Annotated in this window: 189 protein-coding genes, 1 tRNA gene and 1 other RNA gene (2 of these 191 only partly in view); 73 read left to right on the forward strand and 118 right to left on the reverse strand. The window is 39.4% G+C overall.

All coding sequences use genetic code 11. The features are described from left to right. A protein-coding gene (locus FRX97_RS04975; protein ID WP_170227028.1) for an outer membrane beta-barrel family protein crosses the window boundary here: on the forward strand, positions 1-1,704 show its 3' portion. Its footprint begins 759 nt before the window's first position; 1,704 of the gene's 2,463 nt are visible here — the last part of the coding sequence; the start codon falls outside the window, past its left edge; its stop codon occupies positions 1,702-1,704. 120 nt (positions 1,705-1,824) lie between these two features. Here FRX97_RS04975 and FRX97_RS04980 read toward each other — a convergent pair whose 3' ends face one another. The 4 genes from FRX97_RS04980 to FRX97_RS04995 all read right to left on the reverse strand — a co-directional run bounded on the left by FRX97_RS04980 (position 1,825) and on the right by FRX97_RS04995 (position 6,699). Continuing rightward, a complete protein-coding gene (locus FRX97_RS04980) occupies positions 1,825-3,837 on the reverse strand; it encodes an alpha-ketoacid dehydrogenase subunit alpha/beta (protein WP_147014037.1) in 2,013 nt (670 codons plus the stop codon). 79 nt (positions 3,838-3,916) lie between these two features. Then, a complete protein-coding gene (locus FRX97_RS04985) occupies positions 3,917-5,683 on the reverse strand; it encodes a DEAD/DEAH box helicase (protein ID WP_147014039.1) in 1,767 nt (588 codons plus the stop codon). A gap of 75 nt (positions 5,684-5,758) precedes the next feature. Then, positions 5,759-6,145: RNase P RNA component class A (gene rnpB / locus FRX97_RS04990), an RNA gene on the reverse strand. Between the two features lie 5 nt (positions 6,146-6,150). Further along, the gene (locus tag FRX97_RS04995; protein ID WP_147014041.1) at positions 6,151-6,699 is read right to left on the reverse strand and encodes a Smr/MutS family protein; all 549 of its coding nucleotides are present in this window, start codon (positions 6,697-6,699) and stop codon (positions 6,151-6,153) included. 15 nt (positions 6,700-6,714) lie between these two features. Here FRX97_RS04995 and FRX97_RS05000 point away from each other — a divergent pair, with 15 nt between their 5' ends. From FRX97_RS05000 to FRX97_RS05025, 6 genes are all read left to right on the forward strand, one after another. Beyond that, positions 6,715-7,281, forward strand: a complete 567-nt coding sequence (locus FRX97_RS05000; RefSeq protein ID WP_147014043.1) for an NUDIX domain-containing protein — start codon at positions 6,715-6,717, stop codon at positions 7,279-7,281. A 142-nt stretch (positions 7,282-7,423) separates the two neighbouring features. Beyond that, positions 7,424-8,521: a chorismate mutase gene (locus FRX97_RS05005; protein WP_223266566.1), complete on the forward strand. Its 1,098-nt coding sequence runs from the start codon at positions 7,424-7,426 to the stop codon at positions 8,519-8,521. A 27-nt stretch (positions 8,522-8,548) separates the two neighbouring features. Next, complete coding sequence (locus FRX97_RS05010) at positions 8,549-9,769, forward strand: 3-phosphoshikimate 1-carboxyvinyltransferase (RefSeq protein ID WP_147014047.1); 1,221 nt, start codon at positions 8,549-8,551, stop codon at positions 9,767-9,769. Further along, positions 9,769-10,860: a chorismate synthase gene (gene aroC / locus FRX97_RS05015; protein ID WP_147014049.1), complete on the forward strand. Its 1,092-nt coding sequence runs from the start codon at positions 9,769-9,771 to the stop codon at positions 10,858-10,860. Before FRX97_RS05010 ends, aroC begins: the two co-directional genes overlap by 1 nt. Positions 10,861-10,878: 18 nt before the next feature. After that, the gene (locus FRX97_RS05020; RefSeq protein ID WP_147014051.1) at positions 10,879-11,553 is read left to right on the forward strand and encodes an SDR family oxidoreductase; all 675 of its coding nucleotides are present in this window, start codon (positions 10,879-10,881) and stop codon (positions 11,551-11,553) included. A 64-nt stretch (positions 11,554-11,617) separates the two neighbouring features. Next, a complete protein-coding gene (locus tag FRX97_RS05025) occupies positions 11,618-12,070 on the forward strand; it encodes a ribonuclease H-like YkuK family protein (RefSeq protein ID WP_147014053.1) in 453 nt (150 codons plus the stop codon). A gap of 5 nt (positions 12,071-12,075) precedes the next feature. Here FRX97_RS05025 and FRX97_RS05030 read toward each other — a convergent pair whose 3' ends face one another. The 11 genes from FRX97_RS05030 to dapF form a co-directional block, all read right to left on the reverse strand. Then, positions 12,076-13,029 carry an AAA family ATPase gene (locus tag FRX97_RS05030; RefSeq protein WP_147014055.1) on the reverse strand — a complete coding sequence of 318 codons (954 nt, stop codon included), beginning with the start codon at positions 13,027-13,029 and terminating at the stop codon, positions 12,076-12,078. Positions 13,030-13,032: 3 nt separating this feature from the next. Beyond that, a complete protein-coding gene (locus FRX97_RS05035) occupies positions 13,033-14,406 on the reverse strand; it encodes a peptidylprolyl isomerase (protein ID WP_147014057.1) in 1,374 nt (457 codons plus the stop codon). Further along, positions 14,390-15,244 carry a hypothetical protein gene (locus tag FRX97_RS05040; RefSeq protein WP_147014059.1) on the reverse strand — a complete coding sequence of 285 codons (855 nt, stop codon included), beginning with the start codon at positions 15,242-15,244 and terminating at the stop codon, positions 14,390-14,392. The genes FRX97_RS05035 and FRX97_RS05040 overlap by 17 nt, the downstream gene beginning before the upstream one ends. Beyond that, complete coding sequence (locus FRX97_RS05045; RefSeq protein ID WP_147014061.1) at positions 15,244-17,175, reverse strand: peptidylprolyl isomerase; 1,932 nt, start codon at positions 17,173-17,175, stop codon at positions 15,244-15,246. The genes FRX97_RS05040 and FRX97_RS05045 overlap by 1 nt, the downstream gene beginning before the upstream one ends. Positions 17,176-17,198: 23 nt before the next feature. Next, a complete protein-coding gene (gene guaB, locus FRX97_RS05050; protein ID WP_147014063.1) occupies positions 17,199-18,674 on the reverse strand; it encodes an IMP dehydrogenase in 1,476 nt (491 codons plus the stop codon). Between the two features lie 169 nt (positions 18,675-18,843). Continuing rightward, entirely contained in the window at positions 18,844-21,594 is a 2,751-nt protein-coding gene (locus tag FRX97_RS05055; protein ID WP_147014065.1) for a T9SS type A sorting domain-containing protein, read from the reverse strand. A 267-nt stretch (positions 21,595-21,861) separates the two neighbouring features. Then, positions 21,862-22,758: a DUF2279 domain-containing protein gene (locus FRX97_RS05060; RefSeq protein ID WP_147014067.1), complete on the reverse strand. Its 897-nt coding sequence runs from the start codon at positions 22,756-22,758 to the stop codon at positions 21,862-21,864. After that, on the reverse strand, positions 22,730-24,139 hold the full coding sequence (locus FRX97_RS05065; RefSeq protein ID WP_147014069.1) for a phosphoglucomutase/phosphomannomutase family protein: 1,410 nt from the start codon (positions 24,137-24,139) through the stop codon (positions 22,730-22,732). Before FRX97_RS05065 ends, FRX97_RS05060 begins: the two co-directional genes overlap by 29 nt. Before the next feature lie 80 nt (positions 24,140-24,219). After that, positions 24,220-25,281: an endolytic transglycosylase MltG gene (gene mltG, locus FRX97_RS05070; RefSeq protein WP_147014071.1), complete on the reverse strand. Its 1,062-nt coding sequence runs from the start codon at positions 25,279-25,281 to the stop codon at positions 24,220-24,222. Further along, on the reverse strand, positions 25,245-25,739 hold the full coding sequence (locus tag FRX97_RS05075; protein ID WP_147014073.1) for a GNAT family N-acetyltransferase: 495 nt from the start codon (positions 25,737-25,739) through the stop codon (positions 25,245-25,247). Before FRX97_RS05075 ends, mltG begins: the two co-directional genes overlap by 37 nt. After that, positions 25,740-26,495, reverse strand: coding sequence for a diaminopimelate epimerase (gene dapF / locus FRX97_RS05080; RefSeq protein WP_147014075.1), 756 nt, complete (start codon positions 26,493-26,495; stop codon positions 25,740-25,742). Between the two features lie 94 nt (positions 26,496-26,589). Between dapF and FRX97_RS05085 the strand changes: the two genes are divergently transcribed. Beyond that, positions 26,590-28,038 carry a trypsin-like peptidase domain-containing protein gene (locus tag FRX97_RS05085; protein ID WP_147014077.1) on the forward strand — a complete coding sequence of 483 codons (1,449 nt, stop codon included), beginning with the start codon at positions 26,590-26,592 and terminating at the stop codon, positions 28,036-28,038. Between the two features lie 96 nt (positions 28,039-28,134). Here FRX97_RS05085 and FRX97_RS05090 read toward each other — a convergent pair whose 3' ends face one another. From FRX97_RS05090 to FRX97_RS05105, 4 genes are all read right to left on the reverse strand, one after another. Next, positions 28,135-29,592: a glyceraldehyde-3-phosphate dehydrogenase gene (locus tag FRX97_RS05090; RefSeq protein WP_147014079.1), complete on the reverse strand. Its 1,458-nt coding sequence runs from the start codon at positions 29,590-29,592 to the stop codon at positions 28,135-28,137. A 133-nt stretch (positions 29,593-29,725) separates the two neighbouring features. Next, complete coding sequence (locus FRX97_RS05095; RefSeq protein WP_147014081.1) at positions 29,726-30,346, reverse strand: hypothetical protein; 621 nt, start codon at positions 30,344-30,346, stop codon at positions 29,726-29,728. After that, positions 30,339-31,334, reverse strand: a complete 996-nt coding sequence (locus FRX97_RS05100; protein ID WP_147014083.1) for a hypothetical protein — start codon at positions 31,332-31,334, stop codon at positions 30,339-30,341. The genes FRX97_RS05095 and FRX97_RS05100 overlap by 8 nt, the downstream gene beginning before the upstream one ends. Before the next feature lie 6 nt (positions 31,335-31,340). Further along, positions 31,341-33,611 carry a hypothetical protein gene (locus tag FRX97_RS05105; RefSeq protein WP_147014085.1) on the reverse strand — a complete coding sequence of 757 codons (2,271 nt, stop codon included), beginning with the start codon at positions 33,609-33,611 and terminating at the stop codon, positions 31,341-31,343. 1,235 nt (positions 33,612-34,846) lie between these two features. On the opposite strand from FRX97_RS05105, the gene FRX97_RS05115 reads away from it, so the two are divergent. Next, positions 34,847-35,134, forward strand: a complete 288-nt coding sequence (locus FRX97_RS05115) for a GIY-YIG nuclease family protein (protein ID WP_147014089.1) — start codon at positions 34,847-34,849, stop codon at positions 35,132-35,134. Positions 35,135-35,146: 12 nt separating this feature from the next. On the opposite strand, the gene FRX97_RS05120 is transcribed toward FRX97_RS05115, so the two are convergent. The 3 genes from FRX97_RS05120 to FRX97_RS05130 form a co-directional block, all read right to left on the reverse strand. After that, entirely contained in the window at positions 35,147-35,374 is a 228-nt protein-coding gene (locus tag FRX97_RS05120; protein WP_170227029.1) for a hypothetical protein, read from the reverse strand. Between the two features lie 1,841 nt (positions 35,375-37,215). Continuing rightward, positions 37,216-37,467, reverse strand: coding sequence for a hypothetical protein (locus tag FRX97_RS05125; protein WP_147014093.1), 252 nt, complete (start codon positions 37,465-37,467; stop codon positions 37,216-37,218). A 336-nt stretch (positions 37,468-37,803) separates the two neighbouring features. Continuing rightward, positions 37,804-38,754 carry a DUF6089 family protein gene (locus FRX97_RS05130; RefSeq protein ID WP_147014095.1) on the reverse strand — a complete coding sequence of 317 codons (951 nt, stop codon included), beginning with the start codon at positions 38,752-38,754 and terminating at the stop codon, positions 37,804-37,806. A gap of 84 nt (positions 38,755-38,838) precedes the next feature. Here FRX97_RS05130 and FRX97_RS05135 point away from each other — a divergent pair, with 84 nt between their 5' ends. Further along, positions 38,839-39,783, forward strand: coding sequence for an NAD(P)H-dependent flavin oxidoreductase (locus tag FRX97_RS05135; RefSeq protein ID WP_147014097.1), 945 nt, complete (start codon positions 38,839-38,841; stop codon positions 39,781-39,783). A gap of 146 nt (positions 39,784-39,929) precedes the next feature. Here the strand turns inward: FRX97_RS05135 and FRX97_RS05140 are convergent, their stop codons facing one another. Both FRX97_RS05140 and FRX97_RS05145 read right to left on the reverse strand, forming a co-directional pair. Beyond that, positions 39,930-40,220: a hypothetical protein gene (locus tag FRX97_RS05140; RefSeq protein ID WP_147014099.1), complete on the reverse strand. Its 291-nt coding sequence runs from the start codon at positions 40,218-40,220 to the stop codon at positions 39,930-39,932. Positions 40,221-40,969: 749 nt separating this feature from the next. After that, positions 40,970-41,272, reverse strand: coding sequence for a GIY-YIG nuclease family protein (locus FRX97_RS05145; protein WP_147014101.1), 303 nt, complete (start codon positions 41,270-41,272; stop codon positions 40,970-40,972). Between the two features lie 739 nt (positions 41,273-42,011). Here FRX97_RS05145 and FRX97_RS05150 point away from each other — a divergent pair. Beyond that, positions 42,012-42,248, forward strand: coding sequence for a hypothetical protein (locus FRX97_RS05150; protein WP_147014103.1), 237 nt, complete (start codon positions 42,012-42,014; stop codon positions 42,246-42,248). 521 nt (positions 42,249-42,769) lie between these two features. On the opposite strand, the gene FRX97_RS05155 is transcribed toward FRX97_RS05150, so the two are convergent. The 27 genes from FRX97_RS05155 to cysD all read right to left on the reverse strand — a co-directional run bounded on the left by FRX97_RS05155 (position 42,770) and on the right by cysD (position 70,348). Further along, positions 42,770-43,501, reverse strand: a complete 732-nt coding sequence (locus FRX97_RS05155; RefSeq protein WP_147014105.1) for a glycosyltransferase family 2 protein — start codon at positions 43,499-43,501, stop codon at positions 42,770-42,772. Then, positions 43,498-45,228, reverse strand: a complete 1,731-nt coding sequence (locus FRX97_RS05160; protein ID WP_147014107.1) for a carbamoyltransferase family protein — start codon at positions 45,226-45,228, stop codon at positions 43,498-43,500. The genes FRX97_RS05155 and FRX97_RS05160 overlap by 4 nt, the downstream gene beginning before the upstream one ends. 3 nt (positions 45,229-45,231) lie before the next feature. Next, positions 45,232-46,410, reverse strand: coding sequence for a glycosyltransferase (locus FRX97_RS05165; protein WP_147014109.1), 1,179 nt, complete (start codon positions 46,408-46,410; stop codon positions 45,232-45,234). Continuing rightward, positions 46,400-48,220 (reverse strand): asparagine synthase (glutamine-hydrolyzing), encoded by a 1,821-nt coding sequence (gene asnB / locus FRX97_RS05170; protein WP_147014111.1) that lies wholly within the window; start codon positions 48,218-48,220, stop codon positions 46,400-46,402. The genes FRX97_RS05165 and asnB (FRX97_RS05170) overlap by 11 nt, the downstream gene beginning before the upstream one ends. A 6-nt stretch (positions 48,221-48,226) precedes the next feature. Continuing rightward, positions 48,227-49,303, reverse strand: a complete 1,077-nt coding sequence (locus FRX97_RS05175) for a glycosyltransferase family 4 protein (protein ID WP_147014113.1) — start codon at positions 49,301-49,303, stop codon at positions 48,227-48,229. Between the two features lie 41 nt (positions 49,304-49,344). Then, on the reverse strand, positions 49,345-50,667 hold the full coding sequence (locus FRX97_RS05180) for a hypothetical protein (protein WP_147014116.1): 1,323 nt from the start codon (positions 50,665-50,667) through the stop codon (positions 49,345-49,347). After that, the gene (locus FRX97_RS05185; RefSeq protein WP_147014117.1) at positions 50,664-51,665 is read right to left on the reverse strand and encodes a CgeB family protein; all 1,002 of its coding nucleotides are present in this window, start codon (positions 51,663-51,665) and stop codon (positions 50,664-50,666) included. Before FRX97_RS05185 ends, FRX97_RS05180 begins: the two co-directional genes overlap by 4 nt. Further along, a complete protein-coding gene (locus FRX97_RS05190; protein WP_170227030.1) occupies positions 51,662-52,789 on the reverse strand; it encodes a glycosyltransferase in 1,128 nt (375 codons plus the stop codon). The genes FRX97_RS05185 and FRX97_RS05190 overlap by 4 nt, the downstream gene beginning before the upstream one ends. After that, a complete protein-coding gene (locus tag FRX97_RS05195; RefSeq protein WP_147014122.1) occupies positions 52,771-53,820 on the reverse strand; it encodes a glycosyltransferase family 4 protein in 1,050 nt (349 codons plus the stop codon). The genes FRX97_RS05190 and FRX97_RS05195 overlap by 19 nt, the downstream gene beginning before the upstream one ends. Positions 53,821-53,822: 2 nt before the next feature. Further along, positions 53,823-54,947: a glycosyltransferase gene (locus FRX97_RS05200; protein WP_147014124.1), complete on the reverse strand. Its 1,125-nt coding sequence runs from the start codon at positions 54,945-54,947 to the stop codon at positions 53,823-53,825. Beyond that, positions 54,947-55,954: a glycosyltransferase family 2 protein gene (locus FRX97_RS05205; RefSeq protein WP_147014126.1), complete on the reverse strand. Its 1,008-nt coding sequence runs from the start codon at positions 55,952-55,954 to the stop codon at positions 54,947-54,949. Before FRX97_RS05205 ends, FRX97_RS05200 begins: the two co-directional genes overlap by 1 nt. Further along, positions 55,947-57,077 (reverse strand): glycosyltransferase family protein, encoded by a 1,131-nt coding sequence (locus FRX97_RS05210; protein WP_147014128.1) that lies wholly within the window; start codon positions 57,075-57,077, stop codon positions 55,947-55,949. The genes FRX97_RS05205 and FRX97_RS05210 overlap by 8 nt, the downstream gene beginning before the upstream one ends. Further along, a complete protein-coding gene (locus FRX97_RS05215; RefSeq protein WP_147014130.1) occupies positions 57,078-58,205 on the reverse strand; it encodes a glycosyltransferase in 1,128 nt (375 codons plus the stop codon). Beyond that, positions 58,172-59,281: a DegT/DnrJ/EryC1/StrS family aminotransferase gene (locus FRX97_RS05220; protein WP_147014132.1), complete on the reverse strand. Its 1,110-nt coding sequence runs from the start codon at positions 59,279-59,281 to the stop codon at positions 58,172-58,174. The genes FRX97_RS05215 and FRX97_RS05220 overlap by 34 nt, the downstream gene beginning before the upstream one ends. Beyond that, positions 59,278-60,030: a class I SAM-dependent DNA methyltransferase gene (locus FRX97_RS05225; RefSeq protein ID WP_147014134.1), complete on the reverse strand. Its 753-nt coding sequence runs from the start codon at positions 60,028-60,030 to the stop codon at positions 59,278-59,280. The genes FRX97_RS05220 and FRX97_RS05225 overlap by 4 nt, the downstream gene beginning before the upstream one ends. Continuing rightward, positions 60,017-60,457, reverse strand: a complete 441-nt coding sequence (locus tag FRX97_RS05230; protein ID WP_147014136.1) for a cupin domain-containing protein — start codon at positions 60,455-60,457, stop codon at positions 60,017-60,019. The genes FRX97_RS05225 and FRX97_RS05230 overlap by 14 nt, the downstream gene beginning before the upstream one ends. A gap of 30 nt (positions 60,458-60,487) precedes the next feature. Next, positions 60,488-61,435, reverse strand: coding sequence for an NAD-dependent epimerase/dehydratase family protein (locus FRX97_RS05235; RefSeq protein ID WP_147014138.1), 948 nt, complete (start codon positions 61,433-61,435; stop codon positions 60,488-60,490). Then, positions 61,432-62,412 (reverse strand): glycosyltransferase family 2 protein, encoded by a 981-nt coding sequence (locus FRX97_RS05240; protein WP_147014140.1) that lies wholly within the window; start codon positions 62,410-62,412, stop codon positions 61,432-61,434. Before FRX97_RS05240 ends, FRX97_RS05235 begins: the two co-directional genes overlap by 4 nt. Next, positions 62,400-62,996, reverse strand: coding sequence for a class I SAM-dependent methyltransferase (locus FRX97_RS05245; protein ID WP_147014141.1), 597 nt, complete (start codon positions 62,994-62,996; stop codon positions 62,400-62,402). The genes FRX97_RS05240 and FRX97_RS05245 overlap by 13 nt, the downstream gene beginning before the upstream one ends. Then, positions 62,986-63,516 carry an acyltransferase gene (locus tag FRX97_RS05250; protein WP_223266567.1) on the reverse strand — a complete coding sequence of 177 codons (531 nt, stop codon included), beginning with the start codon at positions 63,514-63,516 and terminating at the stop codon, positions 62,986-62,988. Before FRX97_RS05250 ends, FRX97_RS05245 begins: the two co-directional genes overlap by 11 nt. Continuing rightward, positions 63,500-64,822, reverse strand: coding sequence for an ABC transporter ATP-binding protein (locus tag FRX97_RS05255; RefSeq protein WP_223266568.1), 1,323 nt, complete (start codon positions 64,820-64,822; stop codon positions 63,500-63,502). The genes FRX97_RS05250 and FRX97_RS05255 overlap by 17 nt, the downstream gene beginning before the upstream one ends. 238 nt (positions 64,823-65,060) lie before the next feature. Then, positions 65,061-65,948: an ABC transporter permease gene (locus tag FRX97_RS05260; RefSeq protein ID WP_147014144.1), complete on the reverse strand. Its 888-nt coding sequence runs from the start codon at positions 65,946-65,948 to the stop codon at positions 65,061-65,063. A gap of 94 nt (positions 65,949-66,042) precedes the next feature. Next, positions 66,043-66,411: a four helix bundle protein gene (locus FRX97_RS05265; RefSeq protein WP_147014145.1), complete on the reverse strand. Its 369-nt coding sequence runs from the start codon at positions 66,409-66,411 to the stop codon at positions 66,043-66,045. Positions 66,412-66,774: 363 nt separating this feature from the next. Then, positions 66,775-66,945 carry a four helix bundle protein gene (locus tag FRX97_RS12480; protein ID WP_147014284.1) on the reverse strand — a complete coding sequence of 57 codons (171 nt, stop codon included), beginning with the start codon at positions 66,943-66,945 and terminating at the stop codon, positions 66,775-66,777. A gap of 476 nt (positions 66,946-67,421) precedes the next feature. Further along, positions 67,422-68,690, reverse strand: coding sequence for a sulfate adenylyltransferase subunit 1 (locus FRX97_RS05275; RefSeq protein ID WP_147014146.1), 1,269 nt, complete (start codon positions 68,688-68,690; stop codon positions 67,422-67,424). Positions 68,691-68,826: 136 nt separating this feature from the next. After that, the gene (locus tag FRX97_RS05280) at positions 68,827-69,207 is read right to left on the reverse strand and encodes a four helix bundle protein (protein WP_147014147.1); all 381 of its coding nucleotides are present in this window, start codon (positions 69,205-69,207) and stop codon (positions 68,827-68,829) included. A 241-nt stretch (positions 69,208-69,448) separates the two neighbouring features. Beyond that, positions 69,449-70,348: a sulfate adenylyltransferase subunit CysD gene (cysD, locus tag FRX97_RS05285; RefSeq protein WP_147014148.1), complete on the reverse strand. Its 900-nt coding sequence runs from the start codon at positions 70,346-70,348 to the stop codon at positions 69,449-69,451. A gap of 142 nt (positions 70,349-70,490) precedes the next feature. Between cysD and FRX97_RS05290 the strand changes: the two genes are divergently transcribed. Next, a complete protein-coding gene (locus FRX97_RS05290; protein ID WP_147014149.1) occupies positions 70,491-70,856 on the forward strand; it encodes a four helix bundle protein in 366 nt (121 codons plus the stop codon). Between the two features lie 132 nt (positions 70,857-70,988). Here the strand turns inward: FRX97_RS05290 and cysC are convergent, their stop codons facing one another. Next, positions 70,989-71,840, reverse strand: a complete 852-nt coding sequence (gene cysC, locus FRX97_RS05295; RefSeq protein ID WP_147014150.1) for an adenylyl-sulfate kinase — start codon at positions 71,838-71,840, stop codon at positions 70,989-70,991. Continuing rightward, entirely contained in the window at positions 71,837-72,364 is a 528-nt protein-coding gene (locus tag FRX97_RS05300) for an ArsR family transcriptional regulator (protein WP_147014151.1), read from the reverse strand. The genes cysC and FRX97_RS05300 overlap by 4 nt, the downstream gene beginning before the upstream one ends. A gap of 1,933 nt (positions 72,365-74,297) precedes the next feature. On the opposite strand from FRX97_RS05300, the gene FRX97_RS05305 reads away from it, so the two are divergent. From FRX97_RS05305 to FRX97_RS05330, 6 genes are all read left to right on the forward strand, one after another. Next, positions 74,298-74,798: a UpxY family transcription antiterminator gene (locus tag FRX97_RS05305; protein WP_147014152.1), complete on the forward strand. Its 501-nt coding sequence runs from the start codon at positions 74,298-74,300 to the stop codon at positions 74,796-74,798. Positions 74,799-74,859: 61 nt separating this feature from the next. Further along, positions 74,860-75,615, forward strand: a complete 756-nt coding sequence (cysQ, locus tag FRX97_RS05310) for a 3'(2'),5'-bisphosphate nucleotidase CysQ (protein ID WP_147014153.1) — start codon at positions 74,860-74,862, stop codon at positions 75,613-75,615. 131 nt (positions 75,616-75,746) lie between these two features. After that, complete coding sequence (locus FRX97_RS05315) at positions 75,747-76,403, forward strand: glycosyltransferase (protein ID WP_147014154.1); 657 nt, start codon at positions 75,747-75,749, stop codon at positions 76,401-76,403. After that, positions 76,394-77,101, forward strand: coding sequence for a GNAT family N-acetyltransferase (locus FRX97_RS05320; protein WP_147014155.1), 708 nt, complete (start codon positions 76,394-76,396; stop codon positions 77,099-77,101). Before FRX97_RS05315 ends, FRX97_RS05320 begins: the two co-directional genes overlap by 10 nt. Further along, positions 77,089-78,252: a dTDP-4-amino-4,6-dideoxygalactose transaminase gene (gene rffA / locus FRX97_RS05325; RefSeq protein ID WP_147014156.1), complete on the forward strand. Its 1,164-nt coding sequence runs from the start codon at positions 77,089-77,091 to the stop codon at positions 78,250-78,252. Before FRX97_RS05320 ends, rffA begins: the two co-directional genes overlap by 13 nt. A 110-nt stretch (positions 78,253-78,362) precedes the next feature. Further along, positions 78,363-79,793, forward strand: a complete 1,431-nt coding sequence (locus FRX97_RS05330; protein ID WP_147014157.1) for an ArnT family glycosyltransferase — start codon at positions 78,363-78,365, stop codon at positions 79,791-79,793. A 196-nt stretch (positions 79,794-79,989) separates the two neighbouring features. On the opposite strand, the gene FRX97_RS05335 is transcribed toward FRX97_RS05330, so the two are convergent. From FRX97_RS05335 to FRX97_RS05355, 4 genes are all read right to left on the reverse strand, one after another. Next, on the reverse strand, positions 79,990-80,445 hold the full coding sequence (locus FRX97_RS05335) for a hypothetical protein (RefSeq protein ID WP_147014158.1): 456 nt from the start codon (positions 80,443-80,445) through the stop codon (positions 79,990-79,992). Then, on the reverse strand, positions 80,423-80,938 hold the full coding sequence (locus FRX97_RS05340; RefSeq protein WP_147014159.1) for an archaeosortase/exosortase family protein: 516 nt from the start codon (positions 80,936-80,938) through the stop codon (positions 80,423-80,425). The genes FRX97_RS05335 and FRX97_RS05340 overlap by 23 nt, the downstream gene beginning before the upstream one ends. 260 nt (positions 80,939-81,198) lie before the next feature. Beyond that, complete coding sequence (locus FRX97_RS05350; RefSeq protein WP_147014161.1) at positions 81,199-84,762, reverse strand: autotransporter outer membrane beta-barrel domain-containing protein; 3,564 nt, start codon at positions 84,760-84,762, stop codon at positions 81,199-81,201. A 270-nt stretch (positions 84,763-85,032) separates the two neighbouring features. Beyond that, a complete protein-coding gene (locus FRX97_RS05355) occupies positions 85,033-88,659 on the reverse strand; it encodes a PKD domain-containing protein (RefSeq protein ID WP_147014162.1) in 3,627 nt (1,208 codons plus the stop codon). A 268-nt stretch (positions 88,660-88,927) separates the two neighbouring features. Between FRX97_RS05355 and FRX97_RS05360 the strand changes: the two genes are divergently transcribed. From FRX97_RS05360 to FRX97_RS05405, 10 genes are all read left to right on the forward strand, one after another. Then, positions 88,928-91,291: a GumC family protein gene (locus FRX97_RS05360; protein ID WP_170227033.1), complete on the forward strand. Its 2,364-nt coding sequence runs from the start codon at positions 88,928-88,930 to the stop codon at positions 91,289-91,291. Between the two features lie 12 nt (positions 91,292-91,303). Beyond that, positions 91,304-91,891, forward strand: a complete 588-nt coding sequence (locus tag FRX97_RS05365) for an OmpH family outer membrane protein (RefSeq protein ID WP_147014164.1) — start codon at positions 91,304-91,306, stop codon at positions 91,889-91,891. Between the two features lie 4 nt (positions 91,892-91,895). Next, on the forward strand, positions 91,896-92,432 hold the full coding sequence (locus FRX97_RS05370; RefSeq protein ID WP_147014165.1) for a DUF4924 family protein: 537 nt from the start codon (positions 91,896-91,898) through the stop codon (positions 92,430-92,432). Positions 92,433-92,462: 30 nt separating this feature from the next. Then, a complete protein-coding gene (gene mnmD / locus FRX97_RS05375) occupies positions 92,463-93,128 on the forward strand; it encodes a tRNA (5-methylaminomethyl-2-thiouridine)(34)-methyltransferase MnmD (RefSeq protein WP_170227034.1) in 666 nt (221 codons plus the stop codon). 111 nt (positions 93,129-93,239) lie between these two features. Continuing rightward, positions 93,240-94,511 carry a serine hydroxymethyltransferase gene (locus FRX97_RS05380; RefSeq protein WP_147014166.1) on the forward strand — a complete coding sequence of 424 codons (1,272 nt, stop codon included), beginning with the start codon at positions 93,240-93,242 and terminating at the stop codon, positions 94,509-94,511. An 11-nt stretch (positions 94,512-94,522) separates the two neighbouring features. Then, the gene (gene fahA, locus FRX97_RS05385) at positions 94,523-95,794 is read left to right on the forward strand and encodes a fumarylacetoacetase (protein WP_147014167.1); all 1,272 of its coding nucleotides are present in this window, start codon (positions 94,523-94,525) and stop codon (positions 95,792-95,794) included. Positions 95,795-95,852: 58 nt separating this feature from the next. Next, positions 95,853-96,269, forward strand: coding sequence for an NUDIX domain-containing protein (locus FRX97_RS05390; RefSeq protein WP_147014168.1), 417 nt, complete (start codon positions 95,853-95,855; stop codon positions 96,267-96,269). Positions 96,270-96,301: 32 nt separating this feature from the next. Continuing rightward, positions 96,302-98,509: a RelA/SpoT family protein gene (locus FRX97_RS05395; RefSeq protein ID WP_147014169.1), complete on the forward strand. Its 2,208-nt coding sequence runs from the start codon at positions 96,302-96,304 to the stop codon at positions 98,507-98,509. 67 nt (positions 98,510-98,576) lie between these two features. Next, complete coding sequence (locus tag FRX97_RS05400; RefSeq protein WP_147014170.1) at positions 98,577-99,866, forward strand: adenylosuccinate synthase; 1,290 nt, start codon at positions 98,577-98,579, stop codon at positions 99,864-99,866. A gap of 5 nt (positions 99,867-99,871) precedes the next feature. Next, positions 99,872-101,539, forward strand: coding sequence for an OstA-like protein (locus tag FRX97_RS05405; RefSeq protein WP_147014171.1), 1,668 nt, complete (start codon positions 99,872-99,874; stop codon positions 101,537-101,539). Between the two features lie 33 nt (positions 101,540-101,572). On the opposite strand, the gene FRX97_RS05410 is transcribed toward FRX97_RS05405, so the two are convergent. From FRX97_RS05410 to FRX97_RS05435, 6 genes are read right to left on the reverse strand one after another with little or no spacing between them, the layout of a single operon-like run. After that, complete coding sequence (locus FRX97_RS05410; protein ID WP_147014172.1) at positions 101,573-102,058, reverse strand: hypothetical protein; 486 nt, start codon at positions 102,056-102,058, stop codon at positions 101,573-101,575. Positions 102,059-102,060: 2 nt separating this feature from the next. Beyond that, a complete protein-coding gene (locus FRX97_RS05415) occupies positions 102,061-102,861 on the reverse strand; it encodes a (Fe-S)-binding protein (RefSeq protein ID WP_147014173.1) in 801 nt (266 codons plus the stop codon). A gap of 4 nt (positions 102,862-102,865) precedes the next feature. Continuing rightward, the gene (locus FRX97_RS05420) at positions 102,866-103,297 is read right to left on the reverse strand and encodes an LNS2 domain-containing protein (protein WP_147014174.1); all 432 of its coding nucleotides are present in this window, start codon (positions 103,295-103,297) and stop codon (positions 102,866-102,868) included. A gap of 5 nt (positions 103,298-103,302) precedes the next feature. Then, on the reverse strand, positions 103,303-104,661 hold the full coding sequence (locus FRX97_RS05425) for a (Fe-S)-binding protein (protein WP_147014175.1): 1,359 nt from the start codon (positions 104,659-104,661) through the stop codon (positions 103,303-103,305). A gap of 4 nt (positions 104,662-104,665) precedes the next feature. Then, complete coding sequence (locus FRX97_RS05430; protein WP_170227035.1) at positions 104,666-105,682, reverse strand: MlaD family protein; 1,017 nt, start codon at positions 105,680-105,682, stop codon at positions 104,666-104,668. Between the two features lie 9 nt (positions 105,683-105,691). Then, the gene (locus FRX97_RS05435) at positions 105,692-106,855 is read right to left on the reverse strand and encodes an N-acetylmuramoyl-L-alanine amidase family protein (protein WP_223266569.1); all 1,164 of its coding nucleotides are present in this window, start codon (positions 106,853-106,855) and stop codon (positions 105,692-105,694) included. A 55-nt stretch (positions 106,856-106,910) separates the two neighbouring features. Here FRX97_RS05435 and FRX97_RS05440 point away from each other — a divergent pair, with 55 nt between their 5' ends. Both FRX97_RS05440 and FRX97_RS05445 read left to right on the forward strand, forming a co-directional pair. After that, a complete protein-coding gene (locus FRX97_RS05440) occupies positions 106,911-109,511 on the forward strand; it encodes a putative LPS assembly protein LptD (RefSeq protein WP_147014177.1) in 2,601 nt (866 codons plus the stop codon). 1 nt (position 109,512) lies between these two features. Continuing rightward, complete coding sequence (locus FRX97_RS05445; RefSeq protein WP_147014178.1) at positions 109,513-109,890, forward strand: Rid family detoxifying hydrolase; 378 nt, start codon at positions 109,513-109,515, stop codon at positions 109,888-109,890. On the opposite strand, the gene FRX97_RS05450 is transcribed toward FRX97_RS05445, so the two are convergent. After that, the gene (locus FRX97_RS05450) at positions 109,891-110,382 is read right to left on the reverse strand and encodes a hypothetical protein (protein ID WP_147014179.1); all 492 of its coding nucleotides are present in this window, start codon (positions 110,380-110,382) and stop codon (positions 109,891-109,893) included. It lies immediately after the preceding gene. Between the two features lie 2 nt (positions 110,383-110,384). Continuing rightward, complete coding sequence (locus tag FRX97_RS05455) at positions 110,385-112,112, reverse strand: M61 family metallopeptidase (RefSeq protein ID WP_170227036.1); 1,728 nt, start codon at positions 112,110-112,112, stop codon at positions 110,385-110,387. Between the two features lie 92 nt (positions 112,113-112,204). Between FRX97_RS05455 and lpdA the strand changes: the two genes are divergently transcribed. From lpdA to FRX97_RS05485, 6 genes are all read left to right on the forward strand, one after another. Beyond that, the gene (lpdA, locus tag FRX97_RS05460) at positions 112,205-113,593 is read left to right on the forward strand and encodes a dihydrolipoyl dehydrogenase (RefSeq protein WP_147014181.1); all 1,389 of its coding nucleotides are present in this window, start codon (positions 112,205-112,207) and stop codon (positions 113,591-113,593) included. Positions 113,594-114,025: 432 nt separating this feature from the next. Next, positions 114,026-116,203 (forward strand): S9 family peptidase, encoded by a 2,178-nt coding sequence (locus FRX97_RS05465; RefSeq protein WP_147014182.1) that lies wholly within the window; start codon positions 114,026-114,028, stop codon positions 116,201-116,203. Positions 116,204-116,224: 21 nt separating this feature from the next. Continuing rightward, entirely contained in the window at positions 116,225-117,571 is a 1,347-nt protein-coding gene (locus FRX97_RS05470; protein ID WP_147014183.1) for a peptide MFS transporter, read from the forward strand. 14 nt (positions 117,572-117,585) lie between these two features. Then, positions 117,586-119,337, forward strand: coding sequence for a peptide MFS transporter (locus tag FRX97_RS05475; RefSeq protein WP_147014184.1), 1,752 nt, complete (start codon positions 117,586-117,588; stop codon positions 119,335-119,337). A gap of 84 nt (positions 119,338-119,421) precedes the next feature. After that, the gene (locus tag FRX97_RS05480; RefSeq protein WP_147014185.1) at positions 119,422-119,958 is read left to right on the forward strand and encodes a thioredoxin family protein; all 537 of its coding nucleotides are present in this window, start codon (positions 119,422-119,424) and stop codon (positions 119,956-119,958) included. A 116-nt stretch (positions 119,959-120,074) separates the two neighbouring features. Next, entirely contained in the window at positions 120,075-121,361 is a 1,287-nt protein-coding gene (locus FRX97_RS05485; RefSeq protein WP_147014186.1) for a citrate synthase, read from the forward strand. Positions 121,362-121,432: 71 nt separating this feature from the next. On the opposite strand, the gene FRX97_RS05490 is transcribed toward FRX97_RS05485, so the two are convergent. The 5 genes from FRX97_RS05490 to bshB1 form a co-directional block, all read right to left on the reverse strand. Then, positions 121,433-124,492: a PKD domain-containing protein gene (locus FRX97_RS05490; RefSeq protein WP_170227037.1), complete on the reverse strand. Its 3,060-nt coding sequence runs from the start codon at positions 124,490-124,492 to the stop codon at positions 121,433-121,435. A gap of 342 nt (positions 124,493-124,834) precedes the next feature. After that, positions 124,835-128,155, reverse strand: a complete 3,321-nt coding sequence (locus FRX97_RS05495) for a T9SS type A sorting domain-containing protein (protein ID WP_147014188.1) — start codon at positions 128,153-128,155, stop codon at positions 124,835-124,837. A 742-nt stretch (positions 128,156-128,897) separates the two neighbouring features. Next, positions 128,898-128,973 (reverse strand) — tRNA-His (locus FRX97_RS05500). Between the two features lie 49 nt (positions 128,974-129,022). Further along, complete coding sequence (locus tag FRX97_RS05505) at positions 129,023-130,339, reverse strand: lipopolysaccharide biosynthesis protein (protein WP_147014189.1); 1,317 nt, start codon at positions 130,337-130,339, stop codon at positions 129,023-129,025. 5 nt (positions 130,340-130,344) lie between these two features. After that, positions 130,345-131,067, reverse strand: coding sequence for a bacillithiol biosynthesis deacetylase BshB1 (bshB1, locus tag FRX97_RS05510; protein WP_147014190.1), 723 nt, complete (start codon positions 131,065-131,067; stop codon positions 130,345-130,347). A gap of 158 nt (positions 131,068-131,225) precedes the next feature. Here bshB1 and FRX97_RS05515 point away from each other — a divergent pair, with 158 nt between their 5' ends. From FRX97_RS05515 to FRX97_RS05525, 3 genes are read left to right on the forward strand one after another with little or no spacing between them, the layout of a single operon-like run. Then, positions 131,226-131,783 carry a 30S ribosomal protein S16 gene (locus tag FRX97_RS05515; RefSeq protein ID WP_147014191.1) on the forward strand — a complete coding sequence of 186 codons (558 nt, stop codon included), beginning with the start codon at positions 131,226-131,228 and terminating at the stop codon, positions 131,781-131,783. Between the two features lie 11 nt (positions 131,784-131,794). Beyond that, positions 131,795-132,322, forward strand: a complete 528-nt coding sequence (rimM, locus tag FRX97_RS05520) for a ribosome maturation factor RimM (RefSeq protein ID WP_147014192.1) — start codon at positions 131,795-131,797, stop codon at positions 132,320-132,322. A 2-nt stretch (positions 132,323-132,324) separates the two neighbouring features. Continuing rightward, positions 132,325-133,044, forward strand: a complete 720-nt coding sequence (locus FRX97_RS05525) for a tRNA1(Val) (adenine(37)-N6)-methyltransferase (protein ID WP_147014193.1) — start codon at positions 132,325-132,327, stop codon at positions 133,042-133,044. 5 nt (positions 133,045-133,049) lie between these two features. On the opposite strand, the gene FRX97_RS05530 is transcribed toward FRX97_RS05525, so the two are convergent. Then, positions 133,050-134,393: a saccharopine dehydrogenase family protein gene (locus tag FRX97_RS05530; protein WP_147014194.1), complete on the reverse strand. Its 1,344-nt coding sequence runs from the start codon at positions 134,391-134,393 to the stop codon at positions 133,050-133,052. 46 nt (positions 134,394-134,439) lie between these two features. On the opposite strand from FRX97_RS05530, the gene FRX97_RS05535 reads away from it, so the two are divergent. The 5 genes from FRX97_RS05535 to FRX97_RS05555 all read left to right on the forward strand — a co-directional run bounded on the left by FRX97_RS05535 (position 134,440) and on the right by FRX97_RS05555 (position 138,858). Next, positions 134,440-135,267 carry a DUF4476 domain-containing protein gene (locus tag FRX97_RS05535; RefSeq protein WP_147014195.1) on the forward strand — a complete coding sequence of 276 codons (828 nt, stop codon included), beginning with the start codon at positions 134,440-134,442 and terminating at the stop codon, positions 135,265-135,267. Next, the gene (locus FRX97_RS05540) at positions 135,257-135,643 is read left to right on the forward strand and encodes a DUF423 domain-containing protein (protein ID WP_147014196.1); all 387 of its coding nucleotides are present in this window, start codon (positions 135,257-135,259) and stop codon (positions 135,641-135,643) included. Before FRX97_RS05535 ends, FRX97_RS05540 begins: the two co-directional genes overlap by 11 nt. 91 nt (positions 135,644-135,734) lie before the next feature. Further along, positions 135,735-137,348, forward strand: coding sequence for a phosphoenolpyruvate carboxykinase (ATP) (gene pckA, locus FRX97_RS05545; protein WP_147014197.1), 1,614 nt, complete (start codon positions 135,735-135,737; stop codon positions 137,346-137,348). A gap of 98 nt (positions 137,349-137,446) precedes the next feature. After that, positions 137,447-138,145 (forward strand): RsmE family RNA methyltransferase, encoded by a 699-nt coding sequence (locus tag FRX97_RS05550; RefSeq protein ID WP_147014198.1) that lies wholly within the window; start codon positions 137,447-137,449, stop codon positions 138,143-138,145. A 41-nt stretch (positions 138,146-138,186) separates the two neighbouring features. Further along, complete coding sequence (locus FRX97_RS05555; RefSeq protein ID WP_147014199.1) at positions 138,187-138,858, forward strand: DUF4159 domain-containing protein; 672 nt, start codon at positions 138,187-138,189, stop codon at positions 138,856-138,858. On the opposite strand, the gene FRX97_RS05560 is transcribed toward FRX97_RS05555, so the two are convergent. The 22 genes from FRX97_RS05560 to FRX97_RS05665 form a co-directional block, all read right to left on the reverse strand. Then, entirely contained in the window at positions 138,855-139,757 is a 903-nt protein-coding gene (locus tag FRX97_RS05560) for a DUF5777 family beta-barrel protein (RefSeq protein WP_170227038.1), read from the reverse strand. The two genes, FRX97_RS05555 and FRX97_RS05560, sit on opposite strands and share 4 nt — an antisense overlap. After that, positions 139,738-140,142 carry a hypothetical protein gene (locus FRX97_RS05565; RefSeq protein WP_147014201.1) on the reverse strand — a complete coding sequence of 135 codons (405 nt, stop codon included), beginning with the start codon at positions 140,140-140,142 and terminating at the stop codon, positions 139,738-139,740. The genes FRX97_RS05560 and FRX97_RS05565 overlap by 20 nt, the downstream gene beginning before the upstream one ends. Further along, complete coding sequence (locus FRX97_RS05570; protein WP_147014202.1) at positions 140,123-140,665, reverse strand: YceI family protein; 543 nt, start codon at positions 140,663-140,665, stop codon at positions 140,123-140,125. The genes FRX97_RS05565 and FRX97_RS05570 overlap by 20 nt, the downstream gene beginning before the upstream one ends. A 1-nt stretch (position 140,666) precedes the next feature. Continuing rightward, entirely contained in the window at positions 140,667-141,083 is a 417-nt protein-coding gene (locus FRX97_RS05575) for an OB-fold protein (protein ID WP_147014203.1), read from the reverse strand. 29 nt (positions 141,084-141,112) lie between these two features. Next, positions 141,113-141,736, reverse strand: coding sequence for a bifunctional phosphoribosyl-AMP cyclohydrolase/phosphoribosyl-ATP diphosphatase HisIE (gene hisIE / locus FRX97_RS05580; RefSeq protein WP_147014204.1), 624 nt, complete (start codon positions 141,734-141,736; stop codon positions 141,113-141,115). Continuing rightward, complete coding sequence (gene hisF, locus FRX97_RS05585; RefSeq protein WP_147014205.1) at positions 141,737-142,492, reverse strand: imidazole glycerol phosphate synthase subunit HisF; 756 nt, start codon at positions 142,490-142,492, stop codon at positions 141,737-141,739. Continuing rightward, positions 142,493-143,209, reverse strand: a complete 717-nt coding sequence (gene hisA, locus FRX97_RS05590; RefSeq protein WP_147014206.1) for a 1-(5-phosphoribosyl)-5-[(5-phosphoribosylamino)methylideneamino]imidazole-4-carboxamide isomerase — start codon at positions 143,207-143,209, stop codon at positions 142,493-142,495. Continuing rightward, entirely contained in the window at positions 143,200-143,799 is a 600-nt protein-coding gene (hisH, locus tag FRX97_RS05595) for an imidazole glycerol phosphate synthase subunit HisH (RefSeq protein WP_147014207.1), read from the reverse strand. The genes hisA and hisH overlap by 10 nt, the downstream gene beginning before the upstream one ends. Then, positions 143,799-144,947 (reverse strand): bifunctional histidinol-phosphatase/imidazoleglycerol-phosphate dehydratase HisB, encoded by a 1,149-nt coding sequence (gene hisB / locus FRX97_RS05600; protein WP_147014208.1) that lies wholly within the window; start codon positions 144,945-144,947, stop codon positions 143,799-143,801. Before hisB ends, hisH begins: the two co-directional genes overlap by 1 nt. After that, positions 144,934-145,980 carry a histidinol-phosphate transaminase gene (gene hisC, locus FRX97_RS05605; protein ID WP_147014209.1) on the reverse strand — a complete coding sequence of 349 codons (1,047 nt, stop codon included), beginning with the start codon at positions 145,978-145,980 and terminating at the stop codon, positions 144,934-144,936. The genes hisB and hisC overlap by 14 nt, the downstream gene beginning before the upstream one ends. Continuing rightward, complete coding sequence (gene hisD, locus FRX97_RS05610; protein WP_147014210.1) at positions 145,977-147,254, reverse strand: histidinol dehydrogenase; 1,278 nt, start codon at positions 147,252-147,254, stop codon at positions 145,977-145,979. The genes hisC and hisD overlap by 4 nt, the downstream gene beginning before the upstream one ends. Then, complete coding sequence (hisG, locus tag FRX97_RS05615; protein WP_147014211.1) at positions 147,254-148,111, reverse strand: ATP phosphoribosyltransferase; 858 nt, start codon at positions 148,109-148,111, stop codon at positions 147,254-147,256. The genes hisD and hisG overlap by 1 nt, the downstream gene beginning before the upstream one ends. 202 nt (positions 148,112-148,313) lie before the next feature. After that, positions 148,314-148,805 (reverse strand): hypothetical protein, encoded by a 492-nt coding sequence (locus FRX97_RS05620; RefSeq protein WP_147014212.1) that lies wholly within the window; start codon positions 148,803-148,805, stop codon positions 148,314-148,316. 33 nt (positions 148,806-148,838) lie between these two features. After that, complete coding sequence (gene hutH, locus FRX97_RS05625) at positions 148,839-150,335, reverse strand: histidine ammonia-lyase (RefSeq protein ID WP_147014213.1); 1,497 nt, start codon at positions 150,333-150,335, stop codon at positions 148,839-148,841. Beyond that, a complete protein-coding gene (hisS, locus tag FRX97_RS05630; protein ID WP_147014214.1) occupies positions 150,325-151,701 on the reverse strand; it encodes a histidine--tRNA ligase in 1,377 nt (458 codons plus the stop codon). Before hisS ends, hutH begins: the two co-directional genes overlap by 11 nt. A gap of 241 nt (positions 151,702-151,942) precedes the next feature. Next, positions 151,943-153,628 (reverse strand): energy-dependent translational throttle protein EttA, encoded by a 1,686-nt coding sequence (ettA, locus tag FRX97_RS05635; protein ID WP_147014215.1) that lies wholly within the window; start codon positions 153,626-153,628, stop codon positions 151,943-151,945. Positions 153,629-153,688: 60 nt separating this feature from the next. After that, positions 153,689-154,225: an ORF6N domain-containing protein gene (locus tag FRX97_RS05640; RefSeq protein WP_147014216.1), complete on the reverse strand. Its 537-nt coding sequence runs from the start codon at positions 154,223-154,225 to the stop codon at positions 153,689-153,691. A 98-nt stretch (positions 154,226-154,323) separates the two neighbouring features. Next, positions 154,324-156,573: a T9SS type A sorting domain-containing protein gene (locus tag FRX97_RS05645; protein WP_147014217.1), complete on the reverse strand. Its 2,250-nt coding sequence runs from the start codon at positions 156,571-156,573 to the stop codon at positions 154,324-154,326. A 213-nt stretch (positions 156,574-156,786) separates the two neighbouring features. Then, the gene (locus FRX97_RS05650; protein WP_147014218.1) at positions 156,787-157,629 is read right to left on the reverse strand and encodes a dienelactone hydrolase family protein; all 843 of its coding nucleotides are present in this window, start codon (positions 157,627-157,629) and stop codon (positions 156,787-156,789) included. Positions 157,630-157,634: 5 nt separating this feature from the next. Beyond that, positions 157,635-158,417, reverse strand: coding sequence for a hypothetical protein (locus FRX97_RS05655; RefSeq protein ID WP_147014219.1), 783 nt, complete (start codon positions 158,415-158,417; stop codon positions 157,635-157,637). Then, positions 158,417-159,322: a 30S ribosomal protein S6--L-glutamate ligase gene (gene rimK, locus FRX97_RS05660; protein ID WP_147014220.1), complete on the reverse strand. Its 906-nt coding sequence runs from the start codon at positions 159,320-159,322 to the stop codon at positions 158,417-158,419. The genes FRX97_RS05655 and rimK overlap by 1 nt, the downstream gene beginning before the upstream one ends. After that, the gene (locus tag FRX97_RS05665; RefSeq protein ID WP_170227039.1) at positions 159,319-159,741 is read right to left on the reverse strand and encodes an ATP-dependent zinc protease family protein; all 423 of its coding nucleotides are present in this window, start codon (positions 159,739-159,741) and stop codon (positions 159,319-159,321) included. The genes rimK and FRX97_RS05665 overlap by 4 nt, the downstream gene beginning before the upstream one ends. Before the next feature lie 141 nt (positions 159,742-159,882). Here FRX97_RS05665 and FRX97_RS05670 point away from each other — a divergent pair, with 141 nt between their 5' ends. The 5 genes from FRX97_RS05670 (at position 159,883) to FRX97_RS05690 (ending at position 173,131) form a co-directional block, all read left to right on the forward strand. Beyond that, complete coding sequence (locus FRX97_RS05670) at positions 159,883-160,218, forward strand: PadR family transcriptional regulator (protein ID WP_147014222.1); 336 nt, start codon at positions 159,883-159,885, stop codon at positions 160,216-160,218. Then, a complete protein-coding gene (locus FRX97_RS05675; RefSeq protein WP_147014223.1) occupies positions 160,215-161,801 on the forward strand; it encodes a PspC domain-containing protein in 1,587 nt (528 codons plus the stop codon). Before FRX97_RS05670 ends, FRX97_RS05675 begins: the two co-directional genes overlap by 4 nt. Before the next feature lie 72 nt (positions 161,802-161,873). Beyond that, the gene (locus FRX97_RS05680) at positions 161,874-164,306 is read left to right on the forward strand and encodes an alpha-ketoacid dehydrogenase subunit alpha/beta (RefSeq protein ID WP_147014224.1); all 2,433 of its coding nucleotides are present in this window, start codon (positions 161,874-161,876) and stop codon (positions 164,304-164,306) included. A gap of 232 nt (positions 164,307-164,538) precedes the next feature. Then, positions 164,539-167,619, forward strand: a complete 3,081-nt coding sequence (locus FRX97_RS05685; protein ID WP_147014225.1) for a lamin tail domain-containing protein — start codon at positions 164,539-164,541, stop codon at positions 167,617-167,619. 238 nt (positions 167,620-167,857) lie between these two features. Continuing rightward, entirely contained in the window at positions 167,858-173,131 is a 5,274-nt protein-coding gene (locus tag FRX97_RS05690; RefSeq protein ID WP_147014226.1) for a T9SS type A sorting domain-containing protein, read from the forward strand. A gap of 55 nt (positions 173,132-173,186) precedes the next feature. Here FRX97_RS05690 and FRX97_RS05695 read toward each other — a convergent pair whose 3' ends face one another. Beyond that, the gene (locus FRX97_RS05695; RefSeq protein ID WP_147014227.1) at positions 173,187-173,672 is read right to left on the reverse strand and encodes a YkgJ family cysteine cluster protein; all 486 of its coding nucleotides are present in this window, start codon (positions 173,670-173,672) and stop codon (positions 173,187-173,189) included. 112 nt (positions 173,673-173,784) lie between these two features. Here FRX97_RS05695 and FRX97_RS05700 point away from each other — a divergent pair, with 112 nt between their 5' ends. From FRX97_RS05700 to FRX97_RS05715, 4 genes are read left to right on the forward strand one after another with little or no spacing between them, the layout of a single operon-like run. Beyond that, on the forward strand, positions 173,785-175,305 hold the full coding sequence (locus FRX97_RS05700) for a sensor histidine kinase (protein ID WP_147014228.1): 1,521 nt from the start codon (positions 173,785-173,787) through the stop codon (positions 175,303-175,305). A gap of 38 nt (positions 175,306-175,343) precedes the next feature. Further along, positions 175,344-178,451, forward strand: a complete 3,108-nt coding sequence (locus FRX97_RS05705) for a UvrD-helicase domain-containing protein (RefSeq protein ID WP_147014229.1) — start codon at positions 175,344-175,346, stop codon at positions 178,449-178,451. Next, entirely contained in the window at positions 178,441-178,887 is a 447-nt protein-coding gene (locus FRX97_RS05710) for a GNAT family N-acetyltransferase (RefSeq protein ID WP_147014230.1), read from the forward strand. The genes FRX97_RS05705 and FRX97_RS05710 overlap by 11 nt, the downstream gene beginning before the upstream one ends. Before the next feature lie 31 nt (positions 178,888-178,918). Beyond that, the gene (locus tag FRX97_RS05715; protein ID WP_147014231.1) at positions 178,919-179,968 is read left to right on the forward strand and encodes a ferredoxin--NADP reductase; all 1,050 of its coding nucleotides are present in this window, start codon (positions 178,919-178,921) and stop codon (positions 179,966-179,968) included. Here FRX97_RS05715 and FRX97_RS05720 read toward each other — a convergent pair. Then, a complete protein-coding gene (locus tag FRX97_RS05720; protein ID WP_147014232.1) occupies positions 179,949-180,212 on the reverse strand; it encodes a hypothetical protein in 264 nt (87 codons plus the stop codon). The two genes, FRX97_RS05715 and FRX97_RS05720, sit on opposite strands and share 20 nt — an antisense overlap. Positions 180,213-180,284: 72 nt before the next feature. Between FRX97_RS05720 and FRX97_RS05725 the strand changes: the two genes are divergently transcribed. Both FRX97_RS05725 and FRX97_RS05730 read left to right on the forward strand, forming a co-directional pair. After that, positions 180,285-180,887 carry a tetratricopeptide repeat protein gene (locus FRX97_RS05725; RefSeq protein ID WP_147014233.1) on the forward strand — a complete coding sequence of 201 codons (603 nt, stop codon included), beginning with the start codon at positions 180,285-180,287 and terminating at the stop codon, positions 180,885-180,887. After that, complete coding sequence (locus tag FRX97_RS05730) at positions 180,862-183,573, forward strand: PD-(D/E)XK nuclease family protein (protein ID WP_147014234.1); 2,712 nt, start codon at positions 180,862-180,864, stop codon at positions 183,571-183,573. Before FRX97_RS05725 ends, FRX97_RS05730 begins: the two co-directional genes overlap by 26 nt. Before the next feature lie 91 nt (positions 183,574-183,664). Here the strand turns inward: FRX97_RS05730 and FRX97_RS05735 are convergent, their stop codons facing one another. Continuing rightward, positions 183,665-184,366: a response regulator transcription factor gene (locus tag FRX97_RS05735; RefSeq protein WP_147014235.1), complete on the reverse strand. Its 702-nt coding sequence runs from the start codon at positions 184,364-184,366 to the stop codon at positions 183,665-183,667. 117 nt (positions 184,367-184,483) lie between these two features. On the opposite strand from FRX97_RS05735, the gene FRX97_RS05740 reads away from it, so the two are divergent. The 7 genes from FRX97_RS05740 (at position 184,484) to FRX97_RS05770 (ending at position 194,616) form a co-directional block, all read left to right on the forward strand. Then, positions 184,484-188,560 (forward strand): PKD domain-containing protein, encoded by a 4,077-nt coding sequence (locus FRX97_RS05740; RefSeq protein WP_147014236.1) that lies wholly within the window; start codon positions 184,484-184,486, stop codon positions 188,558-188,560. A gap of 81 nt (positions 188,561-188,641) precedes the next feature. Further along, the gene (locus tag FRX97_RS05745; RefSeq protein ID WP_147014237.1) at positions 188,642-189,055 is read left to right on the forward strand and encodes a PaaI family thioesterase; all 414 of its coding nucleotides are present in this window, start codon (positions 188,642-188,644) and stop codon (positions 189,053-189,055) included. A 2-nt stretch (positions 189,056-189,057) separates the two neighbouring features. Next, the gene (locus tag FRX97_RS05750) at positions 189,058-190,011 is read left to right on the forward strand and encodes a chorismate-binding protein (RefSeq protein ID WP_170227040.1); all 954 of its coding nucleotides are present in this window, start codon (positions 189,058-189,060) and stop codon (positions 190,009-190,011) included. Continuing rightward, complete coding sequence (gene menD / locus FRX97_RS05755; RefSeq protein WP_170227041.1) at positions 190,004-191,695, forward strand: 2-succinyl-5-enolpyruvyl-6-hydroxy-3-cyclohexene-1-carboxylic-acid synthase; 1,692 nt, start codon at positions 190,004-190,006, stop codon at positions 191,693-191,695. Before FRX97_RS05750 ends, menD begins: the two co-directional genes overlap by 8 nt. After that, positions 191,692-192,573, forward strand: coding sequence for a 1,4-dihydroxy-2-naphthoate octaprenyltransferase (gene menA / locus FRX97_RS05760; protein ID WP_147014240.1), 882 nt, complete (start codon positions 191,692-191,694; stop codon positions 192,571-192,573). Before menD ends, menA begins: the two co-directional genes overlap by 4 nt. Further along, entirely contained in the window at positions 192,566-193,603 is a 1,038-nt protein-coding gene (locus tag FRX97_RS05765) for an o-succinylbenzoate synthase (protein ID WP_147014241.1), read from the forward strand. The genes menA and FRX97_RS05765 overlap by 8 nt, the downstream gene beginning before the upstream one ends. Beyond that, positions 193,603-194,616, forward strand: a complete 1,014-nt coding sequence (locus tag FRX97_RS05770; RefSeq protein WP_147014242.1) for an AMP-binding protein — start codon at positions 193,603-193,605, stop codon at positions 194,614-194,616. Before FRX97_RS05765 ends, FRX97_RS05770 begins: the two co-directional genes overlap by 1 nt. Here the strand turns inward: FRX97_RS05770 and FRX97_RS05775 are convergent. Together FRX97_RS05775 and FRX97_RS05780 are read right to left on the reverse strand one after the other, a co-directional pair. After that, positions 194,611-195,660: an RluA family pseudouridine synthase gene (locus tag FRX97_RS05775; protein WP_147014243.1), complete on the reverse strand. Its 1,050-nt coding sequence runs from the start codon at positions 195,658-195,660 to the stop codon at positions 194,611-194,613. The genes FRX97_RS05770 and FRX97_RS05775 overlap by 6 nt on opposite strands. A gap of 1 nt (position 195,661) precedes the next feature. Continuing rightward, a complete protein-coding gene (locus FRX97_RS05780; RefSeq protein WP_147014244.1) occupies positions 195,662-196,543 on the reverse strand; it encodes a PASTA domain-containing protein in 882 nt (293 codons plus the stop codon). Between the two features lie 90 nt (positions 196,544-196,633). Between FRX97_RS05780 and FRX97_RS05785 the strand changes: the two genes are divergently transcribed. Then, positions 196,634-197,608: a D-alanine--D-alanine ligase family protein gene (locus FRX97_RS05785; RefSeq protein WP_147014245.1), complete on the forward strand. Its 975-nt coding sequence runs from the start codon at positions 196,634-196,636 to the stop codon at positions 197,606-197,608. Here FRX97_RS05785 and rdgB read toward each other — a convergent pair. Further along, positions 197,597-198,181: an RdgB/HAM1 family non-canonical purine NTP pyrophosphatase gene (gene rdgB, locus FRX97_RS05790; RefSeq protein WP_147014246.1), complete on the reverse strand. Its 585-nt coding sequence runs from the start codon at positions 198,179-198,181 to the stop codon at positions 197,597-197,599. The two genes, FRX97_RS05785 and rdgB, sit on opposite strands and share 12 nt — an antisense overlap. Next, positions 198,174-198,641: a 23S rRNA (pseudouridine(1915)-N(3))-methyltransferase RlmH gene (locus FRX97_RS05795; protein WP_147014247.1), complete on the reverse strand. Its 468-nt coding sequence runs from the start codon at positions 198,639-198,641 to the stop codon at positions 198,174-198,176. The genes rdgB and FRX97_RS05795 overlap by 8 nt, the downstream gene beginning before the upstream one ends. Before the next feature lie 110 nt (positions 198,642-198,751). Here FRX97_RS05795 and FRX97_RS05800 point away from each other — a divergent pair, with 110 nt between their 5' ends. From FRX97_RS05800 to FRX97_RS05815, 4 genes are read left to right on the forward strand one after another with little or no spacing between them, the layout of a single operon-like run. After that, the gene (locus tag FRX97_RS05800; RefSeq protein WP_147014248.1) at positions 198,752-199,141 is read left to right on the forward strand and encodes a DUF4783 domain-containing protein; all 390 of its coding nucleotides are present in this window, start codon (positions 198,752-198,754) and stop codon (positions 199,139-199,141) included. Between the two features lies 1 nt (position 199,142). Beyond that, positions 199,143-199,994 (forward strand): carboxylating nicotinate-nucleotide diphosphorylase, encoded by an 852-nt coding sequence (gene nadC, locus FRX97_RS05805; RefSeq protein ID WP_147014249.1) that lies wholly within the window; start codon positions 199,143-199,145, stop codon positions 199,992-199,994. Continuing rightward, entirely contained in the window at positions 199,991-200,929 is a 939-nt protein-coding gene (locus FRX97_RS05810; RefSeq protein WP_147014250.1) for a YihY/virulence factor BrkB family protein, read from the forward strand. The genes nadC and FRX97_RS05810 overlap by 4 nt, the downstream gene beginning before the upstream one ends. A 1-nt stretch (position 200,930) precedes the next feature. Next, positions 200,931-201,365 (forward strand): DUF2147 domain-containing protein, encoded by a 435-nt coding sequence (locus tag FRX97_RS05815; protein ID WP_147014251.1) that lies wholly within the window; start codon positions 200,931-200,933, stop codon positions 201,363-201,365. Here FRX97_RS05815 and FRX97_RS05820 read toward each other — a convergent pair. Genes FRX97_RS05820 through FRX97_RS05830 form a run of 3 tightly spaced genes read right to left on the reverse strand, consistent with a single transcriptional unit; the run spans position 201,355 to position 205,469 of the window. Then, on the reverse strand, positions 201,355-202,704 hold the full coding sequence (locus tag FRX97_RS05820) for a M20/M25/M40 family metallo-hydrolase (protein ID WP_147014252.1): 1,350 nt from the start codon (positions 202,702-202,704) through the stop codon (positions 201,355-201,357). The genes FRX97_RS05815 and FRX97_RS05820 overlap by 11 nt on opposite strands. After that, the gene (locus FRX97_RS05825; RefSeq protein WP_147014253.1) at positions 202,701-203,936 is read right to left on the reverse strand and encodes a DUF7033 domain-containing protein; all 1,236 of its coding nucleotides are present in this window, start codon (positions 203,934-203,936) and stop codon (positions 202,701-202,703) included. Before FRX97_RS05825 ends, FRX97_RS05820 begins: the two co-directional genes overlap by 4 nt. Positions 203,937-203,942: 6 nt before the next feature. Beyond that, complete coding sequence (locus tag FRX97_RS05830; protein WP_147014254.1) at positions 203,943-205,469, reverse strand: lipopolysaccharide biosynthesis protein; 1,527 nt, start codon at positions 205,467-205,469, stop codon at positions 203,943-203,945. 5 nt (positions 205,470-205,474) lie between these two features. Between FRX97_RS05830 and FRX97_RS05835 the strand changes: the two genes are divergently transcribed. From FRX97_RS05835 to FRX97_RS05845, 3 genes are all read left to right on the forward strand, one after another. Beyond that, entirely contained in the window at positions 205,475-206,446 is a 972-nt protein-coding gene (locus tag FRX97_RS05835) for a GNAT family N-acetyltransferase (RefSeq protein WP_147014255.1), read from the forward strand. Between the two features lie 77 nt (positions 206,447-206,523). Beyond that, positions 206,524-207,426 (forward strand): sulfotransferase family protein, encoded by a 903-nt coding sequence (locus FRX97_RS05840; protein WP_170227042.1) that lies wholly within the window; start codon positions 206,524-206,526, stop codon positions 207,424-207,426. Next, complete coding sequence (locus tag FRX97_RS05845; protein ID WP_147014257.1) at positions 207,404-208,972, forward strand: hypothetical protein; 1,569 nt, start codon at positions 207,404-207,406, stop codon at positions 208,970-208,972. The genes FRX97_RS05840 and FRX97_RS05845 overlap by 23 nt, the downstream gene beginning before the upstream one ends. Here FRX97_RS05845 and FRX97_RS05850 read toward each other — a convergent pair. From FRX97_RS05850 to FRX97_RS05875, 6 genes are all read right to left on the reverse strand, one after another. Continuing rightward, a complete protein-coding gene (locus tag FRX97_RS05850; RefSeq protein ID WP_147014258.1) occupies positions 208,955-210,148 on the reverse strand; it encodes a DegT/DnrJ/EryC1/StrS family aminotransferase in 1,194 nt (397 codons plus the stop codon). The two genes, FRX97_RS05845 and FRX97_RS05850, sit on opposite strands and share 18 nt — an antisense overlap. Beyond that, positions 210,141-211,622 (reverse strand): hypothetical protein, encoded by a 1,482-nt coding sequence (locus tag FRX97_RS05855; RefSeq protein WP_147014259.1) that lies wholly within the window; start codon positions 211,620-211,622, stop codon positions 210,141-210,143. Before FRX97_RS05855 ends, FRX97_RS05850 begins: the two co-directional genes overlap by 8 nt. Positions 211,623-211,686: 64 nt before the next feature. Then, positions 211,687-213,015, reverse strand: coding sequence for a polysaccharide deacetylase family protein (locus FRX97_RS05860; protein WP_147014260.1), 1,329 nt, complete (start codon positions 213,013-213,015; stop codon positions 211,687-211,689). Further along, complete coding sequence (gene asnB, locus FRX97_RS05865) at positions 213,005-214,894, reverse strand: asparagine synthase (glutamine-hydrolyzing) (protein ID WP_147014261.1); 1,890 nt, start codon at positions 214,892-214,894, stop codon at positions 213,005-213,007. The genes FRX97_RS05860 and asnB (FRX97_RS05865) overlap by 11 nt, the downstream gene beginning before the upstream one ends. Next, on the reverse strand, positions 214,895-215,761 hold the full coding sequence (locus FRX97_RS05870; RefSeq protein WP_147014262.1) for a glycosyltransferase family 2 protein: 867 nt from the start codon (positions 215,759-215,761) through the stop codon (positions 214,895-214,897). It lies immediately after the preceding gene. A gap of 10 nt (positions 215,762-215,771) precedes the next feature. Further along, positions 215,772-216,605: a class I SAM-dependent methyltransferase gene (locus FRX97_RS05875; RefSeq protein ID WP_147014263.1), complete on the reverse strand. Its 834-nt coding sequence runs from the start codon at positions 216,603-216,605 to the stop codon at positions 215,772-215,774. A gap of 167 nt (positions 216,606-216,772) precedes the next feature. On the opposite strand from FRX97_RS05875, the gene FRX97_RS05880 reads away from it, so the two are divergent. Then, the gene (locus FRX97_RS05880; protein WP_147014264.1) at positions 216,773-217,396 is read left to right on the forward strand and encodes a PIG-L deacetylase family protein; all 624 of its coding nucleotides are present in this window, start codon (positions 216,773-216,775) and stop codon (positions 217,394-217,396) included. On the opposite strand, the gene FRX97_RS05885 is transcribed toward FRX97_RS05880, so the two are convergent. The 5 genes from FRX97_RS05885 to carB are packed head-to-tail and all read right to left on the reverse strand — an operon-like array spanning position 217,377 to position 225,414. Then, positions 217,377-218,486, reverse strand: coding sequence for a hypothetical protein (locus FRX97_RS05885; RefSeq protein WP_147014265.1), 1,110 nt, complete (start codon positions 218,484-218,486; stop codon positions 217,377-217,379). The genes FRX97_RS05880 and FRX97_RS05885 overlap by 20 nt on opposite strands. Positions 218,487-218,488: 2 nt before the next feature. Further along, a complete protein-coding gene (locus tag FRX97_RS05890; RefSeq protein ID WP_147014266.1) occupies positions 218,489-219,790 on the reverse strand; it encodes a glycosyltransferase family 4 protein in 1,302 nt (433 codons plus the stop codon). Between the two features lie 8 nt (positions 219,791-219,798). Then, positions 219,799-222,390, reverse strand: coding sequence for a YfhO family protein (locus FRX97_RS05895; RefSeq protein WP_147014267.1), 2,592 nt, complete (start codon positions 222,388-222,390; stop codon positions 219,799-219,801). Continuing rightward, positions 222,383-222,598, reverse strand: coding sequence for a hypothetical protein (locus tag FRX97_RS05900; RefSeq protein WP_147014268.1), 216 nt, complete (start codon positions 222,596-222,598; stop codon positions 222,383-222,385). The genes FRX97_RS05895 and FRX97_RS05900 overlap by 8 nt, the downstream gene beginning before the upstream one ends. Further along, positions 222,598-225,414, reverse strand: a complete 2,817-nt coding sequence (carB, locus tag FRX97_RS05905) for a carbamoyl-phosphate synthase large subunit (RefSeq protein WP_147014269.1) — start codon at positions 225,412-225,414, stop codon at positions 222,598-222,600. The genes FRX97_RS05900 and carB overlap by 1 nt, the downstream gene beginning before the upstream one ends. A 70-nt stretch (positions 225,415-225,484) precedes the next feature. Here carB and FRX97_RS05910 point away from each other — a divergent pair, with 70 nt between their 5' ends. After that, positions 225,485-226,306, forward strand: a complete 822-nt coding sequence (locus FRX97_RS05910; protein WP_170227043.1) for an alpha/beta fold hydrolase — start codon at positions 225,485-225,487, stop codon at positions 226,304-226,306. A 60-nt stretch (positions 226,307-226,366) separates the two neighbouring features. On the opposite strand, the gene rpmH is transcribed toward FRX97_RS05910, so the two are convergent. Next, positions 226,367-226,531, reverse strand: coding sequence for a 50S ribosomal protein L34 (rpmH, locus tag FRX97_RS05915; RefSeq protein WP_147014271.1), 165 nt, complete (start codon positions 226,529-226,531; stop codon positions 226,367-226,369). A gap of 121 nt (positions 226,532-226,652) precedes the next feature. Between rpmH and FRX97_RS05920 the strand changes: the two genes are divergently transcribed. Then, positions 226,653-228,476: an ABC transporter ATP-binding protein gene (locus FRX97_RS05920; RefSeq protein ID WP_223266570.1), complete on the forward strand. Its 1,824-nt coding sequence runs from the start codon at positions 226,653-226,655 to the stop codon at positions 228,474-228,476. Here FRX97_RS05920 and rsmG read toward each other — a convergent pair. The 3 genes in view from rsmG to FRX97_RS05935 are tightly spaced (at most 3 nt apart) and all read right to left on the reverse strand, a layout consistent with a single transcriptional unit that may run on beyond the window. After that, positions 228,448-229,083 carry a 16S rRNA (guanine(527)-N(7))-methyltransferase RsmG gene (rsmG, locus tag FRX97_RS05925; protein WP_147014272.1) on the reverse strand — a complete coding sequence of 212 codons (636 nt, stop codon included), beginning with the start codon at positions 229,081-229,083 and terminating at the stop codon, positions 228,448-228,450. The genes FRX97_RS05920 and rsmG overlap by 29 nt on opposite strands. Positions 229,084-229,086: 3 nt before the next feature. After that, positions 229,087-229,680, reverse strand: coding sequence for an RNA polymerase sigma factor (locus FRX97_RS05930; RefSeq protein ID WP_170227044.1), 594 nt, complete (start codon positions 229,678-229,680; stop codon positions 229,087-229,089). Beyond that, positions 229,677-230,686, reverse strand: the 3' portion of a protein-coding gene (locus FRX97_RS05935) for a glycosyltransferase (RefSeq protein ID WP_147014274.1). 97 nt of this gene lie beyond the right edge of the window; 1,010 of the gene's 1,107 nt are visible here — the last part of the coding sequence; the start codon falls outside the window, past its right edge — the gene reads right to left on this strand; the stop codon is at positions 229,677-229,679. The genes FRX97_RS05930 and FRX97_RS05935 overlap by 4 nt, the downstream gene beginning before the upstream one ends.

Below are 230,686 nucleotides of genomic sequence, written 5' to 3' on the forward strand. Positions count from 1 at the left end.
TACACAAAAACGAACAACTCACTTGCACTTAATTATAGAAAAGGAAAATTCAATGTTTCCAGCTCTTTAAGTGCCAACCTTTCTAAGACCTGGTATGGAGGTAATAACGATAGGGACATCTTTTTGCCAGACACCAACTTTTACCAAACAACACGGGATAGCGGTTTCAATAAAAACAACAACTTAACAGGTAAAATAGGCCTCGACTATTTCTTAAATAATAAAACCACGCTTTACTTCTCTGGAACGGTAATGGACATAAGTGGAAACGGGGAACGCAAGATGAATTACCTCAACTACACTTCCGAAAGGAACTTGGTAAACGAATCAGGCAGAGACGCTTTTGCAGAATATACTATTGATGGCTATGCTCTTAATGGTGGAGTGCAACATAAATTTGAAAAAGAAGGGCATACCCTAGATTTAGATATTAACTACTCAGATAACGACCAGGCAACAAGCGAAAAATTCAGCCAACAATTCATCGATCCAAATGGAGAGTCTTTCGAGGCTCCCCTTTTTCAAAGACAAAGCAATACGGAGCTGAGAAGCGTATTCAACTCCAGGTTAGATTACGTTAACCCCCTTACCGATTCGGTAATATTTGAGGCGGGATTCCATACCACACTGAGAGATTTTGATAATGACATTTATCTGGATCAACAGGATAGCACCGGAACCTATCAGCCTATAGACTCCTTAAACAATAGATTCTTGTACGACGAAACGGTATATGCGTTATATACCACGCTAAGTAAAGAGTTTAAAAAATGGACTTTAAAGGGTGGGTTAAGATATGAGTACACCGGAATTAGAGGGAAATTGGTAAATACTGGTGAGGAAGCAAAGCCAACCTATAATTCTTTATTCCCCTCAGCATACATTTCTTATAAGCTAAGCCCTACAAACAATGTACAGGTAAGTTATACGAGAAGAATTAACCGCCCAAGCGAAAATCAGTTAAACCCATTTGCATCTTACGCAGACCCATACACAATTAGAACAGGTAACCCATTTTTACGTCCAGAATACATAGACGTTTATGAGCTGGGTTACAACAGCTACGGGAAAAAGGTGAACATAAACGCGTCGGTTTACATGCGAAAAGTAAATGACAGAATAGGTCGTTTCCTTCAGCTTAACGAGAATGGAACCAACGTGGTGTTATTCAGAAATTTTGATGATTCCTACGTATACGGAAGCGAGTTGATTCTTACCTACAACCCTTTCTCATGGTGGCGTACCACAACCAGTTTCAATTATTGGCACAGTAAATTCTCTAAGGAGGGAATTCTTGAAAACGTTGTTAACTTAAATAATAATGGATATTCCGTTTTCTTCAACTCCATGCACAACCTTAAAAAAGGGTGGATACTTCAGTGGAATGTAATGTATCGAGGTAAAATGAAAGTATTACAAGGTAACATTACCCCTATGTACGGTATGGACTTAAGCGCAAGAAAATCGATCCTAAACAATAAGGGTTCTATCTCCCTGAGAGTAAGCGACATTTTCAATATGCGCAGATTTGGTTTTGAAAGCATGCGCCTGGAAAATTACCAATACGAAACACTAAGAAGATGGGAATCTAGAACTGTATACCTAAGTTTCAACTACAATTTTGGTAAGCAGGATATGCCTCGTATCAATAGAAGACGAAACGACAATAGAGGTGGGGACGACTTACCTTCAACAGGATTTTAATATTTAATCAAAAAGCATTAATAAAGACCGTAAACCTTCTGTTAGCGGTCTTTTTGCTTTTCAGTATCCTAGTTTTGTATCTAATTGACCATCACACCGTTTTATTTAAACTGAGGAAGACTATAGTTGCAAAAGCTTTTCCACTGCCAATTTCAACCTCTCCTTTGGTAAAAACTGATTTTCTAAGTTCTTAGCAAAAGGAACTGGTGTATCTAAAGATCCCACTTTCATAACCGGTGCATCCAGATTAAAAAAGCAGTTCTCTTGAATTTTAGACACAATCTCTGAGGCCACTCCATAGGAAATGGTGTCCTCCTGAAGTACTATGGCCTTGTTACACTTATTTACAGAAGCATAAATACTGTCCCAGTCCATAGGAACCAATGTTCTCAGATCTAAGACTTCAATGGAAGCATCTACGGAATCGGCAACTTCCATAGCCCAATGCACACCGAGACCATAAGTAATTATAGTAAGTGCATCTCCCTCTATGGCAATAGATGCTTTCCCTTCATCTACTGTATAAAATCCACTTGGAACTTGGGACTTTACCGTACGGTATAGATACTTATGCTCGAAGAATAACACTGGATTGTTATCTGCAATCGCTCGCAAAAGCAATCCTTTAGCGTCGTATGCATTAGAAGGAAAATAAACTTTTAATCCTGGAATTTTGGTAAACCAAGCCTCTAGGGACTGCGAATGGAAGGGGCCCGCCCCTACTCCTGCTCCCGTTGGCATTCTTACCACCACTTTTGGCTCGGCTCCCCAGCGATAATGGATTTTAGCTAAATTATTGGCTATTTGTGTCATTCCACAGGATACGAAATCGGCAAATTGCATTTCCACCATAGATCGCCCTCCTGCAATACCAAAACCAAGTGAAGTACCCAAAATAGCACTTTCACACAGCGGAGTATTGCGCACCCTTTCTTTGCCAAACTTTTCAGCCAAGCCTTCGGTAGCCTTAAAAACCCCACCATAATCGGCAATATCTTGCCCCATAAGAACCAATTCGGGATAGGAATCGAGCGCAACATCGAGCGCATCTTTAATTGCGTCAATCATGCGCATTTCAATTTTCTCTCCCGGTGACTCCTCCTTTAATTCAATATTCGAAGTGTACACATCGCGCATTTCCACCTCAGGATCTGGAATAATTTCGTCGTAGGCCAAAGCTTCATCCAAAGCCGTTTTAACCTTTTTCGCGTAGCTTTCTTCCATAGCGGCTAATTCCTCTAATCCAGCTATCCCCTCTCTGAGTAACAGCTCTTTTAAAGCCTCAACACCGTCCCTTTTACTCCATGTTTCACCTAGCCCTTCGGGGTAATACGCCGTACCCGACGCTTCTTCGTGTCCCCGCATTCGAAAGGTTACACATTCCGCCAGTAAAGGCTTACCGGTAGTTCTAACATAATCAGCAATGTCAGATAACTTTTGTTTAAGCTCCGTTGGATTATTCCCATCCAATTGCACAGCTTCCATACCGTAACCAACCGCCTTATCTATAAATTGCTTGCACTTATATTGCTCGTAATAAGGAGTAGACAATCCCCAATAATTATTCTCTACCACAAATAAAACGGGAAGGTCCCAAACCGCTGCCACATTCATAGCCTCATGGAAATCACCTTCACTGGTAGCTCCATCGCCAGTAAAGGCCAAAACGGCCTTTTTATCCTCTCTTAATTTATGGTTCAAGGCTAAGCCATCCGCTACACCTAACTGAGGGCCCAAGTGAGAAATCATTCCCACGAGATTATGTTCGGGAGCTCCGAAATGAAAAGACCTATCTCTTCCTTTGGTATAACCCTCAGCCTTACCCATAAATTGGGCAAACAATCTATTCAAGGGTACCTTCCTCGTAGTAAATACCCCCAAATTTCTATGCATGGTACAGATATATTCATCTGGATGCATAGCAGCTGCAGCACAGACTGAAAGAGTTTCTTGACCGAAGCCTGAAAACCACTTCGATATTTTACCTCCACGCAAGGCTGACAACATTTTATTTTCAATTACCCGAGGAAGTAACAGCTGCTTATACAGATTAAGCAATTCCTTATCTGAAAATCCACTCTTCCCTACACTTAGTGGGCTAAAGGCATTTATGGGTCTATTGTCTACGAACATGCCGCCAATTTAAATAATACTTGACGGCATAAACAATTAGAAAATAAAAAAGCCCCACGCTGGAGCGTGGGGCTTTGTTTTATTTGTGTTGGGTTCTTTTATGATAAGATTCATAAGGCTTTCGGTTTCCACCGCCGCTTCCACCATCTCTCCTTCGAGACGACCCACGGTCCTTGGATTTATATCCTCCGCCATCTCTTCTACGTCCTCCACCAGAGCGAGATCCTCCCCCTCTTGGTTCCTGACTTGAAAATTCGGCGCGAACTTCTCTTCCATCTATTTCTGCGCCGCGAAGGCTATCTACAACTTCGGATGCGAATTTATTTTCAACCTCTACAAAGCTGAATTGGTTTTTTAAATCAATTCTTCCAACAGCCTGAGCTGTTACTGCTGATCTAGAACAAACTAATCTTAGGATTGCTCCTTTATCAATACCATCCATTGTTCCAACGTTTACAAAAATACGTTGGAAGTTTCCATTTGATCTACTTTCTCTTCCACCCGACATACGAGACCTACTAGCGTCTACATTAAGATCTGGAGCGTTCTTGTAGTAATCGAATAGATTATTAAAATGGTTGGATACAAAGAGTGCGATAATTTCTTCGCGATCAAAATCTGCCAACTCCTCCGAAATATTCTCCAGATAAGTTTCCATCTCTTGCTGGTTAACTTCTGTGTTAACCACACGGTTAATGTATGCTCCAAGTTGACGACCACAGATATCTTTGGGCTCAGGAAGTTTCTCGTGCGCCAAAGATTGCTTCATAATGCGCTCGATATCTCTTACCTTACCCATATCTCTTGGGTCTACAATGGCAATAGACATTCCTTTTTTACCTGCTCTACCTGTTCTACCACTTCTATGTGTGTAGTTTTCTACATCGTCTGGTAACATATAGTGAATTACGTGGGTAATTTCATCCACGTCTATTCCACGTGCCGCAACATCCGTTGCAACCAGTACTTTGGTAGTCTTAGAACGGAATTTAGACATTACAGAATCCCTTTCTGCCTGAGAAAGATCTCCGTGTAATGGCTCTGCATTATAACCGTCTCTAGCAAGCTTTTCAGCTACTTCTCTAGTGTGGTTACGTGTGTTACAGAATACAATACCATAGATATCTGGATTAAAATCCAAAATTCGCTTCAAAGCTGGATATCTATTTCTTCCGTGTACAGTGATATACTTGTGAGAAATGGTTGTTGCGCTACTGTTTTTAGATCCTACCGTTATTTCCAACGGATCGGTCATAAAATTCTTAGCAATAGCCGCTACCTCTTTTGGCATGGTAGCAGAAAACAACCAAGTTCTTTTAGAATGTGGAGTATGAGAAAGGATAAAATCAATATCCTCCTTGAATCCCATGTTCAACATTTCATCGGCTTCATCTAACACGGCTATTTCCACCTGGTTAAAATCTACCTTTCCACGATTAATCAAATCGATTAACCTTCCTGGTGTTGCAACAACAATTTGAGACCCCTTTCTCAAATCCCTAATTTGTTTTTCTATGGAAGATCCTCCATAAACTGGGGTAATTCTTGCACCTACAAATTGACTACTGTACTCTTTAAGATCGCCCGAAATTTGCAAACACAACTCTCGAGTTGGACAGAGTACTACTGCTTGCGTAACTGGTTTACTAAAGTTAATAAGGTGCACAATTGGCAAACCGAAAGCAGCTGTTTTCCCTGTACCCGTCTGGGCCAATCCAACGAGATCTCTGTTGCTTTCGATTAGACTTGGGATAGCTTTTTCCTGTATTGCTGTCGGGTTTTCAAACCCAAGAGGAACAATAGCTTTTAAAACTTCTTCCCTAAGTCCTAACGATTCAAATGACATAAAAAAATATTAAGCGGCAAATGTACGATTAAAAAATGGGTAAAATGGTAAAGGCGCCCGGAAGGGCGCCTTTATTTCGTTCCAATACCTATAAGCCGGGTTCTGTACCACGCCGCAAGCGTGATGCCCATCATTTATCTAGCTGTAGCGTCACCACTACAGTCCATCGATCCACCCTCCTTGTCAATAAATTGTAGCCGGACAAGCTAGCACCCGAAGATGCACAAGGTTTACTTGATCTTTCAGCCCGTGAGGTTTACCATGCGCCTTATGTCACCACTCGGCCGGTGGGCTCTTACCCCACCTTTTCACCCTTACCGCGCCGGAGCGTGGCGGTTTGTTTTCTGCTGCACTGTCTGTACCACGCCCTAGGCGTGGTCCTTCCTGTTAGGAAGCACGGTTGTCCTATGCTGCCCAGACTTTCCTCCACGCCTAAGGCATGGCGATGAGCCAGTATTGGAATATCGTTAACGGTTTAGACCAAATAACTCAACGCTAATTGCTCCACCACCATATTTGTCAAATGATGCATCACTATATTGGATGTCCTCCAATTGATGTAACAAATTTAGTATTTCTGTACGTAGTATCCCTTTTCCCTTACCATGAATTACTGTAATAAACTTTACCCGATTTTTTCTGGCCACATCTACTACTTTTTTAAGATGGTTTAATTGGAATCTTAACGCATGTGCTATTCTCTGTTGCTCTTCCTCGCTAGTAATTTCCTCCATGTGCAAGTCAAGCTCCCAATGTTGACAAGATACCACAGTAACTCCCGCAGGATATTTATCAGCCTTTAATTGCTTGCTTTCTGATTTTTGCTCCCCTACTCCATTTCTAATCAATCGCCCATCCTGAAACATTAAATCAGCCGGATTTACCGCTATTTCAAATCCAAATTCATCTTCAACAATAAAATCACCACGCTCATTAGACCGCCTATATTCTACAACACCAGGCTCATTTATAAAGCATAACTTTGTACCTGGTCTTATGTCAGACGGATTTTTCATTGTTTAAAATATTTTATGAGCTCCAAAAATAATAGTCAAACCCAAATAGGTCCTTGGAAAAAAGTTAATTCCGAAATTCGTTACGAAAACCCCTGGATTAAGGTTACCCACGAGGATGTTATTCAACCAGATGGTAACAAGGGCATATATGGTAAGATTCACTTTAAAAACATTGCCATAGGAATTATTCCCATCTCCGAGGATGGCTATACCTGGCTCGTAGGGCAACATCGGTACCCGCTGGATGAGTACAGCTGGGAAATACCCGAAGGAGGGGGACCTCACCATATAGACCCTATTTTATCTGCACAACGCGAACTTAAGGAAGAAACTGGATTAGTTGCTAAGGATTGGAAGCTGATTCAAAAACTTCACATTAGCAATTCGGTATCTGATGAATACGCCCTAATATATTTAGCAACGGGATTATCCCAAGAAGCTCCATGCCCAGAAGGAACAGAGGAAATTAAAATTAAAAAAATTAAACTGGAGGAGGCAGTTAACATGGCCCTGGATGGTAAAATAACCGATTCCATGTCGGTAGCTGGACTTTTGAAAGTAGGACTCACAATCTTAAAATAATATTCTGAAAACACTTAACTAAAAGATGTAATGAAGAATAAAACATAAGTCAAAATCGTTTTTACATAAATTATCTACTCAAATTCCAACAATAAACTTTAATTTCGAACCCGCTTAGCCGAAATAGGTTATTACTATAGTTATGAATATTACACCCCTTAATGCATGGATCAGTAGCGAAAAGAAACCTTTTCTAATCGCTGGCCCCTGTAGTGCAGAAAGCGAAGCACAGATGGAGACCATCGCTTCTCAACTTAGCGAAATAAAAGCTGTAGGCATTTTGAGGGCGGGTATTTGGAAACCAAGAACCAGACCCGGAGATTTCGAAGGAGTGGGAGAAAAAGGGCTCCCATGGTTGGTGAATGCCGCCAAAAAATATGGCTATAAATCCGCCGCAGAAGTGGCAAACGCCTCCCACGTTGAGAAAGCTTTAAGTGCAGGTGTAGATATTTTATGGGTGGGTGCAAGAACTACAGTTAACCCCTTTTCGGTTCAAGAAATTGCCGACGCCTTGAAAGGAAAGGATATTCCTGTACTGGTTAAAAATCCCGTAAACCCAGATATTGGTTTATGGATGGGCGCAATAGAACGCCTCAACCGTGCAGGTATTACAAAATTGGCGGCAGTTCATCGAGGATTTTCTCCAGTCGAAAAAACACCTTTCAGAAACGAGCCTATGTGGGAAATTGCAATCGATCTGAAAAGAAAGTTACCTGAGCTCCCCATTATTTGCGACCCAAGTCACATTGGTGGAGACCGAGCCTTAATAGAAAGTGTTTCTCAAAAAGCCTTGGATTTAGACATGCAAGGGTTAATGATAGAAACACATCCAGATCCAGATAAAGCGTGGACAGACGCCAAACAACAGGTTAGTCCTAAACAACTTAAATCCATACTCGATAATCTTGTAATTAGAGTTCCACAAAGCGACGATCCTACTTTTAAAACTGTTTTAGAAGAACTGAGACAGGAAATAGATCTAATGGATGAAAAATTACTTCGCGTTCTGGCAGAGCGAATGAAGCTGGTGGAGAAAATCGGCGACTACAAGAAGGATAATGATATTACCATTTTACAAGTAGCCCGTTGGAATGAAATTGTAGAAACAAGAACAGCGTACGCTAAAAACTTGCAACTTAATAAGGATTTTACTCAAAAATTGCTGGAAATAATCCACTCCGAAAGCATTCGAAAGCAAAATGCTATTATGAATGACTTTAATGAGCCTTCAAAGGCGTAAATTACCCTCTTGAATTCATCCACTACCATGCAAACAAAAAAAGTTATCCTTCCCGGATCGAAATCAGAAACCAATAGGGGGCTTATATTACAACATATCACCCAAGGTAAATTTAAGGTTGAGAACCCATCCAATGCAGCGGATTCCAGATTATTGATGGACCTATTAAAACGCATTGAAAACAATGGTAATCTAGAGGATACATTAGTTTTAGATTGTGGTCCAGCTGGAACAACCTTTCGTTTTTTAACTGCTCTTTGTGCCTTCACGCCCGGAAAATATCTAATAACGGGAAGCGCAAGAATGAAGGAAAGACCCATCTCCGATTTGGTGGAGGCCCTCACGCTTATGGGTGCTCAGATCACATACCAGGAAAAGGAAGGTTATCCTCCACTTGCGATAAATGGATTAACTCCACCTAAAAAGGCAAGCACAAGGGTCGCATTAAATACATCGAGTCAATTTTTAAGTGCCCTTCTCCTTCTAAGCCCGTTTTTCGAAAAAGGATTAGAAATCAAAACAATTGGTAAGGGCGGATCCAAGCCCTACATTAATATGACTCTCGGTTTCTTAGAGATGCTCGGGGCGCAAATTAAAGTTTCAGATACCCGATATTTAATGGAGCTAAAAGAGCATAGAGCATGCAGCTATAGGGTAAATCCAGACTGGAGTGCTGCATCCTATTGGTATTTAATTGCATTAGCTCTGGATTCCAGCATAATTCTTTCGGGATTAAAAAAAGAAAGCCTACAGGGCGATGCTATTTTAACCAGTTTGTTTAAATCCTTTGGTATCAATACGCACTTCACCAACGAAGGAGCGCGTTTGGTAAATGGAGAGGGAGATAACACAGCATTTAATTACAATTTTTCGGATTGTCCCGATTTAGCCCAAAGTTTCATGATTGCCTGTGTACTCACTAAAAGAGAAGGCAACTTTGCAGGGTTGGATAGCTTGAAAGTAAAAGAAACCGACAGGATATTAGCCATGCAGCAGGAATTGGCCAAAATTGGATGGCGCTTGGAAGAGAAACCCAATGGAGACTATCACCTTTATCAGGAATCCGTAATACCAAAATCGGAAGTGGTCATTTCTACCTACGAAGACCATCGCATGGCCATGGCATTTGCTCCTCTGGCCATTCTAAATAAAAACATAGCAATATCCAATCCCGAGGTGGTAGACAAATCCTACCCCAATTTTTGGAAGGATATAAATAGCTTTAATTTAAAACCAAAATTTGCGTAGTGGCTGGAAATCAATTTGGAAAACTATTTACAGTAACCACCTTTGGCGAATCTCATGGATATGGAATTGGCGCCATTATAGATGGCTGTCCAGCTGGATTAGAGATCAATGAGGAGGAAATACAGGTAGAACTTGACCGAAGAAAACCAGGACAATCGAAGTTGGTAACTCAAAGAAAAGAGGGGGATATTGTTAGCATTCAGTCTGGAATTTTCGAAGGAATAACAACGGGTACTCCAATCTCTCTATTCATTAAAAATGAAGATCAAAAATCCAGGGATTACGACCATATTAAGAACCAATACCGACCTTCCCACGCCGATTATACTTACGATGCCAAATACGGTTTCCGCGACTATCGTGGAGGTGGAAGATCGTCGGCAAGGGAGACTGCTGCACGGGTAGCAGCTGGTGCCATCGCAAAAAAAATTCTGAAGGCTAAAGGAATTGAAATCCTTGCATTTGTAAACTCCGTAAAAGACATCTCAATTCCCAATGGGTATTTACCTTCTTCAAGGGAAGAGATAGATGCTTCCCCAACACGTTGTCCACACAAAGAGACCGCGGAAAAGATTGAACAATTGATTCTAAAAACCCGGAAAGAAGGAAACAGCGTAGGTGGAATAATAAGCACCCACATAACAGGAGTTCCTGCGGGCTTGGGTGAGCCTGTGTTCGATCGTCTTCATGCCGACCTAGGAAAGGCAATGCTAAGTATTAATGCAGTACAGGGATTTGAATATGGATCTGGATTTGATGGTTGCCGAAAAACGGGACTTGAAAACAATGATGCTTTTACTGAAGTAAGCGGTACGGAAGCCCAGACTAAAACCAACAACAGCGGTGGAATTCAAGGGGGCATTAGCAACGGTCAACCCATTTACTTTAAGGTGGGGTTTAAACCTACTGCCACATTAATGATAGATCAGGAAAGTGTAGACCAGACAGGCGAGCAAGTGGTTGTTAAAGGAAAAGGAAGACACGACCCCTGCGTATTACCAAGAGCGGTTCCCATTGTGGAAGCCATGGCTGCTTTGGTACTTTGCGATCACTTTTTGAGATCGAGAACAAACAGAATGAACCAATTGTAAAACATTAAAATAATTAGAATGAAAGGCGCAATCGTAACAGGATCAAGTAAAGGAATTGGATATGCTACCGTGAAATTACTCCTAGAAAAAGGATTTAAAGTGGTAGGCTGGTCAAGATCAAAAACGGAGATTGAACACGAAAATTTCCATCATTTACGGGTAGATGTATCCACTTACATGGATGTAGAATCTGCAGTTAAGGAAAGCGACAAAATTCTAAACGGTGAAATAGAAATTCTTGTGAACAATGCTGGATTCGGTAAACAGGAATATTTAATGGAATCGGATCCCAAGAATTTCGATGCCATGTTTGCAACCAATGTAAATGGATTGTATTACTGCACACGCCTTATAGCCCCCTTAATGGCAAAAAACAAAAAGGGGCATATTTTTAATATTGCTTCCATTGCTGGAACTATGGGAATAGAAAGCCTAAGTGGATACTGTGCCTCTAAATGGGCTGTTAGAGGATTCTCCCATAGTATCTTTAAGGAATTAAGAAAGGATGGAATAAAAGTTTCCTGCATCAATCCTGGTTCTGTCAACACTCACTTTTTCGATGATTTTGAAAACATTGAAGCAGACGATTCCATGATGAGTCCTGTAGACATTGCAAAATCGATGTGGTTTGCATACGAAACCAGTGACAATTTTCATGTTGTGGAAATGGAAATGCGTCCACTTAAACGATAGAAATCAGTTAACCATTTAATTTATAGCACTTTGCGTATATTCAAAAGCTTCAATACGCGTGCTTATGATTTCGAATTTTTACAAGGAGGATGGAACTGTGGTTCTAGATCCACTTCGATATGTCAACAATTGGTTATTGAAGCATCCTAAGGGTGAAATCCACTTGGGATGCGACTCCAAAGTAAAAAGAGGTTATGTAAAATACTCGGTTGCTATTTGTATGCGAGAGATAGGCCGTGGAGTTCATGAAATTTTTGGTACTAGAAACACTCCGAAACCAAAGGACAGATATTCTAGATTATGGGAGGAAGTCAATTTAGCTGTTCAGGTAGCTCATAAGTTTGATACCATCCCCTCTCCCATTTTTATTCATGTAGATTTAAATAAGGACCCAAATTACTTTAGTAACAGTCTGTACGAAGCTAGTTTAGGTTTTATAAAATCTATGGGATACAATGCGTTAGCAAAGCCAGATGCCTGGGCCGCCAGTTCTGGAGCCCACTCGCATTGCCAATAAAAGGCTTAAAGTAATTCCTGGATAATACTATCCACCGTATACCCCGCCGCCTCGGCCTTGTAATTGGTAATTATTCTATGCCTCAATACAGGGGCAGCAACAGCTTTTACATCCTCAATATCCGGGGCGAATTTTCCATTTAACAATGCGTGAGCTTTTGCTCCTAAAATAAGATACTGCGAGGCTCTTGGTCCTGCACCCCACGACAGGTAACTTTTTGCTAATTCGCTACCCTCTTGGTTAAGCCTAGTTTTACCCACTAATTTAACCGCGTATTCAAATACAGTATCCGTGACCGGAATTTGGCGAACTAAATTTTGAGATGCGAGAATGTCTTCTTGGGTAAACACCGGATTAATGGTTGCACTTGCAGACCCTGTAGTTCTTTTAACTATCTCTAATTCCTCCGAGAAGCTTGGATAATCCACCCAAATATTAAACATAAAGCGGTCTAACTGGGCTTCTGGAAGTGGATATGTCCCCTCCTGCTCAATTGGATTCTGGGTTGCTAAAACAAAAAATGGATTAGGTAAGTCTAAGGTTTTTCCACCGTAAGTAACCTTTTTCTCCTGCATGGCTTCTAATAGGGCCGATTGCGTTTTTGGTGGAGTTCTGTTAATCTCATCCGCCAAAACCACATTAGAAAATATAGGTCCTTTTATAAATTGAAATTTCTTGTTTTCATCCAGAATTTCAGATCCAGTGATATCCGAAGGCATCAAGTCGGGAGTAAACTGAATACGGTTAAAACTCAATCCCAATGCTTGGGAAATGCTATTAACCAAAAGTGTTTTTGCCAATCCCGGAACCCCTACCAATAAACAATGTCCCTTGCTAAAAATAGAAATTAGCACCTGCTGAATTACCTCATCCTGCCCAACAATTACTTTTGAAAGTTCTTGTTTAAGCTGATGCGATTTTTCTAAAAATATCTTTACTTGTTCGGTAGGGTTAGACATAAATTAGTTTGCTTTAAACCAGTTATAATTGAATTTGCAGGATTTAAACTCGTCGTTTACCCGCACATAGGTAGTTTTTAACTTCCTATCGATGTAATTTTCTAAAGCCTGAGCTTTTAATTCCGCAGAAGCTGCCTCCTGCAATACCTGGTAATCATCGTGAAGGTTTGCACGGTGTGGTTCGGTTTGAGATACCAACTTCACAATTCTATATCCATCTTTACCACCTGGACTCACGAATTTTTTGGGCTTAGAAATATCTCCCGCTTTCATTTCATCAATTACGAAAAACATCTGATTATCGATCTGAGAAAGCTGGGACATATCAATTCTAGGGTTCCCCGTAGCTGGATTGATAACAATACCACCACTGTTTTTGGTGTTTTCGTCATCTGAAAATTCACTCGCTATGGCTCCAAATTCTTGCTCACCGCTCACCACTAGGTTATAAAGTGAATCTAACAATTGCTTTGCAGCTTCCTTGTCCTCACCTGTAACCTTTGGCTTAATAAGGATGTGTCTCGCTCGGTACTTTTCACCTCTACGCTCAAGCATTTGCATTAGGTGATAACCGTATTCACTTTCAAATACCTTGGAAAGTTCACCATCTTGTAAAGACAAGCCTACCGCATCGAATTCTGGTACAAAGGTTCCTTTTTCAACCATACCTAAATCTCCACCTTTCGCGGCTGATCCTGGATCATCGGAATAAAGAACCGCTTGTGTTGCAAAATCTTTCCCAGATAAAATCTCTTTTCTAATCCCTTCCAGTTTCTGGCGAGCAGCCTGTTTTTGCTCCCTTGAAATCTTAGGGTACACTACTATTTGTGCCAACTCAACCTGAGAGTTAACCAGTGGTAAGCTGTCTTTTGGAATGTTGTTGTAGAAATCCTCTACCTCCGCCGGAGTTATTTTTACTTCTTGAGAAACCTGAGCCTGTAATCCTTGAATTAAAAGCTGTTCTCGGATCATGGTTCTAAAATCCTCCTTTAGTTGGACAATCGATTTACCATAATATTCCTCAAGTGCCTTTTTGGAACCAATTTGCTGAATGAAATAACGCATACGCCTATCCATATCAGCCTCTACTTGTGCTTCAGTTACCTCAACCGAATCCACCTTAGCATTATGTAAAAACAACTTTTGAGTAAGTAATTGCTCAAAAACAATACAAGGATCTGCGCTTGAACCAAATTGCTCGGAGTACTGAATTTTTTGTTCCTTAAATTCCGATGCAACCACTATTTCACCACCAATAACGGCTAGAATTTCATCTAGTATTTGGTAGGATGCAGTGTCTTCTTTTTGGGCAGTTGCAGTAAATGATATAAGTACAAGAGCTAAAAAACTCCCTAACGTTCTAATAAATTTCGGCATTTCTCTTGTTTAATGCTTCTTTAAACAGGTCGTTTCTCATGGTATTAATCAAATCAAACTTCCTGTCATTAATAATCTTAGCTCTAATTTCGCCCTCAACAAGTGAAACAGGGGCGAATTCTCCTTGCTCCTTAATTTCTAGGACATATAAATAATGATTAACGCCGTTTTCGGTAATTATTTTTAGCGGATCGCCTTTTAAGAGCTTATTTGGATCAAGTTTAATTCCTACCGCTTGGTTGAGATTGCTTAGCGAAACCCAGTTTTCGTCTTCAAAATAGATGATGGCTCCATGTCCAAGGCCATAAGCCTTTAGCTCTTCTATTTTAACTGGATCAAGGCTTCTTAACGCTCTAATTACCCTATACGGCTCATGGCTAGTACTTTCTAATCCTATGTAATAAAATCGGAACGCCGGCTCCTGCAACATGAAATTAGACTGATTTTCACGGTAATAGGAAACCACTTCATCAGAGGAAATTGCTGTATCCAATTTGTTTTGGAGCACAGCACGCTCATACTCATATACAATCAGAGAATTTCTGTAAGAGTTGATACGCTCCTCTATTTCATCCATACTTTCAAGCAAGTTCTCTTCGGCTTGCATTACCAGAACTTGCTCCTTTACCCAGGATTCAATAAAGCGTTTTACCACTCTAGCACTATCATCTTTGGGTAAACCAGTAACTGCAGCTATAGGAAGGTCTTTTTCGTAAAGCACACGTTCATTTACCCTTGCAACAGGTTTTCCTTTATCATCCCCTCTTTTTAATAAGTCGCAACCTATTAATAAAATGCAGGCAAAAGTTAGTATGCTAAACCCTTTGATGCTTCCCATTATTTAACGGTATATAATACCTCCTTATTTACTTTAATGTCATACTTGCCACGCAGTTCTTCTAACCACTCCTTTTCTAGTTGATTTTGATATGCTGCAATAACGGCTCCTCTTGCTTCCTCAAGTTTCTTTGGTCCAGCTGGAATAAAAGATTTAAAGTGCACAAGGGTGTAACGGTCGTTGTGTTCTTTTATTGGAGACACCCCTTTTTCCCAAGCAAAAAGATCCAGTAAATCTGAATCACCTTTTTCCTCAATAAGTTCCTCGGTGGTTAAATCCAATTTATTCTCCTCGCTGTACGTAGAAAGAAGTTTTTCTTCAGACCACCCCTTGTTTAGCTTTTTGGCAACCTTTTTCAGCAAGGATTTATTTTCGGATTTATAGATGGTAACTTCGGCTCTTTGTTTCCACACAAAATCATCTCTATGCTGCTCAAAGTACTGCTTTAAGCCCGTTGTATCTTGAATAGCTTTATTCCAAACCTTCTGATTCATCAAATCAAAAAGTAAAATCCCATCTCTATACTCCTTCATCAGAGCGCTAAACTCTGGGTATTTTTCTTCTAAATGGGTGTTTTCGTAAAGAAGGATTTTGTTGTTTTCCAATCTACTGTACAAGACATTAACGAAATACTTTATGTCTTCTTTTGCCGCTTTTCGTTGCAATTTATCAATGTACATTGCGAAAACCTTAGCAGTAATACCCGTATCCGCCCAAGTTGCCAAATATTGATTTCCAGCTTTCTTAGGTATCTCCCAGGTTCCTTGGAAAACTCTATCATCTACCCATTTGTAAAATTTCGCGATTTCGTTTTCGTTTCGTTTGTAATTGTACTCACGCTTTAGCTTTTCAATAAAAGCTTTGCGAGTGGTTTTAGAGCGATCATCACGCTTAATTCTATTCTCTATACGAGAACGCATTTCCTCGTAGGGAGCTAAGGGAATCTTTCTCTCCAACTTTACAATGTGCCAGCCATACGGTGACTTAAATGGTTCAGAAATGTCTCCAGGATTTTCTAATCCAAAAGCAACGGTTTCGAACTCATCCACCATGCGTCCTGCCCCAAACTCGTCTAGTAAGCCACCCTTATTTGCGCTTTTAGAATCTTGGGAATACTTCTTTGCCAATTCAGCAAACTCCTCTCCTGCCTTCACCTTAGTGTATAGCTCATCAATTTTTTGCTTGGAAAGCAAAGTGTCTCCAGCATATCTAACTAGGATATGGGAAACCTGAACTTTTCCACGAGAAGGACGTCTATCGTATATTTTAATCAGGTGATATCCAAAATTGGTCCTAATAGGGCCTACTATTTCACCAACCTTGCCGCTAAATGCAGCCTTTTCGAAAGGCCAAACCATTTGCATTCCTGTGAAATAACCTAAATTTCCTTGATTGGTCTTTGCAGAAGGATCTTCACTTTTTGCAGCAGCTACAAATTCAAATTCAGCACCTTCATCCAACTGCTTTTTAATTTTCATTATCTCCTTGTAGGGAGCTAAAGTATCTTCCGGAGGTGCTGTTCCTGATACCCTAACCAATATATGCCCAGCTTTTACCTCGTACTTTAGGTTTTCGTAAGCTTCCTTTATTAGCGCTTCAGTGGTTTCTTGGTCCGTTAAGTATGGGGCGGCAAGCTGACTTCTATACCCGCTTAACTCCTCTACAAAACTCGATACGGTATCCATACCCAAAGCTTCCGCTTCGGCTACCTTTAATTTGTAATTAACAAAAAGGTCCATGTACTCATCCAATGCTTCTGGTGAAGTATCTGGATTTGGGTTGTTTTTCTTAAAAACCGCTTCAAACTCATTGAGATAAACCGGCTGTTTATTCAATTCTAAAACAACGCTATTCGACTTTTCTTGATCTTGGCTAAAAGCTAAAACACTTGCAAACAACAAGACTAGCGATAGTACACTTCTAATTTTCATATAGGGTTAGGTTGGATGTAATTTTAAACAGCACTATAATTAGGTGCCTCTCTTGTAATGGCTATATCGTGTGGGTGACTTTCCTTCACACCTGCTGAAGTAATTTTAATAAACTGTGCATTTTTCAAATCAGCAATGGTTGCAGAACCAGTATATCCCATACCTGCTCTCATTCCACCAATAATTTGATGCATTACCTCAGCAGTACGCCCTTTGTAAGGCACTCTTCCTGTAATTCCCTCTGGAACTAACTTTTTAATATCATCTTCAGCATCCTGGAAATAACGATCTTTAGATCCTTTTTGCATAGCCTCTAAAGACCCCATTCCACGATAAGATTTAAACTTTCTTCCTTCGTAAATAATGGTATCACCAGGTGACTCCTCTACACCGGCTAACATAGAACCTACCATTACGGTATCTGCTCCACCAGCTATGGCTTTAACGATGTCACCAGTATATCTAATTCCACCATCTGCAATCACCGGAACTCCAGAACCTGCGATAGCCTCTGTTACCATAATTACTGCGGATAATTGAGGAACCCCAACTCCAGCAATAACACGGGTAGTACAAATAGAACCAGGACCAATTCCCACCTTAACTCCATCGGCACCCGCATCAACAAGAGCTTTAGCGGCCTCAGCCGTTGCAATGTTTCCTACAACAACATCCAGGTCTGGATATTCGGCCTTTACTTTCTTTAAAGTTTCTAACACACCACGACTGTGCCCGTGAGCCGTATCAATTACAACGGCATCTGTACCAGCGGCAACTAAAGCACCTACTCTCTCTAAAATATCGGCAGTAACCCCAACAGCTGCTGCCACACGTAATCTTCCGTACTTGTCTTTGCTACTATTTGGATGCTCCTTTACTTTAATAATATCTCTAAAAGTGATTAATCCAATCAAATTGTTTTGATCATCAACCACTGGTAGTTTTTCAATTTTATGTTGTTGAAGAATCTGTTCCGCTTCCTTTAAATCAACCGCCTTTTGCGCGGTAACAAGGTTTTCAGAAGTCATAACCTCCGTTACCGGACGACTAGGATTCTTCTCAAAGCGCAAATCTCTATTGGTAATAATACCAATGAGTTTATTCTCCTCATTCACTACCGGGATACCGCCTATTTTATTTTCAGACATAATCTGCAATGCATCTCTTACAAGAGCATCCTCACCCAGCGTTATAGGATCTTGAATCATGCCCGATTCAGAGCGCTTAACCTTGCGCACCTCACCAGCCTGACGATCAAGAGGCATATTTTTATGAATAACCCCAATACCTCCTTGCTGAGCAATAGCAATAGCCAACTGAGATTCAGTTACCGTATCCATTGCCGCCGAAACAACTGGTGCGTTCAGGGTAATATTTCTAGAAAACTTAGATTGTAATTTCACATCTCTTGGAAGAACTTCAGAGTATGCTGGAACTAATAGAACATCGTCGTATGTTAGACCGTCCCCTATAAATTTATTGTTTGAATTTACGCTCATCGGATTGCAGCTTTGCAGTTGTAAATTCGCGCAAAAATACCACTTTAAATTTAGACTTCACAGTTTTATAAGTGCGTGCTTTAACCCACGAAGATAATTCAAGGTTAAAAAAACAAAAAGCCCCCTCGAAAAAATCGAGAGGGCCTATGTAGTTTAATACAGATTTCGATTAATTAGGTTGGTAAACCACTTTATTTATCGTTATCTCGGTTGGTGAGGATACCTTTATAAAAAGCACCCCTGGGGTCAAATTATCGCTATTAATTTTTAGTTGAATAGGTTGGTTTGCTTTAAGCTTTTGATCAAGAACTAGGGCGATCAATTTCCCAGCAGCATCAAGTACTTCTACCTTCCAATCACCTTCTACTTCTGATTTTGCTGCTAAATTGATGCTCGCATTAAATGGGTTAGGATATAGGGAAAGTGAACCTGTTTTAAAACTCACGGAGCTTTTTGAAACTAATTCTGGATTTTCAACAACACCTTCTCCCTCAGAAAGTGTAATTCTATTATTCTCCTCACCCTCTTCTTCTCCATCACCTTCTGTACCTGCAATTATAATAGAAGGATTACAAGGGTCCTTATACTCGCAACCACCCAGGTAATCACCATGTGCTAAATGGGCAGCAACTGCAGACTCATCCACACAAATCATGTTTTTACCGTTGTGACAAACAATTACTTTTGGGTTATTTGGCTTACCACAGGTAACATCAACAATACAAATTTCCTTTTCTACAGTTACCGAACAACCATTCGCATCGGTTACCGTTACGGTATAGGTAGTTGACTGGGTAGGACAATCGCTAATACTAGATGCTGTTGAACCTGTATTCCATAAATAGGTGTAAGGCGCATCCCCGCCATTTACATCAGCGTAAATATCTATACACTCATTAGGTCCATATCCAACGTACACAGCCTTATCTCCTTCAATGCTGGCATCCAATCTTTCGGGGTTTTCCAACACAAAAGTTTGCTCCGCGCTAGCACCCGTGCCGTCAATAACTCTTAAAGTGTAAGTGCCTGCCGGAATATTATTTAAATCTTGAGTAGTAGCCCCATTCGACCACAGGTAGGTGTAATTGCCACACCCGCCATCTACAGTAGCATCTATAAATCCATCACTGGCACCAAAACAAGAAACATTTCCAGAACCATATTCTGAAACTTCCCCGGTTATCACCAATGGTGTTTGCTCAACATTTACTACCGAAGAACAAGAATCGGAATTACCGTAAATATCTGTTAAGTACAGCGTAATGTTATGTTCTCCAACATCGCCGCAATCAAATTGTGATTGACTTAGCGTAGCTTCAGCTATCATACAAGCTGGATAATCTGACCATAATTGGGCAGGATTTAATGTAGCTAGACCATTCTCCCCAAGGGTAATGGTTACATTCTCGCAGGATGGATTTAATGTCCATGGCGCAACATCGACCATAAAAGTTATGGTAGAATCTAAACCATCCTCATCGGTAGCAGTAATAGTTACCTGAGTTAAGGCCTCGTAGTATTCTGTAGCGGTCCAAAACCAGTTTCCAGCTGAGTCGTTATCTTGAGTAACCTGACCAGATGAAGCAGAGATGGTTACCACATCCAATCCAACATCAGAGAAAGTCCCTGAATTGGTTGCATAAACACATATGTCTTGAAAAACAGTATCAGAATTAACGGTTGGAACCGGAGCAACATCCCTAACTATCAATTCAAAATTGAAATCCTCTGTAGAACATCCAGCTGAAATAGAAACAGTAACATCAGTTGAGTTATCTGGACCATCGTTAGAGACATAATACCATGACCACTCTCCTGCTGCATTATCTATAGCGGCCACTCCCATACTAGCGGTTATAACCGCATCTCCAGCAGCTCCAGGGGTAAAAGTCCCTTGCAGCCATGCCGTATCCGCCTCATCCACAAAAAGTTGGTTTACGAATTTGTTAGAATCAGTAGATGATGAAAGTGACAAATTATCTATGGCAGCATAACCAGAAGAATTAAGCTGGTCGATCAATAGGGTTACGAACCCATTGGTTGCTGTGCTAGCATCCAGGTCTACATCTATCTCAGACCAGTTAAATGTGTATGGGTCGGCTCCAGGAACAGTTCCCTCCGCTTCACCTTCATCTAATAACCTACCAGGATTTCCAAAATCCCAAGTCTGAGAAGGCGTATCGTAAAGTTTAAAATTAAATTTCGGAACATTGACACCAAAAGGTCCTCCACAACGAGGTACGTCGATGGCAGAAACGATCATATTAAGGTTTACGTAATCTAAATCCTTTCTATCGAACGTAAAGGCAATTTTATCATCCTGAACCGTACTTAACATCCCAAGACAATAATTACCACCTAATCCTTGAGGATCTGAGTACTGCCCTTCAGGACCGTTAATCTGCATAGTTTCAACCGTCCACATTTGATCAAAACCATCACCGTATAAATCTCGAACGAGATTCTGCGCAAAGTCTGGGGCACAATTCCTGAAATTCGTGTGAGCAGGATTTTCAAAATCGTTTTCGTAAACAAGGTTTGATCTTACTAAAATCTCGAAACCTTCTTTTACCAACATTCCCAAATCGAATTCGGTAACGGTAACGGTAGCGTAACAGGAAGCTTGATTTCCAGCAGAGTCTGTAGCAGTAAGGGTTACTTGATTTTCTCCAAGATCGGCGCAATCGAATTGAGTAATATCTAACTCGAGATCGGCCAAAACTGTATTATCGTAGGAACCATTATCCACCATTGTCGCGGTGATGTACGCTACGCCATACTCATTCAATTCAATTTCTACGTTGCGACACCTTGCAACAGGTGCAATTGTATCCTGCTGTGCTATTACAGGAAACGAAGAGATGACTAATAAAATGAGGGAAAACAATTTTAAGGGAAAAGAGGTAAAAAGTTTTTCCATAGGTTAAGGTTTGGTTGGTTGGTCGGAGCGGTAAAACCTTTAGTATTCTACCTGATTAAAATCAGTTTTCAACCTGATTTGATACCAAAATAGGCTTTTTTACTTGGATTCCAATAAAAAAACTGACAAAGTTTTATCCACAATCGATAAGTTGGGCTGCTATATCGTTTATAGACTATAGAATTACGTCTAAGCGCATTATTAAAACAGCCACCTTAACACTAGTAAATTATTAAACTTCGAGAACACGTTGTAGAAGGATATTTGCTAGTACGGAAAACCGAAGGACAACTCTCTTTGTTTTGTACACCAAAAAACTCCGGGCATCGGTATTTTAATAAAATCTAAAAGTTTCAACCACTTAATTGCCTTGCTATTATTTGGGAGTAAACGGGTTAATTTCACATCCAAAGCAAGGGAAAATTTTGAGCTTCGAAGAAACTCTGGAATCAGCATTCCATCTTGATTTTTATCTGGGTTTTTGGATCCACCCAATAAACCTTCAACTCCGTATCCCAGCGACAACCCGAAAACATCGGACCAATGATCCTTTTCATTTTTCCACAAACTGAGCCAATAAATTTGCCCATTGTAATCTTTAAAAAATCGCTCTACCCCCCTCTTTCCCAATAGTTCGGGCCTATATTGTGCGTAAGGAGAAGGCCGGTATGAAATCCTCAAAGAGAATCTAGCTTGCATTCGATCTGGAAGGCCCGCAAGACCAATACCAATTCCATTGGCAACAAAATCACTTAGAGAAAATCCATATCCAGAAGAAAATCCATCCAGCACCTCGATACCTGTGTAAAAGATGGATGTACTCAATAGCGCCCACTTTTTAGCGTTGCTAGACTCGAGTCCACTTAGTTCACAAAGTTTAATGTTAGAACGTGTCACTTGAAAAGCAGACATAATATGACCCGCCTTATCCATGCCCCTCCATTGGTGGATGTCGTCGCGAAACTTAAAATGCGAAAACCCATCTTGATACCAGAAAATAGAAAGACCTACCTGCGAAGATGCAAGTAGGCCAATTTCTACTGGAATAATAGGAAAAGACTTTCTTTTGATACTATCTCCCTCCATTGCATTTAAGGGAGAAGCAGTAACAAGTAAGCAAATGGTGATTAGCTTATTAATCCAAAATTTCCTGCTTACAGGCATTTAATATATCCTCGGCTTTTTGCAATGTTTCTGCTTCAGCATAAGTTCTAAGCACAGGCTCAGTTCCCGAAGGGCGAATCATAACCCACTCATCCTCGTTAAAGAAATACTTAAACCCATCGATTTTTTGGATATCCGCAACCGACATTGAGCCAAAAGATTTGAATTCATCTTTTTTACATCGCTCTATAATGCTCTGCTTTACAGATTCCGTTAAATGCAAATCGTTACGTTGGAAGGCAAATTTTCCAACAATAGCATATACTTCATCAATCAACTGCTCAAGGCTTTTACCTGACTTAGCCATATACTCCCAAATAACTAACCCCATCCAAATTCCATCTCGTTCTGGAACGTGACCTTTAATTGCAATTCCACCAGACTCCTCTCCTCCAAGGAGTACATCTTCGCTAATCATATGAGAGCAGATGTATTTGAAACCAATCTTCACTGTTTCATGCTCCAATCCAAAATGATCGCAAAGCTGCTTCACCTTAACAGATGCCGAGAATGCTGTCACGACCTTTCCAGTCATTTTCTTTTGCTCGACTAAATATTTAATCAGCAAAAGGATAATATGGTGTGAATCGACAAATTCTCCTTTGGAATTATACAGACCAATTCGATCGGCGTCTCCATCCGTTGCAAGACCAGCAGCAATATCTCCGCTATTTTTTATCAAATCGGAAAATTCCAAAAGATTTTTGTGGATAGGCTCTGGCGCCTGCCCCATAAAACCTGGGTTATCCTCACAATGAAGCAATACCGCATCGGGTAGAATCTTTCGAATAACATTCTGCCCCGCCCCATACATGGCATCGTATGCGAACTTTAATCCGGAGTTTCTTATTGCATCGAGGTCAAAATTCTCCTCAACAGCGGCAATGTACATGCCTTCTAGATCTATATCCTGAATAAGCCCTTTTGCCTGAAGTGCTTTGAACTCCTCTTCATCGTATTTAAAATCTGAGCTATTCGGAATTAAATCTTCAATTTCTTGGACCTTTTCGGGCAAAAGTGGACCACCATAAGATCCTTTAATTTTGTACCCGTTGTAAGCTGGAGGGTTATGACTTGCTGTGATAACAATACCTAAATCCGCATTTTCTTTACAAGTGCCCAGAGACACCATAGGAGTTGAAACAAAGCCTGAGGCTAATTTCACCTGTACGCCACCCTTAGCGAAAACAATAGCAGCTGTTTTGGCGAACATTTCACCAGCAAAGCGACAATCGTGACCAATAATTACCGATGAGGTTCCATTTGTATTATCCTTTAACCATTGCACCGTTGCCTCGGTAACTCTTGCTACATTTTCTACGGTAAACTCCTTGGCTATAATAGCTCTCCATCCATCCGTTCCGAACTTAATTGGGGTCATTTATAATCTTTTTTTATTCTGGCTAAAGTATAGCCTTTACTGTTAAACATTTATTGATAATCCATTACCGAATGGTATAGCTATCTAAAAATTTTCCTTCTATTCAATTCTCGGTGATACCGTTGTGCATTTGACAAATGCTCTCGATAAGTTTTGGCGAAGTTATGATATCCTGAAAAATCTTCCTTAGCACAGAAGTACAGATAAGCATGACTTTCGGCATTTAAAGTTGCATCGATAACCTTGGGACTTGCAATATAAATAGGTCCCGGCGGTAACCCCTTATATATATAGGTGTTGTATGGCGACTTGATCTTTTTATCCTCATTTAAAACCCGCCCCACCTTATTCATTTTAACCTTTAACAGATAAACCAAGGTTGGATCTGCTTGGAGTTTCATACCTTTTTTCAGTCGGTTTAAATATACCCCAGCTACCCGTGGCATCTCATCCTCTTTGGCTGTTTCCTTTTGCACTATAGAAGCCAAAATAAAGACCTGCTCCTTACTTAAGCCCAGTTTCTTGGCCTTTTCCAATCTAGAGGTATTCCAAAATGCCTGTTGCTCATCCAGCAATCGCCTCACCACCTGGACACAGGAGGTATTCCAGTAAAATTCGTAAGTATTTGGTATGAGATAAGTTCCCCGAACATCTCCCTTAACCCCTACGAGAGTAGATTCAAATTCATCCACCATACTTAGAGAGTCGCATTCTAAATTATGAGAGAACTGCCCGAGTGCTTCTTGATAAGTTCTTTTTGAGCTTAGCGTAACCAAAATTGGATCTTGAATTCCTGCTCTTAGTTTTCGAATTAAATCGAGGTTGTTTAAATCCGGAGCCAACACATATCGTCCACCCTTTATTAATGAGGGGTACCCCATTAATTCCGCCATCCATTTAAAGGTATACTTATTGGAAATAACCTGCTTTTTCAGGGAGTCTAAAACCTCCGGGTACGTTGCATTAGAAGGAATATAAAGTACCAACTCCTTGCTAGACTTAACATTTGGCTTAAGGGCTATAAAATATCCAGCAAAGGCTATAAGCACCGCTAATAACACCAGTGATATTAAGGCTCCCTTTAAATAGGTGGAAAATTTTGGCTTTACAGTATTTTTTGAAACACGTTTACGTCTACCCACTGATCTAACTCTCTTTTACTTTTTTTCTTTACTCCTATCTTTTCGAATCCAACCGAAGGAAATAACATTAGGCTGGATTCGTTGCTTTCAGAAACCTCCGAGAAAATATTTCTCAAACCCAGGTTTTCACGGGCACTAACCAATGCTTTTTGCATTGCTTTTTTAGCTATCCCTTTTCCTCTACTCCCCTTTTCGAGCAAGATGGCCAGATAACCTGATTGATGGAAAAAATCAATGTCGTATAAATCTATACTCCCAACTGCCTTTTCCTGAAACTGAACCACCCAACGCATGTGCCTTGCTTCATACACATCAACTCCGTGAAACAACCATTGCTTAAGCACCTGTTTACTAATTTCCTGTCGCGTATCTCCGAATATCCAATTGGATCTATCGTTTTCTAATTGATAGAAAAAATCTAAATCTTCTGGTTCCGGTGCTCTTAATATAATATCCATTTAAACTGCAATCTCTCCCCTAAAAACAAAAGTAGCAGGACCGGTTAACCAAAAAGTGCCTTCGCCTTTTCTATCCACCTTTAGCTTTCCACCTTTAGTTTCCACTAAAACGGAATTTATGCTAACATCGTCTTGTAATACAGAAATAGCCACAGCGGTCACTCCCGTACCACATGCAAGGGTCTCATCCTCTACTCCTTTTTCAAAAGTTCGCATTTTCACCTGATGTCCGCCAATTTTCTCGAAGAGGTTAACATTTACTCCTACGGGAGCAAACTCCTTTCTCCACCGAATTGGTTTGGCAATTTCATATATATCGCAATCATCCAGGTTATTTACAGAAACACAAACATGAGGCGCGCCAGTATTTATAATAAACTCCTGGTTTTTCCACTGGCCCTTTTGTGGCACCATCATTTCTAATTTAACTAGGTCTTGCTCTATAAATGCCAAGTGCTTCCCGTCGAAAGCGCTAAATTTAACTGCTTCCTTTCCGGTTAAATGGTGGTAAAAACGAACCGCGCATCGGCTACCGTTTCCACAAAAACTAACCGAACCATCCGCATTGAAGTAATCTAAATGAAAATCTACTCCAGACCGATGAGAAAGAATCATTAGTCCATCGGCTCCCACCCCATATTTACGGTCGCATATCTTAGAAACTTCAGATGCGCTAATTTGTATTGAATGTTCTAGGGCATTGATAATAACAAAGTCATTTCCCGCACCTTGATATTTATGAAAATTGAGTTTCATGTTGCAAAGATAGGCTTAACAATCTTTAACCGCGTGCAATAAACTAGGAGAAAATGGCTGCCGTTAAATTTGCGAATAACAAGAAGTAATAGCTATGAAAAAAGGCATTTATAATATCTTTTTCGGACTAGTGGGTGGATTCATTGGATTTGGCATCATGTATTTAGTCTTCACCCAGGAGGCAAAACAAGAGCTAAACCCAGCCCAGACCAAACCAGCGCAGTTTGTTAATATGCCTATCATTCCAACGAATGAGGGCGAGCAAATAAACTTTGAATTTGCAGCGGAAAAGGCTGTGAATGCAGTGGTTCATGTGTGGACGGAGCGCATAGGACAACGAAGACAAGACCCATGGTCTTACTTTTTTGGATATCCAAGTCAGCCCAGAGTGGCCATGTCGAGTGGATCGGGAGTGATTGTTTCCTCCGATGGCTTTATTGTTACTAACAACCATGTTATTGATGGAGCCAACAATATTCGGGTTAACCTCAATAACGGGGAATCCAAAGAAGCAAAGCTCATAGGAAAGGATCCATCTACTGATTTAGCCCTTTTAAAAATAGAAGGTGAAAACTACCCTTATCTCCCCTATGGAAATAGCGACCAGATAAAAGTTGGGCAATGGGTATTAGCCGTTGGAAACCCATTTAATTTATCATCCACCGTAACGGCAGGAATAATAAGTGCTAAGGCTAGGAATATCAATTTACTAGAGCAGGATGCCACCCGACAATTTCCTTTGGAGTCTTTCATTCAGACCGATGCTGCAGTAAATCCAGGGAATTCTGGTGGCGCCCTTGTAGGCGTTAACGGTGAATTACTAGGTATTAATACCGCCATAGCTTCCAACACTGGATCTTATGCTGGATACGCCTTTGCGGTTCCTGTGAATTTGGTGAAAAAGGTAGTTTCAGATTTATATGAGTTTGGAGCGGTTCAAAGAGCATTTATTGGGGTTAGTATCCGTGATATAGACGCCAAGTTGGTGGAGGACCTGGATCTTGATAATTACGAGGGCGTATATGTTGCTGGTCTTGCCGACAATGGAGCTGCGGAAGAAGGTGGAATAAAACCCAACGACATTATCCTGGCCGTTAATGAGGTTAAGGTTAAAAACGTTACTGAGTTGCAGGAGCAAATCGGAAAATATCGTCCTGGGGATAAAGTTGACATAGAACTACTGCGCAATGACAAAAAGCTAAAACGAAAGATTACGCTGAGAAATATTAACGGAAGTACGGAATTGAATGCAGCTCCCGTTAAAAGTGAAGTTAGCAGCGTAATGGGGGCTCAATTAAGAAGTGCCAGTCCAGACGAATTAAATAAACTGAGACTACCCTTTGGAGTAATCGTTGAAGGAATTGATGGCTCACTCTTACGAAGAAGTGGAATTAAAGAAGGTTTCGTTATTACAAAAATTGATAGGGAACCAGTAAAAACCCCTGAGGAGGTGAAGCTGCTGTTAGAGAAAAAGAAATCTGGAGTTTTGATTGAAGGTTTTTACCCAAATGGCACCAAGGCGTATTACGGTTTTGGGATTTAATTATAAATGCGGTATAAACAAAAAGGCTATTTCCTATCGGAAATAGCCTTTTTTAATATTGGGATTTGACTCTATTTAAGCCAGATATGTTGTCTATTAATAATAGATTAATCTTCTCACCTTAGCGATGTACTTCGCAAGACGAATAACTTGTTTAGTATAACCAAACTCGTTATCGTACCATACGTATAGTACAATGTTCTTTTTATCGCTAGATACGATAGTTGCATTGCTATCAAAAACTGAACAACAAGTATTCCCGATGATATCAGAAGAAACCAATTCAGGCTCTATTGCGAAGTTGATTTGATTTACCAACTCTCCTTGAAGAGCTGCTTTTTTCAACAATTCATTTACAGATTCAACAGAACACTCTTTTCCAACCGTTAAAGAAAGGATAGCCAAAGATCCGTTAGGAGTAGGAACACGCACTGCATTTGCGGTTAGTTTATCCTGTAACTCAGGAATACACTTAGTAACCGCTTTACCAGCCCCAGTTTCGGTAATTACCATGTTAATAGCAGCCGATCTACCTCTTCTGCTTTTACCATGCATGTTATCCAATAGGTTTTGATCGTTGGTATAAGCATGTACCGTTTCGATATGCCCTTTCTCAACACCCAGGTGATCGTTAATTACCTTAAGTACAGGTACGATAGCATTGGTAGTACAAGAAGCAGCAGAATAAATATTCTCCTTCTCGATATCTAGTTCCTTGTGATTTACACCATAAACGATGTTAGGAATCTCTTTTCCAGGAGCAGTAAGAATAACCTTAGAAACCCCTTTAGACTTTAGGTGACGTCCTAGAGCTTCTCTATCCTTGAAAACACCGGTATTATCAATTAACAATGCATCTTCAATACCGTATGCCGTGTAGTCAACAGACTCCGGGCTTGGAGCAGCGATCATGTGAACGCGTTGACCGTTAATGATAAGCGACTTATTTTCAACATCCACAGAAACAGTACCTTGGAAAAGACCGTGAACTGAGTCGTTTCTAAGTAAGGCTGCACGTTTAACTAATTCTTTTTCCGAATCACCACGTGTTACAATAGCGCGCAGTCTAAGTTGCTGACCTTTTCCTGCTTGTTTAATTAATTCTCTTGCTGCAAGACGACCGATTCTTCCGAAACCGAAAAGGATAACATCTTTGGGAGCGATGCTACCGTTATCTTCACCGATCATGTGCGCAAGCTTATTATCGATAAAGTCGGAAAGGGAGTTAAAGTTTTTGCTTTCTTCTTGCCATTCAGAAGCAAGAAGACCAACATCAATTTTTGCAGGTTTAAGCTTTTTCTCAAGAATAAGCGCCGCAATATCAGTTGTAGTTTCGATGCTAATGGGTTTCTTAATTACCTCATTGGCATATCTATGCAGGTTAATAATTTCAGACACACCACAATCAACGAGGTGATTTCTGAATAAAACCAGTTCGATATTCTTATCGTAAAGGAGTTTTCCCACGTAAGAAATGAAATCTACCGCACGCTTTTCTTCTTTAAGGTGCTCTGCAAAATCTTTAGAGTACAACTCTTTGGTATTGGCTTCCATACCTGAAAATTGAAATTGTTTTAGGCCTGCAAAGGTAGGCAAATCTTTTGTGTTGGAGGTTTAGAAAAATAGAGTCGGTAAAGAAGGTGGTTAGAAAAAACAAAAGCCACCGGATGGTGGCTTTTGAGGGGGGTTACGTTTCTATTCTAGCAAAAGTTATTTGTAATCTAGTCGACTTCAAGTTATTCCGTATGTATGAAGAAGCCTCATCTGGCGACATTTTCGGAATTACCAACCTAACAGTTATCTCTTCATAACATCCAGTTGGACCACCATTAAAGTTACTTAAAACATTAGCTTTACATTTTACATTTCTTTCCAATGTTCTATACCTAATTTCCTTATTTGATGCAAGGCTATCCTTGATCGAAATATCTGGCCAAAAACATTCTTTGGAGGGAACTTGATTGTCGCCTAAAATACCGACTTCATAGCCTGTTGAAAAGTTCAGTTTTTCATTATTTTCCATGACTTCAAACGAAGTTTTTATTTTCGTCTGAAACATAGGACAGATAGAATAAAAAGGCTTAGAAAAATAATATTCCATTTCATCTGCATTAAACTGGGTGTAAGCGGAATTATGTCGCCATTCATCCACATCAATATCTATAATAGTATCTATACTGTTCCCACAATTAGCAGAAAGAACACTTTTTATTGAGCAAGGATTGCAATTATTTGGTGTAATTACCTCACCTTCCTTACACATAACAAGAAAGATTGAAATAATTATTAGGTATAGATTTTTAGTCATTGATTAATACTTTTCGGCGGCAAATAACATTCCCATCAATAATGTAGTGAACAACATAAATTCCGGAATTTAACTTTCGAATTCTTTCTTTAAAATTTCCAAGCTCGGTTTCTTTAAAAACAAAATCTCCTCGCTGCATATCGTATACTTGAAATATAACTTCCGGTAACTTTTCTATGAATTTATAACAATCAGTCGGATAAATTATCCTTTCATCCTCATATTTTTTTATTTCTTCGATGGAACCGAATCGTCCCTTGGAAAAATAAACTCCAAAATTTTCATTCATGAAAGGTGAAAACAAGGAGGAATGAACCGTATCAAGATGATCTGCATAATTACGGATTACCGGTTTATTGACGCTATCGAACCCTAGGTTCACACTAAACTCAATTTCTTCAAAGAATTCGTCATTTACCTCAAAAGTCTTAAGGTGACCTAATCCCAAATAAAACAAATTTTTCTTCTTACTTATATTATCAAAATCCGGAGAAAAATAATACAAACTCACCTCACCATTTTCCTCTAAAACTACTTGACTTAGTACAAAAAGTTCCTCACCGTTTGGCCTAGAATACAACTGATGAATTTCAAGAATAATTAAACTAGATTTTTCTGAAATGAACATATTGCAATCCTGCAAGTCCAAATCCTCTTGAAATATTTCACTCCTTGAGAAGTAATTGACAAAGAAATAATCAGAAGTTCCGTCAAGGTATAAAGCACCATTACTCGGCTCCACAATAACCCTTTCATACATTACTCCGTTCAATTTTGAAAATAATGATAAGGGATAGCTTACAGATTCTGTTTCTTGATCCCACTTTATTTCTACATAATTTATATCCAATTTTTGTTCGATAAGAGTATCCCCTGCCTTAAATGGAGATATATTCAGAAAATCGGTTTCAAAAATCTCTACGGAGTAATCTTGCGCCCATGTTGATATGGAGAATACAATTAATATGGTTAATAAAATATTTTTCATGATAAGTTATTTATTTAGATTAGTTTCAATATTTTCTACAGCGGTTTTATCACAATTCCTGCATTTAAAGACAAAAGCACAATGTTGGGCATGCACCTTATCAAAAAAGGACACATTACTCTCTATATTCAATACATATTTTTCAAAGGAATACTCTGGAGCAGGAACTAAATGATAATTAAGAGCAGTTATTGATTTTTCTGGCTCTCTTAGCCCTATAGTCTGCTCCCAGGAAGATTTAGAATCAAATAACTGTACGTTAGGCGCTAAATCATTCACCGCTACCAAAAGATCGTCCATAGACTGTTGATCTATTCCTATTTCCACCAAATGTGCATTATCTGGGCATATCATTTCATATTCTATGGAGTTACATCCAGCTTGATATACAGTATTAGCAAGCATCTCTGGTAACTTGCTGTAATACGAAGCACATGACTCCCAATCTGATTTTATTAACTGAATATCTCGTGTAATAGTAAAGTACATTGGACAGCTTACAGGTGCAGTCAAGCGTCCTTGGGAATCTGAAATTTCTATATCCACCATGATATCCCCCTCGTAGGTCACCACAGTATTATAATCTCCCTGATCAATTCCCGCGTTTTCAGCACAAACTAAATATTTACCATTCCTATACTCATAAATTTCATCATCTAAGGAATATGGTGTTCGTGTTCCATCTTCTTCTACGCGATACCACTTTATAAAAGCATCACGAACTCTAACACTGTATTCATGGGCTTTTACCACTTCCTCCGTTTCATCATTATCTAAGATATTCGTCTCAATTTGAGATTTATCTATTTGATCTAATTCGACAAAATATCTTGAATTAGAGAAACAAGATGGCTGAGGATTATATTGCCTCGGATCCTCGATTCTAAAACTAAGGTGTTCAGGAAGCTTCACATCCTCCGCATAGTCGATTAAATTGGATAGAACAATAACTGTAACCTTCTTCCTATCACTTTCCTTAGGAGGGCAACTACTTTCCCCGTAGGTATCTCGATATGAATAGTATACCGAAGTTAACTTTTCAAAAAATTCCGGGTAATTTGGACCAATATAAAAAGGTGTTTCGCCCTGGTTATCTTTGGTTTTATACCACAAAACTTCCCTTTTTATTTCACTGTATTCGGTGGTAAGGAATTTGGTAACCTTAAGGGTATCAATTCCTGGTTCACATATTGGAAGAGAAAACTCCAGTGGTTCAGGAATACTAAGATCAGCAATAGGAACAACAATAAAAGGATTAACTAATCCTTTTATTTGACCTGGACAGCCATTCGTGTATTTTCTATAGTACTGAGCTCCATAGAGTAATCCACTTCCCGTATATACCTGTTTAGTATATTTATTTGGACTGCATATTGGGAATTTCACCTTATTATCTACCAAATCACTCCAACAAATTCCGTCCTGAAAAGGCACATTTTTATCCATTCTCAATTCTGCCATTCCATCTGAACATAAAAATGCATTTCGAGGAGTAGGAGAATACTCTTCAATACCTGGAGGTAGAGTTGGCTTGATTAACACAAAAAAACTATTACATCTTTCGCGATAATGCTTACCTCGGCAACGCGCCCCAGGATAATCTTTTTGGTGGGATTTAATTGTTACCAAAAAGACCCCGTAATACCCATCACATAGAGGAAAGGTCTCATGCAATTTTGAGGAGGCTCTTTTATTACATTTATTCTGCCCCTTGTTGGAAACTCCTTCGTTTTTGTACCGACATTTATCCTTTGGACTCCTATTCTTCGCTTTCCTAATTTGACAATTCCATGATTTGACCAATACTGGAGTAAGAACTCCATGGGTAAAGTCAAGACTATTTTCCAATAAATCATCCAAAAAGGCATCAGGATCTGGAGCCTCTTCCAGTGGATTGTTTACCAAAAAATTTTGGAAATCATTCTCAAAATCCTTCTGTTTACCACCAGCTAGCAATTTCATCTCAACAAAGGATTCTCTCGATAGTAATCCTGCATCATAGGCAATTATAAGTTTAGCATCTATTACCTCTTGAAACTTCTTTTCGTCAAATGATTCGCTATACCAAATAATATTTCGCTTATCCTTATCATCTCCCCCTTCTTTAGCAGGACTTTTATAGCAAACATTTCGCTTTATCCCCTCTTTTATGTCACTTATCTTTGATTCAATTTTTCTTTCAATTTTAGATAGATTAAGGAATTGTTTTGTTTGGGATACGGATTGGAATACACACAATTGACCCAAAATCAACATCAATAAAATTTTCTTTTTCATGGTAGGTTATTTTTTGATTTCCATTTAAGGTCTGAACAAATTGTCCTTAGTTCCAAAAATTTGAGCTTGTGACTTTTTGTGTATCACTTTTTTAAAAAAGTGTCACATCTGAAAGACTTATAGATAAAAGATTAGAAGGGCATTCTGATTCTAATCAATATCACGAAAAAAGGGCCTTTTTTGCAAAATGAGGAGTTGATTTAGACCTATTCTGATGACTTTTTACAGATATAAAGAGGCTTTTTTGGGTGAAATTTTGGAGAGAATAGCTCAAAAGAATGTTTAAGGGCAATTATCCCATTTGAACGCACTCTTTTCCTTAAACATGAATCAAAAAAAAGCCCAAAATTCTGGTAGGCGAACTTGGGCTTCTCCGCCTCAGTAATGAGGCTTGCGTGGTAGGTTTATTAAAAATAGAAAAATATTTTAATTAATTACAAATTATATTCAAATAATTTGAATTTGATACAAAAATAAAAGATGGGGCGTGGTGTAGTTGACGGGATCTCTCAGTTGCCAATCAAGTTTTTGTATCTGGTGAAAAGGCTTTTAAGAAGGCTCCGTCGCGATGACAGGGTTGCTCAAACGCGGAGTAAGAAGCCAAGCCACAAAGCTGTCATTTCGAACGTAATGAAATGGAGGGAGAAATCTCGTTAGAGCAGAACATTGCCCAATAGACATTTTTGGTAATCATATGTTTTTCACACTTTACTTTTTTCATTACCAAAAAAGTAAACAAAAAGGTTAGCTGCCTTTCATCAGCTTGGTTCTCTTTGGAAGCATTAAGCAATCCTTTTTCATTTTTTATTCATCAGGTAATTGATTTTAATGGAATTCATGAATCTTCGATTTCCATCGATGAAAAAACGAAACAAAAAAATCTAGGCCTAGACATTTCATTCGTCATAGCTGGTCGATAAACATAAGTGCGGCCAGGCGAGCTACCGCTTCCTGGTCTTACTAATGTTTATCCTGCATCTATTTCCTCTGAAATCTATGGCCTTTTGGACGCACGAATGATAAACGCAGGGGTGGATCACAATGAGGTTAACGGGATTCTACCTAATGCGGCTACAGGAATCAGACGGTTATCGAGTGCCACGACGAAGGAGTGGTGTATCGAGATAACAAAGGCGGAGGACTTAGCCTAGTTACAAAGCTGTCATTTCGAACGGAACGGAGTGAAGAGAGAAATCTCGTTAGAGAGTATCTTTTTATTTAAGTAACTTAAGTACATGGCCAACTACCACGTGTACATTCTGACTAATAAAAGAAAGACAGTACTTTATATTGGTGTTTGTAATAATCTCAAAAGGAGACTTTACGAACACCAACAAGGCAAACTCCTAAATGCGTTCAGCAAAAGGTACGGTTGTCAGTTTCTAATCTATTACGAAAGGTTCGAGGATATCAACCAAGCAATTGGCAGGGAAAAGGAATTAAAAAAATGGCGCAGAGATAAGAAAGAAGCTTTGATTGAAAAGACTAATCCGAATTGGGATTTTTTGAATGATGAGGTTTAACAGCTATTTTTACTAGGAATTGGGTTTACCACAATTGATCGCTGCGTTATTAACGGGATCTCTCAGTCGCCAATCAACTTGTTTGTTGCTGGAGCAAGGCTTTTTTGCAGGCTCCTTCGAGATGACAGTTTTGGTCCAGGGCAAAGGCCTTTTCAAGACTTCAGAACTGTCATTTCGAACGACCACGCCACAAGCGTGGGGAAGGAGAAATCCCGTTAAGGCATAACTTATTCCTTTCATATTCTTTTTCATTTTTTTCATTGATACTCCGGCAAACTCAGTACAAGTGAAAAAACGAAACAAAAAAATCTAGGCCTAGACATTTCATTCGTCATAGCGGTTCGGTAAACATAAGTGCGGCCAGGCGAGCTATCGCTTCCTGGTCTTACTAATGTTTATCCTGCATCTATTTCCTCTGAAATCTATGGCCTGATAGACGCACGGACATGTCTCGATGGGGCGGAGGCGCGATGAAGCGTACGGGATTTCTCAGTCGTCCGAACGATGTTGTTTCTGGAGTTTGGATATTAGAGACTCTTTCAAAATGACGGCGGTGGTCTTGGGCAAAGGATTTGGCTTGAGTTCGAAGGATGTCATTTAGATCGACCATGCACTAAGCAAGGGTATGTTTAGATAACACAGGTTCAGGGTAATATATGTTGAAACAATAAAAATAGAAAGCCCGCGAACTGGTAGGACTTCGCGGGCTTTCTTGCTCTGACCATTGAGCACACCTGGTAGGGGAATCATTAAATATTATTATGTTTTGAAATTACGGCAACCTAGAAAAAAAGAAAAGCAGAGATACTCAAAGAAGGTGGTAGTGGCAATTTACGACATTAAGCACTCTGCTTTTCGGAAAAACTCGAGCGGGTTGCCCAAGTTGTGGTAGACCATAAAGACCTTCACTTTTATTAGCGAAAGAAATGGAAAAAGAGCCCCGGTGGTGGTAGACACCGTGAATCTTTCTCCGTTTCAAACGCACTCTGTGGTAGGTGAAGATCTTAAAAAGTATCGTAGAATTATAAATGGGTAGGTAAACACTTACACCCTACAATACTTTTCAAATATTTCAAAGATCATTTTTCAACTTTCTATCAAATCAAACAATTCAATAATTCTTATCAGGATTAGTATTGAATTCCGTCATTGTTAGTATTAAAATTATACAAATTTTTCCAACCACCAAATTTTATTGAACATTTTTTTTGGATTAAATGTTGTTTTTATTCGATAACTGGTCTGTATTCCTTTATTTTCAGCGGATTTCTATAATAATATTTTATGGATTTTTTGGAGGGCGGTTACCCCAAGTCTAGGTTTCACTTGTTTTTATAGATGGGTTTGGAGCGGTTATGATACATCCCGAATAGGAGGCGCAATGCCCTTATCCATTTCGGTAATCATTAGTTTTTCTCATTTTACTTTTTTCATTACCAAAAAAGTAAACAAAAAGGCTAGGGCTGCAGATCCCTCTCTCATTCATCTTCAGAAATCCTTAGAAAGACCTAAAAGGATTTCCCCAAGCCTAGGTCTTGGGTCTTCGACCCTGTCAATCTTTTGGTTTTCTACGGATTTCTTTTGATTCATTTCGATCTTGATCTGATGCCCAGAAGGACGCACGAATGATTGTTGGAGGGGGTGGTCGCGTTGTGGCTATTAGGATCCATACAAGTTCGGGATGACTGCTACCGGTTTAACTCGGTTATCGAGTGGCCACGCCCCAAGAGTGGGTGTATCGAGATAACATGGGCGAAGGAATTAGCTCGTAGCTGGTAGCTGTTTGCGATTAGGTAGAGGATGAAGGCGATGAATTGATGAAGTTATATGCTCTGATCACCTCCTCTCGATATACTTCTTCCCTATCGGGGCGAAGCACTCGAGGACCAGGTATCGCTGTGTAACTTACGGGATTTCTCAGTCCTCCGGACGATGTTGTTTCCGAAGTTTGGAAGTTAGGAGACTCTTTCGAAATGACAGCTGCGGGTTTAGCACGGTTATCGAGTGCCCACGCCCCAATCGTGGGTGTATCGAGATAACAAGGGCGAAGGAATTAGCTCGTAGCTGGTAGCTGTTTGCGATTAGGTAGAGGATGAAGGCGATGAATTGATGAAGTTGTACGCTCTGATCACCTCCTCTCGATACACTTCTTCCCTATCGGGGCGAAGCACTCGAGGACCAGGTATCGCTGTGTAACTTACGGGATTTCTCAGTCCTCCGGACGATGTTGTTTCCGAAGTTTGGAAGTTAGGAGACTCTTTCGAAATAACAGCTGCGGGTTTTAGACGGTTATCGAGTGGCCACGCCCAAGCGTGGGTGTATCGAGATAACATTGGCGGAGGGATTAGCTCTTTGTACTTAGCTCGTAGAAGGGAGGGGAAATTTCGTTGATAAGAGCATTGCTCAGGTCCTCTCGATACACCCCGACGCTTTACTGGTCGGGGCACTCGAGGACCGAGTTTAGGGAAACCTAGAGTTTATCGAAGGGGGGAGTCGCGGTGGGATTGACGGGCTCCCGCATTAGGCGGGATGACAGCGCTGGTTTAAACAATTAAGGTAATAATTCCTCTTACAAGAAAAACAACTAAAGCTTGAGGGTATATAGTTTTACCAACAAAAAAACCCAGCGAATGCTGGGCTTTAAATATTTTGAAGAACTAAATTCTAAACTAGAAAGAGAAGAAACGAGATGTTCGGGTTCTTTTTCCACCAGACCTTCTGTATCCATTGTGGAAGTTTCTTCTGAACTTCCCTCCCTTACCTCTAAATACATAGGACAGATCTAGGGTTGCGAATACATAAGAATCGTCATAATCTGGATTACCTCTGATACTACCAGCCGTTGGATTGTACGGAGAATTCTCTAATTCATCAGATCTATTTGCTACCGCAGCTGCAAGTTGGCCCTGAGGCGTTTCAGGGAATGTTTTAGGATCCTTGTATTTGGTAGAAACGTCATCTAAATAATCCGTTTGCGTAGTTCTTACACCCAATCTAGCTCCAATTCTGAAATTTCTATCCACAGTCCAGTACATACCAATACCAGTATTTAATGCTAAACCAGATAATTCGTATGCCACCCCTTCAGTTTGTAAAGGTGCTAACTCAATCGTTCCTGAAAATGTTTGACCATTAATTTCCTCATCAATCTCAGTCTTTGGATTGTGCGTAAAATATCCAACTCCAATAAATACAAAGGAGGTGAAATCCACTCTATACTGACGGTTTCTCCCGACGTTATAATTCTCATAAAACTCAAACTCCATTACAGCACCCATCTCCATAATGTCATTTGTAAAACTAAGGTTACGTCCCATTCTTCCAGGATTAGTACTTAAGCTATCCGCTCCACTGATACGACCAAATTGATAACTCAGATTAATGTTAATACCTGGAGTTAACGCATATCTTGCGAATGCTCCGGCAGATAACCCCGTAGTTTTCAATTTAATATCGGCTACAAAATCCCTACGAGGAAGGAACTTCCCACCTATATCTCCAAGATAATTAGCACCACCCAAACGAACTCCCGCTTCAAGACGGTAGTTTTGGGCTTTCAACTCCCCTACTCCACAGATAATAAGAGAGAAAATTAGTAGACGGGTAAAGAATTGTTTCATGCTAATGAAGCTTTGATTCATTGGGTTGTTGGCGCCAAAATAAAGTATTTTCGCTCCAAACGAAATTATTCTGATATAAATTTCATGGAGAATTTACATCAATCGATAAGTGGAACTAAATATCCGATAATTCAAGCGGGAATGGTATGGGTATCCGGCTGGAAACTAGCACTGGCGTGTTCTAAAGCTGGAATTCTTGGTTGTATAGGTGCAGGATCCATGTCTCCCGAAGTGTTAGATATTCACCTGACAAAAATCAAAACTGCAATTGGGGACTTACCCTTTGCTGTCAATCTTCCACTTTTTTATTCAAAAATTGAGGAGCAAGTTCAGCTAATAATAAAACATCGGGTACCAATAGTAATATGCTCCGCAGGATCCCCAAAAAAATTTACATCCATCTTTAAAGAAAATGGTATAAAGGTTTTTCATGTCGTACCTAGTCTCCAACTAGCGCTTAAAGCTCAGGATGCTGAAGTAGATGCGGTTATTGCCGAAGGTTTTGAGGCCGGGGGCCATAATGGAAGGGACGAAACTACCTCCCTAGTCCTACTCCAAGAACTGCAGGGCAATCTTGATATTCCTTATTTCGCCGCTGGAGGATTTGGCACTGGAAGGAGCCTCTTAGCTGCTCAGGTTTTGGGTGCAAGTGGGGTTCAAATGGGATCGGTATTTGTTCCCACCATTGAAGCTTCCTGTCATCCGAATTACAAAAATTACCTGTGTAATCTTCCATCTGGAGCCACCAAATTGTCTCTAAAGCCATTAAATCCTGTTCGATTGGCACCAAATAAGTTTTTCGAGGAGGTTCAAAAGCTTGAACAAAGGGGAGCAAGTAAAGAAGATCTAGCAACATTACTGGGAAAAGGAAGAGCAAAACTGGGCATGTTTGATGGTAATTTGGAAGAGGGGGAGTTGGAAATTGGTCAGATTATTTCTTTGGTCAAGGATGTTTTACCCGCTGGCGAAGTTGTAAAGAGGATTGTTAGGGAGTATCAGGAGGCGAAGGAGTTAGTTCGTAGGGGTTAGGTGGTAGCTGGTAGCTAGTAGCTCGTAGGTGGTAGAGATGAAGGATGAATTGATGAGGGGATGAAGAGGAACGGTCGGATCGTGGCCTCTCGATACACCCCGAGGGTTTACTGGTCGGGGCACTCGAGGACCGAGTTTCGGTAAACCTAGAGGTTATCGAAGGTGGAAGTCGCGGTGGTATTAACGGGATTTCTCAGTCGTCCGAACAATATAATTTCTTGAGCCTGAATGTTGAGAGACTCTTTCGAAATGACAGCTGTGGGTTTTAGACGGTTATCGAGTGGCCACGCCCAAGCGTGGGTGTATCGAGATAACATGTGCGGAGGATTTAGCCATGCCACAAAGTTGTCATTTCGAACGGAACGAAGTGAAGAGAGAAATCTCGATTGGGAGACGCGTTGCCCAAATCCATTTCTGTAATCTTTGGTTTTTCTCATTTTACTTTTTTCATTACCAAAAAAGTAAACAAAAAGGCTAGGGCTGCAGATCCCTCTCTCATTAATCTTCAGAAATCCTTAGAAAGACCTAAAAGGATTTCCCCAAGCCGCGGTCTTGGGTCTTCGACCCTGTCAATCTTTTGGTTTTCTATGGATTTCTTTTGATTCATTTCGATCTTGATCTGATGCCCAAAAGGACGCACGAATGATTATCGAAGGAGGAGTCGCGTTGGAGCTTATGGGATCTCGCCTAATACGGGATGACAGCTTCGGGCTTTAGCGGTTATCGAGTACCCAGGGGAAAAGCTAGGGTGTAACGAGATAACATGGGCGAAGATTGTAGTTGATAGTTCTTAGCTCGCAGCTGACAGGGGTTAGGTAAAAGATGAAGGCGATGAATTGATGAAGGTATACACTCTGATCACGTCCTCTCGATACACTTCTTCCCTATCGGGGCGAAGCACTCGAGGACCGGGAGCCGGGAAGCTGAAAGAGATGAATAGATGAAGGGATGAAGGCGATGAAAAGGGTTAGCCGAAAGGACAATGCTGGAAGGTACCGTGCGGGGAAACAAATATCCAACCCAAAGTGACTTAAAAAAAGAAGGCCCAAAACCTGGTAGGTAGCTTTGGGCCTTCGGTTTATCCCTTGACGGGATTTGTGGTAGGTTTCTTAAATATAGTTAAATATTTTTATTAAACAATAAATCGACCAAAATATTTAAACACATTTTAAGCGGTTAAAGTGCATTAAATAATAACTCGGTTAATACAGAGCAATTGGGGATTGATCTTTTTGATCAACTTTTCCTTCTTTTCTCTGTCCCAATTACGGATCTCTTTAACGCGTTCTTCGGCTTCTTTGCGAGTGTTGAATCTTTCGTAAAACATTAGTTGATTGGTTTTTTGGCCTCTTTCGTAGGCGGAATTATAAATACTTCTCTTGAATTTATATACCAATAAGCGCATGTTGTCCGAGGAGCTCGTATGGTATACTGTTCTACTGTAATTGGATACTATGTAAACATAGTAATGTTGCGGAATGAGCCTCATATGTGGTAGGTTTTAAATTGATTATTACTATGAATTTATACAATATTTTTAATTGAACAAATGTTTTTCTGAAAAAATTGGTTGGAATTAGGGGGATTAGTTTATAGGTGGTAGTTCGTAGTTCATAGCTCGTAGCTGGTAGGCGGTAGGCGGTAGGCGGTAGAGATGAAGGATGAATTGATGAAAGGATGAAGGGGTACGCTCGGATTGTGTCCTCTCGATACACCCCGACGCTTACCGGTCGGGGCACTCGAGGATCTATTCAATTTAGGAAAGCGTTGCCTATGTCCTCTCGATATACTTCTTCCCTATCGGGGCGAAGCACTCGAGGACCACGTTTTACGATGTATTTAACGGGATCTCTCAGTCGCCAGTCAATTTTTTTGTTGCTGGAGCAAGGCATTTTTGGAGGCTCCTTCGAGATGACAGCTTTGGTTATGGGCGGAGGACTCATCCGGGATAAAAAGTTGTCATTTCGACTGCACCGAAGCGGAAGGAGAAATCCCGTCAAGGCATAACTTATTCCTTTCATATTCTTTTTCATTTTTTATTCATCAGGTAATTGATTTTAATGGAATTCATGAATCTTCGATTTCCATCGATGAAAAAACGAAACAAAAAAATCTAGGCCTAGACATTTCTTTAGTCATAGCTGTTCGGTAAACATAAGTGCGGCCAGGCGAGCTATCGCTTCCTGGTCTTACTAATGTTTATTCTACATCTATTTCCTTAGAAATCTATGGCCAGATGGACGCACGGACAATTATCGATGGGAGGACTCGCGTTGGAGCTTATGGGATCCCACCTAATCCGAGATGACAGCTGCGGGTTTAGCACGGTTATCGAGTGGCCACGCCCCAAGCGTGGGTGTATCGAGATAACATGGGCGGAGGATGCTGCCATGATACAAAGTTGTCATTTCGACCGTAATGAAGAGGAGAGAGAAATCCAGTTAGAGCAAAACATTGCTCATTAAACATTGTAGGTAATATTCTATTTTACTCGCTTTACTTTTTTCATTACCAAAAAAGTAAACAAAAAGGCTAGGGCTGCAGATCCCTCTCTCATTCATCTTCAGAAATCCTTAGAAAGACCTAAAAGGATTTCCCCAAGCCTAGGTCTTGGGTCTTCGACCCTGTCAATCTTTTGGTTTTCTATGGATTTCTTTTGATTCATTTCGATCTTGATCTGATGCCCAAAAGGACGCACGGACATTTATCGAAGGGGGAATCGCGTTGGAGCTTATGGGATCTCGCCTAATGCGGGATGACAGCTGCGGGCTTTAACGGTTATCGAGTGCCTCGACGAAGGAGAGGTGTATCGAGATAACAAGGGCGAAAGAACCAGCCTAGAAATGGGGTTTTAATTTCGACTGACCACACCTCTATCTTGTGGAGGGAGAAATCTCTTTAAGAAGGGAGGTTGTTTTTATTCTTGATGCTAACTTAGATTGCGCTCAGCCAGCGTGTTCCGTGCAATATGCAGGTTGGAGGTCGGTTAGAAGTACTGTGGAATTTTGCGGAGTTTTTTGAGGAGGACGGCGAGATAGTTTTTTTTGCCGGTGTTTACTTCCCATGCTTTGAGATCGTATTTGAGGCCGGATTTGCGTGCAGCGAGGTTGGCGTTGGACATACCTCCTACCCGCATTTTAACCAGGGTTTTAGGGAGGTAGTGCAATTTAATCTTGTGGATGTGAATGGCACGTAGCATCCATTCGAAATCGGCTGCGGAACCCATGTCTAATCGAAAAAGACCGACCTTATCAAAAACGGACTTTTTAATATATAAAGCAGGATGCGGAGGCATCCAACCGATGGCAAAGGAGGCTTGCTTGCCAGATTTCCAAGTGCGGACTTTTTTGCTGAGGTCTTCGTTCCAATATTCCAGATCCCCATAGACCGCATCTGCGTTTGGGTGCTCTTTAAAACACACTTGCACAGCTTTAAGGGCATCAGGGCTAGCCAGGACATCATCCGCATGTATAAAACCAATAATATCCTGGGAACCTGCGTTGGCAACGGCTTTGTTCAGCGCATCGTACAAGCCAGCATCTTGCTCGGAAACGAAATTAACGCCCTCCCGCTCCAACAGAGCGACTGTACCGTCTTTGGACTGCCCATCCTGCGCGTGATATAAAAAATCGCAGTCTAGCTGCGATTTTACCGATTTAATGGTATCTCCTAGTGTCTGCTCAGAATTGTAGCAGACGGTAATTAGATGGATTCTCATCTCGTAACTACATAATCTTCAAGAACTAACATATCCATTTTAGTTCTGAGAAAGCAATCCAACGCCTCTTGAGGTCTGTTCACAATGGGTTCATTCTCATTGAAGGAAGTATTAACCAAAATTGGGACTCCCGTTCTTTCTCTGAAACGATTGATTAATCCATAATATTTTGGCTCAATGTTCCCGTCAACGGATTGCAATCTTCCTGTTCCATCGACGTGGGTAACTGCAGGAATTTCTGCATGCTTTTCTGGCCTAATGGGATACACCTTTTCCATAAAGGGGACAAAATCCGCATTCTCAAAATATTCATCCACATATTCCTTCAAAATGGAGGGTGCAAACGGCCTGAAAGACTCTCTGCGTTTGATTTTGAGGTTAAGAATTTCCTTAACATCGTTACGGCGGGGATCTGCTAGAATAGATCTGTGCCCCAATGCTCTTGGACCAAACTCTGCTCTACCCTGATACCAGCCCACAACGCCTCCATTTTCAAGACAGTCACACACCTTATCAAATAATTCGCTTTGCGAGGAAGCTTTTTTCCAGGGTTGTTCTATTTGGGACAAACATTGCTCAATTTCTGCCTCATTTGCTTTATATCCGGTGTAGGGATTGTAATCCGGACAGCGCCTTTTAATATTTAGATTTTGATGCATATAATATAAAGCTGCACCTGCTGCGGTACCCGCATCGTGGCCTGCACAGGGTACATAGACATTATCAAACCCAGTATTCGAAATAATTTTTCCATTGGCTACGGAGTTTTGTGCTACCCCTCCAGATATACATAGATTTTTTAGGCCGGTATCTTTTTGTAATCTGGTTAATATCTGAAAAATAATTTCCTCGCACTTTCTTTGAACCGAGGTTGCTAAATTTTTATGTTTTTGGGTTAATTCCTCATCTTTTTTTCTGGCAGGACCAAATACCTCCTCAAACTTTTTAGAATATAATTTTCCAATGACTGGAGAACCTCCAACCCAATTCATATCCACTCCCTTGCTAAAATGTGGGTAGAATTTTTTGTTTAGGGTAAATCCATATTTACCATCGTACTGAATAAATGGATCAAGTTCCTTCAAAAATTCAGGTTTGCCATAGGGAGCTAGCCCCATTACCTTGTACTCATCTCCATAGTGAGGGAAACCCAAATATTGTGTAAAGGAGGTATAGAACATACCGAGAGAATGAGGGTAATTCACTTCTGATATTACTTGAATATCATTCCCTTTAGCTGTAGCCACCATAGTAGAGGTAAAATCACCCATTCCATCTATAGAAATAAGTGCAGCTTCCTCAAAAGGTGAGGGATAAAAAGCTGATGCTAAGTGGCTGCGATGGTGCTCTATATTTTGCACTTTACCCTGAATAGCCTCTATGGGACAGTCCATTGCATCTGCTAATTGTTTTTCGAAAGACGCTACTTTAGATCTATTCTTTATACGATCATATAGATTAGACAGTTGGAATCCATGTTTAAGCAGGTGTTTAATTTTCTTGTTTACGTTTACACTAGGATCACGAGAAACACATATTGCATCGATCTCACGTAGGGTAACGCCAGCCTCCTTTAAACAAAATTCAATAGCTTGGGCAGGCATACCAGCCCAGTGCTTAATGCGAAGAATACGTTCCTCTTCAGTGGCAGCTATTAATTGTCCATCCTTGAAGATGGCAGCTGAAGAATCACCATGGAAGGCATTGATACCTAAAATATATTTCATTAATTATAAATTCCCTTGATTATTATTTTCTGAAATACCAAACATATCACGATAAGCCTGGATTTGTTCATTAAAATTAAATTTAGATTGTGCAAATTTTATTACATTATAGCGCAGCCTTTCCCAATCCTCACCTCCAATTTCCAAGTACCTTATTATTCTATCTTCATACCCTTGGGTATTGGAGGGATCAATTGTAAAACCTGCGTTGGCTTCTTCTAAACCTTCCCAAGGAGTATTTTCACTTGCAATTACAGGTATTCCCCAGGCTAGGGCTTGGGCTATAGATTGTCCATAATTTTCGCTTAAAGATGGACAACACAGGACATCGAATTTTTGATATATTTTCTCTAACTCAATGGGTGTAAACCCGCCGTGAAATTTTACATCCAAATTGTGGAATTCATCAACCCTCTCACGCAAACTTCGGTAATACAGTACATCCTCCACATTACCAAAAAAATAGATACATAATTTACCCTGTAATTCCTCCGGTAAGTTCATTATTACATCAAAAATCCATGAAAGGTTTTTTATAGGATGAATTCTTCCAACAATGCCAATTCGCAACCTATTTGCTTCCTTTTCCTTTTGTGGTAGCAGCCCCACCTTTGGTCCTAAATTGGGGAATTCAAAGTAAAAGGGAGCGCCGATTCTCACCTGAGCCGCTAATCTTTCATTTTCACTTGTAAAGTGATATCTAACGGGAAACCAGTACTGATATAAAGAGTAAAACCACAGATACAACTTCTTTTTCAAGGCTTTCTGACTTAAAGCACCTGTTAAAAGCATTCCTCTTGTTGCCAGAATTTGATTTTCCCCAGACCTTCTACTAAAAGTTTGAAGAAATCTAGGAAAGATAAACCAGGTTAACATGAAAATATCATTATAGTACCAGGTAAAGTGATAAGGCTTATTCCAAAGCTTAAGAATACTTCTAAGAATAAAGATAAAACCACTCCCACGTACAATATGTACATTTCTTAATTCAAAATCCTTTAAGGAATTCTCCTCTTCATTAATTAACCTTCCTGAAGGTTGTTTATTTCCAGCAATAACAAATACAGGTACATCTTTGGATATATTTTGTACTAGATTTAAAAGCGATACTACAGGACCTCCAGCTTCATATGCTGGAGCAAACCATTGACTAAGGATGACTACCGCTGGTTTATTGCACATAATTCTTTTGCATCCATCTTGAGAGTATCACTAAGCTTAGAACCACAGTGTATGAATAATGCCCTTTAAGAAAGCCATTGTAAATTTTTTCAACTCCTTCTTTTTTAAAGTGATTTGAATTTTTAAGGAATGAAAGAGATTTTTCAGAGTATTCTCTCAAATCATTTTTCAACCATAAATCCCATGGGAAAGTAAATCCCATCTTTCTTCTGTGAACAATACTATCTGGTAAAATTTCTTTACCCAAAGCTTCCTGCATCAAGGGCTTGTTGCCTTTACCTATTTTATAAGAATCGGGCAAACCAAGTACATATTCCACCAACCTGTGATCCAGAAACGGTACTCTAACCTCTAAGGCATGAGCCATACTCATTTGATCAGTATCTCTGAGTAGTACTGAAGGAATATAACTACCCAGCTCCTGTTGACTTACCCAGGAGTAACAATGCTCTGAACTTAACACTCCAATTTGCTCGGGATATACTCCTATACCATCAAAAGGTTCGGTTAATACTTCTGCGAGGATATTCTTTGATAATCTTTGTCTGACTATTCTTTGAATATACTCAGGACTTGCACCAATGTTTTGAAGGAATAATTTTTCCCTAGACCTTTTTTTAGGCAACATCGGGACTAGGCCCCGAAATGGACTTAATACAGCTCTCAGATGCCTGTGCTGTCTCCAGTTTTTCACGTAATTGAATACTGGATAACCTCCGAATAATTCGTCACCACCCGCTCCACTCAGAGCCATAGTTATTCCGGCATCTTTGGTGATTTTACTGATAATCCAGGAGTTTATACCATCAACCCCAGGATAATCATAGGCATCGATTGCATCCGGTATACTTTCTAAAAATTGATTTGGGGTAATCTCAAGGACTTCATGATTTGTCCGCCATTTTTTGGCAATCTCTTCGGCAAAGTGACGCTCAGAAAATCCCTTTTCTTGAAAGGAAATGTGGAAAGTTGACACCGGTAAATCGGAAATTTGGCTCATAATCCCCACAAGAGCGCTGGAATCCATCCCCCCGGAAAGGAAAGCACCAAAGGGCACATCCGCAACTAGGCGATCAGACACTGCTTGATATAATAAATCCCTGATATTCTTTATTGCGTCAGGTTTATTATGCTGTATTGTTCTAATATTTTCTAATTTCCAATAAGGTTTTATTTTCAGCTCATCAGAATTTAAATTGAAAGTAAACTGATGGCCAGGACCTAGTTCCTTTATTCCTTCCAGGATAGTATCATTTCCGAACCTATGTTGATAAAGTAGATATTGAGGCAACGCATTACTTTCAATTTTTTTACCCAAACCAACAGTTTGCAGAGCTCTTAACTCACTTGCCAAAAAAATGGAGTCCTCACTTTTCGAATAGTATAGAGGTTTGATACCAAGCCTATCCCTTGCTCCTACTATAAAGTTTTTCGTCTTGTCATAGAGGATAAAGGCAAACATTCCATCTAAATATCTAACAAATTCTTCACCGTATTGAAGATATGCAGCTACAATAACCTCAGTATCACTTTCTGTTTTGTAGTTATATGGAATATGTTTTTTTAACCGTTGGTAATTGTAAATTTCACCGTTATATACAACTACGATTTGACAGTCATTACTATAGAATGGTTGATTAGCACGCTCATCCAGGTCTATTATGGCTAACCTGGTATGACCAAGACTGACCCCATCAGATATAAATTTCCCCATGGCATCAGGCCCCCTGTGTATCATTTTTGAGCACAGAGAATCTATAAATTCCAATTTGGCCCGATTGGGAGATATTACCCCTGCTATTCCACACATACTACCTTAGCTGAAAATTTCCTCTACCTTTTTCGAGAAAACTTCAAATCCAAATTTCCTTATAACTGCCGCCCGTAATGCTTCACCCTTCAATACATGTTCATAATTATTATGAATATGTATAACAGCATTTGCAATTTCATCTACACTTTCTGGATCTACCAACATCCCAAGTTCACCACCAGCTAACGCATCCACACTACCGTCTTTATTCCCAGCAATTACCGGTGTCCCAGAAGCCATGGCCTCTATATAAACAATACCAAAGCCTTCCATTGTTGATGGCATAATAAAAAGGTTGGATTGTGTCATCCATATCCTAAGTTCATCTTCAGAAACGAAACCGGTAAAAGTAACATGATTTTGTACTTGATATTGATTAATAAGGTTATCCAGACGTTGCTTTTCTTGTTCATCATATTTCCCAACCAAAACATAATGTATGTTAGGTATTTTCTTTAAAATGATAGGGAGAGATTTTATAACCCTATCATATCCCTTATACCCCTCGTTGGAACTCATGCGCGCGGTGGTGAGCATGATAAATGAATTTTTGATAGAAGTGTAATGGGACTTCCATTGCTCTAAATTGCTTTGCGACTGGACAACGGGGTAATCATTAACCCCCACTGTATTATGTAATATTTGTATTTTCTCCCTAGGTATTCCAATTCTTTGAAGTCGTTGTGAGCTAAAGGAGCTTACCGTAATGCATTTATCCACACGTTTTAAAAGTTGCTTTTTGAAAAAGCTTAAAGGAAGCCATAATTCTAAGCCATGTATGACCAGGAAATATTTCTTCTTCGGAAAAAATATTGTACTCAATAGAGCTACTGGAGCAAGATTTAAATGCCCTAAAATGATTTTATCCGTTCGTATACATTGCCATAAAAAGCTAATGGCAAAATGTATAATACTACCAGAATATCCTTTGTGATTTTCCCGATATTCAGAGAACGAAGCATCGTGTAAAGCTAAGCTCCTTACTATAAAACGTTTATCTAATGCAGAAATTAAAGAACGGTTGAACTTTTCAATACCGCCATTGCCCGATAATGTATTTAAAGAAGAAAAAATTACCAATTTAAAAGGTGATTAACCACAGAAACCAAATTATAGCAGTTTTAGCGTGACGACATAACATTAGTTCTCTCGGAGAAAGAATTTACTATTCCCAAAAAAATTAAAACAACGACAACTTTAAAAACATGACCAAGGATGGTTTGCAAATCACAATCAGGTCGAACTGCAAATAAAAAAACTAAAAAAACGAAAGGTTTTAGATTTTGATTATTATCCCCCCACGTTGCTAAGAAGGTATTAACCAAACCAAAAAATTTACCATAGAAAAACATAAATATATACCCCCCAAGCATTCCAAAGTTTATATAAGCATCACTCAATGATCCCAATGCCATGCTCGTATTTTTATTTAACATTAACCCACTATATTTTGTAAACACCTCTTGATCACCTGACTTAAGCTTATTAGGAGCCAAAAAACGAGGAAAAATTGCCGCCTCAACTATATCCAGCATATAGGAACCATTTGAGTACGGGATATTTGACGGGACATTACTCATAACATGGGTTAATATATAACCCTGATTAAATCTTGTAATACTAGATCGTAGTAAATTGTCTGTAACAAACTCCTCCGAATTTAGTATAACTTTAGAAAACGTTGATAAATCATTGGATTTACGAAACTCAAGTTTTCCAAGTTGGAGAACTATTACAACACCTATAAAAGCTAAAATTCCTAAAATTTTATATTTCAAGGTAAACTGAAACTTAAAGGCAATAATCAAGCTGACAAAAATAAACCAAATCAACAAATCATGGAACATGCCTGTTTTAAAAGAATTTAATAATGATGAGCCAAATACAAGAAAAAAAACCATAAAAGGAAATCTTCTTCTGCTTAAAATGATCTTTATTAAAAAAACATATTTACAAGCAAATATTAGATAAAATAAAAATGAAATTTCAATTACAAAAATTTGAAAGAATAAATTTAGTAGAACTATTCCTACAATTAGAAATACATCCAAAATTGATGTTTCCAATTTAAATTCTTCTTTTTTTTCCAACAAAAAAGAATTAGATTTCCTAAAACACCCCATTCCCAATGCAAATGCAATCATTGCAGGTAATGTATACGAAAAATATTCTACCTCTGGAATTTGCATCTGATAAATCGCTAATACACCCTTAAACCCCATATAGTACGCGAGCATTGGACCTATCAAAAATTGAATTGTATGGAGCAATAGTATAACATTCAATATTGAAATCCCCTTATTCAGCTCCTTCAACACATTAAATATGGAGATCGAAAAGAATATAACAATAAAACTTCGATAAAACCATACAACATCCCACAAAAACCAAATAAATAAAGGCAATAAATAAAAAAACCAATAATTTACTTTTTGGTTTTTCATAAGATTTTATTTAATATTCCCTGCATTATCTGAGTATATTCGTAATTACCTTCGCTCAATTTATTGTAAGCATTATAGGACATTATCTTTAATCGTTCCGTATTGTCATAAACATCATTCAACTTCTTAATTAGTTCATCAATTGAATCGTAATAAATAACTTCATTATCAGAAAAGATATCTAATAATTCAGATGTTCTTTCAGTGGCTAAAACAGTACCACAGGCTGGGATCTCAAAACTTCTAGTGGTGTGCTCCTCAGGTATTATTTTGGACAGAAAGCCCATCGCGATTCGAGCTTTACCTATTTCCTTTGAGTATTCTTCAGCAAAAACACCTTGACCTAAATAACAAAGATTGGGAACATTATGCTTCCTACAAAATCTTCTCCAATTGATTCCTGCAATTTTCACCGGGTATCCAGCCTCCAGTAATTTCTTTATTACAACGCCTCGATTACTCTCGTAATGACCAATAAAAACTATACCCTCTTTAGATACATTCTTTCTAACAACGTGTACATTCCGATCATAACCCTGTGTCGTTAGTATTATTTTTTTTGCTTGATATCTTTTATAAAGATCAACTTCGAACCTTTTTGTAGTGATCAAGTAGTCATAAAATTTAACACTCTTATTAAATAATCTTGATTGATGATACATAAAGGCTGGATCCGGTGTAAAATGAACCAATAAATTACAACAACTCTTAAGCTCCTTAACAATTTTCGGTTTCAAAAATACACCCTTATCCACCCATATCAAGTCATAAGACCTGTTCTTTATATTTTCAAAAATTAGTTTGTTAATATTCCAGATTAACGGACCAATCTTAAAGCGCCATCCAACCGTTCTGAAAAATCTATTTTCAGCATGACATAACTTGCTTATATCAATAATTTCAAAACATCTTACAGGGTGCAGCAACTTTCGTAAAATTTCCCCTCTCATTCGAGCCGTTTCTCCATGTGCATATTGGCCTATATATAAAACTTTCACAGACTATTATACATTTTTAAATAAGCTTTTAAAGATTGAGATAGAGAAAATGATGCCAAGTCCGCATTTTCGATGTTGTAGGAGAACGTAGTATGTAGCATCTCAATTAAATGGTCAGCCCAATTCTCATTTGGCAATTCACTATCCAAAAAACGAATCATACTTCCTGGAAGAGTTACTTCATGGCTTACACCGTCACTAGTTAATACTCGGGCTCCATTCATTTGTGCTTCTACCACTGTAAGTCCAAGACCTTCCACTGGGTGTTTAACTCGCGGAAATAAAAAAATATCACTTCCCTGGTAAAACAAACTTACTTCTCTGGTGAATCCTACATTAATTAATTCTTTTTGAAGATTCAATATTTTAGCTAATCGCTTTAACTCAGGTTTAAGATTGCCCTCACCCAATAAAATTCCTTTAAACTTTATTCCTTGAGATTTCAGCACAGCCAAAATTTGCAGAAACTTAATTGGGTTTTTTACCGGGTTAAGCCTTCCTACGAAAAGAATTACAAATTCATCTCTCTTTACGCCAAATTTACTTTTAAGAATTTTCTTTGCATCCTTTATTTCGCGAGGTTGCTGCACACCATAATACAACACTTTATATGAATTGGGTACAAAGGATTTTTCGAAAAAATAATCACGAACAACATTCGAAATAAAAATTATTTCATCTACGCAACACTTTAAAGCGAACTCTGAAATCCAAAAAGAGATTCTTTTTTTATGCCCAGGCCGTATTGGTAAATCCCTATCTGTATTATGAACTTGAACAATTTTTTTTATTGGAGCTCCAAGTAACCCTATCATGTACAACCCAGATAAATAATCATGGTGAGCGTGAACAATATCTGGTTTTGTCCTTGAAACAACTGACCGTAAAAATATCCAAAACGATATTATCTTAGATACTTTAACTGGAGACTCCCAAACAGTAGCCCCCTTCTCTCTTAACAGCTTTAATTTGGCTTCATCAGAATTCCCGTAACACAAGAAAATCCAATTAATACTGTCCTCCTTTTCCTTTGAGTACAGGAAAGTTCTTAACAACCAATTTTCAACTGCTCCCTTATCAAAGCCCTCAACTACATGTAAGACAGTTAATTTACCTTGAGACAAGTTTGAAACCAATTAGAGTATGCTTTAAGTGAATTATTTCTAACTAACCAGGCTTTCCCATTTGACTGTAATTGCCATAAATCCTTTTCAGGCAAGCTTTTAAGATAATCTATAGCATTATCGATTCCATCACTCGAAAAATCACTGAACGCAATTCCAGCACCTGCATCACGTACTAGCTCAAAGGCGCCTCCTGAAAGCTCATATACCAAAGGTATGGCATTACTTGACCAAGCTTCCATTATAATCCTACCCATTGGTTCAATCCTACTCGGTACTATTAAAATATCTCCAGCTGAAATATTCTTTTCAACATTTGGTACATACCCATGATAATTAATGAAAGAATATTCTTCATTTAATTCTGTCAAAACTTCCTTAAAATGATATTCCCCATCACCATAAACATGAACTTCTAGATCAAACCTGGAGTTCTTTATCCAGTTAATCAATAAATCTACTCCCTTTACTTTAGTAAGCCTACCAATAAAAACAACTTTACCACTTAATTTACAGGCCGGGATAATATCCACATTTAAATTGACGTTTACATAATCATATTTCCAGAAAATAATTTCTTCATTATATATTCCTCCAGTATTTAAAGCTTCTTTATACATCCAATATGAATTAGTTAAGAATTTGGTTTTATTTCTAAATGATTGCCAAATTCTCCTGTCATTACAGTATTCAATATCCTCCAAAATTCTCAGAAAAATTAATGTATCGCGGTCCATAAACCTTCTAAGAAAAGACCAATATTTGTGTGCACCAGCCTGATTTACACACACCAAATCAACATTACCTAATGTTAAAACCAAGCTTAATCTAACTAAATTGAACGCTTGCAAAAACTTCGATACTATTGGATATTTGGTATATTTAGTTTGCAACAAATAAAATATTTTCGCTTGAAATTCGCTGCGATCCAACGACAAAATTAAATCAGACAATGATTTTTCGCTACCATAGCCCAAATTGCTTCCTTCGATAAATAAAATATGCCTATTCCTACTATTTATTTTAGACATACCTAACTCCCAGATACAATATTGAAATAATCAGCGATTTTACCCTCAATATCCAAATTATTTATTATCCATTTCTTTCCGGTGTCTATAATATCCATATAACTCTTATAATCAAGACCTTCTATCATTGAAATTTTATTTGTTAGTGAAACCGAATTTTCCCGTTCAAAAACCAATTTATCCAAATTCATTGCTTTAATAATCTCCAATGCCCCAGTATCATAAGAAGACACGAGGGGAATTGTATTATTCATAAATGATTCTATGATAACCCTTCCCATTGGTTCAAAGGAAGAAGCTAAAATCATTGCCCTACTCCCCGAAATTATATCTTTTGGATCTTTAACATACCCTTTAAAAAAGATTAGTTTATTAAGTTTCAATTCCAAAATTTTACTTTTTAAGCTTTCAAGGTATTTTACGTCATAATCACTAACTACATCCCCATAGAATTCGAGCTTTGCATTAGCCACAGAGCCAACCACCTTTGGCCATGACTTAATTATGAACATCAAATTCTTCTCAGAAGCTATCCTACCGAGAACAACAAAATTTGACTTATTTTGAAACTCACTCCTTGAAATGTTTTCCAATTTCAGCTTAAAAGGATTATACAATACCCTAAAATTAGATTCATAATCAGGTAACACCTCAATTAAATCTCTCTTTTGTTTTTGACTTACACATATTATTGAACCAATTCGATTTAGCTTAGCCCCATATTTCACATAAATCTTATGATCATCATAATAACGACTGTAGCAAACGAGAGAAATATTAGGTAAAAATTTTTTCACAAATAGACCGTAGGCTAGACCACCGGTTTGGTTAACATGAAGAACATCAATATTTCTAGAAAAACAAAACCATAATAATTTTAGAGCATGTAAAAAGATTCTTAATTTACTTCTTTTGTGAAGATCAACTTTATGCCATGTATAAAATTTAATTTTATTATCCTTTAATAACTCATTAATACCAGAATCTTTCGGGGTATAGCATACAGTGTTGATTTTATTAAAAAACTTTTCGTTTGTTGAGATTTCTTTAATCAATTCAATCATCGATCTCTCGGAGCCAAAAGTATTACCAATCGGTTCAAAAAAACATAAATTAATTTTTCCCATTATTTTGAAAGATAATTTTTAATTATACATTTCAACCTACTTGATGGTAATGCTAAAGTACCCACGTATAGCAATACAGCCTTTAATCTCAAATTGCCTGTGACCTTAGTTTTCAAAAGTTCCTGAAGAACCTTGACTGACTTGTGACGCAGACCATGAAAAACTGAACTTAAGAAAAGGTTAATATAAAACTCATATAGACATCGTTGCACATTAAAAGAAAACTTAAATCCCCCTGCTTTTAACGAATTTTGCACTTCTTTAAGTGACTCCAGACCCAAATCAATTCCGTCTGGTTTATTATAAAAGTCTGAAATTCTTCCATCATTGTGTTGACGAAAGAAATACATTCCACAATTAACTTTTGCAAGGAAATCAACTTCATTCATAATCCTAACCTGATAATCCAAATCCTGCCATCTTTTAAGGTTTTCATTCCATGGACCAACTTTGGCTAAAATTCTACGCCTAAAAAGAGCTGCCGATGGTATAAATTCCGGTTCGAAAGGGTTGGTTAAATTTTTCTTTAAAATAGAATATTGCAAGTCATTTTCACTTATCGATAGTTTCGGACAATCGTCACCATCAAACCTCTCTATAGGCGCCCAGACACAGTCTACACTTTTATTATTCTTCAGGATTTCAATTGAATACTCAACTTTATTAATACTTATCAAATCGTCACCGCCTACTTCCTGAATGAACTCTCCTATGCTATTTATAAAAGCCTCATTTCTTGAATACGGCGCCCCCCTATTTTGACGTGATATGAATTTTACTTTAAATTCACTATTATCTATTTTTAAGGAATCGATCCATTTCTGGATTTCGATTTTTGATCTATCGGTTGAGCCATCATCCACAACAATTAGTTCCAAAGGACGATAAGTCTGATTATAAATTGAGTTTAAACAGTCAAGAACATACTTTTCTTTATTATATACCGTAACTATTACACTACAAATCGAATTAGAACAATTCTGTTTAAAGGATTCTACTTTATCCATTCAACAAACAATTATAAAGTGCATTAAAGTATCTTTCAGACTTGTAGTGTATATTGAATAACTTCATTGCATTTTCAGAATAAAATTCATAATTAGATTTGATTTTATCAAGAACTGCAGGAAGGTCGGTACCATCGGAATACTCACCTGCAGCATTTTTCTTAATCAAATCATACGAATCATTATCATTATTATAGATTAAAGGAATACCCAATCTTAGATAACGAGCAATTTTTTCTGAAGAAGATCCAGTTAATGAGTCATTAATAGAATCACTATCATACCAAACTAATCCGACCCTTCCTTTATTAACGACACTATCAAGATCCATGGTGATTTCGTTACTAACGGTTATGTTTTCAGCATAAGGAAGCCAAGATTTTTTATACCCTGGCTGACATGGACCATGTAAGAGAATTGATATTTGACTATCCATCCGAGATACAATATCTTTTAGAAAATCCAACCCTCTTTCCCTTCTAACCACACCGAAATATATTAGATCATAAATTTTTGAATTATTAAAAGAGCTTTGTTTCAAATCATAACCATGACCTACCACAGATACGGGGAAATCAACATGACTTCCATGAAATTTCATGATTTTAGTAAAAACTCTCCTTCTCGCCTCATCCTGTATAAGTAAATAATTAATCTTACAAAGCGCTTTTTTTTCAGACCTAAAAAATGAGTTTAGATATGGTTGGTGTTTAAATATATCTGATTTTGGATTCAAATAAAGTTCTAGTGACCAATAAAATAATTTAGCCTTTCGATGAAAAATGTTTGGAAGTGCCTCAAACAATCCAATACCACCTTTGTCAATTAATAGAATTCCATCATATTTATCTGATTTATATAGTGTCCAACTAATTTCACACAAAATATCGAACCTAAACCATGGATAATATTGGGGGCAGACCTTGTTGAAAACTTTCTTAATAATACCCGTGGAGGCAGAAGAGTATTGCTTTAAGTTAATTTCTTGGTCAATTTTATGGTAAGTGAAATTTACATTGTAGGTAATGATGTCAACAGTAACATCTTTTTTACGTAAAAATCTTATTAAATCAGTGGCTTGAAAATACCAACCTCCATAACTACTAAGAACCAAAAAACGCATTTACTCCCGGTAAAAATCAATCAGCATGTTAGCACTTGATGATGGATGAAATTTACTTTTATCAATGGATGCGTAGTCTACTTCCTTCATGATCATTTCTATCCCTTTAATAGCCCATTCCTCTACAGAATTTTCTAGGCTCAAACTCTCTACATTATTGGAAATAATTACCTCATCCGGAACATCGGTACTTTTGAGAACTTTCATTCCAACACATTGCGCTTCTACCGCTACTAATCCTAACCCTTCATGGCGTGATGGAAACAACAAAAGGTCACATTGGGAAAAATATTTTATTACGTCAAATTCTTCCCCGATAAATTTGACATTTGAAGCAAACGCTTCATTTTGTATTTTAGATCTAACCCTTTGTATTCGCTCCAATGGCCCTCCAATCATAATTAGGGAGCATGTTTTATCAATTTCATAAATTCGTTTAAATACATTAACAGCAAACCAATGATTTTTATGATTAAAATAACCTCCATATCGATCTTCCGCATCGAAACGACCACAAAATAAGATATTTCTACTTTTATTTTGATTCTTATCTATTCCAAAAAAATCTTTCCGAATCCCACAATAAACAACTCTAGCATTTCGGTAATTATCCAAACCGAATTCTTTTAAACTTTTCAAAGACGTAGAAGCGACCTTTATATTTAAAAATTTACAAATGATTTTACTCACCAACCATGTTAATTTCTTTTGGGGGGTTTTCCAATTATAGACTTGAACAGCTCTATATGAAGAATGTATATGTATGATTAATTTTTTACGAAGAAAACCAATTATTAGGGATGGAATAAACTTTATTAAACCAGCGAAATCTCCATGATCATGTAATAAATCTATTTCCTCCTCACGTATCAATTTATTTAGTTCGACGGTAAACTTTCCTATCTTCTTAAATGAATAAGGAATAGAAAAAACCTGTACCCCATAATTTTTTAAGACATTAATACCTTTGTCATCATAAGGACCGGTTAATAATACTTTTAAAATTACCCCTTCTTTTCTTAAATAATCCTTAACTGAAAGAAGCCAAGTTTCTACTCCCCCATGGCTAAAACTTGAGAATACCCAAAGAACGGTCATTGGTTGATCAAATTTCTGAATGCTTGGCATACTGATTGGATCTCAGTTTCATTAAGACCCAAGCCAGATGGTAAATAGAATCCACACCTTGATAGTCGTTCAGCAATAGGGTAATGTTCACCCAAGAATAAACCTAATTCGTTAAAAACTGGTTGTTCGTGCATACTCCAGAAAAATGGCCTTGTTCCTATTCCATGTTTACCTAGCTCTTCTTGGACATAAATCGCTTTTTCCTCATCATCAAGAACAATTCCAAAGACCCAATAATTATTAACAGAAAAATTTGTTTTTTCGAGTGGTAATTGAACCCCTGGAATTCCTTTTAATTGCTCGGTATACAATTTACCAATTAATTTCTTTTTACGAATATGTTCCTCTATATTTTCCAATTGAGCACAACCGATTGCTGCTTGCAAATTTGTCATCCTATAATTCCAACCAAAACTATAATGTACAAATCTTCTCTTAGAAGGTTTAAAACTCAGATTTCTTAACTCACGAGCTTTTTCCGCAAGTTTCACATCACGGGTTAATACAATTCCTCCCTCGCCAGTTGTAATTGTTTTATTGGGATAAAAACTAAAAGTGCTTATATCCCCATAACTGCCAACCTTTTTACCGAAAACCTCTTGACCATGAGCCTCAGCAGCGTCTTCAATTAATATTATTCCTTTTTTATCGCAAATTTCCCTCAGCCTTTTTAAATTGCTAGTTAATCCATAAATATGTACTGCAATAATCGCTTTAGTTTTAGGGGTTATTTTACTTTCAACTTCATCTAAAGCCATGTTCCAGGTATCATTATCCATATCCACTAAAACTATCTTTGCTCCTGTTCTTAAAACCGAAAAAGCTGGTGAGATAATGGTAAATGTTGGCATTATTACCTCATCACCCTCATTCAGTCCAATGGCCTCCAAAGCAATATCTAATGCAGCAGAGCCATTACTAACAGCGACACCATGGTCCATGCCAATGTAGGAGGCAAATTCCCTTTCAAACCGAGTCACATAGCTACCTTCACTAGAAATCCATCCGGACCTTATACAGTCAACAAGATATTTTTCTTCATTTCCATTAAAAACCGGTGTATTTACAGGTATCATAACTCTTTAATTTTACGTAAAATATAGGTTGCACTAAACGTATCTTGTGACAGAGGAGCTCCAGAAATCATATCACAACTTTTTATCACCTCAAAACCCGTTTTCCAACAGAACAACTCTATCTCTGGAGGCGAGTAATGTCTCATACGATGCAATTCAGAAAATTCTATACATTCATAATTATCATGGATAATAAAATCAAATTGAACATCGACAGTATTACTAATTACATCTAATTTTGGTTTTGTAATCCTTACCACCTTCTTTAATCCCATCTTTTCCCGACGAACCTTTACTTGAGGGGGTTGGTTATATACAGTAGCAGTGTTCCAGACGTCAAAAATAAAAAGTCCACCCACCGATAAATGGTTATTTACATTTGTAAAAGCTGTTAACACCTGATCATTTGTGTTTAAATAACTAAATACGTGAAATAAGGCTATTGCCGAACCAAACGTAAGTCCTAAATTAAATGAACAAACATCCGCCTCTAATGCTTTAAAATTCGGAATATTTTTCTCGTTAGCGACTTTCACCATGCTGTCACTTCTATCAACACCGGTTATGCTTTCAAAAAACGATGCCAAATATCTTGCATGATTACCACTCCCACATCCTATATCTAATAGTGAATCAAAATTTCCATTTAAATGTGAATTAATAACATCCACAACGAAATTAACTTCTTCTCTATATGATTTATTATCATAAAATAAATCATAATATTGAGAATATTTATCGAATGTCATCTTTTATTATTATTTCCTTCTCGCTTATACTATTGAACCTAATTTTGTCCTCCTCGCCACAATACGGTCCCTGTTTAACTTCAATAATCTCAGCATCCTCTAATATTTTAAATCCATGCCCCCCATCAGAAAGCAATACAACATCTCCTGCATTTAAAATCTTAGAACATACATACTGTTGATTGTCACAATAAAAATCAACACGGACCTTACCACTTTTTATTAACAAAACCTCTTGCGTAAGGTGAACTTCTCTTTTTACCAAATTATGCCTATGTGGAACAATTTCATAACCCTCTGGTCGAGACATGTAACCTAGTTGTTGTGAATCAGATTCTTTTGTGAAAAATCTTATACCAGACTCTTTATGATTACTTCTAATTATAATTCCTAAATTTAATTCTTGGTACCGGACATACTCTACCATAATCACTTAAATTTTAATTTCATTTACCAATTAAACAACACCCACCTTAGACATCCATTTATACTGTTCCTTGATTCCGTCCTCGATTGATACCACTGGAGCATAGTTCAACATTTTTTTTGCCGCATCAATCGACGCCAAAGTGTGAGGAACATCTCCATGCTGCATTTCCATATACCTAATTTTCGGTGTTTTCCCAACCACTTTTCCGATTGTATCTACCAATAAATTCAGACTAACCGGAACACTATTTCCCAAATTATAAGTTTGCTTCTCCGCAACATTTACGCTTATAGCAGATAGTATTCCATTTAGAATATCCTCCACAAAAGTATAATCCCGAGTTGCCGTTCCATCTCCAAAGATTATGATTTCCTCCCCTCGATGGATTCTTTGAATAAACTTAAAAATAGCTAAATCTGGTCTTTGACGCGGACCATAAACAGTAAAAAACCTTAATAAGGTCGAAACCACACCGTAATTAAAATTATAAGACTGACATAAATTTTCTCCAGCTATTTTAGAAATAGCATAAGGACTTATTGGCACATTTGTACAATCTTCTTTCCAAGGAGTATCACCATTAATACCATAAACACTGCTAGACGATCCAAATACAACTTTTGCATTTTTAACCTTTGCTAATTTCAATACATTTTCAGTCCCATTGATGTTAACATCGTAGTAAACACTTGGGCTTTTTAAACTCGGACCTACACCGGCCAAAGCTGCCAAATGCACAATTACCCCAAATTCTTCATTTTGAAGTTCATCTAAACTCTGTAATCTCCTTATATCACCCACAACTATATCACCTTGCGGATGTGCTTTTATTTTTTTTAAGTTTTCTATTTTCCTTTTTCTACTGTAAAAATCATCAAAATTATCAACAACAATTACTGATCTTCCTGAGTCCAAAAGTTTTTCGCAAAGCTGACTACCAATAAAACCTGCGCCACCCGTAACAACAATCTTCATTCCAAATAATTACTTTTTCTAACCCAATTCCTAACCTCAACATTGGTTGCATATTGATGAACTAAGTATTTATATCCTTCGTTATAACTTTTCAACAACTGTTTATCCATATCTGTTAACGAGCCTATTCGTAGGAAGTGAACAACCTTTTTTATAGGTTTAATTAAAGACTGCAAAAAACTATCCTTGGAAATTTTATTTTCCGATCTTAATTTTGTGTAAGCATCCGAAACTCCTTGGCAATAACTCCTTTTAAAAAAATAATTTTTACTAAGTCTATCCTTTGTAACCAGATGCCAAACACTTGCCATGGGGTGATATAAACATTTATAATCACTCTTTTTAACATAATTACTCACATAGGACTCACCATCTCCTCTATACTTTATTAATTCAAAAGGAAAACCGTCTGGGTGAAACCCCTCAGTTTCCAATAAAATTTTCTTTCTAATGGAATAATTACAACCAAAAACCAGATTTGGTGATATATACTTCTTACTTTCACCAAGATCCAATAAACTCAATTCACTTAAAACCCTACCATCAGCGTTAGGCTGATTCCACTTTTCATGTATCCAAAATGGTACTTCACCCAAAAATTTGGGCAAGTTTTTTCCACCAATTAATCCAATATTGGAGTCATTTTCAAATTCATTATAAATGGTTTCCAACCACCTAGAAAAGGCTTCTATATCATCATCAGCAAATACCAAATAATCACCTTTTGAATTCATTAGTCCAGCATGTCTACCAACATGTAAACCTATCTTATCTGTGTATATATACTTAAAATAACTAAATGAGCTTTTATATTCTTCACAAATACTTTTTGTATTATCTTTTGAATCATTATCACATACTATAACCTCATAAAACTGTTTATCCAGACTTTGTCTAGCTATCGACTCTAGCGTTCCTCTCAAAAGCTCTGCCCTATTTCTAGTGGGAATAATAACTGATACCTTTAATTTTTCCATGCCCAAAACATATTCGTTAGATGTTTGTGATTATAGGTCAAATGCGTAACCTCCTCGTTCACAACCCTTTGCACACCTTTCGCCCACCCAAAGTCATGAAAACAAATAATGCCACCTGGCTTTAATTTTGGAAACCATAGGTCAAAATCTTTCTTTACTCCTTCGTAGCTATGATCTCCGTCTACAAATAAAAAATCGATTTCACCCTCAAAATTCATTGCCACATCATGGCTATAGCCTTGGCACAAATTAATTTTTCTTCTTACACTAACTACATTTTTTTTAAACTCCGCAAGCGAACTCCAATTTCCTTCTGACATAGCGTCATTTTCCCAAGTGTCCACGCAATTCAATTTACTTCCTTTTTTAAGCCCTTTACATATAAACAAACTACTAGCACCAATATAAGATCCAATTTCAACTGAAATCGCACCCTTTGGTAAAGATTTTGCTAATCTCAACAATACAATAAGTTCTGTTGCAGTTGTATATGTTGGTATATTAAAAGTCCAAATACCATTAAATTTTGCATAAAGGTTTTGCTTTAAACTAAATTTGGGAATGGGTGCTTTACTACTTTCCATCTCTTACTTTTATCACTTTAGCTGGTACCCCACCAATCACTCTATTACTTTCAAAAGATTTAGTTACAACGGAACCTGCAGCAACCACCACACCATTTCCTATGTTAACTCCATCTAAAATTCTTGCTCCTGCCGCAATCCAGACATCACTTCCTATAACAATCCCTTTTCTGCTTTCCTTTTGGTGCATTATTGAAATTTCTAAATCCTTATAACTATGATTAGCTGGTATAATTACAGTTTGGGTTGCAACTCTTACCTTATTTCCCACCTCTAGTCCTCCGTGGCCGTATATTACGCAAAATGGATTGAAAGAACAGTAATCACCAATTGATATATCTCCCCCAAAGGTTATAAATTTAGTATAATCACCCAATTCAATGTTTTCACCAAATACAATCTTTCCACCATATTTTGTATTTATTTCTACACCTTTTCCGATTTTAAAATTGCCCTTGAAATAGATATTTCTTCTTTCAAACCGCCACCTTACCAGTTCCCTTTTAACAAACCGATACAAACCCCTCAACATACATTACTCCTTGTTTGGAATTAAATCCTTTACCACTTTTGTAGACATCACTACCAACAACTTCAAACGCCAAAACCTGTTCAATAAAATCAACGTATTGATTATCACTCACCATAGAAACCGATACGTAAAATCGACCAGAATTAAAATTGGGCTTATTCAATTTAAATACAGCTGTCCCCTTTCCTATTTCATAGGTATATAGTTGACCTGATATTTCATTATTTAATGAGGTTACCCTTACTCCAGATTCATTTTCAATTCCAAATCCAAATAATAAGTTTTTTTTAGCGACCTCACATTCAAATTCAAACTTGATTAAAAATGAATCTCCCATTTTAACCTCGGAGATAATTTCTCCTATTTCATTCTCCAACCAGACTTCCTTTATAGCAAATTCATTACCAGCTGACCTAATTGCCTTTCGAGCATCAACTATGTTTTTATTATTCTTAAGATTGGTATTTGTTGTTAAATATTTTTCCACTGCCTTATTGACTTCCCCATAAAAATCGACTTTTCCCGACTCGAGCAAAATACATTTATGGCAAATACTTTGAATACTGACCATATTATGACTAACAAACAATACCGTTCTTGCACCACCGGCAGAAATATCCTGCATCTTCCCAATCGCCTTTTTCTGGAACTCAGCATCTCCTACCGCCAGAACCTCATCGACTATGAGTATTTCTGGTTCCAAAAAAGCAGCCACAGCAAATCCCAAACGTACTTTCATACCAGAGCTATACCGCTTCACAGGGGTGTCTGCATATTTTGCACAGCCTGCAAAGTCCATGATTTCATCGAACTTGCCGTCTATTTCCTTTTTGGTCATGCCTAAAATGGTGCCGTTGAGATAGACGTTTTCACGCCCTGTCATTTCCGGGTGCATCCCGGTACCTACCTCTAATAATGAAGCTATTCTTCCTTTGGCCTTAACAGATCCTGTGGTTGGTGAAGTAATTTGGGAAATAACCTTAAGAAGAGTTGATTTTCCAGCACCATTTTTTCCAATTATTCCTAGTACCTCTCCTTTTTTTACCTCAAAATTGATGTTATCAAGAACTTTCACGTACTCGTTGGTACCATCCTTTTGAGAACGATCGTTCGCTACGCCTACGGTTGCAAAAGGATCTTCTTTACCGCGCATTTTTGCCCACCAGCGGTTAAGGTCGTGGGAAATGGTACCAGTTCCAATCTGGCCGAGGCGGTAGGTTTTGCTTAAACCTTCGACTTTTAGGACTGTTTCGCGGGTATCAGGATTTTGTTCTTTGATTTGGGTCTTATCCAAGTTTATTTGTTGAATTGAGAATTTGTTGGATTGAAGATTTGTTGAGTTGATGGGTTTATGGGTTGATGGGGGAATGGGTTGATGGGGAAGTGTTACCTCCCTCCTCATTAACTCTTTAACCCTTTAGCCCTTAAACTTTTTTACACCGTATCAACGAAAGTTTTTTCGGTCTTATTAAATACCTTAAATGTTGATTTGTTGAACTGATTATTTGTTGAGTTGGGGCATTTCCTTGGTATTAAACGGTATCCACGAAAGTCTTCTCGGTTTTATTAAATATCAAAACTCCTACAAGTAGCACTACCAACATTAGTCCTGTGCTGTAGCCTATGCCTTCCCAGATGAAATGACCTGCTCCGAGGAACATGTACTTAAAGGTTTCGATGATGTGTACAAAAGGATTTAGTAAAATCAATGTTTTGTATTGCTCTGGCACCGTAGACACTGGAAAAACCACAGCGGAGGCGTACATCATTAACTGTACGATGAAGGTCAATAAGAAATTTAAGTCACGGTATTTGGCGGTTAAGGAAGTGAAAATGATTCCCGCGCCTAAACCATAGCCTGCCATCAGAATAAGCAAGAGGGGTAGCAGCAACAGGGTCTCGTTAGGATTTACCTCAGCTCCTCGCATCCACAAATACACAAATACACAGATAAACAAGGCAAACTGAATTCCAAACTTTATTAGTCCTCCAACCACCTTACTTAAAGGCATAATAAGCCTTGGAAAGTAGACCTTCCCAAAGATGTTTTCATTCTCTTTAAAGGTCTTCGAGGTTTGGTTAAAAGTCTCTGAAAAATAATTCCAAATGGTAATTCCAGCTAGGTAGAATAGAATCTGAGGTGTTCCGTCCGTTGAAATTTGTGCTATCCGCCCAAAAACCAGCATGTAGATCAAGGTGGTCATAATGGGTTGTACCAAAAACCAAATTGGTCCAAGGATGGTTTGCTTGTATATAGTTACCACGTCTCTACGCACGAACATTTGTAATAAGTCGCGGTAGCGCCAGATTTCACGGAAGTTGATGTGGAATAGGGAGCGTTGGGGTTCGATGATCGTAGTCCACTGGTCTTGATGTGGATTTGTTGAAGTGTTGATTTGTTGAGTTGATTGAGAGCCCATTACTTTAATCGGAGGACGATTGGGGATTTACTATTTATATTATTGGTTGAAGTGTTGATTTGTTGAGTCGATTATTTGTTGAGTTGATTGATAGCTATTGTTTTAGCTGATATTTTCTGAGCGCATTCAACTTGTTAGAAATCTCAGAAATATCGTTTCTTATCTGCTGTAATTTTTCTTGCGAAAGAAAACCAAAATCTGTGCTTAATATGAGTTGATTTAGCAATTCCATTAATGAGGAATAAGCTAATTGAGTAAATCTAGCCTGATCTTTTCCTGAAGTCCTACTTGTTCCTTCAGCTATGTTTGAGGTCACGGATACAACTGCTCTTGGCATCTGATTAACCAAACCAAACTGTTCGCTGCTCGGATAGTCGGTCGTTATGCTATAAATTCTTTTGGAAAGATTTCTTGCCAAATTCCAGACTTCAAGTTTTTCAAAAGGGTAGCTGTGACCTTCCATTAATTACATTATCAGCGCACCTCAACTCAACAAATCCTCAACTCAACATGAAACACCCCGCCTTTGGCGTGGATACAGCTTCGCCTCCTCAGTCACATGTGATGCACGGCTAAGCAAGCTTTTAGAATAATGAGTACTTTTTTTACTCAAGTGTATTCCTGGGTACGAATATGTGAAATTTTGTAAAGTGGACAAGGGGTTTGGGCGGATTTGTTTTTTGGTTCGTCGATTATTTAGTTCGTAGGTGGTAGGTCGTAGCTGGTAGTTCGTAGTAAATAGCTCGTAGGTCGTAGGTGGTAGCTGGTAGGTATTAGCTGGTAGGTCGTAGCTAGTAGCTAAACAGACCGATTACGGCAATTGACATCAACTGGTTTTTATAGATTTTATCAATCCATTTAGCATTTTAGCTATTTCAATTGCCTCCTGCTCAAGCTGATTTACCTTCTCAGCTGAAATCCAGTTTAATTTTTGTAATACCGTCAATAGTGTTACGGTTTCATATAAAGAACCTCTTGAGATATATAAAAAGTGAATAAACTCTTATTTCTTATTCATTTTTCATTTTTTCCATCGATGAAAAAACGAAACAAAAAAATCTAGGGCTGCACCTCCCTCGCTTATTCATCTTCAGAAATCCTAAGAAAGCCCTAAAAGGATTTCCTCAAGTCAAGGTCTTGAGTCTTCGACCCTGTCAATCTTTTGGTTTTCTAAGGATTTCTTTTGATTCATTGCGCTCATGAGCTGATGCCCAACGTGCTCCGAAGAATGGAAATCGGAAAGGCGAATTTATTTTTCACTAAAAAGTACAAAGAGGTGCTCCGAGTTTATTTTGAATTAGGGATGAGGAGATCAATGATGAAGCAATGAAGGACGGAATTTTTCTTTTCATCTATTTATCAATTCATCCTTTCATCAATTCATCTATTCATCAATTCATCTATTCATCTCGTTTAAAAAGTGTTTCAAGATCCACCCTAGATAAACACTAAACCAGTGAAGTTAGCTTGTGGTTAACGGATCATCCCCGCCGCTACTGTAGCATTACTACCCTCTTCTACTATAATGAAAGAGCCTGTATTTCGGTTTTTACTATACGGGTCGGCAGCGATGGGTTTGGCGAGGCGTAAGTTTACACGGCCAATTCCATTCTTTTCCAGCTTGCTACTTTCTTCGTTTACGTGGAAGGTGTTTACGTCAATTTCATGAACCAGACGCTTTACCTTGCACATCACTTCGTTTCCGTTGTACATGAGGGTGTATTTCTTAGCTGGATTCATAGGACTATCTCCCATCCAACACAACATGGCATCTACATCTTGTATGCTCTCTGGCGTATTTTCTACCTTGGCTATAACATCTCCCCTGCCTATATCTATGTCGTCTTCTAATTCTATCGCAACCGACTGACCTGCAAATGCTTCTTCTACCTCCTGATCTAACAAGTGGATTTTTGCCACTATTGATTCCATTCCCGATGGTAACACTTTTACCTCATCTCCTTTTCGGATTACCCCACCAGCTATCCTTCCAGCATAACCACGGAAATCGTGATATTCGGTCTTGTGTGGTCGGATTACCGTTTGAACAGGAAGTCGGAAATCCCTTAAATTTTGATAATTACTTACCGGCAAACTCTCTAAGGTATGCAAGAGCGTAGAGCCTTGATACCAGGTCATATTCTCTCCCCTTTCGACTACATTGTCTCCAACTAATGCTGATATGGGTATAAAGCGGATATCTTGTATGGTCAGTTTGGATTCTAGCTCCTTAAATTGAGCAATAATGTTTTCATAAGCTTCCTCCTTATAATCCACAAGATCCATCTTGTTTACACAAACAATAAGGTGAGGAATATTCAACAAAGAGGCTATAAAGGTGTGTCTTTTGGTTTGCTCCACTACCCCATTTCTAGCGTCGATTAATATTATTGCCGCATTGGCTGTACTGGCTCCTGTAACCATATTACGGGTATACTGGATATGCCCAGGCGTATCGGCAATGATAAACTTGCGCTTAGGGGTGGAGAAATAACGGTAAGCAACGTCTATAGTAATTCCTTGCTCACGTTCATCTTTTAACCCGTCGGTTAACAAAGAAAGATCAATATGCTCCAAGCCTTTCTTCTTCGAGGTATTTTCTATAGAATCTAATTGATCCTGGAAGATGGATTTAGAATCGAATAGTAATCTACCGATTAGGGTTGATTTTCCGTCGTCGACGGAGCCGGCGGTGGAAAAGCGAAGGAGATCGCGGTTTAGGTATGTGTTTACTTGTGACATTTTAAATATTGTTTAGTGCTGATGATTGGTTGACGAATTGAGGGATTGACGAATTGAGGGATTGATGAATTGACGAATTGAGGAATTGACGAATTGAGGAATTGAGTATGCTACGTTTTGATGCATTTCGGTATTCCTACGATTTACTTTTGGCATAGCGATGTAAGGCATTTAATTTATTGGCTATTTCGTCAATAGTTGTTCTAATCTCGTACAATCTTTCGCCCTCTATATATTTTAATTTACTTGCTATTATTAATTGATTGAGAACTTCCATTAAACTAGAAAAGGCTATTTGAAAGAATCTAGCTTTATCTTTCCCCTCTCTACCATTTCCTTCAGCGATATTTGAAGAAATACTTACTGCAGCTCTTCGCAATTGTGAAACAAGTCCAAATTTCTCCGCATCTGGAAAGCTCCCTGTGACAGTATATATTTCAGTTACCAATTGAATACTTATCTGCCAAACTTCGAGTTTTTCAAATCCATACTCGTATACTTTTTTGTTGTTACTCACTTGTCGATTTTACTATTCAAAGACCCGTCAGTTTTTCAACCTCAAAAAAGCTTTACCCAAGGCTTGCATCCAAAACTCCGAAGTTTCACCGCGTAAAATTAACATCTCGCAATTCGTCAGTTTATCAGTTAGTCAATTCGTCAGCTTTCAAAACAGTCTACCAGTAAACCCAAAAATCTGTAAACGCATCGCTTGGACAAACCAATTCGCCAATCAGCCAATTCGCTAATTAGCCACTTCGCTAGAAGTACCCTTCCTTCTTACGCTCTTCCATTGCGGCTTCGGAGCGTTTGTCGTCGGCGCGGCCGCCGCGTTCGGTTTGGCGGACTGCAGCTACTTCGGCTACGATTTTTTCGAGGGTATCGGCGTCGGATTCTACCGCTCCAGTAATGGTTAGATCACCCAAGGTGCGGAATCGGATTTTTTTATTTTCTACCTTCTCCCCTTCGCGCAAGGTTAGATATTCGGAATGTGCTAAAAACACCCCGTTTCGGTTCACTACATCGCGGTTGTGCGCAAAATACAAGCTTGGTAATTCTATATTCTCCAGTAGGATGTATTGCCAGATATCCATTTCCGTCCAGTTGGAAATTGGAAATACTCTAAAATGCTCCCCTACTGCTTTTTTACCGTTGTATATGTGCCAAAGCTCTGGTCGTTGGTTTTTTGGATCCCACTGACCAAACTCGTCGCGATGTGAGAAAAAACGTTCCTTGGCCCTTGCCTTTTCTTCGTCTCTTCTCCCCCCTCCCATACAGGCGTCGAATTGATTGCCTTCTATGGTTTCTAAAAGAGTTACAGATTGTGCTCTATTTCGGGATGCGTTAATTCCAGTTTCCTCGGAAACGGAACCGCTTTTGATACTCTCCTCAACGGATCCTACAATAAGATTAGCGGATAATTTCTCAACCAACTTATCTCTAAACTTCAGGGTTTCTGGGAAATTATGCCCCGTATCTATATGTACCAATGGAAAAGATAGATTCATTGGATACAAGGCTTTGTACGCCAAATGTGTTAGTACGATACTGTCTTTTCCACCTGAAAATAGAATACAAGGGTTATCGAATTGAGCGAAGGTTTCTCGGATTACTTGAACTGCTTCGGCTTCTAGTTCGCGGAGGTGATTGTATTTGTACATTTTTTGAGGTTTAGTGGTCAGTGGTTAGTGGTCAGTGGTTAGTAGTTAGTGGTTGAGTGGTTAGTGGTTAGTGGTTGAGTGGTTTGGTGATAATTAGCATTTAGTTGTAGACGACTTATGCAAATTTTTAATATTTTAAAATATGAGTTCCCACAAAAACTTACGGGTTTACCAAGAATCCATGGATTACGTAACCAAGATTTACGAGATAACTAAAACTTATCCTAACTCAGAGCTGTTCGGATTAACCAGCCAAACTAGGCGTGCCTGTGTCTCTATTCCACTGAATATTTCCGAAGGAGCAAGTCGAGGATCCACTAAAGATTTTTGCCGGTTTCTACGATATTCTCTTAGTTCTACGTCCGAAATAGATACTGCCCTAACCATTGCTAAAAACATCGAACTCATAGACGAGAAGCAATTAAATGAATTGATAATTGATCTGGTTTCATTACGAAAGAAGCTCATGGCCTTAATTAATAGTCTTGAGAAAAAGTTGAGTGGTTAGTTGTCAGTAGTTAGTAGTTAGTGGTTAGTAGTTAGTAGTTGGGTGTTATGGGATTATAACCATTGACCATTAACCATTGACTATTGACCATTAACTATTGACCATTAACACCAACAATTCAACATTCAAATCCTAACCTTCCTCCGATAGCGCAATCTCTCTCCTAACCACCTCCAGTATTTCCTCCACACTTTGGTCTATGGATTTACCTTCGGTGTTGATATGAAGTTCTGGATTTTGGGGTCTTTCGAAGGGGGAGTCTATTCCGGTGAAGTTTTTTAACTCACCTGATCGAGCTTTTTTGTAAAGGCCTTTTACATCTCTTTGCTCACACACTTCTAATGGTGTATCCACAAAGATTTCGAAAAATCTGTCGTCCCCTACTATTTCGCGAGCCATTTGTCTATCCGCCTCGAAAGGGGAAATGAAACTGCACAACACCACAATTCCGGAGTCGGCAAACAATTTTGCAATTTCCGATACCCGACGAATATTTTCTTTTCTACCTGCATCGGTAAAATCCAGGTCTTTATTTATTCCCAAACGGGTATTGTCTCCGTCCAACGCAAAGGTATGCACCTTTAGTTCGTACAATTTTTCCTCCAAAGAATTGGCTATGGTAGACTTACCCGATCCACTCAAACCGCAAAACCAAAGTACCATAGACTTGTGCTTTTTATGGACCTGTCTTTTTTCTTCGTCTATTTTAAATGGGTGGCGAATTACGTTGTCTACCATGGTTTGAAATCTTCTTTTCTTAACTCCAAAATTAGTTCGGTACCAAATCCTTTCGTGAAAAAAATAGAGAATGATTTTGGTAAAAACTTCGAGGCCACCAATTTTCACTCCCGACATGGGGTTTCCGGTAACTATCCATCCTAAAACCATAGTATCTATGGTTCCCACCACACGCCATGAAATGGTCTTGGCTATATGTCGTTTTAAGGACGGATCCTTTTTGAACTTTACAAATAAATCGATCATTCCTTATGCCAGAGCAATAAGTTAGCTTCACTTTTAAGTATGGGTTGTGCATCGTATATGGATGCATACACCGTGTAGGAAATGGTTTTATTAAGCAGATGTTGAGCTGTTTTAATCAACTTCGTGAGTTCGGTCTCTATAACATCTCCAATTACTGCTATTTCCACCTCATCGCAATCAATACCATCTGCGAGTTTCCCGAGGAGGAATACACTTTCCAATCCGCCCAGCTTACTGGTTACCTTTTCTACCAACACATCTAAACCAACATGTTTGCGCACCAGCTGATTAATCTCGTTATACAACGGATGTTGGGTATTTACAGTGTAGAATTTCTTGTTTCCATCGAGCTCTGAGGACAACATTTTGGCCTCTTCCAAACGATTTAACTCCTTGCGTATGCCATTAGTACTTTCTTCAAACTCATTCTCGAGGGAGCGCAAGTACGCTTTGTTCCCAGGGTTGAGAAAGAACTTAAGCAGAATTTTAAGTCGGGTTTTAGAAGTAATAAGTGCCTCGATCACAGCGAGTAAGCAAGAAATCAACTGGTTGTAAGGCACAGCTTCGCCACCTCAGTCCCAAGCTGAATTATCGGATAAAGGACAAATATGAGTATTTTTTTTGCTCGATTTGTGTAGGGCGAGATGATTTTAATTTGGGTTGAGGAGGGGATGAGGGGATGAAGGGGTTAAGAGTTAAGTGTGAAGGGTTAGCGGTTAGTGGTTTAGTAGTCAATGGTTTACGGGTTTATGGGTTTATGGGGTGATGGGGTTATCAGTTGAAGGGGGGGGGGTAGCAATTAGTTCGTAGCTGGTAGGTGGTAGGAGGTATCGCCATGTTGTTAACGAAATCTCGCCAAATTCCGGGATTACTGCTACGGGTTTTTCGCGGTTATCGAGTGGTCACGCCATTTGCGTGGGTGTATCGAGATAACATAAGCGAAGTACTCTGCCATACTCCAGAACTGTCATTTCGAACGTAACGGAGTGAAGAGAGAAATCCCGTAAGAGCAGAACACTGCTCAATCACCATTGTAGGTACTCATCTATTTCTCTCATTTTCATTTTTTTCATTGATAAAAAAACGAAACAAAAAAATCTAGGCCTAGACATTTCTTTTGTCATAGCTGGACGATAAACATAAGTGCGGCCAGGCGAGCTATCGCTTCCTGGTCTTACTAATGTTTATTCTACATCTATTTCCTCAGAAATCTATGGCCAAAGGGACGCACGGACGGTTGTCGGGGGGGGGCTCGCTTTGTGGCTAACGGGATCCCGCTAATTGCGGGATGACTGCTACCGGTTTTAAACGGTTATCGAGTGCCCAGGCGTAAAAAAGCCTAGGTGTATCGAGATAACATAAGCGAAGTACTCTGCCATACTCCAGAACTGTCATTTCGAACGTAACGAAGTGAAGAGAGAAATCCCGTATGGGAGGTGCATTGCCCAATAATCTTTTTAGGTATCCTTATGTTTTTCTCACTTTACTTTTTTCATTACCAAAAAAGTAAACAAAAAGGCTAGGACTGCCTTTCTTCAGCTTGACTCACTTTTGAAGCATTAAGAAAATCTAAAAGGAACTCCAACAACCTCGGTTTGTTGTCTTCGACCATGTCGTTCTTTTGATTTTCTAAATGCTTCTTCAGTTTATCTGCACCTCAGAAAGGATGTCCGCCAAGGACGCACGAATAGTAATCGAAGGGAGGAGTCGAAATGGTTAACGGGATCTCTCCTATCGTCGAGATGACAGGGTTGCTCAAAGGCGGAGGAAGAAGCCAAGCTACAAAGCTGTCATTTCGAACGGAACGGAGTGTAGAGAGAAATCCCGAATGGGAGGGGCATTGCCCATAAACATTTCTGTAATCTTTAGTTTTTCTCACTTTACTTTTTTCATTACCAAAAAAGTAAACAAAAAGTCTAGGGCTGCAGATCCCTCTCTCATTCATCTTCAGAAATCCTTAGAAAGACCTAAAAGGATTTCCCCAAGCCTGGGTCTTGTGTCTTCGACCCTGTCAATCTTTTGGTTTTCTATGGATTTCTTTTGATTCATTTCGATCTTGATCTGATGCCCAGAAGGACGCACGAACGATTGGAGGAGGGGTGAATCGCGGTGTTGTGTACGGGATCCTGCCTAATACGGGATGACAGCTGCGGGTTTAATACGGTTATCGAGTGCACACGCCACAAGCGTGGGTGTATCGAGATAACATAGGCAGAGGATTTATCCTTGTTACAAAGCTGTCATTCCGAGCGTAACGGAGTGAAGAGAGAAATCCCGTATGAGAGACACATTGCCCATAAACATTTCTGTAATCTTTAGTTTTTCTCATTTTCATTTTTTTCATTGATAAAAAAACGAAACAAAAAAATCTAGGCCTAGACATTTCTTTGCTCAAAACCCAGTTGGCTTTCTATTTTTGCTAATTATTCCCGAACCTACAATACCGACAATTTGGTAATGAGTAACCCGAGTCAGAATGATAACAAGCAATGGATGGCGGTGTATGTACGCTCTCGAAATGAGAAAAAAGTACAGCTTCGATTAGAGATGCAAGGTATAGAAGCCTATGCTCCCGTACAAGAAGTAAAACGCCAGTGGAGCGATCGAGTTAAAAAGGTAAAGATCCCAGTAATTCCATCTTATGTTTTTGTTCGGACAGATGAGCGAGAGCGCCAAAAAATATTGCAGGACCCGGCCGTTATGAATTTCGTTTTTTGGCTGGGAAAACCAGCCATTATTCGTGATGAAGAAATAAATAGAATCAAGTTTATTTTAAAGGAAAAGGACTTAGACGAGGAAATAAAATTTGAGCAACTCCAAGCTGGGGATAACGTTGAAATTAAATCCGGGGCTTTTTCAGGTGAAATTGCGGAGGTATTGGAAGACCGAAAAAGTGAAGTAACAGTGATCCTAAAGAGCCTGGGTGTAAAATTGACTGTATCTAAAATTGTTTTATAACCCCCTAAAGCTACATTTCCCACTTTTTACCTGTCCACCTTTAACTTTCCACTATAAAATCATGACAAACATTCAACTAATAGAAATTGCTAAAAAGGCCGCAAAGGCAGCAGGTAAAGAAATCATAGAAATCTATGAAACTGGTGACTTTTCTATAGAAGCAAAGGAAGATAACTCTCCATTAACCATCGCAGATCAGGCCGCGCACAATATTATTATTCAACATTTAAAAGAAACAAATCTTCCCGTTTTAAGTGAGGAGGGTCGTGATATTCCGTATTCAGAGCGAAGTGCATGGAATAAATTTTGGATGGTAGATCCTTTGGATGGAACAAAAGAGTTTATAAAAAAGAATGGTGAGTTTACGGTAAACATTGCCTTAATCGAAAATCAAAAGCCGATTCACGGAGTGGTTTACGCACCGGTGTTGGATAAAATGTATTTCACTACCGATGGTGGCGCATCTATGCTAGAAGGAGAGGTTGAGACTAAATTGAACTCGAATCCGTATGAAGAAATTAAAAACATCGTAGCCTCTCGTTCACACAAATCTCCAGAAACAGAGGAAGTTTTGGCAAAATACCCCAATGCCAAGGTGCTTTCAATGGGCTCCTCCCTAAAGTTTATGCTACTCGCTGAAGGAAAAGCGCAGTTATATCCCCGATTTGCCCCTACCATGGAATGGGATACTGCTGCTGCTCATGCTGTTTTGAGTGCTTTAAATTACTCCGTTAAAAATCCAGAAGGCCAAGAATTACGATACAACAAAGAAAACTTGTTGAATCCATTTTTTGTGGCGAAAGGGATGAAGGGATGAAGGGATGAAGGGATGAAGGGAAAATCGGAAATCTGCAATTCAACGCAAATTATCCCTCATCTTTTCATTAATTAATCTCACTTGACTGAAACTGTAATTTCAAGATCCCCGATGATTTCAAACTAAAACATATGCATATCTCAGTAGTAATACCTGTATTTAAAGCAAAGCCATACCTGAAAGAATTGGTTTTCCGTTTGGAAAAGGCGCTTAGGGGGTTATGGGTTGATTACGAACTGATTTTTATTGAGGATTGCAGTGAGGATGGAACTTTAGAATTGGCAAGTGATTTGGCATTAAATATTCCCGAACTGCAAATCCATCCCAATGAAGAAAATATAGGTCAGCACCCTTCTATTTTAAAAGGTTTAAAACTAGCCAAGGGGGATTGGGTGGTAGTAATGGATTGTGATTTACAAGAACACCCAGAAGATATTTCCCGCTTACTTAAAAAGGCCTTGGAAGGATTTGAAATTGTCTTAGCCCAAAGAAAGCGACTTGCTTCCAACCGTAAAAAAGCGATAAGCTCAGCCCTTTTTTATAGATTAATGAGAGGGTTTGGATATATCCATAATCCTGAAATAGCCAATTTTGGTATTTATTCTAACGAGGTGATTTCGGAAGTTTTGAAAATGACAAAACCTGATTTTTTCCCTTTACGAATAGCAAAGTCCACCAGAAAAAAAACAGCTATATATGTGGATTATACCGAGACAAAAACATCAACATATACTTTAGCAAAGCGTTTTAAATTGGGCGCTTCTATTTTTTGGCAGCAATGGAGGTAAAAGCATTAGCTTGGGATAGTGTTTTTTTTGGTTTTCCGGTTGGAATGGTTGATTATTCAAATCTACCTGTCAACATTGGCAATGGTAAATCTACCAAAGAGTTTCAATTAATTTATAATACCCACCCTCATATTAGTCCTCCATTTGGTTATACTGAAAGCTACCAAGGGGGTAAAGTCACTTTCCAAAAGGAAATACATCACCCCTCCTTACCTATCTTACATAAAGATTTTTGTTTAAGTACACGAAAACCTAGTACGCAAGATTATAATTTAAAAAGATCACTTCAGGAACTTTACTTTTTAGCTGGACACCGCAGTCGTTTTAAACTGGACCAAGAAATTGGCGATTTAAATTTTAAGCGCCTATACACCCATTGGTTAAATGAGTCTTTCAGTGGAAAAATGGGCGATACCGTATATCAGTTAATTTATAAGGAGAAATTAGTGGGTGTGCTTTCCCTTAAAAAAACAGCTAACACAACAAGTATTAGCATAATTGCCGTCCATCCGAAATTCCAAGGCCAGGAAATTGGTACCACGCTTATTAGATTTGCAGAAATTTGGGGAGAAATTCAAGGATGCACGTCATTGGAAGTGAACACCCAAACTTGCAATACTAAATCGATTGCACTATATAAAAAGTGTGGTTTCAGCATTAAAAATCAAATAAACGTTCAACACTTTTGGAAGAAATAGGCCTCAGTAAATATTCACCTATACCACTAACAAAAAGCTATACCCCCAAAAATGGCTTGAAATATGTTAGCAGGGTTTTAGGGTCTGGACATACTGGAGGAAACGGATTTTACACTCAAAAGTGTCATAATTGGTTTAAGGAAAATTTTGGCTTTAAAAACTGCTGGCTTACCAGCTCTTGTACCGATGCCCTTGAGATGTCGGCCCTTTTATTGGAAATAAAGGCTGGGGATGAAGTTATTATTCCGAGCTACAACTTTCCGAGTGCCGCAAATGCTTTTTTATTAAGAGGTGCAAAGGTGGTTTATATTTCTAGTTCGGCATGTAAACCCAATATGGACATAGCAGAATTTAAAGCAGCAATAACGCCAAAAACCAAAGCTGTTATTTTGTTGCACTACGCTGGCTTTGCAGATAATTTAAGTTCGATTTTGAGCACAGCGAAAAAACATGGTATTGCGGTGGTAGAAGATGCTGCACATGCCTTAGGTGCACAATATGAAGACCAGTGGCTGGGTAGTTTTGGAGATATAGCTTGCTTTTCTTTTCACCAAACCAAAAACATTTCCTGTGGCGAGGGAGGACTAATAGTAGTTAACAAGCCAGAACTGTGTGAAAAGGCCGATGAAATTTGGCAGATGGGCACCAATAGAGCCGCCTATCAACGTGGAGAGGTTAATAGATATAGTTGGAAAAGAATAGGATCGTCCTTCTTACCCTCGGAGCTAAATGCTGCGCTTCTACTGGCCAATTTGGAGCATTTCCAAGAAATCCAGAAAAAGCGGCACGAAGTCTGGAACCGATATTATCAAGAATTAAGGGGCCTGCCTAAGTCGCTAATCGGCTTACCCAGTATCCCCTCCAAAAATATGCACAGTGCCCATATTTTTTACATTATACTGCCAACGGAAAAGCTTAGAAATAAAGCAATAAAAAAACTAAAGCAAGCAGGTGTACAATCTGCTCCGCACTACTCTTATTTGCACATAGAAGCCCTTCAACAAAAAGAAATAATCGCCTTTAACAACAGCCCCGGAATAGATTTTGAGCGGCAGTTGTTGCGTTTACCTATATATCCGGACCTTTCGATTGCAGAGCAAAAAAGAATAATCTCTTGTATTCATGAATTCGTTTACGAGATCGAAAATTGAGTGATCTCGATAGAGTTTGTGGGCAGTAAAACAGATATTGAAGTTCCTGGAAAAGGTAACATAATGTTGTACCAAGGACCTTGTGAAACCGACTGCTATCTTTACGCTCAATGAAAAACTTCCTTTACCTATTGATTTCTGCTTTGGGCATTTGGCATCTGTATACTCTTAACAGATTCCCTACTCCCATGTATGATCAGGTGTTTTTCCAAGATATAACACTCGCTTGGTTACAGGAAGGAAAATTTTTACTGCAGGCCGCACCCAATTTATACGGTTTTGAGGTAACCTTTTACGGTCCAGTTTATTTTATTTTACAGGGGTGGATAAGCCAATTAATCGGAACCGGAATTTGGGAGTTTAGAACGCTTAATCTTCTCTGTGGATTTGGCTTGATTCATATCATTTATCGCTTCGCTCGGCAAATGAAAATAAATCAAATCCTGGCGCTGGTTTTAATAGCATTAGTTCTAATAGAAAATGTTTTTGGTAATCTGTTGCATTCGGGAAGAATGGATTTTGTTGCAGAATTCTTGGTTTTGGTTGGAGCATTTGCCCTTACCAGAGCACCCAACAAAAATTCCAGAACAACAATTATCCAGACTGCTGGATCTTTATCCATTGGTATGGCATTTGTAACCACACCCAGAGTAATTTTCTTATTTCCATTCATTATTTATGCTTTTTATTATCTCTACCATAAGCAAGGAATTAAAGCCATATTATTTCCGCTAGGCATTATTATAACTCCTTGTCTAATTTGGGTTTTCGGATATGTGGGAATGGAAAATTATATATCGCGGATGCAGCACCCCATTGTTAAAGGTCACATTGGGTCTACTTTAAGTTGGAACAGTCTTTTCAGACAAATGTATAATGTGCCTCTGGTGGGACTTTTTATCATTAACATCCTAATATGGGTTTGCTCAACAACAAGAAGAAAAGAGGAGATTTTACAATGGAGTAATTCGAGTAATAATTTGCGGAACCCTTTGCTATTAAGTATTCTTTCCTCCATTCTCTTATTTTTTGTCCTGGTGGAAGAAAGAGCCCCCTACTCCGGAATGGTATACCCTTTGATGCTATGGTTAATTATATTTAGTATCGACCGTTTTTTAAAAAAGTATGGCTCCACTAAAAAAAGATTTCGCATACAATTTATTCAGATGGTCTTTATGGCAGGAATAGTCATGCATATGCTTGTGAGCATAGGTATTTTCACCGTAAAAAATGTTGCCCTAATTGAAACGTGGTCGTTAAGAGATGAAAGTAACATTGAAATAAATTTTGGTGAAGCCCCTGTGGTATACTCCTCTCCAATTTTTTATTACCAAATCATAAACGCGGGCAAGGAATTTAGGTTTTACCGGCATATGACCAAGGAAGAGCGATTAATGCATCCCGTTTTTTGCAACCGTCTCGTTGTATATAATTCATGGAAAGACCGAGTAAGCAGTTTTAAAAGTTATTATAATGTTTATCGGCATAATCCAGCAAAGGAAGGGAACCTTGATCTAAACGCAGCCGTTAAACCCAATTGAGCAGGAACGCAATTTCTTTGTATTGTACTGTTCACGCCTCATGGCAAGTCTAAAAAACCACTTACTATCTTGAATTAAGACTTGTTGAAAATTAATGAGCTGTGGCAAAAAGTACGCATTGGTTCTTATTGCTGCGACGCGGCAGCGGTTCTACCAGAACCGTACTAAACATTAGTAAGGCACTTTTTTAAGCAAATTATACTACAGCCCCTCTATGCAATAGATAAAAAACAATTACCGGCAATGGGCCCTGGAACTTTACAAAGAAAGTGGATAGAAGACCGGCGTATTGAGATAAATTTAAATGGTTTAACACTAGGGATAGAACGGCACAGGTTAACGCAAGAGCAAAAAAGATGATTAGAAAAGTTTTTTGTTTGTTGACTCCAATTTTGAGGGCATCGAGCAACACCCATGAAATAAAAGCTGAAATAAGGAGAAAAAAGATTTGAAAGCCCTTTTCGATGTAGATTAGACTGTCCCCAGCTGCTTGGAAAACCTGAATTACTCCTGTGATGCGCTCCCGTGGGAATTCGAAAGTTGATTGACCCAACACCACATTGGCATGGAGAATAAGAATATGCCTGAGGTAGCCAAAAACTATGAAAAGTAGAATACAGAGGGTTACGTTAAGCCATCTTCCGTTTGGCATGGGGTACAGCGAATTTTTTAATCCAATAGAACCAAAGAACAAAAACAAAACTGTAAACCAAAATAATGAAGGTGTATTTGTGGTTCCATTTCATGACCTCTATGTTGTAATCGGCAAGAATGGTTAACGCGGCTACTCGGAGAATATTAAACGCGTGCACTAGCAATAAGCCGAGAGGCACATACCAGAATTTGTGTTTCCAGGGTCCCGGAAAAGCTATGGCAAAAGCAGCAAAGAGCGCCAATAGATCTACACCATCGCAACCTTCAGCAACAACTAAAATACCGGAACGACCCAAATTTATTCCGCTTGTAACGCCCCCCACACAACCTAACAGGGCATCAAATCCTAAAAATTTAAGCAAGCCTACACTTTGTTCGGCAACAAGCTCTCTAAAAAAGATATGTATCTCGTTTCCTGATAGATACATGAGAGTTTGGTAGCCGATAAAAAACAAAATCAGCGAGAAAATAAACTTAGTTACCCTCAACAAACCTTATTTTGGTTATAAACATGAACATACCAATTAAAGACATAAAAACATACAACAATACGTTACCAACGGGTATAAATGAATAGCATTGGGTCTGAGCGTCAGATGGATCTGATGCACAAAATGCATATTCTTCAGCACTACAATTAGCGGGAGCGTTGGTTATGGTACAAGATGAACAGTCCGAAGTACAACAATAACATGAAGAACCACACACTCCACAGGCAGCAACAGGTTGAGCAAAAATTGGCACTCCAACACTAAGGGTTATTAGGAGTAAACATAATCTTAAGGCATTTTTCATCAATACAATAAATGTGGGGTCCTTGTATTAGGTTTATGGCTGAGGTATGGGGTAAGGTTTCAATTAATTTGCCCTCAAATGTAAAAATTTGAACTTGCTTCGCCATATCCAACAGCTGTATTTTACCATTCTTTATCTCCAAGCCTTGTAAATTAGCATGGTCCGATAATGATGTGGTGCTCTTAACTACGTAAATGGTATCTCGCTCGGTTTTTACACAGTTCTCCCTATTGGTCTCCAATTGCAGTGGTTTAGCTCCTGTATTTTCGAAACTCACTAATAGATCTTTTACAAAAGATGTTTTCCCATCTACTTTCCATATATAATACTCATTCCCTCTATCTCTCGGTGCCAACGTAATTACCTGCCCTTGGGCTACTGTATCTCCAGCATTCCAGAAAAAACGAGCATCCACTTCTGCCCCATCAACCACCTCAAAGTCCAGCGATTTAATACCACAAGCTAAATTCCCACTTAAATTGGTCAGTTTATAGTTGCCTGCAGTCAATTGTAGATTCACCTCATCTTGCAATACGGCAAATTTATCCATCACCATTCCTGCCTTACTTAATTGCCAGTTAGAAGAGTAGAACATTTCGTTGGTGTTGATGGAAACCAATCCTTGATCACCTGCACAGACTGGATCTTTCACCTCAAATTCAGTAGCGTAATCTCCTCCAAAAACTAATACATAGTCGGTTGAAATTCCATCGGTCAAATCCACTGGAATGCGTTTACCTTCGCTTATAAAAAACACTTCGCCCGTACTTTTTCTTTTTAAGGTTAGGCAATGGTTTTTGGTTAGAGCAGCCATGTTTTCAAAAGTTAAATGATGCTCCCCCGCACTATTACTTTTAATCCCAAGAGGCATCTCAATTTCCTCCGTTGTATTAATATCCAATGCATTTACCCAAAGGTTTAACCAAGTTGTATCTTCTAATACATCAACCGCAAAGCTTCTGGAGCCAATCGCTCCAAAACGAGGCACATCGAAATTGATATCCTTCTCGGGTTTGGCCTTTGGAAAATCCATTAACCATAAGAAATCTTTCCTATTCCCAGATTCCAATCTCACTTTTAGACCCACTTCGCTAATATCTCTCGCTTTTTTCCTATTTGAAGATTTGTAGTACGCAGAACTATCTTGACGATATTTATGCGACTCCTTGATCGTTAGGGTGTAGGTTTCGCTACTGCTAGAAGAGTGGTAAGCCTTTACCCAAAAGCCCTGGTATGCAGGGATAATGCTATCATGAATGTAACTGGTCTCAGTTGCTGCATTATAAAAACCATAATAACCCGGACTACCTGGATCTTGCCAATATCTATCTACCTGACCAAGAATGTAGGCAGTGCTGGTAATGTACCCATTGGTTTTTAGGGTGGCATTGGCAGCATCGTTGTATATATCGTTCCAGTTTATAGGTGCTGCATAAGGGTTCCCAACGTGGTTCCATCCATCGTGATCTGTTCTACTATTGGCATCGTAGTTAGAATAGTTGAATTTCAATTTAAATGTTTGATCCCCAGTGTAAATTCTCCCCGTATCCTCTAGGGTAATAGCGAAGGTGGTATCTGAATTATTACCGTAAAGTACTCTCCAAACTGACCTATCAAATTCACTTCCATCGAATGACGCTACTGCATCATTTATGCTCGTAGCATCCGTAAAACCAACATTTAACTCATCTAAAACAGTTTCATCATAATGATGCACCGAGTTTCTTACGGCCCCCGGGACATTTGACCCCGAGAAACCATACATATTTAAGCCTTTATTTTTCCATGACGCTAGTGTAGTACCTTGGATAGGAGAACTTAAATCTCTGTATGCGACATAAGGCAAAGGCAAATATTTTTGTATTCCGAATCGTCCACGGGGACTACCGCTATAGGTTATCGCACCCGTAGAAGCAATCTCATCGATATATGCCGTGAAAGTTACATTAGAAAGCATTTTAACATAGCTACTTTGATTGAGCACCAACTCTATCTCAGTACCTATTTCTAGTCTGTTTGCAACATGAATGGTATCGGAAGCGGGTAAATCTCTGTTTATTGATGAACCAGAAGTTCTTTCGAGCTTTAAAATTCCATAGGGCTCCCAGGTGCTACCGTCTGAGGTTAACTCATACAAGGTTTGGGTTGCATTTCCGTAATAGTTTACGGTATTATCTCTATCCACACTCCAATAAGTATCAAGGGTAGTAAAGTTTCCGTCTATCCGCATGGTGGTAGCGGAATCTAACTGTATTACTTTGGTTCCATAGGAACTATTGAGACTAATCTCCTTACCGGAATCTACGCTGAACACACCTTCAGCCAGCCAAATCCTACCTACTCTTGGAGATGTATCATCAATATCTAAGCTAGAGGAACCTAGGCTTTTGGTTCCAGGTCCTGATAACTTAACAATCGGATAATCCACCGCTTCTTGAATGATATCTTCTGATAGGCCTTGCGTTGGATGATAAAATTCTATGTATCCTGCGGCATTAGAAGTTAATACACCATTAGGTGGAACTCCATCGGCATAGGCACTTGGAGACAGTTTTAGGGTGCCTCCGGAAAGAATATTGATTTTATCGGAAGAACCCGAAAGGGCATCTAAATTTTTACCCGCCGCATCCAAATGCAGCTTTGCGCCATTGTCTATGTATAGTTTTCCTTCCACAATGGTGTTGGTCAGCGAAGTCTCAATATCCACATCTGCAGAGGTATTTTTTACATACAGATGATTGTAAGTAATGTTATCCGTTTCTATGGTTTGCGCCGAGGTTCCATCCCACCAAAACTCGTAAGAGGTATTGCTATTTGCATCTACCACCGTTATGCTTCCTTCATCATTACAATCTATACTGTTTCCACCGTACTTAAAAGTTTTGGATTTAGAATCGAATGATCCATCGTCGTTCGATTCAATAAAATTTGTGGTACTCAAACTTATCGCACCTGCACTCATAGAAATAGAACCATCAACATCCATGGTACCATTTCCAAGGGTAATTTGGTTGGATACACCCAATGCACTTAGCAACGCATTGGACAGGGAAATATCCCCCGTTACATTCATTGTTCCAGCATTAGTTCCAGAACCAATGGTTACCGCATTAGTACCCGCTATGGTTAAAAGCGTTGAACTTAAAGTTAAATTACCTCCTACCGACAACGTTCCTTCTATATTTATAGAAGTGGACCCAGTACTCGCACCACTTATTGTGGTATTGAGTGTAACATTTCCAGTGACTGTGAGCGTATTTCCCGAAGAAATATTCAGTTCAGCATCGGTAGCACTCGCAATATCGGCCATATTGTTAAGTACCAATCGAGCTATTGTATAGCTGCCGTCCAAAGTAATACTGTGACCACTCTCTATGGTAACCGTATCGTTTACTCCCGGGACAACACCTCCAACCCAGGAACTGGTACTACTCCAGTTTCCGTTGGTACTTGAGGTAATAATTCCAGCAAAGAGAAGGTTGGCTGTAAGAAGTGATAGTAGTGACAGAAAAAACTTCATGAGCTGTGGTCTTTACACTAAAAATAACCATCAATCCCACGGTTAACCCTATATTTTCGACTGCCAGAATTGCTTATCGGATGAATTGGTTATATAGGCTCCTAATTCGATAAAATTAGTTAGACCTCCCGGTTTAAAGGAGGAGGGAAAGGCTAGAAAACACATTAACCAACTAAGCAACAAGCTCTTACAACCCTATTTACCATGGTATTAAAACAAAAAAACCTCCCGCAAAACGGGAGGTTTCCTTTGGTGGGAACTACACCTTAACTACAAAGCTAATTTATAGGTCCAAAGCCCTTTATCGCTTTGCACTTTGACAATGATCACCTGATTTTTATTCAACTGAATAGACTTTCCAGTATAATTATCATCTCTATACAACTGCTGCCCAGTTAAATTGTATATGGTTATGGCACAAGGGCCCATATCTTGAAACCCATTCACTTGAAGCAGCCCATTGGTAGAACTAAAACTCAATTTGGTATTATTAAACTCAGCTATACCTGTGGTAAAAGCAACCGTAACTTCTTTACTCACCTCATCAGCACATTCTGGATTATTTCCCCTCGTTAACAGTGAAACCAAGAAAGTACCCGGGGTTTCGAATATATGTACCGGGTTCTTCTCGGTACTAATTTGTCCATCATCAAAATTCCAAACATAGGTAAGGCCATTACTACTTTGGTTTGTAAATGAAACTGGACTTCCCACTTCCACATTAAAATTATCTGCCGTAAAATCGGCAGATACTTGAAGGGGTTGGTTGATATCTATTCTTAGGGTGTTACTGTAACAAGTTAATAGCCCTTTATTATTTCTCACTAGATACTGCCCAGCAGGATATTCACGTGTTACAACCCCAAGATTTTGCCCTTTAATTTGATCGATAAACTGACCAGTCTGTACATTATTTACACTGTAATCGATTTCGCCGTCTATATCCGATAGATCAAAAATCATTTTCCCTTTTTCGGCAAAACACGCGGCATTTTCTTTAGAGATTTTTGATGCGATATTCTGATTGAAATACATTAAAAATCTATTTCCAACATAGCTATCAGTTACGGTAAACTCATATAGTGTATCCACCGCTAAATCCATTGTTTTACCTGTTACCACATCCAATAAATATGCACAGGGGAATCTGTCTGTGAAAACGTGTAGATTACTAAAACTAACTGCGTAATTCCCAGGTCTTGGTGCTTGCACGTAGATAGGCATTTCGTAACGCGAGGCCTTTTCGGGCAAGGCATTTACCCATACATTCATGGGGTCACCATTTTCCACAAAATCTATAGCCACAGCATTTGGCGAAGGCTGTCCAAACTTAGAAACATCATACAAGGTATCTGCTCCAACTTTTGCTCCAGGCCAGTAGTGGAACCAAACCTTTTCTCTTCCTTTACCCTCTTGCATGATGGTCATTGCCACCGCATCCTCATCGGGATTAATTGCGTTTTTCGCCCTCAGGTTATTCTTGTTGGATTTGTAATATCTACTATTCTGTAGCGTGGCTTTATGCTCCTCCTTAACCTTTAGCGTAAATTCCACATTTTGCTTGTTGTTTTCGTAAGTTTTCACCCAAAAACCTTGGTAAGATGGAATGATATCATCATGAACAATGCTGAATCCGGTAGCTGAATTGTAAAAACCATAATAACCGGGGTTATTTGGATCGTTTTGAAATCTATCCACCTGAGCTATAATATATACAGTGGGATCCAAAACATTACTTTGCACCCAACTTATATTTTCAGGGTCATTTACCACCAAATCCCAATCTAACGGCGCTGCATAGGGGTTCCCCAATTGATTCCAGCCATCATTGGCCTTTTTAAATTGAGTTTGCTCCCCTTCTGTTATGGAATAGGTAATTTTAAAATTTTGTTCACCCGTTCTTAACTCACCCCTATCTTTAAGGGTTACAAAGTAATCTAGATTGGCATTATTCCCATCCAACACTCTAAAAACCGATTTCTCGATAACATTCCCCGCGCCAAACTCAAAAATTGGGTTGGAAATATCCGTCGCATTATAAAATCCAATATTTAAATTTCCCTGAACCGTTTCATCGTATCTTGTAGCACTTACCCTAACTGCATTTGGGTTAACACTACCAGGAAATCCTACTAGTCGTATACCAGCATTTTGCCAACTTGACAATTTGGTGTTTTTAATTGGAGAAGAAACATCTCTATACGCAACATATGGCAATGGAAGATATTTTTCTACTTCGAAAGCAGCATTAGACCCGTAAATAATCTCTGCTGTGGGAGCAACCGGCGCTACAAATGCCGTGAAGTTAATATCAGACTTTAAAGTAATAAGGGCATTATCCTCTAACTGGGTTGTGGTTAAATCACCCAGACGCAATTCATTTGCAATCCAGATATTTTTGTTTGGTTCTACCACACGAACTACGGACTCTCCCGGAGAAACAAAAGCCAATATTCCGTACGGCATTTTATCTCCATTTTCATCATAAAGATCGTAAACCACCTGAGGACTTACCCCTGCATATCTGAAAGTGTTCTCTCTATCAATATTCCAATGCGCTTGTATATCTTGAAAATCTCCAAGTAAGTCGAGGGTTGTTGATGCCTCCAGTGAAATTCCACCACTACCAACTTCATCAATAAGCTTTAGTGATTTCCCACCTGCAATGCTCCATGTACCTTCAATCAATGAAATATTTCTCACCGTTGTTCCGGCTCCATTTACATTTTGCGATGATGCTGAATACAATTTGGTTCCCATTCCAGTTAATTCAACCTGAGGGTAATCGAAACTTTCCTTAAAAATTTCTCCAGATGCTTCGGCGCTTGGAACCGAGTACTCAACAATTGCTTGCTGATCAAAATTACATACAGACTTACTGGGTAAAGCGGTAGCAAAAGCTTCGCCGGTAATGATTATTCTACCATTTGCCTCAACAATAAAACTGTTAGCTTCTTCAAGTGCATCAAAATTTGCATCAGACTTATAAAAAGTAACCGACGATCCACCTTTCACTGTGATACTGTTTAAAAAACTAGCACTTGGCAGGTTATTTTCAATATTTAGTGTACCACCTGTTTTATCTACAATTACGTGGGTATATAAAACATTGTCTACAAGAAAATCTTGCTCTAAATCTCCTGTGTACACAAACTGATAGTTAGAGTTTTCCGTAACGCTTATACCAGAAATCGCACCCTGACTAATCCCCAAACCATTCTGACCAGCATATCTAATTTGCTTTTGTAAACCAGCATAAATTCCAGAATCGTCTAGGTAAAGTTTGTTATAGAATGCATTAAGTGGTGCACTTGCATCACCAAGAGAAAATTCCCCGTTAATGGCAAGGACTCCATTTCTTAAGTTGACAATGTTAACGTCTGCAGGATTTCCTAAAAGGGTATTAACGTTTATAGCTGAAAACGAGGTAGTGTTTATAGTTCCACCGAAATTGTTAGATCCAATATTGATAGTATTGGTAGATCCTAATATCAATCCAACTACTTGAGAACTTTGGTTGTTTATACTAATTCCTCCATTGGCATTTAAAGTCCCAAATACATTTAGGACCGTCCCGGAAGAACCTGCTCCCTCATCGGTTTTTAACTCTACCAAGCCGGTACAAGTAATACTGCTTCCAAAAGCTATGGTGAGGCTTGAAGGATTTAGGACGTTATCATCGTCTATGCTTAGTGATTTGATGGTGTAGTTACCATTAAGGGTTACTTGAAATCCATTGATTTCTACATCGTCAGAACTGGTGGGAACTTTTCCACCTTTCCAAGTTGATCCATCATTCCAGTTACCGCTTGCATTTGCCTGTATAGTTTTGGCAGCGAGTTGTGAGGGAATTACAAAAAATAAGGGGAGTAAAACAAGAAGTTGAACTATTCTCATGTATTCAAAATTAAACAGGACAAAACTGCATTGATTTTTTCTACTACTGGTAAAGATACTCGATAAAGCGACAAAATTAATCGAATAATGGGTTTTTAACTATTTGAAAATGAGGGAAAACTAATGGAAAACAGTTGTTTTTCTGATGGGGAACTTTTGTTTTTCACGGTGGATATACTAAATGAAAAGAGGCCTCGTTTGTAGCTAGCGCAATAGAAAACCACCAAGCCAACTATTTGTTTATTTTCGCGTGCAAACACAACCCCTTGTGAAGTACCAAATTATTCCACCACAGCAGCAACGATTAGTTTTAAAGCTGCTCAGAAAGAATTTATTATTCCTATTACTTATCCCAGCAGCTGGGGCCTTTTTTGGATTCTATAAGGCTTATAGAATACCCAATGTTTACAAGGCGCAATCGCAATTTTTATATAAAGGCGACCAAAGCGACATGTTGGGAGGTAAATACGGTGGAAACCCGTACGCCATGTACAGGGGGTTTACCGATGGCGAAAACCAAAAAAGAATTCTTAAGTCTCACGATTTAATCGGGGATGTTATCGACAGATTGGATTTTCAGGTTACCTATTATTTGGTGGGTAGGATTAGGAAAACCATACAGTATCCAGATGCTCGGGCATTTAAAATTGAGGTGGATAGTATATTCCCTGAAATGGTGGGTAGACCTATTGGTATTGAATTTGGGGAACAAAACATAAACATTTCTTACACCTGGGATAGAGAAGAAGTTATTGAACAATTTCCCTACAATGAATACATTCAATCTAAACGCTTTATTTTTAGCATAACACCGTATGGATCTCGATCTATTTCTGAGTTTAAAAATTGGCCGAGTAAATACGAAGTGGTTATTAACTCCAGAGAGCGTTTAATCAACCAGTTTCGCTCAAAACTTCAGGTGGATATCGATAATAAAACCACCATCATCACTCCATCCATTAGCGACCAAAGCGTGGATAGAGCAGTTGATTTCCTAGATACCCTAGCCGTTGTTTACGCTAAGTTTACTACACGTCAAAAAAGAGAGGAAAACAAGCGAAGCCTGGAGTTTATAGAAAGTCAAATTGCCTCGGTAACCGAATCCATTAACCAATCGGAATACGAGGTAGAGGGGGTTAAGAATAGTAATTCTATTATCAATCTTTCAGCCGAGCAATCCAGGTACAACGAAAAACTGGTGGAATACCAGGATGAGGTTCTTCGCTTGGATATGGAATTAAATAAGCTGAAACAGCTTAAAAACTACCTAGACGAAGCTTCGGAAAAGAACTTCATGCCTCCATCGGTGTACATTCCAGAACAAGACGCATTCTTGCAGGAGAAATTATCTCAATTGTACGAGGTAATCCAGCAACGTGAAACCGATTTACTTAGTGCAACAACCGAGAATCCACGTGTTAAGCAAAACGAGCAGATTTTCCAGAAAATTAGAGCTGAATTACTGGAATATATCAACAAATCTGAGAAAGCACTCAAAGAAAGTCGTAACCAAATTCAGCGAATGATTCGTCGCTATGAGGGCAACCTTAAAGCACTTCCTCAAAGCCAGCGAGAAATCTTAAATATTGAACGTAGAATTGCGGTTAACGAGAAACTCTATAATTACCTGCTCGAGCAAAGAGCCACAAAAATCATTGAAGGGGCGAGCATTTCTCCAGAATTTGAGATTTTAGATAGTGCAAGATCATACGGAATTATAGGCCCGAATAGGAAAAAGATGATTCAGGACAACTTCCTGATTGGACTGGGGATAGTAATTGCCATCGGCGCCATTCGCTTTTTCTTCTTGGATAGAATAGAATCTGTGCAAGAGTTAAAAGACAATACTAACAAGAATGTTATTGTGGGGATTCCTAAGTTCACTGAAATGAAGGATTTTAATGACCCAGAATACTTAAATAGCGATCAAGCTTTTGCCTTAAGGAAATTGCGTACCGGAATTCAGTTTATGGCCAGTTCTAGTAATCGAGATCAAAAACTGCTACTAGTTACTTCCATGTACCCCTCTGAGGGTAAAACTTTCGTATCCTCTTCGCTGGGAAATCTTCACAGTTTATCAGGTAAAAGGGTGGTTATTGTCGATTTCGATTTGCACAAACCGAACTTACACAAGCAGTTTGGGCTGGATAAAAATATCGCTGGACTATCTATGGTTTTAACGGGACACTCGTCCTATGAGGAATCATATCAAGAGATAAACGAAAACCTCCACATTCTAACGTCTGGACCGCTTCCACCTAACCCTTCGGAATTGGTAATTAGGGAAGAAACAATTGCCCTTATTGAAAAACTGAAGGGCTTGTACGATGTGGTTATTTTGGATACTCCACCTGTAGCACCCGTAACCGATGCCAAGGTGTTAATGAAAATTGCTGACATTAATATGGTTGTAATGAACGGGAAGCACGCTACCCGAAGAAACCTAGGATTGGTGGAAGACCTTGTAGAGGAAGTAGGCTCTGGACATACTGGTATTGTGTTTAACGCCATTAGAACGCCTATGTTAATGGCATTGTACGGAAAATACGCGTACAAGTACGGATACAATTACGGATATAACTACGGTTACGCCTACGAATACCAATACCGTTACGGAAAAACAAAAAAATAAATACCTGGATTAATGAACCCAAAAGTTAACAGTGCCCTGCACATCATTTCCTTTGTACTCATAAGTTTACTCGTATTAGATCGCGTAGGTGTTTTTGGTGAAAAGGAGAAAAAAGCAAAGCCCGTAAGCCAACAGGGCGAAGGCTTTAATTTCGCTTACATCCACTCCGATTCGCTTTCTGCCAACTACAAGTTTATTGCCGAAAGAGCAAAAGAATTGGCTGAAAAGGAGCAGAAACTAACCGAGAAACTGAACATAAAAGTTAAGAAGTTAGAAACCCGATTTGCACAGTTACAGAGTAAGGCAGACATAATGACTAGGGCCGAACTTGAGGCGGCTCAAGCAGAAGTTCAATCCATGGAAATGGAAATTAACCAACTGCGTATGCAATTGGCTCAAGAGCTGGACCAAGAGCGTATTAAAATGCAAATGGAGTTATACAAACGCGTTGAGGATGTTTTAAAAGATAAAGCTGCGGAACACGGTTACCAAACCATTTATAGCTATACACAAGGTGGGCAGGTTTTATACATAAACCCAGACCGCAATATAACCGACGAAGTTCTTGAAGTGTTAAACGCCGAGAAATCAGAGGAGTAAAAGCATGAGTTTAAAATCTTCAATTCAGAGCAATTTAGCTGAACACATATTATTCCTGTGGCAAACCGAGGATTTACTGAGAGCCTTATCTCTGGATTTCGCCATGGTTAAAAAGCATCTTTTTAAAGAGGATGAAGATGTAAATGAGAATCCACAGTTAAGACGCGATATGAACATGTATCAAGTTTTAATTGAGGAAATGAAACAAGAAGGTATTGAGCAAACCGGACATTTAAGAAGAACATTGGTTTTAATGTCGGAATTAGAGGGTATGCACAAAATACTTTCAGAGGAAGTGCAGGATGCTAATTACCTTGAAATTGTTGCGCGTGCTAATGAGACTGTTGGTGAATTTGTAAGCAAAAAAGCCAGCAGAAAAAACCTATTATTTACCGAAGCCTGCCTTAATGCCATGTATGGAATTTTGGTACTCAGACTCCAGGGGAAAGACATCAGTCAAGAAACTGAAAAAGCCAGCGAGGCGATGAAAGAAGTGTTGAGGTACCTTTCTAAAAAATACAATGAATTCAAAGCTAATTAGCTTATTGGCTAATTGGCTAATTAGCCGAAAATGATATTAAAAAAAACCGCCGATGGGTCATACACCTTGTACCGACCCGATATAGACGAGCACTACCATTCCTTTCATGGAGCTCGACAAGAAAGCGAGCATGTTTTTATTCATTCGGGATTAAAGCACAAATTGGAGGCAAAACCAAGTGAGCTAAACATTTTAGAAATTGGCTATGGAACGGGGTACAATGCTCTCCTTAGTCTGTTAAACAACCAAACTTCTTGTTACATAAACTACACCGGTTTAGAACTGTACCCCGTTCCAACACCATTGATTCAGGAGCTCTCAGAAAAGGATGAATTCATCCACCAGCACAAAGCGATCTATCTAAAAATGATGAACGCAGCCTGGGACCAATCGGTTGAAATAACTGAGCATTTCGCAATTTCTAAGTTAGAAGTAGACTTCTTTAAATACGAGACTCCCCAACAATTCAACCTCATTTATTACGATGCTTTTGGATTTAGAGCCCAAGAGGAAATGTGGCAAGAAAAATTGTATGCCAAAACATTCAACCTAGCAAAACCGGGGGCCAACCTTGTTACCTACGCAGCCAAAGGAGTAATAAGAAGAGGGTTAGAGGCTGCAGGCTGGAAAGTAGAAAGACTTCCCGGGCCACCAGGAAAAAGAGAAATGCTAAGGGCACAAAAACCAAAAGAATAAGCAGCCGTTGTACGATTGACGTTGAGTCATTTTATAAACCTTAAATCAAAATCCACAGAATTTATTGGCGAATACGGAACAAGCCGTAAATTCGGGGCATTATTTGAAAATATGCAAGCAGATAGCACCATCTTTTCTCTAATTGCAAAGGAGAAAGAACGTCAACTAAAAGGGGTGGAATTAATCGCCTCTGAAAACTTCGTTTCCCAACAGGTAATGGATGCCATGGGATCTGTACTTACCAATAAATATGCCGAAGGACTTCCCGCCAAAAGATATTATGGAGGATGTGAAGTTGTAGACGAGGTAGAAAACCTGGCCATAGATCGTTTAAAGGAACTTTTTGGAGCTACTTGGGCGAATGTTCAGCCGCACTCTGGAGCACAAGCCAATGCAGCTGTTATGCTTGCTTGTTTAAATCCCGGAGATAACATTCTTGGTTTTGACCTTTCCCACGGTGGTCATCTTACCCATGGATCTACCGTTAACTTTAGTGGAAAACTATACAAGCCTCATTTTTACGGGGTAGAAAAGGAATCTGGACTTATCGATTTTAATAAAATCGTTGATACTGCCAGAAAGGTAAAACCCAAAATGATTATTTGTGGAGCTAGCGCTTATTCAAGAGACTGGGATTACAAAACGTTAAGAGAAACTGCAGATGAAATTGGGGCAATTTTATTGGCAGATATTTCGCATCCAGCTGGATTAATTGCCAACAAACACCTCAACGATCCACTAGAATATTGCCACATCATAACCAGTACCACCCATAAAACCTTAAGAGGACCAAGAGGTGGAATTATTATGATGGGAAAAAACTTCGATAACCCATTTGGATTAACCACCCCAAAAGGAACCATCAAGAAAATGTCTGCATTGCTAGACTCGGCGGTTTTTCCAGGAACGCAAGGCGGGCCATTAGAGCACGTAATTGCAGCGAAAGCAGTGGCTTTTGGAGAGGCATTACAACCTGAATATAAAGCGTATACCCAACAGGTTATTTCCAATGCCCAAGCTTTAGCTAAAGCGATGGTTGCAAAAGGTTACGAGATTATTTCCAAGGGAACAGACAACCATTTAATGCTTATCGACCTTAGAAATAAAAATGTAACGGGTAAAGAAGCTGAAGCCGTTTTAGGAGAGGTGGACATTACGGTAAACAAAAACATGGTACCATTTGATACGCAATCTCCATTTGTAACGTCTGGATTAAGGCTGGGCACCGCCGCTGTAACCACTCGTGGTTTAACAGAAAACCACATGGACCAAATAGCCAACTGGATTGATGGAGCTATCTTAGCAAAAGACGATAACAACGAGCTAAATAAAATAAGAACTGAGGTAAATGAACTAATGAGTTCTTTCCCTCTTTTTAAATAGAAGATTACATTATGATTAGAGCAAACGACCCGAAAAGAAAATCTTGGGTGGAAATTCCAGAAAACTCTGATTTTCCAATTCAAAATCTACCCTTTGGTGTATTTAAAACCAATTTTTTCGAGCCGAGAGTTGGTGTTGCTATTGGGGATAAAATCCTCGATTTATATTCTCTTGCAATTTTAGGTTACTTAAAAAATCAACCTTTTGAGTTGGATGCATATTTAGCGCCTTCTCTAAATAACCTAATGAGCTATGGTAAGACCGCAGTAAGAGAGCTTAGAAATCACATCTCCGATTTACTGGAAGTAAGTAACGACGAGCTTCAATCTCAAGAAATTCACATTAACCAGGTATTTTTCGATCAGAAGGATGTGGAAATGCTCATGCCTGTAGAGGTTGGCGATTATACAGATTTTTATTCATCGCGCGACCACGCTACCAACGTGGGTACGATGTTTAGAGACCCTAATAACGCTTTACTTCCAAACTGGTTGCACATTCCGGTTGGATACCACGGAAGATCGAGCTCTATTGTTGTTTCGGGTACACCAGTTAAAAGACCGAAAGGGCAAACTAAACCTAACGAGGATGAACCACCAGTTTTTGGACCATCTCGTCTCTTAGATTTTGAGCTGGAAATGGCATTCGTAACCTTCGATGGCAAACCACTGGGTAGCACAATTTCTACAGACGAAGCCGAGGACTTTATTTTTGGAATGGTGTTGTTTAACGATTGGTCGGCACGTGATATTCAAAAGTGGGAATACGTTCCATTGGGACCATTCCTTGCTAAAAACTTCGCGTCGTCTATAAGCCCTTGGATTGTTACTTTAGATGCACTAGAGCCATTTAAAATACCGGGACCAAAGCAAGATCCACAGGTTCTTCCTTACTTAGAGTACAAAGGAAATCACCACTACGATATTAATCTAGAAGTGTATATCCAACCCGATGGTGGTAATGACAATAAAGTATGTAGCTCTAACTATAAGTACATGTATTGGAACATGGCGCAGCAACTCGCTCACCACACTGTAAATGGTTGTAATATTAGATGTGGGGATATGATGGCTTCTGGAACTATTTCTGGTCCAGACAAAAGCTCTTATGGTTCTATGTTAGAATTGTCTTGGAGAGGGACCCAACCTATTAAGTTAGATGATGGTAGCGAGCGTAAATTCATTCAAGACAACGATACGGTAACCATGAAAGGGTTTGCCGAAAAAGACGGTGTTAAAATAGGTTTCGGTGAGGTAAGAAGTAAATTACTTCCTGCAGACTAAGTTGAAATAATTTAAATTGAAACCGCCCTAGGAAATTCCAGGGCGGTTTTTTGATTTTATGAATTTAAGTCTAAGATCGTACGGGGTAATTCTGTTTCAAAACAAAGTTTTGCTTTGCAAAGAATGGATAGCGGGAATGGAAATCATAAAATTACCCGGAGGTGGTATGGAACCTCTTGAAGGCCCCAGGGAATGCATAATAAGAGAAATAAAGGAGGAGTTGGATATCACAATTAATCCCGAACCACACCCCTTTTATGTTACCCCAAACTTTTTAAAAAGCAAGTTCCTTCCCAACACCCAAATCGTTTTATCATACTACTTATGTAAGTTAGACGAGAAACCAAATTCTAATCCCTCCGAAGATTTGGAAGAAATCTTTTGGGAGGATATAAATCAATGCGAAAAGCAGCTTTCTTTAGAAAGCGATAAATATGCCATTGCTCAGCTATTGGAGAATGGTAAATTGGTATAAGTATTTTCGAAAACATTTCAGACGAGGTAAGTATGACTGAGCTACAGCTAGAACAGGAGCGGACAGAGATAAAAAATGCGTACAGAGGCCTATTAAGAGCCTGTAAAAGGGTGAGATCAAAAGAGGATACTCGGGAAATTAGACGAGCCTTTGACATTGCCCTTGATGCGCATAAAGACATGCGTAGAAAATCGGGGGAACCATACATTTATCACCCCATTGCTGTTGCTCGAATTACGGCAGAAGAAATTGGTTTGGGCACTACAGGTATTATATGTGCTCTGCTGCATGACACGGTTGAAGACACCGAAATTACCCTAGATGATATTGAAAACTGGTTTGGCCCCAAATGCCGCCAAATAATCGACGGTCTTACTAAAATCAGTGGAGTCTTCGACCAAACCTCATCCATACAGGCGGAGAATTTTAGAAAAATGCTACTTACCCTATCTGATGATGTTAGGGTAATTCTCATAAAACTTGCCGATCGTTTGCACAACATGCGTACGCTAGAAAGTATGCGTAAAGACAAGCAACTAAAAATTGCAAACGAAACACTTTACCTCTATGCCCCTCTGGCCCACAGACTTGGACTCTACGCTATTAAAAGCGAACTAGAGGATTTAGCACTTAAATACACCGAACCAGAAATCTATAATGAAATAACCACCAAGCTGGAAAAAACTAAGGCGGTTAGAAATAGATTTATTAATCGCTTTACCCTGCCTATAAAAAGAGAGTTGGATAAACTTGGAGTACCCTATTCTATAAAGGGTAGAACCAAAAGCATCTCGAGTATTTTCAATAAAATAAAGAACAAGAATATTCCTTTTGAGGAGATCTACGACATCTTTGCCATTCGGATTATTTTAGATTCAGCCCCAAATGCGGAAAAGGCCGATTGCTGGAGAGCTTATTCCATTGTTACAGATTTTTACCAACCAAACCCCGACCGCTTAAGAGACTGGATTTCAACACCCAAGGGAAATGGATACGAATCTTTACACACCACGGTAATGTCTCCTACTGGTAAGTGGGTGGAGGTGCAAATTAGAACAGAGCGCATGGATGAAATTGCCGAAAAAGGTTACGCTGCGCACTGGAAATACAAGGAAACGGCAAAGGGAGAAAGTAATTTAGACCTGTGGCTTACAAAAATTAGGGACCTTATTGAAAACCCCGGTAACGAAGCTCTCGATTTTATCGATGAGTTTAAAATGAATCTTTTTGCCGATGAAATTTTCATATTCACACCTAACGGCGACCTTAAAACACTTCCAAAAGGAGCTACTGCACTGGATTTCGCTTTTGAAATTCACTCCGAAATAGGAGCGCGTTGTATAGGTGCAAAGGTGAATCACAAACTGGTTCCCCTTAGCTACGGGTTAAAAAGTGGTGACCAAATAGAAATCATTACTTCCGACAAACAAAAGCCGAAAGAAGATTGGCTTAAATATGTAAGCACTGCTCGAGCGAAATCAAAAATCAAACACGAGCTAAAGGAAGAGAAAAAGAGAATTGCCGAAGATGGAAAAGAGCGTTTGCAGCGTAAGCTTAATCATCTAAAAATTGAATTTAATTCCGACAACGTTCAAACCCTACAAAACTTCTATGAACAAGAAACCGGCTTAGATTTCTATTACAAAATTGCAAAGGATAAAATCAATCTATCTCGTATAAAAGAGTTAGAAGTAGTTAAAGGGAACCTAAAACTTCCTAAAGCACCAAGCAATAGAAAGAAATCAGAAACGCCACCTACCTTATTAACCAGCCCAAAAAATAAGGATCAGGTTATACTAATTGGTGATCAATCTGGAGCATTTGAATATAAACTGGCTCCGTGTTGTAACCCTATCCCCGGTGATCAGGTATTTGGTTTTATTACCATAAACGATGGTATTAAAATCCACCGTGAAAACTGCCCCAACGCCGTTCAGTTGATGGCCCACTATGCCTACAGAATTATAAAAGCTAAGTGGAATTCTGACAACGTTGTGGAGTTTTTAGCAGGGGTTCGATTTACGGGTATTGATGATATTGGTCTGGTACATAGCATTACCCAAACCATCTCTAAACAAATGAATATCAACATGAAAACAATTTCATTTGAAAGTCATGATGGTATTTTTGAAGGTAAAATCATTGTGTATGTAACCGATACCGACCACCTCGATAACCTGGTAAAAGAGCTTAAAAGTTTAAAGGGTATAAGTACAATTGAAAGGATTGAGGTAGAATAGCACTCAGAACCGATTGCTTTTGCTATTTTTGCACCTTTGTTCCAAGCCCAAAATATTTGGAAAGATTATGACTAAGGTAGATGTACTATTGGGTCTTCAGTGGGGAGACGAAGGAAAGGGTAAAATCGTAGACGTTCTCACCCCAAAATACGACATTATTGCAAGGTTTCAAGGTGGTCCAAATGCTGGTCACACCCTGGAATTCAACAACATAAAACACGTTTTACATACCATTCCGTCTGGAATTTTCCGCCCGAATGCGTTAAACATCATTGGAAATGGTGTGGTTATAGATCCGGTAATTTTTAGAAAAGAATTAAACGATCTTAAAAAATTCGATCTAGATTGCTCTGAAACACTTCTTGTTTCTAAAAAAGCGCACCTAATTCTACCTACCCACCGCTTGCTCGATGCAGCCAGTGAAGCAGATAAGGGTAAAACTAAAATTGGTTCCACCCTTAAAGGTATAGGACCAACCTACATGGATAAAACCGGTAGAAACGGTTTGCGCGTTGGAGATATTTTCAGTGCCAACTTTAAGGAGTTGTACAACAATCTGGTTGACAAGCACAAGAGAATTTTAAGTTTCTACGACTTCGATTACGACCTAAGTTCTTTGGAACCTGATTTCTTTGATGCTATAGAAGTATTAAAGCAGGTTAAAACAATTGATAGTGTACACGAGGTAAACAAAGCTATTAAGGAAAATAAAAAAGTACTTGCCGAAGGAGCCCAAGGATCTTTGCTAGATATCGATTTTGGAACCTACCCTTTTGTAACCTCTTCTAACACTACCTGTGCCGGTGCATGTACTGGTTTAGGAGTTGCTCCTAATAGAATCGGAGAAGTTATCGGAATTTTTAAAGCGTACTGTACTCGTGTAGGTTCAGGCCCGTTTCCAACTGAGTTATTTGATGAAACCGGGGAGAAATTAAGAGCAAACGGTCACGAATTTGGCGCCACTACTGGAAGACCTAGAAGATGTGGATGGTTGGATTTACCAGCTCTTAAATATGCCATTCAGTTAAACGGGGTTACCCAGCTTTGCATGACAAAAGCCGATGTACTGGACACCTTTGATGAAATTAAGGTTTGTGTAGCATACGACACAGAAGAAGGAAGAACCGACTTGTTACCCTACGATATTAATGAGGACAAGGTTAAACCGGTTTATAAGTCTTTTAAAGGGTGGGAAACATCTTTAGAAGAGGCCGACAATTACGATACGCTTCCACAAGAACTTAAAGACTACATTTCTTACTTGGAAAAAGAAATCGAGTGTCCAATTGTGTACATATCGGTAGGTCCAAATAGAAAGCAAACTCTTATACGCGAAAACCTTCTTCAAAGCGTTTAGTAGTCATGTTTCGCCATGTCGTACTTCTCTTATTGCTTAGCCTGAGTTTCGGGAAAATTTTTGGGCAAAAGGTAGACAGTACGTCATTGGATAGTACCAAGAGGTACATCCAAATAATATATGCGAAAAAGGCTAAATACGGAAAGGGAAAAGATAGCGCTGCCCAAAAGCTTATTGGGGAAGTAAAGCTTAAGCACAACGAGGTTATATTAACCTGTGACTCGGCCTACTTTTACCAACGAACCAATAGTATTAAGGCATTTTCTAATGTAAGGCTTAACCAAGCCGATACCCTTTTCTTAACTGGAAATAGGATAAATTATAGTGGGGAAACCAAAATTGCCGAGGTAATCGGTAATGTTAAATTAGAAGACCCCACTACCTATTTGGAGTGTAAGCATTTATACTTTTACAGAGAGCAAAATAAGGGCTCATATTACACCGGGGGAAGGCTTTTTTCCAAGGGAAGTCCGGATACATTATCCAGTACCCAAGCCACATATTACTCAGAGGATAAAATCGCAATTTTCCGTAAGAACGTAGTTCTAAAAAACCCAGAGTATGTTATGGAAACCGATACCATGAAGTACTCTACGGAGATTAAGCAGAGCTACTTTTACGGTCCCACCACCATCACCTCCGACAGTAATACTATATACTGCAATGCGGGATGGTACAACACCGAAACCAATAAGAGTAGTTTTTACAATAGAGCCATAATATCGAGTCCAGAACAAAAGTTAGAGGGAGACTCGCTTTATTACGACCGAAATACAGGATTAGGAAAGGCTTTTGGCAACATTGTTATTACCGATACCATAAATAATTTTATGGTTACGGGAGAAAGGGCATTTTCCTATAACGAGGGAGATTCTTCTATAATTCCCTCGCGTCCCTTACTCTATCATTTTATGGGGAAGGATACACTTTTAGTTTCCAGCGATACGGTTTATACCAAGCAGGTTAACGATAGCAATAAACAGGTATTTGCCTTTCACAATGTACTCTTTCACAAAAGCGATGTACAAGGGAAATGTGACACTATTATATTCGACGAAAGATTTCAGCGTCTGGATATGATTGATAGCCCCATTTTATGGTCGGATAAAAACCAAATAACCGGGGACAAAATCTCCCTATTCGTAAAAGAAGAAGTAATAGATCGTCTATTCATTCCCAAAAATGCTTTTATAGGTGAGCAGGTAGATGGAGAAATTTTTAATCAGATAAAAGGGAAGAATTTAACGGCCTTTTTTAAAGATGGAGACATCTATAAGGTAGAAATTCGGGGTAATGGGGAATCCATTTATCATGCTCTAGAAGAAGGGGTAGATTCCTTAGGTAAAGCCATAAACATTTTAGCAGGTGTAAATCAAGCTATTTGTTCGGATATGGATATTCGCATGCAAGACAGCGAAATAACCGAAATAAACTTTATTACCAGTCCCAAATCTACCCTGCATCCTCCAACCAAAATTTTGGATGAAAAACTGGTACTAAAAAACTTTACCTGGCATGGAGAAGTTAGACCCGAGAGTAAAAAAGTAGTTAAGGCTCGAGGAAACAGAGTGATTAAATTTAACGACCCCATTGTATCGCCACAAATTCCACTGATTATTCCGCAAGAGAAGGCACAGGAGGAAACCGAGGAAAACAAAAAGGGAGAACAATAAGTCCTCCCCTTCCTATATGAATACATTACTTTTTTAAACCGAAACCAAATTCTGGTGCCAGGATTCGCTCAAAGGTTTAATTCCAGTTTTTCTTAAGTCACCTAATGATTGAATGAGGTGATCCAGAACCTTATCAGTTTGGGCAAACTTTCCATTCTCCAAACCCTTATTCAGTGCATCGAAAGAAATTACCTTAAACTTATTGTTGCGATAGAGCGCAAGTAATTGCCTATCGAAGAAGTTAACATCCAACTTACCCCCAAGATCCTGAACGAAACGTACTTGTGAATCAATTGAGCACCCTGTTGCATTTTGGTTTTCTTCATCTACTCCAATAATGAGCAGCTGCCCATCCACTATATCAAAATCAGCAACCAAATCGGTTCCATGGGCTTTCCAATTTTGCATAAACGCAAGCAATTGGTTAGAGGCAAAAGCCAAGTCTTCGCCCTCGAGCTTTTTATCAATTAAATACACCCACAACCTAGAACGGTCTGGTAATCCCGGTAAAAATTCCATGTTTATAAATCTTCGGCCTGAGCAATAAGCTCCGCTATATCCAGAACTTTAATTTCAGACTCCTTCTCGAAATGTTTAACGCCATCGGTCATCATGGTGTTGCAGAAAGGACAACCCGTTGCGATAAACTGTGGTTTTGTTTCTATAGCATCCTCGGTTCTCTCGATGTTTACCTCCTTATTTCCAGGCTCGGCTTCTTTAAACATTTGAGCACCTCCGGCGCCACAACAAAGGCCCTTTGCCTTACACCTTTTCATTTCAACCAACTCTGCGTCTAGCTTTTCAATTAAAGCTCTTGGCGCTTCAAATACGTTATTGGCTCTTCCCAGATAACAAGGGTCATGGAAAGTAATTCTTCGTCCCTTAAAGGGTTTTCCATCCTCTATTTTTAATCTTCCATCGTCTATTAACTGCTGGATAAATTGAGAATGATGTAGCACCTCGTAATCACCACCTAATCCTTTATACTCGTTTTTAATGGTATTAAAACAATGGGGACAGCCCGTGATAATCTTTTTGATGTTATAGGCATTCAGAATTTCAATATTCTGCAAAGCCATCATTTGGAAAGTAAATTCATCTCCCGCTCTTTTTGCTGGATCTCCGGTACAACCTTCCTCGGCACCGAGCACTGCAAATGAAACACCAGCTTTATTTAAAATCTTTACAATCGCCTTGCTAATCTTTTTGGCCCTGTCGTCGAAACTACCGGCACAACCCACCCAAAATAAAACTTCTGGGGTGGTTCCGTTCGCCATACATTCGGCCATGGTTGGCACTTTAATTGGTGCTGCAGTGTCCATAATATTATCTTTTAAAAACTTGGATTTCTTTTTTCTTTACAACTAAATCGGTGAATTTTCCGTGAAAACGCGTCGCTCTCACAATGTGGTTATCTATCCAATGATAATTTCCACCTCTCGGTTTTCCCATGAGAAGACCGTGGTATTTAAACCCATTTTCGGCTAACCATTTCTCTGTTACCGCTCTATGTTCTTCGGTTCTGGATGTGAAGAAAGTAATGATATGCCCTTGATCGTACCATTGGTTTAGAGTTTCTAGAGCATCTGGATACAATTCGGCAGTTGCCATGCGCTCTGGTTCCTCGTTTGGAATATCGTCGCAAATGGTTCCGTCTATATCCACGAGATAATTTTTTACCTCATCGGGTAGAACGGGGCTAATTTTCTTCCCATCAACTTCAATTTCCCTTAACTCGTTTCCAGCAACTTTGGTCATAACTATTATTCGTTTATCCAGTTTGCTCTATCGGCTTGTCCAAAGGCCCAAGGAGCAGCATTATTCTGGATATTATTAACCATACCTGTTAGTTCCGATGGCATAGAACTTGCCTCCATTACCAAGGATCTTCTTAACTCCACAATAATTTTCAACGGATCGATATTTACAGGACAAGCATCTGTACATGCATTACAAGTAGTACATGCCCATAGTTCTTCGTCACTAATGTAATCTCCTAATAAAGCCTTACCGTCGTGGTGGTCTTTACCATTTTTATCGATGGCCTTACCTAGTTCCTCAACACGATCTCGGGTATCCATCATCACCTTTCTTGGCGATAATTTTTTCCCAGTAATGTTTGCTGGACAAACTGAAGTACATCTACCACATTCGGTGCAAGTGTAGGCATCCATTAAACTTTTCCAGCTTAAATCGGTAACGTCTTTAGCTCCAAAACTTGGAAGTTCTGGTTCAGCTCCATCTGCTGGCGCATCGCCTGCTGCAAAAGGATCTGCATTGGGATCCATCATTAATTTCACCTCCTTAGTAACCGCCTCTAGGTTACTAAACTCTCCTTTGTTTTTAAGGTTGGAATACCAAGTATTTGGGAAAGCCAGGATAATGTGAAAGTGCTTTGATTTTGGTAGGTAGTTAAGGAATAGCAAAATACCTATAATGTGAATCCACCAAGCAGATCTTTCTATCATCGCAAGGCTTCCTAGGTCTGACGGCAAAATGCCCGTAAGCAAATTAGACACCCAAAATCTTCCTTGAAGATCGAGGTTATATTTTGCCAAGCCAGCTTCGTTTAAAGCGGCCACATCAGTGGTCATTAGTACCGTATCTGCCGCATTCATAATTAAGAAAGCCCCCATCAAAATAATCTCGATGTAAAGGATGTAAAGCGCATCTTTTGTCGGCCAACCCTTCATTTCGGGTTTCCAAAAACGCGGTACCCTTAGCACTAACCTTCGGATTAAGAAAACCACAACTCCAACCACTACCAATACCGCAAAAATTTCGAAGGTATTGATCATGAAGTAGTAGAAGTCCCCCAGTATAGCATGAAACACACGGTGTGTTCCCAGTATACCATCCAAAATGATTTCCAGTACCTCAAGGTTTATAATCACAAAACCTGCATATACAAAGATGTGCATTAATCCAGCCACCGGTCTTACAACCATTTTGCTTTGCCCTAATGCTACCTTAGCCATGGTTTTCCATCGCTCCGCTTTGTTATCGGAAATATCTTCGTCTTTCCCTAAGAGAATATTTCTTCTAATTTTCCCAACCTGCTTGGCAAAGAAGAAAATCGCCGCACCGAGAATTAATACAAATACAATGTTAGAAAGCCCCATAAGCTTATTTCATTTTTAATAATTGTTTGAGCCTTTGCTCTTCTTCTTCAGATAATATTAAGCCTTTATCTCTTCTTCCAATAAGGCTGAAATTCACGTATCGAGACGGATTAGATCGCATATCCTCAAGCAAACGTTCCAGATCGTTCACCGCCTTTACCATAGAATTATGCAGGGTATCAGACTGCATGAGTTTACCCAAGCTTCCATTCCCCTGCTCCACTCGCGTTAGCATGTTGTTTACCTTTTTCATGGAGGCTTCGGCATTTTTCACCATCTCCCCTACTTCAGCATCGGCTAAATTGTCAGATAAGGTTTTTACATTCTTAATGGTAGCATCTAATTCCTCGGTATTTTCTTTAAAAACCGTGGATGCCGCATCGATGTTCTCCACCGCAGATGCAATGTGAGACTTCTCTTTCTCTATTAACTCCTCTATATTTTTTGCCGTTTTGTACAGCGACTCAAAGGTTCCCCGGATTCCGTAAAAACTCTGCCCCAGCTGATCCAGTGAGGATTCGTTTAAAACTGTTCTCAAAACAATGAGTACAGAATCTATGGATCCGATAAGGTTTTCGGCTTTAGCTTTTATCGGAGCCAGCTGCTCACTTACCACGTCCTTTAAACCTTCTTCAATGCTTGCTTTAATAGTATCCCCTGCATTTAATGGGTTTCCCTGAGGGTTTACCAATAAATCTATCCCTTTAGATCCAAGTAAATCTGCAGATACAATTCTGGCGACAGATTGATCAGTTAATCGCACGTTGGGATCTGTAATGCGAAGCTCCACCAACAATTTGCTTTGAGAACCAGGAACAAAACTAACCCGCGACACCTGCCCCACCTTAAATCCATTTATCCAAATGGGATTGGTGGCGGTTAATCCATCCACTCTGTTGTACACCGCAAAGTAATTGTGCTGCGTGATAAAGATGTTTTTGCCCTTTAAGAAATTAAGACCAAAAACCGCTATTGCAATACCTCCAAGTACTAAAAGCGCTATTTTAACTTCCTTTTTCAAACCTATTTCTTAGTTCTTTTCTAGTTCTTTAATTGCATCCTGCACTTTTAGAGGCTCGGAACCTTTCAAGGCAATTACGAAGGCCGATTCAAAGCCCTTCTTTTTTACTTTCTTCAAAGCTTTTTTGGCTTCATCGTAATTAGGGAAAGCACCATGAACGTATTTATACCTGCCATCCACGTGCAATTCTTCTATTTCGTCTAGCCCTTGAAGCTCACTACTGCCTTCTTTAATTTTTCGCGTTGAAGATAACAATTGAATCTTAAAAACAATGCCGTATGGGTTATCGGAATACTCCTTTTCATTAACATTTTCGGCCGGCCCCTGCATTTCGACTTTTGCGGAAGATTTAACCGTTAAATCAACACCTTCCCTGTGCTTTTTCCACTCTTTAAAAGCACGATAAATTGCCGATGCCATATATACCTGCCCCAATTCTGAATTGAGAAAATCTTCTTCCTTGGAATTCGACAAGAACCCTAATTCAATCAATACCGAAGGCATGGTAGAGCGATTTAGCACGTAAAGCACTCCTTGTTTAACACCTCTTGACCTTCTTCCAACCCTGTTCGCAAATTGTTGCTCCACATAATTTGCAAAAGTGATACTCTGGTCTTGAAACGCGCTTTGATATAAACCAGCAAACATCTCAGACTCGGGATTATTGGGGTCGAAATCGGAATAAGTTTCCTTGTAATCGTCCTCCATAAAAATTACCGAGTTTTCCTTTAGCGTTAATTCTCTATTGTACTCCTCGTATTTAAATCCCATTACAAAGGTTTCCGTTCCGGCTGCCGATTTACTATTTGCAGCGTTACAGTGAATGGAAATAAAAAGATCTGCCTTGTTCTTATTGGCAATTTCTGCCCTTCCAGCAAGCGTTACAAAAGAATCATCTTTACGCGTAAAAATCACCTTGATATCGGGGAATGCTTCTTTAATGTATTGCCCTACCTTAAGAGCAACCTCTAGAGCAATATCCTTTTCGCGGGTTTTATATCTACCCGTCCCCATGTTCCCAGGGTCTTTCCCACCGTGGCCAGCGTCTATCACCACCGTTTTAACTCCGGCAAATTCCTGACCATTTACCCCAGCCGCACAAACCATAAAAACTGCTACAACCACAAGTTTGAGTCTTGTAAACAGATTATTGGTATAAATTTTGGACATCATTTGAGCGCGAATTGGTTAGTTTTGCCGTTCATCAAACAAAAATAGCAGGAACATCTTGCAAACTGGAGCCTCAACACATGTGATTTTCCGCTACCTACTGTTAATAACAATACTAACAGTCAGCGTTAGCCTACAAGGACAAAATCAAGGTTCCAACATCAAAAACGAGACCGTTTCCGATTCTATTTCCTCCGACAGCTCAAAACTGAGAAAAAGACCCGAGAAAATAGGCAATCTCTTCCTTCCAAAATCACAAACTTTTGAAACTACTGTTAATTACGACGCCAAAGACAGTATAAAATACAATCTGCGAGATAAGGAAGTGGTGATGTATGGAGATGCAAAGGTGACCTATGGCGACATTGAATTGAAAGCCGCTAAAATCACCTACGGCTTTACCACCAACGAAGTGCTTGCGGTACCAACAACAGATTCAACCGGTGCTTTAGTTGGAAGACCCGTTTTTGTGGATCAAGGTCAGAATTATGGCGCCGACACCATACGATACAACTTTAAGACCCAAAAAGGAATTATTAAACAGGTAAATACCAACATTGCCGACGGACATGTTTTTGGGGCACGAGTAAAGCGAAGCACCAATCAGGTTCTTTACATTCAAGAAGCTGAATTCTGCCCCTGCGAAGATCCTGAAGCGAAGACGCGTATACACGCCAAAAAACTAAAAGTAATTCCCAACTCCAAAGTCCTTTCCTCATCCTGGGTATTGAAATTGGGAAAAATACCTACTCCCCTAGCCTTCTTTTTTGGATACTTTCCAAACAGCACCAAAAGGAATGCTGGTATAATTCTTCCTAGATATGGAGACTCTCCTAATCTAGGATTCTTTTTGGCAGATTTTGGATGGTATCAACCCCTAGGCGAAAAGGCCGATTTAAAATTGATGGGATCGGTGTATACCAAAGGGAGCTGGAACACCTCCTCCGCACTACGATATAAAAACAATTATCGCTACAGTGGAAATCTAGACTTCTTGTATCAGGTATCTAAATCTGGATTTCCTGAATTACCAAGTACCTTTTCCAAGACAAGCGATTTTAAAATAAACTGGAATCACCGCCAAGATCCTAAAGCGCGACCAAATAGCTCCTTTAACTCTTCGGTAAACATTGGTACATCTACGGTAAACCGAAATAACATTGGAAGTAATTCAGAAGAATTCTTAACGAATACCTTCCGATCCAACATCAATTATTCTAAAACATTTCCTGGGAAGCCCTACAACTTTTCTGCTTCGGCATCTCACTCGCAAAACACCAATACGGGAATCGTTAACGTAGACTTACCCCAGTTCAACTTTAACCTCACGCGTTTATACTTACCACTTAGCTGGCTAAAAGCTAGTGACAACGCTAAAACCATGTGGTACGAAAAAATTGGGGTGAACTATGCAGCCAACTTCTCTAATAGGGTGAGTGCCCAAGAAGAAGAATTTTCACTGGAAAACTGGAATGGATTAAGGCGAAAAATGCAAAATGGAATTCGCCATAATGCTAATGTTAGTACTTCCTTAAAGAAGTTTTTCTTCACCATTAACCCCTCATTTAACATTACGAACCGAACTTATTTTAGAAAAATAGAACGCAGCTTTTCTAACGAATTACAGGCACCGGTTACCGACACCTTACCTGGTTTTTATAATGTTTTTGACTACGGATTTAGCACTTCTGTAACCACCAACGTTTACGGGATGTACACCTTTAAAAAGGGTCCCGTAAAAGCCATTAGGCATTTAATGACACCATCGGCTAGCTTCTTCTACAGACCCGGGTTCGATTATCGCCAGTATGGATTTGTAGGGACCGATGGCGCTTACACCTCTTACACTCCTTTCGATGGACAGATTTTCGGAGTTCCCAATCCAAATCATTCTGGCGGGGTAAGCATTAACCTCCAAAACAATGTAGAGGCCAAGGTGATAAACAGAAAAGACACCACAGGAATTGGCACCAAAAAGATTAAATTATTAGAGGCTTTTAACCTGGGAACCAACCACGATTTTTTACGCGATTCTATAAAATGGAGTAACATTAACCTAAATGCCCGTACCACCATTTTAAAATCACTAAGCTTAAACTATTCAGCTAATCTGGATCCATACGGATATAACGAGTCTGGTCAAAAAATAGACGAGGCCTTAATTACGCAACGAGGAAAACTAGTTCGTTTTGCCAACCAAACTTTTGCCCTGAATTATAGCTACCGACCAGGGATGTACAAAGAGGGTAACAGCAGCAAAACAAAAACGGCAAAAAGCGACACCACTATTCTTGGACTTATTGTAGATGGAATAAAACCAGAAATAACGCTGGGGTACAATTATTCCGTTTCGCAAGTTTTCCAGGACGGAGGGTTTAATGCCAACAAAACACCTCATACTATTTCTATTTCTGGGTCTTTCGACTTTTTTGAAAAAGTTAAATTGAGATATACTACGGGTTACGACTTCATTCAAAAGAAAACCTCTTTTACCCAGTTTAACTTATACGTAGATCTTAATTGTTGGGAGTTTAGCGCCAGTTTTGTTCCGTTTGGAAACATAAAGAGTTACTCGGTGGCCTTAAACATGAAGTCCAATTTGCTGAGAGATCTTAAATTAGAGCGCAACCGTACCTTTAACGAGAATACACAATTTTAACATGGCAAAAAAGGCATTTAATAGTCCCAATGCTCCAGCTGCTGTTGGCCCATACAGTCATGCCGCTTGGGCTGGCGACACGCTTTTGATTAGCGGTCAAATTGCATTAGACTTAGAAGGAAATCTTCACACCTCCGACATAAAAACCGAAACCACCCGGGTTTTAGAAAATGTAAAAACCATTATTGAAACTGCAGGTCTTACCATGGATCACATTGTAAAATGCAGCATTTTCCTTTCGGATATGGATAATTTCCAATCGGTAAATGAGGTTTACGCTACCTATTTTGGAGAAAATCCACCTGCCAGAGAATGTGTTGCTGTTAAAACACTACCCAAGCAGGTGAATGTGGAAATATCAGTGATTGCACACCGTTAGTTACTGGTAAACCAAATACTTTTTTTGCGTTGCATAAAGCCCAACGAAAATTGCATTAATAATTAGGGTTGGCCAGAATAAAATAGGTACCATACCTGCAATAAAAATAGGTACCACCACTTGCAAGGTACAGCCAAAGGCATAGAGCAAAAATCCTCTACGGTTTAATCGCCACATATAGGCGGCTCCAAATAAAATTATTGCTCCAAAAATGATGTTATTAAGAGCCAATGGTTTTTGATATGCTATAAGCTTTTCAGCCTGATTAAAATAGCCTTCCATTATGGATGCTGCTGGGCCTTCTTGCTCCTCGATATCTTCGCGAGCCCCATCTAAAACTTCCTCGGCAATTTCCTGTTGTTGCTGGGTATCGCCAAAATAGGTGCTTAAATTACTCGCCACCGTCCACCCCGATGAAATAAAGGTGAGTACACAAAGTATGGTCAGTAATGTTGGACGCTTTGCTTGTTCAGTGAAATCTATTTCTTCCATGCTTATTTCTTATAACTCCATTTATTGTAGGCTTCTCTTTGCGAACGAGAAGGGTGATCCAATCTTTTTACTTTATAATCTTTATAAAACACTCTTTCCGAGGCTTTTAGCTCTATTAGTTTCACAATAGAATTTCTTCTTAATACAAACTGGTACTTATCGTCAACAAAATACTCTAGCCATTTTGGAAAATCATCCTCCGCCTCTATATCATTCACCATTAACAATTGATCTCCAACATATAAGCCCATTGTTTCTGCCGGAGAACCTGGATAAATCGCAATAATATGCCATGGATTTTCCCCCTTACGTTGTACTATTTTCATTCCCAAATGGGCCTCATGAAACTCTTTAGCGGGTTTTGCCTCGTACTCCAATCCTAGATAATCAAAGGCCTCATCAACAATAGCGTGGTAATCGCCCGTGCCATGGATGTAATTTTCAAAAAAGGCTCGAATATCCTCCCCAGCAAAATGCGCAATGGTATCCCAGTATTGCTGCTCCGAAACTCCCAATCCATTTTTGTAAAAGTCCTCATAGAGTTTATGCATCACATCGTGGAAAGACTTTTTCCCATCGTGTTTTTTACGAATAATGGTATCCATACAGAAGGTTAAAAGCGCTCCTTCGTTGTAAATAGAAACCTTTCTATTCGGAATTCCGCGTTCGTATCCATCTAGCCAGGTATCAAAAGAACTCTCAGCTACAGAATGGTTGTAACGTCCAAAATTATTGAAATGTCTATCAAAAAACTTCTCGAATTCCTGGGCTAAATCTTCAAACTCCCAAACACCGGATTGAAACAGAAGTAGATTCCCCATATAGGTGGTTACCCCCTCACATAAATAGCCGAGGTTAGAGTAGCTATCCTCATTATAACGGTAGGGCCATAACTCTATTGGGCGAATGCTTTTTACATTCCACGCATGGTACAGCTCATGGCAAGAAATGGATAAGAATTCGTTGTAATCCTTTCCTAAAATACTGTGCCCAGGCCCCAATGCAATTACCGTACTTTCTTTGTGCTCTACCCCATGATGAAAATTATTGGGTAGCCCTATAAACAAGAAGTGGTAGTCTTTGTATGGATTCTCCGAAAACAAAGCTTCGTTAAGTGTGATGAACTTTTTAAAGTCTCGTGAAATTTTGGTTTCATCCAACTTAAAGTAACCCCAGAAATGAAGGAAATATGTGCTTCTATCTGTCTTAACCTCTATGGTTTGGGATTTTTTTACGCACATAAAAGGCGTATCGGCAATGTGGTGGAAATCGGAGAATTGATACTTACCGTCTTTTAATTCGGGCATAGCCCCCAAAACCTTCAGCCCCTCCTCGGTTTTAAGTTCTAATGTACAAGGCGTAGCTTCTTCACCCACCGGATATAAACATAAGTTTACGGGGTTCACATATAAAATCCCGCGGTCTACATAAGTTGATCCAGCATTTAAATCAGCCGCATAATAATTGTAGGAAATATGTAACTCCTTAGCTCCTTGGGTTTCAATTTCCCAGGTATGACCTTCTACTTTTCGAAAATTCAGATGCTTTTTATTCTCATCAAATACGTGAAATTCCTGAATGTTTTTAGCAAATGAGCCTCTTTCGTAACGTCCAGGCCTCCAAAATGGGAGGTTAATCAGCTGAATATCAGCTTTGGGATTTTCCATACAAAAATCCACGTGAATGAAATGTCTGGTTGGTATTTCGTAGCTAAGTTTATAGTGTATCAAATCGATTTACAGTTAAGGATTTGCTTAAGAAGGACTAAAATTAGATTTTATTACTTTCGCCTCAAACTTACAAGCTAATTTCTACACGAGATATGGATTATGACATTATTGTTTTAGGTAGTGGTCCCGGTGGATACGTTACCGCAATTCGCGCAGCCCAATTGGGAATGAAAACTGCAGTTGTTGAGCGCGAATCTTTAGGTGGAATTTGTCTGAATTGGGGCTGTATTCCTACCAAAGCTTTATTAAAAAGTGCATCCGTTTTCGATTATATAAATCACGCAGAGGATTACGGTATTAAAGTAAGCGGCCAGGAAGCAGATTTTGCCGCTATGGTGAAAAGAAGCCGTGGAGTTGCTGATGGAATGAGCAAGGGGATTCAGTTCTTAATGAAGAAGAACAAAATAGACGTAATTATGGGAACTGGAAAGCTGATGAAAGGAAAGCAGCTTGAAGTTACCGACGCCGATGGAAACAAAAAGACCTACAAAGCTAAAAACATCGTAATCGCAACAGGAGCTAGATCTAGAGAACTTCCTAATCTTAAGCAAGACGGGAAATACGTTTTTGGTTATAGAGAAGCGATGACCCTACCTCAACAACCTAAAAAATTGGTTGTAGTTGGATCAGGAGCTATTGGAGTTGAATTTGCTTATTTCTACAACTCTATTGGAACCGAAGTAACTATAGTAGAATACTTACCTAACATTGTTCCTTTAGAAGACAAAGAAGTAAGTAAAGCCTTAGAAAGAAACTTCAAGAAGGCTGGTATCAACATCATGACCAACTCTTCGGTTGAGAAAGTAGATACCAACGGCGGAAAATGTAAGGTTACCGTTAAAACCAAAAAAGGCGAAGAAATTATAGAAGCCGACGCAGTTTTATCTGCGGTTGGAGTAACAGCGAACATCGAAAACATCGGATTAGAAGATGTAGGTATCGCTACCGACAAAGGAAAAATCCTTACCAACGATTTCTACGAAACTAACATCCCAGGTTACTACGCTATTGGAGATGTAATTCCAGGACCAGCTTTAGCCCACGTTGCTTCTGCTGAAGGAATTACTTGTGTGGAGAAAATCTCTGGAATGAACGTAGAGAAAATCGACTATAACAACATTCCGGGTTGTACTTACTGTTTCCCAGAAGTAGCTTCGGTTGGATATACCGAAGACGCAGCGAAAGAAGCAGGATACGAGATTAAAGTGGGTAAATTCCCATTCTCAGCTTCTGGAAAGGCAAGTGCGGCCGGACATAAGGACGGATTTGTGAAGTTAATTTTCGATGCTAAGTACGGTGAATTATTAGGAGGACACATGATAGGTGCCAACGTAACTGAAATGATTGCCGAAATAGTAGCGATAAGAAAATTAGAAACTACAGGGCACGAAATCATTAAAACCGTACACCCACACCCAACCCTTTCGGAGGCGGTAATGGAAGCAGCAGCAGCGGCTTACGACGAGGTGATACATATTTAATCTAAAGATTATCGGATAACTAAAAGCGGCTTCGGCCGCTTTTTTTGTTTTTGGGTGCACCACAGAAAAGCACGGAGGTTTTTTTTCTTCGAAGCATTCGGTCGCCGAGTGATCCCGCGGTGAGCGGGATTGTATCGAGGCGCACCACAGATTACACAGATTAACACAGATTATTTTTGATGAGGGATTGGAGATTAAGGATTAACTGGTCGCCCTATTCATTCCTGGTAATACACGCAAATCATTCTCCGAAGCTCGTAGTCTGAGCGAAGTTGGAGACAGCTCCCCTTCATCCCTTCATCCCTTCATCCCCTCTTCCTTTCATCCCTTCATCCTTTCATCCTCCCTTAGGATTCCTTGCTTTTTAAGCGATTCGTAAGCTTGTATTAACGAATTCTTATATCTTGGCGCGGCTTAGAAATCAGGACCTACATGAGAAAATTATCATTGCTTTTTAGCTTGTTGCTGTGTGTTACACTGACGGCGCAAGACAAACAGCTTAGCCTAGAAGATATTTGGGCTTCAGGAAAATTTAGATCCCAAGGCATATCGGGTATACTTCCTGCCAACAACGGATCTAACTACACCGCAATAACCATGGGCGACGAAGGGCCTGAAATTGCTACCTTCTCGTACAAAACCCAAAAGAAAATTGGTACGGTTATTACTCAAACTCAGGCTCGCTACGAGGGCGAAAATCTTTCCCTTTATGGCTACGAATTCTCTAAAGACGAAAAGAAATTAATTCTCGGGAAAGATGTGGAAAGCATTTACCGAAGAAGCTCTAAGGGCCACTATTTTGTGGTGGATGTTGCTTCCAAGGAAATCAAGCCCATCTCCGATGCCGAAAAAGGAAAAATCAGCCATCCAACTTTTTCTCCAAACGGGAAAAAAATTGCTTTTGTAAGAACGAATAATTTATACATCGTAGACCTTAACACTGGCGAAGAATCTCAAATAACCACAGACGGTGAATGGAATAAGGTCATTAACGGTATGTGTGATTGGGTTTATGAAGAAGAATTTTCTTTTACCAAAGCTTTTTTCTGGTCACCTGATAACCAATACCTTGCGTTCTACCGATTTAACGAGGAACAGGTACCAACGTACACCATGCGCTATTACAAGGCGTTATATCCGGAGCTTTATTCGTTTAAATACCCAAAAGCAGGAGAGAAAAATGCTATAGTATCGATTCACATTTATAACACGGTAGACAAGCAAATGGTAGATGCCAAAATTGGGGAAGAGCAAGACCAATACATCCCAAGATTGAAGTGGATACCTGGAATTAACCGCTTGTGTGCATACCGTATGAATCGCTTACAAAACAAGCTAGAGTTACTTAACATTGATCCAAGCACAGGAGATAGCCGTGTATTCTATAAGGAAGAGTCTGCTACTTACGTAGAAGTAACCGACGACCTTCTATTTACAGAAGACGGGCAACGTTTTTATATCACTTCGGAAAAAGAGGGATATAACCAAATATATGCCTACCACACTTCTGGAAAACCCATTAGCAAATTAACCACCGACAAATGGGATGTTACCAGTGTTTATGGTTTGGACAACAGCGGTTACATTTATTTTCAAGCGGCCGCCATTAAGCCCTACCAAAGGGAAATCTATAAAATGAGCACCCGCTCTAAAAAACTAATCCGCTTAACCCCAGAAAATGGATATAGCACAGCAGATTTCTCCAGCGATTTCTCATACATGATTCACCACTACCGCTCCGCAAACCAACCTGAGAAAGTATTTCTGAAAAACAACAAAGGGAGAAACATCAAACTACTTGAAGGAAATGAAGACTTGGCCAACAAACTGGCTGAATATAACTTAAGTCCAAAGGAGTTTTTTACGTTTACCACCGAGCGCAAGCAAGAGCTATATGGCTACATGATAAAGCCTGAAAACTTCGACGAAAATAAGGAGTATCCAGTATTTATGACCTGCTACAATGGCCCTGGAATAAACCGTGTAAACGACTATTGGGAAGGCGCCAACCAGTTATGGTTACAATACCTAGCCCAAGAAGGTTATTTAGTGGTATGTGTAGACGGTAGAGGTACAGGTTATCGCGGTGCAGATTTTAAGAAATGTACTTATAAGCAACTTGGAAAATTAGAAACCGAGGATCAAATTTCTGCAGCGAAATGGGTTGGAAAACTGCCTTATGCCGATGCCAATAGAATTTCAATGCAAGGATGGTCTTACGGCGGTTACATGACCCTATTGTGTTTAACCAAAGGTGCTGATGTTTTTGCGGCAGGAATATCTGTAGCACCCGTTACCAACTGGAGATTCTATGACACCATCTACACCGAACGCTACATGGCCTTACCCCAAGAAAATGGTAAAGGATATGACGACAACAGTCCGCTTTCTCACGCAGAGAAATTAGAGGATCCGTTGTTGCTAGTACATGGGTCTGGAGATGATAATGTACATGTTCAAAACACCTTTGAAATGGTGGAAGCCTTGGTGCAAGCCAACAAAGACTTCGATCAGTTTATTTACCCAAACAAAAACCACGGAATTTATGGTGGAAACACGCGATTGCACCTATTTTCCAAAATGGAAAAATTCTTAAAAGAAAATCTATAACAAAAACCATAAGCCTAGAATATGTCAAACATAACTACCAACAACTCAGGAGAGCTATTTGGACACCCTAAGGGGCTATTCATTCTCTTCTTTACCGAATTATGGGAGCGCTTTTCATACTATGGAATGCGTGCAATTCTTGTTCTATTTATTTACTCATCTATATCTGATGGAGGAATGGGTTGGACCAAAGAGGAAGCTCTAGGTCTTTACGGATGGTATACCATGCTGGTTTACCTAATGTCTATTCCCGGAGGTTTACTTGCCGACCGATTAGTGGGTCAGAAAAAGGCAGTAATGATAGGTGGAGTATTGTTATGTGCAGGGCACTTGGTACTGGCGGTACCTGGACAAGCTGCATTCTTCGCAGGTCTTACGCTTATTGTACTGGGTGTAGGTGCGCTTAAGCCCAACATTTCTACCATGGTTGGAGGCCTTTATAAAAAAGGAGACATCCGCCGCGACAAAGGATTTACCATTTTCTATATCGGAATAAACATTGGTGCTTTCCTTTCGAGTATTTCTGTGGCTTATGTTGCCGAACTTTACGGTTGGCACTATGGATTTGGTCTGGCTGGAATTGGAATGATAGTTGGGCAAATCGTATACGTTTGGGGGCAAAAATTCCTAAAGGGAGTTGGAGACTTTATCCCGAAAAAATCTGAATCTGGAGAGGACAACAGAAAAGCCCTTACCAAAGTTGAAAAAGATAGAATGCTGGTGCTATTCTTATCCTTCATTATCATTATTGTTTTCTGGGGTGCATTTGAGCAAGCTGGTGGTTTGATGAATATCTACACCAACGAAAAAATTGATAGAACCATTTTTGGAACCGAAATTCCGGCGGGAGTATTCCAATCGGTTAACTCTTTCTTTATCATGACATTTGGAACCTTGGTTGCAGCTTATTGGGCTAAGAGAAGAATAAAAGGACTTGAAGAGTCATCATTATTCAAGATGGCTATTGGTACCATAATTATGGGAACTGGATTTATTATGATGACCGCTGCTGCTGTAGATGCCGACGCTTCTACCGACGGAAAAGGAGCATTGATTTGGTTAATACTAGCGTATTTCCTTCATACCATTGGAGAACTTTGCGCCTCTCCGGTAGCGCTTTCCTTTATTACTAAACTGGCTCCGGTAAAATATGCTTCATTTATGATGGGAGCTTACTTTGCTGCCACTGGATTGGGGAATAAAGTAGCAGGATTACTAGGAGAATACTCAGCAAGCTGGGGGGAACTAGAAACATTTACTGGAATAGCAATATTCGCCATTCTATTTGGTGTGGTATTAATTCTAGCACTTAAACCACTGAAGAGATTAACTCACGGTGCCGAAGACGGTGAAGCAGAAGTAGCTTAACGAATCAAAACCCTATGAATAATTTGCGTTTTGGCGGTTCCGATGTTAACCAAAAGTTGGTTCTCGGACATCCATCTGGATTATTTATCCTGTTCTTTACGGAAATGTGGGAGCGCTTCTCATACTATGGAATGCGCGCCCTCTTCGTACTGTTTCTTACCTCCTCATTATTGGACGGCGGTTGGGGTTGGCCACGAGAACACGCGCTAGCCCTTTATGGAACCTACACCTCCCTAGTATATCTTACGCCTATTTTAGGTGGCTTTATTGCAGATCGATTTACAGGGTATAAATGGGCGGTAATAGCGGGAGCAATTATTATGACCGCTGGGCATGCCTCCATGGCCATAGAAATCCACCCTTTCTTTATGTACATGGGGCTTTTCCTCCTTGTGGCTGGAAATGGATTCTTTAAACCCAACATGACCTCCATTATTTCGGAGATGTACAAAGACCATGAGGATAAAAAAGATGGCGCCTTCACCATTTATTACATGGGTGTAAATGCCGGTGCCTTCCTTGGAATTATGCTCTGCGGTTATATTGGAGAAAAAGTTGGCTGGAGCTGGGGCTTTGGTTTAGCAGGTATCTTTATGTTCTTCGGTATGCTACAATTTTATTTAGCACAAAGCATCTTTGGAGAAATAGGCAACAAGCCACTGAAAACAAAATCTTCTGAAGTAAAAGTTCCAGAAGGTGACAAACTAAACCCATTTACCAAGCTGGATTTAATCTTTGTTGCCGTATGTTCATTAATTGGACTGGTTTGGATTATCGACGACCCGGTATCAACCATTAGCGGGTTTACCATTTTTAACTTTGAATTTGCCGGTTATCCCGGTGCCACCGTTGCCATTGTTTTGGCTGTATTGCTATTCTTTGTGCTAGTGGTTTCCAGGATTATTCGCTATACCCCAAAGGTGAGAGATAGGATGATAGCCGTTGCTATATTTTCCTTCTTTACAGTATTCTTTTGGGCCGCTTTCGAGCAGGCTGGAGGGTCCATGACCATCTTTGCCCGAGATTATACCAATCGTTTACTCACTGGAAATGGCGCTGTAATATTCGATGTATTCAATACCCTGCTTACCGTGGTTCCGCTCGGAATTATCACTTGGGTTATTGCTAAGTTATTCCAACAAACATATGGCGCCTACAAGGGTGCAAGTGCAGCACTGGCCACTAGTTTTATTATTATCTGGGGAATAGTTATATGGATGCTAGTAAAGGAGTTATCCAACCCAGAAACAGAGGTAGCTGCCTCTTGGTTTGGAATATTAAATTCCTTCTTCATCATATCTTTTGCTCCATTATTCTCAAAAATTTGGGAAAGCAAATACAACCCATCGGCATCAGTTAAATATGCCTTGGGATTGATATTATTGGGAATTGGATTCGGAGCATTGGCTTTTGGAGCATCAGGAATACCAACGGGAGCGCAAACTGCATCGGTAAGTATGATTTGGTTAATTCTTGCCTACTTATTTCACACCCTTGGTGAACTCTGTTTATCTCCTGTTGGATTATCCTACCTGAGTAAACTAGTTCCAGCTAGAATGATAGGCTTGATGTTTGGAGTATACTACTTGGCCATAGCCATTGGTAACAAGGTAGCTGGAACCATGGGATCAAAAATCGATGCTTTAACTGAAGAATACTCGTTGAGTTTCTTCTTTTTGATTTTCTTAATCGTACCTGCTGCGGGAGGGGTTCTCATGATTATTTTAAACCCTGTGATGAAAAAATTAATGCACGGCGTTAGATAGTCTGTGTTAAATGCAGTTAAAGGGAGAACCGCTAACTCCCTTTAACAAATTGCCACCTTAAATTTGTACCAAATAGTGATGTTCATGAAAAGTTTATTGTTAACCATCTTCACCTGCCTAATTCTGGGACCTGTTTTTGGACAGATGCAAAATCCAGAGATTAATTGGATTACGATGAATGAGCTAGAGCAAGCTCAGAAAAAGGCTCCAAAAAAGGTTTTGATAGATGTATACACCTCCTGGTGTGGACCCTGTAAAATGATGTTGAAAAACACCTTTCACAATCCAGAGGTTGTAGATTACGTAAACGACAACTTCCACGCGGTAAAATTTAACGCAGAAGGTAACCAAGTGGTTAATTTTAAAGGATACGAATTTGCGAACCCGGGTTATGACCCAAATCGCCGAGGGCGCAATGCAACCCATGATTTAGCATTGGCCATTGCACCAAGCCAAGGCAGAATTGCTTATCCAACGATTGTATACATGGATGAGGATTTGAGCATCATTTTCCCAGTACAGGGATACATGCAGCCTCAACAAATAATGCCACTTCTATCTTACGTAAGCTCCGACGCATACAAATCTCAGAGCTACGAAGAATACAAGAGTGCAGAGTAGGTTCAGATAATTTTAACGTTTTTCTATAATTTGAGGGGATGGGTGAATACGCCTTATCCCCTTTTCTTTATATATTTACGCGACTTTTATCCAACCATAGATATAGATAGAAAACAATGAGTGAAATTGCCAAGATCCAATTAGGAGGAAACGAGTATGAATTGCCCGTAATTACGGGAACTGAGGATGAGAAAGCCATTGACATTGCCAAGTTAAGAGGGCAAAGTGGCTACATTACATTGGATCCGGGTTTTAAAAACACAGGCTCAACTGAGAGTGCAATTACTTTTTTAGATGGTGAGAAAGGAATTCTTCGTTATAGAGGTTATCCTATCGAGCAACTTGCAGAGCATTCGAACTTTATCGAGGTAGCTTACCTACTTATCAATGGAAAGCTTCCAAACCGTCACGAGCTTGACCAATTCCAGGGAACCATTAACAGACATTCCCTTGTACATGAAAACATGAAGTTAATGTTGCAAGCATTCCCAGCGCATGCGCACCCAATGGGAGTTCTTTCTTCTTTAATGGCTTCATTAAGTACTTTTTATCCGGAGTCTCAAAATCCACATAGAGCACCTGAAATGGTAAACCTTACCATTATTAGATTGCTTTCTAAAATGCCTACGCTAGCAGCTATGGCACACAGAAACAGCAGTGGAGCTCCAATTATGTACCCTAAAAACTCTTTAGGTTACCTAGAAAACTTCTTATACATGATGTTCGGTATGCCAACCGAAGAATTCAGTATAGACCCTGTAATCGTTGATGCTTTAGATAAACTATTAATTCTTCACGCAGACCACGAGCAAAACTGCTCTACTTCTACTGTGAGAATAGTAGGATCTTCTCAAGCCAACCTATATTCATCTATTTCTGCTGGTGTTTCTGCACTTTGGGGACCACTTCACGGTGGAGCTAACCAAGCGGTTATCGAAATGCTAGAGAATATCAAGGCCGACGGTGGTAACATCGAAAAATGGATTGATAAAGCAAAAGATAAGGATGATTCGTTTAGATTAATGGGCTTCGGTCACCGTGTTTACAAAAACTTCGACCCTAGAGCTAAAATCATTAAGAAAGCTGCAGACGACGTTCTCAACAAATTAGGAATTAACGATCCTGTTTTAGAAATCGCGAAGAAACTAGAAGAAATTGCTCTTCAAGATGAGTATTTCGTGCAGCGTAATCTGTATCCAAACGTAGACTTCTACTCGGGTATCATTTACAGAGCTCTTGGTATTCCAACTGAGATGTTCACAGTAATGTTTGCTCTTGGTCGTCTTCCAGGTTGGATTGCACAGTGGAAAGAAATGACAGAAAGAAAAGAGCCTATCGGACGTCCACGTCAAGTGTACATCGGAGAAAACGTAAGAGATTACGTTCACATGGCCGACAGATAGTCAAATATTTAAATTCATAAAAAAAACCGCTTCGAAATCGAAGCGGTTTTTTTGTGTCCAGTAAATCTGTACTACCTACTGATTACTATTCTTCTACTAGATATAAAACCTTTAGTGCTTTCAACTACCAACAAATAAGACCCCATAGCTATTCCGCTTACATCCAAAGTAGCTTTGTCACCTTCTACCGTGGTACTTTCTATTTCGCGGCCAAGTGCATCCAACAATTTAAATTTAGCAAGCTGGATTTTTGCAGAGATATAAATCTTGCTTCCAGCAGGGTTGGGAAATATGGATAATCCTGCTATTTTATTTTCTATAATACCCGTAACCTGTTTAACATGGATGGTTTTTTGCGCAGAATCCACACATCCAAAGGCATTTTCAACCAATAAGCGAATAATTATATCCCCCAAATCATTAAAGGTTACTGAAATTTGAGTTCCAGTTTGCTCATCCTGACCATCTGAAAAGCTCCAATTATGCTCACCCTCCGACGGGAATTGTCCAGAAACATTAAATGACGCACCTAATTCCACCGTATCCGGGGCGTCGATTCCTACATTGGGGGTTTCACCGATATTCTCCAAAACAAAACTCTCCTGGGCAACCAAACAGTTGTTTTCTAGCCTTACCTCTACCCCATAATTTCCTGGCCCCAAGTTTATTAGCGAGTCATTATTTACCGATTGGGCTCCAGTCCATTGATAAGTGTAGTTACCTGCATCCAACATATAAATGGCTATTTGCCCATTATTTTTTTCACATCTAGGATGAATAATAACCGTATCGTTCGCTAGCATGGTATTAATTTCCTCAATTTCGAAAGTATCCAACCTTGAACATGGACCGTTCGTAGACTCTAGAACATATTGACCAGGAGCTACTCCCTCTAGTTTATTGGTTTGATTGGATTGATCTATCCAATTGAATGAAATTTGATCTGCTCCATTGTGAGTCACCGTTATTGAACCATTTTCCTCAGCACAATCACTATCCACAATGGTAGTTGCTAAATCTGGATATTCGTATCCAAATAAACTAACCTGTCTCAATGTATCTCCACCACATCTACCTGTAGCGGTAAGCGCAACAGTTTTCTCACCACCTCCGCTAAATGAGACGCTCGGATTCGGATCTACAGATGACTGCGGATTGCCAGTTTGAAACTCCCACTGATAACTCGTTATATTGTAGGTACTACTTGCACCAAAGGACAACTCCTCATTGGTACAGAAATCAAACATTTGGTTTTCTTCTTCAATGGAAAAATCCATTTCGGTGTAGGGAATGGTTGCCAGAGCCATTGAGAAATAGGCAGGATCTGCGAAAACACCCCAACCACCTCCAGATTGGTAGAATACGGTATTATATCCATTGTCCCTAAATTGAGAACAGAAAACTGTCATGGTATCCGTAGTTGGCTCAAATTCAAAGCCGACAAAAAAGTTCCCTGTCACTTCTACCGGAGATGGTAAACTAATTCTGTTAAAGCTATTTTCAGTTAATGCACTTAAGGGCACTGCACCTGAAATCAGCTGGTTTCCTGGTGCACCATTACCAGCTTCTTCATATACCACGAAATTAACATTAGAGGGAGCACCGTCATCAACTATTAAACCCAGAGCTATAATAAAATCTTGAAACACGTAGTCTCCAGAATTTTGAAATTTCTCTGCAAACCCTTGGAAGGTTCCACCATTAACTGCCGGCACGTAATCACCTCCTGACACATAATAAGTGAGATTTTCCAACTCACTTTCTGTGTAATTGCGCAGGGTATCACAAATCCCACCAAGGGTGCCCGAAGCTTCATCATTTACTAAAATGTAGTCGCTTTTAATTTCAACATCAGTATTGGTCCCGTTAGAAACCGTTAGCGTTACAGTTTTAAATCCACCGCTAGTATAGGAATGGGTCGGATTCTGCTGATCAGAAGTGTTCCCATCACCAAAGTCCCAAGTCCATGAATTTAATGCAGGTAAACCCGTACTTATATCTGTAAAAGTTACAGTTTCACCTAGCCCTACCTCTGTTTTGTCGGCTTGGAAATTAGCCGTTGCAAAGGTACTATTACATCCAACAGAAGAGGTTAGGCTGCTTCTGGAGAACCCCTCGAGTACAGCCCTCATTCTCAATTTTTGCCCCTCGGTAAACATATTGGCACAATCCTCACCGGTGTAATCCATGTAATTTTCAACCAATTGGGTTCCAGAACATGCAGGACTATTACAATTGCTATTTAAAGTGGTAGGAGGTGTATCGCACACAAAATCACCTTGGGTACTACAATCTGTTTCGGAACAGCTATCATCATTAAAGGGGTGCAAAAGATTTAAATGGTGCCCCATTTCATGGGTAAGTGTATTATTTGTTCTAAAACTGCTGTAGATATTCCAACCTTGTGACATGTTAGGGTCGTTACCAAAAGAAAAGTTAACCACTACAATTCCGTCTCCAGGGTTAAATGAAGGATTTGTATTAGGATTTGTAGACGAAGATCCACTCACAGGATAAGCGTACCCTAGTGTTCCACCATTCCACTCGCCAAATTCACCTTGGTCGTTTATTTCTCTTACTACCCAAACATTAATATAATCTGCAGTGGGCCATTTGCTAAGTGCTTTTAATTGAAGGCCATTTACATCTTCATCGATTCCAACGTTTTCATAGTCCCCTGTTCCGGTGGCATTTACCCTAATAATACCGGTTGTTGGGTCTCCATTGGGATCCACCGTTGCCAAACAAAATTCAACTTCTATATCCGGGCCGGCCCCTTGAGCAATCCCACCATCTGTTGCAAGTCTTCTAAAGTCTCTATTTAAAGCATCAACGGCAGACTGTACCTGAGCATCAGGAATATTGTGCCCCACCCCGGTATCCTGTCCAGTATGATAAATGTGGAATACAATCGGAATGGTATAAACGTCTGCTTTTTGACCTGTTTTTTGCTTATCACGCAGCAGATGCACACGTTTTTGAATCAACCTTTCAAACTTCATCATATCCTCCCTGTATTGAGGATCTTGTAATTTCTGATTACGAAGTTTATCGAACATACAGGGCTCGCTATCCTGGTGAATTCTTGCTTCCACTTTCTGGTTGGATAGATATTGGATCCCAGTTGGCATGGGGGATTTTTTCTGAGCCACCACAGAAGTAAAAAACAACAAGGTGACCAGCAAATAAGTAAAACGCATGATGACATGATTTGGGCTAAGAACTGTAAGTTAACTCAATTTATCGGTGGAAAGGAAATTGAATTAGATGAATATGTACTGCTGGAGGACTAGATTCGGATATCGATTAGTATTAGACACTGGTTTTATAGAGGGCATAATAATCACAATTTTATTATGCCCTTTCCAACTTTATTTATTTACTTAAATCAATCCCTATGGTTTAAAGTGCTGGATGCCATTTAGGGATGAACAATTTTTGAAGCCAAAGTCAATCTACAAAGGCTCAATTAATTATTTCCTAACTATTTGCCTAGTTCCAACCACCGAGCCCTTTGAAATAATAGCTATTTGATAAATTCCTGATGGTAGATTTCCCACGTTTATTTCAGTACTTACCGTTTTCTTATTTCCAAAAAACTGGGTGCTTATATCCCTTCCTCCAACATCCAACAATTTAATTTTAACTCCATTACCACGTTTAGGAAGTTGAAAATCTACATAAAGGATATCTGAATTAGGATTCGGGTAACAGTTAAGGTAATCCAATTCTCCCTCACTTGGTGTTGCCCCCTTTATAATCCCTGTTGTTAGGGAGTCACAAGCACAAAAATAGATTTCTTCTAGCATTGCGGAAGTGGTATATAAGCTGTCTTCCAATTCAGTTATTCTGCTAGTTAATGCATCAATTTTGTTCTGCATATCCTCAAAAAGGAAACCTAAATCTATGGTGTTTCCATTGGTTATTTCTATTTGGGTTCCAGAAAGGGTCAATTGTTGGTTATCATTGGCTGCAAGTACACCTTTTAAGCTCACTGAATTACCATTTGATACCGACAATGTGGTGCCAGACAAACTCAACTCTTGGTTATCCGTATTATCAAGATAACCACTTAAATCAACGGAACCTCCATCCTCTAGTGATAAGGTATTGGTGCTTAAACTTAGAGCCTGGTCATCTGTCCCCGTTCCATCTTTTAATCCTGATAAATCAACCGAGTTTCCATCCTCTATACTAAGCGTGGTTCCACTTAAACTCAAGTCTTGATCATCGGTATTGTCTAGGTAACCTGCTAAACTTACCGATCCACCATCCTCCAGGGATAAGGTATTTAAAATTAAAGAAAGGGATTGATCATCTGTATTATCAAGATAGCTACTTAAATCTACCGAACCGCCGTCTTCTAGGGTAAGGGTGTTGGTACTTAGGCTAAGTGATTGATCATCTGTTCCTGTTCCATCTTTTAATCCTGATAAATCAACCGAGTTTCCATCCTCTATACTAAGCGTGGTTCCACTTAAACTCAAGTCTTGATCATCAGTATTGTCTAGGTAACCACTTAAATCTACCGAACCGCCGTCTTCTATGGTTAGGGTGTTAGTACTTAGACTTAGCGATTGATCATCTGTTCCTGTTCCATCTTTTAATCCTGATAAGTCAACCGAGTTTCCATCCTCTATGGTAAGCGTGGTTCCACTTAAACTCAAGTCTTGATCATCGGTATTGTCTAGGTAACCTGCTAAACTTACCGATCCACCATCCTCCAGGGATAAGGTATTTAAAATTAAAGTAAGGGATTGATCATCTGTTCCTGTTCCATCTTTCAATCCTGATAAATCAACCGAATTCCCATCCTCTATGGTAAGCGTGGTTCCGCTTAAACTCAAGTCTTGATCATCGGTATTGTCTAGGTAACCTGCTAAATTTACCGATCCACCATCCTCCAGAGATAAGGTATTTAAAATTAAAGTAAGGGATTGATCATCTGTATTATCAAGATAGCTACTTAAATCTACCGAACCGCCGTCTTCTAGGGTAAGGGTGTTGGTACTTAGGCTAAGTGATTGATCATCTGTTCCTGTTCCATCTTTCAATCCTGATAAATCAACCGAATTTCCATCCTCTATGCTAAGCGTGGTTCCGCTTAAACTCAAGTCTTGATCATCGGTATTGTCTAGGTAACCTGCTAAATTTACCGATCCACCATCCTCCAGAGATAAGGTATTTAAAATTAATGAAAGGGATTGATCATCTGTATTATCAAGATAGCTACTTAAATCTACCGAACCGCCGTCTTCTAGGGTTAGGATGTTAGTACTTAGGCTCAGCGATTGATCATCAGTATTGTCTAAGTATCCTGCTAAATTCACCGATCCACCGTCTTCGAGAGATAAGGTATTCGTGCTTAAGCTTAGAGCCTGATCATCTGTTCCGGTGCCATCCTGCAATGAACTTAGATTAACACTATTTCCATTTAGGATAGATAATGACGTTCCGGTTAATGAAAGAGTCTGATTATTTGCGACGCCGAGCGTATCAAAATTAGCTCCATCCCAAACCAAAATATTAGTGGCCGAGGAGTCGTATACCATCATACCCTTATCTGCATTTCCTAGCGCCCCAGCCATAGTCGTAACTGCAGAAGAACTTAGTCTGCTGGTTAAAAATCCCTTTGTTGAATCGTCCAAATGCAAAGCAGACTTTTCATTTGGACTCAGGGTTCCAATTCCCACAGAAACTCGGTTAGAGGCAGAATTCCCTCCTAATAAAAAGCAGTCATCACAATTAGAGATAACGCCATTTCCAATTAAAATAGAATTCCCTGACCCCGAATTAATTCTGCTATTTGCCCCAATTACTATTGCATCATCCTGACCAACCTGGGCATCACTACCTATAATAATGGAGTTATTTCTTTCACCACTGAGATAGGTCGAATAACCTATCAAAATATTGTTCCTATTTTTAGTGTAACCAACATTTCCGAAGTCAGCCTCGGAACCTATTACAACATTGTAACTCCCCTCCCGATTAGAGAATCCTGCGTTGAACCCTAGATATGTATTATGACGGGCATCGGAGGTATTGTTAGTGTTGGTTCGATTGTTATCCCAACCCGAATTGTATCCAATAAAAGTATTGAAACTAGCATATTCGGTTGCAGCCCCCGCACCAGCACCAATAAAAGTATTTTTTATTCCAATACTATTATCTCTGCCAGCCGAATCACCTACAAAAGTGTTTTTTCTCCCGGTGGTATTATCATAACCAGCCTTATTACCTACAAAGGTATTTCGATACCCCGTTGAATTCGTGCGCCCGGCAGCAGAACCTACAAAGGTATTGTCACTCGCAGTTGTATTGTTAAAACCAGCATCCTCACCAATAAATACATTGTCATCTCCAGTAGTATGGTTCTCACCTGCTTCTTCCCCGATAAAAACATTATCGCTAGCGGAAGTGGCTAACTTACCTGCCTCGGTACCAATAAAAACATTATCCCCAGTTGTTAGATTCTGCCCTGCCCTTGTACCAATTATTACATTATCGAAAATGGAACCACTAGTGCCAGAATACCCTGTGTAAGGACCAATAAAAATATTATCATGGCCCGTAGATAGTTGAAAACCAGCATTTGTACCAAAAAATAAATTATAACTCCCCGAGGTTAAATTGGTCCCAGCCGAATCACCATACATTGAGTTATAATCTCCAGTAGTTATACTCGCTCCAGCCCCTGTACCTTGGGCTTCATTAAGCGTTTGCCCCACCAATTGATTAGACCCTATCGCTGTGACGATTATAATTAAACTTAGTTTTAAAAGCGTTTTCATGATGAATTGAAGTTTGAAATGGGGAGTTAAGTAAACTATAATTATTATGTTTTTTTAATCGACAAGACAGGAGTCAGGATTCACAAGAGGTTAGTATTATCATATGAGCTGAATCACTAAAACTTTTACGCGTGACATGCCCCAACAAAACAGAAGTTATGCAATAAACAAGGGTAAAGTATCGAAGTGAAAAATTGAATTAGGTCATAAATACTCCCCTGCAACCCATGAATAACTTTTAATAAGCAATTTGTGGTCATAGGGATTCCACCCCTCCTTATAAAGTCATCAAACATTGGTAAGAAACTTCGGTGCCTTAGATTTGATCCTTACAATACCTCAGTATACTCCATTTGAGAGATAACTTACAACCAAAGGTCTGCTAGCGCAGTCCTTATTTTCTATTTCTGGGCCTTACATTACAAAAGCAAGCTATGGATTTTTTCTGAAGCCTTTCAGGGATTGCCTGCGGCCATCCAGGGGGGGAGAACCTTACAAACAAAGGTCTGCTAGCGCAGTCCTTATTTTCTATTTCTGGGCCTTACATTACAAAAGCAAGCTCTGGATTTTTTCTGAAGCCTTTCAGGGATTGCCTGCGGCCATCCCGGGGGGGGGACCTTACAAACAAAGGTCTGCTAGCGCAGTCCTTATTTTCTATTTCTGGACCTTTCCTTACAAAAGCAAGCTTTTGACGGTTAGGTCCAGAAATAGAAAAGGCCCTGCTAAAGCAGGGCCTTTGTTTGGGTGGAAGATGGGATTCGAACCCACGACCTCTTGAACCACAATCAAGCGTTCTAACCAACTGAACTACAACCACCGTGTAGGAATCAAGCAAGGCTTAATTCGGAGCGCAAATTTAGAGTTTTCTTATGAATTGAAAAACATAAATTGAATAAGCAATGAAAAAATTGCCAAACAAATTATTATATAGTTGTTTTTCAGCAACTTAACAGAAGAAGTAGACACGATCTTTGCACATAAATACCATCCAATGGCACCTGAAATGACCATTCCAACCATAAAAAATGCCATTACCTCGTAAACATCTTGGAAAAAATAAACACCTACTAGCATTAATCCCAGCTTTAACACCAAAGCCCAAATGGAATATTTTAAGCTTAAATCCTGCCTATTTCCCAGCTCAAATAAATTAGTTAGCGGTAGTACCAAAAAGTTTAACCATAAACCTGGTAATAGAATCAGGGTCATTTTTAACGCCATCAACCATTCGGAACCAAATACAAGCTTACCAACCGGAATTAATAGAAAACTACCTCCTATTATTACGTAACTAGAAATCCGGAGTAATTTCTGAAGAAGCTCATATGTATGTTGCTGAGATTTACCACTCTCTTTCTTGCATTTGGCAAAATATACTTGTCCAAATGAACTGGCTAAAACAAAAACCGGGACTGACCCCAAGCGCATAGCCAAACTATATTGTCCCACCTCGTTCTCTGAAAAAAAATGCGCCAAAAATGTGAGCGGTAAAAAGTTCGCAAGCGCAAAGAATATGGCTGAAATTAAACCGAATCGTAAAAACGAGCTATATTTTTTAGCCACACTACATACACCATTAAAACCCTTTTGAAACTCAGGTTTAAACTGGGTTCCAAATACTATGGACTGGAAAAAGAGACCCGCTACAAAACTGTAAATCAGCCCCCCCGTTATTGAAATCGCTTTTACCCCTGCAAAATAGCGAACTACAGACTGCCCTACCGCTTGGGTACTCTTTGATGCAGCATACCTTGTAAAAAGCCCCCCCTGAAGAATCCAATGCTGAATAATTTGCACATACCCCCCCAATAATAACCCCAATGGAATCCAAAGAAAATAGGGGTGGAGCATGTTCTCGGGATCAAAAAGGCTTCTAAAACAGTCTGAATACAACCAAACCAGTGATATAAGTAAGGTGCTAAAAAGCAATAAAATCAGACTTAACCTACTTAATGCAGTTATTTCGTTTTTGTCGTTCGGTACCGGAATTGCCTGTTGGTAATGCCCGCTTAAGAAGGGCATAAAAATTCCAATTACGGTACTATAAATCCCAAATACCGCAAAGTCGGACACGGTATAAAGCCGAGAAAATACGGGAAGCAAGAGAGTTGGCAGCGCCAACACCAAAAAGTTTGCTCCGGATAACTGAAGAATCGATTTGTTTTTTGAAATGAATTGTTTCAAAGTCCCTAAATAAGGTCCAAAATTTGCTTTACACCAGGCCTACGAGAACAACAAAATCCTTCTCCAAACTCAACTCCGATTTCCCTTCCGAATTCTCTGGATCTCGCTTCTAGAAAATCTAAAAATTGTTTCCCTGAAATAGGCGTTTCTGGTTCCTCTGAGTTGGGGTCGTAAAATTGCGACTTAAAGGCTTTGATAGCCTCCATTTTAATATTCCAAGACTCGGTTACATCAACAATAAAATCTGGTTTTATATAACGGTCCTGAACAAAGCGGTAAACCACCTTGGGACGCCATGGCTCTTGCCAAACACCCTTAATACTGGTTTCAACCTTTGCCAATCCAGCTAAAAAACAAGCGCGTTCTACCAAGTCACCACCTCTACCATGGTCAGGATGTCTATCACTTACAGAGTTGGTTAAAACTACATCGGGCATAAACTGGCGAATTACTTCAACAACCTTCATGAGGTTCTCATAGGATTCGGAAAATAAACCATCAGCCATTTCTAAATTCTTACGAATACGAATACCTAGTAAACTTGCCGCCTTTTGGGCTTCTTCCTCCCTAGTCTCTGGAGTACCTCTGGTTCCGAGTTCTCCTCGAGTTAAGTCGATAATTCCTACTTTTTTACCTCGATTGATTTCGTTGGCTAGCGTTCCGCCACAAGATAATTCCACATCATCTGGATGCGCAGCAATTGCCAAAATATGCAGTTTAAAATCCATTCAATACCTTATAAGATTGCAACAAGTTTAACATTTGTAATTTTGTTGGCGACGATGAAAATAAAAATAATCTGATTATCAGGGTGGTGTTAATTATTTTACGATATTTGCACCCTTAAAAATTAAAGCTGCCATAGCGCTTTATTAACTAAACAAATATGCCAGTAAAAATCAGACTACAACGTCACGGTAGAAAAGGTAGACCATTTTTTCACATTGTTGCTGCCGATTCAAGAGCTCCAAGAGATGGTAGATTCATCGAAAGAATTGGAGATTACAACCCAAACACAAACCCTGCGACTATTAACCTAGATGTAGATAAAGCGGTTGAGTGGTTACACAACGGTGCTCAGCCAACTGACACGGCAAGAGCTATTTTATCTTACAAAGGTGCTCTTTACAAGAAGCACTTACAAGGTGGTGTTAAAAAAGGTGCTTTCTCTCAAGACGAAGCGGATAAGCGTTTTGAAAAGTGGTTAGAAGAGAAACAAGCTAAGGTTCAGTCTAAAGTAGATGGACTTGCAAGCAGCAAAGCCACTGAAGATAAAAAGCGTTTGGAAGCTGAAACTAAGCGTAAAGAAGAAATGGCTGCTGCAATCGCTGCTAAAAATGCTCCAGAAGAAGTAGTGGAAGAAGCTACTGCGGAAGCTAGCGAAGAAGAAGCTCCAGCTGCAGAAGCAGAAGGAAACGCTGAAGAAGCTAAAACCGAAGAGTAAAAATCAACTAGGTGAATCGCGAAGACTGTTTTAACCTTGGAAAGGTTACCAAAATCCAAGGATATAGCGGAAACGTAATTTGCTTCTTAGATACCGACCAACCCGGTCGTTACGAAAATCTGGAATCAGTTCTGTTGGAAATTCAACAAGAACTGGTTCCTTTTTTTATTGAACAATTCCGACTTAAAGACGGAACACAAAAGGCAATAGTAAAATTTGCTGAGGTAGATTCGGAAGAAGAAGCTCGCTCAATTGTAAACTGCCAGCTTTACCTTCCACTAAATCAATTACCAGACCTAGGGGAAAACAAATTTTACTTTCACGAAATTATTGGTTTCCAGGTATTAATGGAGGGGCAACCTCTTGGTACCATTACGGAGGTCTTAGAATATCCCAACAACGAATTGCTTCAAATTCACAATGGAGAAAAGGAAATCTTAATTCCCCTCCGTGAAGAATTCATTCAAAAGGTTGACAAGTCCGAAAAGACTTTCCAAGTTTCACTTCCAGAAGGCTTTTTAGAAGCTTTTACGCAATAAAAATGCTCACCAATAAGAGCTTTTTCCACTTTAAAGAATTTAAGGTTTATCAAGGAAACGCCGGACTTAAAGTTAATACCGACGGAGTTTTACTTGGTGCTTTGGCTTCGCAGCGCCATCCAGAATCTATATTGGATATTGGTACTGGAACCGGGTTAATAGGAGCAATTATTGCCAATCGTTACCATAAAGCAAAACACATTTGGTTGGATATAAATGAGGATGCAGTTTCGGCTGCTATCCAAACCAAGAAACATCATCCACAAAAGGCAAGAATTGAAATTATTCTTAAGGATTTCCGCAGCTACCAAAGCAATCAAAAATTCGATTTAATCGTTAGTAACCCTCCTTACTTTAAAGCACACACTGCCAGCAATATGAATAGGAAAATTGCTCGACAGCAGGAATTCCTTGATTTTGACAACCTTCTTCAAAAATCAGCTTCGCTACTTACAGATAATGGAAGCTTATGGTTGGTGTTACCTGCCAATACTTTTGAAGAAATTCAGTTTTTGGGTATGCAAAACAAGCTATACATTCAATCCAAAATATCCATTGCCGATACTCCAAATTCGGAGGCAAAACGCATTATTCTAGCTCTTATAAAGGATATAAAACCGATAAAAACGTCAAACCTTTACCTTTTTAATGAAAACGGAACCGCGCATGCCCACTTTTACAATTTATGTAAAGACCTGTATGTAAAATTCCCGCAGAGATAGATTCCTTATAATTCCCTTTCCTCTTCCTTAAATCGAATACCGAGTTCTGCTAACTCTTTTAAAATTGGAGTATACACCTCTTTGTGGATGGGCAGTCCCACCCCAGTTAATTTAAACTCCCCCTCTAAAATTAACCTTGCGGCAATTCCAAGCGGAAGCCCAACCGTTTTGGCCATGGCCGTTTTTTGTTGATTTTCACCTATACAAACCATAGAAGACGTGGTTTCAAAAACTCGCCCCTTTAACTCGTAGGTAAATTTATGCCACATGATGATCATGTCTTTATCGTCTGGCTCCAAACTCCATGCATCCTCCAATATCTTTTGAAGCGCCATTGCAGGTGTAGCATTAGCTATTCCTATTTTTTTCTCCTCCGAGAAAATATCAAGAGATTCTAGTTTTTCCCAAAGATCATCATCATCCTGCCTTAAATTGAGATAATATTTAAGCTTTAACTCAACTGAATCAGTAAGATTATAAGCTAAAAAGGAATTGATAAACTCCCTGTAACTCATATTCTCGGAACCCTCTAAAACATACGAGTCGTCTGTTGCTCCCAGTTGAACAAACATGTCCCAAGCCCTACAAAAACCTTTCTTTCTAAGGGTTCCTCGGTAAATAGTATCTATGTTTTCCAAACCATATGTTTCTCGATATTTTAAAGAATCTCGGTTCGCGTAACCCTCGTATTTTCCGTAATCAGGTATATCAATAATTTCCGTGCGTCGAAATAATTTGTGGTACGGGATGTACTTATACTTTCCTTCCTGAATAAACTTAACGGCTCCCCCCTGCCCTGCAATTACAACATTTCGAGGGTTCCAAGTAAACTTATAATTCCAAGGATTGTTATCACTTTCTGGTGCAATAAGCCCACCAGTAAAAGATTCAAACCCTTTAAATTCCGCTCCTTGACTCCTTTTTTCATCTAAAAAAGCCATAGCGCTCATATGGTCTATTCCGGGATCAACGCCCAATTCGTTAAGCACTAAAACTCCATTTTTTTCTGCTTTTTGGTGTAGGGCATCAATTTCTTTGCTCAGGTAAGAAGGAGTAATTACAGGGATCTTTAGGTCGATAGCGTGATTTACAATATCAAAATGAAGATGGGCCGGTAGCATGGAAACCACTAAGTCCATGTTTTTCATAAGCGGTGTACGCTCATCGGGGTTAAGCGCGTTTAACTTATGAGCAGTACCAAATGGGTGCTGTTGGATGCGTTTTTCGGCCAAACTAATATCCATATCTGCAACATGGATTTGAGCTTTACTTTGCTCCGCCCACTGCAGTAAATACTGAATTAAAAAAATACTTGACCTTCCCGCTCCAATAATCAGCACTTGTTTCATTTCTTCCTGTAATTTTGTCCAAGTATAGAAAATAGGATACGGATTAATGTACCATACCACCAAAAAATACCACCTTACCGCAGCCTTTTTCCTAATTAGCTTTTTAGGATTTGGTCAATTTGCAACCCTTTGCGTCGTCAATCCCGACGGTTTAGACGTTAATGTGGAGGTTAACGAAATAAACTACGAGAGTAAATCATCTGATTTTTGCATAAATCGAATACCCTTTGAAATTTTTGCTTTAAAAATGAAAACCCCGTTGGGAGAGCAAAAGAAATTGGTGTTTGGAAGGTTGGATGACACATCCTTTGTTTCTATTAGCCCAAAAGGATTTAGAACCGCCTGGAGCTTTTCGAATAAGACGCTTTTGGCATATAATTTCGGTTTAGAGGAAGACCAACTGGCATCTGCCCAGTTTTTTACCGACAGTGCAAAGACCGAACTAGCATTGGCAGAAGCATCTAACAATTCTCAGGCCACTGCCCCTAAACTAGATGTTAAAACCGACGACCTTAAAAACCCGACCAAAAAGCCAAGTGGTATAGTAATTTCCAAGCCAGAAACTACCAATAAGGAGGAAAATGGTTGCAATAACTTCTTAACAGAAAACGAGTTAAAGGGAATAAAAAACTTGCTTAAAAAGACCAAATCACTGGATTTACAATTGAACATCGCTCAAAGCTCTTTGAAGGACAAATGCTTCAACTGCAACCAGTTGCAAGAGATCTTTAAGCTTATAGAGGAAGATGATTTGAAGGTTAACTTATTTAAACGCCTTTACCCTCAATTAACCGACCCTCAAAAAAGAAAGACCTTGTACAGCGAATTCCTTTTTGATAGCAGTATAGACGAAATCAAAGCTTATGGCTTATAAAAATTGGGCAGCAATTGCCTGCTTTGGCATAGCGAGTGCCACAATATTGGGTGCGTTTGGAGCCCACGCGCTTAAAGCGAAATTAGACCCCACCCAATTAGAATCTTATAAGACGGGAGTTTTATATTTAATGCTGAACTCGATTGCCATTTTGGCTTTGGGGAAACTTATCTACCGAGTACCAGGAGTTTTGATTTGGGTAGGCACCCTACTATTTTCACTCTCCATCGTTATTTTAAGTACAAGAACCATTTGGCTGGATAACACAACAGCATTTTCTTGGCTTGGCCCTGTAACCCCATTAGGCGGTAGCTTAATTATTGCAGGATGGATATGGACTGGAATAAAGATTTCACAATCATCTGTCGAAAATTAGCGCCGTTTTGGCTTTATTCTGATGTTAAATATTGACGTAGGAAGAATTAAAGCCCTAACTTTGCGGCCTCAACTTTTTTAACCGAAAATAAATGAACAATTACGGCAAAAGAGCAAAAGATGCGAGTTTAGATTACTTGGGTTTATCTAATGTTGCCTTCGCCTATTGGAATTTGACTCCGGCAGAGCTAGTGGAAGAAACCATTACTCGCGGACAAGGTGTATTAACCAACACTGGTGCTTTAGCAATAGACACTGGTGAATTTACTGGTCGTTCTCCAAAAGACCGTTTTATTGTTGAAGACGACGAAACCCGCGAAAACGTGTGGTGGGGAGACATCAACATTAAATTCGATCAAAACAAATTTGATGCCCTTTACAATAGAATCACAGCCTATTTAGCAGGAAAAGAAGTATACGTAAGAGATGCTTTCGCCTGTGCTGATGATAAATTTAAAATGGGTCTTCGCGTAGTAAACGAGTACCCTTGGTCTAACCTATTTGTTAGCAACATGTTTATCCGTCCTACGGATAAAGATATTGAGAGCTTTAACCCTGAGTGGCACGTAATTAATGCTCCAGGATTTAAGGCCGACCCAGAAATCGACGGAACACGCCAGCACAACTTTGCAGTGGTTAGCTTTAGTCGTAAAACCATCATTATTGGTGGAACTGGTTATACTGGAGAAATTAAAAAAGGAATTTTCTCTGTACTTAATTACATCCTACCTCAACACAAGAACACGCTATCTATGCACTGTTCTGCGAACATTGGTAAGGATGGAGATACCGCCATTTTCTTCGGATTATCTGGAACGGGTAAAACAACGCTTTCATCTGATCCGAATCGCCAATTAATTGGTGATGACGAGCACGGTTGGAGCGAAAACAGTGTTTTCAATTTCGAGGGTGGATGCTACGCAAAAACCATTGACCTTACTGCTGAAAAGGAGCCTCAAATCTACGACGCCATTAAATTTGGCGCTTTATTAGAGAATGTTGTTCTTAACGAGAGTGATTCTTCTGTAGATTACTGCGATAAGAGCAAAACTGAAAATACCAGAGTATCCTACCCAATCAACCACATCGACAATGCGGTAGAACCTTCTGTGGGTAAAAACCCTAAGAACATTTTCTTCCTTACTTGTGATGCTTACGGTGTATTGCCTCCTATTTCTAAATTAACTAGAGCTCAGGCGATGTATCACTTTATGAGTGGTTACACGGCTAAAGTTGCTGGAACAGAAGCGGGAATTACTGAACCAACAACAGCTTTCTCTGCTTGTTTTGGTGCGCCATTTATGCCTTTACACCCTAGCAAATACGCTGAAATGTTAGGTAAGAAAATGGACGAGACCAAAGCAAACGTTTGGTTAGTGAACACAGGATGGAGCGGTGGACCATACGGAGTAGGAAGCCGTATGAAATTAAGTTACACCAGAGCAATGATCACTGCAGCTTTGGAAGGTAAATTGGATAATGTGGAGTTTGTAAACCATGAAATCTTTGGAGTAAAAGTTCCACAAGAATGTCCAGAGGTGCCTAACGAAATTCTTAACCCAAAGAACACCTGGGAAAACAAAGCATCGTACGATGAGAAAGCACTTGCTTTAGCAGAGAAGTTTGTAAATAACTTTAAGAAATTCGAAGCTGAAACATCAGAAGAAATTATTGCGGCTGCCCCTAACGTAGAAGTAAACGCATAATTCTAATTAAATATTCAATTTAAAAGCCGCTCGATGAGCGGCTTTTTTTGTTTTAAATTCTGCTTATTAAGCATTGGCCAATTAGTTATTTTTACCCCATGCATGCATTCTACCATCCAACTCTAAGCGAAGGAAATAACATCCTCTCAAAAGAAGAAAGTCACCACATGCTTAAAGTGATGCGACTAAAGCAAGGGGCAGAATTTATTCTTTTAAATGGCGAGGGAAAATCCGCGGAGGCAACCTTAACAAAAGCTGATAAAAATATTGCGCATTGTGCGGTAGAAAAAATTACAATTCACGAAAAAAAATCGCCACTAATCAACCTGTTTATTGCCCCTCCAAAAAGTGGCGATAGGCTAGATTTAATTGTAGAAAAAGCTCCCGAACTTGGAGTAAATTCCATACACTTTTTAATGTGTCGAAATAGTGAACGCAAGCATTTAAAGGTGGATAAAATCCAACAAAAAGTTATTGCGGCTTGTAAGCAAAGTTTACAAGCTTATTTCCCAGCAGTGCACGACTTCATTGATATCCACAAGATGGAGCTCCAACCAGATCATAGCAACCTAATATTCCATTGCCGGGAGGACATTGTTAGAACTGAAATAGAAAAAGTAAAACTCCACTCCACCATTAATCTGTTTATTGGTCCGGAAGGGGATTTTGCAAAAGAGGAGATTAAAATGCTTTTAGACAAAGGGGGATTATCGACCTCGTTAAGCAATTCTAGACTGCGCACTGAGACCGCCGCACTCTCAGCAATAATAAAAAGTGAAACCCTTTATTTTATCTGATTTTCACAAGCTTAAATCTACAACTACATTACTTTTAGCTTATGAAATTTTTAACGGCCGTTTTTATATTAACCTGCTCCATACTGTTTGGTCAGTACGACTACGAAATTGCTCAGCTAAAATACAGTGGCGGGGGCGATTACTATGCCAATCCAAGTTCACTTAAGAATCTAGTGGAGTTTGCGAATAACACGGCCGGTACAAGTATAAATCCGAATTACAATTTTGTTGAAACCGGGTCGCAAGATTTATTTCGTTATCCATATATATACGTGACTGGGCACGGAAATGTACTGTTTAATCCCTCGGAGGTAGAAAACCTCAAGAACTACCTACTCGCAGGTGGCTTTCTACACATAGACGACAACTATGGAATGGATGCCTTTATCCGAACAGAAATAAAAAAATTATTTCCCGATAAAGACTGGGTAGAACTTCCTTTTAACCATCCGATCTATCACCAAAAATTTGACTTCGCGAATGGACTTCCAAAAATTCATGCTCACGACGGACAACCCTCGGAAGGTCTTGCCATAATGGAGGGAGAAAGAGTATTAATTTTTTACTCCTTTCAAAGTGATTTAGGTGATGGTTGGGAAGACGCAGAAGTACATAACAACCCGGAAGAGACTCGCCTAAAAGCGCTGAGAATGGGCACAAATGTTTTGCTTTATGCACTGTTTGGCAGCAATCAAGATATTGAAACCAATTAAAGTCCCAACTCCTTTTTCTCGCGGCTTTTAGCTACTGTAAAAACGCGGTTTATGTTAAAACCGAAATACAGATCTCCATTTCCTAAATCACCATAGGTTTCGGTTACATATGCCTTATCAAACATACCACGCGAATTGGTTAAGTGAAGAGAAAAAACATGTCCTCCTGTTTCTATGTCCACCCCAAGTGCAAGTGAGTTGTAGGTGTTAGTTAAATAATTTCCAGGCAGCCTGTAGACATAATCGAAATTTATTGCTACCCGTTTTGAAACCTTTTGCCTTGCCCCAACTCCAATCGCAAAAATGTCATTATCCACGGATCTTAACTCAGTTAGATTTTCATGAACAATGGTTGGACTGACTTGAAGTGAAAAATTTGGAGAAAACTTTCGCGCAATGATTACCTGACCCAGGTAGCTTAATCTATTGGCGGTAGTTAACTCGTTAATGGACTTTAAAGTCTTATAAAAAGTAGCGCCATAAAACGACACACTTACTGGTATATTCCGAGTTCCCTTTTGCTGACGGAGTATTCTTAACTTGGTATTGAGATCGAAGGTTTTCTCTAAGCCACTTCGTCCAATTCCAACCATTAGGTAAGGCGTTAAACCAAAGTCGAAGGACAATCTAACCTGAGAATTATCTATTCCAAAAAGATCGTAAAAGCCATTGTTAATCGTTCCAAAGCGGTGTTGAATCATAAAATTCATCACACCTGGGGCTGTCATTTCAATGGAAGGACTATTTACAACTCTCGTTTGCTTAAAAAAAGCCGTTTCGTATTTAACATCTTCCGTTTGAACCTCGTCTAACTCAGAGAATAGATCATCTTGAGCTTGCACCATACCGGTTAAAAGCACAAGGACAAATGCCAATAGGCTAGTTATTTTTTCTACCATTTCTTACCCAAGATTCAATTTGTTCAATTTCGCATTTTGGAAGTTTCTCCGCGCCTTTTGGCATAGGAAAGGATCCCGTATGATTTATCGCGTCCAGTAACATTCCATCGGTCATACCACTTTGCTGGGTTTTCTCGTAACTCGATAAGTTAATCCCAAAAGCAATGGAAGCTCCTTGATCATCGTGACAACCACCGGCTATGGCGCAAGAGGCTGAAAAGATAGGTTGAATTACATCATTGTAGCTAACATCAACCGTGTCGCACGTCTTATTGGAATTGAGAAAAAGATCTTCCTCGTTTTTGTATTCACAAGCATTAAAAAATGCCATAGAACTTACCAAAAGGAATAAAGCAACAATTGACTTATTTCTTAAACTCTGCATGGACTTCAACATCAAAAACTTTGGAGACTTTATCGGCGACTAATTCTGGAATCTTAATTCCAAAGTCGGTTATTGTAATTGGAAATTTGGCGTCTAGTATATACCCATCATCCGATTTAGCCATGGTGCCACTAACGCTTATTCCCTTTGTTTTGCCTTTAATTTCTAGCTCACCAGTGATATCTACATTCTGTGGTTCGGAGTTTAATGAAAGCGTAGAAAAATCAGCTATTCCACCCTTAAAGCGAGCTTTCGGAAACTTATCACTCTCCATGTAGTTCTCGTTAAAGTGCTCCTGCATGAGAGCCTTTTTAAACTCAAAGCCCTTAATCAAAACTTGAAATGCAAGGTCACCAGACTCTTCAACCAAAATGGCTGCTACCTGCTTGTTTACCGCTCTAACATCGTCATCAACTGGTGCGTTAGACTCAAACTTTATCTGTGCATTTCGGTCCATCAGCTTGTTCTGTCCAATAGCGGGCAAAACCAAAAGCACAAGTATAATTTTCGCTATAATTTTCATATCAATCTTTTATTACACAACGATTTAAGGCAACGTCAAATAGCATACCATTGCACTGGCATTTAAGCCGCAATTCGTCTCCAACTTTAACTTTTACCTCCCTGTAGGTTGAGTCTAAACTACACTGCACGCCACCTAGGTCGGAGTCGGCACTTAATAGAACACTTACATTACCATCTCTGTTTTCCGTAGAAACTACTTTACCTGAAACTTCAATAACCTTACCAAGGTATTTTTCGTTGGCCGCGCTTTCGGATGTTTCAAATTCAGAATACAACTCTTCTGCCGTTAAGGTCGCTGCTGGTTTAGCATCGGCAAGGGATGGAACCTCCTTTTGATACAGATAAAAACCCACAGCCCCTGCTAGAATACCAATTGACAGGACCACAGCAATTCCAACAAAAATTTTCTTCGGCATTTTAGTTTCTTTTTGATAACATACGGAAACTACTTGCTCCTGGCCTGAAGTATTTTTACAACATCTGTTAACTGATACCCTTTGGCATGAATTAATACCAAATAGTGGTACATCAAATCGGCAGCTTCATTGAGGAATAAATCATCTTTGTTATCCATAGCCTCGATCACCAACTCCACCGCTTCCTCGCCAACCTTTTGAGCAATCTTATTAATTCCCTTGGCATGTAAACTTGAAGTATATGAAGCTTTTTCTGGGGAATTTTTCTTTTCCAAAAGCGTCGCATTCAACTCTTCTAAAAAACCAACGGAATGGATCTGATCTTTCTTAAAGCAAGTTTTTTCACCCGTATGGCAGGTAGGGCCAGAAGGCCTTGCTTTAACTAATAGGGTATCCTTGTCGCAGTCAAGGTAAATATTCTCAACTATTAGAAAATTACCACTGCTTTCTCCTTTGGTCCAGAGTCTATTTTTGGATCTGGAAAAAAATGTAGCCTTTCCTGATTCAAGAGTCTGGGATAAAGCCTCCTGATTCATAAAACCCAACATTAGAACCTGGCCGGTTGCAGAATCCTGGATTATTGCAGGAACAAGACCATCGCTATATTTTGAAAACTCTACTTGATCTTCCAAGTCTTTACTTATTTCATTCATTTACTGTCGTATTTCAATTCCTTGATCAGCGAGATAAGCCTTTAATTGAGGGATTTCAATTTCACCAAAGTGAAAAATGCTAGCTGCTAAACCAGCATCAATGCCTTCTGCTTTAAATAATTCTGAAAAATGCTTCATTTCACCAGCACCTCCCGATGCAATTATGGGCACCTCTACCGATTGTGCAATTTTGCGGGTGATGTCGATGGCAAAACCATTTTTTGTTCCATCATGGTCCATGGAAGTAAGTAGAATTTCACCACAGCCCAAATCTACCAGCCTCTTTGCCCAGGCCTCGGCATTTATTCCTGTTGCTTTTCTTCCTCCGTGTGAGAAGACCTCCAAACCCAATTCAGTTTGTTTTACATCTATAGCACAAACAACGCATTGTGAGCCAAAGGCATGTGCTAACTCCTTTACTAAATCTGGATTTCTGATTGCGGCGGAATTGACCGCTATTTTATCCGCTCCTGCTCTCAATAGAATTTCGGCATCCTCCACACTAGATATCCCTCCACCCACAGCAAAGGGAATATCGATTTTCCGCGCTATATCCTCTACTAGTTTGGAAAAGGTCTTACGCCCTTCAACCGTGGCAGTGATGTCTAAAAAAACCAATTCATCCGCTCCCTTATAGGCATAAGCAGCAGCTAGTTCCACCGGATCCCCAGCATCTCGGAGCGACACAAAATTCACCCCTTTAACCGTTCTTCCATCCTTTATATCCAAACAAGGAATAATTCTTTTTGTAGGCATTTACACTAGGGATTTTAGTTCTAATTCCGAGATTCTTCCTTCGTAAATTGCTTTACCCACTATTGCTCCCGACAAATTTGCCTTCTTTAATTTTTGTAGGTCTGAGGCATTACTTACCCCGCCACTGGCTATTAAATGGAGCTTGGGAAACCTTTCCAATAAAGATTGATATAACTCGAAAGCCGGCCCTGCTAACATTCCATCCTTACTGATATCGGTAACAAATGTTTGCACTATGCCTTTATCCAACCAATATTTTAGGAATGAAAAAATATTCAGGTCCGAGGATTCCTCCCAACCACTTACCGCTACTTTTTCGTTTTTTACATCAGCCGCCAAAATAATTTTATCCGCACCAAATTCCGAAATCCACTCCTCTAGTAATGAGGGGTTCTTTACAGCTACCGATCCAATGGCCATATATTTTGCACCTGCATCAAATACGGCATTACACCATGGAGTCCCCGAAATTCCACCACTGAAATCTACTTCCAACTCGGTTTTTGAACATATGCCTTCCAAAACCTTAAGATTTTGAACTTGCCCTGCTTTGGCTCCGTCTAAATCTACCAGATGTAACCGTTTTATTCCAATGCCCTCAAAGTATTTAGCCTGTTCAAGAGGATTTTCATTGTACACCACTTTTTGCTGGTAATCGCCTTGAGTTAGGCGAACACATTTCCCATCTATTAAGTCTATGGCTGGTATTATTTCCATGGTAGATTTATAAAGTTTTCTATGATTCTAGAACCTGCTTTTCCGCTTTTCTCGGGATGAAATTGTACTGCGTAAAAATTGTTTTTCTCAACAGCCGTTACAAATTCTGTTGTCCCATGTTTTGATTTTGCTATGGCATTTTCACTGGATGGTATAAAATAACTGTGCACGTGATAATAGAACTCCTGTGGATTTAATCCAGCAAATAAAGGGTTATCGGAAAGCTGTGTTTCCGTCCATCCCATATGCGGGATTTTAAGCCCAGGCTCCGATGGAAAGCGAATTACCTCGCCATCAAAAATCCCCATCCCATCAACATTTCCCTCCTCAGACTTTTTAAACATCAATTGCATGCCCAAACAAATCCCAAGTGTGGGTTGTTTTAGGGTTCGAATAATCAAATCCAAACCCTTTGATTTAAGGTATTCCATTGCTGGCTTTGCATGGCCAACTCCAGGGAAAATTACGCGATCCGCAGATGCGATTAATTCTGGTTTATCCGTTAAAATAGGTTGTACACCAATTCTTTCTAGGGCATTTATAACCGATTTGGTATTGCCAGCGTTATATTTTATTACCACTACATTCATTACAGCACCCCTTTTGTACTTGGCAGTACATTTGGATTTCCCGATTTTGTTTTAGCCATTTTCACCGCTTTAGCAAAGGCCTTAAAAATGCCTTCGATTTTGTGATGTTCGTTTTCTCCTTCAGCCGTAATATGCAGGTTGCACAGTGCATTATCGGCGAAGGATTTAAAAAAGTGACTAAACATCTCTGTTGGCATATCTCCAACTTTTTCTCTTTTAAAACTAGCGTCCCATTTAAAATAAGGTCGACCACCAAAATCTATCAAAACCTCGGCTTTACAGTCATCCATAGGCAAGGCGAAACCATAGCGTTCAATTCCCTTTTTATCGCCCAGAGCATTTTTAATGGCCGTACCGAGGGCCAATCCGCAATCTTCAATAGTATGATGCTCATCGATATGTAAATCGCCCTTACAGGTAAGGTAAATATCCACCTGACCGTGTTTTGCAATTTGTTCTAACATGTGGTCAAAAAAGCCCAAGCCAGTTGAAATTTTAGCCACCCCAGTTCCATCCAAGTTTACCGAACCATAAATCTTGGTTTCAGAGGTTTCTCGGTAGATTTCTTCAACACGCTTAGTTGGTTTAGCAAGCAGATTATATATCTCTTCCCAATTGGAAACGAATTGCATCTCCGGGTTTTCATCCATCCATTTTTTGGATTGTTCATCAATATCAAAACCCGTTCCTGAATTGAGGAAAAAACCTTTGCATCCTAAATTTTTGGCCAATTGCATGTCGGTAACCCGGTCTCCAATAACGTAGGAGTTGGCCAAATCGTAGTTTGGATTATTTATGTAATCCACCAACATATCAGTACCCGGCTTTCGGGTAGGTGCTGGATTATCCTCGAAACTCACATCAATATGAATCCCAGTAAACTGCACACCCACCGAAGCAAAAGTTTCTATAATGTGCTTATTTATACTCATAAAGGGCTCTTTCGGGAATTGATCGGTACCCAACCCATCTTGATTTGAAACTAGAACAAATTCGTAATTAAGCTCCCTTGCAATACGGCCCAGGTTAAAAAGAGCTCCATCCATAAATTTCACCTTATCCCAGGAGTCCACCTGCCAGGTAACTGGAACCTCTTGGATTAAAGTTCCGTCTTGGTCTAGAAATAAAATGGGTTTAGCCTTTTTCATTGTAAAATGTATTTATTGCTTTCAATAATTGAATATTTTCCTCTTGAGTTCCTACGGAAATTCTAAGGGTATTTTTTACTTGTGCCCCTCTGTCTCTAATTACAATGCCCAGCTGGGTTAAATTGCGGTACAATTCCTTAGCTCGACTAGTTTCCACCAAAATAAAATTGGCATTAGAGGGGAAAACACTTTCAAAATATCCTGACTCATTTAGAGCCTTGTAAAGCTTATTTCGCTCATTTATAAGATTTTCGATATGCCCCTTCCAACGGCCGGAACTAATTTGCCTATGGGCTTCCAACTGGCTTAATTGGTTAATATTATACGGCGGTTTTATCGTGTTTAAAAAGTCAATAATTTCTGGACTGGCAATAGCAACTCCTACTCGCAACCCTGCCAAACCAAAAGCCTTGCTTAAGGTTCTTAACACCACAAGGTTTTGATATTTCTGCAACAGATTTATGGCACTTTGCTCCGAAAATTCCGCATAAGCCTCATCAACCACCACAATGCATTGTTTCAATCGCAATATTTCCTCTATGTCGTTCAGGCGCATATCATTTCCGGTAGGGTTATTTGGAGAGCAGAAGAAAACCAATTTCGGTTTCTCAGCTTCAATTATGCGTTTTAACTCCTTTAAATTAGCCTGAAAGGATGGATTGAGAGGGCACGAAAGCACCGCTACATTTTGAATGGCCGCCGTCTGCTCATACATACTATAGGTAGGTGGTTGCACAACTACCTGGTCTTGCCCCGGCACACAGAAAAGCCGAAGGACCATATCTATGGCTTCGTCTGATCCATTTCCGAGAAAAATAGATTCGCTATCCACACCGTAAATAGTGCCTAACTCTTTTTTAAGTTTGGTCTGTAATGGGTCAGGATACCTATTAATTTGGTTATCAAATTCCTTATCAAATGGATTTTCATTGGCGTCCAACCAAACCGATGCAACACCTTTAAATTCACTTCTAGCGTTACTATAAGGTTTTAGACCTAATAAGTGCGGTGCTATAAAACTCTTTAGATTCATTGCAGTCTTATTTTAACGGCGTTAGCATGCGCTTGAAGTCCCTCATTTTCTGCCATGCAAATAACAGTGCTCGATAGGTTTCCCAATCCTTCTTTACTGAGTTTTTGAAAGGTGATTTTGCGAAAATAGGAATCGAGATTCACGCCAGAATATGCTCTTGAAAAGCCTGATGTTGGCAGGGTGTGATTCGTTCCAGAGGCATAATCGCCTACGGACTCGGGACTATACTCCCCAATAAACACAGATCCTGCATTCCTTACTTTTTCCGATAATTCCATGGCATCCATTGTGCTTATTATCAAGTGCTCTGGAGCATAGGTGTTAACAAAATCAACTGACTTCTTACTGTCTTTAAAAATTACAGCGAAAGAATTTTTTAGCGCACCACTGGCGATTCCCTCTCTGGGTAGCGTTCTAAGTTGTATTTCCAACTCTGCTTTCACCTCAGCTACTTTCTGTTCTGAGTTAGTTACTAACACTACCTGAGAATCCATACCGTGCTCTGCTTGAGATAGTAGATCCGAGGCAATAAAAGCGGCGTTAGAATTTTCATCAGCCCAAACCAACAATTCGGATGGTCCCGCTGGCATATCTATAGCAACTCCTACTTGCTGCGCTTTCATTTTTGCCGCAGTAACGTATTGATTTCCCGGACCAAATATTTTGTCACACTTAGGAATACTTTCCGTTCCATAAGTTGCCGCTGCTACCGCCTGAGCTCCTCCAACTGTATAAATATTACTAACCCCAGCTAATTTGGCTGCATAGGCTATTGCAGGGTGTATAGACTTTTCTTTATTGGGAGGAGTAAATAAATTGATTTCCCCTACTCCCGCAATTTTTGCGGGAATGGCCAACATAAGAACCGTTGAAAACAAGGGTGCCGTTCCCCCAGGAATATAAATTGCCACACGCTCTATAGGCACGGGCTTTTGCCAGCATTCAACACCAGGCTCAACGGTAATTACGGCCTCTGGTGTTTTCTGCGCCCTGTGGAACTTTTCTATGTTCTTGGCTGCATGCTTAATGGCATTTTGAAGGTCTGCTCCACACTCCTTTGCAAGCTTATCCCACGTGATAGCATCCATTAAAAACTTGCTAGGAACCGAGGCTTCGAACATCCTTGCGTAATCCAAAAGTGCCTGGTCGCCTTTTGATTTTACCGACTGAAATATTTGATTAATCAATTCCTCCAAATTTGCAGCGTCTACTGAGGGACGTTGACATAAACTCGACCACGAATCAATCTGAGGCTCTTTATAAATTGCTAACATTACTTGAACATTTTTTCAATTGGAACTACGAGTACACCTTCTGCTCCCACTTTGTGCAGCTCATCAATGACCTCCCAAACCTGTTTCGCATTTACCACACTGTGTACTGAACTCCATCCCTTTTTTAGAAGGGGCATGACGGTTGGACTGGATATTCCAGGTAAAACAGCTGCAATTTCATCAAGTTTCTCATTGGGCGCATTTAGCAGGATGTACCTATTATTTTTTCCTTCTTTAACTGCCTTGATTCGGAACAAGAGTTGCTCCAGAAACTCATTGTGTTCGTTGGACAGGCTTTTATTCGCAACTAAAACTGCCTCGGATTTAAGGATGGTTTCTACTTCTTTTAACCCATTCATTGCAAGCGTAGATCCCGTACTAACGATGTCCATTATACCGTCGGCTAAACCAATACCAGGAGCAATTTCAACGGATCCAGAAATGTCGTGGATGGACGCCTCAATACCTTGTTGGCTTAAGTAGGTTTTTAATATTTCACCATAGCTGGTGGCGATGCGTTTACCTGAGAAATAGGAAATTCCCGTGTAATTTTCACCTCTTGGTATGGCAAGAGACATACGACACTTTCCAAAGCCCAATTTTGCAACGGTATTGATATCTCGTTTTTCTTCGAGCAACACATTCTCACCCACAATTCCCAATTGGGCTACACCATTTTCCACATACTTTGGAATATCATCATCTCGAAGAAATAATATTTCCACATTGGAATTAGGAACATTGGCTTTTAACTTATTGTGTCCAAGATTTAACTCAAATCCGCAGTCTTTTAAAACCTCAATGGACTTATCACTTAATCGTCCACCCTTTTGAATTGCAATTTTTAAAGTTTCCATAAACAAAAAAGGCTCGCCGAAGCGAGCCTTATATATTGGTTTAAAATTTAATTTATCACCATAACACAACTCACCCCTTTCCGGTTCCGGATAAATGATGATGAAAATGTTGTGTTGAGAAAATCATGGCGCAAATGTAATCAAATCTCTAAAACTCCAAATAAAATTTTATTTTTTTTGAATTCGCATTCAAAATCCAATCTTAAACTGAGTAAACATAGGCTCTACCACGTCTTTCGGCTTGAACCAACCCTTTGCGATACATAGCAGAAGCAGTAATAGTTACACTTCTCGCAATTTTATCCTTATCCTCATTGGGCTCCAAAGCCTGAACCCTTTTAATTAATTCCTGAGAAGTCTGTGGTCCATTTTCGGAAATTAGATAAGCTAATTTTCTAGTATAACTCAATTTTGGATCGTATGCTTTTGGTAGCTTCACGGGTCTAACCTTTCTACCATTCATTTCCTTTTTACCAACCAAGCTATTTTTTGGCTTTGCTGGTTTTGGCTCACTAGCTCCTGTGACCACCTCGGCATTATCCCCAGCAGCTTTAGGAGTAGAATATGGCATATTTACCGTAGGAGCTTGATCTGCTCCCTCTATAAGAGATATAGTTTGACGCAGAGCCTTAAGTTGATTTTCTAATTGCACTTCCTGAATTCTCAAAAAGTGTACAACACTTGTCTTGTCCATTGGGATACGTATTAATTATTGAAATAATCTTTATCAAAGATATAAATCAAACGCATCGACAGTAAAGGATTCACTTTTTTGCATGTAATTATGTAAAATATCATCTTTTTTCATAAACAATACCTGCTCTCTAAACCTTGTATATAAAGATTTAAGAACATCACTAGTGTCTTCGGGTTGATGAAAATCAAGAGCTTGAAAAGCTGTTAACAACTCAATTGATAGAATTCTATGCAAATTTTTAACGACGGAAAACCACTTTGTAGCAGCATTTGCCCCCATACTTACATGATCTTCTTGCCCATTAGAAGAATCTATAGTATCAACCGAGCTTGGTGTACATAATTGTTTATTTCTGCTAACTATTGAAGCAGCAGCATACTGAGGTATCATAAAACCTGAGTTAATTCCTGGCTCATCTACTAAAAATGGCGGCAAATTTCTTTCTCCAGAAATAAGTTTATATACTCTTCTTTCTGAGATAGAGCCCAATTCTGCGCATGCGATTGCAGCATAATCAAAGGCGATTGCTAACGGTTGACCATGAAAATTCCCTCCACTTACTATTTTATCCTCTTTGAATAATAATGTAGGGTTATCGGTAACCGCATTTATTTCATTTTCCAGAATAGTTTTTACATGGTTCAATGCATATAAACTTGCTCCATGCACCTGTGGGACACATCTAAAACTATATGGATCTTGAACATAAGGCTTCTTTTTAATAATGGATTTACTCCCTTTAAGCAGGCTTTGTATTACTTCTGCAATAGCAACTTGCCCCGGATGCTTACGTAATTCATGAAGCTCCGTAATAAAGGGGTTTAAATTGCCCGAAAAGGCTTCTAAAGAAATTGCCGCGTTATGATTTGCTAGGTTAAGTAGCTGAAAGGCATTGTACAGGCAAATGCAACCAAATGCACTCATAAATTGTGTTCCATTTAAAATGGATATTCCTTCCTTTGCTTTTAACTCAATCGGAGACAATCCGTGCTTTTGATAGAGCTTTTTAGTAGGCACCTTTTGCGTACCGTCCCAAGCTTCTCCCTCACCAAAAAGCACCAATCCAAGATGTGCAAGGGGTGCTAAATCTCCACTTGCTCCCAAAGATCCATATTCATATATAACCGGAACAATTCCTGCATTGTATACAGCAATCATTTGATCTATTAATTCTGTACTTACACCAGAATTACCTTTACTAAGACCGATTATTTTTAGTAGAAAAATAAGCTTGGAGACTTCCATAGAAATAGGTTCTCCTACCCCACAAGCATGAGACCGAACTAGGTTAAACTGGAGCTCAGACAACATCGACTTGTTAATCTCTGTATTACAAAGGCTTCCAAATCCAGTGTTAATTCCATAAATAGGATCTTCTGCTTCCTCTAACTTCTTCTCCAGAAAATCTCGCCCCTTGGCTATATCATTTCTACTCTCGGGTGAAAGCTCCACCATATCGGCCTTTAAGCCTTGAATTATATCATCTATGGTGAGAAAATCTTGGGATATTATGAATTTACTTGCCACAGTATTTTGCTATAGTTAATATTAAATCGTCTTTGGAATGCGAAGTTTGCTCTCCGGTTTCCATATTTTTTAATTGAATTAGTCCTTCGGACCATTCTTTATCACCTGCTAACACTACAAAGGGTATATCGTTATCGTTAGCGTATTTCATTTGCTTTTTAAGCTTAGCATTTTCAGGATACATAACAGCAGAAACTCCGCGATCCCTTAGAGTCGTGCATAGAGAAAAATTATTTGGTGCCATCTCATCCTCGAAATAGCAAATCAACACATCATTTTGCCTTGCCGTATCTTTTGGGAATAACTCCAGAGCTTCTAATACATCATAAATGCGATCTGCACCAAAGGAAATACCGACGCCGGACAACCCCTTTTGGCCAAACACTCCCGTAAGATCATCGTATCGACCTCCACCACAGATACTTCCAATTTGTACTTCATGGGCTTTTACCTCGAAAATGGCACCCGTGTAGTAATCTAATCCACGAGCAAGGGTAAAATCCAGGGCTAAATCCGCCTTTTTTATTCCTGCTAATTTTGCCTGGGTATAAACAAATTCCAATTCCTTTAAACCCTCTAATCCAATGGCCGAATCTTTAAGAAGATCTCTCATCTTTTCAAGGCAAGATTCCGGATCTGCTGGTAAATCAAAAATTGGATAGGCTTTTTCAAGAGATGCAGCGTCCAGACCTTTAGCCAGCATTTCTTCAATTACTTTATCTCTACCTATTTTATCCAACTTATCCAGGGCCACGGTAAAGTCTACAATTTTATCGGGCTGACCGATTAACTCTGCTAGGCCACTAAGTACTTTTCTATTATTTATTTTAATAGTAAAGCCAGGAAGTTTCAGGTCGGTTAAAACTCGATCGAAAAGAAGCATTAGCTCTACTTCGTACCAAAGGGACTCTGATCCTACCACATCGGCATCGCACTGAAAAAATTCACGGTAACGCCCTTTTTGTGGACGATCTGCACGCCAAACAGGCTGAATTTGATATCGTTTAAAAGGAAAAGTTAATTCGTTTTGATGCTGCACTACGAAACGAGCAAAGGGAACCGTTAAATCGTAACGCAAAGCTTTTTCTGATATACTTGAGATTAAGGACTTTGAATCTTCATTTGCAAGGGCGCTTTTGTCGGCTTTTTTTAAATAATCTCCACTATTGAGAATTTTAAATATCAATCGATCTCCTTCCTCTCCATATTTACCCGTTAGTGTACTTAAATTCTCCATCGCTGGAGTTTCAATGGGTTGGTAGCCAAAAGACTTGAAATGCTTTTTGATGGTTGAAAAAATATATTCTCTTTTTCTAGCATCAGCAGGAATAAAATCTCTTGTCCCCTTTGGAATGGATGGTTTCATATAATATTTTAATCTCGGTCTAAATCAAATGGCTTGGTACCCGGTTTGCGCTGGTTCCCACCTTTTTTCCTTAGAAAAATATAAAGGATGTACAGCATGATAGAACCAAACAAATAGTACCACATAACGGGGCAAAGGTATTTGTTAAAAGGAAATTCCCTAAATCAAATTTCATGCACCTTGCACCAAGGTGAAATAAAAAACCCCACCGCTAGGGGTGGGGCTTAATTGAATTGGAAAATTATCGTGTTAGCTTCTTGTATTTAACTCGGGTTGGTCTATCCATACCCTTTCTCTTGCGGTAATTTTCTTCGTATTCTGAATATGAACCTTCAAAATAATATACTTCTGAGTTTCCTTCGTAGGCCAAAATATGGGTACAAATTCTATCCAGGAACCAACGGTCGTGAGAAATTACCACCGCACATCCTGCAAAACTCTGAATACCTTCTTCCAAAGCACGGATCGTATTAACATCCAAGTCGTTAGTTGGCTCATCCAGTAGTAATAAGTTCGCCTCAGTTTTTAAGGTCATTGCCAAATGCAATCGGTTTCTTTCCCCTCCCGATAGCACTTTTATTTTCTTGTTTTGATCTGGCCCGTTAAAGTTAAATCTAGAAACATAAGCGCGGGAGTTTAGGCTTTTACCGCCTATTTCTATTATTTCGTTTCCACCCGAAACAACTTCCCAAACGGTTTTTTCAGGATCCAACTCCTCATGGGTTTGGTCTACATATCCAATTTCAACGGTCTCACCAATTTTGATATCTCCTTGATCTGGAGTTTCCTCGCCCAAAATCATTCTGAACATCGTGGTCTTACCCGCTCCGTTAGGGCCAATAACTCCAACTATACCTGCCGGGGGAAGTTTGAAGTCTAGATTCTCAAAAAGCAGTCTATCATCGTATGATTTTGATACCCCTGTAAATTCCACTACCTCATTACCTAATCGCGGTCCATTGGGAATTGGAATTTCCAAGTGAGCAATCTGATCTTTATCCTCCTGAGCCAATAACTGCTCGTAGTTATTTAAACGGGCCTTGCTTTTAGCTTGGCGTCCTTTTGCTCCCTGGCGCACCCAATCGAGCTCTCGTTCTAATACTTTTCTACGTTTAGACTCCGTTTTTTCCTCTTGCGCCAATCGCTTTGCTTTTTGATCTAACCACGAAGAGTAATTTCCTTTCCATGGTATTCCTTCTCCACGATCTAATTCCAATATCCACCCCGCAATATTGTCAAGGAAGTAACGGTCGTGCGTAACGGTAATTACAGTTCCTTGATACTTCTCTAGATGCTGCTCTAACCAGGAAACCGATTCGGCATCCAAGTGGTTGGTTGGCTCATCTAACAGTAAAACATCTGGTTGTTGCAATAGAAGGCGGCACAATGCAACTCGGCGGCGCTCACCTCCTGATAATACCTTTATTGGAGTATCTCCGTCTGGACAGCGAAGGGCATCCATAGCCAACTCTAATCTGTTATCTAGCTCCCATGCGTCGTAGCGATCAATAAGGTCTTGCAATTGAGCTTGACGATCGATTAACTTTTGCATTTTGTCCGGATCATTTAATACATCCTCATCAGCAAATCGATTGTTAACCTCATCGTATTCTGTTAGAACATCTACGATATGTTGTACCCCTTCTTTTACAATTTCTACAACCGTTTTGTCCTCATCTAATTTTGGTTCTTGAGGAAGGTATCCTACCGAATAACCTTCTGACCAAACCACATCGCCACGGTAGTCCTTATCTAAACCAGCGATAATTTTTAACACGGTTGATTTACCGGAACCGTTTAAACCGATGATACCAATCTTAGCTCCATAAAAGAAAGACAAATAGATATCCTTTAGAATTTGTTTTCCTTGAGGTGTAGATTTATTAATCTTCACCATGGAAAAAATCACCTTCTTATCGTCTGACATACTTTAATTTTAGGACGGTAAATATAGCTAGGATATGGGACAGTGAAAAAAGGGGATTTCTTAAATTTTAAATCCTATCCTAACCCTAGGTTTTGAATCCTTTTTTCGACTTTGATTAGACTCTATTTTTCTAATCCAATCGAAAATTACTTTGATCTGATGATCTCTATCCTCTCCATTTTTCTCCATCTGCCTAATCTTTCTCAAAAGGGTCTCATTTTGATTTAAAAAAGATCGTATTCGCACGAATATTCGCATTATTTGAATATTCACTGACATCGCTCTTTCACTAGTTAAGACACTGGATAACATCAAAATACCATGTTCCGTAAACACATAAGGTAAGGACCTTCTCCCTCCCCATCTAGAACTTGAAGTCGCAGTTTGCGACTTCAAGTGATTCCATTCGAATTGGTTTAACTGAAACATAAAATCGGCAGGAAATCGCTCTCGATTTCTTTTAACCTGCTCATTAAGCCTTTTTGTAGGGACTTGATAGAGCTCGGCCAAATCAGAATCTATCATTACCTTTTGTTCTCGGATCAGATAGATTTTTTCTGAAATGATTTCCTGGGGAACGATTGACGAAGTTTTCATTGTGGTAGGATTGAAGTAATAAGTTAAGCATTCCCCCTTTAAAGCAAAAACCCCGAGAACAAGATCTCGGGGTTTAATATGTTTTTTTTGAGCACCGCCTAATTCAGAATAATTTTTGAGCTGTATTTTACTTCATTTTTACCCAATAGTTGCAAAATATAAACTCCCCTTTCCAGGTGGTTTAGGTCTAATCGGTGCTGGTCTGTTACCTTATTAATATTTCCTACATCCACCGTTTGACCGGATATATTTATAATTCGATAATTATCTATTGCAGACTCTGTTTTGAAACTTAGGTTTCCTTTTGAAGGATTTGGGAAGACCTCCAGACTATTTGCTAGGATTAAATCTGGTACGGAAGTACTTAAATCTTGTGTAAATAGCCCGTTACCTTTGGTACTGCAGTAAACGCGATTTCCAATTCTTTTCAGAAACTCAACTTCAGCAGCTTCTGGCAGGCCATCAAAATTCCTTTTGAACCAATTAATTAGATCATAGCTAAACATTTCTACACCTTCCATACGGCAAGTCCACAAGCCATCTTTATATCGTAAGTCATCTCTTAGCTCATCCCATACCAGATAATCTTCAAATCGATCCGTTTCAAAATCATACTTTTTAATGACCGTCTTTTTATCTAAGGAATTATATTCAAAATAATCCTTGTCGGAGAAGACAAGAAACACCTCCCCTTCACTAGTTTTTTCTAGGGCAATTAAATAATCCCAGTCAAAATACCAATCATTTCTGTCAGGCATATATTCAATCCATTGGCCCTCCTTATTCTGAACATTGATTGACCACCAATTATCATCTAGATAAAATTGACCATTCGGGTTATCTTTATCGTAAGAGGAAAATACATTGACCGTGAATTTTGTTCCATTCACCCTAACAACTTTCCTTACAAAGGAACTGTCAGAATGCAACCAGGGCTCCCGAGCAGTATCTCCCGATGAAAGATTCACGGTTAAAATATCCCAAACTACTTCGCCATTGTGCATTCCCATGAAATCAACTTTACCTTCTGAACTTCCTAAAGGTGGAACCATAAATAAATCAAATTCATATTCATTTAAAGTCCAGTCCATTGAATCAGATCTCCGATAAAGACCTAAATAATCATCCCCCCAGTCGATTTTGTGGCACCAAACATAATTCTCAGCCATTCCCAGTCCTCGGAAACCACTATTTTCTTCGGGTGGTATCGAAGTAATTTCATCTTCAGTTTCTTGATTGAACCCCTTAACTTTTCCGTTTCTCAATAAATAAATTTCATCCTGGGTGTGTGCCAATTCCTCAACAGTTCCATTGTAAATTCCTGACTCCCTTCTTTGAGTAGTTCCTCCAAGATTTGAAGCTGAAAACCAAATGCCATTTTGGGTAAAATACAAGTAATTTGAAACCCCAAATGAAACCATCCCCTTAAAAATTGGAGTAACTCCGTCTGCATATCCGCTCGTTTCAATCCATTGATCACTACCCAAAACCTCAACCAGTTTTAACACTCTAGGAATTGAGGTAAATTCAGTCCCCTCATACCCTGATATGTATACATCCTCACCATTAGTAAATAAATGGTGAACATAAAATGGAATTGATACTTTGGGGCTCGTAAGTTTCAGTTCGGTACCATCGTAGTGATATAAATTATCTCTGAGATAAAAGAGAAATAAAGGCTTATGTACCACATAAAAATCGCTACTACTAGTTCCATAAATATTGTGAGGGATAATAAAATTCTCCTCCGAGTTCAATTTTGTAAACCCTTCACCGTCGTATAAAATAACCCCGCCAGGCTCTCCGAGAATAATTCCATCTGAAAGCGCTGTTAAGGGTTCTGCTTTCATAAAATTATCGTACCCAAAAGTTCTCAAAAATTCGGGTTCAGAATTTAAGTCCTTCACTTTATAAAAAACCCTGAAATAAGAGTCTTCAATCTCGGCACCTGATATGTACATCTCACCGTTGTAAAAAGCTAAATCGTATACCTCATAATTGGCTAACACATGCTCCCAACTTCCATTAACCTCTTTAAACAAGGCGTGATAGTTGGTGATAAGGAAAATTCCATCAGGGGTGTTATATAATTCCTGAATTCCATTGGTAACTCTCCAGCGATCATCGTTAACTTGAGAAAGTCCAGTGTTATACAACACCCAATCTAGACCTCCGTTGTCACTTTTATAAACTCCACCCTCTGTGGCAGCATACAGGATGTCCTCCCCCGTGTTTATAATATTGTTTACCTCTACTTCCTTTAGGCTCTCGAATTGCCTAAGGTTATAATTTTGAGAAAAAGCTAATAACTGAACGAGTATTGCAATGGCAGCTAGTAGGTATTTCATAAAGCTAGATTTAGTGGTTTCTCGACTTAACTACCCAATTAAAGAAAATGGATAAGTGTAAACAAAAGGATCTAAATATAGAAACAAATCATTTTTACTTCAAAAATAAAACCTAAATTCTCAACTAATGATCAATTTTAAACAAACTACAAATGGGTAAAAACAAAAAGCCCCACGCCAAAGCGTGGGGCTTTTTAGGTAAATAGATTTAATCTAATCCAATAAATTTTTTCTGATAAAGTAACTGCTCCTTACAAAAGCATCGGCAGCTAGCATGGGGTTATATTCATTATTAGAAGGATTTGCAAAAGCATGAACGGCATCGTACCACACAATTGTTATGTCTTTCTCTAATCCACGCATTCTATCTTCAAACTTATCAACAAGCTCCTTCGTTATCCATCCATCATGTTCGGCAAAAAGTCCCAAAACAGGTGCATTTATTTTAGCCAGCTTACTAGGATCCGTCTCAGGCATGCCGTAATACATAACACAAGCCTTCACTTTTTCTTTTCCTCTAATTGCAGCTTGTAAAGACCATCCACCACCAAAGCACCATCCAACAGTAGCTACTTCCGCATCCTTACCAGCATATAAAAAGGCTGCGTCCACAATGGCTCGTAAACGCTTTTCCTCTCTAGATTTCATTAATTCACCGGCCAGGTCCGCAGTGGTAGCCGTTTCTCCGTCATAGAGGTCAACTGCTATAACATTTACCTGTCCTTTCATTTTAGCCCAATACTTTTCGGACTGTGCTTTAATGTGGTCATTTAAGCCCCACCACTCTTGAAAAACGAAAATGTATTTGTTGGTTAGCTCATTAGCAGGAATCAAGTATCCATTTGCTGGAGCTTCACCCGGAACTTTCATTTTTATATTAGTTCCAGACTTAACAACTGGCAATTCCTCGTTAAAGGTGTGGCTTGCGACAAACTCTTGGTCTCCGCTTAATGCCGCAAACTGGTTGTTAGCTGATGCTTTGCAGCACAGCTTATTTTGCCCAAGGGCGGTTATACTAAAAACAATAATTGAAAAAAGGGAAAATAGGGTTTTCATAACTTTTAAAAGGTTTTATAAATCGCGTTATACGTGGCCGTATCTAGCTCAGAATAAACCTCAATAAAAGGGATTTTATACTTTCCTCGGTCGGCGCTTAACCACAAACCGTTGTAATTTTTATAATCCAACCACGGAGTAACAATGGCTGGGACGCTATCTGTTGCATTAGCGAAATAATCCCATTGGGTTATTCTGTAACTATCGGCATTTACATAAGCCAAATATTTGTTTTCCGGAGTTTCTCCTACATCTTGAAAAGTTAACTGCAAAATATGCGATGCATTGTCTGCTTTATCTTGGCCCAATCCAACATATTTAAGAGTAACCCCCGAATCTTTCAGCTTATAAGGAAATAATAACCAATATGTGTCATTTATCCAAATGGCCCTGGCCACATCTTTATATTTTTTAAGACTATCCAAATCACTTTGCAATTCACCGTTGACAAATATCTTTCCGGTATCCGATTTAAGATTGTAAATGGCTTTAAAATCTGTTCTTTTAGAGACAATTTTTACAATATCATTGATCCGATCCCAATAGATATCTCGTGCACCAAAAAAGTTGAAGTGAATAAAATTTGCTGTATCAAGAGCTCTTTTACCGCCAGCATGGATGGCTACAGAATCTGCTAAAGCAACGGCCGCCGAGTCGGAGGCATCGAAATTAAAACCAACCGAGGCAGGAATGATATCCGGATTAACAGTTACTTCTATTTTTTCTGGGCTTCCACATGCTCCAAGGAGGATTAACAAAGCCCCCATTACGTATATTACATTCTTCATTATGCGCCTACTTTATCCGTCTTAGGTTTAGAATTAACCTGATTTTCAATGTATTTCACTACAGATCCTGCAATATCCTTTCCGGTTGCATTTTCTATCCCCTCTAATCCTGGAGAGCTATTTACTTCCAAAACCAACGGTCCTCGACTAGAAGGCAACATATCCACTCCAGCCACATTAAGCCCCATGGCTTTAGCTGCTTTAATTGCAATGGTTTTTTCTTCTTTGGACAACTTTATAGGAGTAGCCGATCCACCTCGATGTAAATTAGACCTGAATTCACCTTCGGCTCCTTGTCGTTTCATCGCTCCAACTACCTTTCCATTTACTACAAAAGCTCTAATATCCGATCCACCCGCTTCTTTTATGAATTCCTGAATCAATATATCTGCGTTTAAACCATAAAAAGCCTCCAACACAGAGGTAGCTGCCTTTTTGGTATCTGCCAATACAACCCCAATCCCCTGCGTACCAGACAATAACTTTATAACCAGGGGCGCTCCTCCTATTTGCTCTATTATGGTATCGATGTACCTGGAATGCGACGCAAACACGGTTTTAGGTATAGGTACGTTGTACTTACTGAAAATTTGAACACTTCTTAATTTATCCCTTGACCTTACGATGGAAATGGAGGGATTAACCACAATTTTCCCCATCATCTCAAACTGCCGAACCACTGCGGTACCGTAATGGGTAACGCTTGAGCCTATTCTTGGAATGATGGCGTCGATGTCATCCAAATACTTTCCATTGTATAAAACTTGTGGATTATTAAATTCTGCTACCAGCGAGCACCTCAAATGATCTATTACAACAGCCTCGTGGCCCGCTTCTTCAATTGCCTCTACGAATCTTCGTGTAGAGTATAGTTTAGGGTTTCTGGATAATACTCCAATCTTCATTTTAATGGAATGGTATTTTTCTTTGATACATCTACGATAAACTTCCCTCTCAGGAATTTTTTGCCGAGTAAAATCGGGTAACTCATTTTATTTCTATTGGTAAGGGTAAACCAGGTTTTATAAACCTTAGACCCCAGTTGAACAGACAACTTTATTGCATACCTCTTCTCACTGCTACCATTAGAACTTTTTACTGATTTCCGCTGATACTCGGTAAACAAAAATGGCCCCTTTCCCAATAACCAACACGAAAGCTGTTCTTTCTCACCACTCTTACTCACCTTTATTCTAGTGGCATGAATGGCAGATGAATCGGCTCCCGTATCCACCTTAGCTTTTACTTGGGGAATTCCAAGCTTGGGAAAAGCTAAAACCTCGGCTCTACCTACTATTTGCATAACCTTTAAATGTGGGACCAAGATAGAAGATTTAAAGGCGCGATTCCAAAAACCACTCATCCCTTCAAAATGACCATTCTTAAAATTTACAGTACTTTGTTTTGCATAGTACCTAATTAAGCCCTTATATTTGCTTAGCAATATACCTTTAAATGCAAGCATATGAATATAGAGAATGCGAAAGCACAAATGAGAAAAGGGGTATTAGAGTACTGTATCATGGCTATTCTAGGAAGAAAAGAATGTTATACTAACGAGATCATATCTGAACTTAAAGAGGCCAAACTGATTGTGGTTGAAGGAACTTTATACCCGCTGTTAACCCGACTTAAAAACGCAAAACTTCTTACCTATCGATGGGAAGAAAGCAAGTCTGGGCCACCCAGAAAATACTACACCCTTACCGAAGAGGGACAAAGCTTCCTACTGGAACTGGATAAAACCTGGGAAGATTTACAAAACGCAGTATTAAAAACAACAAAAAGACTTGGATCATGAATAAGACGGTAACCATAAACTTAGCAGGATTTTCTTTCACCATTGAAGAACAGGCTTACGAAGAACTAAAAACCTATTTAGATACTATCAGAAGCTTTTTATCGGACGAGGAAGATGTCGATGAAATAATGCTGGATATTGAACGCAGAGTAGCGGAACTCATGCAAGATCGATTAACCGAAAACCGCGAGGTTCTAGATCAAACCGATGTAGAACATGTAATGGATATTTTGGGAGATCCGTCCTATTTCAAGGGAGACAATAGCGACGCAGAAACGGAGGAATCTGGTTCAAAATCGCGTAAGGGTAGAACCAGAAAAATATACCGTAACCCCGACAATCAGATTATTGGTGGTGTATGTGGCGGATTGGGTGCATATTTTAATGTAGACCCCATTATTTTTCGACTAATTTTTGTGCTGTCCCTCATTATTTGGGGCGTTGGAATCTTGCCTTACATTATATTGTGGGCTGTAATTCCTGAAGCCAAAACCACAGCCGAAAAACTCGAAATGGAGGGCGAAGATGTAAACATTGAAAACATCAAAAATCGGTTTAAAAAAGAGAGTGAGAACGTAAAAAAATCATTCCAAAATTTTAAAAATGGTAAGGGAAGCAAAGCCGGTTCTCAAATTTCAGATGGATTACATCAAATTCTAGAATTTATTGCTGCCCTTTTTAAGATGATATGGAATGTGGCCAAAAAATTCCTCGGGATTGGTGCCATTATAGCAGGATCTCTCCTGAGTGTTGCGGGAATAATGATTCTTTTCGGTGCAGTATTCAATTTCCCATTTGTAACAGTAAATGAGATGGGAGCATTTACCAGCCACGAGTTTGCAACCCTATTTTTCGACACAACATCGGAATTCAATTTCATAGTATTCACCGGTTTGCTATTCCTATTCACTTTGGTAGCAGCACTTTTAATTTCTGGATTTTCTGCCTTGGGGTTCAGGCCTAAAAACAGAACATTTATAGGAATTAGCATCCCGGTGATACTCATTATCTCGCTGTGTATATTCGTCTCCTTTACCGCGTCGGCTGTTTTCCAGTTTAAAAACAAAGCAAAGTTTACCGAGAAAATCATTTTAGATCAGGTACCCAGTGACACCCTAATAATCGGCGCCAGAGAAGACGGATATTTTTCGCCTCATTTTGTGCACCACCAAGACCATATACTAGATCTACTTACTATAGAAGATGATGTATTTGTTTCGGGAAGAGTGTTTGTTGATGTGGCCCCTGCACGAGATAGCTTGTGGATGGTTGAGGTAAAAAAGTATGCGCACGGTAAAACCACCAAGGAAGCAAGAGAAAAAGCTGAGGGGATCCAGTACAACTGGAATCAAAATGGACAACATCTTTGGTTCGATCCCATTTTTACTTGGGATAAAAACTTAAAATATCGTGCACAAGAGGTATGGATTACAATTCATGTCCCAAAAGACAAAATCATTTTCCTGTCAGAAGGTACAGACCGAGTTATTTATGATATTGACAATGTTCAAAACATGTATGATGGACGGATGGTCAGTAAATATTGGAAAATGAGCAGTAAAGGACTTACCCTTTCAGAATAAATTAGAGCCACCCCTTTGGGTGGCTTTTTTGGCGATTTAGCCTTACCTTCGCGGGGCTTAAAATTATTTTATATGTCGGATAAAGTGCAGGAAAAAGAGGCTTCAGCCGCTGTAGACCACAAAGCTTTTATAGAGGAAATCCTCAACGATTATCGTTTAGCATGTGTTAGCCGCGAAGCTTCTTTATTGGGTAGAAAGGAAGTTTTAACTGGTAAGGCGAAATTCGGAATCTTCGGAGACGGAAAAGAGCTTGCCCAAATTGCACTTGCCAAACATTTTAAACACGGTGATTTTAGATCAGGCTATTACCGCGACCAAACGTGGCTGATGGCACTTAACTTATTATCGGTAAAACAGTTTTTTGCTGGTATTTATGCTCATGCTGATGTTGCCGCGGAACCTACTTCTGGTGGAAGGCAGATGGGAGGTCACTTTTCATCACCACTATTAAATGAAGATGGCTCCTGGAGAAATCTAACCGAACAATATAATGTCTCGGCAGATATTTCCCCAACAGCGGGTCAAATGCCAAGACTTCTAGGTTTAGCGCAAGCATCCAAAGTATACCGTAACAGTGTTGAATTAAAAGATTTAACTCAATTTTCTAAAGAAGGTAACGAGATTGCTTTTGGTTCTATTGGTGATGCCAGTACCTCAGAAGGTTTATTCTGGGAAACATTAAATGCTGCTGGTGTATTGCAGGTTCCAATGGTTATGTCTGTGTGGGATGACGGTTATGGAATTTCCGTTTCCAAAGACAAACAAACCACCAAGTCTAGTATTTCTGAAGCATTAGCTGGATTCCAAAGAACACAGACTAAACCTGGATTTGAAATACTCAAGACCAAAGGTTGGGATTACGCCCACTTAATTAAGACTTATCAAAGAGCAACTCAAATAGCTCGCGACGAACATATTCCTGTATTGGTGCATGTTGAAGAGGTTACCCAACCTCAGGGGCACTCTACCAGTGGATCTCACGAACGCTATAAAAACGAAGAACGCCTTCAATGGGAGAAAGACTTCGATTGTGTAGCAAAGTTTAAGGAGTGGATTTTAAATTTCAAGGTAAACGGAAGACCCATCGCTTCTGAAGACGAGCTGAACCAAATTGGTAAAGAAGCTAAGAAGCAAGTTCGAAAAGAACAAAAAGAAGCTTGGGAAGAGTTTACCACCCCAATTCAGGGAGAGCGTCAAGAAATTATTTCCCTTCTCAACAATTTAGCATCAAGCTCCGAAAATTCTGGAAGAATTAGCACGCTTGCTGAAAACTTGAAAAAAGCAATAGATCCATACAGAAAGGAGAATATCCAAGCTGCAAGAAAGGCATTGCAAATAACCAGAAAAGAAAAAAGTGCTGAAAAAGATGCGGTTGCTACATGGCTAAAAGCCCAGCTTAAAGACAATGGAGAAAGATACTCTTCTCACCTTTACTCAGAAAGTGAATGGAGCCCACTAAACGTAGAACGCGTTGAGCCCATTTTTGGAGAAGAAAAGGTAGACGGAAGAGTAGTACTTAGAAAGAATTTTGAGGCCTTGTTCAGCTGGCATCCTGAGATTCTAACTTTTGGAGAAGACACCGGGAAAATTGGTGGAGTGAACCAAAGTATGGAAGGGATGCAAGAGCAATTTGGCGAAATTAGAGTGAGCGATACAGGTATCCGCGAAGCAACCATTCTTGGTCAGGGAATTGGTTTGGCGATGAGAGGACTAAGACCCATTGCCGAAATTCAATACCTAGATTACCTACTCTATGCTCTGCAGATTATGTCTGATGACTTAGCGACTGTTCATTACAGAAGCAAAGGGCAACAGAAAGCTCCAGTAATTGTTAGAACTAGAGGTCACCGTTTAGAGGGGATTTGGCACTCTGGATCGCCTATGGGAGCAATTATTAACTCCCTGCGCGGAATTCATGTTTGCGTTCCAAGAAACATGGTTATAGCGGCGGGATTATACAACACACTTATAAAAGGTGATGACCCTGCTTTGGTGATCGAGCCTCTAAATGGATACCGCACTAAGGAACAACTTCCAACTAACCTTGGTATGTACACTACACCTCTAGGTATTCCAGAAATTGTTAGAGAAGGAAGTGATGTTACCATGGTATCCTACGGTTCTACCTGCAACCTTGCAGAGAAGGCTTGTCAAGAGCTTACGGAATTAGGCATCGATGTAGAGCTGATTGATGTTGTTACCCTATTACCTTTCGACATCGAAAACAAAATCGCTGAATCGTTGAAGAAAACTAACCGATTGGTTATTGTAGACGAAGATGTAGATGGTGGAGCGACGGCATTTATTATGAAGAAAATTCTTCAAGATCAAGGTGGATATTTTAGCCTTGACTCCGAGCCGCTTTGCATCAACGCAAAAGATCACAGACCAGCGTACGGAACCGATGGAGATTATTTCTCTAAACCAAGCATAGACGACATCGTAGAAAAAACATACGGATTGTTCAATGAACTCAACCCGGATGAATACCCCGCAATTATTTAAATAAAATAAGAAAGGCTACCAAAATGGTGGCCTTTTTTTATAACTCTCCTTTTACACGCTTTGGCTGGCTCCTCAACGGGATTATCCACCAATTTCTTACTTCTCCTTTTTAACACACCATCACTTTTTATAGTTTATCTACCGAGGCATTTTATATTTTGGAGCTCCATAAACCATCATTGTGTTCAGGTTTTTCCTAACTTAATGTTAGTGAACAATAAATCCTACCACAATGAAAACATTAGCCCAAATGACCACTACCCTTACCACCTTTTTATTTGCTAGCACTTTATTTTCTCAGTTCTTCATTAACGAGATTCATTACGACAATATCGGGATAGATAAAAACGAAGGAATAGAAATTGCTGGTCCTACCAACACCAGTTTAGAAGGTTGGAAATTAGTTTGTTATAATGGCCACAATGGAAAGGTTTACAAAAGTATAGACCTCAACGGTAATTTACCGAATGAGAAAAATGGGTTTGGCGCTAAATGGATGAGCATTTCTGGAATTCAGAATGGCAGTCCAGATGGCATCGCACTTGTTAATCCTCAGGAAGAAGTCGTTGAATTTCTAAGTTACGAGGGTGTATTCTCAGCAATTGAGGGACCTGCCATTGGTTTAACCTCTGAGGAAATTAATGTCTCGGAAAATGGTTCCACCCCATTAAATTTTTCAATTCAGAAAAAAGGAAATTTCATAACCCATTCTGACGATTTTTCATGGCGTGAAGCCACGGAAAGTAGCCCAGGGCAAATCAATAGCGGACAATTTTTTATTGCACCAACCCCATCGATCTCCATGGATTTTAAGATCCTTGATGCATACAATGTTCAACTAGCTTTCTCCACTCGTCTTAATTCAAGTGCCACCGTCCCAAACAATTATTTAGGACTTCCCCTCATTCAATCAATAAACACTAATCCCTTAACAGACACGGTATATATAACCTTAGCAAACCCACTACCCGTAGGTGATAGCATTTTTTTCTCCACACAAAATCTTCAAGATTTTTCCGGATCCCCCATCCCATCCCTATCAAGTAAATCCATATTTAATAATACGGGAGATCAGCTTAAAATCACTGAAATATTTTACAACCCACCAGGAACCGATGAGTCAGAATTTATAGAACTGCAAAACACTTCTAATACGACGGTAAAATTGGGTGGAATAAGTATAGGTGGTGATATTAATTTCAGTTTGCCACCCACTACTTTGGCACCCTCAGAATTTATTATTTTAACCAAGGATAGCAACGCCTTCAAAGCCCTCGCTCCAAATGCTCAAACCCGTTTATTCCAGTTCACAGGAAATCTGAACAATGATCAATTCGTATTAAGCCTTGCCAATACGCAAGACACCCTTCTTTCCTTTATAGGTGAAGATGGAGGCGCTTGGCCAGCTTCGGCAGACGGTTTAGGGCACTCTATCGAAACGAAAGACCCAAACTTGGCACCTACCGCCTCTAATTGGTTTGCCAGTCAAAATTTTTGGAGCAACATCTCCGGTCAGGATTATTTTATAACACCCGGATTTAGAGGTAATTTTAATTTACCCATTGAGGTGAACCGCATTGAGATTATCAATGATCAAACTTTTGCCCTGATCCTCAACCAAAACATTGAACTTCTCCCCCCTACAGACCAAAATTTTGAGGCCAGCTTTAGCGGAAGTTTTGAGCAATGGAAAGCCTTTGGAGATTCTATTATAATTAGATGGACGGAACAAATTCCAGAAGCTCAAACACAAAACATTACAATTAAAAACCTAAGCGGTAAGAATGGTGCTCATCAGACCTTTCCCTCTACATTTGAAATTCTGTTCAATTTCAGAAAGTCACGGCTGATTATATCCGAAATAATGTACAACCCGCCGGAGGACAATCCGGACAGCACCGAATTCATTGAAATTTATAATCCAAACACCGCTCCTGTAAGATTAGGTGGATTAACTATTACCCAAGGACTTGATTTTTCTTTTCCTGAAATAAGTTTGGCTCCTAAATCTTATTTTCTGATAGGAAAAAACGAAGCGGTTCTGGAGAATTTATATCCTGGAAATGACTTTTACCCATGGGCTGGTTCCCTGAGCAATTCGGGAGAATCCATTTTAATTTCCAATACAAAGGGTGATACAATATGCTATGTAAGATATGATGACATAGCACCATGGCCAACAGGTGGAGATGGTACAGGGTCGAGCATAGAAAATTTGGATCTGGAACAAATTTCTACAGATGGCAGCAAATGGATGGCGGCCAAGGTTTTTGCAGCGGAAAGAGGAAGCCATAGATACTATGCAACCCCAGGTAGAGAAAGCATGGAACCAAATGCCATTATCAATATTACCGGACCTTCCATTACCGCAGCCGAAGGATCCCTAATAAAGGTTCCACTCATGATTAAAAACAATCACAACGGGGTATTTTTTAACGCTATTATCAGTAATCCCAATGTTGCTGAAATTTTGGAAGGTAGCAGTAAATTTCTACCTGCGAACACAAATAGGGACACCCTTACCGTACTCATTAAGGAAAATTCACTGGTGGAAGGGCTAAAATCCACAGAATTACAACTGGCTGAAATAAAAAATGCGCGCTCTACCAGAAACAGCATATTAATTGCTGCTGTGGATAACGATCAAAAGGACTCAGAGGTATGTATAAATGAATGGATGCTTCGGAATCAAATCTATACGAACTCCAATAATGACACCCTTCCTTGGGTTGAAATTCATTACTCGGGAGATGCAACTTGGTACCCAGAAGGTTATGTCATCGAGGTGGAGATCTTATCGAAAGCCTGGCCTTTTGCACTAAGGGATATCGACCCAATGACTGGCAATTCTTTCCCTGTGGTTTGGTTAGAGAGTAATACGCCAAATCCAATATACAGTAAGAGCGACAGCTGGGGAACAATCTCTTTACTCACCCCCCTGGGAACTTTATTGGATAAAAGAAGCTTCAGCAATGTTTTTGCACCACTTTCGGAAGGACGGTTAACCGACTGTAGTAATAACATCGGCACAATGGACCCCACACCAGGACAAAGCAACAACACCACCAGCATTACATCCACTCAAAACCCCAGTTCCATCTCTATTTGGCCCAACCCAAGCAATAATGTTATTTACCGAGACAAAAACTTTAATGAAAACTGGAAAATAGTAAATCTTCAAGGCGAGATGATTGGCTGGTGGGAAAAGAACTATGACAAGTTAGACATAGAACACTTAAAATCTGGTATTTATCTCATTTACAATGAAAATGGACTATTAATCTCAAAAATTGTAAAAATAAACTCATTTTAATTTAGTCGCTCTTTTTCAGCAACTTAGCCATAATAACAGAGAACTCTTCGGAAATAGATTTGGGTAAACTATAGGATTTATCATTTTTGAATTGATATATTACCAATCCTAAAAAGATTTTGACCAGTTATCGAAATATTATGTTGATTCATGGAATGATATACTTCCAAAGCCAACAATTGTTCGATTTTCTGCGTCTTAGCCACACAACAAATTATTAACCCTAAATATCCCTCTTGTGAAAAGAGTTTTGAAATTAACGTTAAGCATCGTATTCGCCCTAGTTGCGGTGGCCAGTTATGGTCAGTGCGACTTACAGGTTGAAATCAAGGCCAACCCCGGAACTGACTTATGTTTGGGTGAATCGGTCCAAATCACTGCGGTTACTAATCAGGAAGTTGAAATTCCTGAAAATTGTGGTCCAGCCGCAACAGTAGGTTGTGTGGATGGATCTATTCCTTTTACCGCAACTCTGGGAGGAGGAACGAACATTAATGCTCAAGGGAATTCTCTTCCAGATGTTTTTGGTGATGTAAACGAGGGACAAATCCGATCTCAAATTATTTACCGTGCAGAAGAGATTATTGCTCAGGGTTTTGAGGGTGGAAAGATTAATGGAATGGAAATGGAGCTTGCCACCATTTTGAGTAATGGCCAAATTCCCAACCTAGAAATCAAAATGGCCTGCGTTTCCGACCAGGAGTTTAATGGAGGATTTTATACCGGGGCCTTAACTACCGTTTTCAATAATAAGTCGTACACCTTAGGCACTGGGTACAACACTTTCAATTTTGATCAAGCTTACGATTGGAATGGACAAGACAATATTTTAATAGAAGTATGTGTTTATGTGCAATCGGGACAAGCTGGTAACATTAAGGCCTACACCAAAGATCAAACATTAGCATATCCTGCGGTGCGTGTAGCAAGAAAAATTCTTTCTGATGGAACCTGTGCATTTACCGATAATGCCAGAAACTCCAATCAACGTCCAAACACGAAATTCTTAGCATGTAAACCTCAACTTAAGGACTTTACATACAGCTGGACTCCAACCAATGACTTATCCGATCCGTCGGCTAGAGATCCATTTGCAAATCCTACAGCTGACCAAACCTATACGGTATCTGTTTTTGAAACAGCAAATCCAGGTTGTGTTGCAACCGATAACATTACTATTAAGGTAATTGACCCAGGCAATTTCACCCCCTCAGCAAACACCCCACTTTGTGAGGGTGACGCTTTAGTACTTAGTTCGAACACCGCAGCAGATGGCTACTTATGGTTGGGCCCTGATGGATTTACCAGCACAAGTGCAAATCCAATCATCAACAATGTTGGACAGAACAATGAGGGTACCTATCAGGTCTTTGTAGATGTTGGATTTTGTAAAGCCAGCAAGACCATAGACGTTGATGTGGAATCGCTTTTGAGTTCTGGTCAAGTGTTGCCAGACCCCGTTTTGTGTAACAACAACGACCAGTTTAACTTATTTAGTCTGCTTAGTGCATACGACCAAAATGCCACGTCACAATGGACGGACAATAATGGTTCGGGAGTTTTAAACGGTTCGATTATAAGACCCTCCGACATTCCTGACAATCAATTACCGCAAACCTTTACATATACCTATTCGCTTAGCAACACTTGTGGTACGCAAAGCTCAACAGTTTCGGTAACTATCAACCCTGCACCCAAAGCTGGTGATGATGGAAATACAATTGTATGTAACAAGGACAGTACCTTTATCGATTTAAACAACCTATTACAAGGTAACCCAGATGGAGGTGGAACTTGGAGAGACGCAAGCAACACAGGCTTATTGTCCCCACAAGGGACGGTCAATTTTTTCGAATACAATCCAGGCACGTACACCTTTTACTACAAAGTGGTTGGACCAGGAGCATGTAAAGCTGACTCAGCAAAAGTCGATGTAACTGTAAAAGACTTTAAGGTTGCTGGAAATGGCGGATCGACAAGGATTTGTAAAGGAACAGCTATTGGTTTAGAAGATTACCTTTCGGACCATGATCCCAATGGGGTATGGTTAGACACCGATAACTCTGGAGGTTTGGTAAGCGCAACAACGGGAGTTTTTAATAGCGCCAATGTAGCCCCAGGCTCATACACCTTTACCTACTTCGTGGATAACGAAGATCCTTGTCCAGACCAATCCACTACCGTGGAAGTTGAAATTACCAAAAAACCAGAAATTGTTAATGCCAATACATTCTGTAATGCTTCGGAAACTTTTTATCAGGTAACCTTTGAGGTTAGGGATGGTGATCCAAATACGTTAGATGCCTCAGTAATTGCAGATGGAATAACTTATGGGTTTAACCTAACGCAACAAGGAGGTTTATGGATATTCACCTCTGATCCCATCCCAGAAGGTGAAGAAGTTGAGATTACTATTTGGGATGCGGACAATTGTGGAACATCAAGCTATTCAATTCGCAAGAGGTGTGGATGCGCTACTGACGCAGGTGTGATCAATGTATCACAGATCGAAGACATCTGTGAAGGGTCTTTCTACACCATTAACTATATCGGTGGATTTATAGATGATGGTGATGACATCTTTGAGTTCATCCTTCACGATGGACCTGGAACTACCATAGGTACAATCTATGACAGGAATAGAACGGGTACTTTTGGTTTTGTACCGGGGCTAGTCGAGGGACAAACCTACTATGTGTCTGTAATCGCGGGAGATAAAATCCCCAACAAAAATGAAGTGGACTTGAATGATGATTGTTTGGATGTAAGAGCCGGACAACCCATCCGCTTTATCAGACTACCTCAACCCGATTTAACAATAACCCCCGACACGGCTTGTATTGGAGCCAATGTAAATGTAAAGGCATCTAACATAGCTGGTCCTGGAGTTTCTTTTGAATGGACCGGCCCTGGAGTTAGTTCTCCCAACTTGGAGTTTGACATACTTGGATTGGCTCCCGAAAATGTGGGAACTTATAATTTCATAGTCAACAAATCTATCTGTAGAGACACTTTCCAGGTTGATTTAGCAGCATTTCCTGTACCGCAGGTTAATGTTCCTACCAACTTTACAGCATGTGCCAATGTATTGGACTCTATTCCCCTAAACCTTGGGAATGTGCAAGAGGGTAGCGCTAGATTTCAAACTGGAACATTTCAAATAATAGACTTGCCTATTGTTGCGGGAGAAAACTACTTAAGGAGAACCTTTAATGATAGCGAAACACTGATTTTAAAGGAAATTAGTTATCCAGAGGGTTGTACAATGGTAATGAATAAGCAGATTAATGTCACCCTTGAGGAAGCTCCAGGCCTTAGTTTTGAGCTTATTTCACCAGATATAATTTGTTCGGATAACCAAGCAACTGCAGATATCAGGTTTAACTTAAATCCTGCTAATGCCAGCGGTAAAATTATTTTCGAGGTTAACGGGTTCCAATTCCCAGAGGAACCTCAAATCTCAAATGATTCGGTAATTACCGTAAATGCGATTTCAGGCGGACAAAACACCTTCAAAATCAGAAAGTATATTTCGCTGCCAAAAACCTGTTCCTACGCGATAGACTTTGGTACAGCAGATTTTTACAACTTCCAAGAACCTCAGGTTTCTTTTGATGTAAACAACAACAAAATATGTCGTGGAGATACGGCGTACATCCCCGTTTTTGTAAACAGTTCAGATAGCCTTGTGGTAGAGTACAGCATAAATGGAGCTAAAAAGAGTTTTGTAACCGATAGAGATACTCTATTACCCGTAAAAGAAGATTTAGATTTCTTGTTTAGTATCGATTCGGCCTACTACGCTGGTGGTTCTGGTTGTGGTAAATTAATTGGATTAAGTCAAACCATAGAGGTTAAAGACCCTATTAATTTTAACATCTCACCAGTTAAAAACGACTGTAAAGGTGAATCTAATGGTTCTATAATTTTAAGTGCCGACGGGGAAAACACCACCTTTAGTTTGGACGGAAGTACGTTTTTCACCAGAACTTCATTTAATAACCTACCATCCGGCACCTACACCGTTTTCGCTAAAGCAGAAAGTGGTTGCGTTTCGGTACGTAGTGCTACCATAGAAAACAAATCTAATTTAGAAATTGGGGTGGATATTGATCCAACCACCTGCGGAAACATAAATGGAACATTAAAAGTAACCGCTGATCTGGGTAATGAGCCTTATCATGTTATTGTGAACGGTAACGAAGTTCAAAATGGCCAGTTATTGGAAAATCTAAATCCAGGGGTTTACCAAATTTATGCCTACGATAACCTTACCTGCGAGGTAAGAGATACAGTTATTATAGACGATTCGGAAGGTGTTGATTTTGCATTCAGTGAAAATGGCCCATTGCGTTGTGATTTTCCTGATGCTGGAAAAATTGTTGTTACTCCAAATGGAGGCTCTGGAAACTATGTCTACCAATTAAACAACTTACAACCTCAAACCGATTCAATTTTTGCGGGGTTATATGCGCAATTCTACAACGTTAAGGTAATTGACACGCTTGATGGTTGTACCAAGGAAAAGAGAATAAGAATTAAACCTGAAGTACCTTTCTTTTTCAACGCTAAAATACTTAGAGGATTAAATTGTAGCTACTCTAAAGATGGTCGTGTACAGGCTTTGGCCGAAAATAATGGAACCACATACCTATTCTCATTAGACGGAATAAATTATTCATCCCAAGATGTGTTCACTAAGGTTGGAGCAGGTCAGTTTACCCTTTTTGCCAAAGAGTTAGATGGATGTAGAAGAGAACAAGACTTTGGATTTAAGATGGAAGCACCAGCACCTATTGTAAGCGAAGTAATTTACACAGAGGATGTGGAATGCTGGAATGGAAAAGAAGGCGTAGTAGCCCTATCTGCTTCGGGTGGAAATGGAGACCCTTTCTCCTTTAAAACTGCCACCACTTCCGGATTTAAATCCTCACCGGTGTTTAGCAATTTAGGTCAAGGAACGCATGAATTTGTTGTTCAGGATTTAAAGAAATGTACCGACACCATTCGAGTTAAAATTAACGGCCCGGATACCACGGTAATTTCTGTTACTAAATTAGATTCGGCTAATGGAAAATTAACCATTAGAATTAACGCTACCAACACCTTCCTGCAAACCTTCTACAGCATAGATGGCGGAAACAATTTTAATACGAACAACATATTCTCCGGGTTAGAACCAGGCACCTATAATATTGTTGTTAAGGATCAAAAAGGTTGTGAAACAGTTTATACTCTAAACCTAACGCTAGTAGGGATTAATGAAACTGTTGCACTGGAACAAGAATATAAGGTTTATCCAAATCCATTCGAGAACGAGCTATATATTGAGTGGACAAACCCAGGATTCGACAAAGACCAAGTTTACCTTTATGACATGGGCGGACGCGTAATTCATTTTGACACAGAAAAATCAAATCAAAGATTGAGTATACGAAGTAACAACCCATTAAAACCAGGTGTTTACATCCTTAAAATTGGAAATCAAACGCACCGAGTTATAAAGCAGTAAACAAAATTACTTTACCTAAAATAAGCTGTCTGCATTTTCTGTAGGCAGCTTTTTTTTACCCTAATTTCATTAGTTTCTCAAGAACCCGAACAACAATTGGGCATATTTTGGTGTTCTCCAAATTCATCTCCTGATACTTTCTAAAATTGGAATCATCCGTATGGGGATATTCTCTACAGGCGTTAGGCCTATCCTCATAAATACAACATTTATTATCTGGACCTAAAAACCTACATGGCGATTGGTTGAAAACAAAGTCTCCATCCTCATCTAACTCCAAAAAGCCCTGAACAAACTTTGATCGGGTAACGCCAATTGCTTTTGCCAGTCTGTCGAATTCCTCATTTTCAACCAGAGCTGGGGTAGTTTTACAGCAATTAGCACATTCTAAACAATTTATCTCCTTCTCTACCTCAGCATGCACCTCAAGGATTTGCCTCGGCGAAGGACTATTGGATTTAGCCAACACCCCAAGAAAGGCCTTAAATTCCTTCTTCTTCTTTGCTCCTCTTTCTAATATTTCCCTATAATCTTTATGCATAAGCCATAAAACTGAAGGAAAGATCCCTTCATCCGATTAGCCAGCGCAATTAACAGAAAAACAGAACAATAGCGAGTTTTATCGATAGTTTAATAGCTACAATAGATAAACCGTGCTGACGCCCTCGAAACATGTTGATTATACTATCAAAATCGGGTTTCAGAACTTCGAAGTGGATGCTATTGCCCTGAATTTACTTCCTGATTTTTCCAAACCAGTTCAAAATTTAGTCAAGCGGTCCTTTGAAAAAGATGAAGGCCAATTTTTAATTCTTATCGATGAGAAAAAAATTCTCCTTAACAATGCCTTGGCCGAAGACCTACTACCCAACCAAAAACAACAGAGTACAGAGGATGTAATAAATTACCTCAACACCCATCTCCCCTTTGGCCTAACCAACTTCATACTAGAATCACTAAAAACTGGAAAAAGTATTCGGAGCGATTTAAAAGGAAACAGCAATCACATCCACTTTGAGTTATCTATTCAACAAGTAATCCCGCAAAAGGTAATCCTGGGTAGATTAATTGGAAAGTCGCTAGAAATTGAACCTAATTTCTTCAATCTCCATTTTAATATATCGCTTATTAGTGAGGTAATTTTAGACCGGAAGGGAAGATTAATACACTTGAATGAGAAAGCCGACTCTTTATTGATTAGCCCAAATATTGAAAGAGATAATATTAAATGCATAGAGTTAATACACCCAGAGGACAGGCCCAAGTTTTGCGAGAATTTTTCAGCTTTGGTTCAAAATAAAGTTCGGGCGGCCCAATTTGTTGCAAAAATCATTTCGGAAACCAGAGATGCCATACAACCCAGCTTGTTCATCTTGGAACCTTTATCCCCTTTTGATCAGCTCTATTCCTGCCACATTGTAGACATATCTTACTTAAAGAAAACCGAGGATTTACTTTTAAATGAAAATCAGAAACATTACGATACTATTGCCGCTTTAGAACTTAAAAACAGGCAACTCGTAGACTTTAATAACATTATAAGCCATAATTTAAGAACTCCAGCGGGTAACATTCAGATGTTGTGTAACCTACTCCGCATTGCAGAAAATAAGGAGGAACAAGAACAGTGGCTCTCAGGAATTGAAAGAGCAAGTAACAATTTGCTAGAAACGTTAGACAACCTCCTTGATTTCATCAAATTAGCTGCCGTTGGAAAAGGAGGATTCAAACGCATTGACGTGACTAATATTTTCAATGCCTGCCTTGAAAAAGTCTCAGCACAAATAGATGAGATAAAACCCATTATTACTGCTGATTTTGAGGCCGCATCCACCATTTGTTATCCCCACGTTTACTTAGAAAGCATCTTCGACAACTTCCTGTCCAACTCATTCAAATACAGACAATTAGACAAACCGCTTTGCATCTCAGTAAAATTAGAACTTACTCATGGAGCCCCGGTCTTGGTCTACGCCGATAACGGCTCGGGTATAGACCTTGAGAAAAATGGAGATAAACTATTCAAGTTAAACGCTACGTTTACCAATCACCCGGAAGCTAAAGGCTTCGGTCTCTTTATGATCAAACGGCAAGTTGAGTCAGTAGGTGGTACTATTGCTTGTGAGAGTGCTCGAAACAAAGGATGTAAATTTGTTGTAAAACTGCACCCTTAGTCCTTGAAATCTATGCCGCCGTGCGTTAAATTGGCGGAATGGATAAGAATCTTATCGTTTACAACGCCTCGGCAGGATCTGGAAAAACTTACACCCTCGTTTTGGAATACCTTAAACTTTGTTTAGAATATCCCGCCAATGGATTTAAACGAAGCCTAGCCATAACCTTTACCAATAAGGCAGCAGAGGAACTTGCTACACGGGTTATTTCCTCCTTAACCGAACTGTCGAAACCAAATTCAACACACGATTATTTAGATAGTCTCACCAAACACTTTGAAATATCAGAACTTGAATTGCAAGAACGCGCTAAAGAGGCACTGCAAAATATTCTGCATGATTACAGCAATTTGGCAATTTCAACGATAGATAGTTTTACCACCAAGTTACTTAGACCATTTGCCTTAGATTTAGGACTGCCCCCAGAATACGAAATATCCCTTAGAGAAAAAGAAATTCAAAAGGAAATAGCCAAAAGGGTACTTAGAAAATCCATACAGGAAAAAGAAATAAATGATGTAATTGTTAGATGGATTGAGCAAACGGCAAGCAACGAAAAAAAGACCCTAAAAATAGGCTCCAGTTTAGAACGGTTCATAGGATTATACTTTAGTGAAAATTCCAGATTTTCTGTTTTAGAGCTAAAAAACAGCGGGGTACTTTCCAAAGGATTTAACGGAAAGGCCTTGTTTGAGAAAGAAAAAGCAATTCGGGAACAGTACAAAGAATTAGGAAAGCAAATTCTAGAGTTCATGAAGCTGAACGCTCTAGATATCGACCATTTTAAAGGTAAAAGTAGAAGCGGTATAATAGGTTTATTGGGAAACTTACAGGGAGGAAGCGCACCTGTCTTTACAAGCAATACCGAAAAAATGTTTAGCAATGGTGAATATTTTCAAAAAGGACTTGAATCGCTAAACCCTGAATTTCATAACATCCTAAGTCGTGTCGATGATTTAAACAATACATTCGGCAAAGACCTAATACTATTTGAGGAGTTAAACAAAAACTTGATTTTCATAGATCTAGCTCGAATTATTGACAAGGAGTTAGAGCAGTATAACCGCGAAACTAACACGGTTCTACTTAAACAAATTTCGGGTAGAATTAGTGAAATAATTGAGAACAACCCTACGCCCTTTATTTTTGAACGTATCGGCGCTCGATACAGCAACATTTTAATTGATGAATTTCAAGATACCTCGGTAATCCAATGGCAAAACCTCCTTCCACTTATTGCTAATTGCCTATCCACCAACGGAAAGGTAATCTTAGTGGGAGATCCCAAACAGGCAATTTATAGGTTTAGGGGTGGGGAATTAATGCAAATGGTGAGCCTACCCGATATTAATCCCGACCCATATCCCGAAAAAAACAAACTTCTTAAACCCCTTCTGGCCCAATCCATAAAAAAGGAAGGACTAAAAAGTAATTTTAGAAGCGGAAAAAACATTGTTGAATTTAATAACTCCTTACTTCAGGAATTAGCCCCATTCTTAGGTGAACCATTGAGCGCATACTATAAAGAAGGAATTCAGCAGGCGGCACAGGACTTCCCTGGAATGGTTAGGGTATTTTTCCCCGACGACGGCGAAAGCAAAGCCAATTTTACCAGCTCGGAAATTGGTGAAACCCACTATGAAAACTTTCTAAAGAGTAGTGTACTCGATGCCCACGCCGCCGGGGTGCCACTTTCAGATATCTGCGTACTCTGTTTCAGTAAAAAGGAAATCATTCGATTTAGAAACTTCCTGGAGAAAGAGGGAATACCAAGTACAACGGCCGATGACGACCTTCTTTTACTTAGTCCTGATATTTTATTTTTTAGAAAGGTATTAGAGTTTAAAACCCATCCCCTTAACCGGGAAAAGGCTTTTGATGCACTGAATCAATTGAAAATTATTTCGCCTCAAATCGACCTCCAAAAAATTTGGTTGGATGTGCATGAACAACAGACTCCAATAACCAAAAACTACAAATCAGAAATTTTAATTGATTTTTTCGGGTTGGATTATTCCAGAGAACCCGCGCATGAAATCATTCAATTATCGGAGCGATTTTTAATTGAAACGCAGACATCCACCTTCTCAACTTTCCTGGAATTAATAAATAACTACACCGAAAAAAATGGATCCTGGAGCCCAGGATTAATTGATTTTTTATCCAACGAGGAAGATGAATTGAGAAAAAATGAATCACGTGACAATGCGGTGCAATTTCTTACCATGCATAAGAGTAAAGGACTAGATTTTCAAACGGTTATCTTACCCTTGCTAGATCCTTCAAAGAACAAGAGCAACCCGGAAATAGCTTGGATGAAGACTCCAAGAGAAAGCTTAATTGTGGACTACTTGCCGTCTATTCCAGTTTCGATAAAAAAAATGGATGGATTATTAACACACGAATCCCATGCCAATTTTGTTGCTGACCAAAAGCACAAATCGCTTATCGATGACACCAACCTTTTGTATGTTTCTTTGACCCGAGCCGTAAGAAACCTCTGCATTTGTGCTCCCAAAAATAAATCCAATGAAATTTTCGGTTTCTTTCGTGGTATTCTAGAAAGGAAATTAAACCCAGATGAACAGGTAAATTTCACATATCAAATTGGAGAATGGAGTTTTATGGAAGGCAGAAAAATCGAAGAATCGGAATATTCCGTAACCGTAAACAACAAAAAGCCAACACCAAATTCCTTTCCACTTATTCCGCACATGCACTCCAGTGCAAGTAAACGCGGTGAGTTATTACACGAACTCTTTGGGTATTATATTCCGGGTTCTTCATTTGATGGTTACCACAAAAAGCTTCCAACAACACTTGCAACACAAATAACCACAGATGAGTTAAAGGAATTTCATCAAAATTTAGCGCAACTCCTCGATGCAGAACTAACGGAACCTGTAGAACAAACTTTAGTGGAAAGGGAGTTTATTCACGAGAATGAAATTCTACGTCCAGACCGAATAGATATTTCCCAGAATAAAGTGTTAGTATCGGATTTAAAAACTGGGCAAAGTGATGCTAGCCACATAAATCAAATCAAAGCGTATCTTCGCTGTGCGTCTTTAGTCTTTAAGAAAGAAACCCTCGGTGTTTTAATTTACACCGATTCAAAAGAAAAAGTCTTGATCCATGAATATTAAAATTGTTCCCTTTCAAAATCTTGCTTTAGAAGAACTGTACAACATCTTAAAATTGAGATCAGAAATTTTTGTGGTTGAACAAGACTGCATTTACAACGATCCTGATGGTGCCGATCTAGACGCTCATCACCTAATAGCATCGGAGAAGGGTAAAATAATTGGAACAGCAAGGATTTTTGCCCCTGGGATAAAACACGAAGAGTCTAGCTTCGGTAGGCTGGGTATTCTTGAAGACTACCGAGAAAGAGGGTACGCCCATGATTTAGTAAAGGAAATCCACTCCTTTATTAAACAACAACATGGAAATGTACCGGTTAGAATTGAAGCGCAAGTTCACTTACGTGCATTTTATTCAAGACACGGTTATGTTGCCGAAGGAGCGTCCTATAACCTAGACGACATTGAGCATATCCAAATGCTACGCCCAGGATTCTAAGTATTAAATAATTAAAACCTTTACATAAAACATGTCACAAGCCTTTCACGAGCTTACGATAAAGAAAATAACCAGAGAAACGCCAAGTGCCGTTTCTATTTCATTTGACATCCCAGAAAGCCTAAAATCCACCTTCAGTTATAAAAGTGGACAGTACATTACAGTTAAAAAGGAGGTGAACGGTGAAGAGGTGCGCAGATCGTACTCCATTTGCAGTTCACCCTATTTTAACGAAGCCCTAACCATAGCCGTTAAAGAGGTTGAAAACGGGAAAATGTCACCTATCTTAAATAAGGAAATCAAAGAAGGAGAGGTTTTAACCGTATCTGAACCAGAAGGGAATTTCGTTTTAAAACCAAAGACAAAATACTTGTCTCTGTTTGCCGGAGGCAGTGGCATCACTCCAATCATCGGTTTGCTAAAACAGGCACTTCACGAAGGAGTGAAGCATATCCACATGGTATATGCCAACACGAAAGAGGATGAAATTATTTTTAACTCAGAATTAGAACAATTACAGTCGCAATTCTCGGATAAAATTACCATACACCATTTCTTGGAGGAGAATAATGGAGGGATTGCTGCAGAAACAGGAAGAATCTCAACGGAGTTTCTGGCAAAAGCCAAAAAGGTTAGAGCATTTCGCAAGGCCGAGCACTTTATTTGTGGACCGGGTCCAATGATGAAGTTTGTGGAAGAACAGCTTTTGCAACTTGGAATTAAATCAGACGCAATTAATTTAGAATACTTCGAAGCTCCTGAGGAGGAATTGGAGGACACCACTAGTGGAGAATTTTCTGGAGACGCCAAAGTGAAAGTAATTCTGGATGGCGTAACCACGGAATTAACCGTAAACGAAAAGGAAAATATATTGGGAGCAATGCTGAGTGCGGGGTTAGACGCACCATACTCTTGTCAGGGTGGTGTTTGTGCTACCTGTAGAGCCCTTGTAAGCAAAGGAGATGTTTACTTATCTCAAAACCTAGGGATTACTGACGGGGAAATTGATCAAGGTTATACCCTTACCTGCAGTTCTTACCCTCGCTCAAAAGAAATTGAAATCAATTTTGACGAGGCTTAATTTCCGTCTTACTACTTTTTATATCCTGAAGTAGCTCATTGAACTGTGTTTCAGTGAGCTCTTCAATTCCTTCGAAGTTTTGTTGAATTAGATCTTGGATAAACAGCCGTTCTGGATAGGTTTCTGCAACCACCAAAAACTGTTGATACTTAGCTCCAATAATTTGAATTTCGAGAAATCGATCTTGCTCCAGAACCTTAAACAAGCGTAAATTGTTTGAATACTTGCGAAAAACTGGTTCCATCCTACCTTAAATTTGCATTGCAAAGTTCGGGATTATCTCGCAATTAAAACACAATCAGTCTTTTAACCCAACATGAAATACATCAATAAGGATCACGAAGCCGCTGCCAATCTTCACAGTAAAGGAGAATTTGACAAAGCTATTTTGGCCTACGAAAAAGTGTTAGAAGCCTTTCCAAATCATCCAGATGTACTTTCTGACCGAGGCACCACCTACTTATTGATGGAGAAATACAACTTGGCCATTATTGATTTTAATGAGGCGGTTAACCTGGAGCCTAATCGGGCTTTTAGATATTCCGCAAGGGCTTTTGCAAAGGATAGGATGGGTGATTTAGACGGTGCTATTGCAGATTACCAAAAGGCTATTGAACTAGATCCCGAAGATGCTATAGCCTACAACAATTTGGGAGTTTTAATGGAAAATAGGGGAATGAGAAAACAAGCCAATACCCTCTATCAGTTTGCAGATAAAATCAACAATGAGCACAACCAAGCTTTTACGCCTCCCATTAAAACAGAGGAAAAAATAGAAAAAGGACCAACTGAAGCATTCCAAACTTTCGAAAATGAAAATCCAAGTAAACAAGACATTTATAAATCACTTTTAACCCGTTCTGGATTAAAGGACTTCTTTAGATTTGTCTTTAATGGATTTAAACTCCCAAAAAAATAGTTTTCTCCACCAAGTTTGGAAAGAGGCTAAACGCATAATATCTACAGGGACCGAGCTTACCCTGATTCTTCCATCGGCAAGATCTATTGCTTATATAAAGCAAATAGCAGCCCGGGATAACGATACTTTTCTACTCCCCGAAATCACCACCCTTTCTGCTTTTGCCAATAAGTTCCACCCTATAGAACAGGGAGACGAAATGGCACTGCTTATCTGTTTGTACGAGGAATATAGCAAGCTTAACCTCCCAGAATCTAAATCCTTCGAATCCTTTATTCCCATAGGAAAAACTCTACTAAACGACTTTAATGAAATTGATTTAGCAGCCGTTGATGCCTCTAAAATCTTTGTTAACCTCGAAGGAATTAAAGAATTGGAAGCGTGGAATTTGGATCCCGATGAGCTCAATATTTCCCAAAAGAATTACAGTGCCTTTTGGCAAAAACTAGGTGCACTTTATTTAAATTTCTCAAATGCCCTCGACAAAAAAGGATTAAGCTATACGGGGAAAAAATACCTCGAACTTTCAAAAAGCTCGCATCAATATGATGGATTTTGTCTTTTCGCTGGATTCAATATTCTTTCGAAAGCTGAGCAAGGATTTATAAGGCAGTTTCTATCTAACGGGAAATTAATTTTGGAGGAGGATAGCTCATTTACTCATATTCCCAACCACGAATCCAAATTGCGTCTTCCCGATATTTTTCAGCCTCAGCGAGATATCTTAATACAAACTCAATTTACCAAGGTTCCAAAAACCATAAATATCAATGAGCATAACGAAAGTAACACTGCAGTCGATTATTGCCTAGAGCAACTAGAACAACTTTCCACCCAACAAATTAGCTCTACTGCCATTGTTTTACCCAACACAGATCTAGTTAAACGATTCTTGGAACGTTGGCCCAATAGCATACCTGCACCCAATATAAGTGCGGGACTTAAACTAAAAAATCTACCCATTTATGCCTTTTTACAGGGGATTCTTAATGCCTTAAGCGATAAACAAGGTAACTTCTACTCCTGGCAATCCATAGCACCCTTGCTAGGAGGGCTAGTGGGGAAAAGTAAATTGGAATATCAAGATTTCGAGGCTATTAAATCGGAATTTATAGACTGGGAAAGAATTAAAGAGCTTACCCAGCCCGGACATGCAATTGAAATACTACCCATAATTGAAAACAACGCTGTTGCCGACTGGCCATCTCTTCTTTACAAATTCCTAGAAAAACAACATTTAATTGGTGAGGAGGAAAACTTCTTTTTTCATCACTGGGCTGAAATTATCGACACCAATATCAAATTGTTAACAGACTCCAATTTACTTGCTGGGGTTAGCCCTCAATTTTTGCTAAAAACTACCCTGAGGGAAGTAGGTGAAGTTGGTATTCCCATCAAAGGAGACCGATTTAGTGGACCACAAATTTTAGGTCCCCTAGAAATGAGGAACCTCGACTTTGAAAACATCTTTCTATTCGAAGTAAATGAAGGGAATTTCCCAGCTCGGGTAAGAGATAAAACGTACTTACCCAACGATTTACGAGCTCATTTTAAATTACCTCTTTTTAGGCAAAAAGAACATATCTACGGATATTATTTTTACCGGTTATTCTATCGAGTAAATCGAATGGAGGTATTTTATTCTAATCAGGAGGGGTTAGATCCTACCCTGCCATCTCGGTACATCAAGCAACTGGAAAATGAAGTACCCATAAATTCAGAGTGCCAAATAATTCATAGAAAACTTCTTTCCAAAACGGTTTTCAAACCCGTAGTTGAACCTACGAAATTCGAAATGACAGAAGAAATACGAAATGAAATTTTAACTCATTTCAAAACAAGAGGTATAAGCGTATCTTCCTTTAATAAATTTATTTCGTGCCCTCTAGATTTTTATTTTAGGTACATTCTCAAGGCTCCTGAAAAAGCAAAACCTGGCGAATTCCCAGATAAAAATTTCGGCTCTCTTTTTCACGACACCCTCGAATTAGCATACAAGCAATTCAAAAAAGACGATAGCCCTTTACACTTAACAATGGACTTAATAAGGACTATTGAAAAAAGTGCATTTGAAATTTTAGAGGATAAAACAAAAGAAGCTTTTGGGGAGGCACAAAATTTAGATCCCAAGTTCTTAATTCACGGGCATTCCTGTAAAGTACTAATAGAAAACTGGTTTAAAGAAGAAAAAAAGCTAATTGCAAATCACAAGAAAGTATTACTTCACGGAATTGAATTAAATCTAGAACGCACTTACCCAATTCAAACTGCGTTCGGAGAGTTTCCACTAAAAATTAGAGGGTTTGTGGATAGAGTTCACGAAGCGGATGGGATGCATTACGTTTTGGATTTTAAAACCAAGGAATTAAAGGAAACCAAGATAAATTTCACTGAGAAGAATAACGAATATGGCCTTAAATATTTGCGCAATGACCTTCGATTACAACTGATGGTTTATGCAATGCTTTATTATGACACCTTTAATAAAATTAGCCAACCCGTACTTTATTCCCCCATTAAGGTGAGTCTTGGATTCAAGCCATTGTTGGTTCCAAAAGGCGAAAATTACATTCCAGAATTAAAACAAATCCTTTTGGGAGGGATTTCAGATGCCCTTAATGAAATTCTGGGAGAAGAGGTTTTACAGCACAACAGTGAAAGCCAATACTGCGAATATTGCAAATAAAAAAGGCTCTGTTACCAGAGCCCCAAAAACAAAAAAGCAGAAACCAGGAAGACGCTTTATTATACAGACGTAATCTCTAAGGTTCAGTTGCCTAATCCAGCACTAACCTATACCCTACTCCGTGCACCGATTTAAAATACTGTGGATTCTTGGGGTCGGGTTCAAAATCCTTTCTGAATTGGACTAAAAAATTATCTATGGTTCTCGTTCCTGGAGGATTTTCATTGCCCCAAACCACATCTAGAATCTCGTTTCGATTAATGGCTTCCCCTTTACGAGAAATAAGCATTTTCAACACCATTGCCTCTTTGGGTGTAAGATGTCGCTCTTCACCATTTTTAGTACGCACCACAAAGGCCTCAAAATCGGCAACGGCTTCTCCAATTTCTATTCTCGACAATTGGCCCTCCGAAACATTCTTTTCTGTACGAAATAACAGTCGCTTTACCCTTAAAAGTAGCTCCTCTAGATCAAAAGGCTTTGGGAGATAATCATCTGCCCCAAGCTTAAGTCCTCTTTTTCTTTCTTCGGGAGATGATCGAGCGCTTAAGAACATTACTGGAGTGTAAGAGTCCTTTAGTCGAATATGTTCACAGACCGCGTAGCCATCTATTTCGGGTAGCATTACGTCTAAGATAACGAGATCGAACTTGGAGTTAGAATACAGCTTAATAGCTTCTTCCCCAGTTTGAGCACAAACAACCTGGTATCCCTCTAACTCGAGGTTTAAACTAATTACCGACTGCAAGTGCTCTTCGTCTTCAACGAATAATATTTTTTTAGTTGAGGCCATTTTGGGAATGCAATTTTTTGGTATTCAACAATTATTTTCGATAAGTGTTACGTATTAATAATTATACTTTTGTTAGCCCTCGACAAAGGGCCTGATTTTAAACGTTTTACAAACCATATGAAACGGAACTTAAACCATTTCAAAGTATTCTTAACCATCCTACTTGCCATGGTGGCAACAGGAATATTTGCACAGACAGAACCCTGTAGTTTTGATAAGGTTCACCAGCAACAATTGCAGGTCGACCCTATCTACAAAGCAGCCGTTGATGCACAAAATAAAGCATTTCAACGCTACATCAAGGAAAAAGCTACTCGTGCGGATAAAGAAAACGAAAAAGCCCCAGTTATTACCATTCCAATGGTATTCCATATTATTCACCTAGGTGAGAATGTTGGAGAAGGGTCTAACCTTACAGACGAACAAATTATTTCTTCTGTAGAGGGATTAAATATCCAATACAGAAACCAAAATCCTGATGGATCTATTTACGACCCAGATGGAACAGATCTTGAATTCGAATTCTGTTTGGCTAAGAGAGATCCTAACGGACAGCCCACGACTGGAATCAATCGCGTTGACGGAAGATCTGTTGCCAACTACGAATCTCAAGGGATTATTAGCTCTAACGAGGTTCAAATAAAAGATTTATCACGTTGGGATAATACCAAGTATTACAACGTTTGGGTTGTAGCGATGATCGATGGACAGAACCCTTGGGGTGGAGGAACCAAAGGTTACGCCTACTTCCCAGGAGCTGCTGCATCTAGAGATGGAACGGTAATTCTTTTCAATGAAACGGGATACGATCCAGACGGTTCAAGAGGGTTAAAAGGAAATGGCCAATTAGCTGGTCAAAGCCCTGACAACGGTACTATGGTACACGAAGTTGGACACTCTTTTGCACTTTATCACACATTTGAAGGTGCAAACTCAAGTGGTGGAAACTGCCCCCCTGCTGAGGGAGCTGGAGAATGCTCCACCAAGGGTGATCGCGTTTGTGACACGGATCCACATGACAGCCATTTAGGTACATGTAAGCAAGGAACCGACAATAACCCTTGCACAGGTAATCCATACGGGATAAACGTTACTCGCAACTACATGAACTACACTAATTGCGGTAACTTAATATACACTCCTGGCCAACGCGATAGAATTAGATTCACTCTAGAAAACTCTCGTTCTTACTTTAATCAAACCGGAACACCAGCTGCTTGTGTACCCGTTTTCGAACACGATATCGCCATTCTCGACATTTTTAGTCCAGTTGGTTTTTATTGCGACGAAAATGTAATTGGTGAAATAAAAGTCAAGAACAACGGACAGAATACCATCACCGACTTCCAAATCGAATATGGAGTAAACGGCAATATTCTAAACACCTACACTTGGACGGGAAGCTTAGCTAGTCAAGCGGAAGAAATGGTAGTTCTTCCAAGTATTAATGTCTCTGTTGGAGCCCACAATTTCTTTGCCCAAGTAAAGGCGAATTCAATAAATGGTGGAAATGCGGATGAATTCAACAGCAACGATTACCAAGATCAAACTTTCGAAGTAATTGAAGGGTCTACTGTAACCGTTAAGGTTTGGGATTATGAAGCCTCTGATATCATTCAATTCGTTACCACATCCGGAAACGTAGTTATAGATTTCCCATTGAAAAATGCTTCTGGAGATCCATTTGAACAAGATTTTTGCTTACCCAATGACGATTGCTACAAATTTGTTTATAAGGATGCAGTTTTCGTTCACCCACAAGTAGGTGGTACTCCGCCATCATACGAGATTATAGAACCATCCAAAGGATTCGTAATTGAGTCTGGTTACGACAATAATCCACCAATGACAGGTAATCCTTATGATGATGAGACAGAAGATTTCTGTATGCCTTTCGATCCAGGTTTTATTACCGCAGATTTTTACGCATCTAGAACAATAGTACCAGTAAACGAAACGGTAACCTTTTTTGATCTTTCAAAAAATAGCCAAGGTGAATCCCCTACTTCATGGGAATGGGATTTTGGTGATGGAAGTACAAAAGGAACACTACAGGTGCAAAACCATATTTACACTACACCAGGTGTATACACGGTTAGCCTAGTAGCAGACAACAATGTTCTACCAGATACCGCAGTTAAAAAGCACTATATCCGGGTAGTGAGCACTATTACTGGCTGTGATAAATACAATAACCTACTAGCAGGAGAAATTTCTACAACTTATAACAATGTAGGAGGCCAACCTGGTAGTTTGCCTGGGCAAAATGCATACAACTTAAGAGAATATGCCGAGCGCTTTTTTGCTGATAGCGCCAGTAAACTTCAAAAATTGGAGTTAAGAGTTAAGTCAATGAATATTGTTGACCCAACTCGAAACTTTGTCATCACCATTTATGACGGAGGTTTTACAGGAGACGCGCCAGGAAAAGTTCTAGCGGAAGAAAGGGTACCGCTTAGTGACCTAACCAGCGGAGTGAACACCATTCTTCTGGAAGATTTGCCACAGGTAGACCAATTCTTCTTTGTTGGATTTAAAACCGAAGACCCTGCCGATGAAGTACTTATTGGTTTAGCCCCTTACCGTGGTGATGACGATTTCAGTAACACGGCATTTGCAGATTCGTCTGGATCTTGGGATGAACTGAAAAACTTTATTCCAGAAGCTTCAGCCACTTCTTTCGATATTAAAGCAACATTGAGTTTCATTCCTTACGCTGAAGGATTTACTTCCGTTCCAAAAGTATGTGCGGGAATTCCATTTGAAATCAATGCTTCTTTCTCTGAAAATGCTAGTACTTATAAGTGGAACCTGCCTACGAATGCTTCAAAAACAAGCTCAAATAAGGAGGTTGACCAGATTGCATTTATCGAAGGTGGAAATTACAGTCTAGAATTAGTAGTATCTGGAGGATGTAGTCTTAAAGACACAACCTATGTTGATATTCAAGTTGATTCAGTACCTAAAGTAACGATAGAGGTTACTGATGATATTTGTAACCAACAAAACGGTACAGCAACTGCAGTTAAACGTGGTGGGTCTGGAGCAAATGACTTCACATGGTCACCTGATCCAACCAATAAAGGAAATAAGTTGTACAACTTAACTCCTGGAAATTACACTTACACTTGGTCCGATGAAGCATGTGGCAAAACCAACGTAACGCAACCATTTACGATTAAAGCTGTAAGCAAAGTACCCGATTTTAACATTGATGTGAAGCACACACAATGTGGTTTTTACAATGGTACTTTAACAGCCGTTACAGACGGTTTAACCAACTACACTTATGAATGGACTAAATCTAGTGACCCAAGCTTCATAAAAAACACCGCAGCTATAGGTAACTTATCACCGGGCACATACACCGCAAAAGTTTCATTTGCAGGATGTTCTCCTACAACCAAAATCGCAGAGGTATTTGCTTCCGATTCAACTTTAGGAACAGTTTCCGAAATTCCAGCGGTTTGTGCTGGAGAAGTGGTAACCCTTACTGCCCAGGGTGGTGATTCGCTAAAATGGTTCTTTATGAACGGTGAGTTATTCCTTAATAACCAAACTACTGTTGTTGTAGATACACCAAACACAGCTCGTTACAGGGTAATTTTCTACGGTGATCCAGGATGTACTTTAGAGAAAATTACAGGGGTTACCATTAAACCAGCTGCGATGGCCTTTGCAAAAGTTGCTACGGAGGATAGCCTAGAATATAGAGATACTGCGGTGGTTAACATAGCCCTTGGAGAGCTTGCTTTATTCTCCTCTTCTGGAAGTGTTACGCAGGGTGTTGAGTGGGATTTTGGAGATGGATCTCCGGTTAAATCAACAAGAAACCCTTCGCACAGGTACCAGCAAGAAGGAATGTACTTGGTAACACTATTTGCAAATAACAATGGTTGTACCGATCAGGATTCTGTATGGGTTCTTGCTGAAAACAAACCCATTACGGGTATGGATCAACTTGAACAAATAGGAGTAAGTATTTACCCCAACCCGTTTAAGTCCATTATTAATATTAAAGCAAATACCACAGGTACTTTTGAAATTGTTGACCTCACTGGTAAAACACTTTTATCTGGAAACCTTGATAGAAGATTAACCTTGGATATGGAACCGTATTCCTCTGGTATTTACTTTGTGAAATTCAATACAGATCGGGGTCGAGCTACCACAAAAATCACTCGAATCGATTAATCAAATCGAACTGATAGAAAAAGCCACCTCCTTAAGGTGGCTTTTTTACTTTTATACACTATGTTTTAGTAAAATTGCGGCATGGAATTACCGTCTTTAGAGCAAATAAATTCTCTTTCGAAAAATACTTTGATGGAACATTGGGACATCAAATTCACCTATGTTTCTGAAAGTGAGTTATGGGCGACGATGCCTGTAAACAATAAGGTTAAACAACCTTACGGCTTGCTTCATGGCGGGGCCTCGGCAGCATTGGCTGAAACCGTAGGATCTACTGGATCTGCATTATATGTTGATCCAAATAAATACATGGTGGTGGGAATAAATTTAACTGCGCACCACCTAAGAAGTGCAACCGAAGGATTAGTTACGGCAAAGGGAAAAATTGTTCATCAAGGTAGAACAACCCATCTATGGGATATAGACATTTACAATGATGCAGGAAAATTGGTTAGTTCCTGCCGACTTACCAATTTTATTAAAGAAAGGAAATAGCCTTGGGTATTGGAATTAAGATATCCCATCCGAGCTTTTCTCCTCAATTTTCAGGTTTAGCTCAATCTTGTCCGGATTATCAAGCGGAAATTAGCATTGCACCCTTTTCAGGAGATCCGAGGCACTACAGATTTTCGGATAAATCATTTAAAGGGGTGCCATATTCAAGCCTGAAAACTTGGAATACACCCTCCACCTCTAAAGAAGATTATTTGAAATCTTTAGAGCAGGCTATAAGCCAAATTAAATCTGGCAACTTTGAAAAGGTTGTTCTTTCTAGAAGGAAGTTTTTCCCCTTGGGAAAGGAGAGCGTGAGCGCAATTCTATCCACCACCCCAAAACGGCTGGAAAATAAATTTTGCTATCACCTCCATTTGTTGGAGGAGAACAAGGTTTGGATTGGAGCCACTCCAGAAATATTACTCAGTAAAAAGCAACAAGATTTCCTAACCTTTTCACTCGCCGGAACGGCACTTAGTGAAAATGATTTTGGGCCAAAAGAATTTGAGGAACAAGAGTTTGTGACCAAGTATATTATAGATCAAGTTCCTTCTAATTCAATTAAGGTTTCTCAAGCACTTCCTACGAAATTCAAAAATCTCTTTCACCTAAAAAGTGAAATTACCTGGCACGACGAAAATAACAACGCGACCTACTATTTAAATAAGCTCCATCCTACGCCTGCAGTATGTGGTATTCCCAGATCTTCAACCCAGGCTTTCATAATTGAGGAAGAACAAGTCCCAAGGGAATTGTACACAGGATATATTTATATAAAATCCCTCGAAAAGGAATTAGCCTTTGTAAACTTGAGGTGCGGACAACTGTTCAATAATGGAGTCTTAATTTATGCTGGAGGTGGAATAACGGCCGACAGTAATCCAGAAGCGGAGTGGCAGGAGACCGAAAATAAAATAAACGCCACCTTGATAGACATAATTAATGGCCATGAATAGCAGCTTAGAACTTGCAAATATTTTAATCTCGGGATTGGCATATTACGGGATTTCCGATGTGGTGGTTTCCCCTGGTTCGCGGAATGCTCCTTTAGTTAATGCACTGCAGTCTAACCCCAATTTCAACTGCCATTCAGTAATCGATGAGCGAAGTGCCGCCTTTATTGCAATGGGAATTGCCCTTGCGACCGAAAAGCCGACTGCAATTATTTGCACCAGTGGTACGGCACTTTTAAATTACGCCCCTGCCGTTTGCGAAGCGTATTATCAGGGTGTTCCTCTGGTTGTAATTTCCGCAGACCGTCCGCAACAATGGATAGACCAGGGAGATGGACAAACCATAAGACAATTAAACGCTTTAGGATCTTATGTTTGCGATTCCATACAATTGAATCCTCCCAAAACAGATGAGGATTTTTGGCTTATAAAACGCAAAATAGGAGAGGCTTTTTGTCTTCCCCAGTTTGTATCCGAAAAAAGACCGATACACATTAATTGCAGCTTTGAGGAGCCTTTTTATGATGCTTCCTACAAATTTGAAATTGAAAACAGAAACTTTAGGGAACCCTTCCCCCTATCAAGTCAGGTATCTATAAACCATCTGCAACCCTTAATAAATAAACTAAACGAGGCTAAAAAGGTACTGTGGGTGGTTGGCCAACTTGAGGTAAGTACTGGCAAAGCGGCATCCAGCTTGTTGAGCCAAATTCGAAACTTGCCCCAACATGCGATTCTTGCTGAAACAACCAGTAACTTAGGTAGCGAATGTTACCATACCGCCTGCATAGATAGAAATATAGTTTCCAAGGAAAGTGATTTTGAGGTTTTCCAGCCGGATGTACTCATTCATCTTGGGGGAGCTATCGTTTCGAAAAAGATAAAAAAACTACTTCGTTCCAATCAAGCGAAATACTCTGTGCGGATTCACAATACGGCATTTAACGAGGACACATTTCAGGGTTTAAATTTGGCCATAGGAGTTGAAGCAGTGGTATTTTTGAAGGAGATTACATCTATGCTTGAGCCTAATTCTCTATCCAACTATAACGAGCTTTGGAAAAAACACATAAGCAAGATCGACAAAAAACATAGCGGTTTTGAGTACCAATGTCCTTGGTCGGATTTCTATATTTTCCTTTGTATTTCTAAGCTACTCCCAGACTTCTGGAACATTTACTGGGGAAATAGCAGTGTAATTCGATATGCTCAACTTTTTAACTACCCTCAAAAAGGAATAACCCATTTGGCCAATCGTGGAACCAGTGGAATTGAGGGTGTGAGCAGCAGTGCAAATGGTTACGCTAGAAAATCTTCCAACCCCACCCTTCTGGTTACGGGAGACATCAGTTTTTTCTATGATATCAATGGGTTGGAGGCTGCTTCGAATAATTTAAAAATCATTTTAATTAATAATTCGGGTGGGAATATTTTCCGAATTATAGACGGTCCGGACAAAATGAAAAATTTTGATCGTTTCTTGGAAACAACCCATAACAAGAACGCAAAGCATCTTGCGCACCACTATGGTTTTCATTATCAAACTGCCACTGGACAACAAGATTTTCAGGAGGAATTGAAGAAGTTCTTAACTTCAGATAAGAAGACCATTTTAGAGGTATTTACCCCCAGAATAGAGAGTCCTGCTATTTTAAAGGATTACTTTAAAACCTTAAATCAGGAATGAAAAACTGGATAAGCGCGTTTAGATTAAGAACCTTACCCCTTGCAACAAGTGGAATTATATTAGGGGGCGCCTTGGCTGATTTCAGATTTCCGAGCATCATTTTATTGCTAATACTTACCACCACCCTTCTTCAAATTTGTTCTAACCTAGCTAATGATCTAGGTGACTTTGAAAAAGGAGCAGATAAGAACAGAAAGGGAGAAAAGCGAATGGTTAGCGAGGGCTTAATCAGCCCAAAAGCTATGAAAATGGCGGTTGGCATTTCAGCGGTCTTAGGATTAATTGCAGGTTCTTGTGCAGTGTGGTTTTCACCGGCAGATCCTTTGGTAAAGGCGGGCATATTTGTTTTAGGCATTTGCTCCATCATTGCTGCCATTACCTACACCATGGGTAAAATATCATATGGATACAGAGGATTAGGGGATGTTTTCGTGGTTATTTTCTTTGGACTTGTTCCTGTTGTGACCACCAAACTGCTTTTGGGAGCTACTTTTAGTTACTATGACTTACTTCCGGCGTTGGCTCTCGGATCTTTGGCTAGCTCGGTGTTAAGCGTAAATAATATCAGAGATCTTAAGCAAGACAAATCCACTGGAAAAAAAACCATTGCCGTGAGATTAGGCCCCGAAAAGGCGAGAAATTATCATGCTTGTTTAATATCCTTCCCCTTTCTATTAGTGGCAGGTTACTTTATGCATACCGAACAGTTTAATATACTAGTTGCCTTGCCTCTTATATCCCTTGTATTAATCCTGCCTTCTGCATTAAAGGTTTTAAATAACGATGACGAAATTTTGTTGGATGCCCAGCTTAAATTTCACGCCCTGGGGGCAACGCTATTTGCCATTTTGCTTTCTGTAGCCATTCATTATGCTTAAACTGGATTACATAAAACACGACTGCATTTTTATTAGACCTGGAGGAACATCTCGAGGTGTATTAAAAACAAAACCCAGTTGGATTATAAAGGTAAGCGACTTGGAAACTGGTCGATTTGGGCTTGGCGAGGCAAGCATCATTCCAAAACTTAACCCAGAAAGCGAGACCGATGTGGTAAACACATTGCAATGGTTGAAAAATCATATAAATCAACCTGCGGGGTATTTGGACGAGTACTTAATAAACATTCCCAGCGTACGTTTTGGAATAGAATCGGCTTTGTTAGACCTCAAAAATGGAGGGAATCAAATATATTTTGAAAGCGATTTTATTGACAAAGAAAAACCCATTGTAATAAATGGATTAATCTGGATGAACGATTTCGAAACCATGAAATCGGAGCTAGAAAATAAGGTGGAACAAGGGTTTAAGTGCATTAAAATAAAGGTTGGAGCTATCGATTTGGCCGAAGAATTAAAATTAGTAGCATTTGCACGATCCCTATCAGATTCATTAGTAATTCGGCTCGATGCAAACGGAGCTTTTTTACCAGAATTCGCGCTAAACACCTTAAAGACCTTCGCTGAATTTAATATCCACTCCATAGAGCAACCCATAAAAGCTGGTCAAATACTGGAAATGGAAAAACTTTGCCGGGTATCTCCTATTCCCATTGCTCTGGATGAAGAATTAATCGGCATAAATGAACCCCAGGCAAAGCAGGAGTTAATCCAGAAAATTAAGCCACAATACATTATCCTTAAACCTAGTTTACTTGGAGGTATTGCCTCCTCCGAAGAATGGATAAAAGAAGCGGAAAAAATTGGTGTTGGCTGGTGGCTTACCTCGGCTTTAGAAAGTAATATAGGTTTGAATATCATTGCACAATGGGCGGGAAAGAAAAACCATCATATGCCCCAAGGATTGGGTACGGGAAAACTATTCAGTAATAATTTCGAAGGTCCATTACATTTAATAGGAGAGGAATTATACTACAATCCTAAATGCCCAATTAACAGTCCTCTTTAATGGTAAAGTTGCTGGGAAATAAAATAATTGGTTTAAATGGTGATAGTGAAGCTATACAAAAAGCTGTAGAGGACATCATTAACGAGTGGGAAAATAAGGAGCTCATTAAATTTCAGACTTCAGGGTCTACCGGGAAAGCAAAACAAATTTCCTTCCCTCGAGAGGCAATAATTGATTCGGCAAAAATTAGCGGTGATTTTTTTAATTGGTCTAGGAGTACAGTGGCTCTTTGTCCTCTTGGTTTAAATTATGTAGCAGGAAAAATGATGGTGCTTCGCGCAATCACCCTCCAATTTCAACTCGATATAATTGCTCCAACGTCATTAACAGGTTTGGGAGACTTATCCAATTATGATTTTGCCCCTCTGGTTCCAATGCAGCTGGATGCGCTCTTGGTTAATAACATCCCCCTTCCAAAAACAATATTAATTGGAGGTGCACAGTTGGGGAAAATGGTAGGGGAATCCATTAAAAAACAAAACCCTAGGAGCAAAATATTTCACGGATATGGCATGACTGAAACCCTTACGCATTGTGCGATACGTGAAATCCACCCAAAATTTTCTGAATCGTACCAAGTGCTAAACGGATTTAAGATTACTAGCAATAAAAATGGCACCACCATTTCAGCGAAACATCTTCCCTCCCCCGTTATCACTACAGATATTCTGGAAATAGATAAGGGTGGGAATTTTTGTTTTAAAGGACGAAAAGATTTTATCATCAACTCTGGTGCCCACAAAATTAACCCCTTAGAAATTGAAGATCTATTATCTAAAATTATCTCCCCCAGCTTTATTGTTGGCCCAAAGCCTGATGAAAGACTTGGGCAAAAGGCCGTTTTAATTGTTGAAGGCCATCCAGATTTCAATCTAACTCTGGATGAAATTAAAGGTTACCTATTGGGCAAAACCAATAAATATAACTTCCCAAAGGAGCTAGTGATTGTACCTAGACTAAAATATACCCCAACTGGTAAAATTGATAGGCTAGCTTCAATAAGGGAATTATGAATTTGCGCTGGAATACCTTTCCATCTTTTCCAGAATCTCAACCATATCAGCCGGTAATTCCGAATTAAATTTCATTCTTTCCCCAGTTGCAGGATGGGTAAATTCCAGAGTTTTAGCATGTAGCGCCTGTCTATCGCAAATAGAGAAACAGTTTTCTATAAACTGCTTGTACTTTGAAAAAGTAGTACCCTTTCTAATTAGATTCCCGCCGTATTCAGGATCGTTAAACAGGGGGTGCTTGATGCTTTTGAAATGCACCCGAATTTGATGCGTGCGACCCGTTTCTAATTTACATTCTACCAGGGTAACGTAACCCAATCGTTTTAAAACCTTGTAACGGGTTAATGAATATTTTCCATCCTCTTCGGATTCATAAACATCCATAACCTTTCTATCCTTCTTGGACCTATTTAAAAATCCTTCGATAACTCCCTCATCCTCTTTCAGATCTCCCCAGACAATAGCTTGATATCGACGATCCGTTGTACGATCAAAGAACTGCTTACTCAGATGGGCAAGGGCATCTTCAGTTTTAGCAATCACCATAATACCGGTGGTATTCTTATCTAGGCGGTGTACTAAACCAGGTCTTACGGTTGGATTGGATTCTGCATTGGGCAGTTCATTAAAATGGAACATTAGTGCATTAACCAAGGTCCCTGTGTAATTGCCATATCCAGGATGCACCACAATTCCAGCTTGCTTATTAATTACCGCAAGATGATCATCTTCATAAACAATATCCAATGGAATATTCTCTGGCTTAAGCTCAATTTCCCTAACAGGATATGGGAGCACCACCGAAATCTCATCGTTGGGTTTCACCTTATAATTTGGCTTTACTGGAACATTGTTTACTAGTACAGAACCTGTTTTTGCCGAAATCTGAATTTTATTCCTGGATGTATTCGGAATGCGATCCATCAAGAATTTATCAATTCGAAGGGGAGCTTGCCCCTTATCGGCCTTGATATTATGATGCTCGTATAATTCGTCTTGAAGATCCTCGTTTTCTTGGGGATCAAAGTTTTCTATTGGCTCCATATTATTCCCAAGAATTTTCGGAATCTAAATCATCGAAATTGGTAGATTGTCCCTCCTGTTGCATTTGATAAATCATCATCAAACTGTCTACATCTTCTCTAACCACCGAATTGGTATCTCCAGTAAACCACAGTTTAATTTCACTACCCAAGCGTAATTTATTTCCTGGATAAAAGGAAGGAGATTGTCTGAATACCTGAGCATAATTTGAATCCAAACGAGTTTCACAATCCACAAATTCAACGTCTCCAATGTTAAGACTCTTATCGATTAACATCCTAACAGCGTCTTCTAGATTTAATCCAATTAGATATGGCACTTGAACTTCTGCACCTCCCGTACCTTGACCAAGGACAAGGGTTACGGCTGCTCCCTTTGGCAACTTTGTACCCGGTTCTATCTCCTCTCCCTCGTACAATTGCTTTAAAACACAGTCTACACAAATGTCCGGCTCATACTCTAACTTATGCAACTTTAAACCCAGAACTTCCAGCGTTGCAACTGCTTGTCTGAGCGACATGTTTTTTAGATTGGGAATTGAGATATTGGGTGGGGTAAGTGTATTAATAGTAAGATAAATAGTCCTTCCTGGTTTCACATTCTGAAAAGCCTCCGGAATTTGTTCCAATACCTGGCCTGGTTTCGCCTCACTTTCGTAAACTGAATCAATTACAGTAAACTTTAAATCCCTACTCACCAGAATGGAGTCTACCTGAGATGGTAATTTACCAATGAGCATAGGGACTGGAATTTTTTCTCCGTGTTTGGTTACTCCTTTTAGGTAGGAATCGATACCAAATACAATCCCACATAACAGTACAACCGCAATTATTAGATTGATTAGAAAAATCTTAGAGAAAATAAACCGCAGAAACTTTGCCATGCTTTAAATTAAAGGGCAAATATAGAAAATGCCTAAGGTGTGTTTACATATTGCGCTAATGAATACATTAGCAGCGATTAAAATAACGGAATGTTAAACGTATTCTTATTCACAGGTGGGTACACCGGAGAAAGTGTTATCTCATATCGGACAGCAGAAACCTTTAAAAAACATCTTGATAAAGGTAAATACCGAGTAATTACGATTGACATAAAACGAGACGGTTGGAATGCATTTGTTGCTGAAAAGCCTGCTGAATTTAATCACGAAATTTGCCAGGTACGTAGTGGTGACACAACTTACACCGCGGATGTTGCACTAATTGCCTTACATGGCCCTCCTGGCGAGAATGGTTGGCTGCAAGGATATCTCGAAATGCGATCCATTCCTTTTACTACTGGGTCCACCTTATGTATGTCCCTTTCGTTTAACAAGAAGTTTTCCATAGACATTGCGAGTAAAAATGGAATTAAAACAGCTGATTCTGTTTTACTAACCCATCCTAAAAAAGTGGATTACACCAGGCTACAATCAAGGTTTGCCTACCCCCTATTTGTTAAGCCCAACGATTCGGGATCTAGCTTAGGTATTTCTAAAGTTAAAAAGCCCGAGGATCTGCAAAAGGCAGTAGAACTTGCCTTTTCGGAGGGTAAGGAGGTTATGGTAGAAGAGCTTTTAACCGGAACCGAAGTTACATGTGGAGTTTACCGCAGTTTGGATAAACTAATTGCTCTACCTCCAACAGAAATTCGAAGTCACAATGAATTTTTTGATTTCAATGCGAAGTACAACCATGCATCTGATGAAATAACCCCAGCGGAAATTTCTGATGAGGCCACCACTAATGTTCAAGAAGCTGCTAAGAAGATTTACAATATTTTCAATTGCAAAGGAGTAATTAGAGTGGATTTTATGGTTTCCGAAGAAGGTACCCCATACCTAATTGAGTTAAACACCGTTCCAGGAATGTCTGGAGAAAGCATTGTACCTCAACAACTTAATACAGCTGGCATTCCGTTTACCGAAATGCTTGATGACATTATTGACGAAGCCTTAGCGCAATAAAAACTCTTTTAATTGCTTAACCGCATTGGCTCGATGAGAAATATCCTTTTTAACTTGTTTAGGTAGATCAGCAAATGTTTTATCAAAGGATCTAGGGATAAAAAGGGGATCGTACCCAAAACCATAATCACCAGAAATCTGTTTTGCTATCGTCCCCGAAACACGTCCTTCGAAAACATACTCCAATCCATTGTGAAAAAGGGCTAAGACGCAAACGAAATAAGCCGAACGATCTTCAATCCCATCCAATTGCTCCAGCAATTTTTTATTGTTGCTTGCATCGGTGGCATCTTCTCCTGAATAACGAGCGGAATATACTCCGGGTGCGCCATCCAAAGCGTTTACGCACAATCCGGAATCATCGGCTATAATCGTAAGATCTGGATGCTGTTTTGCCAAGTAGCGGAGCTTTATAAGAGCATTCTCCTCGAAAGTTTTTCCATTTTCAGGGATATCAACGTTTATCCCCATATCCTTTAAACCCAAAACGTCGTACCCTGAGAACATCTCCTTAAATTCCTTGATTTTCCCTTGATTGTTGCTGGCACAAAGCATGGTTCTTCGCTTAGTCATTATGATATGTTCCTCCGTTTATAATGTTTAATCCTCGGTAAAGCTGTTCTGCAAAAATACCTCTTACTAATTGATGATTAAAGGTCATTTTTGAAAGAGACAATTTGGCGTTCGCCCTGCTTTTTATTTCAGCTGAAAAGCCATAAGCCGAACCAATAACAAATATCACATCTCCAGAGGTGGATTGCAGCAATTGCTCCAACCAGCTTGCAAACTTCCTGCTTCCAAACTCTTTTCCTCCCTCATCCAATAAGCACAAAAAATCTCCAGGCCTTAGTCTTTTTAAAACCATTTGAGCCTCCTTTTCCTGCTGTTGCTCCGATTGTTTTTTCTGCTTTTGTTCTGGAATTTCCTCCCACGATATGGAAACATACTTTTTTAACCGCACCAAAAATTCATCTTGTAATGCTGTGTACATTCCCTTTTCTGTTTTTCCAAAGCAAATTACCTTTACCGCCATTGAGCAAATTTGAAATAATTAGATTTAATTGGTGATTAGACCCCAATAAATTCCTTAATTCGTTATTGGAATAGTTTTTGGACTACAGGGTTGTTCTGAATTAAAGAACCATGAAAAACTTTATTTTATTTCTAGTTGCGTCTCTTACCCTTTCCTTGTCGGCATACACCCAAGAGAAGGAGGTAAATGCAATTGCAACCATTTTTAAAACAGGCAACACCGAAGAATTACCTCAATACTTAGCAGGACAAGTAAGCATAGGACTAAACAAAAGTGAAAAGTCATATAGTAGAGTCCAGGCCCATCAGGTAATTAAATCCTTTTTAAACAGGCATACTCCAATCGATTTTATCTACCGTCACAGCGGCAATTCGGATAAAAGGGACCAGTTTAATGTAGGTTTACTGAAAACCGAGCGTGGTGATTTCAGGTTAACCTACTTTTTAATAGAAACGGAGCGCGGATTTAAGATTAAAAGACTGCGGATAGAGCCAAAATAGTATGAACCAGTTAGACATTAACCTTGAGGCGATGATTAAAACCTTCCTCGAGGAAGATTTAGGTAATGGAGACCACACCTCTTTAGCCTGTATTCCTGAAGGTGCAAAAGGAAAAGCCAAGGTTATCTTAAAGGAGAAAGCAGTTGTTGCTGGACTCTTTTTAATTGAACCCATATTCAAATACTTAGACCCCGAAACCAAGGTAACCTTGTTACAAAATGAGGGAGACCTATGTAGCCCTTACACGGATTTAGCCATTGTGGAGGGTCGCACTCGAACACTTTTAAGCGGCGAGCGATTAATGCTAAACCTCATTCAAAGAATGTCGGGTATTGCAACAAAAACCAACATGTTGCAAAAACTAATAAACCCATACGGAGCTAAACTTTTAGATACACGTAAAACTGTCCCTGGACTGAGATTATTAGATAAAAAGGCCGTTGCAATTGGTGGTGGCACCAATCATAGAATTGGATTATACGATATGATTATGATAAAAGATAATCATGTTGATTACGCCGGTGGAATTGGCCCGGCTATTAACAACTGTCTTAATTATCTGGATGAAAATGCTCTAGATATTAAAATTGAAGTGGAAGCAAGAAATCTCGAGGAAGTCAAAGAGATTATGGAATTTCCGGAAGTTTTCCGGATTCTTCTCGACAATTTTACTCCAGAAAAAATGGAGGAAGCAGTTCGCTTTATTGCGGGTAAAAAAGAAACAGAAGCCTCGGGTGGAATTACCGAAGTTAACATTACCGAATACGCCCGAACTGGTGTGAACTATATATCGGTAGGTGCCCTCACCCACTCGGTTAAATGCACAGATATCAGTTTTAAAAGTGTGCTATGATAAAAGAGCGATTTTTTAATAGCCGCTATGTCTTGGCAATTCAAAATTTCGCAAAGCAAATAAAGCTTCCCGGATTTGAGGGATTGTCCCTTTTTACGGTTATTGCTTTCCTGATAAAAGGACTAAAGGAGGGAAGGATAAATACCCGAGCAGCAGCAATTTCCTTTAAAGTTCTTTTAGCTATTGCCCCCACTTTTATCCTATTAATTTCGCTTATCCCATATATCCCAATTGATAATTTTCAGGCCAACCTAATAAACACAATAGAATCTATTCTTCCTCCTTCTACCTACGATATGGTGGACGAATTATTGGTTGACCTAATCCACAGAAAGCATAACACTTTTGTGTCGGTAACCTTTATTATTGGGTTGTATTATGCTTCCAACAGCATTAATGCGCTTTTGGAGGGTTTAAGTGGTGCTTATCATTTAACCAAGAAACAAAATCCGATAAAGCAGCGCCTGTTAAGTGTAGGCCTCATTGTGCTTCTTCCATTATTTCTGGGTGGTGCCTTGTTATTGCAAGCCAGTTCATCCTACGTACTAGATTGGCTTATCTCAAAACGGTTTTTATCCGATGGGTTAGAAACCTTTATCATACTGTTCGCGAAATGGTTTTTGGTAGTAATGCTTATAAATTCGGCAGTTTCTGCTCTTTACAATGTTGCTACCCCTGCCAAAAGAAAATGGAGATTTTTTTCTCCAGGCTCGATTTTTGCCGCGTTACTAATGATATTAGCTTCCCAAGGATTTGCATTCTATGTAAACAATTTTGGGCAGTTTAATAGGCTATACGGCTCCCTCGGAACGGTAGTTATTCTCTTGATTTGGATTCAACTTATTATTTTCTTGTTACTACTCGGTTTTGACCTAAACACCAGTTTAAGTAGGGCTAGAAGACATATGAAAAACGTAGACTCAATAGTAAAATAAAATGGTACGCAATTTATTAAGCATATGCTTTGCCCTTATTTTTTCCTCAACCTTTGCTCAGGACATAACTGGAAAATGGAAAACCATAGACGATGAAACTGGTAAAGTTAAATCCATTGTCGAAATCTATTTACAAGACGGAAAGGCCCACGGAAAAATCCTTGAAATTTTCAGAGCTCCAGAGGAGGATCAAAATCCAAACTGTCGCAAATGCACCGATGACAGAAAGAACAAGCCTGTGATTGGTATGGAAATTATTCGTGGTCTGGAAAATGATGACGAAGAATGGGAAGATGGCACCATTTTAGACCCAGAGAACGGGAAGGTATACGACTGCAAATTGTGGGTAGACGAGGATGACCCGAACATTTTAAATGTCCGGGGTTACGTAGCCTTCTTTTTCAGAACCCAAACATGGGAAAGAGTTACCAACTAGCTCTACCCGTATCTACCAGATAAATTAGCTGTGCCACAGCAGCTGAACCCGAAGCCAATTGATCTGGATCTACGTTTTCTAGAACATCACTGCGCGTGTGGTGATAATTAAAATATTTCTCGGGATCGGGCACCAGCCCCACCAAAACAACGGTGCTGTCTACCTCACGCAAGAATCCGATATCAACGCCTCCATATCCAGCATATACCTCTTTTATTCCACATGGAGCCAAATCTTGGACCAAGGATTGAAGTTTACTTAGTTGAACAGAATCTCCATCTATGGAAAACGCTTCGGCAGTAAATCCACCTCTATCCGACTCTACGGCCATTAAATGTTTCTCTTCTTTTTGAGCTGCTAATTCAGCGTATTTTTGGCCTCCTCTAGCTCCGTTTTCCTCATTCATGAACAGCACCACTCGGAGGGTATGGTTAGGTTTATGACCTAACTTTTTCAATATCCTAACTGCATCTATACTATGTACAATTCCAGCTCCATCATCGTGTGCGCCCTCGCCTAAATCCCAACTATCTAGATGACCTCCAACCGCAATAATTTCATTTGATTTCCCTTTAATTTCACCAATCACGTTATGAGATAAAGTATCTGGATACCACTTGCAATTAGCCTCAAGTTGCACCCATTGCTTTTCCGTTTTCAAGGCAGAAGAAAGGGCATTAGCATGCTCGGTTGCAATTGCTAAAGCCGGAATTTTAGGTATGGAATCTCTGTAGCGCATAACACCCGTATGCGGATTTAGGTCGGTAGCGGTAGTCATAGATCTAACCAAAACCGCAACAGCACCATATTGTGCAGCCTGCCAAGCTCCATCGGAACGTTGGTTTACCGCCAAACTATATGCTCTAAAGGTATTTTTTAACTTGGGATTCATCGGGCGGTTGAAAAACACAATTTTGCCTTCTACCCCATCTTTACCTAGATCCTTAAGTTGTTTGAAATCTTGAACCTCTATTACTTCTGCTTTTATTCCACTTACCGGGGTTCCCACAGATCCACCCAACGCAGTCACCTCTATTTCCTGATTTGCCGTTACCCAAAATCCCTTTTCTGGATTTCCACGCTCCCAATGCGGAACCATAACATCTTGTAGGTAAAACGTATCGAACCCTAGTTCTTCGAACTTTTGCAAACCCCACTCAACTGCTTTTGCACCGTTTGCTGATCCTGAAAGTCGTGGACCAATATCCTTAGTTAATTCCGTGAGGAGTTGGTAGGAATGATAATCTTTAGATTGGTTAATGATGGCTTCTGCAGTGATTTCCTGCTTAGTACACGCGGCAAGAAGGATTACCGAAAAAAAATAAATGTATTGTTTCATCTTAAATCTTTTAAATCGAAACACTGGATATTTTTATCCTTAAAATGTTCCAAAAGCTTTATGTAAAGAGTTTTCCATGGTCTTAGGCTATAATCGGAAAAATAATTGTTGTGCCATATAAGACCGACTACCCCATTTACCTTTTCAATTTGACTAATAATCCCAAGCGTTACCTCCTCAGCCTCGGAGGGCGAATAATTTCCATATTTAGCATTGGCCAAGGTGGCGTCCATTATTTGGAAAGGGATTTCTATAATCTCGGTGGTTTCCTTCGCGGTATGATCGAATAAATAGAATGGCTTTGCGGTTCCCATCCTAAAACCACAGGCACTTGCCCAACCTAGACTACAATCTATTTTAATTCCGGCCTCCCGAAGTGCTAGAACCATCCTGTTCAGTTGGAAATGAAGAAAATGAAAACGGTGGATTGTTGAGGGTGGGTTTAATTGTTTGAGCTGAGTTTTTAAATATTCAGGGGCTCGGAACGAGTTTAATGCTCCATGCAGACCAACCGTAAACTTCTTGCTATTTAATTCTCTTAAACAATATTGAATGTAGGGATCGGATAATTTGTAGTCTGCATTCCTTACTCCTTTATAAAATTTATGCTCAGCCAAAAAAAAGAAAGTGGATTTAAACCCAAATTTCTGTTCAATTTTCATCAAACTCTGGATCGTGTTCCATGCATCGTATCCCTGCAAATACTTTTTTACAAGTCGAAAAAGAGGTTTAAACATTTGCGATTTTATCAAGTGCTTAAACTCTGTTGTAAATCCATGAATAGTGTCTATATCATGACTTAAAAAAACACTTGACTTTTGAAATTTATCTTCAAGATTTACACCGCTAATGACTAACCCTTGGAATACCGCCTGAAAAAGATAATCCACCACGGGGATTTCGTTTAAGCTATGCTTGGCTTGCCAACTTTTTTCATAAGGGAAACGACTGTACTCATCCCATTCATCAACTTCAATTTCCTGAGCACCGGATAGTATATAAAAGATCCAGGATATTATTGGTTTGCGGCACAGCAGCTTACCTGATTCCTGTAAAAGGAACTCCTCAGTTTTCGCTCCACTTTCTATCCACCCTTTGATAAAATCGAACTTCACGGTAGTTTCTGTGCAAGCTCCCTCTATGATGATTCCCTCAACATCCTCCCTCCTGCCATTGACAAGCCTATAGCGCAGCCAAAAATTTTTCCAGAAGAATTTTGTCTTAGTTTCCATCCGCAATTAGAATCTCCGAAGAATTGGAGCCAATAATTTTTCTATCAAGGTATTTATATCGGGTGAAATTTTGAAAAGGTAAACCGGCAGAATAAAACTTGCACCTAAAATAAAGGAACGCAAAGCTAAATCTACGATAAGTTGATCCTGAACTGGCATTAATTGAGCTAAATAATAAGCGAATGCGGCAAAGGCAAATAAAAGTAGATACTTGTAGTTATAGGGTTGAAATTGGTATTTAATTAAGATTACTGCCGAGCGCATTAGATTAAACAAAATGGTACTGGACGCTGTCGCAATAGCCGCTCCGGTAATTCCGTAAAGTGGAATTAACCAAAAGTTTAATGCTATAGCCAGTAGCACAAGAATAAACATGGTGTACGTGTTTATCTTATAGTAGGGGGATGCTGCCAAAACAAGTTGGTTAGCCCCCGTCATCATATTTACCAAATTGCCTATCCCCACGACCAATATCACGTACATGCCAGGACTGTAGGTATCTGGGATGATTCGATACACATTGTTAATGTTTCCCCAAATACCTAGAAAAAACAACAATCCGATAACCGTTTGCACTAAACATGCTTTGTAATAAACATCTTTAACAGCATTTAAATCGTTTTTGGCAAAGGACTCTGAAATGTGGGTTTGAGAAATACCCTGTACCGCTCTAGAAGCCATTAAAATAATAGTGGCGAAGTAGAAATTGCGGACATAAATCCCCACATCGGCGGTAGTCATTAGGGAATTAATCATAATGGAGTCTAGGTAAAGTAAGGCTGAAGACCCAAGACCTGTTAGCACGCCATAAACACAAGCCTGACGAAATTTCCTTTTAAAAGCATGACTTAATTCTTTAAAGTAATTCCCTAGATATAAGTAACCTTTTTGTTTTACGAATAGGAAAAGGGCAATGGAAATAAAAACCACTACCAAGACGTACAACATTACATAGAGCTGAAAATTAATCAGTCCGAGCATTACTGGAATAAAGCCAATGATAAACAAGAACCGCTGGAGAAACTCCTTAGCTAGTGTTGGAGTGGTAGTGTTAAAGTTAAATCGCATATAAGAACTGATAGCATTAAACGCTGTTAGCGCTAAAGCAACAATCCCTACATACCAGTAATAACTATGAAATAGGTCGTTTTTAGAGCTTATCCAAAAGTCTTTAGTAAGGTAAAACCCAAGCGACATGACCACGGCAGCTCCACATCCTAATAACAAGGATTGATATAGGTATCCATGGTGGTGTTTTTCAACACTTCTCATTTCTGGGAAATACCTTACACCGGCGAATGTAAACCCGAGATTTGAAAAAGAGGCTATCACGGCTCCAAAGGAAAATACAAGAGCTAAAACTCCATTTTCATCCAGACTTAAATACCTGGTAAATAACAAATTAGAAGCCAACCCAAGCCCTGCCCCTAGGTAAATATATATTGCATTTTTTGTGGACTGTCTTCTTATTTGGGCCATGGAAATGGTTGTAGTAGGCTTTTTTATAAATTCGGCCTCCAATTTCAAGGCCAAGAACAATGGTAGAAAGTTTTTACAATTCTAAATCTTTTTTTGATGTCCTTTCAAAAACTTATTCTGCCAAAATTATCATACTTGACGACAAGGCTGAAAACCTATATGGGTTAAAAAAAGGAAAAAAAATAATTGACTACCCATTTGGTTTTTTCCCCCAGCATAAAGATTACTACCATGGCACAGATATAGAGGCTAAATCTAAGCAGTTAGTAGATTTCTGCATTGACAACAAGGTTAAAAGCTTGGAAATTAAGACCAGTAAACCTATTGAGGAAACGACTTGTAAATCATTGAACTTAATTGAAACCCAAGGAAGCTTAACCGCAATATTAAAATTGGGAAATTATGATGATATAAGATCCAGTTTTAGTAAGAGTCTACGACAAAACATACGAACTACCGAAAGGAGAGCGAAAGAGAGTGATGTTGCGTACTCAGTAGAAAAGAAAGCAGGAAAATCGCTATACGAATGGTATAATTTAATGTTACGCCTATATAGAGATAAACATCTCATGATTCCACAACCGCTTTCCCTATTCAAAAATTTAATAAATCAAGAAAATAAGGAGTGGGGTACAATGCTATTAACGGCAAAAATAGATGAACGCATTATTGGAGGTATCTTTCTTATTTATGATTCACAACATTGGGAATATGGTTGGGCGGCAACAGATCAAAACTTTAAAAAACTGGGAATAAATACTTTATTGGTAAACGAAGCAATTAAAATGGCTTGCACTGAAAATGCTAATTCATTTGGGTTCGGTCTCACTCCTCAATCCGACAAAAAATTAGCCAAGTTTAAGTCTAGATGGGGTTGTGAAATGAGCCCCACCTACATCTACAACTGGAAAAAGTCACCAAAACCCATGGATTTGAATAAGAACTATTTATTTATACGAAAATTTATCCCTCTAATACCAATTCCAGTGCTACGTGTAATTTCAGAAAAGCTAGTACCTAAATTGTTATGACACTCCGGTTATTGGTAACAAAAAAGGGAGCTAGGTACACTTTGCTCTACAACTTACTCCAAAAATTTCTCAGCCCGTTGGATTTGATACTAAGTTTAATCCTTGGCATATTTAATAGGAAGCCGGAGCCATGCATTGAGGATAATTCCCAAAGCCCTGTTGTATTTATTATTGGCTTACCTCGATCCGGCACAACAATTCTTTACCAGAAAATCAGCGAATATTACAATGTTATTTACACAAGTAATTTCTGGTCTTTATTCCCCTTTTCAGGTAAATATTTTAAACGATTGATAACCCTAACTCCCCCAAAAAATGACGTAAAATCATTTTATGGCAACTCTCGTCATTTAAATGGAGTGCAGGAAGGGGGAGCCATCCTGAAACGATGGTTTGGAAATTCTCACTTCTTGGCTAACATTTCAGATCAAAAAATGGTAAGCTTTCGGAAGGAAATTGAATGGTTACACAATAATTTTAAGTTACCGGTATTAATAAAAAACACACGCAATTGCTTAAAAATTAAATTGCTGTATAAAATTTTCCCACAAGCAAAATTTATCATTGTGGATAGAGATAAACTTGATATTGCTTATTCGCTATACCGGGGAAGACTTGACTTTGGAGGAATTGATAAAAACTTCACCACTTCCCCACCTGAATTGGCGCAATACCAAAATCGTGATCCATATTTTCAAATTGCCGCTCAAGTGTTTTACCTCAAAAAACATATGGAACAGCAACTAAAACAAATTCCTGAAAAAAACTTTATCAGAGTACACTACTCTCAACTTAAAGAGAATCCTCATGAGACTTTAAGAAATATCAATACATTTTTTGATTTTGAATTGAGAGACAATAAAGGAAAAAAGTTTTCAAGTGCCCCACTGCAAGCAAAGAAGCGAAAGCAAAAGCCAGATATAATTTATAAGTTTCAAACCGCCTTTCAAGAACTTTATGATACACAAGGAGAGGATTGATTTAAAGTTAATTTTTAAGGTATCCACTTACCCAATTTTATTATTTCCTTCAGGTATTTGGGCCTTAATTAAAACACTGTACAACATTAGTTCCACTCCCTGCGGTCAGCTAATTAAGATTCTTCAACTTCCTGCCCATAATGGGATTAACTACTTGTTTTATAGAACTAGATATTTAAACATACGGCGCTACGGTCTTACGGGGACCTCAAAATACTTAGGTGGAGGAAACGTCGGTCAGGCGAGGAATTTTCACTACCCTAAACTTGGCTTTCCAGCTTATAACAAATGGGGATGGTTGTTTGTTGCCATTACCCTATTCATCTGGCTAATTAGCCATTTTACTTGGTATGATTACAGCTCCCTCTCTTATATTCTTCTTTGTCTTTTCTTAACTACTATAGGCACCTATTTTTACTCCTCGATATTTAAATTGATGAATTACAATGCTGGAGGCTGGTGTTTTGTTCCACTTTTTATATACTCTCTGCACTCAGATCAAATTTACCTTTCGGTTGCGCTACTAATTTTAATTATTCTTGGAAGCACCACTGTTGGCTTTCTTTTTAGCTTAATATCTGGGATTTTATTCCTCTTAACTTTTAAAATAAGTTTTCTCATCATTGGTATATCTGGCGCCATATTGCTTTCCTTTCATTTAATTCCGCTTTTCATTGACAATGGTATCCAAAGTGCAAAATCACTTATTCAGGGTCTTGGCATAACAGATAAAGTAAAGTACAAAAGAAAGTCTACCAAGAAATTTGGTTTAAAGGAAATATATGAAACAATAATTTTTGGTCAATTTATGAGTTGCTCCTTTGTTGCGATGCAAGAGTGGAATTTCTTTCTAACACTTGGATGCATCCATCTTGGATTATATATCATCAACAGTAAATTCTTGCGTTTTGCAGACGACCAAACCTTTTTTATGCTTGGTTTAAGTGTTAGTTTACCTCTAATAATTACGCTTCCTTTTAGCCCATTAACTGTTTTTTCCTTTTGGATTTTTGTAGCACCAACCCCCAGAATCATTGGTTTTTACGCCGATAAAGGTCACCCTGGTCTTCTTCCGAGTGTAGAACCTTTTCTTATTGCCCTGTTTTTAAAGTCGGTGGAAGATTTTATTAAACCAATCCCCGAAAATCAAAAGGTTTTAATTGCATTTAGAAACCCAAATAATCGGTTCGAAAATATTTATGATGGGTACAGAATCTTCGTAGAACCTATTTCTTATGAATGTAACAGAAAGAAAGTCCACATGATTCCTGATTGGTGGTTCATTAATGATCTGAATTATGAAGGGGCTCCAGAATATTGGGGAACATCACCAGAACAAATTGAAGATAACATGAAGGAGTTGGGGTGCCAATTCATTATTATTTTTGAAACCTCAAAAACTAAATTAGATGTAGACCGCTGCCTCGATTTTAGTGGTTTGAATCTAATCAACTCTCTCGATTTGCGGAGTGGGAATTATAAAATTCCTGATCACAAAAATTACCAATTGGATTTATTCAAATGGCATTTATTCCGAAGGGTCTAAATACTTTTCCATCCCACGCCAAATGGGAAAATTGATGCAATGTTCGCTATAATATTTGGCATTCGGAAAATCTTGACCAATTCTATATTTCCTATACGACTGAAACTCTGGCACGCTGTACTCAATAAGAATCCCCAATTGAAAGCCATAGTTGCGATACTCCTCTACTATCGCATCCCTATCCTCAACCAAAGCAACACAATGGCTAAAAGTTACCCCCTCAAGCTGAGGTAAAAATCTAAAGCGTTCGTCAGCTGCCAATTCAAGCATCCAAGCTTTACTATTATTAACTCGCGAATCAATTATATCGTAATATCTACTTAACTGACTATGCCCAACTCTCGCCTCGAGGCTACAGGGTAATTGGTCCCAGTCGGAAGGGAAATAAATCTTACCCTCATCATAATATTTTACAAAACGATCCAGAAATCCTTTTCTCTCCAACCAATTTACCAAACCATACACCACGGGATGAAAACTAATGGCAGTGGCACTCATGTACAAAAACCGCTTGAGTCCCTTAAAGTGATTCTTTTTGAAATGTTCCTTTTGATATTTCCTAAGCGCTTCGGCAGTTTCCTCTTGGTTCGTTGTAACCATTCCACCAAAAACGCTGGTTATGATTTTGCTGATATTCGAACCAAAAATTGCCGCATCACCATAAGAGGTAACCAAATCACCTCCTAGGATTCTAGCTCCATAACTGTGGGCAGCATCCTGTATTACATAAATTTTGTGGCCATATTTATTTTCCGCATCTTCCACTATGCGCTGCACCCGTTTCACATCCATTGGGTACCCAAAAAGATGTGTAACCACAACTGCTCTCGTTTTAGGACCTATAGCCTTGCGCAACAGATCTGGATCCATATTGAACCCTTTTCCAGGTGCCTCGCTATCTACAAAAACTGGGATATTACCCGACAAAACAATGGCGTTCTGTACTACCACACAGGTATATGCTGGACAAACAATTTCGTCCTGATTTAATCCCCAAACCTTAAAAAGCGCATACAATCCACTTCTACCATGCGAGAACATAACTCCATGCTCACATCCAAACTTTTGAGCAAAGGCCCTCTCGTACTCACTTTTCGCGTTCTTTTTGGGCGTTAAGGCCGCAACAAAATCCTTTAGGGTCCACTGCGGTTTTAACCTTGGTATCAGTTTAATCATGCAGTTCGAATCTTACTAGATTACTTTCAAACTTTGGTAAACGGGTTAAGGCTGTGTATCCACTACTTGCCATGTGGATGGTTTTATACTTACCTGGGCGTAACACCTCGGCATTGGGCATTTTTTTTGACAAAAACTCTGTAACTAAAATTCCTTCTTCGTTGAATGAAAAATGACGTTTAACCCCAACTCCACGCAAAGGCTTTTTGCCCGTAATCAACAAGCGGATTACTGCCTTTTTAAACCCTTCTCGCAAAGCTCTAATTTTAAATATTGTTAGGGCAAATAGACGGATCAGCAGAGTTTGAAAGTATGAAGGGTAACTCGTACCTACTTCGAATAATTCTGTTTTTATTTCCCGAGTCTTAAAAGATATGTTTGGAAGATACGACTGGGTTGAATATTGTTTTTGCCCTATTCTTAAAACCAATCCCCCATCTTCTATATCCCATTGCTTTTTAACCCGATCAAACACCTTTAATACTCCGCCTTTTTTATAATTAACAACCGCATAATAAGTTTCAGTAGAATGCACATACAGTCCCGCCTCTGGAAAATCTTTATGGTAGTTTAACTCACCCATAGGGGGCTCAATTAACTTGCCGTTTTCCTCCAACATCAGTGCAGCATATGCAACCGAATTAACCAAAGGAATGAGATTTTCACGGTCAATGTTTTCAGGTAAAATTGCGGACTCACTAGTCCAGGATTGTAAAAGCTTTTCAGTGGCACAATACAGTCCCCTTTGCTGCTCTAATCCTACCAAACCACCCGGATAATAAACTTCCGTATTCCGCGATCCATAAATCCCTCCAATACTTCCATCGGGATGAATGAAATTTCTTAAAAATGCTATGCTTTTAGCTATGCTGTTATGCAAGCCATCGTCATTTAAAACTTCATTCGCCGCACATAAATAATAAGTGCAAAGAGTTTGGTAACCGGGATCCGCAGATTCGTACTCCATATACCAGCCCTCCTCAGACTGGTGGTCCAATATTATTCCAAGAAGTTCTTCTCCTCTTCCATTTTTATCACCCGACAAATGATTCCATAATGCAATAGCCGCAACACCTGTTGCTAAATGATTGGAAATTATTGCATGGGTTTCATCGTTGTGGGTAATAAAATCAATTAGTGGACGTATGATTTCCAGGTAATCTTTGGTTTTGCCCTCACCCAATTCGGCTTTTAATCTATAAATGGCCGATAAAATATCAAATGCCACCAAGGCCGTTACACAAAAGGAATGCTCCTCTGGAAAAGCTTCCTCAACCGATCCATTATTGTGTCTAATCTTGGGTATAGCACAAATAAGGGCATCTATTAAAAAGAGGGCGTCATTCTTATTTATCAATCCCAATTTTGCAGAAATGGCCAAACTGTGAGCCATACCCTGATAGGTTCCATTAGGGAAATCAATGGTTTTCCATGCCCAATATTGGCGGTCGGCATATCCGTATTTTTCTGACATCGAATCCAAATTGATCATATTAACCAATCTTGGAAGCGATTTCTTTAATACACTTTTGTATGGATTACTTGTTTCCATATGCTTTTAAAAATTCTAGGTAGGGATTTTGCCAATTATAATCGCTGCTGCACGTTCTAGGGTGCCAAGAAATAGAAATTGCGGCATTTTTACATGACATCGCCTTAGCCACAACAGTTTTTGCCTGGTCGAAAACATCAATACTTGAGTTGTCCGCATAATCGAATAGATTAGAATCCATAACTACCTGCGGTAAAACCCAATAATCAAATGGTCTATTTTCTTTGTGATTCCAAGGGCGGTACCTACTGGCAACTCCCGCTCTAAATCCCACCTGATCATTCCATCCAATTGTAGAATCCTGCTTAAATAATTCTTGATGCACAAAAGGAGTGATTTGCTCGGTATAATTTAACCAATGCTGCCTCGTTTTGGTTACCGGTATTCCCAATGCGTGTTCCAAAATCTCCTTTTCTGCTTTTAACAGCGATGGATTTTCTGCACTAGCAAAACTACCATGCAAACCAATTTCCCATCCATCCTGGTGCATAGCCTTTAACTGATCTTGAAGCCTCTTATTGGTGCTTATTTGATAAGATGGGTCTATTAACCAACTTCTAAATCCTTTATTTTTTGGTGCGTCGGCGTAAACATAAAACACCGAATTAACTCCATACTCGCGCTCTTTTTCTAGCCAATAATTAAAACACCAATAACTAGGCGTTTGTGTTAGAAACCTAAATGCCCTTGCCGCTTTTGAACCGGCCTTTTTAAAGTTTGGAAGTGCCTTAACCGCATTAAATGCATTAAAAACGGATTGCTTAAGCCTGAGCTGGATTGTTTTTTTTATGTAATCTAAATCGTGAGAAAACTCAATATTTGGCTTGGCACCTGGCTTAAATTGCAGAGATGGATAATGAGTTGTAAGAAGCTCCTCCAGCCAGTCAAAAATTAAATTGACACTTGGAGTTAAATACCTTTGACCATTGTTGTCTGGATGCAAATTTCTGTAACTTCTTACCCTTTTACCAGATAGCTCGGCATCGTATTCTTCCTTTCTGGAAAGATGCAAAAACGCATTCCAAAATAAATCCCATTCTCCTTTAGCTTCATATCCAAAAAAACCACGAGAATGTTCTTTCATGCCACTGGGAAACCTTGCATGGGCATGACAGGGTATATTTAAAAATGAAGATTCGGAATTCCGCACACCATAAAAAACACATGGTATTGCCTCTTCTTTAGATGGGAGATCCTCAACTATTTTAATTTCAAAATCGGCGGATTGTATTCTCGAAAATTCTTCGAGAACATAATTGAGCCAAGGCCAATTATGCGATTCAGATACTACAAATAGTGTGTTATTATGCGTCATGGAAATTTTGAAGCCAGAGCTCAACATTTAAAGCTCCCCAGATATCTCTGCTAAATTTACTGGATTCGTCAATTTGTTTTAGCAATCCGTCCACATCAAAAATTCCGCGAGACCTTGCCTTTTGGGAATCGAAAATATCTTTCACAAAACCTTTGAGATCTCCGGTTTGCATCCATTCATTAAAAGGAACTGGGAAGCCCATTTTATCTTTTCGCTCTACAATCTCTTTAGGCAATATGTTTTTAACTGCCTCAATTAGCATATGCTTTGTTTTACCTCCAGAAAATTTCATGGTTGGAGGCATTTGAGTGGCCAATTCAACGATTCTTCGATCTAACAAAGGAACCCTTGATTCTAATGAAACTGCCATACTCATCCTATCTTCTACTTGCAACAAGGTTGGAAGTAAAGTCTTCATGTCGAAGTAGGTCATTTTATTGAAAAAGGATGACGATGCAGCCCCGTTAAACACCTCTTGAAAATTCCCAAAGATTTGCTCCTCGTTTCTTCCAGCTAAAAACTCACCCTGATAAATCTTATGTAAGCTCGGAGATCGATCTACCAGATGAAAATACCTGTGATCCATATCCTCAAAAAGTCCAGATGAAAATTGACTCTTTATCATAGGCACATATTGCCTTAATGATGGGAGATTGGCTATAATGGAATTTAAGGTTACTACGTGCTGTCCTTCCTCTTGCGTTTCGAAAATAGCTCCCTTTAAACACTGCTCTAAATAGGCTACCGCATAGCGTGTATACCCTCCAAAGATTTCATCTCCTCCTTGCCCACCTAATACCACTTTTACATGGTCGGAAGCCAGCTTAGACACCATGTATTGAGGAAATAATCCAGGTCCTCCGCCTGGTTCATCCATATGGTAAATAAGCTTGGATATGTTATCTATAAAATCGCTGGCATTGGGAAAAATCTCTTTGTGATCGCTTTTTATTTTTTGGCTTACAATGCGAGCAAAATTACTCTCATCATAGGGCCCGTTGTCTTTAAAACCTCCGGTAAAAGTTTTTAACTCCCCATAATAATTCTTTGCCGCCATAACAGCTATGGTACTAGAGTCTATCCCTCCACTTAAGTAGGCCCCAACAGGAACGTCAGATCTTACCTGAATGGATAGGGAGTTTTCTATGAGCATCAATAGCTCATCAGCATATTCATCCTTGGACTTCTCGGTATTAACACGGTAAGAAGCATCCCAATATTTCTTTAACTCAGTAATCTCCCCACGGCCATTCACTCTCATGTAGTGGCCAGGTTCTAACTTTTTCACCCCTCCAAAAAGGGTGCTTTCCCTTAAAACAAACTGAAAAGTTAAATACTCGTATAAGGCCTGGTGGTTTATTTCCTTCTTGTATTCTGGATATTGTAGGATGGATTTTATTTCAGATCCAAACACAAAATGGTCTTTGCTTTGGTGATAATAAAAAGGTTTAACTCCAAAATGATCCCTTGCAATAAAAGTCTCTTTAGATTGGGTGTCGTAAATGGCAAAAGCAAACATTCCGTTTACCAGATTCAACATATCCGCGCCCCTATCTAAATAGGTGTACAACAAAACCTCTGTATCCGAATAGGTTTTAAGCTTAAAGCCCTTTGATATTAAACCCTGTCTTAATTCAACGTAGTTGTATATCTCCCCGTTGAAAACAATTACATATCTGCCATCTGCAGAGTAAAAGGGTTGGGCGCCATTATCGATATCAATAATTGCCAACCTCCTATGCCCCAAGGCTATATGCTCATCAACAAATTTCCCACTACCATCAGGACCACGATGCTCAATTACTTGCATCATGGATTCTACAATCTGGTGCTTACTTTCTGTATTGTGTTGAGATATAAACCCGGTAATTCCGCACATTTAGATGGATATTTTAGATGCCGTTTTTGTTTTTAATGCCCCGAGGTTAAACTCCTCACAAGCTTTTTCTCTGTCGGATCTGTACAATTTATTTAATCCCTTGTATTGTCTTTTCCAGCCTCCAAACGGCCAATGATACAAGATAGCCATGGTAAAATAACCCAAGGTAGTAATGGAGCTTACCATTTTACTTTCGCTCTCCTTCATGTCATACCTTAGTACAAAAGGCACCTCAGCAAAGCGACATCCCAGAATATTTAATTTTACAATTACCTCTAAGGTTGCTGTAAATCCTAACCCCCGGAGTTGAACAAAGTTATTTCCAAAGATTCTAATAGAATCTTTAATTACTGGAGCTCTGTACCCTCTAAAACCACAAGAATAATCCTTTACACCTTTAATATTGAACATGAATTTCATGAACATATTAGCCGCTTTACTAATGGTTTTTCGGTAGGTATTTAGTCCTTTTTGATCACCACCAGGTTGGAATCGAGACGTATTTACAACATCATATCCTTCTAGGATCTTATTGTAAATATCAACTATGTATTTGGGGTCGTGGGTATCATCCCCCTCCACTCTTATAATAACATCTTCGTCATCGCAAATAGAGGCAATGTACTCAAAACCATCTCTTTCCGTTTCTCCCAAACCACGATTAATTGGGTGGGTTAAAACAGTTAATTGGTTTGACGGATCATTAGCAAAATCCTCCAAAATTTCAGCTGTGCTATCGGTGGAACCGTCGTTTACAACCACCATTCGGTAATCCAATTGGTGTTTCTGTAATTCCGTTTTAATCTTTGGAAGAAGTTTCGGAAGAGACAATTCCTCGTTATAGGCAGGTAGCAATAAATATATCATCGTGGAAGGATTACTTTTTTTTGAGGCTCAAATGTATCATAAAACCCAGTTTTCTGTGCAGCAACCTATGCAGAAAGCGTGGTAGTGGAATGGGTAGCGCGCGAGCTGGAAAAAAGAATAAATGTAATTTCTCAACCTCAAAATACGGCGCCACCATATCAATAAACTCTTGTTTGGAGTAGGATTTACCAATTGGATTATCAGCACCATCATAAAGGCGTGTTATTTCATCGGTATTCCCCTCGTTAAATATGGATTCTCTTCCTCTTCCTTTTAGTCCAGCTCCTAATTTGTGAAGCAACTTTCCTATCCACGAAATGGAAGACCAATTTCTAACAAAAAAATTCTTGTAATAAACCGATATGCTTGCAGTAGCTCCTGGTTTTAACACCCTTGCAATTTCCTCAACGGTTTTTTCTGTATTTGGCGTATGATGAATAACTCCCTGACAATTTATGTGATCAAAAAAGTTGCTCTCGTAGGTCATCGCCTCGGCATTTTGCTGGGCCAAAATAGAGTCCACTTCGTAGGTATCAAGTCGTTTACGAGTAACATCGAGTGCATTTTGCGTTAAATCTGCACTATGCATTTCTCCAACCTTCCTTTTTTGTGCAATTTCGATGGTCCAAAAGCCAACACCACAACCCAAATCCAGTACTCTTTTATTCTCTAGGTCTTTTGGAATATAGAGCTCATCCTCAAAATTTCCAGCAAAAACATCGTCGTAATACACTTCCTTGTGATGCTCGAAAAAGGCTTTACTCCCTGGCTCAAATTGAGATTCCCCTGTAAAGAGAGGATTATTTTCCCAAAACGACTTTACGTCATCTATGGTTTTCGACATTATTTTCTTGGATTTACAGCAGCTGGGCTTCTTTTTAAAACAATCGCCAAAGATATCTTTTTGATCTGCTTAAGGGAAGTATTTACAGGCAAAAGCGCCTTAAAACTTTTTCTATCTTGCCCTCCCAAATAAGGAAGAGCTTCCAACGAACATTAATTTACTGCCGAATGGATACCATTTTAGTACTTGCACCCCATCCCGACGATGGTGAATTTGGACTAGGCGCAACATTGCATCGTTTTGCTCAAGAAGGCAAAAATGTCTTTTATGCTGCGTTTTCTCCATGCATTGCTTCGGTGCCAGATGGATTTCCTAAGGATATTTTGTACAAAGAGCTTGGTGATGCTACGGGAAAACTGAGAATCCCCAAGGAAAACCTTATCACCTTTGATTGTGCGGTACGAAATTTCCCAGCAATTAGGCAGGATATTTTGGAAAGCTTGGTTAAGCTTAATCGCCAACTTAAGCCAGATTTGGTTTTTATGCCAAACAGTAAAGACTTACATCAAGATCATCAAGTAATTCATAACGAAGGCCTCAGGGCTTTTAAAAAAACTAGAATTCTAGGCTACGAACTTCCATGGAACGATGTGGCATTTGATAATCGTTTTTACATTAAAGTTACCGAGGAGAATTTAACTGCAAAAACGGAGGCCATCGCTTGCTACAAAAGTCAAGGATTTAGACCTTACACCTCAAAGTCCTTCTTTAGAAGCTTAGCGCAAATGCGAGGAATGCAAGCTGGAGAAGACCTTGCGGAAGCCTTTGAGCCTATTCGCTGGAAATACTAAGTAGTCGTTCCTTCTGAGCTGCAGAAAATCTACCTAGATTAATATCCTGTAACGCCCAGTGATCGGGATATGCAATAAGGTCAATCAATTTTTTATCCGGGTTAAATACCACCAGGGAGGTCCTATTCGAATCAATTGCAATAAACACCTCTTTACTGGGTAAGTACACCGAGTTTTGTATCCATTCAAGTTTTTCTAGGCCATCATGTTTACCCGGGATTCCGTCAAAAACGAATTGCTTTAGGGTCTCACCTTTTCGCAACCATACCGCTCCACCCCCTGTATTAGTGGCCATATAGGTGTTTTCTTCGATGCGCTTACCTCCATGAGGTTTAACTAATCCGGTAAAGACAATTTCTGATTTGGTTGGATTTTTTCGGTCAATTTTTCTTACCTCACCACGGTGAAACATGGTAATTAGAAAATGATCACCTCCATCCCATTCCGAGGAATTTATAAATGCTGCTCTCATTGCGGTAGGCAACACTTGCGATATGGGATCCTTTATAAGTTTTACGGGAAGTCCGTCACTAGAAAAGGCTTCATCCCTAGTTAAAAGAAAGGAGCTACCATCACTTGGATTTTTACCGGTATTAAATCCATTTTCCCAAGCAAACCACTCAAATTCCGCCTTACTTAACTCCTTAATTTTATATGTAAAAAGACAATCAAATCCTGATGAGGAAACCAAAACCTCAGTACCCTCATCATTAAAGTTCACAGTATGGATATAGCTAAACCAAGGGTTTTTAATTTCCTGTGCATTCCCAATTTCATCTAAAAGATAAATGGTGTTTTCTGAGGATACTGCAGCAAAAGGAGCTTTAAAATCAATTCCTCTTGGCTCTTTCACCTTAGTTAAGATTTCGCTTTCTACGAGCTTGCCACCCGCCAATTTTAATTGGGCAATACCACCTAAACCAGCAGGACGACGTTCTACACTACCAGATCTCCCGCTTTTATTGGATTGCGATGCGATGTAACGCTTTCTAATTTCATCTAGATTAAAGCTTTTTATGGTGGCCCCTAAATCTATTTCTCCATAAAAACTATGGTCCACCTTAAAATCCTTTAAATAAATTGTTTCCATTCCTACAGCGTATTAATTACCTCAACTAGTTTTTTGGTTTGCTCCGATCTACTAAAACCAAAAACCGCATCGGTATTTTCCTTTTCAAGGCTTCCGTCTCTATGGTGATTATATAAGTCTAAAATTAGCTGCTCAATTGCTTCCGTATCTGAATAATCGAACATGGTGCCCCTTTCAGCTTCTGAAATAATTTTAGCTGCATCGCCCCTTGGTGGCCCAATTGCCACTATAGGGGTGCCAGAAGCCAAATACTCAAATATTTTTCCGGTTAATATGTATCTATTGCTATCTGTTCTCGGAATAATAAATAACAAGGCTGTGGCGGCTCGCATTCTTGTGGTAGCCTCATTATGGGAAACAAACCCCTCTAATTCTAGATTATTTCCGAGCCCTCTAGCCTTTATATCCTCCAATACTTGAGGGTGAACATTCCCCGTTAACGCAATTTGCAGGTCCTTTTTAAACTGACTATTCTCCTTGCAAATTTTCTCTAAGACAACCCAAAGTTCTGGACAGTTTTGGTTGGGCTTAAAATTCCCAGTATATGCCAAAACAAACTTTCCGGTATTGGTTCCAGAATCCCTAGCGGATAAATCCATATCCGAAGGGTCAAAACCGTTGTAAACGATATCTACTTTTTTACCTGTATATGACAAGTCTTCACCTAAACCTGGACTTATAGTAATTACTCGATCTGCCTTTTCTAAAACGGTTTGCTCCAGTCTAGCATCCTTCTTCTCGGTGCGTTTAGATCGAGGGAACATTTTATTGTAATAAATTTTGGTCCAAGGATCTCTAAAATCTACTATCCATTTTACCCCAAACTCTTTGGCTAGTTTTAATCCTATTAAATGAGTGGAATGAGGTGGCCCCGTGGTAATAATTGCGTCAAAACTCTGGTTTTTCAGCAATGCCCTTCCGGCCTTTATGGCGTAATTATTCCAACCCTTTCTGGCATCGGGAATGAAAAAATTGGCTCGAATAAACATGGCCAACCGCTGAAAAACAGATTTAGAATCTTTTATCCCGGTTAATCCAACTGAGATGGATTTTCCTTTTTTGCCTTGTAATCGATTGTATAATTCAAATGGATCCCAACTATCCGTTTTAATTACACGAACATCTGGGTGAATATCTTTGACAAGATTTTCATCCGTATTGGGGTAACTACCGTCTCTTACAGTAATAACCGTTGGCAGGATATTATTTTCCGGTAAAAACTTGGTAAACTTTAACCAACGTTGCACCCCCGGTCCAGAACCAGGGGGCCAGTAATATGTGAAAATTAAAACCTTCTTTGCCAAAGCAAGTACTAATTCGCCTTTTGATCCCTGTAAATTCCTGCACCTAAAAGCAATAGAATCAGGATAGATGCTGCAAGATTTATTTTATTTCCAGTGCTGTACATTTCCGGGTTGAACACAAATTTAATCTCGTGTTGGCCCTCCGGAACCTTCATTGCTCGTAGTATATAGTTGGCTCTAAAATGATCAACCTCAACACCGTCTATGTATGCTTTCCAACCTGGCTGATAATAGATTTCTGAGAATACCACCAATTGCTCTTTCTGAGCATTAAAACTATAGGTAAGCTCGTTTGGCAGATAGGAAGTAAGGCTAATACTAGCTGTACTATCCAATTGTGGGCTATATGCTTTTAATTCGGGGAAATCGCTCACATTCACAACCACCTCATTTCTTAGATCAGAAGCGTCTTCCTTAAGAGCGAGGATGGCATCATTAGGACTCGTAACTTCAATCAAGTTAGAGACCATCCAAGCATTTCCAAAACGTTCATTATTTGGAATGGCAATTAATCTACCCTCACGATTTTGAATAAAATACTTGGTGTTAAGCATGTTCAACACCTGAAAGTTGAGCCCACCTGCGTAATGAAAATCAATAATGTCTTGGTACCTTCTCAGCTTAGCACCGTGGTAACCTCCAATTGACTTATGATAAAAGGATGTATAGGAATCGTTAAAAGTACTTCTAGCCAAGTTTAAAACCCTGTAATTGGAGTTCAAATTGAGGATAGCAAACTTTATTTTTTCCTGCTCCAGTTGGCTTAGATTAGGTTTTTCAGCTCGTGCATTTTGTATAGCAACATTTATCTCCTGCGCCAACTGCGGGTTTTCTCTTAGCTCGGCTTGTAAGATTTGGTTGTCCGCCGCACTGGGTGGGGCTGGAACAACGGCCGACTCTTTTTTCTCCCAGTTTACGTATTGACCACGCTCCTTCTCGGTATTTAAATACCTTTTATTAACCGGCCATAAATCCGCTAAAATTAACACCCCAAGGCCAATAATAAATACGTACGACTTTTTGATTTGCCCCTTTAAGTACGCCATTACCAAAAAGGCTGCAAAAACTATAAAGGCTAAACTTCTAAGCACATCCGATTTAAAAATGCTAATCCTCACCTCTTTTAGGGCATCAATATAATTTTGAATTTGAACCGCATTGGCGCCATTAGAGGCACCTAAGAAATTTTGTTTTTCAGTTTCACTTAAGAAACTAAAGAAGGTGTCAGGAATTAGCCAAAACAGCAGCAATAATCCTAGCACCGCTCCGGATACCCCATAAAAAGTTTTCTTGTGGTCTTCCCAAGTAAATCGCTCTCTTAGCATTTTTTCTATCCCCATAAAGGCTAGTAGAGGAATAGTAAACTCGAGCAATGCCAGAATAATGGTAACCGCCCTAAACTTGTTATAGCCTGGGATAAAGTCCAAGAAAAAGTTTGTTAGGCCCATAAAATTCTTACCCCAGGAAAGGGCAAGAGCCAATACGGTAGAAATAATAATTACCCATTTTAGTCGCCCTTGTATCCAAAAGCAAGCAAGAAGAAAAAGGAATACCACAATTGCCCCAACATAAACCGGCCCAGAAGTAAAAGCTTGATTCCCCCAGTAGGAATTACTTTGAGCAATGGACTGTTGTAATGCTCTCGGTGCCTTTCTAACCGCCTTATTGTCCATTCCAATTGCTGAGGTAGCTCCCCCCTTTGCATTAGGTATAAGCAAGGTCCATGATTCTTGTAGCCCATAAGACCATTGAACCACATAGTCTCTATCCAGACCACTGGTTACGATATCCTCGTTAGATTCTCCGTTAGGTTTAATGGTTAAAACCGAACCACCTCTGGTTGTGGCCTTACTGTAGGTATAAGTATTGTATAATGACGCAAAATTTGCTGCTACTGCAAGTATGGTGGCTATAGCAGCAAATCCAACAGTCTTGGTGAAATTTGGAAAGGATTTATCCTTAACAACACCGTAAACCTTAAAGAGAGAATAAAAACCTAATAATATTCCGAGGTAATAAGTGATTTGAACGTGGTTACACCAAATTTCTAATGCCAGTGTTAAAGCGAAAAGACCTCCGTACAACAGCTTTTTATCCGACTTCCACAACTTATGAAATGCTCCAAAAACCAAGGGCATATACCCAATAGCATGTGCTTTAGAATTGTGCCCGGCTTCCAAAATCACAATAAAGTAGGTGGAAAACGCAAATCCAATAGCGCCTATAATAGACAGCTCATTCCGCCAGCCTAATAAAAGCCCCATCAGGTAAAAACTAATTAGGTACAAAAAGAACAATCGGGAGTTGTTGGGTATAAACAAGGTTAAGGCCTTATCTACAAATCGCAATGCGTGATCTGCATAAACGGTAGATATTTGAAAAACAGGCATTCCCCCAAACATGGAGTTGGTCCATAGACTTTGTTCCCCTGTGGTATTTCTGTGATGAACCACTTCGTGGGACATTCCCATGAAGTTTTTAATATCCCCCTGTTTTATTTTGTAACCATTAAACGCAGGGTAGAAAAAGGCAAATGTTAAGCCAAAAAAAATGGCCACAGCTAAAAGCGGGCCTTTTAATTTAGGTAGGATATTATTCATCGTTCTTGTCCTTTATTTCAATGTAATCGGCGTCCTCAATTTCAGTCTTACCGTAATTCGCCTTCCTGTTTTTTTTGGAAGTGGTGTTACCGGAATACTTCTTCTTAGACTGGTTATTAGAAGAAGAGGCTGCGTTATACAGCCTCCCCACAAATCTAATAATCAAATACCCTAAAACAATAAGGGCTATAGTTCTTAAGATTCCCATTAACGACTTAAGTAAAGGTTTCTTTCAGAGTAAATTTCTCTGAAGAAAGGATCTCTTAAATTGTCAATAAATCGAATTGCTTCACCTGTAGATTTCATCTCTGGACCTAATTCCTTATTTACATTAGGGAATTTATCAAAAGAGAAAACTGGTATTTTAATGGCGTATCCTTTCTTTCTTGGGTTGAATTTAAAGTCTGTTACTTTTTTCTCACCAAGCATAATTTTCGTTGCGTAATTAACGTAAGGCTCGTTATACGCCTTAGCAATGAAAGGAACTGTTCTAGATGCTCTTGGGTTAGCCTCAATGATATACACCTTATCGTCTTTAACGGCGAACTGAATGTTTATCAATCCAACTGTACTTAATGCTTTCGCAATTTTCCTAGTGTGATCCTCTATTTGGTGGATAACCAAGTCACCTAAATTGTATGGAGGCAATACCGCGTATGAATCTCCCGAGTGAATACCTGCAGGTTCTATGTGCTGCATTATTCCAAGGATATATACATTTTCACCATCACAAAGGGCATCGGCCTCTGCTTCCATTGCTCCATCCAAGAAGTGATCTAGAAGAATTTTGTTGTCTGGCATATCCCTCAGGATATTAACAACATGCTTTTCTAGTTCCTCCTCGTTGATTACAATTTTCATTTGCTGACCACCTAATACATAAGAAGGTCTAACTAGCAATGGGAAACCTAAATCTTTTGATAATTCAACCGCTTGCTCGGCGCTCTCTACAACTCCAAATTTCGGATAAGGAATGTCGTTTTCCTTTAACAATCTGGAGAAAGAACCACGATCCTCAGCTAAGTCTAGGGCTTCAAATGAAGTACCTAAAATCTTAATGCCATACCTAGAAAGCTTTTCAGCCAACTTTAGAGCTGTTTGTCCGCCAAGCTGTACAATTACCCCTTCTGGCTTTTCGTGTAGGATGATATCGTAAATATGCTCCCAGAAAACAGGCTCGAAATAAAGCTTATCTGCCGTATCAAAATCGGTTGAAACGGTTTCAGGGTTACAGTTGATCATGATGGTCTCATAACCACATTCCTTCGCTGCTAGCACCCCGTGAACACAACAATAATCGAACTCAATTCCCTGTCCAATTCTGTTTGGTCCAGAACCTAGGACAACAATTTTCTTTTTGTTAGTCGCTACAGATTCGTTCTCTTCCTCAAAAGTTGAGTAGTAATATGGAGTTTGCGCCTCAAATTCAGCGGCACAAGTATCAACCAACTTGTAAACACGCTTAATGCCAAGGTCATTTCTCTTTTTAAATACCTCAGACTCTAAACATCTTAGTAGATGTGCTATTTGTCTGTCGGCATACCCCTTTTGCTTTGCTTCTAGAAGCAAGTCTTTTGGAAGGGTTTCTAAAGTGAATTTTTCAATCTTGCGCTCTAACTGAATAAGTTCTTCGATTTGACGAAGGAACCAAGGATCAACCTTAGATTTTTCGTAAATCGTTTTCATTGGAATACCCAGTTTTATACCATCATAAAGGTGGAATAAACGGTTCCAACTTGGGTTTGCAAGCGACTCTAATATTTTATCTTGGTTGGTAAGCTCTTTTCCATCAGCTCCCAAACCATTTCTTTTAATCTCAAGAGACTGACAAGCCTTCTGAAGGGCTTCTTGGAAAGATCTACCTATCCCCATTACCTCACCCACAGATTTCATCTGCAATCCAAGGCTTCTGTCTGCACCGTGGAATTTATCAAAATTCCAACGAGGTATCTTTACGATTACGTAGTCTAAGGTAGGCTCAAAGAAAGCCGAAGTGGTTTTAGTAATTTGGTTGGATAACTCATCTAAATGGTATCCTATCGCCAATTTAGCTGCAATTTTCGCAATTGGATATCCAGTTGCCTTTGAAGCTAACGCAGATGAACGAGAAACCCTTGGGTTAATCTCAATTGCAATGATATCTTCCTTTTCGTCGTTACTTACGGCAAACTGTACGTTACAACCACCGGCAAAATTACCGATGCTGCGCATCATTTTTATCGCCATGTCGCGCATTCTCTGATATGTTTTATCAGAAAGCGTCATAGCTGGGGCAACAGTTATAGAGTCTCCAGTATGGATTCCCATTGGGTCCATGTTCTCGATAGAACAAATAATGGTAACGTTATCGTTATCATCACGCAGCAGCTCTAACTCGTACTCTTTCCAACCTAATACGGCCTTATCAATCATCACCTCGTGAATAGGTGAAAGGTGAAGTCCGCGAGTAAGTTGCTTTTCGAAATCCTCCTGGTTGTATACGATCGATGCTCCCGCACCTCCTAAGGTATATGAAGCTCTTATACAAAGTGGGAAACCAAATTTCTGAGCAACCTCTTTTCCTTCTAAGAAAGACTTTGCAGTTGCCTGTGGTGCCATACCAACCCCAATTTGCCCCATCAACTTTCTAAAGGCCTCACGGTTTTCGGTAATCTCAATGGCGTTGATGTCCACACCTATGATTCTAACCCCAAATTCTTCCCACAAGCCCATTTCCTGGCAATTAATGCACAGGTTCAATGCAGTTTGCCCTCCCATTGTTGGAAGAACCGCATCGATGTTGTGGTTTTTTAGGATTTTCTCAATAGATTGAGGCTCAAGTGGCTCAAGATAAACATGGTCTGCAACCACGTTATCAGTCATAATCGTCGCAGGATTAGAGTTGATAAGAATTACTTCTATCCCCTCTTCACGCAACGATCTTGCTGCTTGAGAACCTGAATAATCGAACTCACAGGCCTGTCCTATGACAATAGGCCCACTACCAATAATTAATACGGAACGGATGCTTTTATCTTTCGGCATGTAGCAGAACTAAGTTTACTTAAGTAAAATTGCCGCGAAGTTAGGGAGATTTGACAAACTCGACACAGATTTGGAGCAACAAGAATTAACAATCGATGGGTTCACCTTTTCCTATGTCAGGATTGGCAAGGGAAACAAAGGAATTATTTCTTTTAATGGATATGAAAAAACTGCAATAGATTTTGCGGAAAATCTACTTGAAACGGAATTTCCTCACCATTACACCATCCTTTGCGTTGATTTATTTTTTCATGGAAAAACGATTGTCCCGCAAAAAAGAGTGGAAAAAAATCAAATAACACCCTCAGAACTTCATGTATACATCCAAAAAATCCTAACAAAAGAAAATTTGGTTTTTCCTCACCTTTTCGGTTTTTCCATGGGAGGAAAAATAGCTTTGTCCTTATTTTCGTATCACCCAGAAGAGTATGGCAACTTATACCTTTTAGCACCAGAGGGACTGAAACCTATTTGGTGGTACGGTGCTTTAGCAAGTTTCCCGCCTTTTCGCTCCGTTTACAAGTACTATATCCACCACCCGTATTGGTATTTTTTCTGGATGGATCTAATTAAAAAAATTGGGCTACTATCTAAATCAGCAGTGGAGTTCGCTAATGAAAAAATGGCAACACCCGAAAGAAGAAAGTTTCTTTACGATGTATGGATGAGCATTAAAAAACTAAAACCAAGCTTTCCAAAGCTTCAAACTATACCCGCTTTAGAGGATAGAATACAAATTTTTGTAGGAAGTAAGGATCGAGTGGTAAGAGCAACTAAAGCTTATGAATTCTGTAAAAACCTTGGACTTAACCCTAAAAAGGTGGTTAAGGAATTCGATGCAGGACACAGCATTCTTAAGCCTCAGTATTTAAGAGAAATCCCAATCAAGTAGGTACAAACAAAAAAAGGCGCAACTACGTGCGCCCAAAACCTCACTTATGAAAATTAGCTATTATCTCTTGTGACGTCCTTCAGACGAAACAGAAACTTTTTTTCTTCCTTTTCTTCTACGAGCAGCTAAAACTTTTCTTCCGTTAGCCGTGCTCATACGCTCTCTAAAACCGTGCTTGTTTCTTCTCTTTCTCTTGGAAGGCTGATATGTACGTTTCGTTGACATTGCGATTCAAATTTCTGAAATGGGCGGCAAATATATATCCCTTTCATTCAAAATCCAAAAAGAAAAAGAAATAAATCTATAGCCGAAGTAAATCCGTAATTTTGCAGCAAAATACAACCTTTTGATTCCAACAAAAAAACGCCAGAAGAAAGAAAAGCGACCAAAGTTATCATGGAAAGCAGTTAAACGTGCTGCCAAGCTTTTTAAATACTTAAGGCCATATAGGGTAACTTTTATAATCGGAATGATCTTCCTTCTTGGAAGCAGCTTAACAGGATTACTGTTCCCAGGTTTAATGGGTAAACTTGTGGATGCGCAAGGCACCGAAAGCCCAGAATCTGAATCCCTACTCCAATTAGACAACATAAATGTTGTAGCGGCGATGCTCTTTGGAGTATTTTTAGTGCAAGCTGTTTTTTCCTTTTTCAGAATTATCCTCTTCTCTAGGGTTACTGAAAACATGTTGGCCGATCTTCGCCAGAGCACTTACAATCATATTATACGACTTCCTATCGACTTTTTTAATAGAAATCGAGTAGGAGAATTGAATAGCCGAATTAGTGCCGACATTTCCGTTTTACAAGAAACCTTTACCACTACTCTCGCAGAATTCATCCGTCAAATAATCGTCATTGTTGCGGGAATTGTCTTCCTTACATTCTACTCCGTAAAACTTTCTCTTTTAATGTTGGCCACATTACCGGTATTCATGGTTATTGCCGTGCTATTCGGGAAAAAGGTTAGAAAACTTTCTAAAGAAGCGCAAGACTTAGTAGGTAAATCAAATGTAATTGTTGAGGAAACCCTAAGTGCCATTCAATCGGTTAAGGCTTACGTTAACGAGTGGTTCGAAAGCTCAAGATACAAGACGGCAACAGATAGTGTTAAGTCTGTAGCATTGAAAAATGCAACGTGGAGAGCTAGTTTCGCTTCGTTCATAATTCTCTGCTTATTCGGCTCTATAGTTTTGGTAGTATGGTACGGAGTACTTCTTCGCGAAGCTGGAGAAATAACCACCGGAGATCTGTTCTCCTTCATACTGTACTCCGTTTTTGTTGGCGCAAGTTTTGGTGGGATTGCAGACTTGTTTAGTCAAATTGCCAAAGCAGTCGGAGCAACCGAGCGCTTGATGGAAATTTTAGATACCGAATCCGAAGCGGAAGCAAAAGAAACCCAGGTAAAACTTAAAGGGAAAGTTAACTTTAAAGATGTTAGTTTTTCCTACCCCACAAGACCAGACATTAAGGTTTTAAATGAGGTAAATTTTCAAGTTGAACCAGGAGAAAATATAGCAATAGTAGGTGCATCAGGAGCAGGAAAATCTACACTTACCCAGTTACTTTTGCAATTTTTCCAACCCGACCAAGGAAAGATACTTTTCGATGGGGAAAATTTTGGAGATGACATTCATTCGGTTCGTTCCAATATGGCATTAGTTCCCCAAGAGGTGCTTCTTTTTGGAGGTACGATTAAGGAAAACATTGCCTACGGTAATATACATGCCACGGAAGAAGAAATTATAGCTGCAGCCAAATCTGCAAATGCTTGGGATTTCATTCAAAAATTTAGCGATGGGCTAGATACTGTGGTTGGGGAGCGCGGTATTCAATTATCAGGAGGGCAGCGCCAAAGAATTGCAATTGCAAGGGCCATATTAAAAGACCCATCCATCCTAATTCTGGATGAAGCAACCAGCGCCTTAGACTCAGAAAGTGAAAGCCTAGTACAAGACGCTTTAGAAAGGCTAATGAAAGGCAGAACTAGTTTCGTTATCGCGCACCGCCTGGCTACTATTGTCAATGCCGATAAAATACTCGTAATAGAAGACGGTAAAATTGTAGAAAGTGGAACGCATCAAGAGCTAATTGCAAAGGGTGGAAGATATCAATCCCTACACAACCTTCAGGATATTGGATCTAGAAGTATTGCCGACCCAATTTCTTAATGGCCACAACTTTTTTAGTTTCAAAAAAATCACCTTGAATAAACTTGGGGAGGTCTATGATTTCCCCAGCTTGTTGAGCTTCATTTAGCTCTTCTTGCAATTCGTCTCCACCCTTTAATAGGTAGATCCCCCCTGGCATTACACCGTGGGTATCCTTTTTGGTTTTCCCTTTAATCCATGGTAGTAGTTTGGCAACTCTGGCAACGGCCCTGGAAACTATTATTTCGAATTTGCCATCAATATTTTCCACGCGTTCGTGATAAGCCGTAACATTTTCAATTTTAAGCTCCTCACAAATTTCTCTTACAACGGTAATTTTCTTTTTGATGCTATCCACCAATGTAAATTGACATTCGGGATACATTATCGCCAAGGGAATTCCTGGAAGTCCACCACCAGTTCCAATATCCAGGACCTTGAAACCTGCCTCAAAATCGTACACCTTAGAAATTAATAGTGAGTGAATAATATGGCGCTCACCAATATTATCTATGTCTTTTCTAGAAACCACATTTATTTTGGAGTTCCACTCCTGATAAAGTGCTTCTAGTCTTACAAGTTTTTCAATTTGATTTTCGCTAAGCTGCGGAAAATGTTCTTGATACATGCCTTATTTTAACTCCGTATTGGATTTTACTATTTGACTCAACAGGTCTCGAGCTCTGAATAATTGCGCTTTAACTGTACCCAATGGGATATTCAACTTTTGCGCAATTTCATCGTAGGACAATTCCTGATAATAGCGCAATTCTATTAAGGTTCGGTACTTGGGCTTTAATGTTTCTACTATCCTCCGCAACTTATTATTGCGTTCCTTAATGATCATTTGATCAATGGCTATCGGATTTTCATCCTTCAGCTCCAAAAATGGAGCGTCATCATCCGTATCCAGGGCAGCATCTAAAGACACCTTTTTAGGGCGTTTTTTACGCAAATAATCTAGGGTATGATTCTTTGCTATAGTTGCCAACCAGGAGGAAAAACTGCTTCGCGGTTGAAAGGTATGAAGCTTGCTAAAAGCCTTAGTAAAAATTTCAATAAGAAGATCTTCTGCGATATCGTGATCGCGAATCATTTGGAGCACTAGATGAAAAACGTAGCCCTTGTAACGAGCAAAGATTTCTGCAAAAGCCTGCTCATCTGATTTGTTTCTTGCCAAATCAATTAAATGCCACTCCTCTTGTTTTTTTAAACCGTTTTTCACCAGTTAGCCTTAGTTTTTCGCTTGCCCGAAAGGTAAATTAATGGATGGGAAATTAAAATGATTAATTCCATAAAAGGTGCAAATATTCCCAACGAAGCCCGAGAAAAGAATTTCCCAGCTATAAATCCAAATGCCATAGAGGCTATATAATACCCTCCCAAAACCATGGCAACGCCTATCAAATTAACTCCTGTAAGGAGCAGATATCCAATTCCGCTGTAAAAGAGAATTAAGAAAAGGAAAGGGATACTTAAAAAGATCTTAGTATCCCAACCGTAAAAGGCTCCTGATTTTAAATGCCGTGTTCTTTGTTTCCACCATGAAATAAAGGTGATTTTCGGCTCGGAAATAACCTGGAATGATGGGTGAACACAACTAACCTTTGCTACCTTTTTAACGGATTGCACAAAAAGGTCATCGTCGCCAAATGGAATCTGGTAATGCGACTTAAAACCACCAACGCTTTGGTATAGCTCCTTGCTATATGCCATAAATCTTCCAACTCCCATGTAGGGCTTAAACCGCATCGCGGTGGCATAATAGCTAATTGCCGTTCTAAGATTTTCGAATTGTTGTATCCAACCCAATATACCTTTAGACCTAGAAAAAGGTGCGTATCCCAAAACCAAATTACCCCTGTTTGCCAAATGTTTTGCCACCTCGGCAACCAAATCTTCCCGATTGGGATAACAATCGGCATCGGTAACCAAAATATAGTTGTACTTGGCTTTCTTTATTCCGAGAGTAAGCGCAAACTTTTTCCCCTCCCAAACCTGCATATTTTCGGTAACCGTACTGAAGCTAAAATTGGGGTATTGGTCGCTAAATCGCTTGAGAATTTTTTCCGATTGATCCCAAGATCTGTCATTTACAACAATTACTTCGAACTCCACATTTTTTTGGCGCATCCACAATGGAATATGCTTACTCAAATTTTTCAGTTCGTTTTTTGCGGCAATTACAACACTAACAGATACCTGAGTAGTTTCATCCATCAGCAACTTCC

The organism is Luteibaculum oceani (assembly GCF_007995015.1).
Classification (GTDB): Bacteria; Bacteroidota; Bacteroidia; order Flavobacteriales_D; family Luteibaculaceae; genus Luteibaculum; species Luteibaculum oceani.

Coding starts and splice junctions, on each gene's coding strand:
- FRX97_RS05705 (WP_147014229.1), top strand. CDS start 175,344: ATGGATAAGAATCTTATCGTTTACAACGCCTCGGCAGGATCTGGAAAA.
- FRX97_RS05565 (WP_147014201.1), bottom strand. CDS start 140,142: ATGCAGAGTTTAAGAAATAAGTCAATTGTTGCTTTATTCCTTTTGGTA.
- FRX97_RS05290 (WP_147014149.1), top strand. CDS start 70,491: ATGAGTTCCCACAAAAACTTACGGGTTTACCAAGAATCCATGGATTAC.
- FRX97_RS05410 (WP_147014172.1), bottom strand. CDS start 102,058: ATGGAATTTTTACCGGGATTACCAGACCGTTCTAGGTTGTGGGTGTAT.
- FRX97_RS05620 (WP_147014212.1), bottom strand. CDS start 148,805: ATGGACAAGACAAGTGTTGTACACTTTTTGAGAATTCAGGAAGTGCAA.
- FRX97_RS05095 (WP_147014081.1), bottom strand. CDS start 30,346: ATGACTAAAAATCTATACCTAATAATTATTTCAATCTTTCTTGTTATG.
- FRX97_RS05160 (WP_147014107.1), bottom strand. CDS start 45,228: ATGAAATATATTTTAGGTATCAATGCCTTCCATGGTGATTCTTCAGCT.
- cysQ (WP_147014153.1), top strand. CDS start 74,860: ATGACAAACATTCAACTAATAGAAATTGCTAAAAAGGCCGCAAAGGCA.
- lpdA (WP_147014181.1), top strand. CDS start 112,205: ATGGATTATGACATTATTGTTTTAGGTAGTGGTCCCGGTGGATACGTT.
- FRX97_RS05670 (WP_147014222.1), top strand. CDS start 159,883: ATGAATATAGAGAATGCGAAAGCACAAATGAGAAAAGGGGTATTAGAG.
- FRX97_RS05000 (WP_147014043.1), top strand. CDS start 6,715: ATGAGCTCCAAAAATAATAGTCAAACCCAAATAGGTCCTTGGAAAAAA.
- FRX97_RS05140 (WP_147014099.1), bottom strand. CDS start 40,220: ATGAGAAAAACCAAAGATTACAGAAATGGATTTGGGCAACGCGTCTCC.
- FRX97_RS05845 (WP_147014257.1), top strand. CDS start 207,404: ATGATACACAAGGAGAGGATTGATTTAAAGTTAATTTTTAAGGTATCC.
- FRX97_RS05795 (WP_147014247.1), bottom strand. CDS start 198,641: ATGGCGGTAAAGGTAATTTGCTTTGGAAAAACAGAAAAGGGAATGTAC.
- FRX97_RS05800 (WP_147014248.1), top strand. CDS start 198,752: ATGAAAAACTTTATTTTATTTCTAGTTGCGTCTCTTACCCTTTCCTTG.
- rimK (WP_147014220.1), bottom strand. CDS start 159,322: ATGAAGATTGGAGTATTATCCAGAAACCCTAAACTATACTCTACACGA.
- FRX97_RS05540 (WP_147014196.1), top strand. CDS start 135,257: ATGGCTTATAAAAATTGGGCAGCAATTGCCTGCTTTGGCATAGCGAGT.
- bshB1 (WP_147014190.1), bottom strand. CDS start 131,067: ATGGATTTTAAACTGCATATTTTGGCAATTGCTGCGCATCCAGATGAT.
- FRX97_RS05260 (WP_147014144.1), bottom strand. CDS start 65,948: ATGGGCTCTCAATCAACTCAACAAATCAACACTTCAACAAATCCACAT.
- FRX97_RS05435 (WP_223266569.1), bottom strand. CDS start 106,855: ATGATGTCCAAAATTTATACCAATAATCTGTTTACAAGACTCAAACTT.
- FRX97_RS05895 (WP_147014267.1), bottom strand. CDS start 222,390: ATGAATAATATCCTACCTAAATTAAAAGGCCCGCTTTTAGCTGTGGCC.
- rsmG (WP_147014272.1), bottom strand. CDS start 229,083: ATGTATCAAGAACATTTTCCGCAGCTTAGCGAAAATCAAATTGAAAAA.
- ettA (WP_147014215.1), bottom strand. CDS start 153,628: ATGTCAGACGATAAGAAGGTGATTTTTTCCATGGTGAAGATTAATAAA.
- FRX97_RS05320 (WP_147014155.1), top strand. CDS start 76,394: ATGGAGGTAAAAGCATTAGCTTGGGATAGTGTTTTTTTTGGTTTTCCG.
- FRX97_RS05200 (WP_147014124.1), bottom strand. CDS start 54,947: ATGGGAAAAATTAATTTATGTTTTTTTGAACCGATTGGTAATACTTTT.
- FRX97_RS05880 (WP_147014264.1), top strand. CDS start 216,773: ATGGATACCATTTTAGTACTTGCACCCCATCCCGACGATGGTGAATTT.
- FRX97_RS05145 (WP_147014101.1), bottom strand. CDS start 41,272: ATGAGGCTCATTCCGCAACATTACTATGTTTACATAGTATCCAATTAC.
- FRX97_RS05825 (WP_147014253.1), bottom strand. CDS start 203,936: ATGGAAACTAAGACAAAATTCTTCTGGAAAAATTTTTGGCTGCGCTAT.
- FRX97_RS05305 (WP_147014152.1), top strand. CDS start 74,298: ATGAGTAACCCGAGTCAGAATGATAACAAGCAATGGATGGCGGTGTAT.
- hisA (WP_147014206.1), bottom strand. CDS start 143,209: ATGGAAATAATACCAGCCATAGACTTAATAGATGGGAAATGTGTTCGC.
- FRX97_RS05155 (WP_147014105.1), bottom strand. CDS start 43,501: ATGAGAATCCATCTAATTACCGTCTGCTACAATTCTGAGCAGACACTA.
- FRX97_RS05380 (WP_147014166.1), top strand. CDS start 93,240: ATGCAAGCAGATAGCACCATCTTTTCTCTAATTGCAAAGGAGAAAGAA.
- FRX97_RS05680 (WP_147014224.1), top strand. CDS start 161,874: ATGTCGGATAAAGTGCAGGAAAAAGAGGCTTCAGCCGCTGTAGACCAC.
- hisH (WP_147014207.1), bottom strand. CDS start 143,799: ATGAATGTAGTGGTAATAAAATATAACGCTGGCAATACCAAATCGGTT.
- FRX97_RS05780 (WP_147014244.1), bottom strand. CDS start 196,543: ATGGCAAAGTTTCTGCGGTTTATTTTCTCTAAGATTTTTCTAATCAAT.
- FRX97_RS05210 (WP_147014128.1), bottom strand. CDS start 57,077: ATGCGTTTTTTGGTTCTTAGTAGTTATGGAGGTTGGTATTTTCAAGCC.
- FRX97_RS05060 (WP_147014067.1), bottom strand. CDS start 22,758: ATGCCTGTAAGCAGGAAATTTTGGATTAATAAGCTAATCACCATTTGC.
- FRX97_RS05875 (WP_147014263.1), bottom strand. CDS start 216,605: ATGTCGAAAACCATAGATGACGTAAAGTCGTTTTGGGAAAATAATCCT.
- FRX97_RS05870 (WP_147014262.1), bottom strand. CDS start 215,761: ATGATATATTTATTGCTACCTGCCTATAACGAGGAATTGTCTCTTCCG.
- FRX97_RS05745 (WP_147014237.1), top strand. CDS start 188,642: ATGGAATTACCGTCTTTAGAGCAAATAAATTCTCTTTCGAAAAATACT.
- menD (WP_170227041.1), top strand. CDS start 190,004: ATGAATAGCAGCTTAGAACTTGCAAATATTTTAATCTCGGGATTGGCA.
- FRX97_RS05120 (WP_170227029.1), bottom strand. CDS start 35,374: ATGAAAGGAATAAGTTATGCCTTAACGGGATTTCTCCTTCCCCACGCT.
- hisS (WP_147014214.1), bottom strand. CDS start 151,701: ATGAAACCATCCATTCCAAAGGGGACAAGAGATTTTATTCCTGCTGAT.
- FRX97_RS05335 (WP_147014158.1), bottom strand. CDS start 80,445: ATGCCAAACGGAAGATGGCTTAACGTAACCCTCTGTATTCTACTTTTC.
- FRX97_RS05020 (WP_147014051.1), top strand. CDS start 10,879: ATGAAAGGCGCAATCGTAACAGGATCAAGTAAAGGAATTGGATATGCT.
- FRX97_RS05785 (WP_147014245.1), top strand. CDS start 196,634: ATGTTAAACGTATTCTTATTCACAGGTGGGTACACCGGAGAAAGTGTT.
- FRX97_RS05075 (WP_147014073.1), bottom strand. CDS start 25,739: ATGGATATTATATTAAGAGCACCGGAACCAGAAGATTTAGATTTTTTC.
- FRX97_RS05530 (WP_147014194.1), bottom strand. CDS start 134,393: ATGAAACAAGTGCTGATTATTGGAGCGGGAAGGTCAAGTATTTTTTTA.
- FRX97_RS05525 (WP_147014193.1), top strand. CDS start 132,325: ATGCTCACCAATAAGAGCTTTTTCCACTTTAAAGAATTTAAGGTTTAT.
- hisF (WP_147014205.1), bottom strand. CDS start 142,492: ATGCCTACAAAAAGAATTATTCCTTGTTTGGATATAAAGGATGGAAGA.
- rpmH (WP_147014271.1), bottom strand. CDS start 226,531: ATGTCAACGAAACGTACATATCAGCCTTCCAAGAGAAAGAGAAGAAAC.
- FRX97_RS05815 (WP_147014251.1), top strand. CDS start 200,931: ATGGTACGCAATTTATTAAGCATATGCTTTGCCCTTATTTTTTCCTCA.
- FRX97_RS05775 (WP_147014243.1), bottom strand. CDS start 195,660: ATGGAGCCAATAGAAAACTTTGATCCCCAAGAAAACGAGGATCTTCAA.
- FRX97_RS05560 (WP_170227038.1), bottom strand. CDS start 139,757: ATGGTAGAAAAAATAACTAGCCTATTGGCATTTGTCCTTGTGCTTTTA.
- FRX97_RS05205 (WP_147014126.1), bottom strand. CDS start 55,954: ATGGATAAAGTAGAATCCTTTAAACAGAATTGTTCTAATTCGATTTGT.
- FRX97_RS05550 (WP_147014198.1), top strand. CDS start 137,447: ATGCATGCATTCTACCATCCAACTCTAAGCGAAGGAAATAACATCCTC.
- FRX97_RS05535 (WP_147014195.1), top strand. CDS start 134,440: ATGTACCATACCACCAAAAAATACCACCTTACCGCAGCCTTTTTCCTA.
- FRX97_RS05400 (WP_147014170.1), top strand. CDS start 98,577: ATGACTAAGGTAGATGTACTATTGGGTCTTCAGTGGGGAGACGAAGGA.
- FRX97_RS05730 (WP_147014234.1), top strand. CDS start 180,862: ATGGATTTAAACTCCCAAAAAAATAGTTTTCTCCACCAAGTTTGGAAA.
- FRX97_RS04995 (WP_147014041.1), bottom strand. CDS start 6,699: ATGAAAAATCCGTCTGACATAAGACCAGGTACAAAGTTATGCTTTATA.
- FRX97_RS05275 (WP_147014146.1), bottom strand. CDS start 68,690: ATGTCACAAGTAAACACATACCTAAACCGCGATCTCCTTCGCTTTTCC.
- mnmD (WP_170227034.1), top strand. CDS start 92,463: ATGATATTAAAAAAAACCGCCGATGGGTCATACACCTTGTACCGACCC.
- dapF (WP_147014075.1), bottom strand. CDS start 26,495: ATGAAACTCAATTTTCATAAATATCAAGGTGCGGGAAATGACTTTGTT.
- carB (WP_147014269.1), bottom strand. CDS start 225,414: ATGCCGAAAGATAAAAGCATCCGTTCCGTATTAATTATTGGTAGTGGG.
- hisIE (WP_147014204.1), bottom strand. CDS start 141,736: ATGAATGAAATAAGTAAAGACTTGGAAGATCAAGTAGAGTTTTCAAAA.
- FRX97_RS05725 (WP_147014233.1), top strand. CDS start 180,285: ATGAAATACATCAATAAGGATCACGAAGCCGCTGCCAATCTTCACAGT.
- FRX97_RS05425 (WP_147014175.1), bottom strand. CDS start 104,661: ATGGGGCTTTCTAACATTGTATTTGTATTAATTCTCGGTGCGGCGATT.
- asnB (WP_147014261.1), bottom strand. CDS start 214,894: ATGTGCGGAATTACCGGGTTTATATCTCAACACAATACAGAAAGTAAG.
- hisG (WP_147014211.1), bottom strand. CDS start 148,111: ATGGAAACTTTAAAAATTGCAATTCAAAAGGGTGGACGATTAAGTGAT.
- FRX97_RS05480 (WP_147014185.1), top strand. CDS start 119,422: ATGAAAAGTTTATTGTTAACCATCTTCACCTGCCTAATTCTGGGACCT.
- FRX97_RS05640 (WP_147014216.1), bottom strand. CDS start 154,225: ATGAAAACTTCGTCAATCGTTCCCCAGGAAATCATTTCAGAAAAAATC.
- FRX97_RS05040 (WP_147014059.1), bottom strand. CDS start 15,244: ATGGGAAGCATCAAAGGGTTTAGCATACTAACTTTTGCCTGCATTTTA.
- FRX97_RS05115 (WP_147014089.1), top strand. CDS start 34,847: ATGGCCAACTACCACGTGTACATTCTGACTAATAAAAGAAAGACAGTA.
- FRX97_RS05035 (WP_147014057.1), bottom strand. CDS start 14,406: ATGCCGAAATTTATTAGAACGTTAGGGAGTTTTTTAGCTCTTGTACTT.
- FRX97_RS05570 (WP_147014202.1), bottom strand. CDS start 140,665: ATGAAAATTATAGCGAAAATTATACTTGTGCTTTTGGTTTTGCCCGCT.
- FRX97_RS05715 (WP_147014231.1), top strand. CDS start 178,919: ATGTCACAAGCCTTTCACGAGCTTACGATAAAGAAAATAACCAGAGAA.
- FRX97_RS05860 (WP_147014260.1), bottom strand. CDS start 213,015: ATGACGCATAATAACACACTATTTGTAGTATCTGAATCGCATAATTGG.
- FRX97_RS04985 (WP_147014039.1), bottom strand. CDS start 5,683: ATGTCATTTGAATCGTTAGGACTTAGGGAAGAAGTTTTAAAAGCTATT.
- FRX97_RS05820 (WP_147014252.1), bottom strand. CDS start 202,704: ATGAAACAATACATTTATTTTTTTTCGGTAATCCTTCTTGCCGCGTGT.
- FRX97_RS05710 (WP_147014230.1), top strand. CDS start 178,441: ATGAATATTAAAATTGTTCCCTTTCAAAATCTTGCTTTAGAAGAACTG.
- guaB (WP_147014063.1), bottom strand. CDS start 18,674: ATGAGCGTAAATTCAAACAATAAATTTATAGGGGACGGTCTAACATAC.
- FRX97_RS05735 (WP_147014235.1), bottom strand. CDS start 184,366: ATGGCCTCAACTAAAAAAATATTATTCGTTGAAGACGAAGAGCACTTG.
- FRX97_RS05900 (WP_147014268.1), bottom strand. CDS start 222,598: ATGGGAATCTTAAGAACTATAGCCCTTATTGTTTTAGGGTATTTGATT.
- FRX97_RS05365 (WP_147014164.1), top strand. CDS start 91,304: ATGAACCCAAAAGTTAACAGTGCCCTGCACATCATTTCCTTTGTACTC.
- FRX97_RS05465 (WP_147014182.1), top strand. CDS start 114,026: ATGAGAAAATTATCATTGCTTTTTAGCTTGTTGCTGTGTGTTACACTG.
- FRX97_RS05885 (WP_147014265.1), bottom strand. CDS start 218,486: ATGGAAACAATTTATTTAAAGGATTTTAAGGTGGACCATAGTTTTTAT.
- FRX97_RS04980 (WP_147014037.1), bottom strand. CDS start 3,837: ATGTTCGTAGACAATAGACCCATAAATGCCTTTAGCCCACTAAGTGTA.
- FRX97_RS05485 (WP_147014186.1), top strand. CDS start 120,075: ATGAGTGAAATTGCCAAGATCCAATTAGGAGGAAACGAGTATGAATTG.
- rdgB (WP_147014246.1), bottom strand. CDS start 198,181: ATGACTAAGCGAAGAACCATGCTTTGTGCCAGCAACAATCAAGGGAAA.
- FRX97_RS05240 (WP_147014140.1), bottom strand. CDS start 62,412: ATGGAAAAATTAAAGGTATCAGTTATTATTCCCACTAGAAATAGGGCA.
- nadC (WP_147014249.1), top strand. CDS start 199,143: ATGAACCAGTTAGACATTAACCTTGAGGCGATGATTAAAACCTTCCTC.
- fahA (WP_147014167.1), top strand. CDS start 94,523: ATGATTAGAGCAAACGACCCGAAAAGAAAATCTTGGGTGGAAATTCCA.
- FRX97_RS05265 (WP_147014145.1), bottom strand. CDS start 66,411: ATGGAAGGTCACAGCTACCCTTTTGAAAAACTTGAAGTCTGGAATTTG.
- FRX97_RS05350 (WP_147014161.1), bottom strand. CDS start 84,762: ATGAAGTTTTTTCTGTCACTACTATCACTTCTTACAGCCAACCTTCTC.
- FRX97_RS05085 (WP_147014077.1), top strand. CDS start 26,590: ATGAAAAAAGGCATTTATAATATCTTTTTCGGACTAGTGGGTGGATTC.
- FRX97_RS05105 (WP_147014085.1), bottom strand. CDS start 33,611: ATGAAAAAGAAAATTTTATTGATGTTGATTTTGGGTCAATTGTGTGTA.
- FRX97_RS05445 (WP_147014178.1), top strand. CDS start 109,513: ATGGCAAAAAAGGCATTTAATAGTCCCAATGCTCCAGCTGCTGTTGGC.
- FRX97_RS05720 (WP_147014232.1), bottom strand. CDS start 180,212: ATGGAACCAGTTTTTCGCAAGTATTCAAACAATTTACGCTTGTTTAAG.
- FRX97_RS05045 (WP_147014061.1), bottom strand. CDS start 17,175: ATGAAAATTAGAAGTGTACTATCGCTAGTCTTGTTGTTTGCAAGTGTT.
- FRX97_RS05355 (WP_147014162.1), bottom strand. CDS start 88,659: ATGAGAATAGTTCAACTTCTTGTTTTACTCCCCTTATTTTTTGTAATT.
- FRX97_RS05180 (WP_147014116.1), bottom strand. CDS start 50,667: ATGAAAAACCAAAAAGTAAATTATTGGTTTTTTTATTTATTGCCTTTA.
- FRX97_RS05245 (WP_147014141.1), bottom strand. CDS start 62,996: ATGGAAAGTAGTAAAGCACCCATTCCCAAATTTAGTTTAAAGCAAAAC.
- cysC (WP_147014150.1), bottom strand. CDS start 71,840: ATGATCGATTTATTTGTAAAGTTCAAAAAGGATCCGTCCTTAAAACGA.
- cysD (WP_147014148.1), bottom strand. CDS start 70,348: ATGTACAAATACAATCACCTCCGCGAACTAGAAGCCGAAGCAGTTCAA.
- FRX97_RS05150 (WP_147014103.1), top strand. CDS start 42,012: ATGGCCAGATGGACGCACGGACAATTATCGATGGGAGGACTCGCGTTG.
- asnB (WP_147014111.1), bottom strand. CDS start 48,220: ATGTGTGGAATAGCAGGGGTAATATCTCCCAATCGGGCCAAATTGGAA.
- FRX97_RS05195 (WP_147014122.1), bottom strand. CDS start 53,820: ATGTCTAAAATAAATAGTAGGAATAGGCATATTTTATTTATCGAAGGA.
- FRX97_RS05220 (WP_147014132.1), bottom strand. CDS start 59,281: ATGATACCTGTAAATACACCGGTTTTTAATGGAAATGAAGAAAAATAT.
- FRX97_RS05405 (WP_147014171.1), top strand. CDS start 99,872: ATGTTTCGCCATGTCGTACTTCTCTTATTGCTTAGCCTGAGTTTCGGG.
- FRX97_RS05655 (WP_147014219.1), bottom strand. CDS start 158,417: ATGAAGAATGTAATATACGTAATGGGGGCTTTGTTAATCCTCCTTGGA.
- FRX97_RS05370 (WP_147014165.1), top strand. CDS start 91,896: ATGAGTTTAAAATCTTCAATTCAGAGCAATTTAGCTGAACACATATTA.
- hisC (WP_147014209.1), bottom strand. CDS start 145,980: ATGAATCTAAAGAGTTTTATAGCACCGCACTTATTAGGTCTAAAACCT.
- FRX97_RS05770 (WP_147014242.1), top strand. CDS start 193,603: ATGGTAAAGTTGCTGGGAAATAAAATAATTGGTTTAAATGGTGATAGT.
- FRX97_RS05390 (WP_147014168.1), top strand. CDS start 95,853: ATGAATTTAAGTCTAAGATCGTACGGGGTAATTCTGTTTCAAAACAAA.
- FRX97_RS05810 (WP_147014250.1), top strand. CDS start 199,991: ATGATAAAAGAGCGATTTTTTAATAGCCGCTATGTCTTGGCAATTCAA.
- FRX97_RS05030 (WP_147014055.1), bottom strand. CDS start 13,029: ATGTCTAACCCTACCGAACAAGTAAAGATATTTTTAGAAAAATCGCAT.
- FRX97_RS05495 (WP_147014188.1), bottom strand. CDS start 128,155: ATGAAAACGCTTTTAAAACTAAGTTTAATTATAATCGTCACAGCGATA.
- FRX97_RS05165 (WP_147014109.1), bottom strand. CDS start 46,410: ATGTGCAATAAACCAGCGGTAGTCATCCTTAGTCAATGGTTTGCTCCA.
- FRX97_RS05055 (WP_147014065.1), bottom strand. CDS start 21,594: ATGGAAAAACTTTTTACCTCTTTTCCCTTAAAATTGTTTTCCCTCATT.
- FRX97_RS05025 (WP_147014053.1), top strand. CDS start 11,618: ATGATTTCGAATTTTTACAAGGAGGATGGAACTGTGGTTCTAGATCCA.
- FRX97_RS05685 (WP_147014225.1), top strand. CDS start 164,539: ATGAAAACATTAGCCCAAATGACCACTACCCTTACCACCTTTTTATTT.
- FRX97_RS05230 (WP_147014136.1), bottom strand. CDS start 60,457: ATGGTAGAGTATGTCCGGTACCAAGAATTAAATTTAGGAATTATAATT.
- hisB (WP_147014208.1), bottom strand. CDS start 144,947: ATGAAAAAGGCTAAACCCATTTTATTTCTAGACCAAGACGGAACTTTA.
- FRX97_RS05225 (WP_147014134.1), bottom strand. CDS start 60,030: ATGACATTCGATAAATATTCTCAATATTATGATTTATTTTATGATAAT.
- FRX97_RS05090 (WP_147014079.1), bottom strand. CDS start 29,592: ATGGAAGCCAATACCAAAGAGTTGTACTCTAAAGATTTTGCAGAGCAC.
- FRX97_RS05450 (WP_147014179.1), bottom strand. CDS start 110,382: ATGGAAGAAATAGATTTCACTGAACAAGCAAAGCGTCCAACATTACTG.
- FRX97_RS05010 (WP_147014047.1), top strand. CDS start 8,549: ATGCAAACAAAAAAAGTTATCCTTCCCGGATCGAAATCAGAAACCAAT.
- FRX97_RS05005 (WP_223266566.1), top strand. CDS start 7,424: ATGAATATTACACCCCTTAATGCATGGATCAGTAGCGAAAAGAAACCT.
- FRX97_RS05475 (WP_147014184.1), top strand. CDS start 117,586: ATGAATAATTTGCGTTTTGGCGGTTCCGATGTTAACCAAAAGTTGGTT.
- FRX97_RS05470 (WP_147014183.1), top strand. CDS start 116,225: ATGTCAAACATAACTACCAACAACTCAGGAGAGCTATTTGGACACCCT.
- FRX97_RS05395 (WP_147014169.1), top strand. CDS start 96,302: ATGACTGAGCTACAGCTAGAACAGGAGCGGACAGAGATAAAAAATGCG.
- FRX97_RS05555 (WP_147014199.1), top strand. CDS start 138,187: ATGAAATTTTTAACGGCCGTTTTTATATTAACCTGCTCCATACTGTTT.
- hisD (WP_147014210.1), bottom strand. CDS start 147,254: ATGTTAGCAATTTATAAAGAGCCTCAGATTGATTCGTGGTCGAGTTTA.
- FRX97_RS05235 (WP_147014138.1), bottom strand. CDS start 61,435: ATGAAGATTGTTGTTACGGGTGGCGCAGGTTTTATTGGTAGTCAGCTT.
- FRX97_RS05850 (WP_147014258.1), bottom strand. CDS start 210,148: ATGATTAAACTGATACCAAGGTTAAAACCGCAGTGGACCCTAAAGGAT.
- menA (WP_147014240.1), top strand. CDS start 191,692: ATGAAAAACTGGATAAGCGCGTTTAGATTAAGAACCTTACCCCTTGCA.
- FRX97_RS05420 (WP_147014174.1), bottom strand. CDS start 103,297: ATGACCAAAGTTGCTGGAAACGAGTTAAGGGAAATTGAAGTTGATGGG.
- FRX97_RS05215 (WP_147014130.1), bottom strand. CDS start 58,205: ATGCCAAGCATTCAGAAATTTGATCAACCAATGACCGTTCTTTGGGTA.
- FRX97_RS05645 (WP_147014217.1), bottom strand. CDS start 156,573: ATGAAATACCTACTAGCTGCCATTGCAATACTCGTTCAGTTATTAGCT.
- FRX97_RS05135 (WP_147014097.1), top strand. CDS start 38,839: ATGGAGAATTTACATCAATCGATAAGTGGAACTAAATATCCGATAATT.
- pckA (WP_147014197.1), top strand. CDS start 135,735: ATGAACAATTACGGCAAAAGAGCAAAAGATGCGAGTTTAGATTACTTG.
- FRX97_RS05065 (WP_147014069.1), bottom strand. CDS start 24,139: ATGACCCCAATTAAGTTCGGAACGGATGGATGGAGAGCTATTATAGCC.
- FRX97_RS05695 (WP_147014227.1), bottom strand. CDS start 173,672: ATGCATAAAGATTATAGGGAAATATTAGAAAGAGGAGCAAAGAAGAAG.
- FRX97_RS05100 (WP_147014083.1), bottom strand. CDS start 31,334: ATGAAAAATATTTTATTAACCATATTAATTGTATTCTCCATATCAACA.
- FRX97_RS05675 (WP_147014223.1), top strand. CDS start 160,215: ATGAATAAGACGGTAACCATAAACTTAGCAGGATTTTCTTTCACCATT.
- FRX97_RS05765 (WP_147014241.1), top strand. CDS start 192,566: ATGCTTAAACTGGATTACATAAAACACGACTGCATTTTTATTAGACCT.
- FRX97_RS05740 (WP_147014236.1), top strand. CDS start 184,484: ATGAAACGGAACTTAAACCATTTCAAAGTATTCTTAACCATCCTACTT.
- FRX97_RS05125 (WP_147014093.1), bottom strand. CDS start 37,467: ATGTTATCTCGATACACCCACGCTTGGGCGTGGCCACTCGATAACCGT.
- FRX97_RS05490 (WP_170227037.1), bottom strand. CDS start 124,492: ATGCCAACTGGGATCCAATATCTATCCAACCAGAAAGTGGAAGCAAGA.
- FRX97_RS05515 (WP_147014191.1), top strand. CDS start 131,226: ATGCCAGTAAAAATCAGACTACAACGTCACGGTAGAAAAGGTAGACCA.
- FRX97_RS05650 (WP_147014218.1), bottom strand. CDS start 157,629: ATGAAAACCCTATTTTCCCTTTTTTCAATTATTGTTTTTAGTATAACC.
- FRX97_RS05130 (WP_147014095.1), bottom strand. CDS start 38,754: ATGAAACAATTCTTTACCCGTCTACTAATTTTCTCTCTTATTATCTGT.
- FRX97_RS05415 (WP_147014173.1), bottom strand. CDS start 102,861: ATGGACACTGCAGCACCAATTAAAGTGCCAACCATGGCCGAATGTATG.
- FRX97_RS05330 (WP_147014157.1), top strand. CDS start 78,363: ATGAAAAACTTCCTTTACCTATTGATTTCTGCTTTGGGCATTTGGCAT.
- FRX97_RS05835 (WP_147014255.1), top strand. CDS start 205,475: ATGGTAGAAAGTTTTTACAATTCTAAATCTTTTTTTGATGTCCTTTCA.
- FRX97_RS05575 (WP_147014203.1), bottom strand. CDS start 141,083: ATGCCGAAGAAAATTTTTGTTGGAATTGCTGTGGTCCTGTCAATTGGT.
- FRX97_RS05315 (WP_147014154.1), top strand. CDS start 75,747: ATGCATATCTCAGTAGTAATACCTGTATTTAAAGCAAAGCCATACCTG.
- FRX97_RS05855 (WP_147014259.1), bottom strand. CDS start 211,622: ATGTCAGAAAAATACGGATATGCCGACCGCCAATATTGGGCATGGAAA.